Raw genomic sequence first — 230686 nt, 5'->3', positions numbered from 1 at the left:
CCGTTCCGCCCGTGCATCCCCGTGAACAACGGGTTGGCCGCGGCGGTGCCGGTCTCCAGGGCGGCGGCCTCCTCGGACCGGCCCTCCGCCCGCAGGGCGCGGACGACGTCGTGGACCACGGCCGCCTCGTTCCACGCGTAGTCCCCCGACCGGTAGACCGAGAGGGCGGCGTCGAAGTCGGCGTGCGCCTCCGCCGGGCGGCTGAGGTCGCGGTGGGCGACCCCGCGCAGATGACGGGCCATGGCGTTGGCGTAGGCGTCACCGGCCCGCTCGGTCACTTCGACGGCATGGGTGAGCGGCCCGAGGGCCTCCGCGGGCCGGCCCGCCTTCAGGTGCAGCCAGCCGACGTCCCGCTGGGTGTGGGCGACCCACATCTCATCGCCGAGCTGCCGGAAGATCTCGATCGCCGACCCGGCCGTCTCGCGGGCCGCCTCCAGGCCGCCCATACCGGCCAGGACGCGGATCCTGGCGTTCATGACCCGCCCCACCCAGTGCCGTTCGCCCATCGGCCCGAAGATCTCCTCCGCCCGCCGGTAGCAGTCGAGCGCTTCGTCACGGCGGCCGAGGAGACGGTAGATCTTGCCGAGGGCGTAGAGGGAGGCGCCCTCCCATCTGCGGTCGTTCAGTACGCGGAAGTCGTGGACCGCCTCCTCCAGCAGGGGCGCCGCCTCCACCGGCCGGCGCAGGTAACCGAGGGTCTCCGCGAGGGTCCGCCGCAGCCGCGCGCACGCCCGGAGGTCACCGGTCTGCTCGGCCAGCCGCAGCGCCTCCCGCTGACTCCGCTCCGCGAGTTCCGGCTTGCCCCGCCACCTTTGGAACTCACCGAGCTTTTCGAGGGAGTTCAGGACGTGCCAGGAGTCACCGGCCGTCCGCAACCCGTCCACCGCCCCGGTCATGTGCCGCAGGGCGTCCCGGAAGTCGCGCTTGGCCGCGTGTGCGGCGGCGACGATCATCTCGTCCCTGGCCCGGTCCACGGCGTCCGGCCTCTCTTCTGTCTCCGTGTCGTCGGACACCAGCAGCGACAGTGCCGTGTCCGGCGCACCCTCGGCCAGCGCCATCGTCGCGCGGGCCCGCCGCAGACTGCGTCGCACCCGCGGCCGGGCCCCGGACGGCGCGCCGAACAGCCAGTCCGCGGCGCCGGACGGCAGGGTGATGTCGTTGAGGAAGTACGACAGCGCCTCGCCGATCTCGGCCGCTTCCGTGCCCATGCCGAGGCTCCGGCCCCGGCCGATGGCCCACTCCAGCCGCTTCTGCTCGCCCGAGACCCATGCGGCGGCCGACGACCGGTCCAGGCCGGCGACCCGCTCCGTGGACACCTCCGCCGCGAGCTCCGGAGCGCGCGACGCGGCGAGGTGGACGACGGCGTCCCGGAGCGCCCGTACCAGTCGGGCCTCCAATTGCCGCCGGTCGTCCGGCGGCAGCCGGTCGTACTGCTCGGCCGCGTAGACCCGGATCAGGTCGTGGACGCGGTAGCCGCGGTCCGCCTCCCCACCGCCGTCGGCCTCCATCAGACTGACCTCGACCAGCTCGTCACAGGCCTCGACGGCTGTTCTCCGGGACTCCAGGACGGACGCGAAGTGCCAGTCGGTGAGCCGTCCCGCCGGTAACGAGGCGATCAGATCGAAGGCCGCCCGCGTGGGCTCCGTCAGCTCCCGGTGGCTGAAACCCAGACAGGCATCCAGGCTGCTGTCGGAACGGGAGAGCTCCCGCAGGCGCTCCCGCTCGTCCTCGAGGCGGGCCCGCATCTGGGCCAGACTCAGGTCCGGCCGGTTCCTGAGCTTCGAGCCGACGATGTGCAGGGCCAGAGGGAGCCTGCCGCAGAACCGCGTGATCCTGAGGGCGGTGGCGAGATCGGCGGCGATGCGCTCCTCGCCGGCCCAGTGCGCGAGGACACTCAGCGCGTCGTCCTCGTTCGGCAGGGACACGTGCACGGGAGGACGGGCCACGTCCCCGACGGACAGCGCCCTGCGGCTCGTGATCAGCACCGCGCACCCCGCCCCCACCGGCAGCAGGGGGCGCACCTGTTCGGCGCTGTGCGCGTTGTCGAGGACCATCAGCAGTCGCAGGTCGTTGGTCAGCGTCCGCAGGCGCGCGGCCCGGTCCGCGACGCGGGCGGGGATGTCCGCACGTGCGACACCGAGCCTCAGCAGAAGCTCCTCCAGAGCGTCCGCACTCGTCATGGGCTCGTCGCCGTCACCCCGCAGCGCGAGGTGCAGCTGGCCGTCGGGGTAGTCGTCCTTCACCCGGTGCGCCGCGTTGAGGGCGAGCGTCGTCTTCCCCGTGCCGGGCGCCCCATGCACGGCTACGATCTTCGACTGGCTGTGCGAGAGGCCGACGGACAGGGTTCCGCCCGTCGGCGCCGGGACGTCCCGGAGCGTGGCGAGTAAGCCGTCGAGCAGCGTCCGGCGACCCACCCAGGGGGCGGTGGACGGCAGTTCGTGCCGTACCACACCGCGTGCGGCCGGCTGCGCGACCGCCGTGCCTGGCTGGGCGCGCGCCGAGTGGTACCAGGCGAGGCCACCGATCAACACCGCCGTCCCGCCCCCCACGGCGACGGCTGTCGACCCGTCGAAGAGGTCGAAGATGATGTCACCGGTCGCGCTCAGCGCGGCCACGGTGCCGCAGAGGGCGCCCGTGGCCCAGTACGACGAGCGACGTGAACTTAACCGATCCGCCATGGAGTTCCCCCGAGAAGCCGGCGTGGCGCCAGCCGATGATGCCACGACCACGGGCCCGTGCGCAGCGGTGCCTGACGTCGGGTCATGGTCAGGCCCGTCGGCGGGACCAGGAGGACACGGAGCGAGGCCGCGCGCCGGGCACACTCCGGTAACAGGAGCGCCGGCGTCTGCGCGCACTGCGATTCTGGAGTTCGGCGGCGACGCGGAACGACGGGCCGAACGGACCGGCCGCCGCTGCCGGAAGGGCCGAACGGCCGTCGAGCCCGGCGGCGGATGAGTTGCACCCTCCGGCTCGCCGTGCCCTGCGGCGTGGTGGCCCGGGCCGGATCGCCGGACTCGGCCACCACGCCAGTGATCGTCAGGAACGCGGCTCGTCGGTCGCGGCGGACTCCTTGCCCGGTTCGGCGGGCTGGCCGGTGAACACCGTCAGGTGCCAGGCGCCCTTCTCCCGTGTGACGGTGAAGGTGTCACGCAGGGACTCGCCCGCCCTGTCCTCGGCGAGGAGGCGGGCCGAGCCGACGTCCGGGCCCATGTCGTGCTGGATCCGCACATCCTTGATCTTCCAACCGCGTCCGCCCCGGTCGGCGAGGATCCGCTCGGCCTCCTGCCGGGACCATTCCTGGTCCTCGACACCCCCGACCGAGATCAACTCGGTGGCGCTGCGGGAGTTGAGGGCCCGCACATAGGCCTCGACGGCTTCACGGGCACCGTCGGAAGACTCGGAGGCCGAGGACGAGGGTGCCGAGACCGAGGGCGGGGCTTCATCGTCCTGGGACGAGCAGCCGGATGCGACGACCAGCGCTGCCGCCACGGCCAAGAGGCGTCGACGTTGCACAGCACACTCCTGTTTCTGTGAGGGGACGAAGGCCTGTCAGGTGCGGTGTGCGTACCACCAGGCGCGCGGGTAGTCGGGCCTTACTGGACGCGTTGCCGCATCCTTCCGGCTGACCGACACACCGCACGGTGGCTCCCTCGCGACGACTGGATGCGAAACACACTGCAACGCCTGACAGGGCGTTCGAGCCGGGTGTTCTCCGAGGAGAACGACGTGGTCCCGGTGCGCCGGCCTCATCTGGAGCCGTCAGGCAGACGCAGCGCCTCCCTGATCTCTCCGTCGAGCAACGAAGGGCTCGTCTCAAGTATCAACTTGATACTGTCATCGACTTGCTGAGGTGTGAGCGTCCCCAGCACTCTCAAATCCAAAGAGCCATTCTCATCCTCCATCTGAGCATTGCGCAGAACTCTCATCTGCTCTTCGCTGAGCAATCTGGAGATCAGAGCCGCAGTGAAAAGTTGTTGCGCTTCTGCACTGCTCATGCTGGCTCGGTACTTCTCGAGAGCGGCGATCACTTCTTGCGAGGTTTCTGCGGGCGTTGATTCGATCAAGGCGGCCGACTCGTCCTGAGCGGCCTGAACGGCAGCCTTGCCGGTTCGCATGAATCTTTTCCGTGTCGATTTCATGAACGGAAGCGCCTGATCGCTCCACCACCTCTTGAGGTGTGGCGCAACCTTCTCCGCGGCCTTGATGATCTCGTGCAGGGCTACCAGGGCGTTGAGCACATCTTCAACTTCCACACGCTCCTTCGGCTGGGGTTCTGGTCTGTCCCCGCCGACGTGGATGAAGATCGGCGGAGGTTCCGTTGATGAATCCGCCTCGTTCTCGTCCTTCAAAAAAATTTCGGCGTGGCCCAGCTTCTTGGTTTGAGGGTCGCGTGTGAGTCCACGGCGAGCGCCGGCGGTATTTCTCGACTGTGAGAGATCGGCTCCTTTCGGGACTCTGATGACAGCTTCATATTCGTCGTATTCGCTGCTAGTCATGTGCCACCTTCACCCTACGTACAGGTACGAAAGATGCGAGATCGAACGGATTCGGCCTTCTGGCTAACCCGAGCTGTTCACCCGCTGCCGACGCGCGCAGGTGCCTCGACGTCGTCTCAACCAGGACGGACGCGTCCGCGCGGAAGTCAGTTCTGCAGGTGCGCCGGGACGATCTCCCGGACCAGTCGCCACATTCCGCTCGACGGATTCCGCTTGTGTTCCTCACCCGGCTTCGCCAGCACTCGCGCCCGTTCCACGGCCTGCGGCCACGCCTCGCGGTAGAGGCCGAAGGTAAATCTGTTCGCAGCCTTGCTGTAACCGCTGTGGTGGGGTAGGAGATGCCGCTCAGCCTGGCGGAAGCCGTCGACCGGGGCGCGGTGGTCGCGGAAGTGGAGCAACAGCCACAGCTCGAAGCACGGGTTCGACAGGGCGATGTCGATGCGCTCGTCGCGGGCGAGCCGTAGCGCCTCGTCCAGGTGCGCGAAATTGTCCACGTCGAGAACACACCACGTGCGTTCGTAATGATCGCGGGCCCGTGTGCGCTCACCGGCCGCGTGCCGGACTACGGACACCGGGTCCTGCGGACAGACCTTGACCTGCACATCGACGGCGCGGTTGTCCACCACTCTCAGCAGGCCTTTGATGTACGTCGGTTCGGTGCTTCTCGCTCCGCACACCACCAGGATCGTCGGTAATGCGTCCCTGTACGCCGGCCTGCGGCGCAGCGTGGACTCACGCCGTGGATTCCTCCGGCCGTCCTGCTTCGGATCCCTCGCCATCCGTCTCCCCCCGCCTAGCGATCGCCAGAGTGAACGTATCGTCGACCATGGGTACCGCGCCGTAACTGCCGTTGAGGTAGCGCCGCTCCCGGTTCTCGTCCTGGCGCGGCCGGAAGTCGGACAGCGGATACAGCGAGCTCTCCCCGAACTCGTTTTTCGCCACGAACCAAATCTGGTCCCGCTTCAGGATGTCCTTGCCGGCCCTGCGGCCCAGCAGGCTCACATCATGGCTGGTGAACAGCAACTGGGCGCCGTGAGGATTGCGTTCCGGGTCCTGGAAGAGGCCGACGAGAAAGGCGCTGAGCCGCGGGTGGAGACTGCTGCCCAACTCGTCCACGACCAGAGTGCCCCCGCGGCGAGTCATCCCCTCCAGCGTGAACGCGTACTCCACCAGCGCCTGCGTACCGGCGGATTCCGCGTTCAGCGGCACATCGAACGGGCCATTCCTGCCGGTGTGCCTTAGAAGCAGTTCGTGGCGCGTCCGTCGGTACGTCCGCGGCATGTCGAAGAGCGCTTCCGTCTCGGCACCCCGGGATGCGGATCGCGGGGAGTACAGCTCCTCCTCGACCGTCTCCACGCGAAAGTCCTCGATGCCGAGGTCCGCGACGCGCAGCAGGTCGCGCAGATGGGTCGGCTCTCCACGTTGGTCCAGCCGGCGTGCGAGATTCCTGAGCATCAACGCGCGGTTCATCGGGCCGTTCGTCAGAGGGCCGCCGAACACCAGGTCGCTCCGGAACCACCGGTACACCGGGATGACCATGTCCGTGGCCGTCTTCGACCGGGCAGCCATGGACAGGAACAGCGCGTTGGGAGCCGTCACGTCGGCGACCGTGTGCAGTTCCTTGGGACGGTCCTGCGAACTGCCGACCCGGAAGTCGTCCCCGTTCCTCTCGAACACCACCCGCTTGCGCCCCTCCGGGTAGGCGTACAGCCATTCGCCGACGACATGGTCGTCGTCCACCTCGAAGCCGTAGACGTACCTGACTCCGCGCACGAGGAGGTCGGCGACGTACCAGGAGGAGTCCGATTCCCGAACGTCGGAGAGGAAGGGCTGCCTGCTCACGCCCTCGCCGTCCTCCGCCAGGAGATGTGACCGGGTCACCATCTCCGCCATGTAACGCAGGGCGTCGACGACGTTGGACTTGCCGGCCGCGTTTGAGCCGAAGACCCCCGCGACCGGTACTGCCTCCCACGCGGTGCCCGGCGGTCGGTCCCCTTCGTACACCGGTTGAAGCTGCCACTCCAGCTCGTCGCGAATCGAGCGGTGGTTGGCCACCCTGAAGTTCAAGAGCATGAGTACCCCCCTCGCAGGCTAGCTTCACCCGGTTTCGTGCAAGTGAATCGCCGGTAGGACGGAGTGGCAAGCAGAATGGGGAAGTCAGGTGCCAGATCGAGCCTTACGGGTGTACGCCGGTGCCGTCAGGGCTCTACGGCCGCGGACCGGAGGTCCTTGAGGAACAGCCCGTTCAGCACCTCCCACTCCGTCGCCCGGTCCACCACCTCCACCGTCCGGCCGTCCAGAGTGGGCGTGGCGCGCGGGTCCTCCGTCGGCAGCAGCAGCCACAGGCCGTGCGGGGTGTCCGCAGGGCGGCGGGCCGCCTGCTGGAGGCCGGCCAGTAGCTCACGGCCGCCGGCGTCCCAGTAGCGGGCGATCAGACCGGCCTCGTGCAGCAGGACCACCGAGCGCGGGCCCGCCCCCTCCACGACGTCCACGACCCGCTGCCGTACCCGCTCCGCCGCGAGCCGCGTGTACGAGGCGAGCGCCGCACCCAGCGTGCCCGTCGCCGTGAATTTCGCGTCCGCCTTCAGCAGCGCCTGCCAGCGCACCGACTGCTCCTCGGCCAGCTCCCGCAGCGCGTCCGGGAACACCGCGCTCAGCGAAACCGTCGCCGTGTCGTACCGGGCGGCCAGCGCGTCGGCGACACCCGGCAGATCCGGACCCTTGAGGGTGAGCGCGAGGAAGCCGCCGAGGCGACGGGACTCCGTCAGCCGCGCGGACAGCACCTCACGTGGGTCACGGCCCTCGGCGATCCGGCCCTGGGCCGCCGCGTACAGGGAGCTGGTGCTGGTCAGTACCGAGGACGACAGGGCCAGCCAACTGCTGCGGCCTTCCTCGGCCTTCGGGAAGAAGCGCCGTCGCTCGGTGTCCCAGTCCAGCGGAAAACCCGCCTCGGCCAGCGCCTCGGACAGCTCGACGTACGTCGTCTCGTCCAGCACGGCCAGCCCGGGGAACCGCGCCCGCACCCGGGACAGCAGGTCCTCGAGCGGTATGCCGCTCTCCGGCCGGACCCCCGCCGCGGCCTGTGAGATGCGCAGAGCGCGGGAGAGCCCCAGATCCAGCGTCGCGGGCTGCGGTCTGCCAGTCGGCAATGCGCAGCACCGGTTCGCTGCCGTCCTCCCGGGCCGACACGTAGACGGAACGGGCGGCGAGCGCCCGGTGGTACAGGGAGCGGTGGTGTGCGTAGCGGACCGCCTCGGCGAGCTGGCGCACCAGGTCGAGCCGCACCGCAGGGGTGAGCCGGCCGCCGTACGCGTCAAGGTAGGCGTCAAGCCGCAGGTCGGACTCGCGGTGCCGGAAGAGGATCGCGGGACCGCCCTGGTGCTCGCGGATCTGTGCCGCCTGCACGATGCCGCGGTGATTGATTCCCTGGAGCACCTGGTACTCGCGGCGGGCCGCACAGTCCACCTTCGCCCGCTGCTCCGCGGAGGCGGCTTGCCCGGCCAGGTATATGCGGACCCGACCGCTCTCCTGCACCAGCCCGTCCTCCCGCACCGCCAGCCGGTCCTCCCAGCCGGGGCCGGCGTCCAGCGCGCGCGGCTGGAGCTTCCAGTCGTCGCCGAACCGCAGGTGGGCGGTGGAGTGACTGATGCCGATCCGCTGCATCAGCTGTTCGATGCAGATCCTAGTCGCACGCCAGGACACCGACGCCTGCGTCAGAGGCGATCCCCCGCCGAGCTCACAGCTCCGGCGCCTCCAGCACCCCCAGCTGCCCCAGCAACCCCAGCCGGTCGTACTCCCACCACCCCTCCGCGATCTTCCCGGCAGGGCTGAAGCGGAGGACTGTCATTCCGGTCATCGTGGCCCGCTGGCCCGTGGCCGGGACGCCGAGGAAGTCGCCTTTGTGGATGCCCTCCCAGCTCCAGCGGGTGCACACCCGGTCGCCCTGCGCCACGCGGTCCTCCACGCGGAACCTGAAGTCGAAACCGGCGCGCCACGTGTCCAGCTCGCGGGTCAGCGCCTTCAGGCCGACGACGTCCTCCTCGTTCTTCGGGTCGTGGTCGTGGTAGTCCTCCTCGACCAGGCCCTCCAGCGGGGACAGGTCGTAGGAGGCGGTCACGACCTCGAAGAAGCGGCGGGCCGTGTCCGCGTTCAGCCGCGCGTCGCGCACCACGTCCAGGTCGGTGAAGGTCGGCGTCCCCTCGCACAGGGCGCTCATCTCCCGGAAGATCCGGTCGGTCTCCGGCAGCTTCGAGTTCCGCATCGCCTCCTCGTACGAGGGGAACTCCACGATCTCCACCAGGTGCGACGTGTCGCCGCGGTCCCTGCCGACCACGGCGTGCGTCGCCGTCCGCCTCCCCCTGGTCTGCTCCACCCACTGGTCCATGAGCCGGTCCAGTTCCTCGAACCGGGTGGTCCTGCAGTCGATGAGCTGTACGAAGGTCATCACGTCACCTCCGGCACCTGGCCAGGGCTGGCTGGTCGTGTCACGCCCCATTGTCCTCCGGGGCGCGGCCCGCGTCCCGGCGTGTCAGCGGGGCCCGTACTTGCGGCCGGTCCTGGAGGAGATGCCGCCCAGCAGGTTCCGCGGGACCAGCTTCGACGCGCCCATCAGCACCTTGTACCGCGGGTCCGGGACGGACAGCGACTTGCCCCGGGCCAGGTCCGCCAGAGCCGTCGCAGCGACCTTGTCCGCGTCCAGCCACATCCACCGCGGGATGTTGTCCGTGCCCATGCCGGCCCGCTCGTGGAACTCGGTGCGCACGAAGCCGGGGCACAGCGCCATCAGCCGTACGCCGTGACCGGCCAGGTCCTGCGCCGCGCCCTGCGTGAACTGCACGACCCACGCCTTCGACGCCCCGTACGTCCCGCGCGGCACGAACGCCGCGGTCGAGGCGACGTTCACGACTCCGCCGCGTCCGCGCTCCCGCATCGCCTCCACGGCCGCCGACGTCAGCCGCAGCACGGCCTCGCAGTGGACCTTGAGCATCGTCAGCTCGTCGGACATGGGGACCTCGAGGTAGCGGCCCTTGTGCCCGAACCCGGCATTGTTGATCAGCAGGTCGACCGGGTTGCGGCGGTCGGCGAGCCGGCGCTCCACCGCCTCGATGCCCTTGTCCTCGGACAGGTCGGCGGTCAGCACCTCCGCCTCGATGCCGTGGCGGTCGTGCAGCTCGGTCGCCTGTTCCCGCAGCCGGGCGGTGTCCCGGGCCACGAGCACCAGGTCGTGGCCGTCGGCCGCCAGCCGCCGCGCGAACGCGGCACCGATCCCCGCCGTCGATCCCGTAATCAGAGCCGTTGTCATGGCGCAAGAGTAGTGACACGGAGCGGAGCCGTCCGCTCTGCGGTCCGGGCCGCCACCGGTCCTCCAGGACACACGCCGACGTACGGTCAGACCTCCACGCCCGCGCCCGACTTCTCCACATGCTCCCGCGCCTTCCGCAGCGCCTCCGGGTGCAGCGCGTCCCCCGCCGCCAGCAGCCGGGGAAGCAGTTCCCGCTCCGTCGTCACCGCCCGGAACTGGAGGGCCACCGTCACGTCGTGGTCCGGCCGGTGCACGACGCGTACGGCGTCCCCCGCGCGCACCTCGCCCGGCGTGATCACCCGCAGGTACGCCCCCGGCGCCGCCCGCTCCGTGAACCGCCTGACCCAGCCGTCCTCACCCAGATGGCCCTGGAAGGTGCGGCAGGGGATACGCCCGGACGTGACCTCCAGGACCACCTCGGGTCCCACGGCCCAGCGCTCGCCGATCAGCGCGCCGGAGACGTCGACGCCCAGGGTGGTGAGGTTCTCGCCGAACGAACCGGCGGGCAGCGTGCGCCCCAGCACGCGTTCCCACTCGTCGAGGTCCTCGCGGGCCACCGCGTACACCGCCTGGTCGTCCCCGCCGTGGTGCCGCGTCTCGCACACCGCGTCCCCCGCCAGTCCGCTCCCGCCGATGCCCTTCGCGCCGGGCGCCGACACCCGCACCGGCCCCTCCACCGGACGCTTGTCGATACCGGTCAGGCCGTCGCGCTGACTGGTGTAGGGGACGGGCTTGGGGCGGCCCAGGTTCACAGACAGAAGCTTCATGCGGTGCACGGTAAGGCATGTACATCAAAGCGTCGACGTAATAATCCGCGGTTGATCAAAGGCGAGCTTATTCCTGTGCGTATCCTGGCGGGGTGATCGAAGCCCGCCACCTCCGCGTGCTGCGCGCCGTGGCCTCCACCGGTTCCTTCTCCGCCGCCGCCCGCGAACTGGGGTGCACCCAGCCCGCCGTCAGCCAGCAGATGAAGGCCCTGGAGGCGTCCGTCGGCACGCCGCTGCTCATCCGCACCGGCCGCGAGATGCGGCTGACGCAGGCCGGCGAGGCGCTGGTGCGGCACGCGGCGGGCATCCTCGCCGGGCTCACCGCCGCCGAGGAGGAGGTCGCGGCCATCGCGGGCCTGCGCGCGGGACGGGTGCGGCTGGTGTCGTTCCCCAGCGGCAGCTCCACGCTCGTGCCGACCGCCCTCGCCGCCCTGCGCGACGCCCACCCCGGCACCCGCGTCTCCCTGGAGGAGGCCGAGCCGCCCCGCTCCGTGCGGATGCTCCGCGACGGCGACTGCGACGTGGCCCTCGCCTTCCGCTACGAGGGCGCCGCCGACGCGGAGGAGTGGGAGGACCTGGTGGTGCGGCCGCTGCTGTCGGACCGGCTGGTCGGGCTCGTGCCGGAACGACACCGGCTGGCCCGCGCGGGGTCCGTCGCCATCGGTGACCTCGCGCGGGAGCCGTGGATCGCGGGCTGCCCGCGCTGCCGGGGCCAGCTCGTCGAGGTGTGCGAGACGGCGGGTTTCACCCCGCGCATCGACTTCGCGACCGACGACTACCCGGCGGTCGCCGGTCTGGTCGGCGCGGGACTCGGAGTCGCGGTCCTGCCGCAGCTCGCGCTGGAGTCGCTGCGGCCGCGCGGCGTACGCACCGTGGACCTGGTGCCCGCCGTACGGCGGGAGATCGTCGCGCTCACCCTGCCGGACCTCGCCCAGGTCCCCGCGGTCACCGCGACGCTGGAGAAGCTGACGGCGGCCGCCGCCAGGTGAGGTAAGCCGCCTGATCCGTCCCGGCCGCCTGACGGCGCCGAGTGGTCAGCGGGCGGCTGACTGGGCGAGGGCACGCGTGCGTGCCCTGGGGTTCCTTTCCGGAGAAACGTTCCTTCAGGTGTTCGAGGCGGTGGCGTGTCCGCCGGCGCCCGACGCCGACACCAGCCGGTTGCGCGCCCGCCCCATCAGTTCTTCGCGCTCGTCCTCGGTCAGGCCGCCCCACACGCCGTACGGCTCGCGCACCGCCAGCGCGTGCGCGGCGCACTCGGCGCGTACCGGGCACCTCATGCAGACCTCCTTGGCCGAGTTCTCACGTGCGCTGCGGGCGGCGCCCCGTTCACCCTCCGGGTGGAAGAAGAGCGAGCTGTCCACCCCGCGGCAGGCAGCCAGGAGCTGCCAGTCCCACAGGTCCGCGTTCGGTCCGGGAAGGCGGGAGAAATCTGCCATTGCGTGACCCCTTGTAGCCGTTACTGGGCGGATCCGGTGTCCACGACCGTACAACTACGATCAAAGGAGATGAAAATATGACTCATTGCGAATCTAGCTCCGGACACCATCAAAGGGGAAGAAAAGGGGCTGAATGGGGCATGGGTTGTGATGAAAGTTCGGCGGTACGTCGCGCATGTCTCCACCGTGAACGCCTCCTCACGTAGAGTGCCGAAGATGGCAGACGGCCCCGTAACTCTTTCGAGTGACCGTCGTTGAGAGTGCGAGGCGGTTGAAGGAACAAGCGCTCGGGCGGGCGTCCGAGACGGTCGACCGCAAGGTGACGATTTCGTACCAGCCTGGAGGCTCAAGGTGACGCGCATCAGCTGCGGAGGGCGGCCATGACTTCCGTCCTCGTCTGCGACGACTCCCCGCTTGCCCGAGAGGCGCTCCGCCGCGCGGTCGCGACCGTGCCCGGCGTCGAGCGCGTGACGACGGCGGCCAACGGCGAGGAAGTCCTCCGCCGCTGGGGCGCCGACCGCTCGGACCTGATCCTGATGGACGTGCGCATGCCCGGTCTGGGCGGCGTCGAGACAGTACGGCGGCTGCTCTCCGCCGACCCCGGGGCACGCATCATCATGCTCACGGTCGCCGAGGATCTCGACGGCGTCGCCCTCGCGGTGGCCGCCGGCGCCCGCGGCTATCTGCACAAGGACGCCTCCCGCGCGGAGCTGCGCGCCACGGTCACGCAGGCGCTCGCCGACCCGACCTGGCGGCTCGCCCCGCGCCGGCTGCGCTCGGCCGAGATGGGCGCGGCGCCCACGCTCACCGCGCGTGAGATCCAGGTGCTGGAGGGGATGAGCCACGGCCGCTCCAACGCGGAGATCGGCCGCGAGCTGTTCCTCTCCGAGGACACGGTGAAGACCCACGCGCGCCGTCTCTTCAAGAAGCTCGGCGCCTCGGACCGGGCTCACGCGGTGGCGCTCGGGTTCCGGTGGGGCCTGGTGCGGTAGGCCGCCCTGTCCTCAGGACCGGGCCGGCCGGGGCACGGGGCGCCGTAGCGGCGCGGGGTCCGGGTGCGTGCCCGGGCCCGGGTCCGGCACGCGTCGGCCTGACGGGACGCGGTGGTCGGTTCCCTTCAGCGCTGAGGCGTCGGCCGTGCGTATTTTTCGTACGGACATCCGTGTCTCCTTCGGACGGCCGCGGCCCCGGTCCTCGTGACGTTCCGCATGGCCGCACGCCGTGCCGGCGTCGGCGAACCCCGGGCGCGGGCCCCGTACACGCGGGCCCGCCAAGGACTGCCCGCGTGGGCCGGCGCACAGGCGGGACGTGGTGTTCGCCGCCGTCGGGAGGGACCCACTGCTCGTTTCGCGGCGGATGCCGCATCCTTGAGGTGTGGAGTTCCTCGGGGACGAGTCGGTCGAGCGGAAGGGGAGGGCGCAAGGGATGACTTCCGGCGCACCTGCTCATAACGCTTCGGTGCACAACCAAGGACACGGTGCTACGGACCCCGCGTCCGCAGGGCACCATGGACCGATGCGCGACGACGAGGCGGGCACGGCCCAGGGGGCGATCGGTGCGCTCGTCCACCGCGCGGTCGACGGAGACGAGCAGGCCACGCACGATCTGCTCGCCCATGTCCACCCCCTCGCCCTGCGCTACTGCCGCACCCGTCTCTCCCGCCTGCCGGGCGACGCCCGGCACTTCGTCGAGGACCTCGCCCAGGAAGTCTGCGTGGCGGTGCTGCTCGCGCTGCCCCGCTACAAGGACACCGGCCGGCCCTTCGAGGCGTTCATCTTCGCGATCGCCTCCCACAAGGTCGCCGACCTCCAGCGCGCCGCCATGCGGCACCCCGGTTCGACCGCCGTGCCGTCCGACGAGATGCCGGAGCGGCCCGACGACTCGCTCGGCCCGGAGGAGCGCGCCCTGCTCAGCAGCGACGCGGAGTGGGCCAAGAAACTGCTGGCCAGCCTGCCCGAGAACCAGCGCGAGCTGATCCTTCTGCGTATCGCCGTGGGGCTCACCGCCGAGGAGACCGGTCAGATGTTGGGAATGTCACCCGGCGCGGTCCGGGTGGCCCAGCACCGCGCGCTGAGCCGGCTGCGGGCCCTGGCGGAGCAGTAACGCCCGTCCCCGCACCGCCTCTTCGCACGCGCGCGGGCGCATCAGTCACACATGAACGGACGATCAGCCGTTCCCGTACGAACATACGAAGCCGGGGACCGTGCGGAACCGTGGAATGAGACACCCACGCTTCCCGTTAGCATGGACATCCGCACCGATCAAGGCCATTTGGGGAAGGTGTCATGACTGCCAACGTCGACGGAGTGCCCGGAAAATTCGCGACACTCGGGCTGACCTACGACGACGTGCTGCTGCTGCCGGGCCCGTCGGACATGGCACCCGACGAGATCGACACCGCCTCGTACGTCTCCAAGAACGTGCGGGTGAACATCCCGCTGCTGTCCGCCGCCATGGACAAGGTGACCGAGTCCCGCATGGCCATCGCGATGGCCCGCCAGGGCGGCGTCGGCGTGCTGCACCGCAACCTGTCCATCGAGGACCAGGCCAACCAGGTCGACCTGGTGAAGCGGTCCGAGTCGGGCATGGTCACCGACCCCATCACGATCCACCCGGACGCCACGCTCGCCGAGGCCGACGCGCTCTGCGCGAAGTTCCGCATCAGCGGCGTCCCGGTGACCGACGGCAACAAGAAGCTGCTGGGCATCGTCACCAACCGTGACATGGCCTTCGAGACCGACCGCTCCCGTCAGGTGCGCGAGGTCATGACGCCGATGCCGCTGGTGACCGGCAAGGTCGGCATCTCCGGCCCGGACGCCGTGGAGCTGCTGCGCCGTCACAAGATCGAGAAGCTTCCGCTGGTCGACGACGCCGGCGTCCTCAAGGGCCTCATCACGGTCAAGGACTTCGTCAAGGCCGAGAAGTACCCGAACGCCGCCAAGGACGGCGAGGGCCGTCTGCTGGTCGGCGCCGCGGTCGGCGTCGCCGGTGACGCGTTCGAGCGCGCCCAGGCGCTGATCGAGGCGGGCGTCGACTTCATCGTCGTCGACACCGCGCACGGCCACTCCCGGCTGGTCGGCGACATGGTCGCCAAGATCAAGTCGAACTCCTCCGGCGTGGACGTGATCGGCGGCAACATCGCCACCCGTGACGGCGCCAAGGCGCTCGTCGACGCGGGCTGCGACGGCATCAAGGTCGGCGTCGGCCCCGGCTCCATCTGCACCACGCGTGTCGTCGCCGGCGTGGGCGTCCCGCAGGTCACGGCGATCTACGAGGCCGCGCTGGCCGCCAAGGAGGCCGGCGTGCCGGTCATCGGCGACGGCGGTCTGCAGTACTCCGGCGACATCGCCAAGGCGCTCGTCGCGGGCGCCGACACGGTGATGCTCGGCTCGCTGCTCGCGGGCTGCGAGGAGTCGCCGGGCGAGCTGCTGTTCATCAACGGCAAGCAGTTCAAGTCGTACCGCGGCATGGGCTCGCTGGGCGCCATGCAGACCCGCGGCGACCGCAAGTCCTTCTCCAAGGACCGCTATTTCCAGGAGGGCGTCGCCTCCGACGAGCAGCTGGTGCCCGAGGGCATCGAGGGTCAGGTGCCCTACCGCGGCCCGCTGTCGTCCGTCGTCCACCAGCTCGTCGGCGGTCTGCGCCAGTCGATGTTCTACGTCGGCGGCCGCACCGTCCCCGAGCTCCAGGCCAACGGCCGCTTCGTCCGGATCACCTCGGCGGGCCTCAAGGAGAGCCACCCGCACGACATCCAGATGACGGTCGAGGCACCGAACTACAGCCGCCAGTAGCGGCGGGCTTCCCGAGGGCGGCTCCGGACCACCGGGGCCGCCCTCGCTTGGCGTCCGGGGCGGTGGGCGCCGCGGCCGTCGGGGATACTGGAAGGCGCTGCAACGCAACAGGGAAAGGCCACAGACGTGACTGAGATCGAGATCGGGCGCGGCAAGCGCGGCCGCCGGGCGTACGCCTTCGACGACATCGCGGTCGTCCCCAGCCGCCGTACGCGGGACCCGAAGGAGGTCTCGATCGCCTGGCAGATCGACGCCTACCGCTTCGAGCTGCCGTTCCTGGCCGCTCCCATGGACTCGGTCGTCTCCCCGGCCACCGCGATCCGCATCGGCGAGCTCGGCGGCCTCGGCGTGCTGAACCTCGAGGGCCTGTGGACCCGCTACGAGGACCCGCAGCCGCTGCTCGACGAGATCGTGGGCCTGCCCGACGAGGCGGCCACCCGCCGCCTCCAGGAGATCTACGCCGCTCCGATCAAGGAGGAGCTGATCGGGCAGCGCATCAAGGAGGTGCGGGACTCCGGCGTCGTCACCGCCGCCGCGCTCTCCCCGCAGCGCACCGCCCAGTTCTCCAAGGCCGTCGTCGACGCGGGCGTGGACATCTTCGTCATCCGCGGCACCACGGTGTCCGCGGAGCACGTCTCCGGCTCGCACGAGCCGCTGAACCTGAAGCAGTTCATCTACGAGCTGGACGTCCCGGTGATCGTCGGCGGCTGTGCCACCTACACCGCCGCGCTGCACCTGATGCGCACCGGTGCGGCCGGTGTGCTGGTCGGCTTCGGCGGCGGCGCCGCGCACACCACGCGCAACGTGCTGGGCATCCAGGTGCCGATGGCCACTGCGGTCGCCGACGTGGCCGCCGCCCGCCGCGACTACATGGACGAGTCCGGCGGCCGCTACGTGCACGTCATCGCGGACGGCGGCGTCGGCTGGTCCGGCGACTTGCCCAAGGCGATCGCCTGCGGCGCGGACTCCGTGATGATGGGCTCCCCGCTGGCCCGCGCCACCGACGCGCCGGGGCGCGGCCACCACTGGGGCATGGAGGCCGTCAACGAGGAGCTGCCGCGCGGCAAGAAGGTCGACCTCGGCACGGTGGGCACGCTGGAGGAGATCCTCACCGGCCCGTCCCACACCCCCGACGGCTCCATGAACCTCTTCGGCGCCCTCCGACGCGCGATGGCCACCACGGGCTACAGCGAGCTGAAGGAATTCCAGCGGGTCGAGGTGACGGTGGCGGACTCGCAGCACCGCCGGTAGCCGCTGGGCGGGTTTCCGTACTGCACGGAAAGGGGTCGGTCACCTGAACGGGTGACCGGCCCCTTTCGTGTGTCCAACGGCGCGCTTCCAACGGACCTGGTCCGTACCCCGCCCTCGGGCCCGGCCCGATTCCGACGGACCGTCCACCGGGCTACCGGGCGGTGTCGTGCAAGGGGGCGCCCATGGGACGCCACCGCAGGCCCACCCGCTGGGACCGGATCCGTCCGTGGACGGTGAAGTGCCGGAGGAGGTGGATCTTGCGGCTTTTCGGATGGTGAGCGGCCGCCCCCACGAGAACTAGGGGCGGACACCCGTGAATCATCCAGGAGCCTGCCGCAGTAGCCGCTGCGGTGGGCTCCACCTGTGTGCCACCGTACCCGCGACGTCCCGCCCACCAGCAGCCTCCGGGACACGGAAGCCTGTCGCGCGCCCCTTCTCACAACCGGTGCGCCGCCCCCGTAGGTGTCGCGCCGCGGGTGTCCAGGAGGAGCTGGGCCTTCACCGAGAGGCCTTGGAGGTCGTACGTGCGGTGTTGCTGGAGGAGGATCGTGAGGTCGGCGTCGGCGGCGGCCTCGTAGAGGGAGTCGGCGCGGGGGACGGGGCGGTCCAGGACGTTCCAGGACGGGACGTGCGGGTCGTGGTAGCTGACCGAGGCGCCCAGTTCCATCAGGCGGACCGCGATCTCCTGCGCGGGGCTGCCCTGGAGGTCGGCGAGGTCGGCCTTGTAGGTGACCCCGAGGAGCAGCACGCGCGCGCCCCGTGCCGATTTGCCGTGCTCGTTGAGCAGGGCGGCGGCGCGCTGCACGACGTAGCGGGGCATGCGGCCGTTGACCTCCTGGGCCAGTTCCGCCATGCGCAGGGTGCGGCCGGCGTGCGCGGTGAGGTCCTGGGGGACGGTGTGGCCGCCGACGCCGGGTCCGGGGCGGAAGGCGAGGAAGCCGAAGGGCTTGGTCTCGGCGCAGCGCAGCACGTCCCACAGGTCGATGCCCAGGTCGTGGCAGAGGGCGGCCATCTCGTTGACCAGGGCGATGTTGACGTGCCGGAAGTTGGTCTCCAGCAGCTGCACCGTCTCGGCCTCGCGGGGGCCGCGGGCGCGGACCACCTTGTCGGTGATGCGGCCGTAGAAGGCCGCCGCCGACTCGGTGCAGGCGGGGGTGAGGCCGCCGATGACCTTCGGGGTGTTGGCGGGGGTGAAGTCGCGGTTGCCGGGGTCGACGCGGCTGGGGCAGTGGGCGAGGTGGAAGTCGCGGCCCGCGCGCAGACCGGACCCTGACTCCAGCAGCCGCAGCAGGGGGCCCTCCGTGGTGCCGGGCGGCACGGGGGACTCCAGGATCACGGTGGTGTGCGGGCGGAGCTGCGCGGCGAGGGTGCGGGCGGCCGCCTCGACCTGGCCGAGGTCGAGCCCTCCGTCGGCGGCGGGCGCGGTGGGGGCGCAGATCACGGCGGTACGCACCCGGCCCAGCTCGGCCGCGCTGGTGGTGACCCGGAAGCCCTGCGCGAGCATGCGCCGCTGCTCGGCGGGGCTGAGGGAACCGGGCTCGGGGCCGGTCCGGTATCCGACGGTGGGGATGCCGGCGGCGACGGCGGCCTGGGCCAGGGGCAGTCCGAACGGGCCGAGTCCGATGACGGCGAGATCTGCGGGCATGGCGTGGACCGTCCTTCCCAATAGCCGGAGTGCGACAGGTGCGCAAGCGCTGAGGACTGGACAGGCGAGCGCAATGTCAGACTAGGAGTAAATATGACCGATATGTGGGATTGATCCGCTGGTTTTCGGTGAGTCGTCCTGCGGGTCGCCCAGTGGTGTCCGAGGCGCGGTGTCCGGCGGTGTCCGCGGCGGGGTGCCTGGCGGTGTCCGCGGCGGGGTGCCTGGCGGTGTCTGCGGCGCGGTGTCCGGTGCGGGTACGGGCGCGAGGTTGTCCACAGCCTGTGACCCGTGGTTGTCCACAGGCTGAGGCCGCGTGTGGCTGAAGTCGGGCAACCCGGTCAGAATCTGGGCATGAGGGTGGGAGACCGGGCTTCGCCCGACGGGTGTGGCCGATGCGACCGACGAGCGGGAGGCAGCGGTGAGGACAGCGACACTGGGGCCGGCGCGGCGCGCCGAATCACTGGCGTCCATGGCGGAGCGCGAGCTGGACGTGCTGGTGCTGGGCGGCGGAGTGGTCGGCGCGGGCACGGCGCTCGACGCGGTGACACGCGGCCTGTCCACCGGACTGGTCGAGGCGCGTGACTGGGCGTCGGGCACCTCCAGCCGCTCCAGCAAGCTGATCCACGGCGGCCTGCGCTATCTCGAGATGCTGGACTTCGACCTCGTCCGCGAGGCGTTGAAGGAACGAGGGCTGCTCCTGGAGAAGCTCGCCCCGCACCTCGTGCGTCCGGTGCCGTTCCTCTACCCGCTGCAGCACAAGGGCTGGGAGCGGCTCTACGCCGGGACGGGCGTCGCGCTCTACGACGCCATGGCGATGACCCACGGCCACGGACGGGGCCTCCCCGTGCACCGCCACCTGAGCCGCCGTCACGCCCTGCGTGTCGCGCCCTGCTTGAAGAAGGACGCGCTGGTCGGCGCCCTGCAGTACTACGACGCCCAGGTGGACGACGCACGGTTCGTCCTCAACCTCGTGCGCACGGCGGCGGCGTACGGCGCCTTGACGGCCAACGGCACCCGCGTCACCGGCTTCCTGCGCGAGGGCGAGCGGGTCGTCGGCGCCCGCGTGCAGGACGTGGAGGGCGGCGGCGAGTACGAGATCCGCGCCAAGCAGGTGGTCAACGCGACCGGGGTGTGGACCGACGACACCCAGGCGATGGTCGGCGAGCGCGGCCAGATCCACGTGCGGGCCTCCAAGGGCATCCACCTGGTCGTGCCCAAGGACCGCATCCACTCGAGCACCGGGCTGATCCTGCGCACGGAGAGGTCCGTGCTGTTCGTCATCCCCTGGGGCCGGCACTGGATCGTCGGCACCACCGACACGGCATGGGATCTCGACAAGGCGCACCCGGCCGCGTCCAGCGCCGACATCGACTACCTGCTGGAGCACGTGAACTCCGTCCTCGCGGTGCCGCTCACCCGGGACGACGTGGAGGGGGTGTACGCGGGCCTGCGCCCGCTGCTCGCCGGCGAGTCGGACGCCACGAGCAAGCTGTCCCGTGAGCACACGGTCGCCCACCCGGTCCCCGGCCTGGTCGTGGTCGCGGGCGGCAAGTTCACGACGTACCGGGTGATGGCCAAGGACGCCGTGGACGCCGCGGTTCACGGGCTCGACCTGCGCGTGGCGGACTGCGTCACCGAGGAGACTCCCCTGGTGGGCGCCGAGGGCTACCACGCCCTGTGGAACGGCCGGGCCCGCACGGCCGCTCGCACCGGCCTCCACCCGGTCCGGGTGGAGCACCTGCTCCAGCGGTACGGGTCGCTCTCCGAGGAGGTGCTGGACCTCGTCGCCTCCGACCCGTCCCTGGGCGAACCGCTGCGGGCCGCAGACGACTATCTGCGCGCCGAGGTCGTCTACGCCGCCTCGCACGAGGACGCGCGCCACCTGGAGGACGTCCTCACCCGGCGCACCCGCATATCCATCGAGACGTTCGACCGGGGCACGCGCAGCGCCCGCGAGGCCGCCGAGCTGATGGCGCCCGTGCTGGGCTGGGACAGCGACCAGATCGACCGCGAGGTGCAGTACTACGAGAAGCGGGTGGAGGCCGAGCGGGAGTCGCAGCGGCAGCCCGACGACCTGACGGCGGACGCGGCGCGGCTGGGGGCGCCGGACATCGTGCCGTTGTAACCCGCCCGGCGGCCCCCGGCCCGCCCGGTGGCCCCAGCGCGCCCGGTGGCCCCAGCCCGCCTGGCGGGTGCAACTCGGCCATGTGTGCGGCCGGTTCCGGGGTGGAGGCGGGCGGGGTCCGGCGCCCCCGTACTCCCTCCGACCTGGGCGACGGCGCGTCAGGGCCGCCCAATCCTGACCGAATCCGCACGCTTCGGATACCGGCTTTGTCGGGACCCGTCCGGCAGAGTGGAGCAACGCTTCGTCCCCCCGCCTGTCCGCCCGCCGTGTCCGGTGGGCGGACAGGGGCACCCTGGGCGTCGGGCGGTTGCCGGGTGAGGGACAATGAAGGCTCTGTCAGGGCGGGTTGCATGAGGGGACGCATGTCGGAGGCGGAGCGGGCGGGGACATCCCGTCAGGACAAGAGCGCACGTCTCCTCGCCGGGCGGTACCGGCTGGGAGATGTGCTCGGCCGCGGCGGCATGGGGACGGTGTGGCGGGCCGAGGACGAGACCCTCGGCCGTACGGTCGCCGTCAAGGAGCTCCGCTTCCCGGCGAACATCGACGAGGAGGAGAAGCGGCGGCTGATCACCCGGACGCTGCGCGAGGCCAAGGCGATCGCGCGGATCCGCAACACCAGCGCCGTGACCGTGTTCGACGTGGTCCAGGAGGACGACCGTCCCTGGATCGTCATGGAGCTCGTCGAGGGCAAGTCGCTCGCCGAGGTCATCCGGGAGGACGGCCTCCTCGAGCCGCGCCGCGCCGCCGAGGTCGGGCTCGCCGTCCTCGACGTGCTGCGGTCCGCGCACCGCGAGGGCATCCTGCACCGCGACGTCAAGCCGTCCAACGTGCTGATCGCCGACGACGGCCGTGTCGTCCTCACCGACTTCGGCATCGCCCAGGTCGAGGGCGACCCCTCCATCACCTCGACCGGCATGCTCGTCGGCGCCCCCTCGTACATCTCCCCGGAGCGCGCCCGCGGGCACAAGCCCGGTCCCGCCGCCGACCTGTGGTCGCTCGGCGGCCTGCTGTACGCGGCGGTCGAGGGCACCCCGCCGTACGACAAGGGCTCCGCGATCGCGACGCTCACGGCGGTGATGACCGAGCCGCTGGAGGAGCCGAAGAACGCCGGACCCCTGCGGGACGTCATCCACGGCCTGCTCAACAAGGATCCGGCCCAGCGGCTCGACGACCGTGCCGCGCGGGCCATGCTGACCGCCGTTCTCAGCGCGCCCGACACCAAGGCCGCCCACGGACAGCCGGCCGACGCCACCCGCGTCGTGCCGCTGCCCGAGCAGCCCGGCGGCACGCGGGACAGCGGCGCCAAGCGGGGTGAGGAGGCCGCGGAGAAGCTGCGCGGCGCGCTGCGCTCCGTGCGCAAGGCCGCCGTGGCGGCCGGTGCGGCCGGCACCGCCCGCGCCAAGTCGGGCACGTCCGCGTCCGCCTCGGCGACCCGCACCCCGGCCGCAGCGCGGTCCGCGACCACCGCGAGCCCCGCAGCCGGGGCGCCCGCAAGGACGCGTGACGCCAACGCGACCACCGGCGGCCGCAGTTCGGGCTGGCCCGTGATGACCCCGCCGGACCTGCCCGCCCGGCCCGCGCCGCGCGCGTCCATCACCGACGTGGTGCCGCGCCGCACGCTGGTCGTCATCGCGCTGGTCGTGGTGCTCGCCGTGATCGGCGTCGTCCTCGCCCTCACCCTCGGCGGCGACGACGAGGACGGCAAGGGCGCCCAGGGCGCCGGCGGCGGCTCGACCGTGGCGGAGAGCACCCCCAGCGCCGAGACCAGGAAGGACGACGAGGACGGCACCGGCACCGACGGCTCCGCCACCGAGTCCAACGGGACGGACGCGGGCACCGGATCCACCCCCAGCTCCACCGGCGGCACCGCGCCCGGCAGCTCCGCGGACGCCGGCGACGGCGGAGCGGGCAAGGCCCGGGCGGCCACGACGCACCGGGGCCGGCAGGGGTACTCGATCGGCCTGCCCGCCGGCTGGAAGTTCAAGTCGTCGGACGCGGCCGGCGACCGCTTCACCGGACCGAACGGCCAGAAGCTGCTCATCGGCTGGACCACCACGCCCAAGGACGACCCGGTCGCCGACTGGACGAACCAGGAGCGCTCCATGGTGCGTCCCCAGTACAAGCGCATACGGATCGCGGCGGTGGAGTACCGCGGCTGGAAGACGGCCGACTGGGAGTTCACCTACGTCGACGGCGGCGTCACGTACCGCTCGGTGGACCGGGGCACCGTCGTCAACGACGGTCTGGGGTACGGGCTGATGTACACGGCCAAGGCCGACGCGTGGGACGGCGCGCAGCGCAAGAACACGTGGCGGACGCTGACGGAGACGTTCCGCCCGAAGTCCTGATCCGCCCGGCCCGCGGATCGGGACTCCAGATGTGGCATCCCCTCTCTGCGGGTTGCCTCCGGCACGTATCGTGAGTGGTTGCGGACCGTACGGAGCGGGAACGGGCCGTCCGGGGAACGGAACTGACCGACCGTAGTGCCGGGGGAGGCAACGTGGACGACTATGCGGGACGGGTTCTCGCCGACCGCTACCGCCTGCCCCTGCCCCCCTCCGACGAGTACGAGCTGACCGAGAGCCGCGCCTTCGACACCTACAGCGGCCAGGAGGTGCTGGTCCGGCAGGTGCCGCTGCCGGAGGTCGTCGAGGCCGAGGTGCTGGACGCCGAGGGGCTGCCCGAGGGGTTCACCTCCCGGGACGGCGCGCGGCGCGGAAGGGGCGTGCCCGGCGGTGGCCGGGGCGCGGTGCGCCGGCCCGCCGACCCGGTCGTGCGGCGCGCGGTCGAGGCCGCGCAGGCCGCGGCGGCCCTGCCCGACCATCCGCGCCTGGACCAGGTCTTCGACGTGTTCGCGGAGGGCGGTTCGCTGTGGATCGTCAGCGAGTACGTCGCCGCGCGCCCGCTGGCCGCGCTGCTCGCCGAGAAGCCGCTGTCCCCGTACCGGGCCGCCGAGGTCGCCTCCGACGTGCTCACCGCGCTGCGGGTGCTGCACTCCCACGGCTGGGTCCACCGCAACGTCACCGCGCGCACGGTACTGGTCTGCGACGACGGCCGGGTGATGCTCACCGGCCTCGCGGTCGGCGCGGCCGAGGAGGCGCTGTGCGGCTACGACCCGGTGCCGCCCGCCGACGACGACGATGAACCGGAGCCGGGCGCGGCGCTCGAGGCGCTCGGCCCGGGCGCCGGAGTGGGGGGCGGACGCGGACCCGCCTGGCCGCCCGGGTTCACAGCCGACCCCGACCCGGACGCGGCCCGCCGCGCGGCCATCGAGGCCCGCGCCAAACGGCTCCCGGGCGGCGGAGGGACCGGCGGACCCGGCGACCTCTCACCCGTGGTGGCGCCCCGCGCCCTGGACAGCGCGGGCGACGTGAGGGCGGCGCGGGCCGGGGCCATCGCCGCCTACCGTGCCGGCGCCCGGGCCGCCGCCCGCGTCCAGGAGGCCCAGCAGGGCTCCCGCGCGCTGCCCGGCGCGCGGCCCGCCCCCGAGGAGGGCGCCGAGCAGCCGCCGCCGTCGCCCCCGGGGCAGATAGCCGACCCGTACGGGGTGGCCGCCTCCGGCTGGCACGGGGCCACGCCCCGCATCGGCGCCCAGGCGAGCGGCACACCCGAAACGGCCGCCCTCGAATCAGCGGCAACCCCCGCCGGCCGCTGGGACGAGCCCGCCCCGCACGCCCCCGCACGCCGGGGCCCCGCCACCGCGCTGGCCGCCGAGCGCGCCCGGCAGGCGCGGATGGCCGTCGTCGGGCCCGTCACCGAGCGCTGGGCGCCCGAGCAGGCAGGCCCCGTCCACGAGAACTGGCAGCTCGCGCCGCCCATCGGGCCCGTCACCGACCTGTGGGCGCTGGGAGCGCTCCTGTTCCGCGCCGTGCAGGGGCACGCCCCCTACCCGGAGGAGTCGACGGCCGAGCTGGTGCAGATGGTGTGCGCCGAGCCGCCCGCCTTCGCCGAGGAGTGCGGCCCGCTGCGCCCCGTCGTGGAGTCGCTGCTGCGCCAGGACCCCACCGAGCGGCCCGACTTCGAGGAGCTGCGCGGCTGGCTGCGGTCCCTGGTGCGTTCCGCGCCCGAGCCCGAGGCGGGCCTGAACGTCATAGCGGCCCCGCCGGTCGACGCGGGACGTCTGCCGGTCATACGGCGCCGGGGCGAACTCGTGCGCAGGCGCCGGGCCGGACTGCCCGCGCGGCACGGACGGCACAAGAAGGCCGCGCCGCGCGCCGGTTCACCGCGCCGCCTCGGCCGCACCCTGCTTCTGCTGGTGCTGCTCGCCATGGCGGCGGCGATCGCGTACGCGGTGCTGTTCATGCCGAAGGCGGATGAGAAGGCCACCGGGTCGCCCACCGCCGACCGTACGAGCGCCGCCGGAGGAGCCGCGCCGAGCCCTTCGGGGGACGCGCGCCCGGACAGCAACAGCTCCCCGAGCGGCGGCGACGGGCAGCAGAGCACGCCTGAGGAGTCGGCCGGCTCCACGGAGACGCAGACGACCGGTCCCGAGGTCGCCGACGGCTTCACGCTGCGCAAGGACCCCGAGGGCTTCGAGGTCGCCGTCGCCGAGGGCTGGCAGCGCACCGGCAAGAACGGCAGCGGCCAGGTCGTCTACTCCCAGGGCGACTTCGAGCTCATCGTGGTGCCCGGCCGCGACAGCGCCCAGCAGTTCGGCGGCGACCCGATGGCCTACCAGCGGGACGCCGAGCGTGAGCTGCAGCCGTACCGCGACTCCAGCTGGGCCACCTCCACCGGTCTGAAGACCATCGAGGTCGGCGGACGGGTCATGGCCGAGGGCCAGTTCACCTGGACCGGCGACCAGGGCGAGCTGTACGTGCGCAACCTCGCCGCGCTGATCGACGGCCGCTACCACGTGGTGCAGGTGCGCGGCCCGGCCGGCGAACGGGACGAGGTGACACGGCTCTACGAGCAGGCTGCCGCCACGTACCGGCACACCGGCTGACCACCGGCGCGGCCGTGAGGGGAGACGCGACGCGGGGGGCGCGACAAACCATCACAGTGCGGTCTCTCTGGCACCCCCTCGGTTCCCAGGACGGGCCGGGGTACCTACCCTGACCCTGTCAAGACCATTGCGGGGCAACGTGAATCAGATGCAGGGCTCGCTCGTCGCGGGCCGCTACCGGCTCGGTGAATCCATCGGGAGCGGTGGCATGGGCCGGGTGTGGCGCGCGCACGACGAGGTGCTGCACCGTTCCGTCGCCATCAAGGAACTCACCGCCGCGCTCTACGTCTCCGACAGCGAACAGGCCACCCTGCTGGCCCGCACCCGCGCGGAGGCGAGGGCCGCCGCGCGGATCAACCACTCGGCCGTCGTCACCGTGCACGACGTGCTGGAGCACGACGGCCGGCCGTGGATCGTCATGGAGCTGGTCGAGGGACGCTCGCTGGCCGACGCCGTCAAGGAGCAGGAGCGCGTCGAGCCCCGCGAGGCCGCCCGTATCGGCCTGTGGGTGCTGCGCGCCCTGCGCGCCGCGCACGCCGCCGGTGTCCTGCACCGCGACGTCAAGCCCGGCAACGTGCTGCTCGGCCGGGACGGGCGGGTGCTGCTCACCGACTTCGGCATCGCGCAGATAGACGGCGACGCGGCCATCACCCGCACCGGCGAGGTCGTCGGCTCCGTCGACTACCTGGCGCCCGAGCGGGTCCGCGGCCACGACCCCGGCCCCGCGTCCGACCTGTGGGCGCTCGGCGCCACCCTCTACACGGCGGTGGAGGGCATGTCGCCGTTCCGCCGTACCTCTCCGCTCACCACCATGCAGGCCGTCGTCGAGGAGGAGGCCGAGCCGCTCCGGCACGCCGGCCCGCTCGCGCCCGTCATCGGCGCGTTCCTCCGGAAGGATCCGGCCACCCGGCCCGACACCGCGACCGCCGAGCAGATGCTCGCCGAGGCCGCGGAGGGACGCCGGCCCCGCGCGGCGCAGGAGTACGTGCCCACCCAGGCCGTCGGCGCCCACGTCCCGCTGCCCCGCCAGGCAGGACCGCACCCCGGCGCGGGCGCACAGCCGTACCCGACCGGCACGCCGTCCCGCCCGCACAGCGGCTCCACGTCCGTGCAGTACGGGGCGCCGACCGTGCAGCGCCGCAGCTCGCGCCGGCGGACGGTCGCCCTGGTCGTCGCGCTGGCCGCGATCATCGGCGGGGGCACTGCGGTGGTGCTCCAGCAGCAGGACGACCGCGGCGGCGTCACGGCGACACCGACCAGGACCACCGAGCCCACGGGGACGCCCGGCGTGCCGGACGCGGAGGGGACCGACGACGGCGGCCTGCCCGAGGGGTGGGTGCGCCGCAGCGACCCCTTCGGCTTCACCGTCGTACTGCCCGGCGAGGACTGGGAGCGGGTGGTGTTCGACGAGGAGACCCAGCAGGTCGACTACACCCCCGACGACGGCAAGCACTTCCTGCGCATCGCCGCCGACGAAGCCCCGGACTACGACGACCCGTTCGACCACCTCAGCGACCTCGACCAGCAGGTCGGCGGGCGTCTCGTCGACTACGAGCAGATCGAGCTGAGACGCCTGACCTACCGCGACCGCGAGGCCGCGCGCCTGGAGTACAGCTGGACCGCGCTCGCCAAGGACACCGAGTTCCCCGGGCCGTACCGGGCGGTGGACCACATGTATCTCACGCGCGACGGCGTGGAGTACGCCCTCTACATGGCCGGGCCCGCCGAGGACTGGGACACGACCATGCAGCAGTTCGAGACGATCCTCAGAGGCTGGCGCGAGCCCTGACCGCCCCCGGCGTGCGCGGATGTGCGCCCGTTGGCCGAATCGCCGTACCGGAGCGGACACATCCGGTGGGGCATGATGGGCGCATGGTGACCGAGGGGGAGCCGGACAACGGGACCGACGGGGCCAACGCCCGCGTCGTGGCGGGACGTTACCGCCTGGAGGCACTGCTCGGGCGCGGCGGCATGGGCGTGGTGTGGCGGGCCACGGACCAACTGCTCGGCCGGGGCGTCGCGGTGAAGGAACTGCCCTACGACGACACGCTCACCGCCGCCGACGCCCGGCGGCAGCGCGAACGCACCCTGCGCGAGGCACGCGCCCTGGCCCAGCTCAGCCACCCGAACATCATCGTCGTGCACGACGTCGTCGAGGACGACGAACGCCCGTACATCGTCCTGGAGCTGATCGACGGTCCGTCCCTCGCCGACCGGATAGCGTCCGACGGCCCCGTGGACGCGGCGGAGGCCGCGCGGATCGGCGTCGACCTGCTGGGTGCGCTGCGCGCCGCGCACGCGGCCGGGGTGCTGCACCGCGATCTCAAGCCCGCCAACGTGCTGCTGGAGAACGGCACCGACCGGGTGCTGCTCACCGACTTCGGCATCGCGCAGATGCCCGGTTCGACCACGCTCACCGAGAGCGGGTCGTTCGTCGGCTCGCCCGAGTACACCGCGCCCGAGCGGATGTCGGGCGCGCGGACCGGGCCCGAGTCGGACCTGTGGTCGCTGGGCGCGCTGCTGTGCGAGGCGCTCAGCGGCGAGTCGCCGTTCCGCCGCGACTCGCTGAGCGGGATCCTGCACGCGGTGGTGGTCGACGAGATCCGGCCGCCCGCGCAGGCCGCTCCGGTCCTGCCCGTGGTGCGCGGCCTGCTGGAACGCGACCCGGACCGGCGGCTGGACGCCGACCGGGCCGAACGGATGCTGCGCGTCTTCCTCGCGACCGGCCGGACGCCCGAGACGGCCCCGCTCGACCTGCTCCCGGACCGCGAACCGCCGCGCCGCCGCAACCCGGTGTGGCGTGAGGTGCCGGAGACCGCCCCGCAGACCACGCCGGACGGCCGGTCCGTACGGCGACAGCCCACCCGGGGCGCGCTGGTGGCGGCGCTGGTGATCGCCGCGCTGGCCGGGGCGGGAGTGTCGGCGGGGGCGCTGCTGCTCCAGGACCGGGGCGGCGACGGGGGCGGCGGCACACCGAGCACGACGGCGCCCGAGACGCCGGTGACCGGGTCGACGCCCGGGCCGGTGCCGCCCGCGACCACCCCTCGGCGGCCGGCGCCCTCGCCGACGGGGGCCGGCGCCACCTCGCCCTCAGGGACCGATGACCCGACCACGCCCGTGGAAACCGGCAGTTCGGCCTCACCGGAGACCTCCGCCTCCTCCTCGGCCGCATAACCGTATGAAAACCGCATAAGTCCCGGCGTCGGTCACGGGTCTGTGACCGGTGGCCACCCGCTGTGGAACGGCGGCGGCCCGGCACGATATGCATGGACCCATGAGCAGTGACGGGGGAGCCCGCAACGGGGCCGACGAGCCGACCAGTTTTGGTCTGCAACCGCCCAGCCCGAACCCGCCGGCGGCCGTGCCGCACCCCGGCAATCCGTACGCGGCGCCGACCGTCGTGGTGCCGCCGCAGGGGGACGACCCGGCGCATGTGCACGGCCGGGCGCCGCACCCCGCGCCGGACGGCGCACGCGGACGGGACGGCGCACAGGGGAGCGGTTCTCCGCAGGCCGCGCCGACGGGCGGCCCGGCGCAGGCCGCTGCGTCCGCGCCCGACCCCGGAGCGGGACGCGTGATCGCCGGCCGCTACCGGCTGCTCGCCAAGCTCGGCCACGGCGGCATGGGCACCGTGTGGAGGGCCAAGGACGAGACGGTGGACCGCGAGGTCGCCGTCAAGGAGCCCAGGGTCTCCGACCACCTTCCCGAGCGTGAACGGGCCAACGTCTTCGAGCGGATGCGCCGCGAGGCCCGCGCCGCCGCCCGGCTCGACCACCCCGCCGTGGTCAACGTCCACGACGTCGCCGTGGTCGAGGGCAGGCCGTGGATCGTGATGGAGCTGGTCCAGGGCCGTTCGCTCGGCGCGGTGCTCCAGGAGGAGGGCACGCTCTCCGCCCGTGAGGCCGCCCGCGTCGGTCTGGAGGTGCTCGGCGCGCTGGAGGCCGCGCACGCGGCGGGCGTCCTGCACCGGGACGTCAAGCCGGACAACGTGCTGCTGGGCCGTCACGACCGGGTCGTGCTCACCGACTTCGGCATCGCCCAGATCGAGGGCGAGACCAACCTGACCGACACCGGCGGCTTCGTGGGCTCGCCCGAGTACATCGCCCCGGAGCGGGTGCTGGGCCGGCGTCCCGGCCCCGCCTCCGACCTGTGGTCGCTCGGCGTGGTGCTCTACACGGCGACGGAGGGTGTGTCGCCGTTCCGCCGCAGCAACACGCCCGCCACCCTCCAGTCCGTGCTCAACGCCACGCCGGCGCCGCCCGCCTCGGCGCAGGGCCCGCTGGCCGAGATCATCACCGCGCTGCTCCAGAAGGACCCGGCGCGCCGCCCGAACGCCGCCCAGGTCCGTGCCGCCCTGGAGGCCGCCGCGAACCCGCCGGTGCCGCAGCCCACCCAGATGGCCGCGCTGCCCGTGCCGGGGAGCGAGGGCGGTGTCCGCGTCGGCCGCAGGACGCTGCTGGGGCTGGGCGCGGCGGTGGTCGCGGCCGCCGTGGTGGTGGGCCTGGTGATCGCGGACCCGTTCGCGGGGCCGCTGCCCGACGGGTGGAAGACGCACGACCTCGGCGACCGGGTGGGCGTGTCCCTCGCGGTGCCGGAGGGCTTCGTGAAGGACAAGCCGGCCGAGGACTCCGACGGCACCGTCGCCTCCTTCACCGACCCGAGCGGCATGGTGCGGATCGAGACCGACCGCGACCTGAAGGCCGACGACAAGGACGACGAGATCTCGGCGTCCGCGTCCGAGCAGGCGTTCGCCCACTGGAACGAGCTGAAGGACGGCGAGTTCTCCTGGGGGATCGCCGACACCCCGGCGCCGAAGGGGCGGCCGAGGGAGACGACGTACAAGGAGCAGGACGCGGCGACGAACACGATCGTCTTCACGACGACCACCACGCCGCCGCTGGAGCGCGAGGCGCAGGTCCTGTACTACCGGAACAAGGACGGCGACATGTACCGGCTGTGGGTCGTCTACCCCGCGAAGGGCTACTTCGCCGAGGACGGCCGCGAGATCGCACGCACGGTCTTCGACGCCTACGACGTCCACAAGCGCTGACGCCCGCCCGCCCGGTCGCCGGCGCGTGGAACGCCGGTGACCGCAACGCGCTGATCAGCGGCTTCGTTGCCAGCGTTCACTGGCAATGTGTGAGCCCTGGGTGAATCTGTTACCGACGGGTACACAAAGCGTGCGCCCCGGCATACTCTGCGCCTCATGACGGACGCGCAGACCCGGGAAACGACCGGCACCAACCCCTTGGCCCCCGCCCCCCAGGGCGTACGCACCGCCGCCGACGTGGTGACGCCGGAACTGGTCGCCCAGCTCACCAAGGGCGTGGCGGGATCCGGGCGTACCGCCAACCACACGCCGTTCACCGGCGAGAAGCTGGCCGACCTGCCCGAGTCGACGCCCGAGGACGTGGCGAAGGCGTTCGAGGCGGCCCGTGCCGCGCAGGCCGTGTGGGCGCGGGTGCCGGTCCGGGAGCGCGCCGCCGTGCTGCTGCGCTTCCACGACCTGGTGCTCAGCCGCCAGGCCGAGGTGCTGGACCTGGTCCAGCTGGAGACCGGCAAGGCCCGGCTGCACGCCCACGAGGAGGTCCAGGCGGTCGCCGTCGCCGCCCGCCACTACGGCCGCCGCGCCGCCGCCTATCTGCGGCCCAAGCGGCACACGGGCGCCGTGCCCGTACTGACGAAGGTCACCGAACTCCGCCACCCGCGAGGCGTGATCGGCCAGATCGCGCCCTGGAACTACCCGCTCGAACTGTCCGTCGGCGACGCGCTCCCGGCGTTCGTCGCGGGCAACGCGGTCGTGATGAAGCCCGACACGGAGACCTGCCTCACCGCCCTGTGGGCCCGCGACCTGCTGATCGAGGCGGGACTGCCCGCCGACGTCTTCCAGGTCGTCCTCGGCGAGGGCCCGGTCGTCGGCCCGGAGGTCGTCCGGCACGCCGACTACGTCTCCTTCACCGGCTCCACCCGCACCGGCCGCGAGGTCGCCCAGGGCGCCGCCGCCCGCCTGGTCGGCGTCTCCCTCGAACTCGGCGGCAAGAACGCCATGCTCGTGCTGGAGGACGCCGACCTCGACAAGGCCGCCGCCGGCGCCGTCCGCGCCTGCTTCTCCTCCGCCGGCCAGCTCTGCATCTCCATCGAGCGGCTCTTCGTCCACGAGTCGGTCGCCGACGCCTTTCTGGAGCGGTTCGCCGCCCGCACCAAGGCGCTGCGCCTGGGCACCGCCCTCGCCTACGGCGCCGACATGGGCTCCCTGGTGGGGCAGCGCCAGCTGGACGCGGTGACCCGGCACGTCGAGGACGCCGTCGCCAAGGGCGCCAAGGTGGTCGCCGGTGGCACCGCCCGCCCGGACATCGGGCCCTACTTCTACGAGCCGACCATCCTCGACGGCGTCGAGGCCCCGATGAGCGTGTGCACGGAGGAGACCTTCGGCCCGGTCGTCTCCGTATACCGCTTCTCCTCCGAGGACGAGGCGGTCGAGCGCGCCAACGGGACGCCGTACGGGCTCAACTCGTCGGTGTGGACGAGGAACGCCCGCCGCGGCCGGGAGATCGCCGCCCGCCTGCGCACCGGCACGGTCAACGTCAACGAGGGCTACGCGCCCGCGTACGGCAGCGTGCAGTCCCCGATGGGCGGCATGAAGGACTCCGGTCTCGGCCGCCGGCACGGCTCGGAGGGGATCCTCAAGTACACCGAGGCCCAGACCGTCGCCCAGCAGCGGCTGCTGCCGATGGCGCCGTCGCTCGGCATGGACGACGAGAAGTACGCGGCCTTCATGAGCCGCAGCCTGCGCCTGATGAAGGCGTTCCGTTTCCGCTAGTCCCTCCGCTTCCGCCAGGTCCCCCCGCCGGGTCCCCGTTCCGGCGGCCGTGGCAATGAACGAGAGCTTTCGACGAGGAGAGCACGTGTCACAGGAGAACTCCGCCCCCGCCCCGGACGACGACGGCTACGACTACGACGTCCTCGTCGTCGGCTCCGGCTTCGGCGGTTCCGTCTCGGCGCTCCGGCTGACCGAGAAGGGCTACCGCGTCGGCGTGCTGGAAGCCGGCCGCCGCTGGACCCGCGAGTCGCTGCCGAAGAACTCCTGGGACCTGAAGAACTACCTCTGGGCGCCCAAGCTCGGCATGTACGGCATCCAGCGCATCCATCTGCTGGGCAACGTGATGGTGCTGGCCGGCGCGGGCGTCGGCGGCGGCTCGCTGAACTACGCCAACACCCTGTACGTGCCGCCGAAGCCGTTCTTCGAGGACCCCCAGTGGGGGAACATCACCGACTGGCAGGAGGAGCTGGCGCCGTACTACGACCAGGCGCGGCGCATGCTCGGTGTGCGGCTCAACCCGACGATGACCCCCTCGGACGTGCACCTGAAGGCGGCGGCCGAGCGGATGGGCTGCGGCGACACCTTCCACATGGCGCCCGTCGGGGTCTTCTTCGGCGACGGCGAGGACGCCGACGGCAAGGTCAAGGCCACGCCGGGGCAGGAGGTGCCCGACCCGTACTTCGGCGGGGCGGGGCCCTCGCGGCGGGCCTGCTCCGAGTGCGGCGAGTGCATGACGGGCTGCCGGCACGGCGCGAAGAACACCCTCAACGAGAACTACCTGTACCTCGCCGAGAAGGCGGGCGCGGTCGTCCACCCGATGACCACGGCCGTGTCGGTCACGGAGGACGCGCGCGGCGGGTTCGCCGTCGCCACCCTGCCCACGAACGACCGGCGCAAGGGCAAGGGCCGTATGTTCACCGCCCGCCGGGTGGTGCTGGCCGCCGGCACCTACGGCACGCAGACGCTGCTGCACCGGATGCGCGCGGGCGGGCAGCTCCCGCACCTCTCGGACCGGCTGGGCGAGCGGACCCGCACCAACTCCGAGGCCCTGGTGGGCGCGCAGACCGACGACCGGCGCTACCGCAAGGCCACCGGCGAGCCGAAGGCCGACTTCACCCGTGGCGTGGCCATCACGTCCTCCATCCACCCGGACGAGAACACCCACATAGAGCCCGTCCGCTACGGCAAGGGCTCCAACTCGATGGGCTCCCTGTCGATCCTTCAGGTGCCCTACACGTCCCGCGACTCCGGAACCGCCCGGGTGCTGGGCTGGCTCGGCAACGCGGCACGCCACCCCTTGCTGATGCTGCGCTCGCTGTCCAACCGGCGCTGGTCGGAGCGGACCATCATCGGCCTGGTGATGCAGTCGCTGGACAACTCCCTGACGACGTACCTCAAGCCGTCCGGGCCGGGCCGCGGGCTGCTCACCGCGCGCCAGGGGCACGGCGCCCCCAACCCCAAGCAGATCAAGGCGGCGACCGACGGCGCGTCCGCGCTGGCCGAGGAGATCAACGGCTTCCCCGGCTCCAACGTCGGCGAGCTGACGGGCATGCCGCTCACCGCCCACTTCCTCGGCGGCTGCGCGATCGGCGACTCCCCGGAGACCGGTGTGATCGACCCGTACCACCGGCTGTACGGGCACCCCGGCATCACGGTCGTGGACGGCTCGGCGGTCTCCGCGAACCTCGGGGTGAACCCGTCGCTGACCATCACCGCGCAGGCGGAGCGGGCGATGTCGTTCTGGCCCAACAAGGGCGAGGAGGACCCGCGTCCGGCGCAGGGCGAGGAGTACCGGCGGCTGAAGCCGGTGGAGCCGAAGGCCCCGGCCGTCCCGGCGGACGCGTTCGGCGCGCTGAAGCTGCCGTTCCTGGGGATGCCGGCGGTGCCGCCGAAGAAGTAGCGCCCACCCGGCGCACGACTCAGGGGAAAGGACCTGTGCCCCCCTCCGAGCTCAGGTCCTTTCCCCTTGTCACAGGGGCCGCCGCGATCGGGCGGCCGGGGTCACGCCTCCGCGCCGGCCTTGCGGCGACGGACGACGAACAGCGCACCCGCGCCGGCCACGACGGCGACACCGCCGACCAGGCCGATCACCGGCAGGGCGGAGTTCGAGCCGGTCTCTGCGAGGCTGCCGGTGACCTTCACCTCGCTGACCTTGTCGAGCTCCTTGACGCCGCCGGTCTGCGGCTTGGCGTCGTCGGGGTCACCGGCGTCGGAGCCGGCGGCGAGGATGTCGAAGAAGTAGATCCAGCCGTTCGGGTCGTCGGCGATCCAGCAGCCCTCGGTGTCCGAGTACTCGGCGAAGCCGCCGGTGAGGCCGAGCGCGTCCGGCACCTTGCCGCTGACGGACATCCGCAGCTGGTACGAGACGGACTGGCCGGCGCCGAGCGAGAACGCGGCGAACGTGGCGCCCTCGCCCGCGGCGCCCGCGAGCGTGTTCCACTCGCCGGCGCCCTTGTCGTACACCTGGACCGTGATCTGGCCGGAGTAGTCGCGGATGTCCTCCCAGCCGACCGCGGCGACGCCGATCAGCGGCTTGATGTTCTCGATCTCCTCGTCGCCGCGGTTGGAGACGTCGAAGGAGAACGTGGTCCAGCCGCTGCCCGCGACGATCGTCTCGGGCAGGCCCGACAGACCGCTGCGCAGGTCGTCGCTGAGCTCGGCGGTGCTCTCTCCGTCCTCGTCGACGCAGAGCTCCGGGTCCTCCTCGGCCGGGGTGCTCTCGCCGGCGCTCGGCGAGGGGGAGGCGGTCACCGAGGGCGAGGCGGTGGAGGACGGGGAGGACGAGGCGGAGTCGTCGGCGCCGTCCTCGGCGCCGTTCCCCTCCTCGCCGGTGCCGCTCTCGCCGTCGTTCCCGGTCCCGTCGCCGTCCTCGGTCCCGTCACCGTCCTCGGTCCCGTCGCCGTCCTCGGTCCCGTCGGTGTCCTCGGTCCCGTCGGTGTCCTGCCCCGGCTGTCCGTCCTGCGGGCCGGTGCCGGACCCCGTGGACTCCGTCTCGGCGGGGGCGGTCGTCGGGGCGGTCGTGTCCGTCTCCGTCGACTGGGACGCGGAGGCGGCGGACGCGGGGTCGGTCGCGTGAGCGGCCGGGGCCGCGAGGAGGGCGGCCGGGACTATCGCTGCCGTCGCGGCCGCTGTGGCCAGGGCGCGGCGAAGCTTCATGAAGACCTCGGTGAGTCCGGCGTGCCGCATGGTCGCGGCACGAGTCGAAGAGCGCCTCCGTGTGGGGCGCACGGGTCTGATCCCTGTTGTCGGTGAGTTCGATCACCGAGGGCCCCGGATGGTTGTCCCCGAACTCACACAATCTTTACGTGACGTGGATCACGCGTGAATGGGGTGACCGCTGGACTAGGCTCGCCGCCCACCAAGATCACGTAGATCGCGATTCCCCGCCGAGAGAAGGACCGCCGTCCCGTGCCCGAGAAGCCGTCCGAAGAGTCCCGACCGGCGTCCGCCGCCCCGACGGACGACGTGTGGGAGCAGTTCCTGCGGGAGAGCGAGGCCGGCGTCCCCGCCTCCGCGCCCAAGGAGCCCTCCGCCCGGGCCCGGATGGTGACCGAGCGGCTGCGCGCCATGGACGAGGCCCGGGCCGCGGCGGCCGGCCGGAAGGGCCGCCGGTTCGGGAAGCGGAAGCCTGTGGCGCCCGCCCAGCCGGAAGGCTGGCGTACGGGTCCCGCCTGGCAGGAGATGAACGGCCGGGCCTCGCGCCGCCGCACGGTGTGGAGCGTGGCCGGCGTGCTGACCGCCGCCGCCCTGGCCGCCGTCGCCGTCAACCCGTCGGCCGCGCTGTCCTGGCTGCCCGGCGGACTCGGCGGCGGGGAAGGCACGGAGGCGGCCGGCGCGGAGGCGTCGCCGCTCGCGCCCGAGACCGCCCGCCCCACCGGCGCGCCCGGCGAGGCCGAGGGCATCCCCACCCGGGAGCGGCCGTTCGCCGGGTCCCCGGCCGCGCGCTGGGAGGCGGGGGCGGACGCCATCCGGCTGCCCGAGGCCAAGGCGGTGAACGGTGTGCCGGCCGCCCGGGTCGAGGAGGCGCTGCGCGGCGCCAAGGAGTTCCTGGTCGCCGCCAACCTCGACCCGGCCGTGCTGAAGGGCGCCGAGCCGGTGAAGGCGCTGGCACTGGTGGACCCGCTGGAGGCCGGCCACCTCGCGGATCTGCGGTCCGCGCTGCGCAGCCCCACCGAGGACAACGACCCCGTGTCGACGTTCACCCGCTTCGACCCCCGGAAGGTCGACCTGGTGGGCGAGGTGCGGGTGGGCGGCCGGATGACGGTGGCGCCCGACAAGGAGGCCGAGGGGCGGGCCGTGATCACCGCCGACTACACCTTCGTCTACGGGGTGGCCCGGGCCGGCGGCGACGAGACGACCCGGGTGATCGTCCGCCGGGTGCTCCGGGCGGACGCCGCGGACCTCGGCCGCTACCAGGGCACCGAGGGACGCCTGTGGATCCGGGACCACGCGAGTGAGATAGGCAACGACGACTGCCGGTGGGGCGACGGACTGATCAACCCGTCCTTCTTCAGCGAGCTCAGGACCGCGTCCCCGCAGGCCGGCCAGACGCGCGACCCGTACGACCGCAGCACAGAGGTGTCCCGCGACGGCGACCCGGACGAGTGCGGGGTCGTCACCCGGACCTGATCCGCACGACGGAGACACGCGTCGGCCGGCCCCGGGCGTCCCCGGGACCGGCCGATCTCTCGCGTGACCGGGGCGGCTGTCCCCTGCCTCCCGGTCACCGGTACCGGAACGAGGTCCCACGACGCACGGCACGAGCCGTCCGTCTCATCGCTCCGGCGAGCCACGCGTGATGCTGCTCCGGTCCGCCCCTGGCTGACGCGGACACCGGGACCAACGACCGGCCCGGCCCGCCGGTCACGCACCGGACGGGTGAGAGACGATCCGTACGCCCGTGCCGCGGTCCGTACGCCCGTGCCGTGGTCCGTACGCCCGTGCCGTGGTCCGTACGCCCGTGCCGTGGTCCGTACGCCCGTGCCCGGGAGGCGGGCTCAGATCTTGCCCCGGCACAGCTCCAGCAGGGTCATGGCGAGCGCGGTGCCCGGCTTGCCCAGGGCGTTCCTGTACGTGGCGAGGATCTCCATCTCGCGGGAGAGATTCACACGGCGGCCGCCGGAGGCGATCCGTTCCTTCTGGATCACGGCGGACACCGCCATCCGTTCCTGCACCAGACCGATGATCCGGTCGTCCAGCGCGTCGATCCGCTCACGGGCGTCGCTGATCAGCTCGGCGGCCTCGGGGGTGCGGGCGCCGGTCTTCTCGGTGGGCTCGGTGGTGGCGGCGGTCATGTCGGGGCTCCTCGGTGGACGGGGCCCCGGAGCGACACGGTCCGGTGAAACGCCAGGCGCCCCGGACCTGTCGGCCCGGGGCGCCTGGGAAGTCGCTTGTCAGTTGCTCAAGCAGCACGACCATGGCAGCCGGCGGGCCGGGTGCCATAGGTAAAGAGGAAGGTCGGGTGCGTGAGCATGGGGACATTATGCCCGGTCGGCCCGGTCCGTCCAACGCCCGGCCCGCATGGTGAGACGTGGCAGGGGAGGCCGGCCGTCGGCCGGGCCGGGACGGACCTTCTCGTCGTCTCGGTAGAATCGGGAGGCACAAGACCCCCTCCCCACCGCCGGAAGGCACCTCGTGTCATCAGCGACTCCCGCTGCCAACGCGCCCGACACCGTCCTGGTCGTCGACTTCGGCGCGCAGTACGCCCAGCTCATCGCCCGTCGCGTCCGCGAGGCGCGGGTCTACAGCGAGATCGTGCCGAGCACCATGCCGGTCGCGGACATCCTCGCCAAGAACCCCGCGGCGATCATCCTCTCCGGCGGCCCCTCGTCCGTGTACGAGGAGGGCGCCCCCCGCCTCGACCGCGAGCTCTTCGAGGCCGGCGTCCCCGTCTTCGGCATGTGCTACGGCTTCCAGCTCATGGCGCAGACCCTGGGCGGCCAGGTGGACAACACCGGCGCCCGTGAGTACGGCCGCACCGACCTGCACGTCGCCAAGAACTCCTCCACCCTCTTCGAGGGCACCCCCGAGGAGCAGGCGGTCTGGATGTCGCACGGCGACGCCTGCTCCGCCGCCCCCGAGGGCTTCACCGTCACCGCGTCCACCGACGTCGTGCCGGTCGCCGCCTTCGAGAACGACGAGAAGAAGCTCTACGGCGTCCAGTACCACCCCGAGGTGATGCACTCCACGCACGGGCAGCAGGTGCTGGAGCACTTCCTGTACCGCGGCGCGGGCCTCAAGCCGAACTGGACCACCGGCAACGTCATCGACGAGCAGGTGGCCGCCATCCGCGAGATGGTCGGCGACAGGCGCGCCATCTGCGGCCTGTCCGGCGGTGTCGACTCCGCCGTGGCCGCCGCCCTCGTCCAGAAGGCCATCGGCTCGCAGCTGACCTGCGTCTACGTCGACCACGGCCTGATGCGCAAGGGCGAGACCGAGCAGGTCGAGAAGGACTTCGTCGCCGCGACCGGCGTCCAGCTCAAGGTCGTCGACGCCGAGGAGCGCTTCCTCAAGGCGCTGGCCGGGGTCTCCGACCCCGAGCAGAAGCGCAAGATCATCGGCCGTGAGTTCATCCGGGTCTTCGAGCAGGCCCAGGCCGAGATCATCGCCGACGAGGGCCCCGCGGTGGAGTTCCTGGTGCAGGGCACCCTCTACCCGGACGTCGTCGAGTCCGGCGGCGGCACCGGCACCGCCAACATCAAGTCCCACCACAACGTGGGCGGCCTCCCCGAGGACCTCGAGTTCAAGCTCATCGAGCCGCTGCGCAAGCTGTTCAAGGACGAGGTCCGGATGGTCGGCCAGGAGCTCGGCCTGCCCGAGGAGATCGTCCACCGGCAGCCCTTCCCCGGCCCCGGCCTGGGCATCCGCATCGTTGGCGAGGTCACCAAGGAGCGGCTCGACCTGCTCCGCGAGGCCGACGCGATCGCCCGCGAGGAGCTGACCGCGGCCGGCCTCGACCGCGACATCTGGCAGTGCCCCGTGGTGCTGCTCGCCGACGTCCGCTCGGTCGGCGTCCAGGGCGACGGCCGCACCTACGGTCATCCGATCGTGCTGCGCCCGGTGTCCTCCGAGGACGCCATGACCGCCGACTGGTCACGGCTGCCGTACGACGTCCTCGCGAAGATCTCCACGCGGATCACCAACGAGGTCCGGGACGTCAACCGGGTCGTGCTGGACGTCACGTCCAAGCCGCCGGGCACCATCGAGTGGGAGTAGTCCTCCCCGAGGTCTGAGGTCATGTCCGCTGGAGCGTGCGCACCGGCGCTCCGGGCTTCCAGACCTGCACGACGAGATACTTCTCGTCCTCCACGGAGGTCCGCACGACCTCCGTGACCTCGGTGCGGAAGAGGTGGAACGGCTGAGGCGGTTCCACCTCTTCGGCGTACCGGGCCCGGGTCTCCGTGTCGTCCTCCGGCACCTCGACCGCCCGCCCGGCGATCCGTACGTCGCCGCCGCCCATGGTGGTGCCCTCGCCCGGGTTGGCCTGGAGCGAGAAGCGGGGGTCGCGGCGCAGGTCCAGCGCCTTCATCGACCCGGGCATCATCCCGAACCACAGCTCGCCGTTCAGGAAGCGCACCTCCAGGCCCGAGGTGCGCGGCGAACCGTCCTTGCGGAGGGTCGCCAGGACGTGGTGCGTGTAGGCGGCGAAGCGCTCCTCGACCGTCCGCGCCAGGCCGGGTTCGGCCGCGGCGAATTCACCCCAGGCGACGCCGGCGTCCTTCCGGCCGTCCGTGTCCGTGGTCGTGTCCGTGTTCATGTTCGTGCCCGTGCGCGTGCTCATGAAGCGAGTGTGACCCCGAAACCCGACACCCTCTGTCGGGTATCCGGGTGGTCCGCCGGGTATCCGGCGGATGTCCGGTGTTACGGAACAGAGCTGTCGTACGGCGCGCCCCACGGGTAACTTCCGCCCCGTACGCGAACCCCCCGCGGGAGGACTCATGCACGGGCCCACTCCGCCCCTGCCGGTGCCCACCGACAAACTGCAGTTCGCCATGCCGCCCAGGCACGAGTCCCTCGAGGACGAGCGCAGGCACCGCAAGGAGCGGCTGGCGGGCGCGCTGCGGCTGTTCGGCCGGCTCGGCTACGAGGACGGCGTCTCCGGGCACATCACCGCACGCGACCCCGAGTTCAGCGAGTGCTTCTGGGTCAACCCGTTCGGCATACCGTTCCGGCACGTCACGGTGAGCGACCTGGTGCTCGCCAACCGGGACGGCCAGGTCGTCGAGGGCGGACACCACGTCAACCAGGCCGCCTTCGCCGTCCACGCCCAGGTGCACGCGGCCCGGCCCGACGTCGTCGCCGTCGCCCACTGCCACTCCGTGCACGGCCGCGCCCTCGCCGCCCTCGGCGAGCTGCTCGACCCGATCACCCAGGAGAGCTGCGCCTTCTACGAGGACCACGCCCTCTACGACGCCTACACCTCCGTCACCGTCGACCCCGAGGAGGGCCGCCGCGTCGCCGCCGCCCTCGGCACCCGCAAGGCGCTGGTGCTGCGCAACCACGGGCTGCTGACCGTGGGCGACTCGGTGGACGCGGCGGCCTGGTGGTTCATGACCATGGAACGCTCCTGCCAGGTGCAGCTCACCGCGCGGGCGGCCGGCCGTCCCGTGCTGATCGAGCACCGCCAGGCGGTGGCCACGAGGGAGCAGCTGGGCGGGGACCTGGTGGCGTGGATCAACTACCAGCCGATGTGGCGGGAGATCACGCGGAGCGAGCCGGATCTGCTGGACTGAGCGCGCGTCGTTCCTGCTGGTGGCAGCGCGCGTCAACCTGACGCCTCGAGGTTCACCCGCGGCAACCGGGCCCGGCGGACGGGACGGGCGTGGTGTAGGGCACAATTCGCTCTCGATGCGGGGGAGTTGTCCGGTGGCCGCCGACGGCGGTCGTGGTGTGTCGAGATGTGTCGGGTAGTGCGGGAAGGCGGCTTCGGGCGTGGCGGTGCAGGAGGCGAGACAGGGCGGAGCGGACCCGGCTGCCCACGAGGGCGGCTGCACCTGCGGGGACTGTCCGCACGGGGCGCGTGAGGGGCACAGGCGCGCGGTCGCCGCGTTCCTGGTGAAGCGGGACGAGTACGCCACCGGCCAGGGTCTCCCGGCCGCCGTGGCCCACTCCGCCTCCGCCTCCCGGCAATGGGTGTCCGAGGAACTCGCCCAGGCCGCCGAGGCGGTGGCCGAACGCGGCCGGGCCGAGGGCGCCGCCTGGCTGTCCCGCCTGTGGCGGCGGACGGCGGCCGTCGTCTGGGCCGGGGTCCTCGCGCTGCTGCTGGTGCAGGCGCTCACCGCGATCGGCACGGGCTGGACCTCCGCGCGCACCGCCGGGCTGCTGGCCGCCGTGCTGGTGGCGGGGGCGCTCACCGCGGCGTCCTGGTTCCACCGGGCGCGCGGCGGCGCGCTCGCCCCGGTCATCGGCGAGGACAACCGGCTCTCCACGTCCCGCGCGGTGGCCGGCTCCTGGGTGCTGCTCGTCGCGTTCGCCGTGCTCGTGCTGGTGGGGCGGCTCGCGGCCGCCTCCGACCACCGGGAGCGGGACGCGCTGATCGACGGCCTGGAACTCGCCCGCGGCGCCGGTGTGGTGACCGTGCTCGCCGTGGTCTGCGGGATCGCCGTGCTGGTGCGCCGGGTGGTGGGGCTGCGGGTGCAGGGGCAGCGGCTGCAGAAGGTGCGCGCCCACCGGCCCAGGGCGGCCGACCTGCTCACCGACGACTCCGGACGCGGCAGCTTCGCCGACATCCAGTACGTCGTCATCAACGCCGTCGCCCTCGCCTTCGCCGCCGTACGCCTGGCCCGCCGCCCCGACCAGCTGCCCGACCTGCCCTGGGGTCTCGCCGTGGTGGTGCTGGTGTCGGCGGGCACCTATCTCGCGGGCAAGTACGCCGAGGGCGGCCGTCCGGTGATCCTGTCCGTGGTGCGGGCCCGGGAGGCCGGCGACCTGGACGCTCCCATCCGCACCGGCGACGACATCGAGATCCGCGGCACCGGTTTCGTCCCGGCCGGGGCGCAGGGCGCGGACCGGCTGGCGCGCATGGTGGTGCGGGTCGGCCCGGTGAACGTCCACGTGCCGCTGGTGCCCGTGGTGGGCGGCTTCGACAACCCGGCCGACGACCTGCTGACCGTGCCGGTCCCCGCGGACGTGGAGCCCGGCCGGGTCGACGTGCAGGTGGTCACCGCGGCCGGCGTGGAGACCAACCGGTACACCATCGACGTCACGGAGTGACCTCAGGAGCGGACGTCCTGGCGGGTCGCTGTCGCTTCCCTGAGAAAACGCTGTCGACCGGGTGCATCCGGCGCCGATTGCCGTACGTTCGGTCTGTCCAGGTGGGCCCGGAGTCGAGAGGCAGCGGCGACATGACGCACGGCATGCGCGCAGACAGTTACACCCCACGTCCCGACGGCGACGGCGGGCTGCGGGACAGGGCCGCCCGCTTCGCCCTGCTGCCGCTGCGGATCTTCCTCGGCGTCACCTTCATCTACGCGGGCCTGGACAAGCTCACCGACAGCGCCTTCCTCAAGGACTCCGGGGCTGGGTCGATCGGCGACATGATGCGCGCCGTCCGCGACTCCTCCGCCATCCCCGCGCTGGTCGACATGGCGCTGGAGAGCCCCGTCGGCTTCGGCTACGCCATCGCCTTCGGCGAGCTGGCCGTCGGCATCGGCACCCTGCTCGGGCTGCTCACCCGGATCGCCGCCCTCGGCGGGGCGCTGATCTCGCTCAGCCTGTGGCTGACCGTCAGCTGGGCCGCCGAGCCGTACTACTACGGCAACGATCTGCCGTACCTCATGGCCTGGACCCCGCTGATCCTGGCCGGGGCGCCGCTGCTGTCGGTGGACGCCGCTCTCCGCGCACGGCGCCGACGCGGGACGTTCTAGGACCTGTCGTCCGGCGGGGCCTGGCCTCCCGGCGTCCGCGCGTGGCCGGCCGCGTCCGCCCCCTCCGGGGCCGGACGGCCGAGGCGGCGGCGCACCTGGCCGGTCACCACGCCCACCGCGCCGGCCAGGCACAGGCCGCCCACGACGAGCGGGATCACCACGAACCACGGCGTCTCCCAGGCCCCTCCCGCGTCCCCGCCGTAGATCACCGCGGCCGCGACGAGGGCGGTGCCGGCGACCAGCCGGCCGGGCTGGAACTCATGACGCAGCACGGCTCACCTCCGCCTGGCCCGCGCCGACCCTGAGGTCGAGCCGCAGCGTGCCCGCCTTCCCCGCTCCGGCGGGCGGACGCAGGGTCATCTCCTCGTACTTGCCCGGCGCCACGTCCACGTCCTTCCGTCCGTCGCCCGGCACCTGGATGTCACCGAGCCCCACCTCGACACGCAGCCGCACGGTCACGTCCCGGGGGACGATCACATGGATGCGGCCCAGTCCCACCTCGACCTCGGTGGAGACCGTGTCGCCCGCCGGCACCCGGACCGCCGACAGGTCCAGCCCGCCCTCGCCGGCGCCCAGGTCGTACACCGGGCGTATCTGCGCGACGGAGGCGGGCCGCCAGTCCGTGCGGGTCCAGTCCGTGCCGATGTCGTGGGGCACGGCGGCCGACCCGGCGAGCAGGCCCGCCGTGAGGATCGCGAGGACGATCGACCCGGCTCCCGTGCGGCCCAGGAAGGCGCTGACCGCGATCCCCAGGCCGATGACGCCGAGGGCGCACGCCAGACCCGTCTGCAGGCTGGTGCCCAGCGCCTGTGTCTCCCACGTGAGACCCGTGCCCAGCCCGGCCGCGAGCAGCGCGAACAGGACGACCCAGCCGCCGATCGCGCGCGGTCCTCTCGGCCTGGGCGGGCGCGCCCGCGGCGGACGCCACACGTCCTTCGCGCCGCCGCCGCTGCCGGAGCGGACGCCGACGCCGACCGCGGTGGCGATGTCCAGGTCCCGCGAGTCCTCGGGGCCCCACAGATAGCCCGTGCCCCCGACGTACGTGCCGTCCTTGACGATGGGCTCGCGCCACCACGACGGGTACGCGGCCGGGACCGGCGGTGCCTGCGGCTCCGGCGGGGCGTCGGCGGCGGCCTGCGCGGCGATCGGGTCCGGGCTCGGCGTGCCGCGCCGCCGCGACCAGTAGGCGGCGCCCGCGAGCAGCAGGGACAGTATGACGGCGAAGCTCAGCACCCCGTCGTTGCTCAGCATCGACAGGAAGACGCCGCAGCCGACCAGCGCGAACAGCACCGCCGCCAGCGTGTGGCCGTCGACCCGGCCGGTGAGCAGCCGGCGGACCTGGTTCTCGTCCTCGTCGTCGTACGGGACGAACAGCCAGGCGAAGCCGTAGAAGATGAGGCCGAGGCCGCCGGTCGCGGACAGCACGGCGAGCGTGATCCGGAAGATCACGGGGTCCATGTCGTACTGCCGGCCGAGACCGGCGCAGACCCCGCCGAACATCTGGTGCCGCCGGTCGCGCCGGAAGGGCCGGCCGGGGTCGACGGCCCCCGCCGGTGCGCCGGCCGTCCCCTCCTTCCCCGCGCCCGCACGGGAGGGGCCCGGGGCGGGCGCGCCCGACTCGGGCCCGGGACGCGGTCCCGGACCCGACGCGGCGTGCTGGTGATCCGTCATGGGTCCATGGTGACGGGCGAGCCGCGCCGACGGCAGTCGGGACGACCCTGGCCGGACCCTGATATCCGCCCCTGATCCCGATGTCAGGGGGCCGACCCCGAGATCCGGATCAGGGGAGTCTCCGGGGCCGACCCTGATGCCCCCGGACTGCTCGGCGTGTGACCATCGTTGGCATGTCGGAAGCCGCAGCAGCGCCCCTCGCCGAGCCGCGGCCGCCGCGCAAGCTCTACCGCAGCAGTGACGGACGCTGGCTCGGGGGAGTGGCGCGGGGGCTCGCCGGACACCTCGGTCTGCCCGTGATCTGGGTGCGCCTCGCGTTCGTCGCCCTGTTCATGGCCGACGGTCTCGGGGCCCTGCTGTACGCCGCGTTCTGGTTCTTCGTGCCGCTCGGTGTGGGCGGCGTCGACGCGCAGAAGCCGCCCTCGCCGGTCACCACCGAGACCACCCCGGACGGCCGCCGCAGACTCGTCACGCGGAAACCGGACAAGGGACAGATCGTCGCCCTGCTCCTCATGGTCGTGGTGGCCATGATCTTCGTGGGCAGCGTGGACCTCACCAACGGCGCCCGGGCCTACCTGTGGCCGACCGTCCTGGTCGGCGCGGGCGTGGCCCTGGTGTGGCGGCAGGCGGACAACGCCCGCCGGGCCCGCTGGATGGAGGTCGGCCGCCGCAGGCGGACGGTCACACTGCTGCGGGCCGTGGCGGGTGTGCTGCTGGTGACGGCGGGCGCCTCCGGCATCTTCGTCCTGCGCGGCTCCGGCAGCCACCTCGGCGCGGTGCTGCAGGCCGCCCTCGCGGTCCTCGTCGGCATCACCCTGCTCGCGGGCCCGTACCTCGTTCGTATGACGCAGGACCTCTCCGAGGAGCGCCTGATGCGCATCCGCGCCCAGGAGCGCGCCGAGGTCGCCGCCCACGTCCACGACTCCGTGCTGCACACCCTCACCCTGATCCAGCGCAACGCGGACAACCCCGGTGAGGTGCGCCGCCTGGCCCGGGCCCAGGAGCGCGACCTGCGCGCCTGGCTCTACAAGCCGGAGGGCAACGGCAAGGACGAGGACGAGGAGCCCACCACCCTCGCCGAGGCGGTCAAACGCAACGCCGCCGAGGTCGAGGACAAGCACGGCGTCCCCCTGGAGGTCGTCGTCGTGGGCGACTGCCCCCTGGACGAGAGGATCGGCGCACAGATGCAGGCCGCGAGGGAAGCGATGGTCAACGCCGCCAAGTACGGTGGCGAAGGAGGCGCGGTCCAAGTCTACGCGGAGGTCGAGGGCAGGACGGTGTTCGTGTCCGTCCGGGACCGCGGTCCCGGGTTCGACCTCGACTCGATACCCGCCGACCGCATGGGCGTCAGAGAATCGATCATCGGCCGTATGGAACGCAACGGCGGCACGGCGCGGCTGCGCGCGGTGCCGGACGGGGGAACCGAGGTCGAGCTGGAAATGGAGAGGGCGGAGAAGACGTCATGAGCGAGCCGACCGAGGCGAACGCAGCGGCGGAAGCGGCACCCGCGGACGGGACCGCGCAGCCGGCCGGCGGCGCCGGGCGGCGCCATGTGCGCGTGGTCCTCGTCGACGACCACCGCATGTTCCGTACGGGGGTCCAGGCGGAGATCGGGCAGACCGAGCAGACCGGTGTCGAGGTGGTCGGCGAGGCCGCCGACGTGGACCAGGCGGTCACGGTCATCACCGCGACCCGGCCCGAGGTGGTGCTGCTCGACGTGCACCTTCCCGGGGGCGGCGGCATCGAAGTGCTGCGGCGCTGCACGTCGTTGATGGGGGACCCGGAGCGGCCGGTGCGTTTCCTCGCGCTGTCCGTGTCGGACGCGGCGGAGGACGTCATCGGCGTCATCCGGGCCGGCGCGCGCGGCTACGTCACCAAGACGATCACGGGAGCCGACCTGGTCGACTCGATCTTCCGGGTGCAGGAGAACGACGCGGTGTTCTCACCGCGGCTGGCCGGGTTCGTGCTCGACGCCTTCGCGTCGACGGACGCCCCGCCGGTGGACGAGGACCTCGACCGTCTCACCCAGCGCGAGCGGGAGGTGCTGCGGCTGATCGCCCGCGGATACGCGTACAAGGAGATCGCGAAGCAGTTGTTCATCTCGGTGAAGACGGTGGAGTCGCACGTCTCCGCGGTGCTGCGCAAGCTGCAGCTGTCCAACCGGCACGAGCTGACCCGCTGGGCGACGGCCCGCCGCCTCGTCTGAGCAGCGCGGCCGAGCCCGGTCACACCACGCGTGTCGCCCCCGCGAACGGCATCTGGTCGACGGGGGCCACGCGGACCGGGGCCGAGGGGTTCGGGGCGTGGATCATCTGCCCGTTGCCGATGTAGAGGCCGACGTGGCTGATGCCGGAGTAGAAGAACACCAGGTCGCCCGGGAGGAGTTCGGACCGGGAGACGCGCCGGCCCGCGTCGATCTGCGCGTACGTCGTGCGCGGCAGGGAGACGCCGGCGGAGCGGTACGCGGCCAGCACGAGCCCCGAGCAGTCGAAGGCGTCCGGGCCGGTCGCGCCCCACACATACGGGCTGCCGAGCTTCTGGTGGGCATAGGCGACGGCCTGCGCGGCGCGCGCGTTCGGCGCCTGCGTCGGGGCGGCGTCCCGGGCCGTGCCGCCGGCCGAGCGGGTGGCGCGGTCGGAGCCGCCGGTGATCCGGGCGCGCTCCTCGGGCGACATCCGGGACAGCGCCTCGCGGGCGGCGGACAGCTTCTCGGCGATCGTCCGTTTGTGGCGGCCGAGTTCGGCCCGGCGGGCGGTGAGCGTCTTCACCTCGACGCGGGCCGCGCCGCGCAGCTTCTCGATCTCGCGGAGCTGGGCGCGCACCCGGCCCAGTTCGGCGTGGTGGCGGCTGCCCGCGCGCTCGGCGAGGGCCGCACCGTCGAGGTAGGCGTCGGGGTCGTCGGACAGCATCAGCCGCAGGGCGGGGTCGAGGCCGCCGGCACGGTACTGGGCCGCCGCGACCGTCCCCAGGGTTTCCCGGGCCTTGTTGAGCCGCGACTGGGCGCGGGCCGTCTCGTCCTGGAGGTCGCGCAGCCGCTGCCGCGCCGTGTCGGCCTTCTCCTTGGCGCCGTTGTACTTCTCGGTGGCGACCTCGGCCTCGCGGTACAGGCGGTCCACGTCGGCGCCGGAGGGTGTCGGCCGCGGTGCCGCGTGTCCCGCTCCGTCGAAGCCGGCCGCGGTGGCCGCTCCGGCGAGGACGACGGTGGCGGCCGCGCGGGCCGTGGTGCCGCCCACCGGGCGCTGCCGTGTCCTGCGGTGCGCTGCCACCCTCGGTGCCGTCCTTCCCGCTGACGCCCGCCGGCGCCGGAAGTCCCTCCGGTGGTCCGGCGGCGGGGTGACAGGGGAGCCGTCCGCCGCCGGACCCTTTCTTCGGCGGTGGTGTCCGGCCGCCGCTCCTGGCCCGAGCGGCGATGCAGAGCCGGTCACCTGGGGCAGGACGCTAGGCCCGGCCGCGCGGCGCGGGATGCGGGTTGTGCGGAAGTGTTGCCCATGGACCGCCGGGTGACCGTAAGTGACCGTCGAATCGTGTACGGCGCTTCGTTCTCACTCAGGGTGATGACCGATGTGGTGAAGGCGGGAAGGGCGAGGGCGGCGGAATGCTATGGGACGCCCCTGGCTAGGCTCCGGCCTCATGGACGTACTCATCCACCTCTTCGTCGGCCTGCACATCATCGGCATCGCGTCGCTGCTCGGCGGCTTCCTCACCCAGATGAAGGCGATGGGCGCGGGCACCGCCCGCTTCGTCCCCGCGATGCTGCACGGCGCGCTGACGATGCTGGTCACCGGCGTGATCCTGGTGGGCCTCAACCAGGCCCAGGACTACTCCGTGGACAACATCAAGATCGGCGTGAAGCTGGCGCTGCTGATCGTGATCCTCGGCCTGGTCTATGTGAAGCGGGACGAGGAGAAGGTGGACAAGGGCGTCTTCGGCCTGGTCGGCCTGCTGACCGTGGCGAACATCTTCATCGCGGTCCTCTGGACCTGAGCCGCGTCCCCGGAACGCCGGGGCCCGCCCTCGACACGGAACCGCCGACCGAGCCTCTCCGGCCCGGTCGGCGGTTTTCGTATGTGCGCCCTCTGCGTCCTCTGCGTCCTGTGCGCCCGTGCCGTCAGGCCGGCCGGACGATGCTGTGGATCGCGGAGTCGCCGTCGTAGAAGATCGACTCCTCGCGGACGTACGTGCCCGGCTTCGGGGCGTGGATCATCATGCCGTTGCCGATGTAGAGACCCACGTGGGTGACGTCGTCGTAGAAGAAGACCAGGTCACCGGGCTGCGCCTGGGACACCGGGACGGTGGTGCCGGCGTTCACCTGGTCGTAGGTGGTGCGCGGGAGGGAGACGCCGGCGGCCTTCCAGGCGGCCTGGGTCAGCCCCGAGCAGTCGTAGGAGCCGGGACCGGTCGCGCCCCAGACGTACGGCTTGCCGATCTGCGCGCGGGCGAAGGCGAGGGCCTTCTCGGCCTTGGTGCCGTACGACGAGTCGGCGGGCGGGGTCTCGGTCGAGCCGGACCCGGATCCGGACCCGGTGCCCTCCGAGGTGCCGCCGCCCTGCTGCGCGGCCTCCTCGCGGGCCTGCTCCTGCTCCGCCTGCTGCCGGGCCAGCTCCGCGGCCTTGCGGGCGGCCGCCTCCTGCTTGCGCTTCTCGATCGCGGCGAGCCGCGCCTTCTCCTCGGCGGTCAGCTTCGACAGCAGTTCGCGCGCGTCGGCGAGCTTCTTCTGGACGGTGGCCTTCGCCGTTTTCAGGTCGCCCTGCGTCTCGGTGAGCGTTTGGAGGCTCTCGGTGGCCTCCTGCCGCTTCTTCATCGTCTCGGTCTGCTGGGTGACGTAGTCGTCGACCGCCGCCTTCTGGCGGCCGGTCATCCGGTCCAGCACCTGACGCTGGTCGAAGATGTCCTGCGGGGTCTCCGCGAGCAGGAACGTCGCGGTGTCGGGCATGCCCGCGCCGGTGCGGTACTGGGCAGCCGCGTAGGAGCCCAGCTCGGCGCGCGCCTCGTTCAGCTTCTGCGTGCGCTGCGCCACGTCGTCGAGGAGGGTGTCGACGCGCTTGCGCTGCTTGGTGGTCTTCTCCTTGGCCGCGTTGTACTTCTCGGTCGCCGACTCGGCCTGCCGGTAGAGGTCGCCGACCTTCTTCTCCACCTCCTCCAGGCTCGGCCGGTCCTCGCCGGGAGAGGCGTTGGCCGTCTGGGAGAGCAGGGCCACAGAGGTGAGCGCGGCCGTGGCGAGGGCCGGGGTGCGTATGCCTGCCACGCGCGTGCCGGGGGTGCGCGACTTGCGGTGCGACGCCAAGGGAGGCGACTCCTTCCGGTGCTCCGCCTACCGGGTTAGCTGTCGGGTTCGGGCGGGTGGAAGGGTTGCCCTACGGCCTCTCCGAAGAGTGGGCCGATTCACCCCAAGTCTCGGTGGGTCCCCGGCTCCGGCTGCCCTGGCGGACAGTGACGGACTCGGCGGGGGCCGCGCGGCCCGGCGAGGTTCGCCGGCGGGGGACGAGCGGCCCGGACGGCACGGTAGCCAACTGGTGTGGTCCTTGTGAAGGTTGATGGGTGATATGCCCGATACATTTTCGTGACCTTCTTGGGGATGTCACGCACGGTGAGGCGCTGACCGTGGAGGGTGCCCGCCGGGGCGCCCCCGCGAGGGGCCGGGGGATGTTCCCGGGGCGGGCCCGGGTTGTCGGTGGAGCGCCCTAGACTCGGAGAGCGATGAGCAGCCTCTTTGACGACAGCTTCCTGGCGGACCTCCAGGCCCAGCGCGGCCCGGCGGACGAGCCCCCGCCGCCGCCCGAGGACGAGCACGCCCCGGAGCCCCTGCCGGACGACCTGTTCGGCGGGAAGTTCGACGTGCCCCCGGAGCGGGACTCCTACTACCGGGACGGCGCCCCGCGGCCGGTGATCGACTCCGCCGCGCTGCTCGAGGGGCTGAACGACAACCAGCGCGCCGCGGTCGTGCACTCCGGCTCCCCGCTGCTCATCGTCGCCGGTGCCGGGTCCGGCAAGACCCGTGTGCTCACCCACCGCATCGCCTACCTGCTCGCCGAGCGGGACGTCCACCCGGGCCAGATCCTCGCGATCACCTTCACCAACAAGGCCGCGGGCGAGATGAAGGAGCGCGTCGAGCAGCTCGTCGGGCCCCGGGCGAACGCGATGTGGGTCATGACGTTCCACAGCGCGTGCGTGCGCATCCTGCGCCGCGAGTCCAAGAGGCTCGGCTTCACGTCGTCCTTCTCGATCTACGACGCCGCCGACTCCAAGCGTCTGATGGCCCTGGTCTGCCGCGACCTGGACCTCGACCCCAAGCGCTTCCCGCCGAAGTCCTTCAGCGCGAAGATCAGCAACCTGAAGAACGAGCTGATCGACGAGGAGGACTTCGCCGCGCAGGCCACGGACGGGTTCGAGAAGACCCTCGCCCAGGCCTACGCGCTCTACCAGTCGCGCCTGCGCGAGGCGAACGCGCTGGACTTCGACGACCTGATCATGACGACGGTCAACCTGCTCCGTGCCTTCCCGGACGTCGCCGAGCACTACCGCCGCCGCTTCCGGCACGTCCTGGTCGACGAGTACCAGGACACCAACCACGCCCAGTACGCCCTGGTGCGCGAGCTGGTCGGGGGCGCCTCCGAGCACCCCGTCGACGTGCCGCCGGAGGCCGAGGTGCCGCCCGCCGAGCTGTGCGTGGTGGGCGACGCCGACCAGTCCATCTACGCCTTCCGCGGCGCGACCATCCGCAACATCCTCCAGTTCGAGGAGGACTACCCGGACGCGACGACGATCCTGCTCGAGCAGAACTACCGCTCCACGCAGACGATCCTCTCCGCCGCCAACGCCGTCATCGAGCGCAACGAGTCCCGCCGCCCGAAGAACCTGTGGACCAACGCCGGCACCGGCGCGCTCATCACCGGCTACGTCGCCGACACGGAGCACGACGAGGCGCAGTTCGTCGCCGACGAGATAGACCGCCTCACGGACGCGGGCGAGGCCAAGGCCGGCGACGTCGCCGTCTTCTACCGGACCAACGCGCAGTCCCGTGTGTTCGAGGAGATCTTCATCCGCGTCGGCCTGCCCTACAAGGTCGTCGGCGGCGTGCGCTTCTACGAGCGCAAGGAGGTCCGGGACGTCCTGGCCTACCTGCGGGTGCTGGCCAACCCCGAGGACTCGGTGCCGCTGCGCCGCATCCTCAACGTCCCCAAGCGCGGCATCGGCGACCGCGCCGAGGCCATGATCGACGCGCTCGCCCAGCGGGAGAAGATCAGCTTCCCGCAGGCGCTGCGCCGCGTCGACGAGGCGTACGGCATGGCCGCCCGGTCGGCGAATGCGGTCAAGCGGTTCAACACGCTGATGGAGGACCTCCGGACGGTCGTCGAGTCGGGTGCCGGACCGGCGACGGTGCTGGAGGCCATCCTCGAACGCACCGGCTACCTCGCCGAGTTGCAGGCCTCCACCGACCCGCAGGACGAGACCCGCATCGAGAACCTCCAGGAACTCGCGGCCGTCGCCCTGGAGTTCGAGCAGGAGCGCGGCGAGGGCGAGACCGGCACGCTGGCCGACTTCCTCGAGCAGGTCGCCCTGGTCGCCGACTCCGACCAGATCCCCGACGAGGAGGACGGCGACGGCGTCATCACGCTGATGACGCTGCACACCGCCAAGGGCCTGGAGTTCCCGGTCGTCTTCCTCACCGGCATGGAGGACGGCGTCTTCCCGCACATGCGCGCCCTCGGCCAGACCAAAGAACTGGAGGAGGAGCGCCGCCTGGCCTACGTCGGCATCACGCGTGCCCGGGAGCGGCTCTACCTCACCCGGTCGGTGATGCGCAGCGCCTGGGGCCAGCCGTCGTACAACCCGCCGTCGCGGTTCCTGGAGGAGATCCCGGCCACGCACCTGGAGTGGAAGCGGACCGGCGCGAGCGGTCCCGTGGCCTCCGGCGCGGTGTCCGGGGTGGCGGCGTCGCTGTCGTCGTCCCGCTCCCGCTCGTCCGCGTCGGGCGCGTCCGGCTTCGCGACGCGGCGCACCTCGGAGAAGCCCGTGGTGTCGCTGGCGGTCGGGGACCGGGTCACGCACGACCAGTTCGGCCTGGGCACGGTCGTCGCGGTGAAGGGCACGGGGGCGAACGCGGAGGCGACGATCGACTTCGGCGACGAGAAGCCCAAGCGGCTGCTGCTGCGGTACGCGCCGGTGGAGAAGCTCTAGCGGTCCGCGGACCGAGCGGCCCGTCGTGGGGCCGGGGTTCGCCCCGGTGCCGCGACGGGCACCGGATCAGGGTCGGCCTACGTGGGTTCGTTTACGTGGGTTCCAGGCCGTGGCTGCGGAACCAGGCCAGCGGGTCGATCGCCGAGCCGCCGCCGGGGCGGACCTCGAAGTGCAGGTGCGGGCCGGTCGAGTTGCCGGAGTTCCCGGAGAACGCGATCTGGTCGCCGGCCTTGACGGTCGCGCCGGAGGGCACCTGGTAGCTGGAGAGGTGGCAGTACCAGGTCTCCGTGCCGTCCATCGCGGTCACGATCAGCATGTTGCCGTAGGCGGAGTTGTACTGCGTGCGCACCGTGCCGTCGGTCGCCGCCAGCACGGGCGTGCCGTACGAGACGGGGAAGTCGATGCCGGTGTGGAGGGACATCCAGTTGATGCCGGACTGGCCGTAGTAGGCGCTGAGTCCGTGCTGCGCCACCGGGAGCGCGAACTTCGGGCGGAGCCGCTCCTTGCGGGCCGCCTCCTCGGCCGCCCGCCTGCGCTCCAGCTCCTGCTGGGCCTTGAGGTCGATGCGGCCCTGGGCGCGGCTGGCCCGGTCGGCGAAGTCGTCGGCGCCGGCGGCGAGGCTCTCGAGCTGGGTGTCCAGCTTGACGTTGGCGACGGAGGGCTGGACGGGCTGGGCATCCGCGGCGGTCGTCCGCGCGTCCTGGCCGCCTTCTTCGGACAGATCGCCGACCGAGGCGGCCGCGATGCCGGCGACACCCATCACGCAGGCCGAGGGCACGGCCACGGTCAGCAGCGCGGAGCGCTTGGGCGGGGTGCGGCGGCGGGAGCGGGACCCGGAACGGGAGGCGGCGCGCGGTGCGGGGGTGACCTCTTCCTGCTCGTCGAGGAGGGAGACGGCGGGCAGTTCGCCGGTGTCGGCCGGTTCACCGGCCCCGGGTTCGTCCGGACCGGGCTCCCCGCGGTAGGCGTCCTCCGCGTAGGGCTGGTCGGGCGCGTCCTGCTCGTAGGACTCCTGGGAGAAGCTCTCCTGGGTGAAGTCCTCCTGCGCCGCGACGTTCTCGTGCCCCGCGAAGTTCTCCTGGTTCCCGAAGTTCTCCTGCTCGTACGGCTCGCCGCCGTACTGCGCGTCCGGTGCGGGTGTCTCGCCGCCGTCGGTGTTCCACTGGGTGGCGTCGTAGACGCCGCTGTCGAAGGTCTGCGTGCCCCAGTCCCACTGCTGGGTCGGGTCCGCGGGCTGCTCGGCCGGGAGCCACGCGTTCGCGTCCCACTGGCCGGTCTCGGTGGACCCGCCCTGCTGGGGGATCACCGCCATCGGCTGCTCGCCGGTGGTCCAGGCGGTCGTGTCATGACCGCCGGTCTCGTACACGGCCTGCTGGAAGGCGTAGGCGTCGTAGTGCCCGGTGTCCTGCGCGCCGGCCGTCCACTGGCCGGTGGTCCAGGCGGCCTGCGCGGGGTCCTCGCCCGGCATGCTCCCGAAGAGGGGGTCGGCGGCGAAGGTGCCGGCGGCGTGCTCGCCGGTGCCGTAGTAGGTGGCGTCGTAGCCGCCGTAGGAGGTGACGTCCCCGTACGGGACCTCCTGGCTGCCGTACGACGCGTAGGGCGCCGAGGCGGCATCGGAGGCCGGAGCCGGGGTCATGGTCCCCGACGGGTGACGGTCGTTCACCAACTTCTCTTTCGCCTCGACAACAGGGGCTGCCAGAGCAGTGCGGCGACTGTACCCGGCGGTATGCGGGCGCGACAATCTTCCGCAGGTTTCGCGGCCGCAGGAAACGGGCATTCGGTCGGGTTTTGGCGGTCGGCGGGCGCGGTCTTGGCTCTTTGTTCGACGAGTGTTCGAGATTGTGAGGCGCGGGCGTCGGCAAGTCGGCCGTCCCTGACCGATGTTGTTCGCTTGTGGACGCGAAAGATCGCTCGGTCCGGGGTGAGGGGTGCGGGCGTGTCGTGAGCCCCCGTGTCTCAGGCGACCGTGAGGCCGTTCGCCCGTCCGCCGGACGGTTCACCCGGATGCGCCGTGTCCAGCGCCTCCCGGATGCCCGTCGCCACCGCCGGGTGCACCGGCAGCGCCAGGTGCCCCACACCGCTCACCCGCACGTTGACCGCCTTGAGGTCCGGGTGCTCGATGCACGCGTTCTCCAGCGGATCCATGATGTGGTCGAGGTCGCTCCAGAACGCCACGAAGTGCGTACGGCACCCGGGCGCGGGCCGCGCCAGCTCCTCCAGCACCGGGGACCCCGGACGCATCTGCCGCACGATCGGATGGGCGTTGGCCAACGGCGCCACCCGCGTGCCGGAGTGCGGGGTGCCCAGCGTGACCAGCGTCCGCACCCTGCGGTCACCGCCCAGCCGCTGCACGTAGTACCGCGCGATCAGCCCGCCGAGGCTGTGCCCCACCACGTCCACCTGCTCGCTCCCCGTGCGCTCGCAGACCTGCTCGACATGGCGTCCGAGCAGCTCGGCCGCCGTGCGGATGTCGCACGTCAGCGGGGAGTAGTTGAGCGACTCGATCTGCTGCCGGCCGTGCTGGGCCAGGCTGCGGCGCAGCAGGACGAAGACCGAGCGGTTGTCGATGAAGCCGTGCAGCAGCACGACCGGGGGCTTGGCCTCCGTCGGCAGCTGCGCCGTCCCCTCCGGGGCGGTCAGCGCGGAACGGTCGGGGCCGCGCCGCTCCTGGATGATTCCGGCGGGATAGAGGAGGACATGGCCCGCCAGGATCGCCAGCTCCAGGGCGGTCGCCTTCAGCAGGCTCACGGAGAGATCCGCCAGCCGGGCCGGCAGAAGGCGCCGGCAGAGGGGCAGGAACGGAAGAGCTGCCTGGGTGACCTTCATGGCCGACCTCCTGTCGGCACGCGAGGGGACAGCCTCGTCCCCCGTGTGCCCTCGTGGAATGGCGCTCCGAGTGCGGTCGACGGTGCGCGCCGGTGAAGCGCGGACGGTGCGCGGTGGTGGGTCGACCTCGAGGCGCATCCCTTATGCGCATGTTCCCACTGTTGTCCGTGTGTCGCATGAGCACTCGGCTGCGGGGCCGGGCCCGGGAACGCTGCGCGACGGACGTGTCCCACCGTGTGATTTCCCCCTCCCTGTGCACCGTGAAACTGCCGGTTGCGGGATGCTGGAGATAACGTTCGTTCACTTCTGCGGCCGGTTCGGGCCGGGGAATCCGTGCGATGTGTGCGGTACTGGTCGATACGGATGGATGTAGTCGCTTCATGGAGGCAGTGATGGGTGTGGCAGCCGGTCCGATCCGCGTGGTGGTGGCCAAGCCGGGGCTCGACGGCCACGATCGCGGGGCCAAGGTCATCGCGCGGGCCCTGCGCGACGCCGGTATGGAGGTGATCTACACCGGGCTCCACCAGACCCCCGAGCAGATCGTCGACACCGCGATCCAGGAGGACGCCGACGCGATCGGCCTGTCCATCCTCTCGGGCGCGCACAACACGCTGTTCGCGAAGGTCATCGACCTGCTGAAGGAGCGGGACGCGGAGGACATCCTCGTCTTCGGCGGCGGCATCATCCCCGAGGCGGACATCCCCCCGCTGAAGGAGAAGGGCGTCGCGGAGATCTTCACGCCGGGTGCGACCACGGCGTCCATCGTGGACTGGGTACGGGCGAACGTGCGGCAGCCTGCGGGGGCGTAGGAGCAGGCGCGGGGGCGCTGCGGTGGGCGTTCCCGCCGGGCAGTCCCAGGCGGGCGCGATGAGGGCGTGCGGTGCCGGTGCGGCGAAGGCCGCGGGGCCTGGTGCTTGCGGTGTCCGCCGGGCGGGAGCCGTTGGCGCCGGGGTGACGACGGGCGGCGGGATGCCGGTCTCCGGGCGTCGGCGCCGAGGACGTCCACCGTCGGCGTATGGGCCGTCGCCCCGTCCGGGTCGGGCGGTGAGCCGGGAGGTGACCGGACCGGTCAGGGAGCCGGCTCCTCCGGAGCCAGTTCCGCCAGCATCGCGCCGCGCAGCCGCAATGTGGTCACCAGGCGCTGGAACGCCTCCGACCAGTAGCTCGCGGCGCCGGGGGCCGCGTCCTCCGGCTCGTCCGGTATCGCCAGCAGCGCGTCCAGACGGCTCGCCTCGGACGGGTCGAGGCAGCGCTCGGCCAGGCCCATGACTCCGCTGAAACTCCATGGATAACTCCCTGCGTCCCGCGCGATGTTGAGCGCGTCGACCACGGCCCGCCCGAGCGGCGGGGCCCAGGGCACCGCACACACCCCGAGCAGTTGGAACGCCTCGGACAGGCCGTGCGTCTCGATGAACCCGGCCACCCACGCCGCCCGTTCACCGGCGTCCAGGGTGGCCAGCAGCCGGGCGCGCTCGGCCAGGGACACCGCCCCCGGGCCGCCCGCCTCCGGCGCGGACGGCTCCCCGAGCAGCGCCCGCGACCATGCCGCGTCCCGCTGCCGCACCGCCGCCCGGCACCAGGCCGCGTGCAGTTCGCCCTGCCAGCCGTCGGCGACCGGCAGCGCCACGATCTCCTCGGGCGTACGCCCGCCGAGCCGCCCCGGCCAGGTCCCAAGGGGCGCCGCCTCCACCAACTGGCCGAGCCACCACGACCGTTCCCCGCGACCGGCCGGCGCCGTGGCCGCCACACCGTCCCGCTCCATCGCCGCGTCGCACTCGTGCGGCGCCTCCACGACGATCGTCGGCACGTCCCGCGTACGGTCCACCGCCACGCACGCGGCGGCCCGCACCGCCATCCGCCCGGCCAGCGCCGACGCGGGCAGCGCCGACAGCAACTCGGCGGCCGTCGCCCGGACGTTGCGGCTGCGGTCGGCCAGCGCCCGCTCCAGGAAGGGCTCGTCGTCCGGGCCCAGTCCGGCGCGCAGGGAGTCCAGGAACATCAGCCGGTCCTCGGCCCGCTCCGTCGCCCACGTCTCCTCCAGCAGGGCGCGCGCGGCGGCCGCGTCACGGGAGCGCAGGACGGTGAGCAGCGTGACCCGCTCGGCGAAGAGACCCTCCTGCCAGAGCCGCCGTATGCCCAGCGGGTCGCGGAGGTCGGGCGCCGAGGGGCCGCCGCCGGGGGCCGCGCGCAGGGCGAACCGCCAGTCCGGGTTGAGCCTCGCCAGCCACAGCGCGCGCGGGCCCGCGAACCGCAGCGCCGCCGGACGCAGGTCGGTACGGCCCCGCGCGGCGTCGAGCAGGGCGGGGAGTGCTTGCGGGGGCGCCGCGTAGCCACGGGCGTTCGCCGCCTGGAGCCACTGCGGGAGCAGTTCCATCAGGTCCGGCGCCGCGCCCCGGCGGCCGCCGCCGGACGCGCCGGGACGGTCGGCGAGCAGCACCGCGAGCCGTCGTGCGGCGGCGGGTGGGAGTGAAGGGCGCGGGTCCTCGGGGGCCGGTCGCAGCCGCTCGGCCGGCCGCGCGGGGCGGAGCCCGGCCCGTCGCCGTACGGTCACCGCGGCGGCCGCGTCGAGCAGGTCCGACGGCGCCTTTGCTCCGGGCGCCGTGCCCGGCGGGGTGCGCCGGTCGGTGCCCAGCAGAGCCGTGGTCACCAGATCCTCCCAGTGGTCCGGGAGGGACGCGGCCACGGTGGCGGTCGTCCTGCTCATGAGCTTCCTTTCCGACGGGGGTCCCGGTGCGGTCGAAGACTCACGCGCACCGAGTGTCCAGTGATGTCCGAAAGATGCATGGGGGTGGCGGGGCCGGAGAGGGCTGAGGGGGAAAAGTGGCTGGTCAGCACAGGGGCACCGCCTCTCCCGGACCCGGCGGCCAGGCCGCCAGAGGAGTGAACCCCCGGGGTCCGCACTCGCCGAAGACCCGGACCGGGGCGCCTCCGGACAGGGCGGCCAGCCGCCACAGCCCCGGGCGGGACCGCGCCGCAGCGGTGACCGGCAGGGCGTGGTCCTCGTCGGCGTCGGCCAGCTGCCAGCCGTCACCGTCCGGGACCGGCATGACCCGGTCCAGCGTCACCGGGACCGACTCCCGCCACGGGTCGTCGCGCAGCGCGGCGCCGTAGCGGGCGAGCGCCCCGGACGTCGTCGTGCCCGGCGGGCGCACCGCCGTCGGCGCGGGCGCCCCGAACCGCTCGGCCAGCGCCATCCGAGGCTGCCCGGCCCCGGGGTAAGGGGTCAGCTCCGCGTCGACGGCCAGCCCGACCGGGAGCGTCAGGTCGGGGGCGCGGCCGGCCGCCCCGTAGGAGAGGAGCAGCGCGGTACGGCCGGACGCCCTGCCGTGCAGCCAAGTACGACGAGTGGTCAGGCGGCTGTCGGAGATGTCGTACCGGGCGAGGACGAGCCAGTCGTCGCGGATCGCGGGTCCGTCCGGCGACGCGGTGAGCCCGACCCGTGAGCGGACGGTCGCGGCGAGCGGCTCGGGCAGCCGGTCGCGCCGCAGCCAGGCCTGCGCCAGGAGATGGAGCAGGGCGCACTCCTCCAGCAGACGCACGGGGGCGTCGGCCCCGGCGCTCGCGAGCGATCCCAACTCCCGGACCTTGTTGGCCAGTCCCGGGGCCTGAGCGTCGACCATGCGGGCGGCGGTCTCCTCCCAGAGGGAGGCACCGGCCTGCTCGGCGGAGATCAGCCCGCCACGCAGGAGGTCGGCCAGGCGCTGCTCCAGCTCGGTCGCCCCTGCCGTGATCCGCTCGGCGCGGCGCCGGGCCCGCCGTAGGGCGGCGGGGGACACGGGCGGTGCGGGGGTGGGAGCTTCACCCCCAGCCGTGTCGGACACGGGCTCGCGCAGCTCGTCGGACGTGGCGTCAAGTGCCCGCTCCGGCACCTGGGTCGCGGTCCTGCATCCCCCCTGATCAGTCATGTCCTCGACGGTAGGTCCCGGCACTGACAGTCGGCGTCGCGAGGGCATGTGTGCAGGTCGGGGGCGATTGTCAGTGGGGTGGTGCACGGTGGGTGACAGATCCGAACCGGCCGAGCTGGAGGGGGGACCCAGCCATGTCTGTGTCCGCAGAACCGACGTCCGTCGACCCGCGGCGGAACGGCAACGGGCCCGCGGACACCCTGCGTCCGCACGCCGAGCACGCCTTCGCGGACGAACTGGCCGCGCTGGCGACCCAGGACGACCGCCCGCGCCCGGCCCGCTGGCGTCTGTCGCCATGGGCCGTCGCCACCTACCTGCTCGGCGGGACGCTGCCGGACGGCACGGTCATCACCCCCAAGTACGTAGGCCCGCGCCGGGTCGTGGAGGTCGCGGTGACCACCCTCGCCACCGACCGCGCCCTCCTGCTGCTCGGCGTGCCCGGCACCGCCAAGACCTGGGTCTCCGAGCATCTCGCCGCCGCCGTCAGCGGGGACTCGACGCTGCTCGTGCAGGGCACGGCCGGCACCCCGGAGGAGGCCATCCGCTACGGCTGGAACTACGCCCGGCTGCTCGCCCACGGCCCCAGCCGTGACGCCCTCGTCCCCAGTCCCGTGATGCGGGCGATGGCGGAGGGCAGGACGGCCCGCGTCGAGGAGCTGACCCGGATCCCGGCCGACGTCCAGGACTCCCTGATCACGATCCTGTCCGAGAAGACCCTGCCGATACCGGAGCTCGGGCAGGAGGTGCAGGCCGTCCGCGGCTTCAATCTGATCGCCACGGCCAACGACCGGGACCGCGGCGTCAACGAGCTGTCCAGCGCCCTGCGCCGCCGGTTCAACACGGTGGTGCTGCCGCTGCCGGAGACACCGGAGGCGGAGGTCGACATCGTCACGCGGCGTGTGGAGCAGATCGGGCGGTCGCTGGACCTGCCGGCGGTGCCGGACGGCGTCGACGAGATCCGCCGGGTCGTCACCGTCTTCCGCGAGCTGCGCGACGGCGTGACCGCCGACGGCCGGACCAGGCTGAAGTCGCCCAGCGGCACGCTGTCGACGGCCGAGGCGATCTCCGTCGTCACGGGCGGGCTGGCCCTCGCCGCCCACTTCGGCGACGGCGTGCTGCGGGCCGGCGACGTCGCCGCGGGCGTGCTCGGGGCGGTCGTCCGCGACCCGGCGGCGGACCGGGTCGTCTGGCAGGAGTACCTGGAGACCGTCGTCCGGGAGCGCGACGGCTGGTCGGACTTCTACCGGGCCTGCCGCGAGGCCGGCGTATGAACGGAGTCCAGGCACAGGGTGCCGGGGAGCCGCTGCTGCTCGGTGTGCGGCACCACGGGCCGGGGTCGGCGCGGGCCGTGCGGGCCGCGCTGGAGGCATCCCGGCCAGGCGTCGTGCTCATCGAGGGCCCGCCCGAGGCCGACCCGTTGATCCCGCTGGCCGCGGCGGAGGACATGCGCCCGCCGGTCGCCCTGCTCGCCCATGCCGTGGACGAGCCCGGCCGGTCGGCGTTCTGGCCGCTCGCCGCGTTCTCCCCGGAGTGGGTCGCGCTCCGCTGGGCGCTGGAGCACGGGGTGCCCGCCCGTTTCATCGACCTGCCGGCCACCCACACGCTCGCCTGGGAGCGGGACGAGGAGGACGAGGAGAAGCCAGGGGAGGACGCCCCGGACGAGGACGTGCGGATCGATCCGCTGGGGGTGCTCGCCGACACCGCCGGGTACGACGACGCCGAGCGCTGGTGGGAGGACGTCGTCGAACACCGGGGCGCGGGAAAGGGGGACGCGCTCGCGCCGTTCACGGCCCTGGAGGAGGCCATGACGGCGCTGCGGGAGACGTACGGCAGCGGCGGGCACGGGCGGGACCGGATCCGTGAGGCCCATATGCGGCTGCGGATACGGGACGCGCGGCGGGAGTTCGGCGGCGGCGTCGCCGTGGTCTGCGGGGCGTGGCACGTGCCGGCGCTGCGGCGGCGTACGGGAGTGACGGCCGACCGGGCGCTGCTCAAGGGGCTGCCGAGGGTGAAGACGGATGTGACGTGGGTGCCGTGGACGCACCGCAGGCTGTCCCGGGCCGGCGGGTACGGCGCGGGCATCGCCTCGCCCGGGTGGTACGCGCATCTGTTCGCCGCCCCGGACCGGCCGGTCGAGCGGTGGCTGACCAAGGTGGCGGGACTGCTCCGGGCCGAGGACCAGCCTGTGTCGCCCGGGCACGTCATCGAGGCGGTGCGGCTCGCGGAAACCCTCGCCGCGCTGCGGGGCAGGCCGTTGCCCGGCCTGGGCGAGGCCACCGATGCCGTGCGGGCGGTGATGTGCGAGGGCTCCGACGTGCCGCTGGCGCTGGTGCGCGACCGGCTGGTCGTCGGTGACGTGCTGGGGGAGGTGCCGGACACGGTGCCCGCGGTGCCCTTGCAGCGGGACCTGGAGCGGACCCAGCGCCGGCTGCGGCTCGGACCCGAGGCGGACGAGCGGGAACTGGACCTCGACCTGCGCGAGGAGACCGGCGCGGAGCGCAGCCGGCTGCTGCACCGGCTGCGGCTGCTCGGCATCGATTGGGGACGCCCGGCCGCCCCGCGCTCCGGCACCGGCACCTTCCGGGAGACCTGGCGGCTGCGCTGGGAGCCCGAACTGGCCGTGCGCACCGCCGAGGCGGGGGTGTGGGGGACGACCGTGCCGGCCGCCGCGACCGCCAAGGCGGAGGCGGACGCGGTCGCCGCGCGCGGCCTCGCCGACGTCACCGCTCTCGCGGAGCACTGCCTGCTGGCCGCCCTGCCCGACGCCCTGCCGGTGGTGATGCGCGTCCTCGCCGACCGTGCCGCCCTCGACACCGACGTCGCCCACCTCGCGCAGGCGCTGCCCGCCCTGGTCCGCTCGCTACGCTACGGCGACGTCCGCGGCACCGGCACGGCCGCCCTCGCCGAGGTCGCCGCGGGCCTCGCCGAGCGGGTCTTCGTCGGACTGCCCCCGGCCTGCGCAGGGCTGGACGCCGACGCGGCCGAGGAGATGCGGGGCCATGTCGACGCGGTGCACGGCGCGCTGGGCCTGCTGGGCGACGTTCCCGCGGCGCGCGACGGGAGACTGCGTGCCCGCTGGCGGGCCGTGCTGCGGACGCTGTCCGCACGGGGCACCGTACCGGGGGTGTTGCGCGGGCGGGCCGTGCGGCTGCTGCTCGACGAGGGCGAGCTGGCGCAGGACGAGGCAGCGCGGCTCATGGGGCTCGTGCTGTCGCCCGGCACGCCCCCGGCGGACGCGGCCGCGTGGATCGAGGGGTTCGTCGGAGGCTCCGGCGGCGGGCTGCTGCTGGTCCACGACGAGCGGCTGTTCGGCCTGGTCGACCGGTGGCTGACGGCGGTCCCGGCGGAGGCGTTCACCGACGTGCTGCCGCTGCTGCGGAGGACGTTCTCGGCGTACGAGCCCGGGGTGCGGCGCACGCTCGGCGAACTGGTCCGCCGGGGGCCGGGACGGCACGACCGCACGGACACCGTCGCGGCCGGGGCGCCCGGCTTCGGGCCGGGCGTGGACGAGTCGCGGGCGGACGCCGTCCTGCCGGTGCTGCGGCTGCTGCTGGGGCCGGACGGCGACGAGGAGACGCACGGGGAGCGAATGGAGGTGCGGCGATGACGGACGACGCGGCGGGGGAGCGGCTGCGCCGGTGGCGGCTCGTGCTCGGCGGCGACACGGCCGACGGCACCGGACACGCGCTGTCCGGACAGGACGCGGCGCTCGACGACGCCCTCACCGCCCTCTACGGCAAGGACGACACCCCCACGACGGGGCGTGAACGGGCGGGCGGACTCGGGGCGTCGGCGCCGTCGGTGGCGCGCTGGCTCGGCGACATCCGCACGTACTTCCCCACCTCCGTCGTCCAGGTCATGCAGCGCGACGCCATCGACCGGCTCGGCCTCGGCACGCTGCTGCTGGAGCCGGAGATGCTGGAGGCGGTCGAGGCGGACGTGCACCTCGTCGGCACGCTGCTCTCCCTCACCAAGGCGATGCCCGAGACGACGAGGGAGACGGCACGCCAGGTCGTCCGCAAGGTCGTCGAGGACCTGGAACGGCGGCTCGCCACCCGCACCCGGGCCACCCTCACCGGCGCCCTCGACCGCAGCGCCCGCGTCCGCCGGCCCCGCCACCACGACATCGACTGGAACCGCACCGTCGCCGCCAACCTCCGGCACTACCTGCCCGAGCACGGCACGGTCGTGCCCGAGCGGCTCGTCGGCCACGGACGCGCCTCGCGGTCGGTGAAGAAAGAGGTCGTGCTCTGCGTGGACCAGTCCGGGTCGATGGCGTCGTCGGTCGTGTACGCCTCGGTGTTCGGGGCGGTCCTCGCGTCCATGCGGGCGGTCGCCACCCGGCTCGTCGTCTTCGACACGGAGGTCGTCGACCTGACCGAGCGTCTGGACGACCCGGTCGACGTCCTCTTCGCCACCCGGCTCGGCGGCGGCACGGACATCAACCGGGCCCTCGCGTACTGCCAGTCGCGCATCACCCGGCCCGCCGACACGGTCGTCGTGCTGATCAGCGACCTCTACGAAGGAGGGATACGCGACGAGATGCTCAAGCGGGTGGCGGCGATCAAGGCGTCCGGCGCGCAGTTCGTGTCGCTGCTCGCCCTCTCCGACGAGGGCGCGCCCGCGTACGACAGGGAGCACGCGGCGGCCCTCGCGGCGCTGGGCGCGCCGGCGTTCGCCTGCACGCCCGACCTGTTCCCGGAGGTGATGGCGGCGGCGATCGAGAAACGGCCGCTGCCGGCACCCGACGCGGGGACCGCCGGACCGGACTCCCCGCGCTGAAAACGGACATGAGTGCGCATCGGTGACACGGGGGTTGCGGAACTGAGGGCATCGCGTGCAAGGATCGGGGGCGTTCGATCGAGGACCCGTGAAGGTGTCCGGTGGTCCCCGCAGTCCTGAGAGGGAACGCCCTGTCGACCTGGTCAGCAACAGCCGTGCCCGAGGCCGCCGCGCGCGTGGTGCGCGCCGCGGCCCGCAGGCGTGCGGCTCGGCTGGCGCTGGTGGCGGGGGCGGTGTTCGCCCTGGGAGTGCTGTTCGGGGAACAGGCCGAGGCCGCGGACGGCCGGCCGTCCCCCGTTGAAGAGGTGGTGCGGGTCGACGCCGGGGGCGTCGGGTCCGTGCTGGACGGCCTCACGGCGGCGGGTGACGCGCCTGCGGTCCGGAAGCCGGCCGGTGGTGCGGGGCGCCTGGCGGATGACCGAGGTCCACGATCGGCCGCGCGGCCCGCGGCTGAGACGCGGTCCGGTCGGCAGGCCGTGGCCCGGTCGGGCACACCTTCCCTGGCCACGCCGGGCGGCCAGGTCGCGCCACCCCGGGCCGAGTCCGGTGCGCGGTCGGGGAAGCGGCCGGGCTCGCTGTCCCTCGGCGAAGTGGTGCGCGGCGCGGACGAGCGTGTGGTGCGACCTGTCGTCGAGCGGGTCGTGCAACCTGTGGTGGAGCACCCGGCCCCCGTGGAGACGCCTCTCGAGCGCGTCGTCCGGCCCGTCGGACAGGTGGTCCGTGGCGTGACCCGGGAACTGGGCGCCGTGACCTCCGCCCTGCCCGCCGTACCGCTCCCCGTGCCGGAGCAGCCCGCCGTGGTGCCGCCTCCGGTGTTGCCGGGGCTTCCCACCCTGCCGGCGACCCTCCCCGGGCTCGTGGAACCCCCCGCACAGCTCCTCCCCGCTCCCGTCGCCCCCGCCGGTCAGGCGCCCACGCCCCCGTCGGCCACGGCGGACACCCCCGCCGTACCCGTACCGGCTGCCCACGGCCCCCGGCCCTCCGCGGCCACCCCCGCGACCGCCTCCCAAGCGACCCCCACCACCCCCCGGCCCGCTCATCAGGCGACCCCCGCCCCGCCCCAGGCGCCCCCCGCCCCCGCCCCCACCGGCGACGGAAGGAGCGACGGCCCCCTGGGCAGCCGGACTGCCGCCGATCAGGGCGCCGCCCGGCACGCCGACGCCGGCGCCGTGCCCGCCGCCCACCGGCCCGTGCCCCGGCTCGTGCCGGGTGCCGCCGCGCCCGCGGAGACGCCCCGCACGCGCGAGCACAGCCGGGACGTGCACGTCCCGCCCGCCTAGGCCGTACGGCGAGCCCTCCCGCGCAGGCGCGCGCAGCCGTCCGTACGGACAGAATCCCCGTCCCGGCCCGAACCCGCCGTGGACCGGCCGTCCCGGCGTTCGCCGTTGCGCACCCGCCTGTCACCCGTTACTGACTCACGGGTAACAAAGGACTCCGCGGGGCATCAGGACCCGGACTGCCGAAAGCCGTCGGTTCGTCCGGCCGCGACCTCGCGGAGGGGAGGCCGGCCCTCATTGGGGAATGGGGGCGGGCCGCCCCGCAATCCCGGACCACGGGCGTCACGGCCCCGTCCGGGTTGTTCGGCAGGGCCTCACCGGGCCAACCCCAGCCCGGTGAGGCCCCTCACGCGCGGCACGCGGTGCCGGAGAAGCCGACATCATGTGACAGGTATCACCGCTCACGTGTGACTCGCGATTTAGAGGCTCCCCCCAAGCGGCGATAACCTGCGAGACGGACATGCCGCGCGCTCGGACACCGTGTGCGCCTCCCTTGTGACAGAGCGGACGTCACGTTGCCCTTCGCGGCACGCCCACGCATCCAACGAACCGCGAGATCACTGATAGGGACGGAAGCGCGTGGACCTGTTCGAGTACCAGGCGAGGGACCTCTTCGCCAAGCACGATGTACCGGTGCTGGCCGGTGAAGTCATCGACACGCCTGAGGCGGCCCGCGCAGCCACTGAGCGTCTCGGTGGCAAGTCCGTCGTCAAGGCCCAGGTGAAGGTCGGCGGCCGCGGCAAGGCCGGCGGCGTGAAGCTCGCCGCCACCCCCGACGAGGCCGTCGCCCGCGCGACGGACATCCTCGGCATGGACATCAAGGGCCACACGGTCCACAAGGTGATGATCGCCGAGACGGCCCCGGAGATCCTGGAGGAGTACTACGTCTCCTTCCTCCTCGACCGTGCCAACCGCACCTTCCTCTCCATCGCGTCCGTCGAGGGCGGCATGGAGATCGAGGAGGTGGCGGCCACCCGTCCGGAGGCCGTCGCCAAGATCGCGATCGACGCCATCGACGGCGTGGACGAGGCCAAGGCCCGCGAGATCGTCGAGGCCGCCAAGTTCCCGGCCGAGGTCGCGGACAAGGTCGCCAACGTCCTGATCAAGCTGTGGGACACCTTCATCAAGTCGGACGCCCTCCTCGTCGAGGTCAACCCGCTGGCGAAGGTCGCCTCCGGCGAGGTCATCGCCCTGGACGGCAAGGTGTCGCTCGACGACAACGCCGAGTTCCGTCACCCCGAGTACGAGGAGCTCCAGGACAAGGCCGCGGCGAACCCGCTCGAGGCCGCCGCCAAGGAGAAGAACCTCAACTACGTCAAGCTCGACGGCGAGGTCGGCATCATCGGCAACGGCGCGGGTCTCGTCATGAGCACCCTGGACGTGGTCGCGTACGCCGGTGAGAAGCACGGCAACGTCAAGCCGGCGAACTTCCTGGACATCGGCGGTGGCGCCTCCGCCCAGGTCATGGCCAACGGTCTCGAGATCATCCTCGGCGACCCGGACGTCAAGTCCGTCTTCGTCAACGTCTTCGGCGGCATCACCGCCTGCGACGAGGTCGCCAACGGCATCGTCCAGGCCCTGAAGCTGCTGGAGGACCGCGGCGAGAAGGTCGAGAAGCCGCTCGTCGTGCGCCTCGACGGCAACAACGCCGAGCTCGGCCGGCAGATCCTCACCGACGCCGACCACCCGCTGGTGCAGCGCGTCGACACCATGGACGGCGCGGCCGACAAGGCCGCCGAGCTGGCCCACGCCGCCAAGTAAGCACTCAGGACGAGGACACAACACACCATGGCTATCTGGCTCAACAAGGACAGCAAGGTCATCGTCCAGGGCATGACCGGCGCCACGGGCATGAAGCACACCAAGCTCATGCTCGGTGACGGCACCAACGTCGTGGGCGGCGTCAACCCGCGCAAGGCGGGTCAGACCGTGGACTTCGACGGCACCGAGGTACCCGTCTTCGGCAGCGTCAAGGAGGCCGTCGAGAAGACCGGCGCCAACGTCTCCGTCATCTTCGTGCCGGAGAAGTTCACCAAGGACGCGGTCGTCGAGGCCATCGACGCCGAGATCCCGCTGGCCGTCGTGATCACCGAGGGCATCGCCGTGCACGACACGGCCGCGTTCTGGGCGTACGCCGGCAAGAAGGGCAACAAGACCCGGATCATCGGCCCGAACTGCCCCGGCATCATCACCCCGGGCGGCTCGAACGTCGGCATCATCCCCGGCGACATCACCAAGCCGGGCCGCATCGGCCTGGTCTCGAAGTCCGGCACGCTGACGTACCAGATGATGTACGAGCTGCGTGACATCGGCTTCTCGACCGCCGTCGGCATCGGTGGCGACCCGATCATCGGCACCACGCACATCGACGCGCTCGCCGCGTTCGAGGCCGACCCCGACACCGACCTCATCGTGATGATCGGTGAGATCGGCGGCGACGCCGAGGAGCGGGCCGCGGCCTTCATCAAGGAGAACGTGACCAAGCCGGTCGTCGGCTACGTCGCGGGCTTCACCGCGCCGGAGGGCAAGACCATGGGTCACGCCGGCGCCATCGTCTCCGGTTCCTCCGGCACCGCGCAGGCGAAGAAGGAGGCCCTCGAGGCCGCCGGCGTCAAGGTCGGCAAGACGCCGACCGAGACCGCCAAGCTGGCGCGCGCGATCCTCGCCGGCTGAACCGCCGGCGCGACAGCGCATCGTACGGGTGGGCCCGTTCCCCTGGTGGGGGACGGGCCCACCCGTCGTTTGCCGTACGTACGTGGCGGTGGCTCAGCGGGCCTGGGGAGTGAGGCGTTCCGGGCCGTCGAGCAGGGCCTTGCGCAGCTGGTCGCGCAGCTCCCGCTGCTCGTCCGAGAGCGGGCCCGGCGCCACCCGCGGCGGCACGCCCCGCACCGTCTCGCCCGGCGGCACGGGCGGCTCGTAGTGCGTGGGCGCCGTGTGCAGGGTCATCGCCGTGCTGCCGATGAGGACGACGGTCACGGCCGCCGCCGTCCGCGTCCACAGGCGCGCCCGGCGCTCGCTGCCGACGCGTACGGCCGCCGGCTCCGCCGCCCGTGTCCGCCCGGTGGACGCCAGTTCCGCGAGCCGGTCGTGCAGCTCACCTGGATCGGCCAGTTCCGGCATCCGCTCCGCGAGGACCTCCCTCGCGTACATCAGCCGCCCGGCCGCGGCCCGCGTGCTGGCCTCCGTCTCCGCCGCCGTGTCGGGCAGGTCCAGGCCGACGCCGTCGTACAGGACGAGCGTGCGGCGGTACGGCGGCGGGAGGCTCAGCAGGGCGTCCAGCAGGGCGCGGTCGGCCTCGTCGGGCGGTGGGGGCTCGGGGTGACGGTAGCGGCGGCGGAAGCGGTGCCAGGGGGAGAGGGCCCAGTTGTGCGAGGCAGCCCGCACCCACCCGGCCGGGTCCGGATCGCGTGCCACCTCCGGCCAGTGGTCCCACGCCCGCTGGAAGGCCCTCTCCACGGACTCGTGCGCGAGGTCGCGGCGCCCGGTGAGGAGGTACGCCTGCCGGACGAGGGCGGGGGCGCAGTACGCGTACAGCGCGTCGAAGGCCTGGGCGGGCGTCAGATACGGTCCCGCGTCCCGGCCGACGGGAACGGACCCTGATGCGCGCTCCCGCCCGGACGGGCGCAGATGCCGAGCCCAGGAGGGGCGCGGGCGCTCACGCCGCCGAGGCACGGGTTGCTGCTCCGAGGCGGCGCTGCTCCCCGGGTCCTCTTCTGACGGCGTGTCCGCCCCCGTCGGGGTCAGATCGAACTCCGTGGGGTCCGAGGCCGTCTCTTGGAACGTCACCCCCTCTGCGCCCTCCGGTGTCTGACGGGCGGTGTCCTCCGCCCACGTGGACAGAAGTTCGGCGTACGCGACCCTGTTGCGCCCCCGAGGTGTGCTGCGGCCCGACTCCCAGGCGCGCACCGTGTCGGGGCGTACCCCGAGCCGCTCCGCGAGCTGAGCGCGTGTCAGTGCGTGGGCCTCCCGCAGGCGTCGGCGTTCGTTCGGCGGGGGCAGCGGAGGGGCAGGGCTCCGCGTCACTGGGCGTCCCTCAGTACAGAAAAGTACATAAACGTATATTGAGCGACACAGCCGAGCTTCGCCCGTTACGCCCGTGAAGCGCGTGTCGTTGGGAGCATGGCGGGCGTGATCCAGACGACCGTACGCCGATCGATGCCGGCCTCCCTTCTCATCCGCGTGCGTCACCGTTCGCCCGGGCTGGCCTCCGGCCTTGCCGGGGGCGCCCTCGCGGCCGGGCTGGGCCTGGCGGCGTTCACCGTGCTCGTGATGCTGCTGTGGGTCAGTTCGCCCTACCCGGACAGCGGACCCGGTGGCGCCCTGCATGTCGCGGCGGCCCTGTGGCTGCTCGCGCACGGCGCCGAACTGGTCCGTGTCGACACCCTCTCCGGCGTCCCCGCCCCGATGGGCGTGCCCCCGCTGCTGCTCGCCGTGGTGCCGGTGTGGCTGCTGCACCGGGCGGCGCGGGACACTGCCGAGGGAGGCGTCCGCGACAACGCCCCGCTGGTGCCGGGCCGTATCGCCTGGGCGGGCGTCGTCCTCGGCTACCTCGCCGTCGCCGCGCCCGCCGCCCTCTACGCGGCCGGCGGCGCCCTGCGGCCCTCGTGGACGTCGACGCTGGTGGGCGTGCCGCTGGTCGCGGTGGTGGCCGCCGGGACGGGGGTGTGGACCGCGTACGGGCGTCCCAGCGGGCCGCTGGAGCAGGTGCTGGGCGCGGTGCTGCCCCGGGGCGTACGGCACCTGGTGCTGGGCCCGGACGGCCGTCCCGGTGTCGCGGCGCGCGCGGCGGCGGCCGGAGCGACGGTGCTGGTGGCGGGCGGTGCGGTGCTGCTGACGGTGTCGCTGGGATGGCACCTCGGCGAGACACGGGGGGCGTTCGGACGGCTGACCGAGGGATGGTCGGGGTGGCTGGCGGTGCTGCTGCTCTGCGTCACGCTGCTGCCGAACGCGGCGGTGTGGGCGGCGGCGTACGCCCTCGGCCCCGGTTTCCTGCTCGGCGCCGGTGTCGTGGTGACGCCGCTGGGTGCGCGGGCCGCGCCGCTGCTGCCGCCGTTCCCGCTGCTGGCGGCGGTACCGGACCCGGGCGCGGGCACCGCCCTGCACGGGGCGGTGGCGGCGCTGCCGCTGACGGCGGGGGTCGTGGTGGGGTGGTTCGTCGGGCGGGGGTCCGTGACGGGCGGGGGGCGCCACGGCATCTGGACGACCGGGCGGACCGCCGGCGCGGCGGCGTTCGCGGCGGGGCTGTGCGGGGTGCTGCTGGCGGTGCTCGCCGGTCTTGCGGGCGGCCCGCTGGGCACGGCCGCACTGGCCCGCTTCGGCCCGGTGTGGTGGCAGGTGGGCCTGGCAACGGCGGCCTGGCTCGGCCTCACGGCCACGATGACAGCCCTGACGGTACGGGCATGGCGCCTCCGGCGGTCGTACGGCCGGGGCGTACGCGAGCGCCGTGCCGCCCGCGCGGCCGCACCGAGGCGCCGCCCGCCCCTGCGCACACGGCTGCCGCGAGCCACCTGGCTCAAGCGGAAGCCGAAGCGAAGCACCCCGGCCCCCGCCGCGGACGAGGAGCCCTATCTGCTCCTCGACGCCGACGAGGACGACCTCGGTGTCGCCCCAGCCCCCCTGGGCCTCCCTCCGCGCCCGGACCCCCCGGGCGACCTCCCGGCCCCCGAGAGCACCGAACCCCGCCCACCCGCCTGAGCGGGCGAACGAGGTTCGGCGGAAACCCGAAGAGCGAGGTCGCCCGGACCCCCCGGGCGACCTCCCAGCCCCCGAGAGCACCGAACCCCGCCCACCCGCCTGAGCGGGCGAACGGGGTTCGGCGGAAACCCGAAGAGCGAGGGTCCGACGGACGCCCCCCTCAGCCTTCCTCGTCCAGCAGTCCCCGCAGCTGCTCCGGCAGATGGTCCCCGCAGGACTGCCGCGCCTGCTGCGTAAGTGCGTCGCTCGTGCACTCGTAGTAGTCGCTGTAGACCAGGCGGGCGCCGAAGACGCCGGCGACCAGGAGCAGGGCCAGGCCCGCCGTGACCAGGCCGCTCACCGCCGCCGTGGTCTGCGGGCGGCCCTTCTGCTCGGACGCGGGGACGTCCGGGTCCTGCCCGCGCGGCTTGGCGCGCAGGGCGCTGATGCCCCAGTACAGCGCGAGCGCGCCCAGGAGCAGCGCCAGGTAGGGCCAGTTGAAGAGGGCGAAGAAGAAGGCCCACATGCCGCCCAGCAGGGCGTACCGCGCGCGACGCTGGGCCGGGTCCGTGGGGTCCCAGCGCATGCCCGGCCCCTGCGGGCCGCCGCCCTGGCCCTCGGGGCCGCGCGGGCGCTCGCCGAAGCCGCCGGGGGAGCGGCCGGGCTGCCGGTCGCTCCAGTTGCGGCCCCACGGGGAGCGGCCGCCGCCCTGGCCCTCGCCGCCCGAGGGGTGGCGGGGCTGCCAGGGGCGGTCGGGCGTGCCCTCCGGCGGGGGCGCGAACGGGTTGTCGTCCTGGCCGTCGCGGCGGTCGTCGCCGCCCTCGCCGCCCTCACCGCGGGAGGAGTCGGGGGGTGAGGAGCGGCGCTCCCGCAGCAGCACGGCGCCACGCTCCCCTCCCTGGGCCGACTGCTGGGGGAACGTGAGGAGTCGCAGGCTGCGGTCCGGCATCAAGTGAGCGTCTTCCCCTTTGTGAAGCACGGCGTGGGTGCGGTGTGACCGCCTCGCACGACGTATCGACTACGAGTGAGCGGTGAGCTGGTGCGTTCCCGTCAGCTCCGCGCGGCCCGGGTCCGTCGCCCTGTGAACGAACGGTGCGCGGTCGGCGTTCCCGTGCGCCCCGGTGTCCAGGACCTGCGTACCCCGGCCGGCTCCTGTCAGACGCTACCTTCCGGCCACGCCCCCGTCCCGTGGGGGCCCGTCCGGAGTGCCGGTATCGTTGCTGCCGGTCGGCCGCTTCGTAGGCTTCCCCGTATCAGGGGGCGCGAAGCATTCGTAGGAATGTACAAAGCGCTGTGCCGCCGGCCGTGCAGACGCTCCCCGAGAAAGGGCCCCACCGTGGCCGCCAAGCCCGTGGCCGAGCGCGCCAGGCGTCGTCTCGTCGTGCTGGTCTCCGGATCCGGCACCAATCTGCAGGCGCTCCTCGACGAGATCGCCGCCGTCGGACCCGACGCCTACGGGGCCGAGGTCGTCGCCGTCGGCGCGGACCGCGAGGGCATCGAGGGCCTGGCCCGGGCCGAGCGCGCCGGGCTGCCGGCCTTCGTGTGCAAGGTCAAGGACCATCCGACCCGCGAGGAGTGGGACGCGGCGCTCGCCGAGGCCGTCGCCGCGTACGAGCCCGATCTCGTGGTGTCCGCCGGGTTCATGAAGATCGTGGGGAAGGAGTTCCTCGCGCGCTTCGGCGGGCGGTTCGTGAACACCCACCCCGCCCTGCTGCCCAGTTTCCCGGGAGCCCACGGCGTGCGGGACGCGCTCGCGTACGGCGCCAAGGTCACCGGCTGCACCGTCCACTTCGTCGACGACGGCGTCGACACCGGTCCGATCATCGCGCAGGGCGTGGTGGAGGTCCGGGACGAGGACGACGAGAGCGCTCTGCACGAGCGCATCAAGGAAGTCGAGCGAAAGCTGCTCGTCGAGGTCGTGGGGCGCCTCGCCCGCAACGGCTATCGCATCGAGGGACGAAAGGTAGTTATCCAGTGACCGCCGAGAGCAACAAGCGGGCCATCCGACGGGCGCTCGTCAGCGTCTACGACAAGACCGGCCTCGAGGATCTCGCGCGCGGCCTGCACGAGGCCGGGGTGGAGCTGGTCTCCACCGGGTCCACCGCCGCGAAGATCGCCGCCGCGGGCGTCCCCGTGACCAAGGTCGAGGAGCTGACCGGCTTCCCCGAGTGCCTGGACGGCCGCGTCAAGACGCTGCACCCCAAGGTGCACGCCGGCATCCTCGCCGACCTGCGTCTCGCCGACCACGAGCAGCAGCTCAAGGACCTCGGCGTGGAGCCGTTCGACCTGGTCGTCGTGAACCTCTACCCGTTCCGCGAGACCGTCGCCTCCGGCGCCACACCCGACGAGTGCGTGGAGCAGATCGACATCGGCGGCCCCTCGATGGTCCGCGCCGCCGCCAAGAACCACCCGTCGGTCGCCGTCGTCACCAGCCCCGCCCGCTACGGCGACGTCCTCGCCGCGGTCCAGGGCGGCGGCTTCGACCTCGCCACCCGCAAGCGGCTCGCCGCGGAGGCCTTCCAGCACACGGCCGCGTACGACGTGGCCGTGGCGAGCTGGTTCGCGTCCGAGTACGCGCCCGTCGACGACTCCCGATTCCCCGACTTCCTCGGCGCCACCTGGGAGCGCAAGAACACCCTCCGCTACGGCGAGAACCCGCACCAGCCGGCCGCGCTGTACGTCTCCGGCACCGGCGGTCTCGCCGAGGCCGAGCAGCTGCACGGCAAGGAGATGTCGTACAACAACTACACGGACACGGACGCCGCGCTCCGTGCCGCGTACGACCACGACGCCCCGGCCGTCGCGATCATCAAGCACGCCAACCCGTGCGGCATCGCGACCGGCGCGGACGTCGCCGAGGCGCACCGCAAGGCGCACGCCTGCGACCCGCTGTCCGCGTTCGGCGGCGTGATCGCCGTCAACCGCCCGGTGTCCAAGGAGATGGCCGAGCAGGTCGCGGAGATCTTCACCGAGGTCATCGTCGCCCCGGACTACGAGGACGGCGCGCTCGAGGCGCTCACCAAGAAGAAGAACATCCGCGTGCTGCGCGCCCCGCAGGCGCCGTCCGCCCCGGTCGAGGTCAAGCCGATCGACGGCGGCGCGCTGCTCCAGGTCACCGACCGCCTCCAGGCCGAGGGCGACGACCCGTCCACCTGGACGCTGGCCACCGGCGAGGCCCTGTCCGAGGCCGAGCTGGCCGACCTGGCCTTCGCCTGGAGGGCCTGCCGCGCGGTGAAGTCCAACGCGATCCTGCTCGCCAAGGACGGCGCCTCGGTCGGCGTCGGCATGGGCCAGGTCAACCGCGTCGACTCCGCGAAGCTGGCGGTCGAGCGGGCCGGCGCCGAGCGTGCCCGCGGCTCCTTCGCCGCCTCCGACGCGTTCTTCCCCTTCCCCGACGGCCTGGAGATCCTCACCGAGGCCGGTGTGAAGGCGGTCGTCCAGCCGGGCGGCTCGGTCCGCGACGAGCAGGTCGTGGAGGCCGCGAAGAAGGCGGGCGTGACGATGTACTTCACGGGGACGCGGCACTTCTTCCACTGATCCCCCGGCCGGCCGAACGGCGGTGGCCCCGGTCCTTCCCGGACCGGGGCCACCGCCGTCCCGCGTGCCCGCGTCAGCAGGGGCGCAGGGACCAGATCGGGTCCCAGGTGGCCGTGCCGGACTCGTAGGCCGTGGACGTCCAGCGGACGCTGCCGTCCTTGTTGTAGAAGCGGGCGACGGTGCCCGGGGTCTGGTTGTTGGTGAAGGGGCCGTCGCCGGTCCAGTTGCTCAGCTCCCACGTCTGGCACTTGTAGAAGTCGAACTTGGTGCCGTTGACGATCATGCACAGGTGGCCGTAACCGCAGGACAGGGCCTTGGTGTTCGCCTTGCCCTTCGGGGCCTCGGTGACGGTCAGGCCGTCGTAGCGGACCGCGTCGGCGGTCACCCGCACGGGCTTGGCGTCGCCGCCCAGCACCCGCTCGGCCGTCTGCTGCAGCGAGGTGACCCGGGTGCCGTCCGGGTCCGGGGCGGCGGTGGCCGCGACCGAGCTGCCGGCGACGAGGGCCGTGGCCGCGACGAGCAGCGCGGCGGATTTGAAGGTGTTCACTGTTTCCCCCAGGAACGTACCGGTCGGTGCACCGCGGAGGCGGCGCGTTCACACCGTGCCGGGGGAGCGGGCCGTCCGGTACCTCGCACCTGTGAGGGTCACCTCCGGCCGGGCGGGGTGTACTCCTTCAGGTAATGGGCGACACGGTCGGCGTACGGGCGGTACTCGGCGGGGACGCCCCTCGCCTGGTTCACCCTGCGCCACGACGTGCGGTAGGCGGTGGCGATCAGCACCCGCCGGTCCTCCCGCAGCGCGTCGTCGAGGCGGGGCGCGATCCAGCACAGGTAGCGGCCCATCGCGGGCACCGACTCGGCGGGCGGGAAGGGCGGTTCGGGCACGGTCTCGCCCGGTGTGCCGTCCTCGTTCATCCACCAGCGCAGCACCTTCGGCGTCCAGCGCGCGATGCCGTACTCGTCCTTGGCCGGGTCGGACAGGTCGGGGTCGAAGTCGTTCTCCACCTTCAGCATGGCCGCGATCAGCGGCGCGCTGACGTCCTCGCTGCGGCAGTCGCGCGCGGTCTCCACGATCAGCAGCCGGTACGCGGCCGGCACGCCCCGGCCGGTGCGCAGCACGTCGGCGCCGTACGTCGCGGAGGCGTCGGTGCTCGCGCCCGGCTCCCCGTCGGACAGGGCCCACCGGTCGACGCCGTACCCGAGGACGGCCACCGCGGCGGTCGCCAGGGCCGCCGAGACGGCGACCGCCCGCCGGGAGCGGCGCCGCGCGGGCAGCAGCCGGGGCAGCCGGAACGGGCGTCCCGCGCCGGCCGCGTCCCGCACCCGCCGCAGCAGCTCCTCCACGCCGATCCGCTCCGCGTGCGTACGGGACAGACAGGCGCGGACGATCTCCCGCCAGGCGTCCGGGAGTTCGGGGGAGAGCCGCAGCTCGTCGGTGCCGGAGGCGTAGGCGGCGGCGGCCGTGCGGCGGGCCGCCGGGGTGGCGCCGGGCAGCGGGAACACCCCGGTGAGCACGAGATGGGCGAGCACGCCGAACGCCCACACGTCGGCCGACCCGCGGATCTGCCGGCCCCGCTCGCCGATCTCCGACCACAGCAGCTCGGGCGGGGTGTAGTCGGGCGTGGAGAACGCGGACGTGTAGGCGTGCGTGCCCTCCAGCTCGGCGGCCATGTTGAAATCGGCGAGGCGGACCGAACCGTCCGTCATCAGCAGCACGTTGGCCGGTTTCAGATCGCCGTGCACCCAGCCCGCCCGGTGCAGCTGCGCAAGCCCCTCGCAGATCTGGGCCAGCAGGCCGGGACCCGCGCCGGGCCGGGGCGAGGCGTCCAGCAGCGCGGCCAGCGAGCCCTCCGCCTTCTCCAGCACCAGCACGGTGGCGCCGTCCAGCTCCGGATGGCCGGGGTCGTCGACGGTCAGCGTCTCGAACATCCGGACGAGGTGCGGCTGCTTCAGCCGGCGCAGCACGTCCACCTCCCGCTCGGCCAGCTCGCGCAGGTGGTGCAGCTGGCGCGGGGTGCGGGTGCCGGTGGGCAGGAACTTCAGCGCGACGTCCCGCGGCCCGTCCCCGCCGCCCCCGGTACGGCGGCCGGCGTACACGCTGCCGAACGCGCCCGTCGCGATCGGCTCGCGCACCTCCCACGCGCCCACCCGGTACCCCTTCGGCACCGGCACGGCGTACGTCTCCGTCACCGGACCCCCTGGCGGAGCGGGGCCGCCAGGACCGTCAGGTCGTCCTCGCGGACCAGGTCGAAACGGAGCGCCAGGGAGACCAGCGACTCCTTCTTGCCGTTCAGCCGCGGACCCGGCTCCGCGGTGTCGGGGCCGGGCTTGAGGCGCAGCTTCACCGCCAGGTAGTCGATGTTCCACTGCACCGCCGTGCGGGACGCGGCCGGCCACAGCGGGCGCAGGCGCTCCACCACCTGCTCCACCGTGGGCAGCGGCGCGTGCGGCGCCCCCCGCAGCCGCGGCTCGCACAGCGCGGCCAGCACGGCGAAGTACCGCTTGGAGCGGTCCAGGGAGAAGGCGGGCGCGGTGGCGGTCCCGTCGTCGCAGGCCTCGAAGCGGACGTGCTCGTGGCAGGGCGCCCACACCTCCAGCGGCAGCAGGTCGCCGCAGGCCGGCAGCACGATCCGGGAGAACTCGAACGGTACCGGCGCGTCCAGCCGGCCCGGCCCGACCTTGATGTGCTCGCCCGCGCCCTCCGGGTTCTCCACGACGTACGTCTGCTCCCGGCTGAGGTTGCTCAGCAGCCAGAAGGCGCCCTGCGCGGTGATCTCGCCCGCTCTGCGGGACACCCCTTCATGCGCGATGCGCAGGCCGTCGCCCTGCGGGGAGCGGCCGAAGGAGAGGCGCTCGCCGGGCGCCAGACGGAGCCGGTCACGGCGTCCCGGGTCCTCCGGCACGGTCGCCGGAGGTACGACGATGAGGCTGTACACGATGCATCCCCCCATGCCTGACAGCTACTCGGCCAGGGTAGGGGGCCGCCCCGCCGCCGGACCTCCCCCGATCGGGTGCGGCGGGGGTGCGGGGCGGGATTGGCGTGAAAGGCGCGGTCCGCCCCGGGACGCGCCAAGGCCGCGTCCCCCGTACGGGGCGGACACGGCCTTGAGGTGGAACGTCGGACGGCTCCCCGGTGGTCAGTACCTCGGGCGCCGGAACCACTCGGCGCTCGCGCGCTTCGCGCAGAACACGATCACCAGGATCGACACGACCCAGAGGACCAGGCCCAGCAGGTAGATGGCCAGCGCGAAGAGGCCGCTGACTATCGCGAAGGAGGCGTACACGATCGAGCAGACGCGGACCGAGGGGCCGCCCTTGGCGTACTGCAGCAGGAGGACCAGGCCGAGGATGGCGAAGACGGCGGCCAGACCGGCGAAGAAGACGATGACACCCTTGCCCAGGTCGGCGTACCGCTCGACCTCGGCGTCGCCCGTGATGCCGGCCTCGCGCATCGACTCGTCCCACTTCGCCAGCGCCACGCCGTACACGGCCGCGATGATCACGTGTGCGAGCGCGATCACTCCGACCAGGATCTGCGCGGCGCGCGTGATGCCGGGCATCTGGGCCGGGACGTGACCGCCGCCGTAGGGCTGGCCCACCGGGGGCGCCGACGGGTAGCCGTAACCGGGCTGCGCGGGCTGGCCGGGCTGCTGGGGGTAGCCGTAGCCGGGGCCGGCCGGGGGCTGCTGGGGCGGCTGCCCGTAGGGGTTGTTCGGGTCGCCGAAACTCATGGCGGTTCTTCCTCCGTTGCGCTTCTGGTGCGGGGACGACGCGAGGCACGGCGCGGAGGAAGTACTACAGATGCGGTCCGTCCCCCCGGTTCTGCCCGCGGCACTGTGCGTTCATCGTTCTTGACCGTTCCTTTCCTTGTCCAGCGGTACGACATATGTGTTGTGCAAGTGCAACATCGCGATCTTGCTCGTATTGCACCCGATGGTGATCGAATGCCCTGCTACGGCGCCGTGCCCGCCCGGAATGCGGGCTGATTGGAACAGGGGGCCCGTCATCCGCGAGGATGGGGTCATGACCGCCCAGATTCTCGATGGCAAGGCCACCGCAGCCGAGATCAAGTCCGATCTGACCGCCCGCGTGGCGGCGCTGAAGGAGAAGGGCGTCACGCCCGGCCTCGGCACGATCCTCGTGGGGGACGACCCCGGCAGCCAGAAGTACGTCGCCGGCAAGCATCGCGACTGCGCCCAGGTGGGCATCGCCTCCATCCAGCGCGAACTGCCCGCCACCGCCACGCAGGAGGAGATCGAGGCGGTCGTCCGCGAGCTGAACGAGGACCCGGCCTGCACCGGCTACATCGTCCAGCTGCCGCTCCCCAAGGGCATCGACGAGAACCGCATCCTCGAGCTGATGGACCCGGAGAAGGACGCCGACGGCCTCCACCCGATGAACCTCGGCCGTCTCGTCCTCAACGAGCCCGCCCCGCTGCCCTGCACCCCGAACGGCATCATCACCCTGCTGCGCCGCCACGGCGTGGAGATCAAGGGCGCCGAGGTCGTGGTCGTCGGGCGCGGCGTCACCATCGGCCGTCCGATGCCGCTGCTGCTGACCCGGCGCAGCGAGAACGCCACCGTGACCCAGTGCCACACCGGCACCCGTGACCTGTCCTCCCACCTGAAGCGCGCGGACATCATCATCGCCGCGGCCGGCAGCGCCCACCTGATCCGCCCCGAGGACGTCAAGCCGGGCGCGGCCGTCCTGGACGTCGGCGTCTCCCGCAGCGCCGAGGGCAAGATCGTCGGCGACGTCCACCCGGGCGTGGCCGAGGTGGCCGGCTGGGTCGCGCCCAACCCCGGCGGCGTCGGCCCGATGACCCGGGCGCAGCTGCTCGTCAACGTGGTCGAGGCGGCGGAGCGCAGTGTCGGCTGAGCGGAAGGCACCGGACGCTCCCGAGGCCCCCGCGGCGGCGGAGGAGTCCCCCGAGGACGTCACCGTGCGCGACGCGGTCAGCGCGCCCGACGCCGAGGGCGCCCCGCGCCGCGCCACCCGTAGGTTCCCGCTGTTCACCCGGGACACCGCGCGCCCCGAGGGCGGCGGCCGCGCGGCCCCCGGCGACGCCCCCGCGCCCGCCCGGCAGTGGCCGATCCTGGCCGTGCTGCTCACCGTGGGCCTGGGGCTGCTGCTGACCGCGCTGGACGTGTTCCGGGTCGGGCTGCTGATCACCGGCGCCGCGCTGCTGGCCGGGGCGGTCCTGCGCTGGGTGGTGCCGGACGTCGGCATGCTCGCCGTGCGCTCCCGCTTCACCGACATCGTCACCTACGGCGGCCTGGGCCTGGTGATCGTGCTGCTGGCGCTGATGATGCAGCCGGACCCGCTGCTGCGGTTCCCGTGGCTGCAGGACATGCTGCACTTCACCGTCGACGGCTGAGCCGCCCGTACGGCGGTGGCTGAGCCGCCCGTAAGGCGGTGACGGCGGCCCGTCCACACCCCCGTGAGAGGACGGGCCGCCGCCGCGCACCACGTTGCTGCACGGCGGACGGTCCGATCAACGGCGGTCCGGCCGCTGTGGCACGGAAGTGACCGTTCCGGTACGCGCCCCGGAATCCCCGTACGCCCTTGCGATGACTCCGGGGCCTGTTCGCGACACGGGTGTCCGCGCAGGGAGGATGTGGCCGCGGACGCCTCCGCGAGGGGCGTCGGGGTGGTAGGACAGGAAGACGGTGGGACGGTCATATCGGTCCGGTGCGTCCGGTGTTCAGGTTCCGGGGTTCCGTTCGGCCGGGGGGCCGACCGGTGGGACACTGGAGCGCAAGCGACTGGGCGTGCAACGCCGCACGCGCCCTGTTGCTCCCGTGCGCCCCCACCCCGGGAACTGAGACCCGTCCCGGCGGCATCCCTGTGGGTAGCCAGACGGGACGTGGCAAGGGGCACCATGCGCGAGGGAAACACCAGCACGAACCGGGGGACAGAGGGGGAGAGCAATGCCTCGTTGGAAGGCCTTGCCGGATGAACTCGATCCGCAGATCAGGGAGTTCACCAGTCAGCTCAGGCGGCTGGTGGACCGCAGCGGTCTGAGCGTCGCGTCGGTCGCCGACCGCACGGGTTACAGCAAGACGTCCTGGGAGCGCTATCTGAACGGCCGGCTCCTCGCGCCCAAGGGCGCGATCGTGGCGCTGGCGGAGGTCACCGGGACCAACCCGGTGCACCTGACCACCATGTGGGAGCTCGCCGAGCGCGCGTGGAGCCGCTCGGAGATGCGGCACGACATGACCATGGAGGCGATCCGGATCTCGCAGGCGCGCGCCGCGCTGAGCGAGCTGGCCGGGCCGCCGTCGGGCGGCGGACGCTCCAGCGGAGGCGGCGCCCGTACGGGGGTCGCCGGGCCTGCCGGGGTGTCGCCGAGCGTGCCGCCCCAGCCGACCGCCACCGACGTGCGTGACGCGTCGGGCAGCGGCAACTCCTGGGGGGTCGTGAACCCGGAGGCGGGTTACCCGGGGGCGTACGGTCCCGGGGCGCCCGCGGCCGGGGGGTACGGCCCGCCGCCCGCGGAGCCGTCGGGTCGGGGCGGCGGTTCGGGCCGCCCTGCGGGCAGGCGGCGCACGGCGACGTTCCTCGTCGGGGCGCTCGGCGCGCTCGTCGTGGTCGCCGCCGGGCTGTACGTCACCCAGACCCAGGGCGACAAGAAGGAGGCCACGCCCTCCCCGTCGCCCACCGTCACCAAGGAGGCGCCGCTGCCTCCCGGCGTGAAGTGCAGCGGGAAGAGCTGCGCGGGCAAGGACGCCGAGGTCATGGGGTGCAGCGGCGACCTGGTCACCACGGCCGGCACCGCGGTCGTCGGCGCCACCACCGTCGAGGTCCGCTACAGCGAGGTCTGCGCGGCGGCGTGGGGACGCATCACCCAGGCCACGCAAGGGGACACGGTCGAGATCACCTCGGGCACGTCCCAGCAGACCGACTCCGTCGACGCCCCGGGTGACACGGTCGCCTACACGATGATGGTCCCGGTCACCTCGGCGACGGAGGCGAAGGCTTGCGCGGTGCTGGCGGCGACGGGGGAGAAGGGCTGCACGGACTGACGGTCCCTCCGCCCTGACGGCAGGGGCGGCCGAGCCCCGGGGCCGCCGCAGCCCTCTCGCCCGGCCACAACGGCGTTCGTCAGCCCGGCCGTCCGGTTGCCCGGCGCCCGGTCGCCCGGTAGTCGGGTCGGCGGGACTTGGCGCAGGGGCCGGTTTCCGGGGCGCCGGGGCCGGCGGGGCTTTCCGGCCGGCGTAGCCGGTTCCCTCGTTCGCGTAGGCCGTACGGGGCATGACATGTGAGGGAACCGTGGGGACGTGAATGCGGACGTCAGGGGCGGGCACGCGAGAAGTACCCCCATGGGATACCGGCATGTTCGGTCCCGACGGCGGCCGCCCCGCCCCTACCTCTCCCGGACGGAGCGGCCGCCCTTTTCCCTCACCTCTCCGCCAGCCCGGCCGGCTGCTTCTCACCTCTCCGCGCGTCCGGCCGGGTTCCCCTCACTTCTGCGCCAGCCCGGTCGGCTGCTCCCCGCCACTCTGCCGAGCCCGGCCAGGTGCTCCTCACCTCTCCGTCAGCCCGGCCGGGTTCCCCTCACTTCTGCGCCAGCCCGGTCGGCTGCTCCCCGCCACTCTGCCGAGCCCGGCCAAGTGCTCCGCACCTCTTCCGGCGCCCGGCCGGGATTTCCGCACCTCTCCGCCGAGCCCGGCCGGGCTTCTCACCTCCGCCGCCCGGCCGGGCGTGTGCGACGTGCGCGTGGCCGGGCCGTCACTCTGTGGGGCGGGCCACAGGGAGCCCGGCCGTGCGGGGCGGTGGATGCGCGATAGCCTGACCGCTGGATCTCTCTTGACGCCAAGAGATCGATCATTCGAATCGGTGATCGATCATCGTGGCGGGCACCGGTCACGAGCCGGAGCGGGGATCACGCACCAGGGGGCAGGGACCGCCCCACCGCCAGCTGTCATACGGAGAACGCCATGACCCGCACTCCCGTGAACGTCACCGTCACCGGCGCGGCCGGCCAGATCGGTTACGCCCTGCTCTTCCGCATCGCCTCCGGCCAGCTGCTCGGCGCGGACGTGCCGGTCAAGCTGCGCCTGCTGGAGATCACCCCGGCGCTCAAGGCCGCCGAGGGCACCGCCATGGAGCTGGACGACTGCGCGTTCCCGCTGCTGCAGGGCATCGAGATCACGGACGACCCGAACGTGGCCTTCGACGGCGCCAACGTCGCCCTCCTCGTCGGCGCCCGCCCCCGCACCAAGGGCATGGAGCGCGGTGACCTCCTCGAGGCCAACGGCGGCATCTTCAAGCCGCAGGGCCAGGCCATCAACGCCCACGCCGCGGACGACATCCGCGTCCTGGTCGTCGGCAACCCGGCCAACACCAACGCCCTGATCGCCCAGGCCGCCGCCCCGGACGTCCCGGCCGAGCGCTTCACCGCCATGACCCGCCTGGACCACAACCGTGCGCTGACCCAGCTCGCGAAGAAGACGGGCTCGACGGTCTCCGACATCAAGCGCCTGACCATCTGGGGCAACCACTCCGCCACCCAGTACCCGGACATCTTCCACGCCACGATCGCCGGCAAGAACGCCGCCGAGGTCGTCAACGACGAGAAGTGGCTGGCCGAGGAGTTCATCCCGACCGTAGCCAAGCGCGGCGCCGCCATCATCGAGGCCCGCGGCGCCTCGTCGGCCGCCTCCGCCGCCAACGCCGCCATCGACCACGTCTACTCCTGGGTCAACGGCACCCCGGAGGGCGACTGGGTCTCCATGGGCATCCCGTCCGACGGCTCCTACGGCGTCCCCGAGGGCCTCATCTCCTCCTTCCCGGTCACCGTGAAGGACGGCAAGTACGAGATCGTCCAGGGCCTGGAGATCAACGAGTTCTCCCGCACCCGCATCGACGCCTCCGTCAAGGAGCTCGAGGAGGAGCGCGAGGCGGTCCGCTCCCTCGGCCTCATCTGAGCCCGGCCCCCACGGCCTTCGCGGGGCCCCGTACCGGTTCGTCCGGTGCGGGGCCCCGCTCGCGTCGTCGCCCCATCGGTCCCTGTGGTCAATCCGGTTCGCACCTGACCGCCGTTGCTCTATTCTGATGCCCCGTCACTCCACGTGGTCGTGACGTCGATTCGCGTATCGGGGGATCCGCGTGAGCACTGCCTTCGTGCCCCAGCAGCAGCCGCAGCACCCGGACGGGACGCCGGACGGCCCGCCGCCCGTGCCCCCGTACGCCAGCGAGGCGTCCCGGCTGCTGTGCGCGGGGACCTACCTGGACCCCGGCTACCGCGACCGGGTCATCGAGGAGCTCTACCTCCACGAACAGCGCGTCGTCGCGCCCTCCCTCGGCTTCGACGCCGCCCGCGTCCTCGCCCACGCGCTGCGCGCCCGGCGCCTGGAGATGCTGTGGGCGGCCGCCGTCGTAGGACTGTGGATCGTCGGCGCCCTGATCAGCGGCAACCTGCTCCTCTACTTCGTCTGGCCCAGCCTGATGCTCGCCGCCGCGCCCCTGTTGCGCGGCCGTGACGCCCGGCCGCCGTGGTACCGCTCGCTCGTCGCGTTCGTCGCCCGCTGGGGCGGCCGCGTGGTGACCGTGTTCGCGTTCGTCACCCTGTTCTCCGTGGCGCTGGGCGAGGGCGGTGGCGAGCCCTCGTACTCCTCCTCCTCGTCGTCGTACGGGTACTCCGGCGACGAGGACGTGCTGGGGGCGCTCACCAGAGGGTTCTCCGGGGACGCCAAGCCCTGGCAGGGGTGGTTCGGGATCGGCGTGCTCGTGGTCATCGGCCTGTGCGTCGCGGGGCGCCGTACGCAGTTCGCGCGGGTGCTCGCCGCCGAGCTGTCCCCTGCCCGGTTCCCGGACGCGGCCGGCGACCCCGCCGAGCGGCACGAGGGGACCCGCTTCCGGCGGCTGTCCCAGCGGATCCGGCTGGAGCAGCACACCCCGCTCGTCATGTACCACGAGGCCCGTCCGTTCTGCGGGGCCGGCACCGCGTACGACACCTGGGTGCTCGCCGTGGAACTGCGGCCCGACGAGGACGCCGACCAGCAGCCGCTCAGCAACCGCGCCATCCTCGACCGGGTCCGCCCCCTCATCGAACAGCTGCGGCTGCCCGCCGAGCACGCCGGCCCCGGCGTACGGGACCGGCTGCGGCGGCTGGAGATCGACGAGTGCGTGTTCCTGCCCGTCGAGGGGCTGCTGCGCCGCGACCAGGCGCCGTACGGGCCCGCCGACTTCGAGCGGCACCGGACGCGGGCCGTCGAGGAGGGCGGCGAGAAGCGGAGGCACTTCCTGCGCGTCCGGGTCGCCGGCTGGGAGGAGGAGCTGGTCGTCACCGTCTTCGTCCGCGTCCACACCCAGGGCCGGATGCTGATGCTGGAGATCGCGCCGCACGTGCTGCTGCCGGTCCGCGCGGACTTCAAGGACGCCGACCGCACGGCGCACCAGTTCCTGCACGACCTGACGGGCCGCATCGCCGGCTCCGCCGTCCTGGTGCCCCGCTCCGCCGGCGACTCGCTCATCACCCTCGGCCGGGGCGCGGCCTACCTGTGGCGGCTGCTCACCGGCGGCCACGCGCACGCGCTGCCCGACGGGCCCGCGCTGTCCGTGCGGGAGCTGGCCGCGGCGCCCGCCGGGTCCACGTTCCAGGACATGGACGTCGCCCGGTACCTGCGCAGCGTGCAGGACCGCATCAGCCGCGGGGTGCGGCTGGCGCTGGGCGAAGCGGGCTACGAGACCGGTGAGTTCGTGCAGAAGATCGTCAACATCAGCAGCGGCGCCGTGCACATCGGGCGCGCCGACAACTCGTCCTTCGCCTTCGGTGACCACGCGCGCGCCGAGACCACGACCGGCGGCCCCGGGCTGCGGAAGGGATCCGACTGACATGGCATCCGACGAACCGAACGTGAGCATCGGCCGTGCCGACAACTCCTCCTTCGCGTTCGGCGCCCACGCCCGCGCGGAGACGCACAACACGGCGGCTCCGGCGCGCGACGAAACCGCCGAGCAGCTGCTGGCCGCCGTTCAGGAACTGCGCGCGGACCTCGCACGGCTGCGGGAGAACGAGCAGGTCGCGCGGCTGGACTCCACGCTGGCCGACACCGAGGAGGAGATCACGCGTACCGGGACGGCCGGTGAGGGGCGGATACAGCGGCTGCGGGAGGCGCTGACCGATGCGCAGAGCATTCTGACGCTGTTCTCGTCGGCGGGGGCCGTCGCCGGGCTGCTGGGGATGTGAGGCGCCGTGACCGGGGGAGAGCGGTACTGGAACGAGGACGCGCAGCGGTGGGAGGGCGGCGTCGGCGGCGGTACCCCCTCGGTGACTCCGCCGCCTCCTCCGCCGTCCTTCCAGCCGGCCGTGCCGGCGGGTGCTCCGGGCGGGGTGACCGACCCCGATGCCCCGCGGGGTGAGGGGTGGTCCGTTCCGGAGCCGCCGAGGCCGGGTGAGCCGGGGGAGTTCAGCGCCGGGCGGCGGCGGGTGGTGTGGGGTGTGCTGGGCGGGGCCGCGGTCGTGGGGGTCGCGGTGGCGCTGGTGCTGAGTCTGGTCGTGGGGGACGACCGTGCGGGCGGTGCGGCGGACGATCGCGCGGGGGGTACGAGTACGAGCGCCCCGCAGGAGTCGCCGTCGCCCACGCCGGTGGAGGAGTCGGAGGCGGTGCCCACGGAGTCCTCCGGGTCGCCCTCTGCCGACCCGTCGGCGCTGCCCGAGGGGTTCGAACTGCATCACGACGCGGAGGGGTTCACCATCGCGCGGCCCACGGGGTGGGAGCGGGAGACGGTGCCTTCGCAGCACGGGTTCGACGTGGTGAACTACCGGAGTCCGGACGGGTTCCGGCGGCTTCAGGTGTACGAGGTCGCGGAGTCCTCGCCGGAGGAGTCCTTCGAATTGTACCTGTCGGACGAGACGCCCAAGCCGGACGGGTTTCAGCGGGTCGAACTGGTGAGGCTGGACGCGGGGGCCGAGGGGTTGCGCCTGGAATACCTCGCCGATTCGCTGCGGGGCGAGCCGGAGGTCGGCAGCTGGCACGTCCAGGACGTCCGCTTCCGGTCGCCGGAGGACGGGAAGGTGTACGCGGTGGCCGCGTACGGGGCGCCTACGGATGGGGTGGACCCGGAGTTGGAGCTGGCGCTCCTGGCGTCGGAGTACTTCTGTCCTCCGTCGGCGACGTGCGGCTGACCTGACGTCCCGTCGGTTGCGGCGGGCCGGGGGTGTCGGCGCGACTCGGCGCCAACGAGGCGCCGCCGCGCCCACCCGTGCCGCCCTGAGGGTACGTCCCAGGCCCATAAGGCACTGGGGGAGGCACGACTGCCCGTAGTCGTGGAGGCGCCCCGAAGGGGCGCGGGGAACTGCGAGGCCAGCCATGGACTGGCCGCACCCGGCGTTGAAGGGTTGCCGCTGCCGACCCGTGCGGCGGCGTGCCGACGGCGGAGGCGTCCTTGAGAGGCGCGGGGAACTGCGCGACCAGCCATGGACGCCCCGCACCCGGCGTCGAGAGGCTCCGCAGGCCCCTGCGTGACGAAGCGCACTCCGTGCAGAGATTCCGCATGACTTCCGCCCGGCAGGGCAGGCGCACCCGGTCTCGGGGGTAGCAGGCATGTGACCCACGGGCGCGGAGAAGAACGGAAGGCAGTAACCGATCATGGCGGACAGCACAGTTTTGCGGGCGCGCGACACCATTTACGCGGGAGGCGAGTGGCGGGCCGCCGTCTCCGGGGCCACCCGGGAGATCCTCGACCCGGCGGACGCCCGGCCGTTCGCCCTGGTCGCGGAGGGCGACGAGAAGGACACCGACCTCGCGGTGGCGGCGGCGCGCCAGGCCTTCGACGAGGGGCCCTGGCCGCACACCCCCGTCGCCGAGCGGGCCGCGCTGCTGCGCCGCGTCGCCGACCTCCTGGTCCGGGACCGCGAGGAACTGGGCCTCCTGGAGGCCAGGGACGCCGGCAAGACCGTCGAGGAGGGCCGCGTCGACATCGACTGCGTGGCCGACGCCTTCCGTTACTTCGCCGACCTGGTCGCCGCCGAGGCGCCCGGCCGGGTCGTGGACGCGGGCTCGCCCGACGTCCACAGCGTCGTCGTGCACGAGCCGGTCGGCGTCTGCGCCCTGATCACCCCCTGGAACTACCCCCTGCTGCAGGCAAGTTGGAAGATCGCCCCCGCGCTCGCCGCGGGCAACACCTTCGTGGTCAAGCCCAGCGAGATCACCCCGCTGACCACCGTCGCCCTGATCGGCCTCCTCACCGAGGCGGGACTGCCCGCCGGCGTCGCCAACATCGTCACCGGCCCCGGTCGCACCGTCGGCGCGCGGATGGCCGAGCACCCCGACGTCGACCTGGTCTCCTTCACCGGCGGGCTGGTCAGCGGCACCAAGGTCGCCCAGGCCGCCGCGCCGACCGTGAAGAAGGTCGCCCTCGAACTCGGCGGCAAGAACCCCAACGTGGTCTTCGCCGACGCCTGCGCCACCGAGGAGGGCTTCGACACCGCCGTCGACCAGGCCCTCAACGCGGCCTTCATCCACAGCGGCCAGGTCTGCTCCGCCGGCGCGCGCCTCATCGTCGAGGAGTCCGTACGGGACCGCTTCGTCGCCGAACTCGCCCGCCGCGCCGAGAAGATCCGGCTCGGCCGGGGCACCGAGGACGGCGTGGAGTGCGGCCCGCTCGTCTCCGCGCAGCAGCGCGAGAAGGTCGAGGCGTTCGTCGAGTCCGCGCTCAAGGAGGGCGCGGTGCTGAGGTGCGGCGGCAAGCGGCCGGAGCCGGCTCCCGAGCGCCCCGCGTCCGGCTACTTCTACGAGCCGACCGTCCTCGACCGCTGCCACCGCGAGATGCGCGTCGTACGCGAGGAGGTCTTCGGACCGGTCCTCACCGTCGAGACGTTCCGCACCGAGGACGAGGCCGTCGCCCTCGCCAACGACACCGAGTACGGCCTGGCCGGCGGCGTGTGGACGTCCGACCCGGGCCGCGCCCGCCGCGTGGCCGGACGGCTCCGCCACGGCACCGTGTGGATCAACGACTTCCACCCCTACCTCCCGCAGGCCGAGTGGGGCGGCTTCGGCAAGAGCGGGACGGGGCGCGAGCTGGGCCCGGCCGGACTCGCGGAGTACCGGGAGACCAAGCACGTGTATCAGAACCTGGCGCCGGCGCCGGTTCGGTGGTTCCGCGGCTGACAGCTTGCACCGCCGGTGTCGTGCACGCCGTGGGGCGTGGGCGGCGCCGGCGTGGCTGGTCGCGCAGTTTCCCGCGCCCCTTCGGGGCGCTTCAGCCATTGGAGTATCTCCATGACCCAGGACACACCTGTCTACGACTACGTCGTCATAGGCGGCGGGACCGCAGGTTCCGTCATCGCCTCCCGACTCACCGAGAACCCCGACGTCACCGTCGCCGTCATCGAGGGCGGTCCCAGCGACGTCGGACGGGACGACGTGCTGACGCTGCGCCGCTGGATGGGCCTGCTCGGCGGTGAGCTCGACTACGACTACCCCACCACCGAGCAGCCACGCGGCAACTCGCACATCCGGCACAGCCGCGCCCGCGTCCTCGGCGGCTGTTCCTCGCACAACACGCTCATCGCGTTCAAGCCGCTGCCGTCCGACTGGGACGAGTGGGAGCAGGCGGGAGCCAAGGGCTGGGGCGCCGTGCAGATGGAGGCGTACTACGCCCGGCTGAAGAACAACATCGTCCCGGTCGACGAGAAGGACCGGAACGCCATCGCCCGCGACTTCGTCGACGCCGCCCGGAACGCGCTCGAGGTGCCCCGCGTCGAGGGCTTCAACAAGAAGCCGTTCAACGACGGCGTCGGCTTCTTCGACCTGGCGTACCACCCGGAGAACAACAAGCGGTCGTCCGCGTCCGTGGCGTATCTGCACCCGGTGATGGACGAGCGGTCCAACCTGACGCTGTGGCTGGAGACCTGGGCGTACAAGCTGGAGCTGAACGGCACCCGCGCCGAGGGCGTCCATGTGCGGACCAAGGACGGCGAGGAGGTGCTGATCCGCGCCCGCAACGAGGTGGTGCTGTGCGCCGGGGCCGTCGACTCGCCGCGGCTGCTGCTGCACTCCGGCATCGGGCCGCGTGAGGACCTGGAGGCGCTCGGCATCCCCGTGGTCCACCATCTGCCGGGCGTCGGCGAGAACCTGCTCGACCACCCCGAGTCGGTGATCGTGTGGGAGACGAACGGGCCCATCCCGGAGAACTCGGCGATGGACTCCGACGCCGGTCTGTTCGTGCGCCGCGACCCCGAACACGCGGGCCCCGACCTGATGTTCCACTTCTACCAGATCCCGTTCACGGACAATCCGGAGCGACTGGGCTACCAGCGGCCGGAGTTCGGGGTCTCCATGACGCCGAACATCCCCAAGCCGAAGAGCCGCGGCCGGCTGTACCTGACCAGCGCCGACCCCGAGGTCAAGCCGGCGCTGGACTTCCGGTACTTCACCGACGAGGACGACTACGACGGCCGCACCCTCGTCGACGGCATCCGCATCGCCCGCGAGATCGCCAGGACCGAGCCGCTCGCGCACTGGCTCAAGCGGGAGGTGGCGCCCGGTCCGCACGTCACCGGTGACGAGGAGCTGAGCGAGTACGCCCGTAAGGTCGCGCACACCGTCTACCACCCGGCCGGCACCTGCAAGATGGGCGCCGCCGACGACGAGACCGCGGTCGTCGACCCCGAGCTGCGCATCCGGGGGCTGCAGGGCATCCGTATCGCCGACGCCTCCGTGTTCCCGACCATGACCGCCGTGAACCCGATGATCGGCGTGCTGATGGTCGGCGAGCGTGCCGTCGATCTGCTCGGCGGTGATGCCCGATGAGCGCGGCGACCGCGGCCGTTCCCGCCGCCGAATCCGCCCCCGCGTCCGATGCGGGGGCCCCGCCCGTCTTCTCCGTCGAGGGACTGTGGAAGGTCTTCGGGCCCCGCGCCGACAGGGTGCCCGCCGACCCCGGGCTCGCCTCCCTCGACGCGGCCGAGCTGCGCGCGCGGACCGGCTGCACGGCCGCCGTGCGGGACGTCTCCTTCGACGTCCGCAAGGGCGAGGTCTTCGTCGTCATGGGCCTGTCCGGCTCAGGCAAGTCCACGCTGGTGCGCTGTCTGACCCGGCTGATCGAGCCGACCGCGGGCCGGATCGGCATCGACGGCGAGGACGTCCGCGCGATGGACCGGACGCGGCTGCGGGAACTGCGGCGCCATCGCGCCGCCATGGTCTTCCAGCACTTCGGCCTGCTGCCGCACCGCACCGTCCTCGACAACGTCGCCTACGGCCTGGAGATCCAGGGCATGGGCCGCGCCGCGCGACGCGAGAAGGCCGCCGAGGTCGTCGCGAAGGTGGGCCTCGCCGGCATGGAGCAGCGGCGGCCGGCTCAGCTCTCCGGTGGTCAGCGGCAGCGGGTCGGGCTGGCCCGCGCGCTCGCCGTCGACCCCGAAGTGCTGCTGTTCGACGAGCCGTTCAGCGCGCTCGACCCGCTGATCCGGCGGGACATGCAGGACGAGGTGGTGCGACTGCACCGTGAGGAGGGCCGCACGATGGTCTTCATCACGCACGACCTCCAGGAGGCGCTGAAGCTGGGTGACCGCATCGCGCTGATGCGCGACGGCCGCGTGGTGCAGTTGGGCACGCCCGAGGAGATCGTGGGCGCGCCGGCCGACGACTACGTGCGGGCGTTCGTCCAGGACGTGCCGCGTGAACAGGTCCTGACCGTCCGCACGGCCATGCGTCCCGCCTCGCCGGCGGAGCAGTCGGCCACGGGCCCGGTGGTCGCCCCCGGCACGACGGTATCGGAGGCCATAGAAACGGTCGCCACGGCCGGCGCGCCTGTCCGCGTCGTGGACGCGGGCGCGTGCGTGGGCGTGGTGGACGCGGAGTCCCTCCTCAACGTGGTGGCAGGCCACCCGGCCCCTGCGACACCCGGCGCGGCCGCGGACACGCGTGCGGACACACCCGCCGCTGCGGACCCCGTCGCCGCCTCGCCGGTGGCGGACGCCCCCGCCGAGGCCGCGGACCGCACCGCCGCCGACCCGGACACGGACCGTCCGGCCGACGGGGCGACGGGAAGCCCGGCCGCCTCCGGAGACGGCGCGACCGCCTCCGCTGCCTCGGGCGCTTCAGCGGCAGCCCCTGGCGCCTCGTCGCCGGAGGCGGACGGCCGCGCCGCCGGAGGGACCGGTCGGCCGGCCGCTCCCGGCACGGACGCTGCCGCCGGTGGCGCGACCGTGTCCGCCGCCCCGGACGGTTCGGCCGCGGACTCCGGCGCCTCCTCGCCGAAGGCGGACGCCCCCGCCGACGCGGCGACCGGCCGGCCGGCCGGTCCCGGCGCAGGCGCGGACACTCCCGCCGACGCCGCGACCGCCTCCACCACCCCGGACGCTCCGGCCGTCGCCGGAGGCGAGAAGGCATCCGCCGGCCGAGGCGCGGCCCCGTCCGCCTCCGCTGTCGGCGAGGCACCCGCCCCCGCCGACGGTGCGACCACCTCCGCCACATCGGGCAGTTCAGCCGTCGCCGGAGGCGAGAAGGCATCCGCCGGCCGAGGCGCGGCCCCGTCCGCCTCCGCTGTCGGCGAGGCACCCGCCCCCGCCGCCGACAAGGCCCCGGCCCCCGCCGCCGGTGCCGGTGAGGAGTCCGTCTGATGGCGGCTCTCACCGCTGCCGTGGGTGACACCCCGGCGCCCGGCGTGTTCCGGAAGCCCGCCGTGCGGAAGCTCGGCGTGTTGCTGCTGATCGCCGCCGTTCTCGTGCCGTTGGCGGCAGGGCGGTGGGGGAGCGGGGCGTGGCCCGGGGCGTTGACCGTCGATCTGTCCGGGCCGCTCGGGACCGCCAGTGACTGGATCGTCGACAACCGCGACTCCCACCCCCTGTTCCTCCACTTCCTCGGCCACGTCAGCAACGTCGTCGTCATCGCCGTACGCGCCGTCTATCTCGCCCTCCTCGCCGTCGGCTGGGCGGGAGTGACGGCCGTGGCCGCGCTGACCGCCTGGCGGGTCGCGGGGATCCGGCTCGCGTTCGGGACCGCCGCCGCGTTCCTCGCCTGCGGGCTGCTGGGCATGTGGGTGCCCACCATGCAGACGCTCGCGCTCATGGTGGTCGCGGTCGCCGCGTCCGTCGTGGTCGGCGCGCTGCTCGGGCTCGCGGCCGGGCTGTCCGACCGTATGCACCGGGCCCTGCGCCCGGTCCTCGACACCATGCAGGTCCTGCCCGCCTTCGCCTACCTCCTGCCGGTCGTGCTGGTCTTCGGCATCGGCGTCCCCGCGGCCGTGCTCGCCACCGTCGTCTACGCCGCCCCGCCGATGGCCCGGCTCACCGCGCTGGGGCTGCGCGGCGCGGACAAGGAGGTGCTGGAGGCCGTCGAGTCGCTCGGGACGACCGCGCGCCAGCGCCTGCTGACCGCCCGTATCCCGCTGGCCCGTAAGGAACTCCTGCTCGGCCTCAACCAGACGATCATGATGGCCCTCTCCATGGCCGTCATCGCGTCCGTGATCGGAGCGGGCGGCCTCGGCGACCGCGTCTACCAGGCGCTCGCCTCGGTCGACGTGGGCGCCGCGCTCGCCGCGGGCATCCCGATCGTGCTGCTGGCGGTCGTCCTCGACCGGGTGACCGGCGCGGCCGGCGCCCGCCTCGGCGACGCGCCCGCCCCGCACGCCCGCCTGCTCGGCGTGTGCGCCCTGGCCGCCGCGGTCGTCGTCGCGGCCGCCGGACGGTTCGCGGGCCGGCTGGAGTGGCCGGAGAGCTGGGTCGTCGGCATCGCGGAGCCCGTCAACCGGGCCGTCGACTGGATGACCGCGCACCTGTACTCGGGCGTGCCCGTGGTCGGCGGCACCGCCGACTGGGCGGGCCGTTTCACCACCTGGGTGCTCGACCCGCTCCGCGACGGACTCCAGTGGCTGCCCTGGTGGAGCGTGCTGCTGATCGTCGCCGCGCTGGCGTGGCTGATCGGCACCTGGCGCACCGCGCTCACCGCCGTGCTAGCGATGGCCGCCATCGGGGTGCTCGGCGTGTGGGGGCCGTCGCTGGACACTCTGTCGCAGGTCCTCGCCGCCGTCGCCGTGACCCTCGTCATCGGCTTCGCCCTGGGCATCGCCGCCGCGCGCAGCGACCGCGTGGAGCGGATGCTGCGCCCGGTCCTGGACGTGTTCCAGACGATGCCGCAGTTCGTGTACCTGATCCCGGTGGTCGCCCTGTTCGGCGTGGGCCGCGCCCCCGCGGTCGCCGCCGCGGTCGTCTACGCGCTGCCCGCCGTCGTCCGCATCACCGCGCAGGGCCTGCGCCAGGTCGACCCGGCCGCCCTGGAGTCGGCGCGCTCGCTCGGCGCGACCGGCGCCCAGCAGCTGCGGCAGGTGCAGCTCCCGCTGGCCCGCCCGGCGCTGCTGCTCGCCGTCAACCAGGGCGTCGTCCTGGTCCTGGCCGTGGTCATCATCGGCGGCCTGGTCGGCGGCGGCGCCCTCGGCTACGACGTCGTCTTCGGTCTCGCGCAGGGCGACCTGGCGACCGGTCTGGTGGCCGGCGCCGCGATCGTCTGCCTGGGCCTGATGCTCGACCGGGTCACCCAGCCCACCGGACGCCGTACGACGAAGGGAGCGTGACATGCGGATCCGTACGACGCCCGCCGTGGCGGCGGGCTGCGCGCTCCTGCTGCTGACCGGCTGCGGGGCCGCCGACATGACCAAGCAGTCCTCGCCGTTCGCCAACGCGCGCGGGGCGAGGACGGTCACCCTGTCGGTGCAGTCCTGGGTCGGCGCCCAGGCCAACGTGGCCGTCGCCCAGTACCTGCTGGAACACGAGCTGGGCTACCGCGTCGACACCGTGCAGGTCGACGAGGTGCCCGCCTGGGACGCCCTCAGCCAGGGCCGTGTGGACGCGATCCTGGAGGACTGGGGCCACCCCGAGCAGGAACAGCGGTACGTCGAGGACAAGAAGACCATCGTGGGCGGCGGCGACCTGGGCGTCACCGGGCACATCGGCTGGTTCGTGCCGACGTACTTCGCGAAGCAGCACCCGGACGTCACCGACTGGAAGAACCTCGACAAGTACGCGGATCAGTTCCGCACCGCGGAGAGCGGCGGCAAGGGCCAGCTCCTCGACGGCTCCCCCTCCTACGTCACCAACGACAAGGCGCTGGTGAAGAACCTGAAGCTGGACTACTCGGTGGTGTTCGCCGGCTCCGAGGCCGCGCAGATCACCCAGATCCAGCAGTTCGCCAAGGAGAAGAAGCCGTTCCTCACCTACTGGTACACGCCCCAGTGGCTGTCCGAGCAGGTGCCGATGACGGAGGTGAAGCTGCCCCCGTACAAGGAGGGCTGTGACGCGGACCCGGAGAAGGTCGCCTGCGCCTACCCGCACACCCCGCTGCAGAAGTACCTCAACGCGGACTTCGCGCGCGACGGCGGCAAGGCGGCGGAGCTGCTGCGGAACTTCCGGTGGACGACCGAGGACCAGAACGAGGTCTCCCTGCTGATCGCCGAGGAGAAGCTGTCGCCGCGCGAGGCGGCCGAGAAATGGGTGGACAGCCACCGTTCCGTCTGGGAGAAGTGGCTGCCCTGAGACGCGGCTGGGGCCCGTCCGGCGGATCAAGTCGGGGGAAAGGCGCGGCGCCTTGCAACCCCGCGTCCCCGGCGAGATCCGCCGGACAGGCTAGTGGTGCTGTCCCGGCTGGTAGTGGCCGGGCGTCATCCGGCAGGTCACGCCGAACCGGTTCCAGGCGTTGATCACCGCGATGGCGGCGATCAGCTGGGACAGCTCCGCCTCGTCGAAGTGGTTCGCGGCCCGCTCGTACACCTCGTCCGGCACGAAGCCGTCCGTGAGCACGGTGACCGCGTCGGTCAGCTCGATCGCGGCGATCTCCTTCTCCGTGTAGAAGTGCCGGGACTCCTGCCACGCGGAGAGCTGGATGATCCGCTCGACGCTCTCGCCCGCCGCGAGGGCGTCCTTGGAGTGCATGTCCAGGCAGAACGCGCAGTGGTTGAGCTGCGAGGCGCGGATCTTGACCAGCTCGGCCAGCTTCGGGTCAAGACCCTTCCGGGCCGCGACGTCCAGCCGGACCATCGCCTTGTAGACCTCGGGGGCGTGCTTCGCCCACTCCATGCGGGCGGGCTCCTCCGCCGCGTAGGGGACCGTCCCGGCCGTGTCGGTGTTCGTCATGCCGTCGACCCTAGGAGCCGGGCAGCCCAGGAGTATGGTCCAGTTCCATGGCGGAACGCTGGGCCACTTTCGGCATCGACCTCCATCTGGACCCGAGCGGGCCCGGGCTGCGGCGGGGACTCACCGACGCCCTGCGCGAGGCCGTCCGCGGCGGCCGGCTCACCCCCGGCACCCGGCTGCCCTCGTCCCGCGCCCTCGCCGCCGACCTGGGCATCGCCCGCAACACCGTCGCCGACGCCTACGCCGACCTGATCGCCGAGGGCTGGCTCACCGCCCGCCAGGGCTCCGGCACCCGCGTCGCCCCGCGCGCCGTCCCCGAACGCCCGGCCGCCCCCGCCCCGCCCCGCACCCCCGGCAGGCTCGCGTACAGCCTGATGCCCGGCACCCCCGACCTCGCCTCCTTCCCCCGCGCCGCATGGCTCAAGGCGACCCGCCGCGCCCTCGCCGCCGCACCCCACGACGCCTTCGGCTACGGCGACCCGCGCGGACGCCCGGAACTCCGCGACGCCCTCGCCGGCTACCTCTCCCGGGTGCGGGGGGTACGCGCCGACCCCGGGCACGTCGTCGTCTGCTCCGGCTTCGCCCACGGCCTCCAGTTGCTGTCCCGGGTGCTGCGCGCCCGCGGCGCCCGCACCCTCGCCGTCGAGCCGTACGGCCTCGACGCCCACTGGGACCTCGTCCACCGCGCCGGCCTGGAGACCGCGCCGCTCGGCCGGGACGCCCTCGGCACCCGCGCCCAGGACCCCGGCGACGCCGACGCGGTGCTGCTCAACCCGGCCCACCAGTTCCCGCTCGGCGGGGCGCTCCTCCCGGAGCGCCGGGCCGCCGTGGTCGAGTGGGCGCGCCGCACCGGCGGCCTGATCCTGGAGGACGACTACGACGGTGAGTTCCGCTACGACCGCCAGCCCGTCGGCGCCCTCCAGGACCTCGATCCCGGCCGGGTCGTCCACCTCGGCACCGTCAGCAAGTCCCTCGCCCCCGGACTGCGGCTGGGCTGGATGGTGGTGCCGCCCTGGCTGCTGCCGGACGTCGTCGACCACGGCGGCGGCATGACGGTGAGCGTGGTGGAACAGCTCGCCCTCGCCGAGTTCCTCACCTCCGGCGCCTACGACCGCCAGGTCCGCGCAGCCCGCCTGCGCTACCGGCGCCGCCGCGACGCCCTCGTGAAGGCCCTCGCCGCCGGGGCGCCCCACGTCCGCGTCACCGGCATCGCGGCCGGACTGCACGCCGTGCTCGAACTGCCGCCCGGGACCGAGGAGTCGGTCCGGCGGTCGGCCACCTGGCAGGGCCTCGCCGTGAAGGGCCTGGCCTCCTTCCGCCACCCCGACGTCACCGACCCCGCCGGCGACGCCCTCGTCGTCGGCTACGCCACCCCACCGGACCACGCCTGGACCGGCACGTTGGACGCGCTGCTGCGCTCCCTGCCGTGAGGGCGGCCCCGCGGCCTCTCGCGACCGGGGCCCGCGGCCTCTCGCGACCAGGGCCCGCGCCCTCTCGCGAACGGGTCCCGCGCCCTCTCGCGAACGGGTCCCGCGCCCTCTCGCGAACGGGTCCCGCGGCCTCCCGCGACCCGTACCTGTGGATCTTCCGTGAGCACCGACCGGGCATACCACACCGCACGGTGACAAACCGTCAGCGGGACAGCGGGCCGGGCCGGGGGCTCCCGTGCGGCCCGGGTGAACGGTCTCTAGGCTGTCCGCCGCGAGCCGGGCGGCACGGGAACGGTCCGGCGCGACACGAGGGGGAGCGAAAGGCATGGCGCAGACACGGCGACGGCTGCGGTCCAGCACGGTGGTGCTGGGCGGCATGGGTGTGCTCGCGGCGGCACTGTCGGCCTGCGGGTCCGATCCGGACCGGCGGTGCGTGGACCGCGACAGCTACACCATCGACGACGGGTACAAGGTCGTCTCCGACAAGCACTGCTCCGGCGGCTCCTCCGGCTCCCTCGGCAAGAGCAGGTCCCGCACCGCCGACGCCGACTGGTACTACGACGCCGACGTCAGCAACGGCTACGCCGACTACGGCACCTTCAGCCGCAGCGAGGCCGTCGACCGGGGCGGCTTCGGCTGCTCCGGCAGCGGCGGGGGCTGAGCCGCCGTGGAGCGGCGCACCATCGAGCCCCGCCCCGGCTGGCAGCAGACCGTCGAGGAGCAGGGGCTCATCTACCCGCTGACCCGCTACCCCGACGACACCCTGCGCCCCTACTGGGACGAGAGCGCCTACTACGTCTTCGAACTGGACGAGGTCGAGGCGCTCGAGGAGACCGTCGAGGAACTGCACGCGATGAGCCTGGCCGCGGCCGAGTTCATCGTCGCCGAGGACCGCTTCGCCGACCTCGGCATCACCGACCCGCGGGTCGTCGACGCCGTCACCGAGTCCTGGCGCCGCAGGGACGAACTGCCGTCCCTGTACGGCCGCTTCGACCTCCGCTACGACGGCACCGGCCCGGCGAAGCTCCTCGAGTACAACGCGGACACCCCCACCTCCCTGGTGGAGGCGGCCTCCCCGCAGTGGTTCTGGATGGAGGAGCGCTTCCCCGGCGCCGACCAGTGGAACTCCCTGCACGAACGGCTCGTCGACGCCTGGAAGAAGCAGTCCGCGCTGCTCCCGCCCGGCAGCCCGCTGTACTTCGCCCACACCGCGGGCGACGAGTGCGGCGAGGACCTGATGACCGTCGCCTACCTCAAGGAGACCGCCGAACAGGCGGGCCTGGAGACCGACTGGCTGTCCATGGAGGAGATCGGCTGGGACCGCCTCTCCGGCCGCTTCGTCGACAACCGCCTGCGGTTCATCCGCAGCATCTTCAAGCTGTACCCGTGGGAGTGGCTCACCACCGACCGCTTCGCCGACCACGTGCTCGACACCCTGGACCACGGCGGCGGCACCGGCTCCACCCTGTGGATCGAACCCGCCTGGAAGATGCTCCTCAGCAACAAGGCCCTGCTGGCGATCCTCTGGGAACTCCACCCCGGCCACCCCAACCTCCTCCCCGCCTACGTCGACGGCCCCCGCGAGCTCGCCGGCACCACCGGCTGGGTCGCCAAGCCGCTGCTGGGCCGCGAGGGCGCCGGCGTCACCGTGCACGAGCCCGGTGCCGCGCCGGAACTCCGCGACGAACCCTGCTGCTACCAGCAGCTCGCCCCGCTGCCCGACTTCGACGGCAACCGCGTCGTCCTCGGCACCTGGGTGGTGGAGGGCGAGGCCGCGGGACTCGGCATCCGCGAGTCGTCCGGCCTGGTCACCGACGGGTACGCCCGCTTCCTGCCGCACGTCATCCTCTGACCGGCGGCCCCCCGGCCGGCAGGGCGCCGGCCGGGGCGCCGGTCACTCCCGCATCGCGGACACCCGCCGCGCCGCTCCGGCCCACCCGGTAATCTGGCCCGCGGGCCGTGACTGGCGCGCTGGGATGGGACCAACCATCGGGGAGCGGCCCGCGAGAAACGTGCCGTGCGCCTGGGCCATCCGTACCGTGAACGCTGAACGCTACGTCCGGAGGTCCCCATGTCTGCCGAGCATTCGCTCACCCCCGAGTCCACCGCCTTCCGCTCCGCCCTCGACGTGATCCGCGCCGTCGAGCCGCGCGTCGCCGACGCGATCGGGCAGGAGGTCGCCGACCAGCGCGAGATGCTCAAGCTGATCGCCTCCGAGAACTACGCCTCCCCGGCCACCCTGCTGGCGATGGGCAACTGGTTCAGCGACAAGTACGCCGAGGGCACCGTCGGCCGCCGCTTCTACGCCGGCTGCCGCAACGTGGACACCGTCGAGTCGCTCGCCGCCGAGCACGCCAAGGAGCTCTTCGGCGCCCGTCACGCCTACGTCCAGCCGCACTCCGGCATCGACGCCAACCTGGTCGCCTTCTGGGCCGTCCTGGCCGACCGCGTCGAGGCGCCCTTCCTGGAGAAGACCGGCGTCCGCCAGATCAACGACCTCTCCGACGCCGACTGGGCCGAGCTGCGCCAGGCCTTCGGCAACCAGCGCATGCTCGGCATGTCCCTGGACGCCGGCGGTCACCTCACCCACGGCTTCCGGCCCAACATCTCCGGCAAGATGTTCGACCAGCGCTCCTACGGCACCGACCCGGCCACGGGCCTGATCGACTACGAGGCCCTGCGCGCCACCGCCCGCGAGTTCAAGCCGCTGATCATCGTCGCCGGCTACTCCGCCTACCCCCGTCTCGTGAACTTCCGGATCATGCGCGAGATCGCCGACGAGGTCGGCGCCACGCTCATGGTCGACATGGCGCACTTCGCTGGTCTCGTCGCCGGCAAGGTCCTCACCGGCGACTTCGACCCCGTGCCGTACGCCCAGATCGTCACCACGACCACCCACAAGTCGCTGCGCGGCCCGCGCGGCGGCATGGTGCTGTGCGACGACTCCCTCAAGGACCAGGTCGACCGAGGCTGCCCGATGGTCCTCGGCGGGCCGCTGCCGCACGTCATGGCCGCGAAGGCCGTCGCCCTCGCCGAGGCGCGCCGGCCGTCCTTCCAGGACTACGCCCGGCGGATCGTGGACAACTCCCGCGCTCTCGCCGAGGGCCTGATGCGCCGCGGCGCCACCCTGGTCACCGGCGGCACCGACAACCACCTCAACCTGATCGACGTCGCCACCTCCTACGGCCTCACCGGCCGGCAGGCCGAGGCGGCGCTGCTCGACTCCGGCATCGTCACCAACCGCAACGCCATCCCGGCCGACCCCAACGGCGCCTGGTACACCTCCGGCATCCGCATCGGCACCCCGGCGCTGACCACGCGCGGGCTCGGCACGGCGGAGATGGACGAGGTCGCCGGTCTCATCGACCGCGTCCTCACCACCGCCGAGCCCGGCACCACCAAGTCCGGTGCGCCGTCGAAGGCGTCCCACGTGCTCGACGAGAAGGTCGCCGACGAGATCGCGCGCCGGGCGACCGATCTGGTCGCGGGCTTCCCGCTGTACCCGGAGGTCGACCTCGGCTGAGGTCGCCTGCCGGCTCCGTCACACGTCCAGGAGTTCCTGGCGGGGGCCGTCGCTCCCTCGGTTCCCGCGGTCGCGTACGGCGGCCGCGCCCCGGAGCGCGTACGGGCGCAGTACCAGGGCCAGGACGGCTCCCGTCGCCAGGCCCGGTACCGCCCACCACCAGAGCGCTCCGCCGGTGTCGTCGTCCGTGGCGGAGGCCGCCGCCGGCGTGGGGGCTGTGTGCAGGTCCTCACGCGGGGTCGGCTGCGCCGCGGGCGCGGAGGCGCCGGTGGCCGTCACGCCCAACTGGGCGAGCAGGGCGCGGAGCTTCGCCGGCTGCTTGGCGCGGTGCCAGGCGCCGTCGTTGCCGTCCGTGATGCGGGTGGACGTGTGTATCCAGGCGTCCTGACTGCCGTCGGGGAGGGCGATCTGGTCCACCCGCCACGGGGTCACGTCGTGGACCATCCACGTCACGTTGATGTGCTGGCCGGAGGCCGTGGCGAGGTGGGGCGGCCTGGTGCGGGTGCCCTGGTGCAGGGGGCCGAGCAGGCGCTCGAGTTCTGTGTAGCGCTTGTCGGCGTAGTACAGGCTGGCGGTTTTGCCGGTGGTCGCCGAGACGATGAGGACGCTGGTGGGGCCTCCGGCGGTGGCGGGTGGGGTGGTCCAGGTGAGCAGGGCGAGGGTGGCGATCAGGATCGCCGTCAGGTGCCGTCTGGTGCCGTCCTTCCAGGTGTGCATGGCGGTCCCCCCATAGGGATGTCGAACCTCGTGCGGCTCTTTCCGTGAGCCGCCTGTCACTTTTGATACACCGGTCGGTCCGTCGGGGTTCCCATGGGGTTTCCCGCCCCCGCCGCCCCTTCCCTTCCCGTCCCTGGGGCTGCGCCCCAGGCCCCCTCATCGGCCCTGGCCGGCCTCGTCCTCAAACGCCGGACGGGCTGGAATCGCCGGTCCGGGACGGACCCCCGGGGCGTGGGGGAAGAGGGCGGTCACCTGCCGGACTCGGGGGTGATGGACGTCGCTATCTCTCGCGCCCGCACGCGGGACTCCACCCCCTCCAGGCGGAGGGTGACCCGGCCCGCCGGGCTCCACAGCAACGTCGGCCCCGCCGTCCGTTCCTCCCGCGTGAACCTGCGCCCCGCCCCGTCCACCATCCAGAACGTCAGCACATGCGCCCGTGGGAACCACAACCCCTGGCCCCCCACGTCCAGCCACTCCGGCTGCTCCCGGACCGTCTTCGTGAACGTGAAGTCCAGTCGGCCCGGGAACTGGTCCAGGCGGATCGTCCGGCCGGTGGTGTCCCTCCAGCACAGGCTGATCAAGGTCCGCCCGTGCGGCAGCGCGGCCACCGAGACCGTGTCCGGCGGGCCCAGCGCCTCCGGGACCACGGGCGAGAAGCCCGCCCGCCGGGCCGCCTCCTCCAGCCGTACCGGAGCGGTGCAGTCCGGCACCCGGGCGTCCGGGGACGGGACCGCCGACGGGTCGTGCCGTACCTGGACGCCGTGGAAGCCGAACCAGTCGCTCACCGTCGCCCGCACCGGGGGCGTCAGCACCAGCACCGTCAGCAGACCGCACAGGGCGGCCAGCAGGGAGCGCCAGCGGGTGCGCGACCAGTGGCGGACCGCACGCACGCGGGACCGGGAGGGCGGCTCCGGGACGGGGAGCTGCTCCGCGAGTATCCGGGCGACCACCCGCTCGGCCATCGTCTCCCCGCCGGCCGTCCCGTCCAGCGAGCGGCCGTAGGCCCGCAGCTCCTCGCGCAGGCGCCGCAGCTCCTCCTCCTGCCGTCCGCTCACGCCGGCGCACCCCCTTCCGGGAGCAGCCGCTGGAGCCTGCGCAGGGCGCGGTTCAGCCGGGACTTCACCGTGCCGCGGGGCCAGCCCAGGGCCTCGGCGGTCTCCCGCTCGTCCATCTCCAGCAGATAGCGGTAGGTGACGACCAGCCGGTGCTCCTCGCTCAGCTTCTCCAGGGCGGCCAGCAGGGCCGCGCGGCGCTCGGTCTCCAGCGTGGCGACGGCGGGGTCGGCCGACTCCGGTATCACCGGCTCCGCCCCGACGAGGGCCGCCTCCCGGCCGGCCAGGGTCGTCCTGCGTGCCGCCGCGCGCACTGTGTTCCTCGTCTCATTGGCCACGATGGACAGCAGCCACGGCCGGAAGGCCGCGCCGTCCCGGAACCGCCCCAGCGCGCAGTACGCCTTGACGAAGGCCTGCTGCACCACGTCCTCCGCGTCCGGCCCCGCCCCGAGCGCGGCGGCCGCCCTGAGCGCGATGCCCGTATGGGCGCGCACCAGCTCCGCGTACGCCTCCGGCTGCCCGGCGCGTACGCGTGCGATCACCGCGGCCTCATCGACGATGCGGCCCCCCTCCCGCGTCCTCACTCTCTTGTTACACCGCGCGGAACGGATCGGTTCCCGCCTGTTCCGGACTCGTTCCGGACCGCCCCGCGGAACCTGAGAGAATGGGCAGCATGGCGACTGACCGACCCCGCGTGCTCTCCGGAATTCAGCCCACAGCAGGCTCCTTCCACCTCGGCAACTACCTCGGTGCCGTCCGCCAGTGGGTGGCGCTCCAGGAGACCCACGACGCCTTCTACATGGTCGTCGACCTGCACGCGATCACGGTCCCGCAGGACCCCGAGGAGCTGCGGGCCAACACCCGGCTCGCCACGGCCCAGCTGCTGGCCGCCGGGCTCGACCCGGACCGCTGCACGCTCTTCGTGCAGAGCCATGTGCCGGAGCACGCCCAGCTCGCGTGGGTGATGAACTGCCTCACCGGCTTCGGCGAGGCCTCCCGCATGACCCAGTTCAAGGACAAGTCCGCCAAGCAGGGAGCCGACCGCGCCTCCGTCGGCCTGTTCACGTACCCGATCCTCCAGGTCGCGGACATCCTGCTCTACCAGGCGAACGAGGTGCCGGTGGGCGAGGACCAGCGCCAGCACATCGAGCTGACCCGCGACCTCGCCACGCGCTTCAACGGCCGGTTCGGCGACACGTTCACGCTTCCGAAGCCGTACATCCTCAAGGAGACGGCGAAGATCTACGACCTCCAGGACCCGGCGGTCAAGATGAGCAAGTCGGCGTCGACGCCCAAGGGCCTGATCAACCTGCTCGACGAGCCGAAGACCACCGCCAAGAAGGTCAAGAGCGCCGTCACCGACACCGACACGGTGATCCGCTACGACGTGGCGGAGAAGCCGGGTGTCAGCAACCTGCTCACGATCTACTCGACCCTCACCGGCACCGGCATCCCGGAGCTGGAGGCGAAGTACGAGGGCAAGGGCTACGGCGCGCTCAAGACGGACCTGGCCGAGGTCATGGTCGAGTTCGTGACCCCGTTCCGGGAGCGCACGCAGCAGTACCTGGACGACCCGGAGACGCTCGACTCGATCCTCGCCAAGGGGGCCGAGAAGGCGCGCGCCGTCGCCGCCGAGACCCTCGCGCAGGCGTACGAGCGGGTCGGCTTCCTGCCCGCCAAGCACTGACAGCACCGCGCCGGGCACGGCACCGGCGCGCTGAACGGGCCCACGGGCCCCGTCCGTACCACCGCACAGCGCTGTACATCACTCCGTCTGCGCCTGCCCGCATCCGGGTCGTGGTCGTACAGTCGAGGACGGGTGACCGCTCCGGCGGTCACCCGGACGCGCACCCGCTCCACCACCGCGCTTCACCACCACAACGACAGGAGACGACGTGGGGACCGTAACGATCGGCGTGTCGATCGCGGTCCCGGAGCCTCACGGCAGCCGGCTTCAGCAGCTGCGCGCGGGCTTCGGCGACGCCGCCGCCTACGGCATCCCCACGCACGTCACCCTGCTGCCGCCGACAGAGGTGGCCGACACGGCCGTCCCGGCCGTCGAGGCGCACCTCGCGGAGGTCGCCGCGGCGGGCAGGCCGTTCCCGATGAGACTGTCGGGCACGGGCACCTTCCGGCCGCTGTCGCCGGTGGTGTACGTCCGGGTCGTCGAGGGCGCCGAGGCCTGCACGCGGCTGCAGCAGCAGGTCCGCGACCCCGCCGGACCGGTCGCCCGCGAGCTGCAGTTCCCGTACCACCCGCACGTCACCGTGGCGCACGGCATCGACGAGGCCGCCATGGACCGCGCCTACGAGGACCTCGCCGGGTACGAGGCCGAGTGGCCCTGCACCGGGTTCGCGCTCTACGAGCAGGGCGCCGACGCGGTGTGGCGCAAGCTGCGCGACTTCCCCTTCGGGACCGTCGTGGTGCCCCCGCAGGCCGGACACGTCGACCGGGGCTCGGTCTCCGCGCGTTGACCCGGGCTGCCGGGTCTCACACCGGCAGCCGGCGGAACACGCCGCGCGGCAGATGCCGCAGCGCCGACATCACCACGCGCAGCGCGCCCGGCACCCACACCGTCTCCGAGCGGCGCCGCAGCCCCAGCTCCACGGCCGTCGCCACCGCCTCCGGGGTGGTCGCCAGGGGCGCCTCGGGCAGCCCCGCCGTCATCCGCGTGCGCACGAACCCGGGGCGCACCACCATCACATGCACGCCCGTGCCGTACAGGGCGTCGCCGAGGCCCTGCGCGAACGCGTCCAGGCCGGCCTTGCTGGAGCCGTAGATGAAGTTGGCGCGGCGGGCCCGCTCGCCCGCGACGGACGACAGCACCACCAGCGAGCCGTGCCCCTGCGCCTGGAGCGCGCCCGCGCAGACCAGGCCCGCGGAGACCGCGCCGGTGTAGTTGGTCTGCGCGACCCGCACCGCGGCCTGAGGGTCCCGCTCGTCGCGGGCCTGGTCGCCGAGCGTGCCGAAGGCGAGCAGCACCATGTCGACGTCGCCCTCGGCGAAAACCTTGCCCAGCGCGTCCTCGTGCCCGGCCGGGTCGAGCGCGTCGAAGTCCACGGTGTGCACCTCGGCGCCGAGCGCGCGCAGCTGTCCGGCCGCCTCGTCGAGGCCGGGGGAGGGGCGGCCGGCCAGCCACACCGTGCGGGTGCGGCGGGCGATCAGCCGCCGCGTGACCGCCAGCGCGATCTCGGACGTACCGCCGAGCACGAGCAGGGACTGGGGGAGGCCGAAGGCGTCCTTCACGACAGCTCCTCAGGGGGCCGGGAGAGGGGAGGGGGTCACAGACACAGGCGGCGGGACAGGTCCGAGGTGAACACCCCGCGCGGGTCCAGCTCGGCGCGCAGGGCGCGGAAGTCGTCCAGCCGGGGGTACATGGCCGCGAGCAGGTCGGGGCGCAGCCGGGAGTCCTTGGCGAGGTAGACGCGACCGCCCGCCGCGGCGACCTCCTCGTCGAGCTCGTCGAGGAAGGCGCCGAGGCCGGGCAGCGACGCGGGGATGTCCAGCGCCAGGGTCCAGCCCGGCACCGGGAACGACAGCCAGCCCGGGTCGGCGTCCCCGAACCGCTTGAGGACGGCGAGGAACGACGGGCAGCGGCGCTGCGAGATCCGGCGCACGATCCGGCGCAGGGTGTCCTCCCGGCCGTGCCCGACGACGAACTGGTACTGCACGAACCCGCCCCGCCCGTAGATCCGGTTCCAGTGCGGCACCCCGTCCAGGGGGTGGAAGAACGCGGGGATGCGCTGAAGCTCCCCGGTCCGGGCGCGGGGCGCCTTGCGGAACCACAGCTCGTTGAACAGCCCCACGGTCGTCCGGCTCAGCAGCCCCTCCGGCACGAAGGAGGGCGCCGCGGGCAGGCGCGAGGTGCGGAACGACAGCGGCTCACGGCGGGCGGCGCGCGGCAGGGCCTCCAGCGGGGCGTGGTCGCCGCGGGTGAGGACCGCGCGGCCGGTGGCCCTGCCGCGCGCCAGCAGGTCGATCCAGGCGACCGAGTAGCGGTAGCGGTGGTCGGTGTCGGCGAGACGGGCCATCAGGTCGTCGAGGTCGGAGGCGCGTTCGGTGTCGACGGACATCCAGGTGGTGCGCACGGGCTGGAGGCGGACCGTCGCGGTGAGGATCACCCCGGTCAGGCCCATGCCGCCCGCGGTCGCCTCGAACAGCGGCGTGCCCGGCACCACCGTGCGCACCTGCCCGTCGGCGGTGAGCAGTTCGAACGACAGCACATGGCGCGAGAAGGACCCGCTGACGTGGTGGTTCTTGCCGTGGATGTCGGCGCCGATCGCCCCGCCGACCGTCACGTACCGGGTGCCGGGCGTCACCGGCACGAACCAGCCGAGCGGCAGCAGCACCTCCATCAGCCGGTGCAGGGACACGCCCGCGTCGCACAGCACGGTGCCGCCGTCGGCGTCGATCGCGTGGATCCGGTCCAGGCCGGTCATGTCGAAGACCTCGCCGCCCGCGTTCTGCGCGGCGTCCCCGTACGCCCGGCCGAGGCCGCGCGCGATGCCGCCGCGCGCCCCGCACCCCCGGACGGCGAGGGCGGCCTCCTCGAACGTCCGCGGACGGACCAGCCGGGCGGAGGACGGAGCGGTGCGGCCCCACCCCGTGACGGAAACGGTGTCGGCAGGCATGACGGCGACCGTATCGCCCCTCTGTGAGCTGTTGGTTTTGAAACGTCAATCCCGTCCCCGAAACGGGTGATTAATGGGATGTCGTCCCGAAGCGATGGAATTCCGGTGCGCCGGGGGTGAACAGTGAGCCACATGGACGACCAGCACGACCTCTTCCGGCCCCGCGGTCTCCACGGGGTGGACCACCGGATCGTCTCCGCGCTCAGGGCGTGCGGCTCCGACCCGCGCGTCGCCGGCGCCGCGCGCGCCCTGTCCTGGGCGGGGGAGCACGGCGCCGTGTGGGTCGCGGCGGGCCTCGCGGGCGCCGTCGTGGACCGTCCCCGGCGCGGCGCCTGGCTGCGCGCCACCGCGCTCACCGCGGCCGCGCACGCGACGAGTTCGGTGGTGAAGCGGGTCGTGCGCCGCCCCCGCCCGGCGCACGTCGAACCGCTCGTCGGCACCGTCGGACGCCACTCCTTCCCCAGCTCCCACGCCACCTCCGCCGCGGCCGCCGCCGTCGCCTTCGGCGCGCTCGGCTCCCGCGCGGTGCCGCCGCTGGCCGCCGCCGTGTGCGTGTCCCGGCTGGTGGCCGGCGTCCACTACCCGTCGGACGTCGCCGCCGGCGCCGCCCTCGGCGCGCTCACCGCCCGGCTCGGCGCCCGCTGGATGACGGGAGGCACGGCGTGACGCTGCTGCGCGAGCGCTCCGACCGCGGACAGGCCGCGCCGTCCTCCCGGGGCGGGCTCCTCATCGGTCTGCTGCGCACCGCGCGCCCCAAGCAGTGGGTCAAGAACGTCCTCGTGGCCGCCGCCCCGGCCGCCGCGGGCGTCCTCTTCACCGCGCACGCCCTGACCCGGCTCGCCCTGGTGTTCGTGCTGTTCACCGCCTGCGCCGCCGCCGTCTACCTGGTCAACGACGCGCGCGACGCCGAGGCCGACCGCGCCCACCCCGTCAAGTGCCGCCGCCCCGTCGCCGCCGGACAGGTCCCGGTGCCCGTCGCCTACGCCGCCGGGATCACCCTCGGCGTGCTCGCCCCGGCCGCCGCCGCGCTGCTGTGCCCGCCCGAGCTGGCCGCGCTGCTCGCCGGCTACCTCGTGATGCAACTCGCCTACTGCGTCAGCCTCAAGCACGTCCTGGTCGTCGACCTCGCCGTCGTCACCGCCGGGTTCGTGATGCGCGCGACGGCAGGCGGGCTCGCCCTCGGCATCCCGCTGTCCCGCTGGTTCCTCATCACCACCGGCTTCGGCGCGCTGTTCATGGTCGCCGCCAAGCGCTACTCCGAGGCCGTGCAGCTCGCCGGGAACGGGGGCGCGACGCGCGCGCTGCTCACCGAGTACACCACCGGCTACCTGCGGTTCGTGTGGCAGCTCGCGGCCGGGGTCGCCGTCCTCGGCTACTGCCTGTGGGCCCTGGAGGAGGGCGGCGTGCCGCACACCAGCGTGCTGCCCTGGCGCCAGCTGTCCGTCGTCGCCTTCGTCCTCGCCGTGCTGCGCTACGCCGTCTTCGCCGACCGGGGCACCGCGGGCGAACCGGAGGACGTGGTGCTCGGCGACCGCGCCCTCGCCCTCATCGGCCTGGTGTGGGCGGCGATGTACGCCGCGGCGGTGGCCGACTGGTGAGGGACCGCCTGCGCAGGCACCGGCGGGAGCTCCTCGGCTTCGCGACCGCGGGACTCCTCGCCTACGCCGTCGACCTCGCCCTCTTCACGTATCTGCGCGGCCCCGGCGGACTCGGGCCGCTCACAGCGAAGGCGCTGTCCTTCGTCGCCGGCTGCACCGTCGCCTACACGGCCAACGCCCACGGCACCTACCGCGACCGGCGCGTGCGCGGCGCCCGCCCCTACGCCCTGTTCTTCGCCGTCAACCTCGCAGGCGCCGCCGTACAGCTCCTCTGCCTCGCCGTCAGCCACTACGGGCTCGGCTACACCTCGCAGCGCGCGGACACCGTGTCCGGGGCGGTCGTGGGCATGGCGCTCGCCACAGTCGTCCGTTTCTGGGGAACCAGGACATTGGTCTTCCGTGACGCGGGCAGAGTCGGTTCGTGGACTGGCTGAAAAAGCTCCCGGTGGTGGGGCCGTGGGTGACCCGGCTGTCGCTCACGCACGCGTGGCGGTCGTTCGAGCGGCTGGACCGGGTGCACTGGACGCGGCTCGCCGCGGCGATGACGTTCCGCAGCTTCGTCGCGCTGTTCCCGCTGCTGACCGTGGCCGCCGCGATCGGCGCGGCGACCCTCGGCAAGGAGCGCCAGGACGCCCTTCAGAACACCATCACCGACCAGGTGCCCGGCATCTCCGACCAGCTCGACGTCGGGGAGCTGGCGGACAACGCGGGCACCGTCGGCCTGATCGCCGGCGCCGCCCTGGTGTTCACCGGGATCAGCTGGGCCGGCCTCATGCGGGAGTGCCTGCGCGTGGTGTGGGAACTGCCCGACGACGACGAGAACCCCCTGCTGCGCAAGGGCAAGGACGCGGGCATCCTCGTCGGTCTCGGCGGGGCGGTCCTCGTCACACTGGCCGCGTCCGCCGTCGCCACCGCCCTGGTCGGCCGGATCAGCGACGCCGCCGGGCTCGAGAAGGGAGGCTGGGGCGGAGTGGTGCTGCAGACCGCCGCGTTCGCCGTCGCCGCCGGCACCGACTTCCTGCTCCTGCTCTACGTCCTCACCCTGCTGCCCGGAGTCCAGCCGTCCCGGCGCCGGGTGACCGTGGCCGCGCTCACCGGCGCCGTCGGCTTCGAACTGCTGAAGCTGCTGCTCAGCGGCTACATCCAGGGCGTCGCCGCGAAGAGCATGTACGGCGCGTTCGGCGTCCCCGTGGCGCTGCTGCTGTGGATCAACCTCACCACGAAACTCGTCCTGTTCTGCGCGGCCTGGACGGCCACGCCGGGCAAGGAGGACGAGGCCGACGAGATCACGGACGAGGACGGCGGCGCACCAGGTCCGGCAGCGGCCAGCGCCGGTTGACCAGGAACGCGCCGCCCGCGAGCAGCACCACCACACCGCCCGCGATGCCGAGTGCCACACCCATGCCGTCGGCGCCGCCGCCCGTGTCCGCGCTCGCCACCGGCTTCGACCCGGCGCCCGTGCCGCCGCCCGCCTGGCCGGGCGACGCGGACGGACCGGCCGCGGCGTTCGCCTCCTCGACGCTCTTCGGCGGCACCAGCTCGCCCACCGGCTCGACCTTGCCGGCCGCGGCGAAGCCCCAGTCGAAGAGGCGCGCGGTCTCCTTGTAGACCCCGTTCGACCCCTTCTTCTGCGGGTTCATCACGGTGACCAGCAGCACCTTGCCGTCGCGTTCGGCGACGCCGGTGAAGGTGGCGCCGGCGTTGGTGGTGTTGCCGTTCTTCACCCCGGCTATGCCCTGGTAGACGGGCACGTCGTAGTCGCCGCTGAGCAGCCGGTTGGTGTTCTGGATCTCGAAGGAGCCGCGGACCCGCTTGCCCTTCTTGTTCTTCTTCGTCTCCCCGGGGAACTGCGCCCGCACGGTCGAGCAGTACTCCCGGAAGTCCTTCTTCTGCAGCCCGGAGCGGGCGATCAGGGTCAGGTCGTACGCGGAGGACACCTGGCCCGGGGCGTCGTAGCCGTCGGGGCTGACGGCGTGCGTGTCGAGTGCCTGCAGCTCCTTGGCGTGCTCGTTCATCTCCTGGACGGTCTTGTCCACGCCGCCGTTCATCGCGGACAGCACGTGCACGGCGTCATTGCCGGAGCGCAGGAACACGCCCAGCCACAGGTCGTGGACGGAGTACGTCTCGTCCTCCTTGACGCCCACCATGCTGGACCCGGCGCCGACACCCGCCAGGTCCGACGGCTCCACCCGATGCGTGGTGGTCCGCGGCCACTTCGGCAGCAGCGTGTCGGCGAACAGCATCTTCAGGGTGCTCGCCGGGGCCAGCCGCCAGTGCGCGTTGTGCGCGGCGAGCACCTCACCGCTCTCGGCGTCCGCGACGATCCACGACCGCGCGGACAGCTCCTTGGGCAGCACCGGCACCCCGGCGGCCAGGTTCACCTGGGTCCCGGGCTTCGCCAGCCGCTCGCCGCCCACGATCGACGTGTGCGCCGGGGGAGTGGCGGACGGCTTCGGGCCGGGCGCCGCGAGGGCGGCGGGCGCTGTCAGCGCGGTGGACAGCAGGACGGCGGAGGCGACCAGCGCGGAGCGCCGGACGGTCTTCTCGGTAGCGGGCACGGTCCGCAAGGTACATGCCATCTTCACGGACGTCCCGGCCCGGTCCCCACCCCGCGAAGGGAACCGGACACCGCGCGGCGATACTGGACGTATGAAGCTCAGCCGCCCCGTCTCCTGGTTCCTGCTCGCCTTCGGGGTGTGGAGCTGGGTCATCTGGATCACTTTCGTCAAGAACCTGGTCAAGGACAGCAGTGGGCTCGCCTTCGACGACGGGCACCCCACGGCGTACTTCTTCGTTCACCTGACGCTCGCCGTCGTCTCCTTCGTACTGGGGACGGTCGTCGGGGGCATCGGGTTGCGCGGCCTGCGCGCATTGAGCCGGACGTCACGGACCTCGTGACGCCGTAACGGGAAACAGGGGAAGTCCGCCTCGTGGCCATCGTCTTCGTACTTGTCGCACTGCTGGTCCTCGCCGTCCTGGTGACGGGCAACTGGTACGTGTGGCGCCGGCTGTTCCGGGACACCACGGCGGGGCCCGGCCACGTGCGCCGTATCGGCGCGGCGGTGATCGTCGGAGGGTGGCTGCTGTTCATCGGCGCGATGGTCACCTCCCGCACGGAGGCGCCGTTCGCCCTCACGCGCGTGCTGGCCTGGCCGGGCTACCTGTGGCTGGCCCTCACCCTGTACCTGCTGCTGGCCCTGCTGGTCGGTGAGTTGGTCCGTCCCGTGCTGCGGAGGGTGCTGGAGCGGCGGGCCCGGGCGTCCGTGTCGGCCCCGGCGCCGGCCCGCGAGCCGATACCGGCGGGCCGGGCGGAGAGCGAAGCCGCGGAGCCGGCGGAGGAACCGGCGACCACGGACATCACCTCCGCCGGTGCCGGTGACGGTCCCTCGCGCCGGCTGTTCGTCTCCCGGGTCGTCGGCGGAGCCGCCGCCGCGGCCGCCGTCGGGACCGTCGGGTACGGGACGTACGGCGTCCTGCGCGGGCCGAAGGTCAAGCGGGTCACCGTGCCGCTGGCCAAGCTGCCGCGCGCCGCGCACGGTTACCGGATCGCCGTGGTCAGCGACATCCACCTGGGCCCGGTGCTGGGTCGCGGCTTCGCGCAGAAGGTCGTCGACACGATCAACTCGACGCAGCCCGACCTGATCGCGGTCGTCGGCGACCTGGTGGACGGCAGCGTGAAGGACCTCGGCCCGGCGGCCGCCCCGCTGGCCCAGCTGAGGGCGCGTGACGGGTCGTTCTTCGTCACCGGCAACCACGAGTACTTCTCCGGCGCCGGGCAGTGGGTCGAGGAGGTCCGCCGGCTCGGCCTGAACCCGCTGGAGAACGCCCGCACGGAGCTGCCCCACTTCGACCTCGCGGGCGTGAACGACGTCGCCGGCGAGGACGAGGGCCAGGGCCCCGACTTCGCCCGCGCCCTCGGCGACCGGGACCGCGCGAGGGCCTGCGTGCTGCTCGCGCACCAGCCGGTGCAGATCCACGACGCCGTGGACCACGGCGTGGACCTCCAGCTCTCCGGCCACACCCACGGCGGCCAGCTCTGGCCGGGCAACCTGATCGCCCGCAGCGCCAACCCGACCGTGGCGGGCCTCGACCGCTACGGCGACACCCAGCTCTACGTCAGCCGAGGCGCCGGCGCCTGGGGCCCGCCCACCCGGGTGGGCGCCCCCTCGGACATCACGGTGATCGAACTGGCCTCCCGCCAGGCGTAGAAGCGGGCCGGAGGCGGGTCACCCCACGTCGGTCGCCGCCTCCCCGCACGCCGGCAGCGTCACCGTGACCGTCAGCCCCTCACCGGGTGCCGTGTCCACGGTGACCTCGCCGCCGTGCGCCCGCACCACACCCTGCACGATCGCCATGCCGAGCCCGCTGCCCGCGCCGCCGCCCGCGCGGAAGAAGCGGTCGAAGACGCGGGACGCGTCCTCCGGGGTGAGGCCCGGGCCCTCGTCCGTGACCCACAGCCGCACCTCGCCCTCCGTGCGGGACACGCCGAGCCGTACCGGCACGTCCGCCGGGGTGTGGGTGCGGACGTTGCCGACGAGGTTGCCCAGGACCTGGCGCAGGCCCGCCTCGTCGGCGTGGACCAGGACCGTGCCGTCCGCGTCCACGCGTACCGGGCGGTCCGGCTGCTGCACCCGCAGGTCCTGGGCCGCGTCCCGGGCCAGCCGGCACACGTCGATGTTCCGCTTCCGTAGTTCCGGGCGCTGGTCGAGGCGGGCCAGCACCAGGAGTTCGTCGACCAGGCGTCCCATCCGGTCGGACTCGGCCGTCATCCGGTCCCAGGCCCGCTCGCGTTCCGTGGGGTCGCGCAGCATGCCCCGTTCGTAGAGCTGGAGGTAGCCGCGGATCGCGGCGAGCGGGGTGCGCAGCTCGTGGGAGGCGTCGGCGACGAACCGCCGCAGCTGTGCCGCGCTGCGCTCCCGGGTGCGGTACGCCGACTCCACCTGCTGGAGCATCGAGTTGAGCGCCAGCCGCAGCTGCTCCACCTCCAGGGACGTGTCGCAGCTGGAGGGCACCCGCCGGGTCAGGTCGCCCTCGGCGATCGCCGACGACGTCTCCACCATGTCCTCCAGCGGCCGCATCCGCCGCCGTACCGCCATCATGGTGAGGCAGGCCAGCACGAGCAGCAGCAGTGTGCCGATGGCCAGGTCGAACCTGACCGCCTTGGCGACGCCCGCGTGCAGCGGCTCGGTGGAGCCGGCGATGAGGACGCCGGTGCCGTCGGCGAGGCGGGTGCCGGTGACCCGGTACTCGTGGCCCCGCACGGTGAGGTCCCGCGGCTCGGGGTCCCGGATCAGCGCGTCCGGGTCGTCCACGGCGTCCGCCAGGTCGCGCTGGGCGCGGGACGGGGAGAAGCCGAACACGGGAACCGGCTCGCCCTGACGGTCGACGGCGGCGAAGACGGAGTCCGGGGCGTCGTCGTCCTGGTTCCACTCCGGGTCCACCCGGTCGCGGAGGAAACGCAGCGCGCTCAGCGAGTCGATCTGCCGCAGCGTCAGCTCCGAGCCGCCGATGGAGTCACGGGTGCGGACCAGCTCCGTGTCGATCTGGTCGAGCAGGTAGTACCGCATCCCGAACACGCTCACCGCGGTCGCGGCGACGATGCCCAGCGCCAGCAGCGCCACGTTCGCCAGCGTGAGCTGCGCCCGCAGCGACCGCACCCGGGGGCGGCCGGGGCGCGGCGGGCGTATGCGGGGTGTCACGTCAGCCCGTACCCGACGCCGCGCCGGGTGGTGATGACCGGCGGGCCGAGGGTGTCCAGCTTGCGCCGCAGATAGCTGATGTAGGTCTCCACGACGGTCGACTCCTGCGGGACGTGCTCGTACTGCCAGACGTGCCGCAGCAGTTGCTCCTTGGGCACGATCCGGCCGGCGTTGCGCACGAGGAAGCGCAGCAGCGCGTACTCGGTCGGGGTGAGCTCGACGCTGCGGCCCGCGCGGCGCACCGAGTACGTCGTCTCGTCGAGCTCCAGGTCGCCGTGGCGCAGCGGCGCCCGCTGCGGGAGGACGTCGGCGGGGCGGGTGCGGCGCAGCACGGCCGTGATGCGGGCGACGACCTCGTCGATGTGGAACGGCTTGGTGATGTAGTCGTCGCCGAACCCGAGCGCCCCGACGATCTCCGCGGGGGCGTCCCGCGCGGTGAGGAACACGAGCGCCGTCTCGGGCCTGCGCTCGCGCAGTTCGCGGCCGAGGGCGCGGCCGTCGCCGTCCGGCAGCATCACGTCGAGGAGGGCGCAGTCGGGCCGGGTGTGCTCGGTGAGGGCGAGCGCCTCGCGGACCGTGCCCGCGGTCATGACCTCGAAGCGGTGGTAGCGCAGCGCGATCGCGAGGACGTCCGCGATGCTCTCCTCGTCCTCCACGACCAGCACGGTGCCGGGAGCTGTCGTCATGTCCCCAGTATCGGCGTGACCGTCCGCCGAAGTACGGGTTGTCGCTTTGGAGTTCCTTGAGAGTCCCGGGCGAGCCGTGTCCCCGGGCGGGTGGCGCCGCCGATTCTGTCGCCAGGACCCGGGGGACCGACCGAGCGACAAGGAGCGGACACGTGGCGGTATTGGCACGCTGGTGCTATCGGCATCGGCTGGTGGTCCTGGTGCTGTGGGCGGGGGCGCTGTTCGGACTGGGCGTGACGGCGAGCAGCGCGGGCACGAACTACGCGGAGGTCTTCTCCCTCCCGGACACGGACTCCAAGCGCGCCCACGACCTGATGCGCCAGGCGTTCCCGGAGCGCGCCGGGGACACGGACACCGTGGTGTGGAAGACCGACGAGGGCACCGTGCGCGACGCGGCGGTGCGCTCCCGGATGGAGGAGGCGCTCGCGGAGATCGGGCGCATGGCGGGCGTCGGCGCGGTCGCCGGGCCCTACGACGGGCGGGGCGCGGCGCAGATCAGCGAGGACGGGCGGATCGCCTACGCACAGGTGACGTTCGCCGAGCAGGCGGACGCGGTGCCGAAGGAACTGGTGCGGGACGTCGTCGACACGGCTCAGGCGGCGGCCGGCGACGGGCTCCAGGTGGAGCTGGGCGGCCAGGCCGTCACCCGCGTCCAGGAGCCGCCGACGGGCACGGCCGAACTGGTCGGCATCCTCGCGGCGGCCGTGGTGCTGTTCGTCGCGTTCGGCTCGCTGTTCGCGATGCTGCTGCCGATCGTGGTCGCCGTGTTCGGCGTCGCGGGCGGCATGTTCGGCACGCAGCTGATCAGCCATGTCACCGACGTCCCCGAACTGGCGTCACTGCTGGCCACGTTGATCGGCCTGGGCGTCGGCATCGACTACGCCCTGTTCATCGTCACCCGGCACCGCAAGGGCGTCCTGAACGGCAAGGACCCGGAGGAGGCCGCGGTCTCCGCGCTCAACACCTCCGGCCGGGCGGTGCTGTTCGCGGGCGGCACGGTGTGCATCGCGCTCGCCGGGATGCTGGTGACGAACCTGCGGTTCCTGGACGGCGTGGTCATCGGCACGTCCCTGACGGTGGTGCTCAGCGTGCTCGCCGCGATCACCCTGCTGCCGGCGCTGCTCGGTGTGCTCGGGCACCGGGTGCTCAGCCGCCGTCAGCGCCGCAAGCTCGCGGCTTCAGAGACGAAGGGCGAGCAGGTGAGCGGTCTCGCCGCGCGCTGGTCGGCGACCGTGCAGCGCAGGCCGCGCGCGGTGGCCGCCGTCGCGGTGGTGCTGATGGCCGCGCTCGCGGTGCCGCTGCTGTCGCTGCGCCTGGGCACCGTGGACCAGGGCAACGACGACGCCTCGACCACCACCCGTAAGGCGTACGACCTGCTCGCCGAAGGCTTCGGACCCGGCTTCAACGGGCCGCTCCAGGTGGTCGTGGACGGCGAGGCGCCCACCGTGCTGATCCGGGCGGTGGAGGACACCGAGGGCGTCGCCCAGGTGGCGGCGGCCCCGCCCGCGAACGGCGTCAGCGTCATCCAGGTGGTGCCGACCACCTCCCCGCAGGACGTGGAGACGGACCGGCTGATCGACACCCTGCGGGAGGACGTCATCCCGGCCGCGGGCGTCGACGCCCATGTCGGCGGCGTGACCGCGGTGTCCAAGGACTTCGCCTCGGTGACCGGCGACCGGCTCCCGCTGTTCGTCGGCACGATCATCGGCCTCGGCTTCCTGCTCCTGCTCCTCGCGTTCCGCTCCCTGGTGGTGCCGCTGACGGCCGCCGTGATGAACCTGCTCGCGGCGGCGGCCTCGTTCGGCGTGCTGGTGACGGTGTGCCAGTGGGGTGTCGGCCTGGACGTGCTGGGCCTCGGCAAGGAGGGCCCGATCGCGTCGTTCCTGCCGATCATCATGCTGTCGCTGCTGTTCGGGCTCTCCATGGACTACCAGGTGTTCCTGGTGAGCCGGATGCACGAGGAGTGGGTGCACACCCGGGACAACGCCCGCGCCGTGCGGGTCGGCCTCGCGGAGACCAGCCGGGTCATCAACTCCGCCGCGCTCATCATGGTCTGCGTCTTCCTCGCCTTCGTGCTCAGCGGCGACTACGGCGCCGCCATGGCCGGGGTGGGACTGGCCGCAGCGGTCGCGCTGGACGCGTTCGTGCTGCGCACCGCGCTGGTCCCGGCGGTGATGCATCTGCTGGGGCGGTCCAACTGGTGGCTCCCGGCCGGGCTGGAGAAGCGGCTGCCGCACCTCGCGGTCGAGCCGAAGGAGGAGGGCGATGCGGCGCCTGTGCCCGCGCCGGAGGAGAAGGCGGTGGACGGAGCCGCCTCGGTGGTGCACGGCTTCGTCCGCACCCCGGAGGGCGAGCCGGTGCGGGGCGCGTCCGTCACGCTGCTCACCCCCGGCGGACGGCAGCTGGACCGGGTGGCGTCCCTCGCCGACGGGGCGTACGTCGTGGCGGTCCCGTCGCCCGGCACCTATCTGCTGGCGGTGTCGGCCTCCCCGTACGGAGCGCGGGCGGCGCATGTGACCGTGGGGGACGGGCCGCACGTCCACGACGTGGAGCTGACCCCCGACGGGGTCGACGTCGTCAACTGACGGAGACGACCGACGGCGACGGCCGACGGAGACCGCCGACGGTGACGGCCGACGGAGACCGCCGACGGTGACGGCCGACGGAGACCGCCGACGGTGACGGCCGACGGCGACGTCAGTCTTCGTCGCCTGGGCGCTCCTCCCCGTCGTCCCCCGGGCCCTTGCCCCGCCGGCCGGAGTTCTTCCGGCCGGCGGGGTCGGGCAGCGCCCGGGTCATCCCGGGCAGGAACTCCGTGAACAGCTCGTGCACGTCCCGCACCAGTGGCCGCAGCACCCGGAACCGGGCCAGGGCGACACCGCGCGCGGTGAGCCGGGCGCCCCGCTCGGCCAGCCGGTAGCTGCGCTCCCGGCCCTCCGTGCGGTCAAAGATCCAGTACAGGCACAGCCCCATCTGGGACAGCCACATCAACTCGGGCAGGACGTCCCGCAGTTCCTCGGGAACCTTGGTCTTCGTCCCGGCCAGCACGGCCCGGTGCACGCTGATCGCCTCCTCGCGCGCGTGCTCCGACTCGGGCGAGAACGGGCTGAGCGGGCTGTCCGGGTCGGCGGCGTTCTTGAAGAACTGCACCGCGAACTCGTGGTACGGCGTGGCGATGTCCAGCCAGGCCTTCAGCACGCCGGCGAGGCGGGCCTCCAGGTCGGTCTCCCGGGCCAGGATCTCCCGGACCGCCGCCTGGTGCTCGGCGGCGATCCGGTCGTAGAACCCCTGGATCAGGTGTTCCTTGCCCTCGAAGTAGTAGTACGCGTTGCCGACGGAGACCCCGGCCTCCTTGGCGATCGCCCGCATGGTGGTCCGGTCGTAGCCGCGCTCCTGGAACAGCCGCATGGCCGTCTCCAGGATCAGGGCGCGGGTCTGCTCGGACTTGCTGAGGTGGGCGCCGGGGTCGGGGCGGTCGTTCTTCTCGGGCACGGGAACAGAGCCTAACGTCCGCCGCGCGCGGGCTACGGGGCGGCGCAGGCGTCGGAGCCGCAGCCCGGCGGGGTGTAGTGCCAGCCGTCGCGCGGGTCGTACGTCCAGCCCTCGCCGGACCGGTGGACGCGGCCGCCCCTCGCGGTCGCCGCCCCGCGCCACTTGGCGGCGGCCAGCACCGCGCCCTTGGCGAACCGCATCCCGGACGGGGTGCTCAGCCGGTGCGCGACCCGGCGGTGGTCGCGCAGCGCCCACAGGGTGACGATCCAGGCGGCGGCGCCCCGGTACACCTGGCCGCCGCCCCCGACCACGGTGATCTCGTCGAGGGTGGTTCGGTGGTCGAGGCCGGGGAAGCGGGCCTGGGCGGCGGGCGACCCCGCCGGGACGAACTCCAGGGGGACGAGCTGGGGCCGCCGCGCGAGCCAGTCGCGGACGTGGGTGCAGAGTGGGCAGCCCGCGTCGTACAGCACGGTCAGACGGCGGACCGGGACGCGGCCGGCGTCGTACCCGCGGCCGAGAGGGTGCCTCGCAGTGTCGTACGCCGGGTGCGGGCCGCCGGGGGCTTGTCGCGCAGTCCCCCGCGCCCCTGGGGGTGTCGGCCCGTCGGCGACCGCGTTCATGCCTGGGCCGCCGGGGTGGTCCAGGCCTGCGGGGGGACCGGCGGGTTCTGCTCCCGTTCCATCACCCCGCGCCGCCGGATCTTGTTCAGCACGTACACGTTGGCCAGGTGCATCACGCCCAGGACCAGCAGCACCACGCCCAGCTTGGCCGAGAGCGCCTCGAAGACGCCACGGGTGTCGGTGACGGTGTCGTCGTCGCTCAGGTAGAGGGCGACGAAGCCGAGGTTCACCAGGTAGAAGCCGACCACCAGGAGGTGGTTGACGGCGTCCGCGAGCTTCTCGTTGCCGTGCAGCACGTCGGCGAGGAAGACCCGCCCGTTGCGGCTGAGCGTGCGGGCCACCCAGACGGTCAGTCCGATGCTGACGACCAGGTAGATGACGTAGGCGATGACGGTGCGGTCCATGCCCCACCCCTTCTTGAACGCGTTCAAAACGCTGACGGGGGTGACTGTAGCGCCTTCTTTTGAACATGTTCAACTCGCTTGGCGATGACGGCTCCTGTCGTGTCCCGGCACCAGGGCCGCGCCTCAACTGGTGCGTACGCACCAGGCGAAGACGGTGACGGGCGACGATGCCCGCGAGGGGTGCCGGGCGGAACCGTGGGACGTGCTCACCGACCCCTACGAGAAAGCGGGACGTCCATGTCCGACACCCTCCTTCCGCCGCCGCGGCTGCGGCGGCCCGCGATCGCCGCCCTCGGGGTGCTGGCGCTCGCCCTGGGCGCGCTCCAGTCCGTGGTGGAGCCCGCCCTCCCGCTGCTCCAGCGCGAACTGGGGCTCGGCCCCTCCGAGGGCGCGCTGGTCGCCAACACCCTGCTCGTCACCGGCGCGGTCCTCACCCCCGTCGCCGGGAAGCTCGGCGACCGCTACGGCGGCAAACGCGTCCTGCTGCGGCTGATGGCCGTGGTCGCCGCCGGCGGACTGCTGGCCGGGCTGGCCCCCGGACTGCCGCTGCTGCTGCTCGGCCAGGTCCTCCAGGGGGCCATGGTCGGCGTGCTGCCGCTGTCCTTCATCCTGGTCCGCGCCCATCTCCCGGCCGGGCGCACCCAGGCGGCGATCGGCGTGGTGGTCGCCCTCTTCACCGGCGGTGGCATGGTCGGCATGCTCGGCGCGGGACTGATCGCCGAGCATCTGTCCTGGCACTGGATGTTCGTGCTGCCCACCCTCGTCGTCGTCGCGGCGACCCTGTTCGTGGCGCGGCTGATGCCGTCCGACGCACCGGTCCGGCGGGGTGAGCGGATCGACTGGCCCGGCGTGGTCCTGCTGAGCGCCACTCTGCTCGCCTTCATGCTCGGCCTGGTCCTGCTGACCGGGGGCGGTCTTCCGCCGCTCGCCGCGGGAGCGCTGCTGGTGCTCGTGGCCGTGCTCGCCACCGTCTGGGTGCGCGTCGAGCGCCGGGCCGTCTCCCCGATGGTCGACCTGCGGATGCTCGCCCGGCCCGCGATGTGGCAGGCATGCCTGCTCACCCTGCTCGTCACCGTCACCCTCGGCATGGTCACCCTGCTGCTGCCGCAGCTCCTCGCCGTCTCGGGCGACGGCTACGGTTTCGACGCCGACACCTCGGAGATCGGGCTGTACCTGTTGCCCGGCGCGGTCGTCGGGGCCATGAGCGACGCGGTCGGCGGGGTCGCCTCCCGGCGGTTCGGCGCCCGTGTCGTGGTCGCCGCGGCCGCCCTCGCCACCGCCGCCACCATGTTCGCGCTGGCCGCCCAGCACGACTCCGCCTGGCAACTCGTCCTCGCCAAGACGCTCACCGCGTTCGCCGCGGGCCTCGCCACCACCGCCCTGCTGGCCGGCACCGCCACCGCCGTCGACCCCGGGGACACCGGCATCGCCACCAGCCTGCTCGTGGTCACCCGGGTGATCGGCGTGGTCGTGGGCGCCCAGATCGCGGGCGCGCTGCTCGCCGCGGGCACCGACGCCCGTACGGACGTGCCCGCCGAGGCGGCCTTCACCACCGGGTTCGCCGTCACCGGCGTCACCGCCGCGCTCGGCCTGCTCCTCGTCCGCGCCACACGCGCCTCCCGTTCCCCGCAGCCCGCAGAGCCCGCCCCCGCCCCCGTGAAGGAAGGGACCCGTCCATGACCACCCCGCGCACCGTCCTGATCTCCGGAGCCGGCGTCTCCGGACCCGCCCTCGCGTACTGGCTCCACCGGGCCGGGTTCGCGGTCACCGTCGTGGAGAAGGCCGGCGCCCCGCGCGGCGGCGGCTACCCCGTCGACATCCGCGGCACCGCGGCCGAGGTGGTCCGCCGGATGGGCCTGTGGCCGCGGCTGCGCCAGGCGCACGTCGCTCCCCGGCGCGCCACCTTCCTGGACGCCGCCGGCCGCACCGTCGCCTCCCTCCGAGCCTCCGCTTACGAGGGCGAGCCCCGCGACCTGGAGATCCGGCGCGGTGACCTCGCCGACGCCCTGTACGGGCTGGTCCGCGACGACGTGGAGTTCCTCTTCGGCGACTCCGTCACCCGCTTCGACCCGGCCGCGCACGGCATCGACGTCACCTTCCGCAGCGGGCGGCAGAGCACGTACGACCTGGTGATCGGCGCCGACGGCATGCACTCGGCCACCCGGGCCGCCCTCTTCGGCCCCGAGGACCGCTACCACCGGTACCTCGCCCACTGCTTCGCCCTCTTCACCCTGCCGAACCCCGCGCGCCTCGCCCGCGAACTGGTCCTCTGGAACACCCCGGGCAAGGCCGCCGCCCTCTACGCCACCGGCGACGGACCCGAGGTGCACGGTTTCCTCACCTTCCACCGCCCCGAACCCCCGCGCGACGCCCTCCGCGACCCGGACGCCCGACGCGCGCTCGTGGCCGAGGTGTTCGCGGGCGAGGGCTGGGAGATTCCGCGCATGGTGGCGGCCGTGCGCGACACCGACGACCTGTTCTTCGACACGGCCGGGCAGATCCGCATGCCCCGCTGGACGCGGGGGCGCGCCGCCCTCGTCGGCGACGCCGCGTACGCCCCGTCCTTCCTCACCGGGCAGGGCACCAGCCTCGCGCTGTCCGGCGCCTACGTCCTCGCCCACGCCCTGGCCGCCCACCGGGACCACACGGCGGCCTTCGCCGCGTACGAGGACCGGATGCGCCCGTACGTGACGGCCAACCAGGCGCTCGTCGACGAGGGCGGCGCCACGCTCTTCCCCGTCACGGCCGCGGCCCTGGAGCAGCGCGACGCCCGGCTGCGGACGTTGCACGCGCTGCCCTCCTCCCGGCCCCGCCCGGCCCACACCGCCCTGACCCTGCCGGACTACGAGGAGCGTCCGGCCCCGTCCTCCGGGGTGACCCGCGCCAGGCCGGTCCGGTAGGCGATGACGACGAGCTGCGCGCGGTCGCGGGCCTCCAGCTTCGTCATCGCGCGCTGCACATGGGCGCGGACGGTGAACGGGCTGAGGACCATCCGCTCGGCGATCTCCTGGTTGGACAGGCCGGTCGCCACCAGCGCCACCATCTCGCGCTCGCGCGGGGTGAGGACGTCCAGCCGGCCGGCGTCCCACGGAGGGGCGCCGGCCGGCGCGGCGAGGAACCGGGCGACCAGGGAGCGGGTCGCGGCCGGCGACAGCAGCGTCTCGCCCTCCGCGACCGTCCGCACGGCGTCCGCCAGGTCCTCGGCGCCGATGCCCTTCCCGACGAACCCGGCGGCCCCCGCGCGCAGCGCCTGGGCCACGTTCTCGTCGGTCTCGTACGTGGTGAGGATCAGCACGCGGGTGTCCCGCAGGTCCGGGTCCGCGCAGATCTCGGTGGTGGCGGCGAGACCGTCCACCTCCGGCATCCGGATGTCCATCACCACGACATCCGGCCGCAGTTCGCGTGCCAGCCGCACGGCCTCCCGCCCGTCCCCGGCCTCACCGACGACGCCGATGCCGTCGGCGCTCTCCAGCAACAGCCGGAAGGCGCCACGCAGAAGCGCCTGGTCGTCGGCGAGCAGCACGTTCAGCGTCATGGGGTCCGTCCTCCGTCCGTGACCGTCTCCTCGGCGTCAGTGTTCCGCACGGGCAGGAGGCGTCCGTGCGGGCGCAGTTCACGGGTCAGCCGCGCAGCCGCCCGGTGGTCCGGGAGCAGCACCGTCAGCGTCATTCCGTCCGCCCCTCGTCCGTCGGCTCCGGACATTCGCCCCGCCTCCTCAGCGTCCGCCGCGTCCCACGGTGCGGCAGGAGGCGTCCGTCCGGCCGCAGGTCGCGGGGGAGACGCGCCGCCTCATGGTTATCGGCAAGCAGCATCCGCAGTGTCATGCCGGCCGCCCCTCGTCCGTCGCTTCCGGCATGTCCCCGTCCCGTACGGGCGGCAATGGCAGCCGCGCCGTCACCAGGAAGCCCCCCTCCGGGCGCGGGCCCGCCGTGAGCTCCCCGCCCACCGCCGCGGCGCGCTCCCGCATGCCGATCAGCCCGTACCCGGGCGGCCGGTCCGACAGGGCCGGCGGGCCTGCCGGGGCGCCCCCGTCGTCGGACACGGTGACGGTCAGCCGCCCGCCGCCCCAGTCGAGCCCCACCCGGGCGCCACGGCCCGCCGCGTGCTTGGTCACGTTGGTCAGCGCCTCCTGCACGATCCGGTACGCCGTGAGATCCGCGCCCGGCGGCAGCGCCCGCGCCCGGCCCTCCTCCCGCACGGCCACCTCCAGTCCCGCCCGCCGGAACGACTCCAGGAGGTCCGGCAGCCGCGCAAGACCGGGCGCCGGGTCCTCGGGGGCCATCGCGTCCCCGGCATCCCCGGTCTGCCGCAACAGCCCTACCGTGGCCCGCAGTTCGTCCAGGGCGTGCCCGGTGGTCTCGACGAGTTCGCGGAGGCTGACGCGGGTCTGCTCGGGGCGGCTGTCGAAGAAGTGGGCGGCGACCGTGGCCTGGGCGTTGGCCAGGGTGATCTGATGCGCCACCAGATCGTGCAGCTCCCGGGCGATCCGCACCCGCTCCTCCGCGACCCGCCGCCGCGCCTCCAGCTCCCTGCTCTCCTCGGCCCGTCGCGCCCGCTCCTCCACGGCCGCGAGATACGCCCGCCGGGTCCGTACCGCGTGCCCGATCAGCCCCGCCACCAGCGGCGCCGCCACCACCGTCCCCATCCGGCTCGCGTCCCGCCAGGAGTGGTCCCCGGACAGCGGCTCGGACCCGGCGAGCAAGGCCACGGCGGCCAGCGCGACCGCGCCCGCCGCACGCCGTTCTCCGGGGACGTGCAGCGTGCAGGCATAGGCGGCGACCAGGGCGGGTGCGGCCACGAGCGGACTCAGCACCAGGCCGAGGGGCTGGGCCACGACACCGGCCGCCGTGGTGACGGCCAGCACGGCCAGGGGACGCCGGTGCCGCGCGGGCAGTACGGCGCAGGACACCAGGGCGAGCAGCCAGGCGGCGAGGGGCGGCGCGGTGAGGGTGTCCTCGACCCGCACGGTCCCGCCGAGCAGACAGACCACGAACGCGGCCGCCGCGACCGCGCCTTCCCGGCGCCGCCCGGGACGCGGCACCCCCGTGTCCGCGGTGTCCGGTGTCGGCAGCACGCGGCCCAGCCTAGGGGCCCTGTTCACGGAAGTGCGCATACTCCCACCCTCCGGGCCCGCCACCGGCCGGGCATCGTCCTCGGGGATGGCTGCCTCTGGTGCGTACGCAGCACAGGAGCGCGCCGCCTGGTGCGTACGCACCACCCGCCCGCACCGGGGAACGCCCGAGGGCCCGTCTCCGGATCGGAGACGGGCCCTCGGGGATGTACGGCGCGGTGCCTCAGTAGCGGCGCGTGATGAGCGCGCGCTTCACCTCGGCGATCGCCTTCGTGACCTCGATACCGCGCGGGCAGGCGTCCGTGCAGTTGAACGTGGTGCGGCAACGCCACACGCCGTCCTTGTCGTTGAGGATCTCCAGGCGCTGCTCGCCGGCCTCGTCACGCGAGTCGAAGATGAAGCGGTGCGCGTTGACGATCGCGGCCGGGCCGAAGTACTGGCCGTCGTTCCAGAACACCGGGCACGACGTGGTGCACGCGGCGCACAGGATGCACTTGGTCGTGTCGTCGAACCGCTCGCGGTCCTCGGCGGACTGCAGACGCTCGCGCGTCGGCTCGTTGGTGTCCTTCGTGATGAGGAAGGGCATCACGTCCCGGTACGCCTGGAAGAACGGCTCCATGTCCACGACCAGGTCCTTGAGGACCGTCAGGCCCTTGATGGCCTCGACCGTGATCGGCTTCTCGGGGTTGATGTCCTTGATCAGCGTCTTGCACGCCAGACGGTTCTTGCCGTTGATCCGCATGGCGTCGGAACCGCAGATGCCGTGCGCGCAGGAGCGGCGGAACGTCAGCGTGCCGTCCAGGTCCCACTTGATCTTGTGCAGCGCGTCGAGGACACGCTCCTTGGGGTCGATCTCCAGCTGGAAGTCTTCCCAGGTCGCCTCCGCGGAGACCTCCGGGTTGAACCGGCGGATCCGCAGGGTGACGGTGATGTAGGGGGAGTCGGCGAAGCCGGGCTCGGGGGAGCCGGCCGCGTCCGCCTTGTCCAGAACAGGGGTAGCCATCAGTACTTACGCTCCATCGGCTGGTAGCGGGTCTGGACGACCGGCTTGTAGTCCAGACGGACGGTCTCGGTGCCGTCGGCGCCGACCTCGCGGTACGCCATCGTGTGGCGCATGAAGTTGACGTCGTCGCGGTTCGGGTAGTCCTCGCGGTAGTGACCGCCGCGGGACTCCTTGCGGGCCAGCGCGGACACGGCCATGACCTCGGCCAGGTCCAGCAGGTTGCCCAGCTCGACGGCCTCCAGCAGGTCGGTGTTGAACCGCTTGCCCTTGTCCTGGATGGCGACGTTCTTGTAGCGCTCGCGCAGCTCGGCGATCTTCTCGACCGCCGTCTTGATGGTCTGCTCGGTGCGGAACACCATGACGTTGGCGTCCATGGTCTCCTGCAGCTCGCGGCGCAGCTCGGCCACCCGCTCGTTGCCGGTGGAGGACCGCAGCCGCTCGATCTGCCCGACCACGAAGGACTCCGGGTCCTCCGGGAGGTCGACGAAGTCCGCGGTCTGGGCGTACTCCGCGGCCGCGATACCGGCCCGCTTGCCGAACACGTTGATGTCCAGCAGCGAGTTGGTGCCCAGACGGTTGGCGCCGTGCACGGAGACGCAGGCGACCTCGCCAGCCGCGTACAGGCCGGGGACGACCGTGGTGTTGTCCGCCAGCACCTCGCCCTGGACGTTGGTCGGGATGCCGCCCATCGCGTAGTGGGCGGTGGGCTGGATCGGGATCGGGTCCGTGTAGGGCTCGATGCCGAGGTAGGTCCGCGCGAACTCCGTGATGTCGGGCAGCTTGGCGTCCAGCTGCTCCGGCGGGAGGTGCGTGAGGTCCAGGTAGACGTGGTCGCCCTCGGGACCGCAGCCGCGGCCCTCGCGGATCTCCGTGTAGATGGAGCGGGAGACGACGTCGCGGGAGGCGAGGTCCTTCATGACGGGCGCGTACTTCTCCATGAAGCGCTCGCCGTCCTTGTTGCGCAGGATGCCGCCCTCACCGCGGGCGCCCTCCGTGAGGAGGATGCCCATGCGCCAGATGCCGGTCGGGTGGAACTGGAAGAACTCCATGTCCTCCAGCGGCAGTCCGCGCCGGTACACGGCGGCCTGGCCGTCACCGGTCAGGGTGTGCGCGTTGGACGTCACCTTGAAGAACTTGCCGGTGCCGCCGGACGCGTAGATCACGGACTTCGCCTGGAAGATGTGGATCTCGCCGGTCGCCAGCTCGTACGCCACGACGCCGGACGACTTCCGTACGCCGTCGACCTCGGTGATCAGCTGGTCCAGGACGTAGAACTCGTTGAAGAACTCCACGCCCTCCTTGACGCAGTTCTGGTACAGCGTCTGGAGGATCATGTGGCCGGTGCGGTCCGCGGCGTAGCAGGACCGGCGGACCGGGGCCTCGCCGTGGTTGCGGGAGTGGCCGCCGAAGCGGCGCTGGTCGATGGTGCCGTTCGGCGTGCGGTTGAACGGCAGGCCCATCTTCTCCAGGTCGAGGACGGAGTCGATGGCCTCCTTCGCCAGGATCTCGGCGGCGTCCTGGTCGACCAGGTAGTCACCGCCCTTGACCGTGTCGAAGGTGTGCCACTCCCAGTTGTCCTCCTCCACGTTGGCGAGCGCGGCGGCCATGCCGCCCTGCGCGGCGCCCGTGTGGGAGCGGGTGGGGTAGAGCTTGGTCAGCACGGCGGTGCGGCTGCGCTTGGTCGCCTCGATGGCGGCCCGCATACCGGCGCCACCGGCGCCGACGATGACGGTGTCGTACTTGTGGATCTTCATGATTCTCGCAGCCCCGTGCCTAGCGGATGTTCGGGTCGAAGGTGAAGATCACCAGCGTGCCCAGCAGGATGGTGAACACCGTGGCCGTGTAGAGCAGGCCCTTGAGCCACAGGCGGGTGTTCGGCCGCTCGGCGTAGTCGTTGATGACCGTGCGCAGGCCGTTGGCGCCGTGCAGCATCGCCAGCCACAGCATCGCCAGGTCCCAGACCTGCCAGAAGGGGCTCGCCCAGCGGCCCGCCACGAAGGCGAAGCCGATCTTGGAGACGCCGCCGTCCAGCACCAGCTGGATCAGCAGGTGGCCGATGACCAGCACGACCAGGACGACACCGGACAGACGCATGAACAGCCACGCGGCCAGCTCGAAGTTGCCGCGGGTGCTCTTCGGGGTCTTCCTGGTCCGCTTGCGCGGCGGTTCGATGACCGGCGCCGGGTTGTCGACGGAGTACAGCGAGGCGCCTTCGACGGGGCCGACGCCCGAGGCGGAGGTTTCAGTCGTGGACATCTGCGTCAGCTCCCGAACAGTTCACGAGCGGCGTGGCCGAGGACGGGGTAGATCGCCCCGAGCATCAGCACGATCCACACGGCGACGACGGTCCAGAGCATCTGCTTCTGGTACCGGGCGCCCTTGATCCAGAAGTCGACGGCGATGACACGCAGGCCGTTGAGCGCGTGGAAGAGGATGGCGGCGACGAGGCCGTACTCCAGCAGCGCGACGATCGGCGTCTTGTACGTGGCCACGACCTCGTCGTAGGCCTCCGGGGACACCCGCACGAGAGCGGTGTCCAGCACGTGAACGAACAGGAAGAAGAAGATGAGGACGCCGGTGACTCGGTGAGCCACCCAGGACCACATTCCTTCCCGGCCGCGGTACAGCGTTCCAGCCGGCACGGAAATTTCCTCCGGGAGCGGGGATTGGGGCCGCGCCGGCTTTCCTTGTCGGTCGGGCCCGGCCGGGTACGGTCCACCGGCCCCCAGCATGGTAGCGACGGTTGCCTGCGGCGCTTACGGGGGGCCTGCCGGTGTGATCAAACTTGCACCCGAAAAGGGGGGCCGGGTTCGGGCGCGGCTACTGGCGCGGGGGGTTTGTGGCCATTTGCCGGGTGCGGCTGGGCGGCTTGCTCGCGCCCACGCGGCGGAGCCGCACCTCGTTACAGTCCCGCGCCCCTGAGGGCGTTGTTCAGACGCTCCCTGGCCAGGAGGCGGAGCTGGTCCCTCGTGACCGTGTGTTCTTCCTCCGGATCGTTCGCCAATCGTGACCGGATGTTCTCCAGGACGCGGTCGAGGATCTCGTCCTCGGGGACGCCGTCGAGGCAGAGGACGAAGACGTGGCCGAACTTGGCCTCGTAGGCCGCGTGCGCGGCGTTCAGGGCGGTGTGGGCGGCCGAGTAGGTGTCCTCGGGGAGCGCGGGGAGGGATTCGCAGGCCAGGGCCTCGGCGATCTCCTCGGGGGAGAGGTCGTACGCCGCCTCGTCCGCGGCCGCGAGCAGGGACGCCGCGTCGGGGTAGGGGCGGTGGCCGGCCAGCAGGCGGGCCCAGCGGGGGCTGTGCAGGCAGGACAGCAGGGCGCGCTCGGCGTCGGGCCCGGGAGCGGTGTTGAACCACTCCAGCGGGGGTGGGGTTCCGGGCGTGCCGCGGGACTGTTCGGGTATGGCGACTCGGCCGGGGAGGTCTGGGAGTCGGTGCGCAGGCAGCGTGGGTCCTCGTGGGCGTCGCGTGAGTGTCGTTGGCAGATGCTGTGAGAGTTGTGACGTCACGTTATCGAGTGAGTCCGAGACGTGTCCGATCGGTACCCTCATTTCACCCGGACGGCAGAGTTTGGGAACGTCTTGTGGACGCCTCTCACCCGAACGGGTCGTACGTTGGCAGGGTGAGTCGGCACAGGCAGCACGGTCAGCGCAGGCGCGGTCCCGGTGCGGAGGCGACGGCGAGGCGGCGGAGGGCCGCCGCCGTCGCCGTGGCCGTGGGGGCGGTGGTGGTGGCGTCCGGGGTGGGCCTCGGCCTGTGGGCCTCGGGGGACGACGGCGGTCCAGCGGCCGCCCCCTCCTCGCCGTCGCCGACGCCGAGCCCCACCCGCAGCTACCCGCTGTCCGAGGCGCCGCGGACCATACCCGCCGTGCGCGAGCACACCGCCGAGCGCGGCCCCGGCTGGCGGGCCGCCTCCGGGCACCGGGTGGTCGTGTCCGACCCCGCGCTCGAGGACGAGGGCAGGCTCACCGCCCAGGAGCTGGGGCTGACGTACGCGGGGGAGAAGGACGACGAGCGGCCCGGCGACGTACGGCTGGAGCTGAACCGGGACGGGGGCGCGAACCCGGAGTCGTACACCCTGACCGTGCGCGGCGGGCGGGTCACCGTCAGCGGGCCGGGGGAGGCGGGCGTCTTCTACGGCACCCGCACGCTCAAGCAGGAGATGTCCGGCGCCGGCGCCGCCCCCGAGGGCGTGGTGCGCGACGAGCCCGCCAAGCCGCGGCGCGGCATGATGCTGGACATCGCGCGCAAGCACTACGACGCCGGCTGGATAGAGGACCGCATACGCGAGCTGGGCGACCTGAAGTACAACGAGCTCGGTCTGCACTTCTCCGACGACCAGGGCTTCCGCATCGAGTCCGACTCGCACCCGGAGATCGTCTCCAAGGACCATCTGACCAAGGCACAGGTCCGCAAGATCGTCGAGCTCGCGGAGAGCCGGCACATCACCGTCGTCCCCGAGATCGACTCGCCCGGACACCTCGGCGCCGTCATCGACGCCCACCCCGACCTCCAGCTGCGGAGGACGAACGGCGAGGCGGTGCGCGGCGCCATCGACATCGCGAACCCGAAGTCCGCCCAGATCGTCGACGACCTGCTCGACGAGTACGCCGGCCTCTTCCCCGGCGACCAGTGGCACCTCGGCGGCGACGAGTACCAGGCGCTCGTCGTGTCCGACCCCGAGGCGACCTTCCCCGGTCTCGCCTCCGCGGCCCGCGACAGGTACGGCTCCGGCGCCACCGTCGAGGACCTTACCACCGGCTGGCTCAACGACCGCGCCGCCACCGTCCGCGCCCACGACCGCGTCCCCCGCGCCTGGAACGACGGCTTCTTCCCCGGCGGGTCCGTCCAGGCCGACGAGGACATCACGGTCGCCTACTGGACCGGCAAGGAGATCGGCGCGCGCGAGCCCGCCGAGTACCTGGCCGAGGGCCGCGACGTCGTCAACTACAACGACGAGTTCCTCTACTACGTCCTCGGCGAGCCGCTGACCTTCGTCTATCCGACCGGCGAGCGCATCTACGAGCAGTGGACGCCGCGGGTGCTGCGCGGCACCACCCCCGTCCCCGCGACGTACGACCGGCAGATCCTCGGCGGGTCCTTCGCCATCTGGGGCGACCTGCCCCGCTCCCAGACGCAGGAGCAGGTCGCGGCGGGCATCCGGATGCCGCTGCGGGCCCTCGCGCAGAAGCTGTGGGACGCGCGCGAACCCGCGCTGTCCTGGGCCGAGTTCCGCACCCTGGCGGGCCGGCTCGGCTGACGGATTGCCGCGAACGCCTGCGAACCCCCGTACGGCTGTGGTGATGTTCTGGGCGAGCCGACGGCTCGGCGCGCCGGGCCGGGAACCGACATGCGGGGGGAACACCGGCACATGGGCTACTGGGGTTATTTCGTCGTGGGCCGCGCCGGGCGGCCGCTGGCCGGACTGGACGCGCTGGCCGGCGCGGGCGGGGAGCCGGCCCTGCGCACCGAGGCCCCGGACGGCTGGCAGGTGTGGGAGCTGCCGGGCCGCGAGGGCGAACTGGGCAGCATGAACGAACTGGCGAAGGAGACGGGCGCGCCCGCGCTGTTCGGCTACGTGATGAACGGCGAATGCGTGGCCGTGGAGGCCGCGTCCCCCGAGAGCGGGGTGTGGACGGCCTGCCTCGGCCGGGACGCGATGGCCGGCTACCTCGACGGGCGCCAGGAAGGGCTCACCGTCGACGACTACTTCCTGGACCCCGCCGACGCCGCCGAGCGGGCCGTCTTCTGGGCCGAGGAGGCCGGGCGCGAGGTCGCCGTCGAGGACGTCCTGAAGGTGCTCACCGCCGACCCCGCACCGATGGCCGAAAACGTTTTCTTCCGGCTGCTCGACGTGTTGCGCGTGGTGCCCGAGTGACACTCCCGGCTTGTCGCACGCAGTAAGGGGAAATGCGGGCTCCGTGAGCGACGAGGCCCGTCACGGCCTCATCAGGGGGCCTGCGGACCCGCGGGAGGGAGGCGTGGATGAGCCTGGAGGAACTGATCGCACAGGCCGACGAGCGCGGACTGGCCGCCAGCGGGGTGGCTTGTTTGGATCGGTGCGTGCCGCTGCTGGGCGGTGACGACGAGGCGCTGCGGCCGCTGTGGGGCACCCTCGCGGAGGGTCCCGACGACGGCGACTGGGGCGAGGTGCTCCGGCAGACCCGCGAGAAGCTGGACGCGGCGGCGGGCGAGGCCGGGGACGGCTGCGCCGGCGAGGCGGCGGAGCTGGCGCGGGGCATGCTCGCCACGGCGCCCCTGGACCGTTCCGGGACGGCGCTGCGGCAGTGGGCCGACGGGTGCTCGGACGGCGCGCTGCGGATCCATCTGCTGCTGGACGGCGCGGGCGACGTGGATCTGGACGCCGCCCGCCGGGAGGGGTGCGCCGACGGGCTGTCGCCGCTGTTCGCCGCGGAACTGCGCCGGCAGACCGCCGTCCTGGAACTCGTCGCCGCGCACGGGGCCGCCGGACTGCGCAGCGCGCTGGAGGTGTCCACGGAGGGGCGCAGGGTGCTGCGCGCGGCGGTCTCGCGCCGCAGCCGCCGCGATGCCTGACACTCCGTCGGAGGCCCGTTTCGAGGACATGTGGCGACGGCCCTGTGAGTGTCCTGGGGCGGTCGTGCACCCGTTGTGGGAAGCCGCCGGATCGGGGTGACGAAACGCTTCGCCGCAGCGCTCTCCAGAGTGTGACGACTGTGACGACACAGCAGGAGACCAGGCCCTCGGCGGCGACGAAGCCGGTCCGCTGGGCGGCGGACGCGGTGGCGGCGATGCGTGAGGGCGCACGGATGCGCCTCGACTACTCGGCGCGCAGTCTGTGGAGCGTCGACCGGATGATCGAGGACATCCGCCGCGAGTCGGCCCCGTACGCAGCCGTGGAGCTGGTGCTGCGCGGCTTCGGGGCCTACGCGGGCGAGGTGATCGTGCGCCAGACGGGCGGCGAGTGGTGGGCCTCCGGCGGCGAACACTGGGTCCGCACCCCCGACGGCCGCCTCTGGGACCCCATGGAGGAGGCCCGCCGCTGCTACACCCACGACGGCTCGCTCCGCCTCATGTGCCGGGACGCGACGGCGGGGGCGCGGCACCCGTGAAGGGCGGACCCGCCGTGTGACGTTTTCGGGTGTGGCCCTGCAGTACAAAGTGAGCTGACCGGTCACCGGCCGTCCGTTCCGCGACGGCGAGGAGGCCGGTCCATGGGGAGCGAGTTCTGGCGGACCATCCGCCTGGCGATCGAGAGGGACACCTGGACGGCACGCCTTGTCGTCCTGTGCCTCGCGGCCGGCGTCTTCTGGGCCTGCGTTCGTGTGACGACGGCCGGTTGGCCGAGTGCGTCGCCGGGCGAGGCCCCCCCACGGGCGGGCCTCGTGGGGGCCCGGGGCGTTCGGTGGGCAGTGGCCGGGGGCGCCTGAGGGCCGTGTGAGGGCTGGGACGTGCGTTGACCTGTGACACTTTGGCCGCCGTGCACGCTGAGGTCGCTGGGGGCGTGACACGGATGGACGTGCACACGTCATGCGAGGCGCATCGCGCTCGGTACGGACGAGGACGGTTCTTGGGCCACGGAGGGGAATCCCGCCGCACGCAGGCGTTCGACGGGGAGCTGGGTGACGCCGTCGCGCGTGCCCAGCAGGGCGACGAGGCCGCGTTCGCCGTGGCGTACCGGCTCGTGCAGCCCGGACTCCTCGCGTACGTCCGCGGACTGGTCGGCGCCGACGCCGAGGACGTGATGTCGGACGCCTGGCTGGAGATCGCCCGCGACCTCGGCCGCTTCAAGGGCGACGGCGCCGGCTTCCGCGGCTGGACGGCCACCATCGCCCGGCACCGCGCCCTGGACCACCTGCGCCGCCAGCGCGTACGCCCCCGCGCATCGGTCCTGGAGCAGGACGTGCTGGAGCTGCCCGCCCCGCACAGCACGCACGACCAGGCGATGGAGGCCATGTCCACCGAGCAGGCCCTCGCCCTCGTGGGCCGGCTGCCGCGGGACCAGGCCGAGGCGGTGCTGCTGCGGGTCGTCGTGGGCCTCGACGGGCCCTCCGCGGCCCGCGTGCTCGGCAAGCGGCCGGGCGCCGTACGGACGGCCGCGCACCGGGGTCTGCGGCGCCTGGCGAAGCAGCTCGCGGCCGACGGTGTGACGGATGAGGCGCCCAGGACGCTGGGTGAGTCGACGTGACCGTGGGCCGGAACGGCGGTCACGCCGGACGGCACGGCCTCCGCGGCCGCCCCGGCGGCTGAACGGGCCGGGCGGAATGAACGTATCCGTTTGTCGGGGCCGGACCGGGGTCCCTCCTGGTGGGAGGGGCCGCGGCGTCACCGGGCCCCGGCTGCGGGGCCGTAGGGCCACGGGCGGAACCGGACAGGCCGGACAGGCCGACACGAGTGCAGGGACGGAATCGGACATGGGTGAACGGCAGAGCGACGGCGGGCGGGCCGGCCGTCGGCGTGTGCACCCACAGCGTTCCGGGCGCCCGGTGGGCGTGACGGCCGGCGCCGGGCGCGCCGCACCCGTCTCCGTCGAGGTGCCGGCCGATGACATGGCCCGGCTGGAGGCGCTGCTCGTCGCCGCCCTGGTGCGTGACGGCGGGGACGCCGGGGCCGAGCAGCGGGCCGTCGCCGCGTTCGTGGCCGCCCGGGAGTCGGGGGCGCATGGCGCGCGCACCCGCCGCCGGGACGACTGGCGCGCCTCTCGACGGCGGTTCGGCGGGCGGTCCCTGCGGGCCACGCTGGGGGCGCTGGCCGCGGGCTGTGCGCTGAGCGGGGTGGCGTGGGCGGGGATCCACGCGGCGGGGGTGCCGGGCGGGGGGCCGTCCGAGGAGCCGCGGCCGACTCGGTCGGCGTCGGCGAGCTCTTCTCCCGCGGTTCCTGTGGTTCCGGAGGCGTCGTCCGGTGCCGCTGGTGTGCCTGAGACTCCGGAGGCTTCGCCGTCGGCGTCCGCCACGGAGGCGGAGGACGATGAGGAGCGTGGCTCGGGGCGGGCGGAGCCGGCGGGGTCCGTCGAGGCGCATTGCCGGGCGTACGAGCGGGTCGCCGGGCGGGGGCGGGCGCTGGAGGCGCCGGTCTGGGAGCGGCTGGTCGCTGCGGCGGGGGGTGCGGAGCGGGTCGAGGCGTACTGCGACGGGCTCGGCGTAGGTGTGAAGCCTTCGGCTTCCGCGCCGACGGCGGTGAGTGTGCCTCCGGCGGTCGGCACCGGTGCTTCTGACGCGGTCAGGGAGGGTGTGGGGGTTGGGCGGAAGCCCTGAGGCGTGACGTGGGTCACCTGAACGGAAGGTGTTCCGCAGCCCGCGCGGGGGGTGCCGCTGCGCCCATCGCCCCAAGCGGCACGACTGCCCGCCGCTACGCGCGCCTCAGGGGCGCGGGAACTGCGCGCTCAGCCACGTGAGACCCGCACCCGGCGTCGGCGGGGTGCCGCAGCGGCGGGTGCTTCAGGGGCGCGGGGAACGGCGCGCTCAGCCCCGGACCGCCCGCACCCGGCGGTGGCGGGTTGCGGCAGCGGGGCCTTTCGGCGGCGGCGGTGGAAGCACCCTCAGGGGCGCGGGGAACGGCGCGCTCAGCCACGTGCGACCCGCACCTGGCGTCGGCGGGGTGCCGCAGCGGCGGGTGCTTCAGGGGCGCGGGGAACGGCGTGCTCAGCCCCGGACTACCCGCCCGGCGCTCGCCGGCTGCCGTCTTCCCGGAGACGGCCGGGGCCGCCACCCCCCACAGGAGAGGCCCCGGCCGTCGCGCGGTACGGGCCGCGCGCGACCCGTATCTTCTACAGCGCCGTGCATGCGTTTTCTGTCACACGCCCCGTGTCACGGGTTAGTTGCGTCTTGTACGGTCATGGACGGGGAACGGTTTCAGGTCGTAACGTGCCTTTCGCGCCAGGCCGCGGGAGACAAACGACCTCAACCTCCGTGTGCGGCCTAGAGTCCGCAACGACCGATTGAGCAATGACGACGGCGAGCAACCCGGTCCGCGAGAGCGGCGCCGGTTCAGGCGCAGAAGGGCGCACGCGTGCTGGGGGACGACGCGGAGCTGACCGCCGCGGTGCGCGCGGCACAGGACGGGGACGAGACCGCGTTCCGGACTGTGTACCGCGCCGTGCACCCGCGGCTGCTCGGGTACGTCCGGACACTGGTCGGCGAGCCCGACGCGGAGGACGTCACGTCCGAGGCCTGGCTCCAGATAGCCCGTGACCTGGAGCGGTTCTCCGGCGACGCGGACCGCTTCCGCGGCTGGGCCGCCCGTATCGCCCGCAACCGCGCCCTCGACCACATCCGCATGCGCGGCCGCCGCCCGGCCATAGGCGGCGACGAGACCGAGCTCACCGGGCGCCCCGCCGAGTCGGACACGGCCGGCGAGGCGATCGAGGCGCTCGCCACCGACGGCGCCTTCAGCCTGATCTCCCGGCTGCCGCAGGACCAGGCCGAGGCCGTCGTCCTGCGCGTGGTCGTCGGCCTCGACGCCAAGACGGCCGCACAGACCCTGGGCAAGCGCCCCGGCGCCGTCCGGACGGCCGCGCACCGCGGCCTGCGCCGCCTCGCCGAACTGCTCGGCGACGATCCGGACGGACATCCGGAATCCGCAGGCGTGCTCGACGCCCTTCCACCCCAAAGAGAACCACGCCGTCGTACGGTGACGTCCGCGAGTGTGACGCAGTTGCGAGCGCGGACGCAGAAGGACTTGTGATGGCCGATGAGCGGTACAGGTGGCTGGACATGGAGGCGGCGGAGCGCCTGCTGAACGGTGAGCCGCCCCAGGCTGCCGGTTCACCCGCCGGTGACCAGGCCGAACAGCTCGCCGGAGTGCTGCGGGCGCTCTCCGCGCCCCCGCCGACGGCCGAGGACGGACTTCCCGGGGAGGCGGCCGCGCTGGCCGCCTTCCGCAAGTCCAGGGACGCATGGGCAGGGCAGGCCGACTCGGCCCCGCACACCGGTCACTCCACCGGCCCCGGGGACGCCGACGTCGGCCTGATCCGTCTCGGCGCCCGGCGCACCGGCCGTACCGGAACGCCCGGCGGAGCGCGCGGGCCGCGTCCCGCCCGGCTGGTGCTGGCGGCCGCGCTGGTCGTGGGCATGGTCGGCGGCACCGCCGTGCTCGCCGGCACCGGGCTGCTGCGCACGCCGTTCGACGACTCCCGCTCGGGTCCGGCGGGCGCCGCCACGGCCACGCACCCCCAGCGCCCGCTGATCTCCCCGCCGGCACAGGGCGCCACCCCGGACGGCCGGAACCACGGCGACTCCGTCGACGGGGGCCGTGACGGCGGCGAGGACCCCGGCCGCACACCCGACTCCTCGGCGTCCGGCGACGGCAGGACCGCCCACGGCCCCCGCTGGAAGCTCGTCGTGTCCGCCTGCCGGTCCTGGCAGCAGGGCCGCCCGGTGAACGGCGAACGCCGCCGCGCCCTGCACGAGGCGGCCGGCGGCGCCTCCCGCGTCGCCGCGTACTGCCGCGGTGTCACCGCCGAGGAAGGCGCCGGCACCAAGGACGGCACGGCCGACAAGAGCGACAAGGGCGACAAGAGCGCCGGCGGTGGCGCGCACGACGCCGAGACCCGTCTCGACAGCGACGAGGGCGAGCAGCAGAACACCCTCCCGGACCAGGGCGCCGGCGGCTCCGACACCGACGACAGCGGTGACGACAAGGGCGACAAGGGCAACAACGGCAAGGGCGACGGAAACGGAAACGGGAGCGGCCGCGGCAACAGCGGCTCCGACGCCGGCGACCGCCCCTCCAAGGGCCAGGGCAACGGCAAGGGCAACGGGAACAGCCAGGGAAACGGCAAGGGCCACGGGAACAGCCAGGGAAACGGCAAGGGCGACGGGAACGGCAAGCAGGACTAGGAGGGCGGCGGGCGGCCCGGGACACCCCGGACGTCCACACCCCTCTGAACTGCGAAAACGCCCCGCGTCCACATGAACGTACCGACCGGTGTGACACTTCCGGCCCTTGCGGCGCAGTACTGAGTGAGCCGACTGGTCATCGGCCGTAGCACTGAGCCGGGGTTCCCCCCGTACCCGCGGCTCGTGCACCTGGCGCGGGCGGGACACGTTCCCCCGGTCCCGCCCGCGCCCCTCTTGCCTCAGGTCTCGCCTGGTCTCACCAGTGCACGACGACCTTGTCGCCGTTCTCCACCTGCTCGTACAGGTGCGCGATCGCGTCCTCGTCGCGGACGTTCACACAGCCGTGCGAGGCGCCCGCGTAGCCCCGGGCGGCGAAGTCGGCCGAGTAGTGCACCGCCTGCCCGCCGCTGAAGAACATGGCGTACGGCATCGGCGAGTCGTACAGGGTGGAGACGTGGTGCCGGGACTTCCAGTAGACGCGGAAGACGCCCTCGCGGGTCGGTGTGTACTCGGAGCCGAAGCGGACCGGCATCGTCGACACCGTCCGGCCGTCGACCATCCAGCGCAGGGTGCGGCTGGACTTGCTGATGCACATCACCCGGCCGGTCATGCAGCGCGGATCGGGCGCGTCGGCCTCCTGGCCGCCCATCAGATACAGGTCCCAGCGGCCCGGCTCCCGCGTCATCGCGAGCAGCCGCTGCCAGGTCACCGTGTCCGTCACGCCCGTCTTCGGCAGACCGCGCTTGCCCTGGAAGCCGCGGACCGCCTCCGCCGTCAGGTCGTCGTAGGTGCCGGTGGGGCCGTGGAAGATCCAGGCGATCTGCCGCAGCCGCGCCTGGAGTTCACGGACGTCCCGGCCTTTGTCGCCCGGCGACCACAGCACACGCGCCGGCGTCGGGCGGCTCGAAGGGGTGACCGACGGCTTCGCGGGCGGCTCCGGCGTCCGGCTCGGCGACGCCGGCTCCCGTGACGCCTCCGGCGTCCCCGACGGCACCTCGATCCGCACCGGCGGCGCGCCCTTCCCGTCCGTCCCGGCCGGCTGCACCGTGCACCCCGCCGCACCCACGGCCATCGCGCCCAGCACCGCCAGGACGCCTATGCCCTTCCTCCCCATGCCTCTCCCGCGCACCGCAGCCCCCCGTCGTCCCGCCGCACCGGACCTGCCCGGCCGTCACCCCAGGTTCTACCCCGGACGTGACCGGAGCGGAACAAGGGGGCATGGTGGGGAGTGACCGGACGGGACGGCCGCCGGGGAAAGGCCTGTGAGCGGGGTCCCACGGAGGCTGTGAGGAAGGTCCCAGCGTGTGCCCCTCCACCGGGCCGCACGCACACCGCTACAGTCCGTCGAAGGGTCGGCCTGTACTGGTGAGTAACTGACGGGTGACCGGCGATCGGATCGAGCAACGCTGCTCAGCGGGAGGCATGCACATCATGGCGCGCGAGTCGGAGTCCGGACTGCCCATCGAACCGGTCTACGGGCCGGAGGCTCTCGAGGGCTGGGACCCGGCCGAGAAGCTGGGTGAGCCCGGTTCGTACCCGTTCACGCGGGGCGTGTACCCGACGATGTACACGGGCCGCCCCTGGACGATGCGCCAGTACGCCGGTTTCGGCACGGCGACGGAGTCCAACGCCCGCTACAAGCAGCTGATCGCCAACGGCACGATGGGTCTGTCGGTCGCGTTCGACCTGCCGACGCAGATGGGCCACGACTCCGACGCGCCGATCGCGCACGGCGAGGTCGGCAAGGTGGGCGTGGCGATCGACTCGGTCGACGACATGCGGGTGCTGTTCGGCGGGATCCCGCTGGACAAGGTGTCGACGTCGATGACGATCAACGCCCCGGCCGCGCTGCTGCTGCTCCTGTACCAACTCGTCGCCGAGGAGCAGGGCGTCAGCGCGGACAAGCTGACGGGCACGATCCAGAACGACGTGCTGAAGGAGTACATCGCCCGCGGCACGTACATCTTCCCGCCGAAGCCGTCGCTGCGGCTGATCGCGGACATCTTCAAGTACTGCAAGGCCGAGATCCCGAAGTGGAACACGATCTCGATCTCCGGCTACCACATGGCCGAGGCGGGCGCCTCGCCCGCGCAGGAGATCGCGTTCACCCTCGCCGACGGCATCGAGTACGTCCGCACGGCGGTCGCGGCCGGGATGGACGTCGACGACTTCGCGCCGCGTCTGTCGTTCTTCTTCGTGGCCCGTACGACGATCCTGGAGGAGGTCGCCAAGTTCCGTGCGGCCCGCAGGATCTGGGCGCGGGTGATGAAGGAGGAGTTCGGCGCGAAGAACCCCAAGTCGCTGATGCTGCGCTTCCACACGCAGACGGCCGGGGTGCAGCTGACGGCCCAGCAGCCCGAGGTGAACCTGGTCCGCGTCGCCGTGCAGGGTCTCGCGGCGGTCCTCGGCGGCACGCAGTCGCTGCACACCAACTCCTTCGACGAGGCGATCGCCCTGCCGACGGACAAGTCCGCCCGGCTCGCCCTCCGTACCCAGCAGGTCCTCGCGTACGAGACCGATGTGACCGCCACGGTCGACCCGTTCGCCGGGTCCTACGTCATCGAGAAGATGACCGACGACGTGGAGGCGGCCGCGCTGGAGCTGATGGAGAAGGTCGAGGACCTCGGCGGCGCGGTCAACGCGATCGAGCGCGGCTTCCAGAAGAACGAGATCGAGCGCTCCGCCTACCGCATCGCGCAGGAGACGGACTCCGGCGAGCGGGTCGTGGTCGGCGTCAACCGCTTCCAGCTCGACGAGGAGGAGCCCTACGAGCCGCTCCGCGTGGACCCGGCCATCGAGGCCCAGCAGGCCGAGCGCCTCGCCAAGCTGCGCGCCGAGCGCGACCAGGAGGCGGTGGACACCGCGCTGGCGGCGCTGAAGAAGGCCGCCGAGGGCGAGGACAACGTCCTCTACCCGATGAAGGACGCCCTCAAGGCCCGCGCCACGGTCGGCGAGGTCTGCAACGCCCTGCGCGAGGTGTGGGGCACGTACGTCCCGAGCGACGCCTTCTAGGACGTCACCGGCGGGCGTTCTCGCAGGTCGAGACGGGGGCGAGGAGTGTCGCGCGGCGTGCGACACTCCTTGCCATGTTCGGTGTCGTCGACCTTCCCACCTATCTTGCGGGCCTGGTGCTGATCATCCTGCTGCCCGGCCCCAACTCGCTGTACGTCCTCTCCGTCGCCGCCCGCCGCGGGGTGCGCTCCGGCTACACCGCCGCCGCCGGCGTGTGGTGCGGGGACGCCGTCCTGATGACGCTGTCGGCGGCCGGGGTCGCCTCCCTGCTCCAGGCGAACGCCGTGCTGTTCGGCATCGTGAAGTACGCCGGCGCCGGCTATCTGGCCTGGCTGGCCGTCGGGATGCTGCGCGCCGCGTGGGGCATGTGGCGCGGACGCGGCGAGGAGAGCGCGGAGGACACCGCCCCGGCCGCCGCGCCGGGTGAGCGTCCGTTCCGCCGGGCGCTGGTCGTCAGCCTGCTGAACCCGAAGGCGATCCTGTTCTTCATCGCCTTCTTCGTGCAGTTCGTCGACCCCGCCTACGCCTATCCGGCGCTGTCCTTCGTGGTGCTGGGCGCGCTGGCCCAGATCGCCAGCGTGCTCTACCTCAGCGCGCTGATCTTCGGCGGCACCCGGCTCGCCGCCGCGTTCCGCCGTCGCCGCCGGCTGTCGGCGGGCGCCACCTCGGCGGCGGGCGCCCTGTTCCTGGGCTTCGCGGCGAAGCTGTCGACGGCGAGCGCGTAGGGCCTGTCCGGCGGTTCATTCCGGGGGCGCGCCCTCCCCACGCCAGTCCTCCCGGCGGCGTGCGAGCCGATTCCCGAGGGTGTCGGCTCGCTCCTCCGCCCCTCGGCCGGAGACTCCGGACCCGGTGCACCCGGACGCGCCGTCAGCGCGTCCCGAAGCGGGCCAGGTAGGCGCCGAGCCCGTCCGGGGTGTCGCCGGTCCAGCCCAGGTAGCCGTCCGGGCGGACCAGGAACAGGCCCGTGCCGTACGTCCGGTGGGACGAGCCGCGCAGCAGCCGCACGCCCGTGGGCGGTTCGGGGGCGTCCGTGCCCAGTGCCAGCAGGGTCCAGTGCGGGCCGCGACAGGCGTCGAAGAGGCGCGTGCCGTCCACCCGGCCGTCCGGGGCGCGATCGCCCGCGCGCACCGGTCCCGGTTCGGCGCGCGTCTCCGCGCTGAGCGTGGAGTCCCGGTAGCCGAGGTCCAGTTGCAGGGTGGCCCCGCCGCGCTTGGCCTCGCCGCGGTGGATGCGGGTGGACAGGCCGAGCATGTCCGCGGCGACCGCCCTCCGCTCCTCCTCGTAGCTGTCGAGGAGGGACGGGTCCGCGCCGTCGGTCAGCACCGCGCCCAGCTTCCAGCCGAGGTTGTAGGCGTCCTGCACGGAGGTGTTGAGGCCCTGGCCGCCGGCCGGGGAGTGCACGTGCGCCGCGTCGCCCGCGAGGAACACCCGGCCCACCCGGAAGCGGTCGGCGAGCGCGGCGCGCGGCCGGAAGTCGGAGGCCCACAGGACCTCGGTGACGTCCTCGGCGGCAAGGTGCGTACGGGCGGCCACGACCTGCCGTACGGCGTCGGGGGAGAGGTCCACGCGGGTGTCCTCGGTGAACCGGGCGACCAGCTGGAAGTCGTCCGTGCCGGCGAGCGGGCAGAGGGTGAGGAACTCGTCCCGGCCCTCGCCCGGCGGGAACATGTGCCACCAGTCCCGGTCGAGGCCGCTCACCCGCACGTCCGCCACCAGCATCGGCAGCGGGTCGACCGCCTCGCCGGTCATGCCGGTGCCGACCGCCCGGCGCACGGCCGACCGTCCGCCGTCCGCGGCGACGAGGTACCGGGCGCGCAGCGGCGGCCCGGCGGCGAAGTGGGCGGTCACGCCGTCCTCGTCCTGCGTGACGTCCGTGAGCTCACGGCCGTGGGCGATCTTGCCGCCCAGCTCCTCCAGGCGGTCCCGCAGGATCCGCTGGGTACGCCACTGCGGGATCATCAGCCCCTCGTACGGCGCCTCCTCGGTGGGCTCCACGGGGGGCGCCAGGTGGTGCTCGCCCAGCCGCTTGCCGTCACGCCAGAGCATGCCGACCGGGTAGCGGCCGCCGCCCGCGCGGACGGCGTCCAGCACGCCGAGGTCGTCGAAGACCTCCATGGTGCGCGGCTGAAGGCCCTTGCCGCGCGATCCGGGGAACAGTCCCTCCTCCCGCTCCACCACCAGCGCCGGGACCCCGCGCCGGGCGAGGTCGATGCCGAGGGTGAGGCCGGTCGGCCCCGCGCCCACGATCAGGACATGGGTGTCGCTCATGATTCCGTCTCCTTAACAGCGTTAAGTGACCCGTGGCCCGAGCGTCTCCCTAACGGTGTTAAGTTGTCAAGCGTGAGCACGGAACGACGCGCGCCGCTGGACCGCCGACGGGTCGCCGGCACGGCGCTGAAGCTGCTGAACGAGGTCGGCCTCGACAGGCTGACCCTGCGCGCCATCGCCAAGGAGCTCGACGTCAAGGCGCCCGCCCTGTACTGGCACTTCAAGGACAAGCAGGCGCTGCTGGACGAGATGGCGACGGAGATCTTCCGCCGGATGACCGACGGGGTCGAACCCGGCCCCGACGACACCTGGCAGGAGCGGCTGCTCAGGAGCAACCGGGTGCTGCGGCGGACGCTGCTCGCCTACCGCGACGGCGCGAAGGTGTTCAGCGGCACGCGGTTCACCGGCCTGGAGCACGCGGAGCAGCAGGAGGACAATCTGCGGCTGCTCACGTCGGCCGGCCTCACCCTCGTCCAGGCGGCCCGGGCGCTCCAGACGACGTTCCTCTACACGCTCGGCTTCGTCGCCGAGGAGCAGGGCGTGGAGCCGGTGCCGGGCGAACGCAGGGAGGGCTTCGACGTGGAGGCGCGCGCCCGCCTGATGGCCGGCCATCCGCTGGCCGCGGAGGCGGGACGCGCCTTCTTCGGCGACTACGACGCCCACTTCGAGGAGGGCCTCGCCCTGATCATCACGGGGATCGAGACGCGGTACGGGGTGAGGTGAGCGGGGGTGAGCGGGCTCGGGCCGGCTGAGAGGGTCACGCGTCCGAGGCCGCCGTTCGCGCAGTTCCCCGCGCCCCTGGGTGGGCTGCCGGCCGACCCCTTGAAGGGGCGCGGGGAACTGCGCGACAAGCCCCCACCGGCCCGCAGCCGACGTCGTGCCTACCGCCCCCCGCCCCGCCGCACCACCCTCCCGACCTTCCGCTTCGCCCGCGCCGCCCGCACCCGCGCCCGGGTCGCCGGGCTGCTGCCCGGCAACCCCAACTCGGCCAGGCGCAAGGCCGGAAAGTACCCCGCTGGGCTACTCGCGACACACCCCCGCAGCCACTCCTCCGCCTCCCCCCGCAGCCCCGGGTACGTCCGCGGCTGCATACAGAACCCCATCGCCCGCACCAGCGCCCCCAGCGACGCCGGCGCAGCCCCCACCACCGCCGGCGTCTCGTCCCGCTCCAGATCCGGCACCAGACGGTCGACCAGCGCCAGCGGGATGCGGTTGCTGTTCTGGTAGGGCCGCAGCCGGTCCAGGACCATTTCCGTCCCCACCCGCGCCACCGGCACGCCGTAGTACGCGGACGCGGTCACCATCGCCGTGGAGAAGCAGCCCACGACCAGCTCGGGCCGGACGTGTTCGTACAGCGTCTCCGCGAGCAGCGGAGCGTCCAGCACCGTGAGCCGTACGCCCTCGTCGGCCGCCGCCTTGTGCAGGGCCGCCGAATAGCCCGCGGGGGCGGTGGGATGGGGCTTGAAGACGAGCGAGCGGTGCCCGGCGCGCACCGCCCCGGCGAGCATGCGGACGTGCAGGTCCTCCTCCTCGTCCGCGCTCAGGATGTTGATCGCCGCCAGGTACTGCCCGAGCAGCACGGCCGTCGGCGCCTCCTCCCGCACCGGCGCCAGGAGCGGATCGTCCGCCGCCTCCCGGGCGACCTCGTCCAGCACCGCGCGGAACGCCCCGTCCGGCACCACCACCGGCTCCACGCCGTACTCGGACAGCAGCAAGGGGCGTAGACCAGGGAGGAGATCAAGGTGCAGCAGCCGCCGGACGCGCCGGCCGAGCGTCAGGGGCAGCTTCTCCCGGGTCGGGCCGTAGCTCATCAGCCCGTCCGCGTACACGTCGACGGACGCCTCGGAGAAGATCGCGACCAGCGCGCGGGCCGGGTTCGCCTGGACGGACTCGACCGCCAGGTCGACCCGTTCGTCCTCGCCGATGTCCCACAGCAGCCGCAGCGCCCGCTGCCACAGCACCGTGTCGGAGCCGCGCGGCCCCCAGGCGCTCGGGTGGTACGGGCTGATCGCCTCGTTCCAGCTCACCACCTCGTCGAAGCGCGCGGCGAGCGGCCCCCAGCCGTGCATCTCGTCCAGCCGCAGCGCGGTCTCCGGCACGGAGGCGTTGTGCGAGACCAGCAGGATGCGGCGGGCCGCCCCGCCCGGTCCGAACAGGCCCGCGTCCAGCGCCGCGGCCAGGGTCGCGGCGCCGTAGAGGGTCGAGACCTGGAAGATCTGGGTCGTGCGGTGCATGGGTCAGGCAGCCTTCCGCCCGTCGCGCAGGCGGCCGAGCAGCCTGCTCCGGGTGCTGTCGAGGGTGGCCAGGGTCTCCTCCAGCGCGTCCTGCGGCATCCGCAGCAGCGCCGCGCGCGCCTCCTGCCGCAGCCGCCGCGCCGCCGACGGCTCGTACGCGTCGGCCTTGCCGAGATGGAAGGCGATCATGGCGCAGTACGTGCGGACGGCCTTCAGGAGGAAGCGGTCGCACTCCGGGTCGTCCTGGACGTCCCGCAGCAGCAGGTCGTACGCGGGGATGAAGTCGAGCTGGCGGGAGTCCTTGATCTGGGTGAGGGAGGTCGCGACGCCCCGCCGGTAGAACACGCCGTGCAGCCCGAGGGAGGCGTAGCTGCGCGCCGTGAGGTGCAGCCGCCAGATCCACAACCGGTCCTCGGCGGTGCGCAGTTCCGTGACGAAGCGCATCCCGCCGTCGTCGAAGAGGTGCCGGCGGTAGACGCCCGCCCAGACGAACGGGTAGTCGACCATGGTCTCCGTGTCGACGGGCGTGATCCCCTCACGCGGGTCCATCACCGCGTTCCGCACCGCCGCCGGAGGCCGTTTGATCACCCTCTCCGTCCCGGTGACCTGGACGTGGTCGGTGCGGGCGAAGTCGCAGCCCAGCTCGTCCATCGCCCGCACCAGCGCGGCGAGATGGCCGGGCCCGTACCAGTCGTCGCCGTCGAGGAACGCCACGTACTCACCGTCCGCCGCGTCGATGCCTGAGTTCCGCGCCTGCGCGATCCCCTGGTTGGTGTCGTGCCGGATCACCCGCGCGCCCGGCAGCTTCTCCGCCCACCGGTCGATGATCCAGGGCGTGGCGTCCGTGGAGCAGTCGTCGACGATCAGGAACTCGACGTCCGGGTGCGCGTTGGCGGCGAGACCGCGCAGGGTGCTCTCCGCGAACGCCTCCACGTTGTGCATCGGGACGACGACGGACAGCTTGGGCACCTGGACCTCTTTCTCGGGCGACGGGTGAAGACGACGGGGGACGGGGGGGCAAGGGGCGGGGCGCGGCGGCCGGGGCGCGCCGGAGGGACACGCGGCCCCGGACGGCGAATGTGCCCCGGCGGGGCGGTTCGCCGATGGCGCCCGGGTGGACACGGGGTGAACAGTCCTCGGCCAACGGCCAACGGCCGACCGCCAACGGCCTACGGCCGACCCGCGGCCGGGGCATCGGTCGCACACAGCGCCCCGCCGGGTGTCCTCACCCCTTCATGGCCCGCGCTCTTCGCACCACCCGCCGGGCCACCCGGCTCCGCGGCAGGAACGCCAGCTGACGCGGCACACCCCCGGGCAGCCCCAGCGCGGTGAGCCGTCTGCGCGGGAACCACCGTCGGTCCCACGCCCCCGCCGCGAGATACCGCTCGGCGTCGGTCCGCAGCGCGGGGTGCACCTGGGGCCGCACGGTGAACGCGAGGGTGCTCAGCAGACCGGGCAGATCCACGGCCCCGTCCCGCACCGCCTCCGCCAGCACCAGGGCGACCCGCTGCGGATGGTGATACGGCGTCAGCCGGTCCAGCAGGCCCTCCGTGCCGACCCGGGCGACCGGGAGGCCGTACAGGGCGGACGCCGTGAACAGGGCCGCCGACGCGCGGCCGACGACCAGCGCCGGGCGGGACGCCTCGTACAGCGCCTCCACCGGGACGGGCGTGTCCGGGACCGTGAGGTCCACCCCCAGGCGTTCCGCCTCCGTCCGCGGATCGGCCGTGTGGCGGGACGGGCAGGCGGGGTGGGGTGCGAACACCACGTGGCTGTGACCGCGTCCGGCCGCCGTCCGCACCATCTCCGCGTGCGGCGCATCCGTCGAGGAGCGCTCCCCGACCACCAGCGCCGCCCCCTCCGGCACCCCCGTCACGGCCGAGGCGACCTCACCCGCCACCGCACGGTAGGCGTCCGTCGGGATCACCCGCGCCGGCACCCCGAACTCGGCCAGGAGCAACGGCGTCAGACCCGGTATCAGGTCCAGGTGCAGCACCTGCCGCACCCGCGTGCCGACGAGCGGGTCCAGCTTCCCGCGCGTGGGCCCGTAGCCCGCCGGTCCGCCCGCGCACACATGCAGGGGCGCGCCGGTGAACACGCGGGCCAGCGCCTGCGCGGGCGGGGTGTCCGGGGCGCCGAGGATCAGCTCCACCCGGTCGTCGCCGAGCCGCCACAGCCGCCGGAGGTGCCGTTCGAGGAGCGGCACGTCCTCCGTGCGGGGTGTCCAGGCCGCCGGGTGGAAGGGCCGTATCGCCTCGTTCCAGGACAGCACCGCGTCGAAGCGGGCCCGCAGCCGTAGGAATCCCGGCACCTCGTCCCACGGCGGGGCCGCCTCCGGGACCGGCGCGTCGTCGCACACCAGCAGCACCCGCCGCCCCGCATCGGGCAGCAGCCCCGCCTCGATCGCGGCGGCCATCAGCACCACCGCCGAGGGACTCGTCGCGCAGAAGATCTGCGTGCGCGCCGCCTTCACGCGACCCCCCTCCCCGCACGCAGCGGCGCCCTCCGCAGCCGTCGCAGCCGCGCCGCCCGCCCCGCGTCCATCGAGTCCAGCGCCTCGTCCAGCACGGCGCTCGGCAGCCGCCGCAGCGCGTCCCCGCACACCGCCCTCAACCGCGCGGCCACCGCCGGCTCGAACTTGTCCCGTTCGGCCAGATGACGGTCGATCACCGCGCAGTACGTCCGCACCGCCTTCGGCAGCAGCCGGTGCGCGTCCCGGTCCGCCGCCGTCTCCGCCACCACCCGGTCGAAGGCCGGCACGAAGTCCAACTGCCGTTCGTCCCCGACGCGGGTGAGGGAGGAGGCGACGCCCTTCCGGTAGAACACGCCCAGCAGGCCCACCACGGCGAACGACTCCGCCCCCCGGTGCAGCCGCCAGATCCACGGCCGGTCCTCCGCCGTGCGCAGCCCGTCCGGGAAGTGCAGCAACCCCCGCTCCAGCAACCGCCGGTGGTAGACACCGGCCCACGCCTGCGGGTAGTCCACGGCGGTCGCCCGGTCGGCGGGCAGGATCACCTCGCGCGGGTCCAGCACCTCGTCCCGGAGGCCCACCGGCACCCGGCGCACGGTCCGGGCGCGCCCGGTGACCCGGACGTGGTCCGTGCGCAGGAAGTCGCAGCCCAGCCCCTCCGCCGCCGCGACCAGCCGGGGCAGGTACCCGGGCGCGTACCAGTCGTCGCCGTCCAGGAAGGTCAGGTACTCGCCCTCCGCCGCGTCCAGCCCGGCGTTGCGCGCGGCGGCGATCCCGCCGGGGCGCTCCCGGCGGAGGAACCGCACCCGCGCGACGCCGGACAGTTCCTCGGCGGCCCGCTCCACGACATCCGGGGTGTCGTCCACCGAACCGTCGTCGACCAGAACGAACTCGAAATCCGGGCGGGCATTCGCGCGCAGACTTCTGAGCGCGTCCGGGGCATATTGCCGGACGTCGCGGAAGGGCACGATCACGGAAAGCTTGGGCACCCGGAAAACATTAGAGAAGCGCCCGGCGCGCATTCTTTCCGTCGGCCGTACGGACGGTGAACTCGATGTGTCGGTCCGGTGGACCGCTTCTACCTCGGGTGTTTTCCCAGGCCGGTTCGGTTCTCGGTGGGATGTTGTTAACTTTTCGTTGAGACGCGGTTGGGCCGTTCGCGGAATTCGGTTCCTAGCGTCCAAGGCGTGCCAGCAAGTGCAACGAAGCCCCTCAGGGTGGCGGTCCTCGCGGATTCCGACACCCGCTGGAAATGGGGCACGCTCACCGCGAAACGCATCGCGCCGCGCGACATCCGCCTGGACGGATTTCTGCTGCGGGGCCGCGCCACGCCCACCGCCCGCCAGCTCGGCGAGGTCGGGGTCCGCGCGGACTCCCTGCGGGAGGTCACCGCGGCCGAGTTCCTGCGCGCCATGGACGAGGAGGCCTGCGACGTCCTCGTGCTCGCGCTGGTCGGCGGCGGGGTGCAGGCGATGCTCCACGGGCTGCGGCGCGTCTGGGAGGACCGGCCCCGCCGGCCCGTCGTCGTCACCGGTTACGTCGGCGTCGTCTACGAGAAGCTCACCGACGGCCTGCTGCTGCGCCACGGCGCCGACCTGGTGCTGGCCAACTCCCGCCAGGACGCCGAGCGTTTCCGCGCCGTGTACGAGGGCGTCGGCGCCGGTGCGGACGCGGTCACCGAGGTCGCGCTGCCGTTCCTCGGGGGAGCGCCCCACACCGGCGTCCACGAGCCGTACACGGTGGTGTTCGCCGCCCAGCCGTCCGTGCCGGACACCCGCGCGGACCGCGCGTACCTGCTGAACCGGCTGGTGGAGCACGCCCGCCGCCACCCGGACCGCGAGGTGCTGCTGAAGCTGCGCTCCCGGCCCGGTGAACACACCACGCACATCGAGGAGTTGCCCTACCAGAAGCTGGCGCGCGGCCTCGACCTGCCCGCCAACCTGCGCCTGGTCTACGGGCACATGGGCGAGGTCCTGGACCGCACCGACCTGCTCGTCACCGTCAGCTCGACGGCCGCCCTGGAGGCCCTGCACCGGGGCGTCCCCACCGCGGTCCTCACCGACCTCGGCATCCGCGAGGCGCTCGGCAACCACCACTTCGTCGGCTCCGGCTGCCTCGCCTCCTGGGACCAGCTCGACGCCGGACGCCGCCCGGAGCCCGACGAGCAGTGGCTGGCCCGGCAGGGCGTCGCCGCGGACGGCACGTACGCGACGGCCTTCGACACGGCCCGCGCCCGTATCGCCGAACTGCTCGACGCACCCGGCGGACTCCCGCCGCTCACCCCGTACTACACGCCCGTCACCGCGCCCGGCTATCTGCCCGGCGTCCTCGCCCGCCACCACCTCGGCCCCGACGGGACGCCGCTGCCCGGCGCGCCCGCCGCGGACCGGGAGCCCGGCCCCGTCCGGCGGATCGTGCGCCGCACCGCACGCGGCGCCTACCGCCACGGCGTGCAGCGCGTGGCGCCCGTGATCCGCCGCATGGGCGAGCTGTGACCACCCCCACCCCCTTCTGAGGAGCTGACTCCATGTCCCACTCTCCGGCCGTGCGCCGGGTGCTCGCCGTGATCCCCGCGCGCGGCGGCTCCAAGGGCGTCCCCGCGAAGAACCTCGCCCCCGTCGGCGGCGTGCCCCTGGTGACCCGCGCCGTCCGGGAGTGCCGCGCCGCCCGGCACGTCACCCACGTGGTCGTCTCCACCGACGACGCGGCCATCGCCGAGACCGCGCGGCAGGCGGGCGCCGAGGTCGTGCTGCGGCCCGTGGACCTCGCCGGGGACACCGCGACCTCCGAGGCGGCCGTGCTGCACGCCCTGGACGCCCACGAGGAGCTGCACGGCGCACGCGTGGACGTCGTCCTGCTCGTGCAGTGCACCAGCCCCTTCCTCACCCGCGAGGACGTCGACGGGGTGGCCGCCGCGGTCGCCCACGGCGCCGCCGACACGGCGGTGACGGTCGCCCCGTTCCACGGCTTCGTCTGGCGCGAGACGGCCGCCGGAGCGGCCGATTCGGCCGCCGGGCTGGTCGGGACCGGCACCGGGGCCGCCGAGGTCGCCGCAGGCACGGCCGAGATCGCCGCCGCGACAGCCGGGCGAGAAGCCCCGGCCGCCGGGCAAGCGGCCCGGACGGCCCGCGGAGCGCACGGCGTCAACCACGACAAGGCCGTCCGCCCCCGCCGCCAGGACCGCCCCCAGGACTTCCTGGAGACCGGCGCCGCCTACGCCATGGACGCCGCGGGCCTGCGCGAGCACCGCCACCGCTTCTTCGGCCGCACCGAGCTCGTGCGCACCGACCCCGCGCGCGTCCTGGAGGTCGACGACCCGCACGACCTCGCCCGGGCCCGCGCCCTCGCGCCGCTCCTCGACGCCGGCCGCACCGGCCTGCCCACCGCCGACGACATCGACGCGGTGGTCCTCGACTTCGACGGCACCCAGACCGACGACCGGGTGCTGATCGACGCGGACGGACGGGAGTTCGTCTCCGTGCACCGCGGCGACGGCCTCGGCGTCGCCGCCCTGCGCCGCGGCGGCCTGAAGCTGCTGATCCTGTCCACCGAACAGAACCCGGTCGTCGCCGCCCGCGCGCGCAAGCTCCGGATCCCCGTGCTGCACGGCGTCGACCGCAAGGACCTCGCCCTCAAGCAGTGGTGCGAGGAGCAGGGCATCGCGCCCGAACGCGTGCTCTACGTCGGCAACGACGTCAACGACCTCCCGTGCTTCGCCCTCGTCGGCTGGCCCGTGGCGGTCGCGAGCGCCCACGACGCCGTACGCGGCGCCGCCCGCGCGGTCACCACCCTCCGCGGCGGTGACGGCGCGATCCGAGAGATCGCCGGCTGGATCCTCGGTCCCTCTCTCGATTCCCTCCCCCGGTAAGACCCCCAGTAAGGAAACCCTGGTCATGAGCGACTCCCGCATCCGCACCCTCGGCACCCGCGAGGCCGGCCCCGGCCGCCCCGTCTACGTCACCGGCGAGATCGGCATCAACCACAACGGCGACCTCGACAACGCCTTCCGGCTGATCGACGCGGCCGCCGACGCCGGCTGCGACGCCGTCAAGTTCCAGAAGCGCACCCCCGAGATCTGCACCCCCCGCGACCAGTGGGACATCGAACGCGACACCCCCTGGGGCCGGATGACGTACATCGACTACCGGCACCGCGTGGAGTTCGGCGAGGACGAGTACCGGCAGATCGACGCGTACTGCAAGGAGAAGGGCATCGCCTGGTTCGCCTCCCCGTGGGACACCGAGGCCGTCGCCTTCCTGGAGAAGTTCGACGTGCCCGCCCACAAGGTGGCCTCCGCCTCCCTCACCGACGACGAGCTGCTGCGCGAACTGCGCGCCACCGGCCGCACGGTCATCCTGTCCACCGGCATGTCCACCCCGAAGCAGATCCGCCACGCGGTCGAGGTGCTCGGCAGCGACAACATCCTGCTCTGCCACGCCACCTCCACCTACCCGGCGAAGGCGGAGGAGCTGAACCTGCGGGTCATCAACACCCTCCGGGCCGAGTACCCGAACGTCCCGATCGGCTACTCCGGCCACGAGACCGGCCTGCAGACCACCCTCGCCGCCGTCGCCCTCGGCGCCTGCTTCGTCGAGCGGCACATCACCCTCGACCGCGCCATGTGGGGCTCCGACCAGGCCGCCTCCGTCGAGCCGCAGGGCCTGGCCCGCCTGGTCCGCGACATCCGCACCATCGAGGCCTCCCTCGGCGACGGCGTGAAGAAGGTCTACGAGTCCGAGCTCGGCCCGATGAAGAAGCTGCGCCGGGTGGCCGGCGCCGTCGCCGAGGCGGAGATCGCCACGGCCGCCGGCGAGCCCGTGTCGGTCTGACCCGCCCCCGCCCACCCCTACGACGGGAACGGTCGTACGTCGATGAGCCCCCGCGCCGGCCGCACCGGCCCCCGCACGCTCGCCTTCGTGGAGAGTCCGGTCCAGCTGCTCAACGTGCTGGAGTGGGCGCACACCCACGCGCCCGGCGCGGGACTCGCCCTCGTGGTGCTGTCCCCGGTCGACCCGATGACCCGCGGCCAGCTCCGCCGCATGGCCGAACTGGCCCGCGAGGAGGGGCACGACGTCCGCTGGGAGGAGGCGCGCGGGGGAGCGTCCGCCCCGCTGCGCACCATAGGCGGCCTCGCCGTGCCGCTGCGCCGGGCCCGCAGGGTCGTCCTCGGCGACCCGTTCTCCCGGTACGTGCAGCTGCTGCTGACGATCACCCGGGCGCCCGAGGTGGTGGTCGTCGACGACGGCACGGCGACCATGGAGTTCGCCGGTCAGCTCGCCCGCGGCGAACGCCTGGTGCGCTGGCACCGCAAGGGCGGCCGCCCGGGCCCCCGCGACCTGGCCCTCGCCCCGGTCTCCGCCGCCGCCCGCCGCCGGCTCACCCCCGGCGACGGCCGCGGCGTGGAGGTGTTCACCTCCATGCCGATGGCGGACGTCCCGCCCGGCGTCACCGTCCGCGCCCACACCTTCGCCTGGACCCGCGACCGCTTCGGACCCCCGCGCGTCACCCGGGGCGCCGACCTGGTGGGCACCTCCCTGGTCGAGACGGGCGTGGTGGACGCCGACGCCTACGTGGCGGCGGTCGGCGCGCTCGCCCGGACCCACGGCGCCCGGCGCTACTTCGCGCACCGCCGCGAGACCACCGAGAAGCTGCACCGGCTGGCCGTGGAGACCGGCCTGGAGATCGTCCGCCCCGAACTCCCCCTCGAACTCGTCGCCCGCCGCGGCCCCGTGGGCCGTACGGTCGTCAGCTTCCCGTCCACCGTCGTCCACACGCTGCCGCTCGCACTCGCTGGAACTGATGTGCGCATCTCGGTGTGCGACATCGACCCGGCGTGGCTCACCGCCCACGCCTCCCCGCGCGCCCGCGGCTTCCTCGCCGACGTCGTCGGAACCGCGCGCGGCGCCCACCCCCTGCGCCCCGCCACGCCCCCGGACACCGGCCCGCTGTCCGCCAGATGAACCGGTCAGTGTGGGTTGGGCCGGACGTGGTAACCGTGAAGGTACGGAAGGCGCCGACGCCCGCGCGGGGGCTGTGACCGACCTCATGGCCGGGCAGGCCGAGCGCCCCTACCCTCCCGAAAGGGCGGTGAGTGTACCCATCTCGCTGAACGGCTATGCGTAGGGCAGCCGGATTTTCTCCCTCCAACGGGCTGATTTTTCTTGATCAGGGGTCGGTGGAGCGCTTCGGAGCCCTACTCTTCAAAGGGTGAAGCCACTGATGTCACTGGAGTCCGAGATCGATCTCCCCGGGGGAGCGGTGCTCCCCGGCGCGCTGCCCGAGGCACTGCGCGCGGAACTCGTGGCGTTCCGGCGAGACCTCCACATGCACCCGGAGCTGGGCAACCAGGAGTTCCGCACGACCGCCGCGATCAAGGAGCGCCTGCAGCGCGTGGGCCTGCGCCCCCGCGTACTCTCCAGCGGGACCGGGGTGATCTGTGACATCGGGACGGACGAGGAGGCCGGCACCGACGCCGCCATGCTCGCCCTGCGCGCCGACATCGACGCGCTGCCCATCCCCGACATGAAGGCCGGCTGCGCCTACCGGTCCACCGTGCCCGACCGCGCCCACGCCTGCGGTCACGACGTCCACACCACCGTGGTGCTCGGCGCCGGCCTGGTCCTGGCCGAGCTGCACCGCCAGGGCCTGCTGCCCCGCCCGGTCCGGCTGATCTTCCAGCCCGCCGAGGAGGTGCTGCCCGGCGGCGCCGCCGACGTCATCGCCGACGGCGCGCTCGAGGGCGTCGGCCGGATCCTCGCCGTGCACTGCGACCCGCGCGTCGACGCCGGCAGGATCGGTCTGCGCCAGGGCGCCATCACCTCCGCCTGCGACCGGCTGGAGATCGCCCTGGAGGGCCCCGGCGGCCACACCGCCCGCCCGCATCTGACCACCGACCTGGTCACCGCCGCCGCCCGCGTCGTCACCGACGTGCCCGCGCTGGTCGGCCGCCGGGTGGACACCCGCAGCGGCCTCGCCGTCACCTGGGGCCGGGTCGAGTCCGGCCACGCGCCCAACGTCATCCCGCAGCACGCCGAACTGTCCGGCACGGTCCGCTGCCTGGACCTGGAGACCTGGCGGCAGGCCCCGGACATCGTGGTCGCGGCCATCGACGAGGTGGCCAATCTGCACCGCGCCAAGTCGGCGATCAACTACGTCCGGGGCGTCCCGCCGGTCGTGAACGAGGCCGGGGCCACCGAGCTGCTGCGCGACGCGATGATCGCCCGCCGCGGCACGGAGGCCGTCGAGGGCACCGAACAGAGCCTGGGCGGCGAGGACTTCTCCTGGTACCTGGAGCGCGTCCCCGGCGCCATGGCCCGCCTCGGCGTCCGCACCCCCGGCGAGCGCATCGTGCGCGACCTGCACCAGGGCGACTTCGACGTGGACGAGCACGCCATCACCGTCGGCGTGGAGCTGTTCACCGCGGCGGCCCTGCTGGACGCGCTGCGGTAGACGGCGTACGGGCGAGGCCGGCCGTGTCCGACGGGGACGCGGCCGGCCGTCCGTGGCGGAGCGCGCGGTTCCCCGCGCCCCTGAGGGGTGTGCACCCGACGGCGCCTGGAGGCGCGCTTTCGTGTCGCACCCCCCCGGGGCCCCTCCGCCCGGCCCTTTCCGCTTGCGGCCCGCTCCCCGGGGGTGCAGCGTGGGGGCCGTGCAGACGCGTATGCCCGTTTCGCTCCCCTGCGACCCCCTGGTTCACAAGGGCGTAACCGGCCATCGGCACGAATGGATAACGGCCCCGCTCGACCCCGTTCCCAGGAGTGTCTACGCGCGTTAATGTGCGCCGAACCGAGCACCCGCTGCGGGGCTTTGGAGAATGGGGAACTTCAGATGCGTCGGATATCCAAACTGACCCGCGTAGCGGTGGGGGTCGCTTCGCTCGCGCTCGCCGCCACCGCCTGCGGCGGAACCAGCAGTGACAACGGTGACAGCGGCGGTTCCAAGGACGACCTCGGCGTCGCCATCGCCTACGACATCGGCGGCAAGGGCGACCAGTCCTTCAACGACGCCGCATTCGCCGGCCTCACCAAGGCCAAGGAGGAATTCGGCTTCAAGACCGCCGACGTCGAGCCCACCGAGGGCGAGACCGACGCGGACAAGGAGCAGCGCCTGGCCTCGCTGGCCCGCCAGGGCTACAACCCGGTCATCGGCGTGGGCTTCGCCTACGGCCCCGCGATGGAGGCCGTCGCCGCCAAGTACCCCGACACCACCTTCGGCATCGTCGACTCCGTCGTCGAGGGCGAGAACGTCGCCTCCCTGGTCTTCGCCGAGGAGCAGGCCTCCTACCTGGCCGGCGTCGCCGCCGCCAAGGCCACCAAGAGCAACACCGTCGGCTTCGTCGGCGGCGTGGACATCCCGCTCATCCACAAGTTCCAGGCCGGTTACGAGCAGGGCGTCAAGGACACCAACGCCAAGGTCAAGGTCGTCTCGCAGTACCTGACGCAGACCGCGGAGGAGGGCGGCTTCTCCAGCCCCGACAAGGGCAAGGCCGCCGCCGAGGGCCAGATCGAGAAGGGCGCGGACGTCATCTACCAGGCGGCCGGCCTCTCCGGCCAGGGCGTCATCGAGGCCGCGGCCAAGGCCAAGGTGTGGGCGATCGGCGTCGACTCCGACCAGTACAACCAGGAAGCCCTCGCCGGCTACAAGGACTACATCCTCACCTCCGCCCTGAAGGACGTCGGCGGCGCGGTCTACACGCTGACCAAGTCGGTCGAGGACGGCAAGCCGCTCACCGGCACGCAGGTCTTCGACCTCAAGGTCAACGGCGTCGGCCTGTCCGACAGCAACCCCAAGATGGCCGAGATCCCGGGCCTGAAGGAAGCCGTGGACGCGGCCAAGAAGGGCATCACCGACGGCACCATCAAGGTCAACACGGAGTGATCCGGGTGCCGGACGCGGTCCGGCACCGACCTCCCGTACGAAGCGGGCGGGCGCGCACCTGGCGCCCGCCCGCTTCGTCGTACGCCCGGGAAAACGGCACCCGGAACGGGCTTCACGCTCACCCACCGCCACCCTGCGTTCGCGAACAGCGACACCCCGTCCCGGCAGGCGGAACCGACTTGAACACGGGCGCATAACAAGGTGGACAGAAGGGGTTTTCAGGCAGGTCTACGCGCGTTAATCTGCGGCGAAGCCAGCGCCGTACCCCGTACCGTTCCCGGCGCTTGTACGACTAGGAGCACCACACATGCGCCGGATTTCCCGGATCACGGTCGCAGGCGCAGCGACCGCCTCCCTGGCCCTCGCCCTCTCCGCCTGCGGCGGCACCTCGACCTCCTCGGGCTCCTCGGAGTCGAAGGAGGGCAAGGGCCTCGCCATCGCGTACGACGTCGGCGGCAAGGGCGACCAGTCCTTCAACGACGCCGCGTACGCGGGCCTGGAGAAGGCGAAGAAGGAGTTCGGCTACGAGACGGCCGACGTCGAGCCCACCGACGGTGAGACCGACGCCGACAAGGAACAGCGCCTCGTCTCGCTGGCGAAGCAGGGCTACAACCCGATCGTCGGCGTCGGCTATGCCTACGCGTCCGCCGTGAAGGCCGCCGCGGAGAAGTTCCCCGACACCACCTTCGGCATCGTCGACGACGCCACCGTCGAGGCGGACAACGTCGCCGACCTGGTGTTCTCCGAGGAGCAGGCCTCCTACCTGGCCGGTGTCGCCGCCGCCAAGAGCACCAAGACCGACGTCGTCGGCTTCGTGGGCGGTGTGGACATCCCGCTGATCCACAAGTTCCGCGCCGGCTTCGAGCAGGGCGTCAAGGACACCGACCCCAAGGTCAAGGTCATCTCCCAGTTCCTCACGCAGACCGCGGAGGAGGGCGGCTTCTCCAGCCCCGACAAGGGCAAGAGCGCCGCCGAGGGCCAGATCGAGAAGAAGGCCGACGTCGTGTACGCGGCCGCCGGTCTGTCCGGTCAGGGTGTCATCGAGGCCGCCGCCGCCAACAAGGTGTGGGCGATCGGTGTCGACTCCGACCAGTACAAGCAGGAAGCCCTCGTCAAGTTCAAGGACTCGATCCTGACCTCGGCGATGAAGGACGTCGCCAAGGCGGTCTACAACCTGGCGAAGTCGGTCGAGGACGGTAAGCCCGCGACCGGTATCGTCAAGGGCGATCTCAAGACGGGTGAGGTGAGCCTGTCGAACTCCAACCCGAAGTTCGCGGACGACGCCGAGCTCCAGGAAGCCATCGAGACGGCCAAGGAGAAGATCATCAGCGGCGAGATCAAGGTCAAGTCGAGCTGAGTCACACCCTGAACCACCGCGGGGTCGCGACCGCTCGACGGGGTGCGAGGAGCCTGGCTCCTCGCACCCCGTCGGTCAGGTGTGCCACCCCTTTGTATGCCGAAGGGGCGCTACGCGCGTAGACGGCCCCCGTCCCCAGGAGAGTGCGTCATCAACGCGTCCAGCAGCCCTCCGGCCGGAGCGGCGGTCCACAAGACGGTGACCGCCGTGGAGCTCGCCGGGATCACCAAGCGCTTCCCCGGTGTCGTCGCCAACCACGACATCCACCTGACCGTCCGCAAGGGCACCGTCCACGCCCTCGTCGGCGAGAACGGCGCCGGCAAGTCGACCCTGATGAAGATCCTCTACGGCATGCAGAAGCCGGACGAGGGCACCATCACGGTCGACGGAGAACAGGTGAACTTCTCCTCGCCCGCCGACGCCATCGCGCGCGGCATCGGCATGGTGCACCAGCACTTCATGCTGGCCGACAACCTCACCGTCCTCGAGAACGTCGTCCTCGGCAGCGAGAAGCTTCACGGCATCGGCGGCAAGGCCCGCCGCCGCATCAAGGAGCTGTCCGAGCGCTACGGCCTGGAGGTGCGCCCCGACGTCCTGGTCGAGGAGCTGGGCGTCGCCGCCCGCCAGCGCGTGGAGATCCTCAAGGTCCTCTACCGCGGCGCCACCACCCTGATCCTCGACGAGCCGACCGCCGTGCTGGTCCCGCAGGAGGTCGACGCGCTCTTCGACAACCTGCGCGAGCTGAAGGCCGAGGGCCTGTCCGTCATCTTCATCTCGCACAAGCTGGGCGAGGTGCTGTCCGTCGCCGACGACATCACCGTCATCCGCCGCGGCACCACGGTCGGCACCGCCGTGCCCTCCGAGACCACCCCGCGCCAGCTGGCCGAGCTGATGGTCGGCAGCGAGCTGCCCACCCCGGAGACGGCCGAGTCCACGGTCACCGACCGGCCCGTCATCACCGTCGACAAGCTGCGCCTGGCCGCCCCCGGCGGCAAGGCCCTCCTGGACGACATCTCCTTCACCATCCACGAGGGCGAGGTCCTGGGCATCGCCGGCGTCGAGGGCAACGGCCAGACCGAACTGGTCGACGCCCTCATCGGTCTGCGCCACGCCGACTCCGGCGTCATCCGGCTGGCCGACGAGGAGATCACCGCCTGGCCCACCCGAAAGCGCCGCGTGGAGGGCATCGGCTACATCCCCGAGGACCGCCACCGCCACGGCCTGCTGCTCGAGGCGCCCCTCTGGGAGAACCGCATCCTCGGCCACGTCACCGAGAGGCCCAACGCCAAGGGTGTCTGGCTGGACCCGAAGGCCGCCCAGGAGGACACCCGCCGGATCGTCGAGCAGTACGACGTCCGCACCCCCGGCATCGACGTCACCGCGGCCTCCCTGTCCGGCGGCAACCAGCAGAAGCTGATCGTCGGCCGCGAGATGAGCCACAAGCCGCGCTTCCTGATCGCCGCCCACCCCACCCGCGGTGTGGACGTCGGCGCGCAGGCCGCGATCTGGGACCACATCCGCGAGGCCCGCCGCGAGGGCCTGGCCGTGCTGCTGATCTCCGCCGACCTGGACGAGCTGATCGGCCTGTCCGACACCCTCCGCGTGATCTACGACGGCAAGCTGGTCGCCGACGCCGACCCGGCCACCATCACCCCGGAGGAACTCGGCACCGCCATGACCGGCGCCGCCGAGGGCCACCTCGAACACGAAGAGACCCCTGCCGAGACCCAGGCCGACGTGTCCAAGTCGCCCGAGTCTCCGGAAGACGAGGCCCGCTGATGAAGAAGTTCGACAAGGAGCGCGTGCTCCTCGCCGTGGCCGGCCCGGTCATCGCGCTCGCCGTGGCCTTCGTGCTGAGCGCGATCGTGCTGGTCGCCTCCGGCAAGAACCCCGTCGAGCCGTTCGCCCTCATGTTCGAGCAGGCCGGGTACTCGGACGTCCAGGTGCTGATCCTCAACCAGGCCTCGATGTACTACATCGCGGCCCTGGCGGTGGCCATCGGCTTCCGGATGAACCTGTTCAACATCGGCGTCGACGGCCAGTACCAGCTCGGCGCGATGATGGCCGCCATCGTCGGCGCGCACGCCGACCTGCCGGCGTTCCTCCAGGTGCCGCTGCTGCTGCTGACCGCCGTGTGCACCGGCGCCTTCTGGGCCGGCATCGCCGGCGTCCTCAAGGTCACCCGCGGCGTCAGCGAGGTCGTCGCGACGATCATGCTGAACGCGATCGCCACCTCGCTGATCGTGTACATGTGGAAGCCGGACGTCTTCGGCGTCAAGATCGGCAACAACAGCACCACCGGCGAGATGTACGAGTCCGGCTGGATCCCCGGCATCGACCTCGGCGAGTCCGGTGAGATCTACGGCCTGGTGATCCTCGCCGTCCTGCTCGGCATCGGCTACTGGGTCGTCCTCAACCGCACCCGCTTCGGCTTCGACCTGCGCGCCTCCGGCGCGTCCCAGTCGGCCGCGGCCGCCAGCGGCGTCGACCCCAAGCGCATGGTCCTCACCGCCATGCTGCTCTCCGGCGCCATCGCCGGCCTCGCGGGCCTGCCGATCCTGCTCGGTGACTCCCACACGTACAACCTGAACTTCCCCACCGGCATCGGCTTCCTCGGCATCGGCATCGCCCTGCTCGGCCGCAACAGCCCGGTCGGGATCGTCTTCGCCGCCCTGCTGTGGGCCTGGCTCGACAAGGCGTCGCCCGAGCTGGACTTCCACGGCTACGACAAGGAGATCGCGGTCATCATGCAGGGCCTGATCGTCCTCTCGGTGGTCGTCTCCTACGAGGCCGTCCGCGAGTGGGGCCTGCGCCGTCAGCAGCGCCGGGTCGGCGCCGAACTCGCCGCGGGACACGTCCTGGGCGCCGACAACAACACCACGAAGGAGGTGGCCGGCCGATGACCGCTCCGACCACGGCGACCGACGTCAACCAGCCGTCGCTGGAGCACGCCCCGCCGACCGGCCGCCGCATGTCCTGGCCCGTCCTGCTGCTGGTCATCGCCGGAGCCCTGGCGCTGACCTCGATCGTGCGCCTGATCACCGGCGCCGACGGCATCACCAACGTCAGCCAGATGTCCACCGCCCTCCAGCTCGCCGTGCCGATCGGCCTCGCCGGTCTCGGCGGTCTGTGGGCCGAGCGCGCGGGCGTGGTGAACATCGGCCTCGAGGGCATGATGATCCTCGGCACCTGGTTCGGCGCCTGGGCCGGATTCCAGTGGGGTCCGTGGACCGGCGTGCTCGTCGGCCTGATCGGCGGCTGCCTCGGCGGCCTGCTGCACGCCATCGTGACCGTCACCTTCAACGTCAACCACATCGTCTCCGGTGTGGCGATCAACATCCTCGCCCTCGGCGCCACCCGCTACCTGGCCCCCCTCGCCTTCGAGGGCCACCAGGGCGGGTCCGCCAAGCAGTCCCCGGCGGTCGAGTCCCTCGGCCACTTCACCGTGCCCGGGCTGTCCGACTGGCTGAGCGACCTCAACGCCAAGGGCTGGTTCTTCATCTCGGACATCGCGGGCCTGCTCGGCGGCCTGGTCACCAACGTCTCCTGGCTGACCCTGATCGCCGTCGCGCTCGTCCCCGGTACCTGGTGGATCCTCTGGCGCACCCCGTTCGGGCTGCGGCTGCGGTCCTGCGGCGAGAACCCGGTGGCCGCCGAGTCCCTCGGCGTCAACGTCTACAAGTACAAGTACCTCGCCGTGATCATCTCCGGCGGGCTGGCCGGCCTCGGCGGCGTCTTCCTGTCCATCGTGGCCAACCCGTTCTACCTGGAGGGCCAGACCAGCGGCCGCGGCTACATCGGCCTCGCAGCGATGATCTTCGGCAACTGGATGCCGGGCGGCCTCGCCATCGGCGCCGGCCTCTTCGGCTACACCGACAGCCTCAACCTGCGCGGCGGCTCCACCAACGTGCACGCCCTGCTGCTGCTCGGCGCGCTGCTGCTGGTCATCGGCGCGATCTGGCTGGCGATCCGCAAGAAGTACGTCCAGGCGGCCGTCACCTTCGTGGTCGGCGCCCTCGTGTTCGCCTGGTACGCCGGCACCAACGAGGTCCCGAGCCAGGTCGTCGCCGCCACCCCGTACGTCGTCACCCTGGTCGTCCTCGCCCTCTCCGCCCAGCGGCTGCGCATGCCCAAGGCGGACGGCATGCCGTACCGGAAGGGGCAGGGCAAGTGACCGCGGCCGTCGACGTCGACTGGGACGCCCTGCGCGCGGCGGCGCGGGACGCGATGTCCTGCGCCTACGCCCCCTACTCGGGGTACCCGGTCGGCGTCGCGGCCCGGGTCGACGACGGACGCACGGTCACCGGCTGCAACGTCGAGAACGCCTCGTACGGACTGGGCCTGTGCGCCGAGTGCGGACTGGTCTCGGAGCTGCAGCGCACCGGGGGCGGCCGGCTCACGCACTTCACGTGCGTGGACGGCGGCGGCGAGATCCTCGTCCCGTGCGGCCGCTGCCGTCAGCTGCTGTACGAGTTCGGCGGACCCGGACTGCTGCTGGAGACGCCCGAGGGCATCCTGACCCTGTCCGAGATGCTGCCCCAGGCCTTCGGCCCCCAGCACCTCACCAAGTAACTCCCGTGCGGCCCCTCCCGACGGCGCCCGGCATCCCGGGCGGCGTCGAACGGAGGGGCCGTGCTCTTCGCACCCCGGAAGGAACGCCAGCCATGGCCATGGACGTCATCTCCGTCATCCGCACCAAGCGGGACCGCGGCGAACTCACCGACGAGCAGATCGACTGGGTCATCGACGCGTACACCCGCGGGGAGGTGGCCGACGAGCAGATGTCGGCCCTCGCCATGGCGATCCTGCTCAACGGCATGAACCGCCGGGAGATCGCCCGCTGGACCGCCGCGATGATCGCCTCCGGCGAGCGCATGGACTTCTCCTCGCTCTCCCGCCCGACCGCCGACAAGCACTCCACCGGCGGCGTCGGCGACAAGATCACCCTGCCGCTCGCGCCGCTGGTCGCCGCCTGCGGCGCGGCCGTCCCGCAGCTCTCCGGCCGCGGCCTCGGCCACACCGGCGGCACCCTCGACAAGCTGGAGTCCGTTCCCGGCTGGCGCGCCCTGCTCTCCAACGAGGAGATGCTGCACGTCCTCGACACCACCGGCGCGGTGATCTGCGCGGCGGGCGACGGACTCGCCCCCGCGGACAAGAAGCTCTACGCCCTGCGCGACGTCACCGGCACGGTCGAGGCGATCCCGCTGATCGCGTCCTCGATCATGTCGAAGAAGATCGCGGAGGGCACCGGCTCGCTCGTCCTGGACGTGAAGGTAGGCTCCGGCGCCTTCATGAAGACGATCGAGGACGCCCGCGAGCTGGCCTCCACCATGGTGGGCCTCGGCACCGACCACGGCGTGAAGACGGTCGCCCTGCTCACCGACATGTCCACCCCCCTCGGCCTCACCGCGGGCAACGCCCTGGAGGTCCGCGAGTCCGTCGAGGTCCTCGCGGGCGGCGGCCCGGCGGATGTCGTCGAGCTGACGATCGCGCTGGCCCGGGAGATGCTCGACGCGGCCGGCCTGAAGGACGCCGACCCGGCGAAGGCCCTCGCCGACGGCTCCGCGATGGACGTCTGGCGCCGCATGATCGCCGCGCAGGGCGGCGACCCGGATGCCGAGCTCCCGGTCGCCCGCGAGCAGCACGTCGTGAAGGCCCCGTCGTCGGGCGTCCTCACCCGCCTGGACGCCTACGACATCGGCGTCGCCGCCTGGCGCCTCGGCGCGGGCCGCGCCCGCAAGGAGGACCCGGTGCAGGCGGGCGCGGGCGTCGAGATGCACGCCAAGCCCGGCGACCAGGTCACCGAGGGCCAGCCCCTCCTCACCCTCCACACGGACACCCCGGACCGCTTCGAGTACGCGCTGCAGTCCCTGGAGGGCTCCTTCGACATCGGTACCGGTGCGGACTTCACCGCCACGCCGGTGGTCCTGGAGCGCATCGCCTGACCAGGGCTTTCCCCTTTCGGGTGAACGGGACCGGTGGACCCCCGCCGGTCCCGTTCGTCATGCTGTACTCGGCGACGTACCGAAGGAGACCGCCATGAGCGCACTCACCGTGAGCCAGGACCCCGAGCAGAGCTGGGACGACCTCGTCCGGTTCTGGGAGGAGATGGAATGGCCCGAGGGCAGCAAGGTGGAGATCATCGAGGGGATCGTCACCGTGTCACCCGCTCCCGCGTATCGCCACAACGTGATCGCGGCCCGTATTCAGCGCCGCCTCTACTCCGCGATCCCCGAGGACTGGGAGATCTTCCAGACCCTTGCCATCGCTGTGCCGTCGCGCCTGGGCATGCTCATTCCGGATCTCATGGTCGCGCCCGTGCACGACCACACCGAGTCCGAGACCCACATCCCGGCCGGTCTGGCCGAACTGGTCGTCGAGGTCACCTCGAAGTCCAACGCCCGCCACGACCGCGTCAGCAAGCCCGCCGCCTACGCGGCCGCCGGCATCCCCCTGTACCTGTTGGTCGACGCCTGGGCCACCGACGGCCCGACCGTGACGCTCTACGGTGAGCCGAAGGACGACGTCTACCGGCCGTTGAAGAGCGTGAAGTTCGGCGAGCCGATCGAGCTCCCCCCGCCCTTCGACCTGGTCATCGACACGGCCGAGTTCCCCGAGGCCTGATCACCCCAGCACCGCCGCCACTGCCACCAGGACGGGGACCGAGAGCGCCGTCGAGATCAGGATGGACTCGCGGGCCAGGCGTTCGCCGACGCCGTAACTGCTCGCGTAGGTGAAGAGGTTCTGGGCGGCCGGCAGGGCCGAGGTGACCACCACGTCCAGGAGGTGGGCGCCGTGGAGGCCGAAGACGCCGGCCGCCAGCGCCCAGGCGACCAGGGGCATGCCCACCGCCTTCAGGCCCACCGCCAGCAGCACCGCGCCCCGGTCGCCGTTCCGCAGCGGCAGGGTGCTGCCCCGCAGGGAGATGCCGAAGGCGAGCAGCACCGCCGGGACCGCCATGTTGCCGATGAGCTGTACCGGGTCCCACACCGGGCCGGGGATCTCCACGCCCGCCGCCGACACCGCGACCCCCGCGAGCGACCCCAGCGCGACCGGGTTGCGCAAGGGGGTGAGCAGCCGCCGCCACAGCGGCTGTTTCCCGCCCGCCGTCGACAGGTCGAGGATCGTCAGCGCGACCGGCGTGACCCCGACCAGCTGGAACAGCAGCACCGGCGCCACCAGCGAGGCGTCGCCGAGGACGTACACGGCGATCGGGATGCCCAGGTTGCCGGAGTTGACGTAGCTGGAGCACAGGGCGCCGATGGTGGTGCGGCCGACGCCCCAGCCGCGCGCCGCGCCCACCGCGACGAAGACGCCCGCCATCGCCGCCGTGCTCAGCGCGGTGACCAGCAGACGCGCGGAGAAGACCACCGACAGGTCCGCGCGGGCCAGCGTGGTGAACAGCAGCGCCGGGGACGCCACATGGAACGCCAGCTTGGTCAGCACCTCGCTGCCCTGCGCGCCGAGATTCCCCCGCCGTCCGATGACGTAGCCGACGCCGATGACGACGGCGATCACCAGGAACCCGCTCAGCACCCCCTGCACGGCGGCTCCCCGTGACGGAGGACGGCACCGGGCCTCGGGGAGGGCGATGATCTATGGCGCATACAGGTAACCCTCCGGGGAGGGCCGCCGCGGGTCAATGTGATCCTCGGCGCGCGCGACGGACCGCCGCGCGATGAGTTACAGGTCTCCGGCCGGTCTACCGGTCGTGGATGCCACGACACCGCCCGTACTCGTGCTCAGCGGCCCCCTCACCCCCGGCGAGGTGAGCGGGCCGTGCGAGGCGTTGCGCGCCCTGCTGGACGGCGGGGGGCACGGCCGTGTCGTGGTGTGCGACGTGGCAGGGCTGGGACCGCCGGGCCTGGCCGCCGTGAACCTGCTGGCCCGGCTGCAGCTCACCGCCCGCCGGGCCGGCGGGCGGATACGGCTGCGCGACCCCTCAGCCGCGCTCTGTGCCCTGCTCGATCTCGTCGGTCTCCGCTTCGAGACGGAGGGGCAGCCCGAACAGCGGGAACCACCGCTGCGTGTCCAGGAAGCAGTGGAACCCGGTGATCCGGCCGTCTGAGATCTCCAGCGCCTGGATCGCCCACGGCGTGTACCCGCCGTTCTCCGGGTCGGGCTTGTAGTGCGCGAAGCCGGGCAGCCCGTTGACCTCGACGGGCACCAGCTTCGAGTTCGCGCAGGAGGCGCCCATCGTCGTCATGAAGCCCGTGATGTCGTCGGCGCCGGTCAGCCACAGGTCGAACGGCGGCATCGTCATGATGGCGTCCTCGTGCAGCAGCGCGGTCAGCGCCGACATGTCGTAGCCCTCGAAGGCCGCCATGTACCGGTCGAGGAGCTTCTTCTGGTCCTCGTCCAGCGGGTCGGCGACCGCCGCGTCGGCGCCCGGCTCCTGCCGCTCGGCGAGCGTCGCCCGGGCCCGCTGCAGCGCGCTGTTGACCGACGCGACCGACGTGCCCAGCAGCTCCGCGACCTCGCTCGCCTTCCACGCCAGCACCTCGCGCAGGATCAGCACCGCCCGCTGCTTGGCGGGCAGCCGCTGCAGCGCCGCCATGAACGCCAGCCGCACGGACTCCTTGGCGACCGCGGCCTCCGCCGGGTCGGCGGGGGTGGGCAGCACCCGGTCGTCGGGCATCGGCTCCAGCCAGGTGTGGTCCGGGCGGGGGGACAGGGCGGCCTGCGCCAGCGGCGTGGACTCCGTGAGATCCATCGGGCGGGCGCGCTTGTTGCCCGCGGACAGCATGTCCAGGCAGACGTTCGTCGCGATGCGGTAGAGCCAGGAGCGGAGGCTGGAGCGTCCCTCGAACTTGTCGAGGCTGCGCCAGGCACGGATCATCGTGTCCTGCACCGCGTCCTCGGCCTCGAAGGACGAACCGAGCATCCGGTAGCAGTACCCGGTGAGCTCCACCCGGTACTGCTCCAGCGTGGCGTCCAGGTCCGTCGTCGCCGTGCCGTTCGTCATCGTCCACCCACCCCAAGCGGCCTCGTGGCGGCGCCTCTTCGCGCCCACCACCTCGGAAGCTACCGCAGCCCACTGACAACGGCCCCCGGAGTGGACGAATCCGCAGGTAAAGGACGGTGTGGACGCGCCGTGCGGGCCCGTGCGTCCCCGCGGCCGTCAGCCGGTGCGGGCGGCCTCCCCGGCGCGGACCGCCGCCCGCGTCCCGGCCAGGGTGATCGCCGCGACGCCCGCCACGGCCACCAGACCGACCGCCACCGTCCCGGACCAGCCGCCCGCGTGGAACGCCAGCGCGCCCACCGCGCTGCCCGCGCTCGACCCGATGTAGTACGCGGACTGGTACAGCGCCGCCGCCTGAGCCCGGCCCTCCGTCGCGGTCCTGCCCACCGCCGACGAGGCCACCGCGTGCCCCGCGAAGAACCCGCCCGTGATCAGCACCAGACCCAGCAGCACCAGCGGCAGCGTGTCCGCCAGCGACAGCAGCAGCCCGGCCGCGGTGGTCGCGCCGCCCGCGTACAGGGCGCCCCGGCGGCCCAGCCGGCCCACGAGCCGTCCGGCGGCGGACGCCGACACCGTGCCCACCAGGTACACCAGGAACACCGACCCGACGACGCCCTGCGGCAGCGAGAACGGCGCCTCGGTCAGCCGGTACCCGATGACCGTGTACACGCCCCCGAACACCGTCATGAACAGCGCGCCGATCGCGAACAGCCGCCGCAGCAGCGGGTTCCCGAGGTGGCGGCGGACCGTGCCGGCCAGCACGCGCGGCCTGAGCGAACCCGCCCTGAAGTGCCTCGGCGCCGGCAGCAGCAGCCGGAACGCCACCGCGCACGCCACCGCCACCAGCCCGATCACGCCGACGGCGGCCCGCCAGCCCCACTCCTGCGCCACCCAGCCGGTGATCACCCGGCCGCTCATCCCGCCGACGCTGTTGCCGGCCACGAACAGCCCGATCGCCGTCACCAGCGCCTTCGGCGTGACCTCCTCCGCGAGGTACGCCGTCGCCGAGGCGGGCAGCCCGGCCAGCGCTGCGCCCTGCAGCGCCCGCAGCGCGACCAGCGCCCCGAGCGACGGGGCGAACGGCACCAGCAGTCCGAGGGTCACCGCGACGGCCAGCGAGGCCGTCATGACCGTACGCCGCCCGAACCGCTCGGACAGGGCGCTCATCGGCAGCACGAACAGCGCCAGACCGCCGGTCGCCGCAGACACGGTCCAGCTCGCGTCGCTCGCGCTCACCGCGAACTCGCCGGACACCAGCGGCAGAAGGGCCTGCGTGGAGTAGAGGAGCGCGAAGGTCGCGACGCCCGCGAGGAACAGGGCGAGACTCATCCGGCGGTAACCGGGACCACCCGGGGACATCCGGGTCTCGTGGGCGGGCGGCGGGGAGGAGGGGGCGGATGCGACGGCGTCCACGCGGGTGGACGCCCCGGTACTGGCGGGAGTCATGCCTCGAACGTACGGAGCTTTCCGCTGATCCGTCCAATGCATGGAATCGTCATAATCGTTCCCATGGAGCATCAGCAGAGGTCAGACCGTCGGCTGTCACGAACCGGTGACACACGAGACAGAGAAGAGATGGCGCGGCTGCTCGCGCCGCGCCTCGCCCACTTCGCCGGGGTGGCCCGCACCGAGCACGTCACACGGGCCGCGCAGGAGATGCAGGTGCCGCAGTCCACCCTCTCCCGCGCCCTGGTCCGCCTCGAGGAGGACCTCGGCGTCGAGCTGTTCGCCCGGCACGGCCGCACCGTCTCCCTCACCCCGGCGGGCCGCGCCTTCTACGCCTCCGTCGACCGAGCCCTGGACGAGATCGGCCGCGCCGCCGAGGGGGTCCGCGCCGACGCCGACCCCGCCACCGGCAAGGTCGCCTTCGGCTTCCTGCACACCATGGGCGCCGAGACCGTGCCCGGCCTGCTGCACACCTTCCGCGCCGACCACCCCGGCATCCGCTTCAGCCTCGTCCAGAACTACGGCGAGGCCATGCTGGAGGGGCTGCGCGGCGGCGAGCTGGACCTGTGCCTGACCTCGCCGGTGCCGTCCGCCCCCGACCTGGTGGCCCGCCGCCTCGACGAGCAGAAGCTGCGCCTCGTCGTCCCCCTGGACCACCGCCTCGCGGGGCGCCGCCGGGTCCGCCTGGCCGAGGCCGCCGACGAGACCTTCGTGACCCTGGAACCCGGCTACGGGCTGCGCCGTATCACCGACGACCTGTGCGCCCAGGCCGGCTTCGCACCGCGCATCGCCTTCGAGGGCGAGGAGGCCGAGACCCTGCGCGGCCTGGTCGCGGCGGGCCTGGGCGTCGCCCTGCTGCCCCCGCCGCCGTTCCCGCGCCCCGGCGTGGTCGAACTGACGGTGACGGCCCCCAGGGCGGCCCGCGAGATCGGCGTGGCCTGGCTCGCGGGCCGCCCGGACACCCCGCCGGTGGCGGCGTTCAAGAAGTTCCTGCTGTCGAAGCGGGGGAACCTGCTGCCGGGGTAGCTCCACCCGGCTCAGCGCCGTAACGACCTGCCGAACCCCGCCGCCAGCGGCATCCGCAGCCCCAGCGGCGGGGGAGCGGCCAGCGCGTCCTGCACCGGGCGGGAGAAACCCCGCCCGAACAGCACACCCATCACGAAGTCCTCGGCCAGCGCCAGCACTTCGTCCCGGTACTGGTTCAGCCCGTGCCCGTCCGCGTGGACTTCGAAGCGGCACACCTCGCGGTTCGCCTTCTTCGCCCGGGCCGCCAGGCGGAACGACAGTTCGGGGTCGGTGCGCGCGTCGTTCGTGCCGTGCACGATCAGCACATGGCGGCCGGCGAGCTGCTTCACCGGCTCGGCCGGTGCCGTCCCGTCCTCCTCCGGCAGCCAGGGGGCCAGCGCGACCACGGAGGTGACCGCCGCGTGACCCGCCGCGCACAGCGCCGCCCTGCCGCCCATGCCGAGGCCCACCAGACAGACGGGCACGTCCCCGTAGCGCCGTACGGCCTCGTCGGCGGCCCAGGCCGCGTCGTGCGCGAGGTGCGCCTCGTCGCCGTTCCAGCCGCGGTAGCGGTAGTGGACGACATGCGTGGCCAGCTGCTGGTCGCGTCCCGCGCGGGCCAGCCGGCGCCCCAGGCCGCGTACGGAGACCGCCGACAGCGGCGACGGTCTGCGGGCGGAGGACTCCTCGCCGTTCGGGAGCAGCAGCGCCACCCCGTTCACCGTGGCCGGCTCCGAGCCGAGCACCCTCCCCAGCCGGGCCGTACGTTCCGGCGTCGCTTGCTGTGCCATGGCAGAACATTCTCAGAAGACGCGGTGGACGCGACCCGTCCGTGCGGTCACCTTTCCGTATCGGCGTTTCCGCTTACCGGGTGATCTACGCGCGTAGGAGTTATGGTGCGGAAATGACGAGCCAGACCATCGCGAACGCCCCCACCTCGGACCAGATCCGCCGGGCGCCCAAGGTTCTGCTGCACGACCACCTCGACGGCGGGCTGCGCCCCGGCACCGTCGTCGACCTGGCCCGCGAGACGGGCTACACCGACCTGCCCCACACCGACCCCGACAAGCTCGCCCTCTGGTTCCACCAGGCCGCCGACTCCGGCTCCCTGGAGCGCTACCTGGAGACCTTCACGCACACCGTCGGCGTGATGCAGACCCGGGACGCGCTGGTCCGGGTCGCCGCCGAGTGCGCCGAGGACCTCGCCGAGGACGGCGTCGTCTACGCCGAGGTGCGCTACGCGCCCGAGCAGCACCTCGAAGGCGGGCTGACGCTGGAGGAGGTCGTCGAGGCCGTCAACGAAGGGTTCCGCCAGGGCGAGCGGCGGGCCAGGGAGAACGGCCACCGCATCCGCGTCGGCGCCCTGCTCACGGCGATGCGGCACGCCGCCCGCGCCCTGGAGATCGCCGAACTCGCCAACGCCTACCGGGATTTGGGCGTCGTCGGCTTCGACATCGCGGGCGCCGAGGCCGGCCACCCGCCCACCCGCCACCTCGACGCCTTCGAGTACCTGAAGCGGGAGAACAACCACTTCACCATCCACGCCGGCGAGGCGTTCGGACTGCCGTCTATCTGGCAGGCGCTCCAGTGGTGCGGCGCCGACCGGCTCGGGCACGGGGTGCGGATCATCGACGACATCCAGGTCCACGACGACGGCACGGTCGAACTCGGCCGCCTCGCCGCCTACGTCCGCGACAAGCGCGTCCCGCTGGAGCTGTGCCCCAGCTCCAACCTCCAGACCGGCGCCGCCTCCTCGTACGCCGAGCACCCGATCGGGCTGCTGCGGCGGCTGCACTTCCGGGCCACGGTGAACACGGACAACCGGCTGATGTCCCACACCAGTATGAGCCGTGAATTCGAGCATCTGGTCGAGGCTTTCGGATACACGCTCGACGACATGCAGTGGTTCACCGTCAATGCGATGAAGTCCGCATTCATTCCTTTCGATGAACGGCTGGCCATGATCAATGACGTGATCAAGCCCGGATATGCAGAACTGAAATCCGAATGGCTGTTCCGTCAAACCGCCTCCACCAGCGCTTCTTCCCTCACGGAAGGCTGACAGGGGCGTCACCGGTAAAGGTGAACACGCAATGCCTTCACCGTCCGTCCGCATTTCGATGTTTGCGGGGGGCGGGGACGCGTGATTACGGTCGCAGCACCGCTCACATCCCCGTATCCCATTTCGAGGACGCCTTTCATGAAGCAGTCTGCTGTCAAGACCCTCGGTGTCGCCGCTCTCGGTGCCGCCTTCGCCGCCGCCGGTGCGGGCGCCGCCCAGGCGGCTCCGTCCCTGCCGGACGCCCCGGGGCTGGACACCGTCACCCAGGCCGTGCCGGCGGACCAGGTGACCGGCGCGGTGCCGGCCACGGCCGAGGTGCTGTCCACGGGCCAGGACGTGGCCGGCAAGGGCCTCGGCACCGCCGCGCCCGTCGCCGGCCAGGCCGCCCCGCTGCCGGCCGCCGGTCTGCTCGGAGGCCTGCCGGTGAACCAGCTGCCGACCCAGGGCGTCAACCTCAACGGCCTCCCGCTGGGCGGCGGCCGCTGACCCTCCGGGCCGGAGACAGACCGATGGGGTGCACCCGGAAACGGGTCGCGCCCCATCGGCGTGCTCGGAGGCACACGGCCCCGCGCGAGGCCTCAGGGAGATGATGCCGCGCAGGGACCGGGAGGCCGGCGTCGCACGGCGCCTCGGGGGTGAGGGCGCCACGTGGGCCGCCCTACCAGGCCGTGCGGGCCTTGTCCTCCGAGGGCATCAGGGCCCACAGCGCCAGGTACAGCAGGAACTGCGGACCCGGGAGCAGGCACGAGACCAGGAACACGACGCGCATCGTCTTCGCGGAGGTGCCGAACCGCCGGGCCAGCCCGGCGCAGACACCGCCGATCATGCGGTCGTCGGTGGGGCGGACGAGGCTGCTCATCGCGACTCCTTCGTGAACGGTGCGAGGCATCCTGTCCGGCTGCCTCCGTACCTACCACGTTACGGAGACGAAGGGGGCAAAGCGTCGCTCCACGGGGCGATCCCGACCCTGGGAATCGTCGGGGTCCGCCCCTGAGGGACGTCGTCCCCGCGGACAACGCCGTCCGTCTCGTGGAGGAGCGTCCGCCGGCGCAGCCAGGCGCGCCCGGCGGGCACCACGGCGGCGTGCGCGAGCGCGGCGCCCGCCGTGTTCAGCAGCAGCGAGTCGACGTCCACCACCTGGCCCGGCACCGCGGTCTGCAGCAGCTCCACCGCCAGCGACACCAGCGCGGTCGCGGTCATGGTGCGGATCAGCGAGCCCAGCCGGGACACCGCCAGCCGGCCCCCGGCCATCGGCAGCAGCACGCCCAGCGGCGCGAGCAGCGCCATCGACTCCCCGGTCCGGCGCAGCCCCGTCGCCCAGCCCAGTGCGAAGTCGGCGCGGATCCCGTCCAGCGGGCGCAGATTGGCGGGCATCACCCACGGGACGTCCAGGGGGCGCAGCGTGTACCAGGCGACGAACGCCAGATGCGCGGCCAGGAGGATGCCTCCGGCCGCACGGACACGGGCTGCGGCGGTGCCGCCGATGAAGCCTTGACGCTGCACGATCCCCAAGACGCGGCGTGCGCCTCGGCCGGTTCCGGGATGTCACCCGTTCAACCGCTGAGGCGTGCACCACACTGCGGCGGGGCTCCTCCGGACGCCCGCCGGTTCAGCTTCCGGTGGCCTCGGTGGACGGCGGCTTCCCGGCCGCCGGACGGGCCCGTACGTCGTCGGTGCAGCGGTAGCGGCGGGGCGTCGCGTCGTCGGGGCCGCCCAGGATCACCGAGCCGTCGCCCTCGGCGGCCGCCGAGTCGGAGAAGGTGCACACGATCTGCGCGAGCGCCGTCGCCGACAGCTCCGCGGGCGGGACGGACAGCCGCAGCGTGTCCTCCGGGTCGCCCGCCCGCGGCCCGGTCACGGTCGTCCCGGGCCGCACCCGCGTGGTGTAGCCGGCCTCCCGCTCGGGCGTCGTCGGCTCCCGCGTCAGCTCGTCCATCAGGCCCTGGGCGACCAGCACACGGCGCGCGTCCGTGGCCCCGTCGGCCACCCGCACCGCCCGGTCCACGGCCACCAGCGACGGCCCGCACACCAGGAACACCTGCACCGGCAGCCCGCGCTCCCCCTGCCCGGCCCCCTCCGGCTCGCCCAGCGAGCAGCGCACCCGCGAGGGCGCGGGACCGAAGTCGGTCGGCACCTCGGTCGCCCGGATCCCGCACCCGGACAGCAGCGCGCCCAGCGTCACGAGTCCCGCGAGGGCCGGCAGGGCGGCCCGGTGTCGTCCGTGTCGTCCGTTCATCAGGCGTCTCCCTCGGCGCCCTCGTCCCCGGCGTCGCCGGCCTTCTCCCCGTCCTCCGCGGCGGACACGTCCCGCGGCAGCCGCAGTGTGAACACGGCGCCGCCCTCGGGCGAGTTGGCCGCGGTGATCTCGCCGCCGTGGATGTGCGCGTTCTCCAGCGCGATCGACAGGCCCAGGCCGCTGCCCTCGGAGCGCGGACGGGAGGCGCTGGCCTTGTAGAAGCGGTCGAAGACGTGCGGCAGGACCTCCTCCGGGATGCCCGGACCGTGGTCCCGCACCTGGATGACGACCGAACCGCCCGGCATGCCCGAGTCCTCCGCGGGCTCCTCCCGCACCGAGACCCGCACCGGCGAGCCGCCGTGCTTGAGGGCGTTGCCGATGAGGTTCGCGAGGATGACGTCCAGACGGCGCGGGTCGATCCGGGCGTGGATGCCGCGTGCGGCGTCCAGCTCCACCGCGTCCAGCCAGGCGCGCGCGTCGATGCAGGCGGTGATCTGATCGGCCACGTCGACGTCGTCGAGGACGAGACGGGCGGTGCCCGCGTCGAAACGGGTGACCTCCATCAGGTTCTCCACGAGGTCGTTCAGCCGCCGGGTCTCGCTCACCACCAGCCGCACCGCGGGCTGGATCATCGGGTCGATGCCGCCGCCCTCGAACTCCAGCTCCTCCTCGAGGACCTCGGTCACGGCGGTGATGGCGGTCAGCGGGGTGCGCAGCTCGTGGCTCATGTCGGCGACGAACCGGCGGGACGCCTCGTCCCGCGCCGCCATGTCCGCGACCCGTTTCTCCAGCGCCTCGGCGGCCTTGTTGAACGTCCGTGACAGATCGGCCAGTTCATCGGTGCCCGACACCCTCAGCCGGGTGTCCAGCTTCCCCTCCCCGAGCCGCCGCGCCGCGGTCCCCAGCCGCTGCACCGGCTTCAGCACGGTCGTCGCGGCGGCGTGCGCGAGAAGGGCGGAACCTATCAGCGCCAGACCGGTGGCGATCCCCAGCGACCAGGCCAGCGAGCCCAGGTCCTTCGCCTCCGGCCCCAGCGACTTCAGCATGTAGCCGGTGGTGCCCCCGCCGATCAGCTTGGTGCCCGCCACCAGGTACGGGGTGTCGTCCTCGACGATCCGCTGCCAGTACAGATGATGCGGGTACTTGTTGTTCGACGTGACCTTCTGCCGCTCGGTCACCGCCTCGCGCAGCGACTCCGGCACGTCCCCCAGCGAGAAGCCGTTCAGACCGCCCGAACTGCCGTACACCGTCTGGCCCTCGGGGTTCTCGGCGACGAGCAGCACGGTGAAGCGCTGGCTGCTGTTGGCCATCTGCCCGGCCGTCCGCTGCAGTTCGTCCTGCGTGGGGTGCTCGGGCAGCGCGCCCGCGCGGTTCTGCATCTCCTGCTCGAAGGCGCGCAGCACCGCGTCCTGCGTACGCGTGAGCACCGACTCGCGGTTCAGCCAGTACGCGATCCCGGACGCGGACACCGCGGCCGTCAGCGCGACCAGGCCGAACACGACGACCAGCCGCAGACGCAGGCTGGTGAAGCGCAGCCGGGACCAGACCCCCTTGCGCGCCGCGGACCAGCCGCGGCCTCCCCCTTGGTGCTCCTGTGTCACTGAGGCGGATCCAGCCGGTAGCCGACACCGCGGACGGTACGGATCAGCGTCGGGGACGACGGCACGTCCTCGACCTTGGCGCGCAGCCGCTGGACGCACGCGTCCACCAGGCGTGAGTCGCCCAGGTAGTCGTGCTCCCACACGAGGCGCAGCAACTGCTGGCGGGACAGGGCCTGTCCGGGCCGCCGGCTCAGCTCCAGCAGCAGCCGCAGCTCCGTCGGCGTGAGCTGGAGGTCCTCGCCGTTCTTCGTCACCGTCATCGCCGAGCGGTCGATGACCAGGCTGCCGAAGGTCGCCGAGTCGCTGGACTCGCGTTCCCCGCGCCGCAGCACCGCGCGGATCCGGGCGTCCAGCACCCGGCCCTGCACGGGCTTGACCACGTAGTCGTCGGCGCCGGACTCCAGGCCGACCACGACGTCGATGTCGTCGCTGCGCGCGGTGAGCAGGATGATCGGCAGCTGGTCGGTGCGCCGGATACGACGGCACACCTCGAAGCCGTCGATGCCGGGCAGCATCACGTCCAGCACGATCAAGTCCGGCCGCTGCTCGCGCAGCAGCTTCAGACCGTCCTCACCACTGGCAGCGGTCGCCACGCGGTGACCCTGGCGCGTCAGTGAGAGCTCCAGGGCCGTGCGGATGGCGTCGTCGTCCTCGATCAGCAACAGGGAAGGCACGCGCTCATTCTGGCCCATGGAGGGCTTCCTGTTCGACCCGTGCGCGGCGGGTGCCCCTTGGGCCCGGATACGTGCCGCTTCGCGCCCCCCGAAACCGTGAAGGAAATGTGCGGTCACGGTGGCCGACCCCTGTGACACGTCTGTGACAGTCGGCGGACACGGCCATGAAAGTGGCGCGGCAAGCTTTTCGGCACAGCACAACCGCAGGCGAGAACACCGGAAGTCCACGACGGGGGGCGCGAGATGAACACGCTGCACGGCACCAGCACCAGCGCAGTTGTCACGCGTCTGCACGACGTGCACCGGGGTTCCGAGAAGTCCGGCGCCGCGGGCATGCGGGGGTGCGCTCGCGGCGCCGGGCGTCAGCACACCGCGATCATGACGGTGGTTGACGCGTCCACGGGGGACACCGACGGGGGAAGCGCGTACAGGGAGGAACCGGGGGAGCGCCGCTCGGTGAGCGAGGCGGAGTTCACCGCCTACGTCCAGGAGCGCCGCGCCTCCCTGTACGCCACCGCCTACCACCTGACCGGCGACCGCTTCGAGGCCGAGGACCTGCTGCAGAGCGCGCTGTTCTCGACCTACCGGGCGTGGGACCGGATCAGCGACAAGGCGGCGGTCGGCGGCTACCTGCGCCGCACCATGACCAACCTGCACATCAGCGCATGGCGCCGCCGCAAGCTGAACGAGTACCCGACCGAGGAACTGCCGGAGACGGCCGGCGACACGGACGCGATGCGCGGCACCGAGCTGCGCGCGGTCCTGTGGCAGGCACTGGCCCGGCTGCCCGAACTCCAGCGCACCATGCTGGTCCTGCGCTACTACGAGGGCCGCACGGACCCGGAGATCGCGGACATCCTCAACATCAGTGTCGGCACGGTGAAGTCCAGCATCTGGCGGTCGCTCCGCCGGCTGCGCGAGGACGAGGTCCTCAGCTTCGGCCGTGACGAGGAGAACGCCTTCGGGGAGCTCGTCGCCTGAGGGTGGGGGAACGGGGGAGCCGCAAGGACGTCGGGGGCGTCCGCGCGGTGACACGAGGATCGGGGGATCCGGGGGAGCAAGGGGGAAACACAGGGGGATCACGGGGGAACAAGGGGGAGAACAAGGAGGGGGAGCACCACGGGGGGGGTGCGGAAACAGCGGGACTGCGCGGGGCCGGGGGGCCCGTCACGCGGTCCCGCTTTTTCGTTCACCGACTCGCGCGCGCCGGGGTGCGCCGGTGGTGGCTGTGCGCCGTGCTCGCGCCCCTGTTCGCCGGCGTTTTCCACCTGGCCGAGTTCTTCGTCCTGGACCGGCTGATCGGCCCGTTCTGACGGACCCTGCGGCAGCCGGGCCGTCAGGGCGTCGTCGTCGGCGCGGGGCGTCCGGCGACCGCCGCCGAGGCCAGGCGGCGCAGCGCCTCGTCGCGGTCGCAGGCGTACGCGCCCAGCGCCGTCTGACGGGCGATGATCGACCGCTCCAGACGCATCAGCCGCCAGCCGCGCCGCAGCAGGAACGGCACCGACTTACGGCCCTCCTTGAGATCCCGCAGGAACCGGCGCCGGAACGTCCGCACCGGACCCCGGCTCAGGCACAGCGCGTCGGCCAGCAGCCCCAGTTCGCGGCAGCGGCCCACGAGCTCCGCGGCGAAGACTCCCTCGGCGATGAACAGCGGCGTCCCGCCGATGTCCACGGTCGTCTCACCGGTACGGGCGCTCAGCGAGATGTCGTACACCGGGACCGGCGCCGTGCGCGTCCTGCACAGCCGCTCGATCGCGGCGGCCGCGGCGTCCGCGTCCCACGAGGCGGGGTCGTCCCAGTCGATGTCGGAGGTGCCCGCCACCAGCGGCAGCGTCGGGTCGTCGCCCTCCTTGTAGAAGTCGTCGAGGCGCAGCACCGGAAGGCCGGAGCGGGCCGAGACGAGGGACTTGCCGGAGCCGGAGGGGCCGCAGAGCAGCACGACTCGCGCGGATATGGGCGACTGGGAACTCACAGGACACCAGTGTGAGGCATCGCGCGGGTGGTGTACGACCCGGCGGACCGACTTTGAAGCGCGCGTCACACATCCACTACGCTGCGCGTCCGACCGTTGACCCTGCGAAGCCAAGAGGTGGCACAGCGATGGCCCGACACAAGGCACCCAGGACGCCCGTCGTCCGGCGCTCCATGGCCGTACTCGCGACGGCGGGAGCGGCGCTCGGCGTGATGGCGGCAGCGTCCGCCGCGGAGGCGCAGGTGCTGCCCGACGACCCGGGACAGGTCGTCGGAACGGTCGCGGATCTCAAGCCCAACCCGCTCGCCGGCACGGGCGTGGACCCGCTCGACAACGGCCTCGGCACCCAGGTCGCCGACTTCCGCGGGGTGGACTCGCGCGAGGCGACCGGGCCGGTGGCCCAGGCGGACTCGGTCGGCTCCATCCCCGGGGTCGGCATGGTGACCGACGCCTTGAGGCGCTGACGGGCGCACGACACGGCGGAGCGCCGTGCCCCTCCCGGACGGAGGAGGGGCACGACGCTCCCGCTGTGAGGCCCCGCGTGCGGCTCAGTAGGAGGAGCCGGAGGCGCCCAGCGAGCCCGTGGGGTGCCAGACCGTCTTGGTCTCCAGGAAGGCCGTCATACGGTCCGTGCCGGGCGCGGCCGCCCAGTCGTCCACAGGCTGTGGACGAAGAACGCGCTTCAGGTTGTCCGCGGCCGCGATCTCCAGCTCCTTCGCCAGCACCTCGTCGGCGCCCGCCAGGTCGATCGCGTTGACGTCCTGGTGCGCGGCGAGCGGCGCGGCGATCTCCGCCGTACGGCCGGAGAGGATGTTGACCACTCCGCCGGGCAGGTCGGACGTGGCCAGCACCTCGCCAAGGGACAGCGCGGGCAGCGGGGCCTTCTCGGACGCGATGACGACCGCCGTGTTGCCCGTGGCGATGACCGGGGCGACCACCGAGACCAGGCCCAGGAACGACGACTCCTGCGGGGCCAGCACGGCGACCACGCCGGTCGGCTCCGGGGAGGACAGGTTGAAGAACGGGCCCGCGACCGGGTTGCCGCCGCCCACCACCTGGGCGATCTTGTCGGTCCACCCGGCGTACCAGACCCAGCGGTCGATCGCCGCGTCCACCTGCGCCGCCGCCTTCGACCGCGACAGGCCCTCGGCCTCGCCGACCTCCCGCACGTACTGGTCCCGGCGGCCCTCCAGCATCTCCGCGATCCGGTACAGGATCTGGCCGCGGTTGTACGCCGTCGCGCCGGACCAGCCGCCGAACGCCTTGCGGGCCGCGACCACCGCGTCACGGGCGTCCTTGCGGGACGACCGCGGTGCGTTGGCCAGCCACTTGCCCTTGGCGTCAGTCACCTCGTACACCCGGCCGCTCTCGGAACGCGGGAACTTCCCGCCGACGTACAGCTTGTAGGTCTTGAAGACGGAGAGGCGCTCGTTCTTCTCGGTCTTCTCGTTCTTCTCAGACATCGAGGTACGCCTCCAGGCCGTGGCGGCCGCCCTCGCGGCCGAAGCCCGACTCCTTGTAACCGCCGAACGGCGAGGTCGGGTCGAACTTGTTGAACGTGTTGGACCAGATCACGCCCGCGCGCAGCTTGCCGGCGACGGCCAGGATGCGCGAGCCCTTCTCGGTCCAGATGCCCGCCGACAGGCCGTACGGCGTGTTGTTGGCCTTGGCGACCGCCTCGTCCGGCGTGCGGAACGTGAGGACGGACAGGACCGGGCCGAAGATCTCGTCGCGGGCGATCGTGTGCGCCTGGGTGACGTTCGTGAATAGCGTCGGGGCGAACCAGTAGCCGTTCTCCGGGAGTTCGCAGGCCGGGGACCAGCGCTCGGCGCCCTCCGCCTCGCCCTGCTCGGCCAGCGCGGTGATCCGCGCCAGCTGCTCCGCGGAGTTGATCGCGCCGATGTCGGTGTTCTTGTCCAGCGGGTCGCCGAGGCGCAGCGTGGACAGCCGGCGCTTCAGGGAGTCCAGCAGCTCGTCGTGGATCGACTCCTGCACCAGCAGACGCGAGCCCGCGCAGCAGACCTGGCCCTGGTTGAAGAAGATGCCGTTGACGATGCCCTCGACGGCCTGGTCGATCGGCGCGTCGTCGAAGACGATGTTGGCGCCCTTGCCGCCCAGCTCCAGCGTGAGCTTCTTGCGGGTGCCGGCGACCGTGCGCGCGATCTCCTTGCCGACGGCGGTCGAGCCGGTGAAGGCGACCTTGTTCACGTCGGGGTGGGCGACCAGCGCGGCTCCGGCGCGGCCGTCACCGGTGACGATGTTGACGACGCCCTTCGGCAGACCCGCCTGACGGCAGATGTCCGCGAAGAACAGCGCGGAGAGCGGGGTCGTCTCGGCGGGCTTCAGCACCACCGTGTTGCCCGTCGCGAGCGCCGGGGCGATCTTCCACGCCAGCATCAGCAGCGGGAAGTTCCAGGGGATGACCTGGCCCGCGACGCCCAGCGGCTTCGGGGTCGCGCCGTAGCCGGCGTGCTCCAGCTTGTCGGCCCAGCCCGCGTAGTAGAAGAAGTGCGCGGCGACCAGCGGGAGGTCCGCGTCGCGGGTCTCCCTGATCGGCTTGCCGTTGTCCAGCGTCTCCAGGACGGCCAGCTCACGGCTGCGCTCCTGGATGATGCGGGCGATACGGAAGAGGTACTTCGCGCGCTCCGAGCCGGGCAGCGCGGACCACTTCTCGAAGGCCTTGCGGGCCGCCCGCACGGCGCGGTCCACGTCCTCCTCGGACGCCTCGGCGACCTCGGCGAGCACCTCCTCGGACGAGGGGGAGACGGTCTTGAAGACCTTGCCGCCGGCCGCTTCGGTGAACTCGCCGTCGATGAAGAGGCCGTAGGACGGGGCGATGTCGACGACCGAGCGGGACTCGGGCGCCGGAGCGTAGTCGAAAACAGGAGCCATGGTGATCAGTCCACCGTCACGTAGTCGGGGCCGGAGTAGCGGCCGGTGGCCAGCTTCTGACGCTGCAGCAGCAGGTCGTTCAGCAGCGAGGAGGCGCCGAAGCGGAACCAGTGGTTGTCCAGCCAGTCCTCGCCCGCGGTCTCGTTGACCAGGACCAGGAACTTGATCGCGTCCTTGCTGGTGCGGATGCCGCCGGCCGGCTTCACGCCGACCTGGATCCCGGTCTGCGCACGGAAGTCGCGGACCGCCTCCAGCATGAGGAGGGTGTTCGCGGGGGTCGCGTTCACCGCGACCTTGCCGGTCGAGGTCTTGATGAAGTCCGCGCCGGCCAGCATGCCGAGCCAGCTCGCCCGGCGGATGTTGTCGTACGTCGACAGCTCGCCCGTCTCGAAGATGACCTTCAGGCGGGCGTCCGTCCCGCAGGCCTCCTTCACGGCGGTGATCTCGTCGTACACCTTCATGTAGTTCCCCGCGAGGAACGCGCCGCGGTCGATGACCATGTCGATCTCGTCCGCGCCGGCGGCGACGGCCTCACGGACGTCCGCCAGCTTCACGGAGATCGGGGCGCGGCCCGCCGGGAAGGCGGTGGCGACGGAGGCGACCTTGACGGTCGAACCGGCGACGGCCTCCTTCGCCGTGGCCACCATGTCGGGGTAGACGCAGACCGCGGCCGTGGGGGGCGCCGAGCGGTCGGTCGGGTCGGGACGGACCGCCTTCGCGCCGAGCGCCCGGACCTTGCCCGGGGTGTCCGCGCCTTCCAGCGTCGTCAGGTCGACCATCGAGATGGCGAGGTCGATGGCGAACGCCTTCGCGGTCGTCTTGATCGAGCGGGTGCCGAGGGAGGCGGCACGAGCCTCCAGGCCGACCGCGTCGACGCCGGGCAGCCCGTGGAGAAAACGGCGCAGCGTGCTGTCGGACGCGGTGACGTCGCTCAGAGCGTGGGGTGCAGTGGTGGGCATGGTCACCAGACGAGCATATCTACGCGCGTAGCGGCTGTACAGCCCCGGATCGGATCCGGGGCTGGGGGTTTGCAGGGGGAGGGGGTGCGAGGCGGGGCTGGGTGAGCGGCCTTCGGGCCAGGGACGGGGGTCGTGCAGAATCGGGGGCATGACGACCCCCGACCCGTCGCGCGAGCCGGAGCCCACGAAGCCCGCCGGGACCGCGACGACCCCGTACAAGGACCGCGTCTACCGCTCGCCCGCAGGCGTCGTCGGTGGCGTGCTGGTGCTCGCCATCATCGCCTGGCTCGGCATCGACGCGGTCGTCGTGGGCGAGGGCCGCGCGCCGTGGCTCGCGCTCGCCACCATGCTCCTCCTCGTGCCGCTGGTGTTCGCCTACACCCTGCGGCCCGCCGTCTTCGTCAACGACGACCGGCTGCGCATCCGCAACCCGCTGCGGACGATCGTGCTGCCGTGGGGGCGGGTCGCCTCGCTGCGGTCCGGGTTCTCCAACGAGGTCGTCGAGGAATCCGGCACGAAGTATCAGCTCTGGGCGCTGCCCGTCTCCGTGCGGGCGCGCAGCAAGGCGGCTCGGCAGGAGGCGCGGGCGGCCCGCGCGGCGGCCCGTGCGGGGCAGAGCGAGGCGGGGCGCGGTCGTGGAGGCGCCGGGGTGTCCGGGGGCGCGGTCGGCGCCGCCGACCTGGGGGCGGGCGCCGCCGCCGCTGCGGGCGGGCCGCGCCGGGCCGAGACGGACCAGGCCATGGACGAGATGCGTGAGCTGCACGAACGGCGGCAGGAGGAGGCCGGGGCGCAGGGGGAGGTCACTGTGAAGTGGGCCTACGAGATCATCGCGCCCGCGGTGGCGGGGGCTGTGCTGCTGGGTGTGCTGTGGGGGCTGGGCTGAGGGTCCGGCCGTGAGAGCGGTGGGAGCGGTGGGGGCGGCCCGGTTTCGGGCCGCCCCCGTTCTTTTTTCGACGCCTTTAGATGCCCGCGGCTTCGGAGAGGTCCTGCTTGATGGTGGTGAGGAGGGTCGTCGCCTTGGTGCGGGCCTCGGGGAGGTCGGTCTTGGTGGCTACGGGGACAACCACCTCGAGGTAGCACTTCAGCTTCGGTTCCGTGCCGCTGGGGCGGACCACCACGCGGGCGCCGTCCAGCGTGTAGCGCAGGCCGTCCGTGGGCGGGAGCTTGTCCGTGCCCTCGGTGAGGTCCTCGGCCTTCGTGATGCGCAGGCCCGCCAGCTCGGTCGGGGGCTGCTCGCGCAGCCGGCGCATCGCGGCGGCGATCAGGCCGAGGTCCTTCACGCGGACGCTGAGCTGGTCCGTCGCGTGCAGGCCGTGCTCCACGGCGAGGTCGTCGAGGAGGTCGAGGAGCGTGCGGTTCTCGGACTTGAGCTCGGACGCCAGCTCCGTGAGGAGGAGGGCGGCCGTGATGCCGTCCTTGTCGCGTACGCCGTCCGGGTCCACGCAGTAGCCGAGGGCCTCCTCGTAGCCGTAGCGCAGGCCGTCGACGCGGGCGATCCACTTGAAGCCGGTCAGGGTCTCCTCGTACGGGAGACCCGCCTTCTCGGCGATACGGCCGAGGAGGGAGGACGAGACGATCGACTCCGCGAACGTGCCGGTCGCGCCGCGGCGGACCAGGTGGGCGGCGAGGAGCGCGCCGACCTCGTCGCCGCGGAGCATGCGCCAGTCGCCGCCGTCCTTCACGGCGGCGGCGCAGCGGTCGGCGTCCGGGTCGTTGGCGATGACCAGGTCCGGGTTCGTCTCGCGGGCCTTCGCGAAGGCGAGGTCCATCGCGCCGGGCTCCTCCGGGTTGGGGAACGCGACGGTCGGGAAGTCGGGGTCGGGCTCTGCCTGCTCGGTGACGAGGTCGGGGGCGGGGAAGCCCGCGCGGGCGAAGGCGGCGAGGAGGACGTCCTTGCCGACGCCGTGCATGGCCGTGTAGACGGTGCGGGCGGTGCGGGAGGAGTCCTTGGAGAGGACGGCGTCCGTGCGGGTGAGGTAGGCGTCGAGGACGGTGTCGTCGAGGGTTTCCCAGCCGGTGGTGGGGCGGGGGACGGCCTCCAACGACGCCACGGCGTCGATCTCCGCGGCGATCTCCGCGTCCGCCGGGGGGACGATCTGGGAGCCGTCGCCCAGGTACACCTTGTAGCCGTTGTCGCGGGGCGGGTTGTGGCTGGCGGTGACCTCCACGCCGGCGACCGCGCCGAGGTGCCGTACGGCGAAGGCGAGGACGGGGGTGGGGAGGGGGCGGGGGAGGACGGCGGCGCGGAGGCCGGCACCGGTCATGACGGCGGCGGTGTCCTCGGCGAAGGTCTGTGACTTGTGGCGGGCGTCGTAGCCGATGACGACGAGGCCGTCGTGGTGGTTGTGCTTCTTGAGGTACGCGGCGAGGCCGGCGGCGGCGCGGATGACCACGGAGCGGTTCATGCGGAGGGGGCCGGCGCCGAGTTCGCCGCGGAGGCCGGCGGTGCCGAACTGGAGGGTGCCGGCGAAGCGGGCGGCGAGTTCGGCGTGGTCGCCGGAGTCGATGAGGCGGGCGAGTTCGTCGCGGGTGTCCGGGTCGGGGTCCTCGGCGAGCCATGCCTGGGCCTGTGCGATGAGCGCGTCGTTCTCCACGGTCGGTCGGCCTCTCTGGGTGGTCGTGTTGTCAGGTTCGCATGGGGGCGGGGCTGGGGTCGGCTTCGTGCCCTGCCCGGTGGGGTTGGGGTCGGGTGCATGCGACGCCCGGTGGGGCTGGGGCGGGTGCTGCGGCGCGGGTTCCGCCCGGTGGGGCTGGGGTGCGCGCTGTGCGTCCCGTCCGGTGGGGTTGCGGTCTGATGCCTGCGGCGCAGTCACCTGTCCGGTGGGGGCGGGTGTAGCGCCTGCGGGCGGTGGGTGGTGCGGGGCCGCGGTGGGGGCGGTCGTCCTCGGTCTGGCGCGAGAGTGCGTGTTTGTACGTGAACGGCGCGGACGCGCCAGCCGCTGCGGGCGCCCACCCCCACCCCGTCCCCTCCCCGCCGCGAGCGGCTACACCGACACCGGTGGCGGGGCCCCCGCCAACTGCGGGCATTCGTGCCGCTGGGGCGGCACGGGTGGGCGCGGCGGCACCTCGTTGGCGCCGAGGTGCGCCGACTCCCCCCGGCCCGCACCCACGCCGGTGCCTGTTGCGCCCCCTGAAGGCAACTCCCGTAGGGGCCGGAGCGTGCGAACACCCCGGTGCCGCAGGCGTACCGGGAGCAAGCAACCCACCCGCGCCGAAGGCGTCCAGGGACGTGCAGCCCCGCTGCAAAGAGGGGTTACAGGCGGCCCAACACCTGCGTGAGCAGCGCGCCCATGCGCGTCGCGCTGTCCCGCCCCGCCTGGAGCACCTCCTCGTGGTTCAACGGCTCGCCCGTCATACCGGCGGCGAGGTTGGTCACCAGGGAGATGCCAAGAACCTCCGCCCCCGCCTCCCGCGCGGCGATCGCCTCCAGGACCGTGGACATGCCCACGAGGTCCGCCCCGATCACACGGGCCATACGGATCTCCGCAGGCGTCTCGTAGTGCGGGCCGGGGAACTGCGCGTAGACGCCCTCCTCGAGGGACGGGTCGATCTCCTTGCACAGCGCGCGCAGGCGCGGGGAGTAGAGGTCCGTCAGGTCGACGAAGTTCGCGCCCACGATGGGCGACGTCGCCGTCAGGTTGATGTGGTCGCTGATCAGGACGGGCTGCCCGGGGCGCATGCCCTCGCGAAGGCCGCCGCAGCCGTTGGTGAGGACGATCGTCTTCGCGCCCGCCGCGACCGCGGTGCGGACCCCGTGCGCGACGGCGGCCACGCCACGGCCCTCGTAGTAGTGGGTGCGGCCCAGGAAGACCAGCGCCCGCTTCGCCCCGATGCGGTAGGACCGGATCTTGCCTCCGTGGCCCTCGACCGCCGGCGGCGGAAAGCCGGGCAGCTCGGTGACCGGGTGCTCGGCCTCGGGGGTGCCGAGCGCGTCCGCGGCCGGGGCCCACCCGGAGCCCATCACGAGGGCGACGTCGTGGGTCTCGGCGCCTGTGAGTTCGCGCAGGCGGGCTGCGGCGGCGTCGGCTGCGGCGTACGGGTCGCCCTGGATGTCGTCCGGAAGAAGAGAAGCGTTCACGTCGACGAGGGTAGCCGCATTTCGCCTACGCGCGTAGATGTGGGAGGTGACGGGATGGCGATCGTTGTCGTGTCGTTTCCGTCAGCAGGGGCGCTTACGGAGCTCCATCACATAGTCGTGGGGCGCCCCGGCGGACTCCGCCGCGTCGGCGATCTCGCCCAGGTAGCGGGCCGAGGGCAGGCCGCCCTCGTAGGAGTTCAGGACGTACGTCCAGGCGTGTTCCTCGCCGTCCAGGGTGTGGACGCGGATGCGGGTGCGCCGGTAGATGTCCAGGCCCGTGCCCTCCCAGCGGTCCAGGGACTCCTCGTCCATGGGCGCGATGTCGTAGAGGGAGACGAAGACCTGGGAGAGCGGGTCCTCGACGAGGGTGGCGAGTGCGCCTTCCCAGCCCATGTGCTCGCCCCCGAACGTCAGCCGCCAGCCGTTGAGCCAGCCGGTGGCCCGCAGCGGGGAGTGCGGGGCGCGGCGGGACATCAGCCGGGCGTCGAGGTTGCCGGCATAAGCGGCGTAGAGCGACATGGGGGAAGGGTACGGCAGGGGGTGCCGGGACTGTCGTGGCTCCGGGGACGCACCCCCGGGCGGTCGCACGGTGAAGTGTGCGGGACAATGGAGTACGTGACTCGGATCGTGATCATCGGTGGCGGACCCGGCGGATACGAAGCGGCGCTGGTCGCCGCGCAGCTCGGCGCGGAGGTGACCGTCGTCGACTGCGACGGCCTGGGCGGTGCGTCGGTGCTGACCGACTGCGTGCCGTCCAAGACCCTGATCGCCACGGCCGAGGTGATGACCACCTTCGACTCCTCCTACGAGGAGCTGGGGATCATCGTCGCCGACGACACCCCGCCCCTGGAGCAGGCCGCCCGGGTGGTCGGCGTCGACCTGGGCAAGGTCAACCGGCGTGTGAAGCGGCTCGCTCTGGCGCAGTCGCATGACATCACCGCGTCCGTGACGCGCGCCGGCGCGCGTGTCATGCGCGGGCGTGGGCGGCTCGAGGGAATGCAGGCGCTCGACGGGTCGCGCAAGGTCGTCGTCACCGCTGCCGACGGGTCCGAGGAGACGCTTACCGCCGATGCCGTTCTGATCGCCACCGGTGGGCATCCTCGTGAGCTGCCCGACGCCCGGCCCGACGGCGAGCGCATTCTCAACTGGACCCAGGTGTACGACCTGGACGAGCTTCCCGAGGAGCTCATCGTCGTCGGTTCCGGTGTCACCGGTGCGGAGTTCGCCGGCGCCTACCAGGCGCTCGGGTCGCGGGTCACGCTGGTGTCCTCCCGTGACCGGGTGCTTCCGGGTGAGGACCCGGACGCCGCCGCCGTGCTGGAGGACGTCTTCCGGCGGCGCGGCATGAACGTCATGGCGCGGTCGCGCGCCCAGTCCGCCAAGCGGGTCGGGGACCGCGTCGAGGTCACGCTGGCCGACGGGCGGGTCATCACCGGGTCGCACTGTCTGATGGCCGTCGGCGCCATCCCGAACTCCGAGGGCATGGGCCTGGAGGAGGCCGGCGTGCGGCTGCGCGACTCCGGGCACATCTGGACCGACAAGGTGTCGCGCACCACCGCTCCGGGCGTCTACGCCGCCGGTGACGTCACGGGTGTGTTCGCGCTGGCTTCCGTGGCCGCCATGCAGGGGCGGATCGCCATGTACCACTTCCTCGGCGACGCGGTCGCGCCGCTGAATCTGAAGACCGTCTCGTCGAACGTCTTCACCGACCCTGAGATCGCGACCGTCGGGTACTCCCAGGCCGACGTGGACAGCGGGAAGATCGACGCCCGTGTCGTGAAACTGCCGCTGCTGCGCAACCCGCGCGCCAAGATGCAGGGCATCCGCGACGGCTTCGTCAAGATCTTCTGCCGCCCCGGCACCGGCATCGTCGTCGGCGGTGTCGTCGTCGCGCCGCGCGCCTCGGAACTCATCCACCCCATCTCGATCGCGGTCGACAACAACCTGACCGTCGAACAGATCGCGAACGCCTTCACCGTGTATCCGTCGCTGTCGGGCTCGATCGCCGAGGTGGCGCGGCAGTTGCACACGCGGAAGGCGGGCGGCGAGGCCTGACCCGGCCCTATACCACTTGCCGTGGGGCCGTGCGAACAACTTCTGCTATTCAGCGCAAACTGCTGAAACCAGACGGTCGTCGGCGTTACTGTCAGTTTCGTGTTCGCTGCAGAACGTCGCCAATTGATCCTCGAAATGGTGCGAGCGAACGGGGCCGTGTCGCTCCGTGAGCTCGCCCGCGTCGTCCAGACCTCCGAAGTGACCGTACGGCGGGACGTGCGCGCGCTGGAGGCAGAAGGACTCCTCGACCGCCGGCACGGCGGTGCGGTACTGCCGGGCGGTTTCACACGCGAGTCCGGCTTCCCGCAGAAGTCGCATCTCGCCACCGCCGAGAAGACCGCCATCGCCGACCTCGCCGCGAACTTCGTGGAGGAGGGCGAGGCCATCGTGGTCGGCGCGGGCACCACCACGCAGGAGCTGGCCCGCCGGCTGGCCCGGGTGCCCGGGCTGACGGTCGTCACCAACTCCCTGCTGGTCGCCCAGGCGCTCGCCCACGCCAACCGGGTCGAGGTCGTGATGACCGGCGGCACGCTGCGCGGCTCCAACTACGCCCTCGTCGGCAGCGGCGCCGAGCAGTCCCTGCAGGGGCTGCGGGTGTCCCGGGCGTTCCTCTCGGGCAGCGGTCTGACCGCCGAGCGCGGGCTGTCCACGTCCAACATGCTGTCGGCGTCCGTCGACCGGGCGCTGGTGCAGGCCGCCGCCGAGGTGGTGGTCCTCGCCGACCACACCAAGCTCGGCACGGACACCATGTTCCAGACGGTGCCCACCGACCTCATCACCCGGCTGGTCACCGACGAGCCGCCCGCCCACGACGACCGCGCGGCCACCGAGCTCCAGGCCCTCGCCGACCAGGGCGTGCAGATCGCCGTCGCGGGGACGCCGGGGGGAAACGGAAACGCCGCGGGTGACGGCCCGCCGTCGGCGCGCCAGCGCCGTGACGTCCCGCTGCCCGGCCCGAGGCGGCAGGGCCCCGGACTGCGTACGGCCGTGGCGCTGGGCGCCGCGTCCGACCAGGGGCAGGGCGCCGAGCGGGCCGCCCGGGTGGCGGACATGCGGCGGCGCTGACGGCGTACACGAAAGCGCCCGGCGCCCCCCGCGTGGGAGGGCGCCGGGCGCTGTGACGTGAGCGTCAGTCCTTGATCTCGCAGATCGCGGCGCCGGACGTGACCGAGGCGCCGACCTCCGCGTTCAGGCCCTTGACGGTGCCTGAGCGGTGGGCGTTGATGGGCTGCTCCATCTTCATCGCCTCCAGGACGACGACCAGGTCGCCTTCCTGGACCTCCTGGCCCTCCTCGACCGCGACCTTCACGATCGTGCCCTGCATCGGGGAGGCGAGGGTGTCGCCCGAGGCGGCCGGGCCCGACTTGCGGGCGGCGCGGCGCTTCGGCTTGGCGCCGGCGGCCAGGCCCGTGCGGGCCAGGCTCATGCCGAGGGAGGCCGGGAGCGAGACCTCCAGGCGCTTGCCGCCGACCTCGACGACGACCGTCTCACGGCCCGCCTCCTCCTCCGCGTCCGCGTCCACGGGCGAGGCGAAGGGCTTGATGTCGTTGACGAACCCGGTCTCGATCCAGCGGGTGTGGACCGTGAACGGCTCGGAGGAGCCGGTCAGCTCGGGGGCGAACGCCGGGTCCTTGACCACCGCGCGGTGGAACGGGATGGCGGTGGCCATGCCCTCCACCTTGAACTCCTCCAGGGCGCGCGAGGCGCGCTGCAGGGCCTGCTCGCGGGTGGCGCCGGTGACGATCAGCTTGGCCAGCAGGGAGTCCCAGGCGGGGCCGATGACGCTGCCGGACTCGACGCCCGCGTCCAGGCGCACGCCCGGGCCGGACGGCGGGGCGAACGTGGTGACGGTGCCGGGAGCGGGCAGGAAGTTGCGGCCCGGGTCCTCGCCGTTGATGCGGAACTCGAAGGAGTGACCGCGCAGCGGCGGGTCGTCGTAGCCGAGCTCCTCGCCGTCGGCGATGCGGAACATCTCGCGCACCAGGTCGATGCCGGAGACCTCCTCGGTCACCGGGTGCTCCACCTGGAGGCGGGTGTTGACCTCGAGGAAGGAGATCGTGCCGTCCGCGCCGACGAGGAACTCCACGGTGCCGGCGCCGACGTAGCCGGCCTCCTTCAGGATGGCCTTGGAGGCGCGGTACAGCTCGGCGTTCTGCTCCTTCGACAGGAACGGCGCCGGGGCCTCCTCGACCAGCTTCTGGTGGCGGCGCTGCAGCGAGCAGTCACGGGTGGAGACGACGACCACGTTGCCGTGGCTGTCGGCCAGGCACTGGGTCTCCACGTGACGCGGCTTGTCCAGGTACCGCTCGACGAAGCACTCGCCGCGGCCGAACGCGGCGACCGCCTCACGCACGGCCGAGTCGTACAGCTCGGGGACCTCTTCGAGGGTGCGGGCGACCTTCAGGCCGCGCCCGCCACCGCCGAAGGCGGCCTTGATGGCGATCGGCAGGCCGTGCTCCTCGGCGAACGCGACGACCTCCTCCGCGCCGGACACCGGGTCGGGCGTGCCCGCCACCAGCGGGGCGCCGGCGCGCTGGGCGATGTGCCGGGCGGCGACCTTGTCACCGAGGTCGCGGATGGCCTGCGGCGGCGGGCCGATCCAGATCAGGCCCGCGTCCAGCACGGCCTGGGCGAAGTCGGCGTTCTCCGAGAGGAAGCCGTAGCCGGGGTGGATCGCGTCCGCCCCCGACTCCCGCGCGGCCTTCAGCACCTTGTCCATGTCGAGGTAACTGGTGGCCGGAGTGTCACCGCCCAGGGCGAACGCCTCATCCGCGGCGCGGACATGCAGAGCGTCCCGGTCCGGGTCGGCGTAGACGGCAACGCTCGCGATTCCGGCATCCCGGCAGGCCCGGGCAACGCGGACAGCGATTTCGCCACGGTTGGCGATGAGCACCTTGCGCACGATTGAGGCTCCCTCCTTGAAACAAGCCGAGTTTAGGGACTGCCGACACGGCACTTCGACCCGTCCCCGGTGGTGAGCTTGCCCACACGGAGCGTGATGCGAGGCTCGCTCGACCCGCGAAATCCCTTGTCGCACCTCGGTACGCAGGACTCCTCCCGAGAACCCTAGCCCCGTCATGTGGCCAAGGTCTCTGTGAGAGCGTGCTGCGGCCCACTTCGTTTCTTTGTGGAGTCCCTACGAATGGCCCAATGATTCTTTGCCCGTCGCACGCCCCTTGTACCGAGGTTTACCTCTCAGTAGCCTTCGCCTCGTCCCGAACGTACTCGGGGTAACCACAATCGTGCTCGAAAGTGGGTGGGGGCCGGTGGTCCGCAGACCGGTGGCGTGGATCGTCGCGCTCGTGCTGTTCGCCGAGGCGCTGGGCGTACTGGCGGTGAACTGGTTCCTGGGGGTCGTCGTCGACCGGCAGGACATGTCGCTGGCCGGTCTCGACCCGGACATGATGTCGGTGTCGTCGAAGGCCGGCGGAGTCGTCTTCGGGCTCTACTTCGCCGCGTGCGGCCTGGTGGCCCTGCTGGTCGCCCTGCGCGACCGCGCCCCGGCCGGGCTCGGCAAGGTGCTGCTGATCAGCGCCGCCGTCGTGCACGCGCTGCTGGGCGCGTTCGCGTGGGGGCTGATCGGCTGGACGGCGTTCCTCTTCATGGTCGTCGTCCTCGCGCTGATCGTGTTGCTCCTGATGACGTACGACGGGCGGCCGGAGAAGCCCGGTGAGCCCGGTGACCCCGGTGAGTCCGACGGGCCCGTCGACGCCGGGACGCCGCCGTTCAGTCCTCCTGCGGCGCCCTCGGCTCCGTGACGGCCGTCAGGCCTCCCGCGGCGCCCACAGCTCCGTGACGGCCGTCAGGCCTCCTGAGGCGCCCACAGGTCCGTGATGCCCACGCCAAGCTCGGCCAGCAGGCGTCGTACGAGCGGCAGGCTGATGCCGATCACGTTGCCGTGGTCGCCGTCGATGCCGTCGATGAACGGCGCCGAGCGGCCGTCCAGGGTGAACGCCCCCGCCACGTGCAGCGGTTCGCCGGAGGCCACGTAGGCCGCGATCTCCTCGTCGGAGGGTTCACCGAAACGGACCACCGTGGACGCGGTGGCGGAGGCGTAGCGGCGGCTGAGGGTGTCGTAGACGCAGTGGCCCGTCTGCAGCGTGCCCGCGCGGCCCCGCATCGCCTTCCAGCGCGCGGTGGCCTCCTCGGCGTTCTCCGGCTTGCCCAGGGCCTGGCCGTCCAGATCCAGCACCGAGTCGCAGCCGATCACCAGCGCGCCCTTCACCTCGGGCTTCGCGGCCACCACGGACGCCTTCGCCTCGGCCAGGGCCAGCGCCAGCTCGGCGGGGGTGGGGGCGGAGACGGCGTCCTCGTCGACCCCGCTGACGATCACCTCGGGGGTCAGTCCGGCCTGGCGGAGCAGTCCGAGCCGGGCGGGGGACTGGGAGGCGAGGACGAGGCGGCGGCGCGGGTGATCTGTCATGCGGTCAGCGTATCGGCGTCGCCCGTCCGGCTCATCTCACGCCGATCACCAGCATCGCGACCACCATGGCCAGCGCCATGAGAACGCCCAGCCGCCGCAGCATCTCCTGCGTGTCACGCAGTTCCTTCGGCGGCTTGTTCTCGGGGTCGGACCACAGCATTCCTCCAGCGTGCGGCGGAGGCGGCGGGGGCGCCTGAGTACGCGTACTCAACTTGGCGGCGGACGCCCGTACGCGTGCGAACGGGCCGTACGCGGTGCGTACGGCCCGTTCAGGAAGCGGTGGGGCTTCAGCCGCCCGGCCAGTACGTCCGCGACCACGACGCCGGGCCCGGAGCGGGCACGCGGCGCGCCGCGATGCGGGACGGGTCGGACCAGGCGTCGGGGATCGCGGGCGCGCCGGACGGCTGGGCGGCCGCCGCCGCGGCGCGCGCCCTGACCACCGCCAGTGCGGCGGCCAGCTCCTCCGGGGTCGGGTTGCCCCGTACGACCTTGATCGTCACAGCGGCTCCTTACAGGGGGATGTTGCCGTGCTTCTTCGGGGGCAGGCTCTCGCGCTTGGTCCGCAGCTGGCGCAGACCGCGCACGATGTGGCGGCGGGTGTCCGACGGCATGATCACCGCGTCGACGTAACCCCGCTCGGCGGCGACGTAGGGGTTGAGGAGCGCGTCCTCGTACTCCTGCATCAGCCGCGCGCGGGTCGCCTCCGGATCGTCCGACTCGGCGATGGTACGGCGGTGCAGGATGTTGACGGCGCCCTGCGCGCCCATCACCGCGATCTGGGCCGTCGGCCAGGCCAGGTTGAGGTCGGCGCCCAGGTGCTTGGAGCCCATGACGTCGTACGCGCCGCCGAACGCCTTGCGGGTGATCACCGTGATCAGCGGGACGGTGGCCTCCGCGTACGCGTAGATCAGCTTCGCGCCGCGGCGGATGATGCCGTCGTGCTCCTGGTCCACGCCGGGCAGGAAGCCGGGGACGTCGACGAAGGTCAGCACCGGGATGTTGAAGGCGTCGCAGGTCCGCACGAAGCGGGCCGCCTTCTCCGACGCGGTGATGTCCAGGCAGCCGGCGAACTGCATCGGCTGGTTCGCCACGATGCCGACGGGACGGCCCTCGACCCGGCCGTACCCCGTGAGGATGTTCGGCGCGAACAGGGGCTGCGTCTCGAAGAACTCCGCGTCGTCGAGGACGTGCTCGATGACCGTGTGCATGTCGTACGGCTGGTTCGCCGAGTCCGGCACGATCGTGTCGAGTTCGCGGTCCTCGTCGGTGATGTCGAGGTCGGCCTCCTCGGGGAAGGCCGGGGGCTCCGAGAGGTTGTTGGACGGCAGGTACGAGAGCAGCTGCTTGACGTACTCGATCGCGTCCTTCTCGTCGCCGGCCATGTGGTGCGCGACGCCGGAGGTCGAGTTGTGGGTGCGGGCGCCGCCCAGCTCCTCGAAGCCGACGTCCTCGCCGGTGACCGTCTTGATGACGTCAGGGCCGGTGATGAACATGTGGCTGGTCTGGTCGACCATGATCGTGAAGTCGGTGATCGCGGGCGAGTAGACCGCGCCGCCCGCGCAGGGGCCGACCACCAGGCTGATCTGCGGGATCACGCCGGAGGCGTGGGTGTTGCGGCGGAAGATCTCCCCGTACGCGCCGAGGGAGGCCACGCCCTCCTGGATACGGGCGCCGCCGGAGTCGTTGATGCCGATGACCGGGCAGCCGGTCTTCAGCGCGAAGTCCATGACCTTCACGATCTTCTGGCCGTAGACCTCGCCGAGGGCGCCGCCGAAGACGGTGAAATCCTGCGAGAAGACGGCGACGGGGCGGCCGTCGACCGTGCCGTAGCCGGTCACGACGCCGTCGCCGTACGGACGGTTGGCGTCGAGGCCGAAGTTGGTGGAGCGGTGCCGGGCGAACTCGTCCAGTTCGACGAAGCTTCCCTCGTCGAGCAGGAGGTCGATCCGCTCACGGGCCGTCAGCTTGCCTTTGGCGTGCTGCTTTTCGACGGCGCGTGCTGAGCCGGCGTGCGTCGCCTCTTCGATTCGACGCTGGAGATCCGCGAGCTTGCCCGCGGTGGTGTGGATGTCAGGCTGCTGCTCTTCCGGCTCGGACATCGGGATGCGGCTCCCTGCCTGCTCAAAAGGGGGGACGGTTACTCATCCGTACCCTAGTGGGGGCCTGTGTGTTCGGCAGTGCGGTGTTTCCCACACCTAGTGTGGGTTGCATGACACCCCGAGATGACTCCGAATCCTCCGGGCCCCGGCGTAGTCGGTGGTCCGACCTCGAACGGCCTCCGCTGAACGCGGCCGCGTTGCGGCGGGCGCTGGTGCGGGAGGGGGGTTTGTGGCGGGAGCTGGATGTGGTGCAGCGGACCGGGTCCACGAACTCCGATCTCGTCGCGCGGGCGGTGGGGAGCGCCGGCGCCGGCGGGCTCGAAGAGGGCGTTGTGCTCGTCGCCGAGGAGCAGAGTGCCGCGCGGGGGCGGCTGGACCGGAAGTGGGTGGCTCCGGCTCGGTCCGGGTTGTTCTTCTCCGTGCTGCTGAGGCCCGGGGATGCGGTGCCCATGGAGCGGTGGGGATGGTTGCCGTTGCTGACGGGGGTCGCGGTGGCTACGGGGCTGGCGCGGGCCGGGGGCGTGGATACGGCGTTGAAGTGGCCCAACGATGTGCTGGTGACGGTGGGGGGAGAGGAGCGGAAGGCCGGGGGGATTCTGGCGGAGGCCTCGGGGGACGGGGGTGTGGTGGTGGGGGTTGGCGTGAACGTCAGCCTGCGGGCTGACGAGCTGCCTGTGCCTACGGCGGGGTCGCTGGCGTTGGCGGGGGCCGTGAGCACGGACCGGGACCCGCTGCTGCGGGCTGTGCTGCGGGGGCTGGAGGACTGGTACGGGCGCTGGCGGGCGGCGGAGGGGGACGCGGGGGCGTGCGGTCTCCAGGAGGCGTACGCGGCGGGCTGCGCGACGCTGGGGCGGCGGGTGCGGGCGGAGCTGCCGGGGGATCGGGCGCTGGTGGGGGAGGCGGTCGCGGTGGACGGGGACGGGCGGCTGGTGCTGGCGACGGAGGCGGGGGTGCAGGAGCCGGTGGGGGCGGGGGACATCGTGCACTTGCGGGCGGGGTGAGGCGGGGGTCGCCTGTGGTGCGTCGTTCGGTCCGGTGGAGGGGGTGAGGTCTGGTGTCTGTGGTGCGTCGTTCGGTCTGGTGGGGGGGTGAGGTCTGGTGTCTGCGGTGCGTCGTTCGGTCTGGTGGGGGGGGGTGAGGTCTGGTGTCTGTGGTGCGTCGTCCGGCCTGGTGGCGGGCTGAGGTCTGACGCCTGCGGCGCAGGGTTGCGCTCCGGTGGGGGTGGGCGTAGCGCCCAGGGCCGGTGGGTGGGACGGGGCCGCGGTGGGGGCGGTCGTCCTCGGTCTGGCGCGAGAGTGCGAGCTGGAAAAGTGCGGGGCGCGGACGCGCCAGCCGCTGCGGGCGCCCACCCCCACCCCGTCCCCTCCCCGCCGCGGGCGACTACACCGCCACCAGGGCATGCGCCGCCTCCGCTACATGCGGGCGCAGGCCCGGCCGGCGGCCGCAACCTTCGCCAACCGCGGGCATTCGTGCCGCTGGGGCGATGGGGGAGGGTGGGCGCGGCGGCACCCTGCGGGCGCCAGGTGCGCCGGCACCCCCCGGCCCACACCCACGCCGGGTGCTAGGAAGCCCCAGGGGGTGCAACGCCCCACCCGCGCCCGCTCCGGCTACGGACGAAGCCCGGGGTGTGCGACACCCCATCCCCCACCCGCGCCGTGCGCCCAGACACGCACCGGGTGTGCGACAACCACCCCCGCCCGCACAACCGTGGCCGAAAACGCACCCCCGGACCGCGCCCCCCGCCCGTAAGTAACTGCACGCGCCTCCCACCTCCCCACGGCCCAACCTGACGGAGTGAGCTACCGCACACCTGCCGTAGAGTTGAGCCCGGTCGAGACATGGCCGTGACAGATCGGAAGGGCAGCAACGCGTGAGCGTCGACGACTCGGGTTCCGGTGCGGACGCGCAGGGCGACGGCGAGGATCCGCTTGCTCTGCGCCTCGAGCAGCTCATCCTGGGCGCCGAGCGCCGTTACACGCCGTTCCAGGCGGCCCGCAGCGCAGGCGTCACGATGGAGCTCGCCACCCGCTTCTGGCGTGCCATGGGCTTCGCCGACGTGGGTCAGGCGAAGGCCCTCACGGAGGCCGACGTCCTCGCCCTGCGCCGCCTCGCGGGTCTGGTGGAGGCCGGCCTGCTGAGCGAGGCCATGGCCGTCCAGGTCGCCCGGTCCACCGGCCAGACCACCGCACGTTTGGCCGAATGGCAGATCGACTCCTTCCTGGAGGGGCTGACGGAGCCGCCCGAACCCGGCATGACCCGTACCGAGGTCACGTATCCGATCGTCGAGCTGCTCCTCCCCGAGCTGGAGGAGTTCCTCGTCTATGTGTGGCGGCGCCAGCTCGCCGCCTCGGCCGGGCGTGTGGTGCAGGAGGCCGACGACGAGGAGATGGTGGACCGGCGGCTCGCCGTCGCCTTCGCCGACCTCGTGGGCTTCACCCGTCTTACCCGGCGGATGGAGGAGGAAGAGCTCGGAGAGCTCGTCGAGGCCTTCGAGACGACCGCCGCCGACCTGGTCGCGGCGCGTGGCGGGCGGCTCATCAAGACCCTCGGCGACGAGGTCCTGTACGCCGCCGACGACGCCGGCACAGCTGCTGAGATCGCCCTGCGGTTGATAGAGACCATGGCGAACGACGAGACCATGCCGGAACTGCGCGTCGGCATGGCCTTCGGCACCGTCACCACCCGGATGGGCGATGTCTTCGGCACCACTGTCAATCTCGCCTCCCGGCTGACCTCCATAGCCCCCCGCGACGCGGTCCTCGTCGATGCCGACTTCGCCCAGGAGCTCATCCGCACGGGTGATGCGCCGGCCAGTGAGGCCGCCGCCGCCGAAGCGGCCGCCGCGGCGGAGAAGGAGGGCGAGGAGCCGCCCCGGTACCGCTTCGCGCTCCAGCCGATGTGGCAGCGGCCCGTCCGTGGTCTCGGCGTCGTCGAGCCCTGGCTACTGACGCGCAGGACCCCCTCGGAAGCCTCCGACTGATCGTCTGCCCGGCCCCTCAGCCGCCCAGGCAGATGTTCAGGAGGGGGAGGCAGAGGCCTCGGTCCTCGTTCTCGTCCGCCTCGTCGTTCTCGTCCTCGGGTGGCGGGGGTGGGGGCGTCGTCGCCTGCGGTGGCGGTGTCGGGTGCTGTTCCCGTGGGGGTTCGGGTGGCTCGGACGTCTGGGGTGCGGGCGGGGTCGTTTCCGAGCGCGTGCTCGGTGGTGTTCGGGGTGGTGTCGTCGGCTGCTGGGTGAGCGGCTCCTGCGCCTTTCCGCCTTGTGCCTTCGGTGACGTCGGACTCGGGTGCGGGGCCGGTGGGGGTGTCGTGGCCCCGGAGGGGTCCGCCGGCTTCCCGCTCGGTGGCGTGGAGGCGCCGCTCTCCTCCGGGGACGGGAGCGGGGCCGCCTGTGCGTCCCTCGGTGGGGCGTCCGGCATTGAGAGGTGGATCAGGGTCGCCGCGCCCACCGTCAGGGTCAGGGCGCCCGCTGCCAGGAGCGCGCGGCGGTGGCGGGGCTTTCTGTGGCGTCCCCGGGAGACGGTGCGCGTCTCGTCCTGTGTCATGGTCTGTCTCCCCCCTGCGGCGCGCCGCGGTGTGCGCACGGTACGCGCCGGGGGCTACACGGCTCAGGCGAGTCGGTCGTATGTCACTCGAACGGGTGGACCCTTTTCCTCAGTGGCTCCCGGCTGCCATGATCGGGGCGAGCCAAGTTAACCCGCGTTAACCGGAGGGTGTCATGAGTGAGGAACGGTTCGGGGAGTTCGTGCTGGTGCGGCGGCACGAGCGGGGGCATGTCGCGGAGCTCGTCCTCGACCGGCCGAAGGCCATGAACGCGGTGTCGACCGAGATGGCCCGTTCCGTCGCCGGCGCCTGTGCGGCGCTGGGCGAGGACCGTGACGTACGCGCGGTGGTGCTGACCTCGTCGCACGAGCGGGCGTTCTGCGTGGGGGCCGACCTGAAGGAGCGGAACTCGTTCACGGACGCTGACCTCGTGCGGCAGCGGCCTGTGGCGCGGGCGGCCTACACCGGGGTGCTGCAGCTGCCTGTGCCTGCCATTGCCGCCGTGCACGGTTTCGCTCTGGGCGGCGGGTGCGAGCTTGCTCTGTCGTGCGACGTGATCGTCGCCGACCGCACGGCCGTCATGGGGCTGCCCGAGGTGTCCGTCGGCGTCATTCCGGGCGGGGGCGGTACGCAGTTGCTGCCCCGGCGGGTCGGGTCGGCTCGGGCGGCCGAGCTGATTTTCACCGCGCGGCGCGTCGAGGCCGAGGAGGCTCGGCAGATCGGGCTCGTGGACGAGCTGGTCGAGGAGGGGCGGGACCGGGAGGCGGCGCTCGCCATGGCCGCGCGGATCGCCGCGAACTCCCCTGTGGGACTGCGCGCCGCCAAGCGGGCGCTGCGGCTCGGCCACGGGCTCGATCTGCCGGCCGGGCTCGAGGTCGAGGACGCGGCCTGGCGGTCCGTGGCGTTCTCCGGGGACCGGGCCGAGGGTGTCGCCGCCTTCAACGAGAAGCGGCGGCCGGAATGGCCGGGTGAGTGACCTCGATGTCTCGATAAGCGGAAAATCTCCCTAATCTGGGGGAATGGGTGAGGAAAGCCGGCTGGCGGCCGTGGTGGCGCTGGCTCAGGGCATGGCCGCCGCGCACAGTTCGCGGGAGGCGTGGCGGGCCGCCGCCGGCGGGGCCCGCCGGGCCCTGGGCGGGAGTTTCGCCGCGCTGTCGGTGTGGGAGCGGGAGCTCGGACGGCTGCGGGTGCTGGTGAACGTCGGGGAGCTCGCCGAGGGGGAGGAGGAGTTCCCCGAGGACGAGTCGTACCCGGTGTACCAGTTCGCCGAGATCACCGAGTTCCTGCACGAGCAGTGGGCCGGCGGGGGCGAGCCCGACGCCTGGGTGGAGACCGCGGAGGGCCCCGAGGAGGGGCGTGCCGGCTACTGCCACCAGCGGGTCGCGGCGCTGCGGCGGCGCGGGCGCGGCTGCTGCGTCGTCGCGCCGATCGTGCTGCACGGGCGGGCCTGGGGCGAGCTGTACGTGGCCCGGCCGGTCGGCGAGCCCGTGTTCGGGCGGGCGGACGCCGACTTCGCGACCGTGCTGGCCGCCGTGGTGGCCGCGGGGATCGCGCAGACCGAGCGGCTGGAGGAGGCACGGCGGCTGGCCTTCACGGACTCGCTGACGGGGCTCGCCAACCGGCGGGCCGTGGACGCCCGGCTGGACGAGGCGGTCGAGCTGCACCGGCGCGAGGGGGCCGTCGTCAGCCTGGTGGTGTGCGACGTCAACGGGCTGAAGCGGGTCAACGACACCCTCGGGCACTCCGTGGGCGACCGGCTGCTGGAGCGGTTCGGGACCGTGCTGTCGCTGTGCGGGGCCATGCTGCCGGGCGCCCTGGCGGCGCGGCTCGGAGGTGACGAGTTCTGTCTGCTGGCGGTGGGGCCGTCCGCCGACGAGGTGGTGAAGGCGGCCGACGAGGTGTGCCGCCGGGCCGTGGAGCTGGGCATCGGGGACGGTGTCGCGTGCGGGGTGGCGTCCACGGAGGACCCGATCGGGCCGGTGCGCTCGGCGCGGCGGCTGTTCCGGCTGGCCGACGCGGCGCAGTACCGGGCCAAGGCCGAGCGGGCCGCGCACCCCGTGGTGGCCGGGCGGCAGGGTCCTGACGACCCCGTGGTGCGGCTCGCCGACGAACCCTCGCGGGAGGCCGACGGGGAGCGGCGCCGGTTCCGCGGGCGGCACGCGCCCGGGTAAGGGGCGCGGCCCGGGTCCGGTGGTGACAGTGGGGCATTCACTGCGTAGGCTCCTGAATATGGATATGCACACAGTGGTGGTGGGGACGTCGGGCGTGACCGCGTCCGACGTGCTGGCCGTGGTACGCGGCGGCGCCCGCGTCGAACTGTCCGAGGAGGCGGTCGCCGCCCTCGCCGCGTCCCGCGAGATCGTGGACGCCCTGGCCGCCAAGCCGGACCCGGTCTACGGGGTGAGCACCGGCTTCGGCGCCCTGGCGACCCGGCACATCAGCCCCGACCTGCGCGCCCAGCTCCAGCGCAACATCGTCCGCTCGCACGCCGCCGGCATGGGGCCGCGGGTGGAGCGTGAGGTCGTCCGGGCGCTGATGTTCCTGCGGCTCAAGACCCTCTGCTCCGGGCACACCGGCGTCCGGCCCGAGGTCGCGCAGACCATGGCCGACGTGCTGAACGCCGGGATCACCCCGATCGTGCACGAGTACGGCTCCCTGGGCTGCTCCGGCGACCTCGCCCCGCTGTCGCACTGCGCCCTCGCGCTGATGGGCGAGGGGGAGGCGGAGGGTCCCGACGGCAGCGTGCGGCCCGCCGGCGAGCTGCTCGCCGCGCACGGCATCCGGCCCGTCGAACTGCGCGAGAAGGAAGGGCTCGCCCTTCTCAACGGCACCGACGGCATGCTCGGCATGCTGGTCATGGCCCTCGCCGACCTGGACCTCCTCTACCGGTCCGCCGACGTCACCGCCGCGCTGAGCCTGGAGGCGCTGCTCGGCACCGACAAGGTGCTCGCGCCCGAGCTGCACGCCATCCGCCCGCACCCCGGTCAGGCCGCCAGCGCCGCCAACATGCTGGCCGTGCTGGAGGGTTCGGGCCTGACGGGGCATCACCAGGACGACGCGCCCCGGGTCCAGGACGCCTACTCGGTGCGCTGCGCCCCGCAGGTCGCCGGCGCCGGACGCGACACCCTCGCGCACGCCCGGCTGGTCGCCGAGCGTGAGCTCGCCGCCGCCGTCGACAACCCGGTGGTGCTGCCCGACGGCCGCGTGGAGTCGAACGGCAACTTCCACGGGGCGCCGGTCGCCTACGTGCTGGACTTCCTCGCCATCGCCGTCGCCGACCTCGCCTCCATCACGGAGCGCCGTACCGACCGGCTGCTGGACAAGAACCGCAGCCACGGGCTGCCGCCGTTCCTCGCCGACGACGCGGGCGTCGACTCCGGGCTGATGATCGCCCAGTACACGCAGGCCGCCCTGATCAGCGAGCTGAAGCGGCTCGCCGTACCGGCGTCGGCGGACTCCATCCCGTCGTCCGCGATGCAGGAGGACCACGTCTCCATGGGCTGGTCGGCCGCGCGCAAGCTGCGTACCGCCGTCGACGGGCTGACCAGGGTCGTCGCCGTGGAGCTGTACGCCGCCGCACGGGCCGTGGAGCTGCGTGAGGGCCTCACCCCCGCGCCGGCGACCCGCGCGGTCCTGAAGGCGCTGCGGGAGGCCGGTGTGCCCGGTCCCGGACCCGACCGGTACCTGGCGCCCGATCTGGCCGCCGCGGAGACCTTCGTACGGAACGGGCGGCTGGTCGAGGCCGTGGAACGGGTCACAGGTCCGCTGAGGTGACAAGGCCGGGGCCCCGCGGACGACTCCGCGGGGCCCCGGCATGCCGTGGGAGGGGCGCTCAGAACTCCAGGCGCTCCCTGCGCACCGAATACACGACGAAACCGGCGCCGAGGGCCAGACAGGCCGTGCCGCCGACGATGTACGGGGTGCTGTCGAAGCTGCCGGTGTCCGCGAGGCGGACGCCCTGGGCGGTGCTCTCCAGCTGGGCCGAGGTCGCGCTCGACACGCCTCTCGCCTGCTCGGTGACCTGCGGGGACGGGCTCGCGGAGGGCGCGGTCCGGTCCGGGGCGTCCGAGGTCGCGTTCGCGGACGGGACGAACCACAGGGCGCACAGCAGGGTGCCCGCGGCGGTGGCGGTCAGCAACGGACGGAGCGCGGATGACACGGAATATCGATCCCCTTGTGGCGCTGGCGAATTGGCCGTGTGGGCTGATGGTAGTGAACCGCCCGGGTCACAGGAAAGTCACGGGAGCACCTCCCCTGCGCTCCGGGTGCGACTCCTTGAGATATATGGGGGTTTGTCCCTTTCGACCCCGAGGAGATGGGTGTCTGGATGCTGAACGGGCTTGTGTGCAAAGCTTTGTGACCGAGGACACAGTAAGAATCGCCCATCTCTCTTACGTACCCGTTCGTACTGGTCGGCGGGGGTGGCGAGGGGACGGCCGGGGTGAATCGCGCGCGCCGACGGGCGGTTGGATCACGACCCGTACTCGCGTGAAAGGGGAGGCGGCGACGAGGATGGCGGGCGGTTCGACGAGGACTGCGAAGACGAGTCCGACGACGAAGAGTCCCCCGCACGACGAGGCGTCCTCCGACGGCGGTTCCCGCGGCGGCTGAGACGACTTGAGGAAATGTTGGCCCCGGGAGGCAACCGACGCCCCGGGCCGGCACGTCTCAATCGGCGCGCTGACCGGCGTTCCCGAGGTCCGCAACGGCGGACGTGGTGAGTCCCACACGAGTGGGACTCGGGAACCGGATCACCCGGTCGTAGCGTTGAAGCTTGTGGACGAGGCGCCTCGGCTCCCGCCAGGGGCCTCGTGGGGTTGGGATTCTGGCAACGATGGAGAAGCGTGTGATGACGGACGGTAAGCGGCGGCGCAGGGGTCTGGCGGCCGCGTCCGCTCTGCTCGGCGGAGTGCTGGTGCTCTCGGCGTGTTCCGGCGGGGACGACGACGCCGCGGGGTCCGACGGCAAGGACACCTCGCAGGCGCAGGTCGACGAGGCGGCGGCCAAGAAGTCCTCCGAGGCGCAGATCAAGATCACGCCGAAGGACGGCTCGACGAACGCCTCCATCAACAACTCGGCCACGGTGACCGTCGAGAAGGGCGAGCTCACCGAGGTCACGATGACCACCGCCGACGGCACCGCCGTCGAGGGCCAGATATCGGCCGACAAGAAGAGCTGGAAGCCCAGCGGCCAGCTCGAGCGCGCCACCACCTACAAGCTGTCGGCCTCCGCGAAGGACTCCGAGGGCCTCGTCGCCCACGAGAACGCCTCCTTCACCACGGTCTCCCCGTCCAACAGCTTCATCGGCAACTTCACCCCGGACGACGGCACCACGGTCGGCGTCGGCATGCCCGTGTCGATCAATTTCGACAAGGCCATCACCAACAAGGCCGCCGTGCAGAAGGGCATCGAGGTGTCCTCCAGCAGCGGCCAGGAGGTGGCCTGCCACTGGTTCAACGCCAACCGCATGGACTGCCGCCCCGAGCAGTACTGGCAGGAGGGCTCCACCGTCACCCTGAAGCTGGCGCTCGACGGGGTCGAGGGCGCCGAGGGCGTCTACGGCGTCCAGCAGAAGACGGTCACCTTCAAGATCGGGCGCAACCAGGTCTCCTACGTCGACGCCAAGACCAAGCAGATGAAGGTCACGCAGAACGGCAAGACGATCAAGACCATCCCGATCTCCGCCGGAGCGCCCGAGAACAAGACCTACGAGGGCCAGATGGTGATCTCTGAGAAGTTCAAGGAGACCCGGATGAACGGCGCCACGGTCGGCTTCACCGACGACGACGGCAAGGGCGAGTACGACATCAAGGACGTGCCCCACGCCATGCGTCTGAGCACCTCCGGCACCTTCATCCACGGCAACTACTGGGGCGCGAAGTCCATCTTCGGCAGCGTCAACACCAGCCACGGCTGCGTGGGCCTCGCCGACGCCAAGGGCGCCAACGACCCGAGCACGCCGGGCGCCTGGTTCTACAACAACTCGATCGTCGGTGACGTGGTCGTCGTGCAGAACACGGGCGACAAGACCATCGCCCCCGACAACGGCCTCAACGGCTGGAACATGAGCTGGGAGCAGTGGAAGGCCGGTTCCGCGGTCTGACGCCCCCTCCGTCACGACGGAAACCCCACCACACGGCCGATGCCCTCGTCCCCTCCCTCAGGAGCGGTGACGGGGGCATCGGCCGTTCGTCGTCCCTCCCGCCCCAACCGCGCGATTCTGTAACGGAGTTCCTGCGGGCACATCACAGTCACCCGGCGACTTCCCGACCACTTCCGAATCCCCTTGAGCCGCTTGATCACGTGTCGGCATACTCCGAGCACCGGGGGGTGCGCGCAGGCGTACGAGACCACCCCCGGCCGGGTGATGCTTTCGCCGCCCGGCGACTTCGCTAGGGGGAACCTTGCGCAGACAAGTCACAAGAGCATGCGCGGCCACGATCGCGACGGCGACCGCCGTGGCGCTCGCGGCGGGCATGGCCGGCCCCGCGTCGGCCGACGGGGGGAACAGCACGGCCGCCGGCTCTTCCGCGAGCGCGGCGGCGCTGAAGGGGAAGCACCGGGTCACCCTCATCACCGGTGACCGGGTCGCCCTGGACGCCAGGGGCCGCGTCGTGGGCGTGGAAGCGGCCAAGGGCCGGGAGCACATACCCGTCCAGATCCGCCGCGCCGACGGTCACACGCTGGTCGTCCCGGCCGACGCCGCCCGCCTGGTCGCGACCGGCAAGCTGGATCAACGCCTGTTCGACGTCACCGAGTTGAACAAGACGGCGACCCGCACCGCGCACCGCGGCGGTCTGAAGGTCATCGTCGGCTACCGGGGCGCCGCCAAGACCGCCAAGGCCGACGTCCGCGACGCGGGCACCGTCCGCCGGGCGCTGACGTCCCTCAACGCGGACGCGGTGCAGACGCCGCACGAGGCCACCGCCGAGCTGTGGGACGCCGTCACCGACGGCGACCGCACCGCCTCCGGAGTCGCCCGGGTCTGGCTGGACGGCGTCCGCAAGGCGTCCCTGGACACCTCCGTCGGGCAGATCGGCACCCCGAAGGCGTGGGAGGCCGGCTACGACGGCAAGGGCGTCAAGATCGCCGTCCTGGACACCGGCGTGGACGCCACCCACCCGGACCTCAAGGGCCAGGTGGCCGCGGCGAAGAACTTCACCTCCGCGCCCGGCACCAACGACGTCGTCGGCCACGGCACCCACGTCGCGTCCATCGCGGCCGGCACGGGCGCCCAGTCGAAGGGAAAGTACAAGGGCGTCGCGCCCGGCGCGAAGATCCTCAACGGCAAGGTCCTCGACGACTACGGCTTCGGCGACGACTCCGGCATCCTCGCCGGCATGGAGTGGGCGGCCGCGCAGGGCGCCGACATCGTCAACATGAGCCTCGGCGGCATGGACACCCCGGAGACCGACCCGCTGGAGGCGGCGGTCGACAAGCTGTCCGCCGAGAAGGGCATCCTGTTCGCCATCGCGGCGGGCAACGAGGGCCCCCAGTCGATCGGTTCGCCCGGCAGCGCGGACTCCGCGCTCACCGTCGGCGCCGTCGACGACAAGGACAAGCTCGCCGACTTCTCCTCCACCGGCCCGCGCCTCGGCGACGGCGCCGTCAAGCCGGACCTCACCGCCCCCGGCGTGGACATCACGGCCGCCTCGGCGAAGGGCAACGAGATCGCCAAGGAGGTCGGCGAGAAGCCGGCCGGCTACATGACCATCTCCGGCACCTCCATGGCCACCCCGCACGTCGCGGGCGCCGCGGCGCTGCTCAAGCAGCAGCACCCGGAGTGGAAGTACGCGGAGCTGAAGGGCGCGCTGACCGCCTCCACCAAGGACGGCAGGTACAACCCGTTCGAGCAGGGCTCGGGCCGCGTCCAGGTGGACAAGGCGATCGCGCAGACCGTGATCGCGGAGCCGGTGTCGCTGAGCTTCGGCGTCCAGCAGTGGCCGCACGCCGACGACAAGCCGGTCACCAAGAAGCTCACCTACCGCAACCTCGGCGCCGAGGACGTCACGCTGAAGCTGACGTCGACGGCGACCGACCCGAAGGGCAAGGCCGCCCCGGCCGGCTTCTTCACCCTCGGCGCCTCCACCCTGACCGTCCCCGCCAACGGCACGGCCTCCGTGGACGTCACCGCCGACACCCGCCTCGGCGGCACGCTCGACGGCACGTACTCGGCGTACGTGGTCGCCACCGGCGCCGGACAGAGCGTGCGCACCGCGGCCGCGGTGGAGCGTGAGGTCGAGTCGTACACCGTCACGCTGAAGGTCCTCGACCGCTCCGGCAAGGCCACCGCCAACTACATGGCGGGCCTGACCGGCCTCTCCGGCCTGGGCAAGAACCGGTCGTACTCGCCGTACGACGCCGACGGCACCGTCAGCGTGCGTCTGCCCAAGGGCGGTTACGTCCTGGACGCCAGCGTGCTCGCGGGCGCCGACCCGGAGACGTGGCAGGGCGCCGACTGGCTCGCCCAGCCCAAGCTGGACGTCACCAGGAACACCACGGTGACGCTGGACGCCCGCAAGGCCAAGCCCGTCAAGGTCACCGTGCCGGGCAAGGGCGCCAAGCCGCAGTTCGCCTCGACCGACTACACCGTCGAGACGAACGACAGCGCGGTCTCCTACGGCTGGTGGCTGGACAGCTTCGACGGATTCCGCACCGCGCACCTCGGCCCGCAGATCACCAACGGCACGCTGAGCCAGCAGTGGGACGCCCACTTCAGCAACGGCGCCAAGGCGCAGTACAGCGCCGTCAGCGGCGGCAAGGTGAAGAAGCTCGCCACCGGCTACACCCGCGCCTTCAAGGCCAAGGAGTTCGCCACCGTCCAGGTCGGCATGGGCGCCTCGGCCAGCGGCAAGAAGGGCGCTGTCACCGCGTACGGCTGGCTGCCCGGCGGCTCGGGCGCGTCCGGCTTCTCGCAGGAGCAGAAGCTGCCCAGCACCCGCACGCTGTACCTGTCCACGAGCTACGGCGTGACGTGGGACCTCGACTTCGAGCAGCTCGGCGGGGTCGACGAGGAGGGCTGGCCCGTCTACGACGCCGGCTACTCCATCGGCGTCGGCAAGGCCTACAAGGGCGGCAAGACCTACAAGGAGACCGTGAACACGGCCGTCTTCGGCCCGCGTCTCACCTCGTACTACGGCGTCTTCCGCGACGGCAACAGCATCTACGGCCTGATCCCGCTGTTCGCCGACGGCAAGGGCCACGCGGGCTCCTCGGTCTACTCCTCGGCCGTGACGACCCTCTACCGCAACGGCAAGAAGGCCGGCTCCAACAAGGACCCGCTGTTCGGCGAGGAGAGCTTCACCGTCCCGTCCGGTGACGCCGCGTACCGTCTGACCACCACCGTCCGGCGCAGCGCCAAGGTCGCCGCCGCGTCCACCCGCACCGACGGCAGCTGGACCTTCCGGTCCAAGAAGACGTCGGGCGAGAAGCAGCTGCCCGTCTCCTCGGCCCGGTTCGCCGCGGTCACGGGTCTCGACAGCAAGGTCGCGGCCGGCAAGAAGGCCGCCTTCCCGGTCGTCGTGGAGGGCGCCGCCAAGGGCAAGAACCTCAAGTCCCTCGCGGTGTACGTCTCCTACAACGGCGGCAAGACCTGGAAGAAGACCACGGTCACCAAGGGCAAGATCACCGTCAAGAACCCCGCCAAGGGGAAGGCGATCTCCCTGCGCGCCAAGATCACCGACAAGAAGGGCAACGCGTCCCTGATCACGGTCTACAACGCCTACTACGGCAAGTAGTCCGGACGTCGGAGAAACCGGCGACGGCCCGCCGGAGGCACCTGCCTCCGGCGGGCCGTTCCCGTCTCCGTCCCGCCGCTCAGGCGGCCGGCGCGCGCGGCCCGTCCGCCGGGGCGTCCGCGTTCCAGCTGCCCAGCAGGCGCAGCGCCTCGGCCGACGGCGATCCGGCCTCCGCGAAGTACGTCACCAGCGACTGCTCGTCCTCCCCGGCCGGGCGGAACGACTCCCACAGCAGCGTCAGCTCACCGACCAGCGGATGCCGCAGCCGCTTCACGCCGTGGCTCTTCTCCTTGACGTCGTGCCGCGCCCACAGCGTGCGGAACTCCTCGCTCTTCACGGACAGTTCGCCCACCAGCGCGGACAGGGCGGGGTCGTCCGGGTGCCGGCCCGCGTCCATGCGCAGATAGGCGACCATGTCGCAGGCCTTCTGCTCCCACTCCACGAACAGCTCACGCTGGGCGGGATCGAGGAACACCATCCGCGCCCAGTTCCGCTCCTGAGCCGGCAGCGCGCCCCAGTCGCCGAAGACAGCCGTCGCCATCCGGTTCCACGCGAGGATCTCCGACCGCCGGCCCACCACGTACGCCGGGACCGTCTCCATCGCGTCCAGCAGCTGCCGCAGCGCCGGACGGGCCTGGCGGGTGCGGGGCTCCGGCCGCTTGCGGCGCCGGCCCGGCCGGGCGAGATGCGTCAGATGCGCGTGCTCGGCGTCGCTCAGCCGCAGCGCGCGGGCGATCGCGTCGAGGACCTCCGCCGACACGTTGCGTCCGTTGCCCTGCTCCAGGCGTGTGTAGTACGCCACGGACACCCCGGCGAGCTGCGCCAGCTCCTCCCGGCGCAGACCGGGCACCCTGCGGTGCCGTCCGAGGTCCGGCAGTCCCACGTCCTGCGGCTTCAGTCGGGCCCGCCGCGTGCGCAGGAACTCGCTCAGCTCGGCACGCGGGTCCAGGCCGCCGCCCGGGGGGCCGGCCGGGTCGTCCCTGTGCTCGTCCATATGTCCATGGTGCCCGTTCGTACGCACCTCGTGCCTGTCCCCGCCAGTGGTAGGCACAGCGTGCGTACGCAACCAGGAAGTCTGGGTACGCGCCGCCCGTTGTCGCAGGCTGGACAGCGTGCGCGTCCGGACGGGAGAAGTCCGGGCGCACGATCCCCCTCAGGAGGAGAAACTTCGTATGACCACTGTCGCCGCGTACGCCGCGCCCGCCGCCAAGGCACCGTTGGAGCGCACCACCGTCGAGCGGCGCGCCGTCCGCGAGCACGACGTGCTGATCGACATCAAGTTCGCCGGGATCTGCCACTCGGACATCCACCAGGTCCGTGAGGGCTGGGGCGAGGCGATCTTCCCGATGGTCCCCGGCCACGAGATAGCGGGCGTCGTGTCCGAGGTCGGCCCCGGCGTGACCCGGTTCAAGGTCGGCGACCGAGTGGGCGTCGGCTGCATGGTCGACTCCTGCCGCGAGTGCGAGATGTGCCGCGCGGGCAAGGAGCAGTACTGCCTCAACGGCCAGACCCCGACCTACAACGGCGTCGGCCGGGACGGCGAGCCCACCTACGGCGGCTACTCCGAGAAGGTCGTCGTCGACGAGAACTTCGTCGTGCGCATCCCCGACGGGCTCGCCCTCGACGTCGCCGCGCCGCTGCTGTGCGCGGGCATCACCCTGTACTCCCCGCTGAAGCGCTTCGGCGCGGGCCCCGGCCGCAAGGTCGCGATCGTCGGCATGGGCGGCCTCGGCCACATGGGCGTGAAGATCGCCCATGCGATGGGCGCCGAGGTGACGGTGCTGTCGCAGTCCCTGCGCAAGAAGGACGACGGTCTGCGGCTCGGCGCCGACCACTACTACGCCACCAGCGACCCGAAGACCTTCCAGGAGCTGCGGGGCGCCTTCGACCTGATCGTGTCGACCGTGTCGGCGCCGCTGGACTTCGGCGCGTACCTGTCGCTGCTCAAGCCCGAGGGCACGCTGGCGAACGTGGGCGCCCCCGAGGAGCCGGTGTCGCTGAATCTGTTCTCGCTGATCGGCGGCGGCCGGTCACTCGCCGGCTCGATGATCGGCGGCATCCCGGAGACCCAGGAGACGCTGGACTTCTGCGCCGAGCACGGCATCGGCGCGGAGATCGAGCTGATCGCCGCCTCCGAGATCAACGAGGCCTACGAGCGCGTCGAGAACAGCGACGTCCGCTACCGCTTCGTGATCGACACGGCGACGATCTGAGCCTCCGGCCCGGACCGTCGCGGCTGTGCGGCCGCGACGGTCCTGTGCCGGACGGACTACGACGCCGTCGTCCGGGAAGGAGTCACCGGTGACGACCAGCCCGCGGACCGGCTCCGCCCCGATGGAGGAAGAGCACCCCGCGCCCAACCCTCCCGGCGCGGAGGACCTGGAGGAGGAGGGGCTGTCCCTGGACGCCCTGCCGTCCGCCTGGACCGCCTGAGCCCTCTCATGGACCGCCTGAGCCTTCGCACGGGCGGTCCGAGCCTTTTCATGGACCGCCTGAGCCTTGCACAAGCGGTCCTAGCCTTTTCACGCGTCCGTGTACTCCACGTACAACGGGCTCGCGACCAGCAGCCCCGGCAGCTTCGCGGCGGCGGGGAAGCCCGTGGTGACGCGGGCGTAGCCGCGCATCGTCGCCGCCGTCTCCGGGTGGGTCTGGGCGTCGACGCGGGCCATCAGGGCGTGCAGGGCGCCGACCAGGGAGGGGCGGCGGCCGTCCGGTCCGGCGTCGAGGTCGTCGGAGAGGGCGGCGAGCAGGGCGCCGGGCGCGCTGGCGTCGGAGCCGAGGAGATTCCGCACGAGCGTGCCGGACTGGCGGGTCTCGTCGGTGACGCGCGCCGGGGGAGCCGCGATCAGATGGTCGACGGAGCCGTGCAGCAGCAGCCGGACCGGGTGGTCCGGCTCCGGGGTGTCCGGGGTGTCCGCGAAGAACACCATCGTCGGGTCGGCGCCGTCCAGCACGAAGTAGTTGAGCGGCGCCTCGAAGGCGATCCACTGCCCCGGCCGCACGCCCGCCTCCGTGTACCAGCGCGCCGACTCCTCGACCCTGCGCACCACCCGCAGCAGATGCCTGCCCCACAGGTCGGACGCGGGGCCGGGCGACGGGTCCACCTCCACCCCGCCGAAGGGCGTGGAGACGCTGACCCGCTGCCGGGGCCACGCGGACCGCAGTCCGGGCAGAAACCGCGAGAGTTTCCGGTCGGACAGGTAGATGACTTCCCGCACTCCTGCTCCGTTCTTCACACGTCCCCGTTCCTCACGCGACGCCGTTCTGCACGCGTCGCCGCTCGTCGTACGCCGCCGCTCGTCATACGTCCTGGAGACCGAGGAACTCGAAGGCCGCCGGCGGCAGCAGCTCCGAGGGCCGGTACAGCCCGTCCGGGCCCGGCTCCATGTCCCGCACGATGCGCTCCAGCAGCTCGTCGAGGCCGGGACGCCCGTCCGGGTCCGGCCGCAGACAGGGCGCGGCCACGTCCACGAACTCCTCCGGCACCCCGCTCAGGTCGGGCCCCTCGGTCTGCATGCGGAGCATGGTGCGCACGGGGTCGCTGCCCGGATACGGGCTGTGCCCGGTCGCGGCGAACACCAGCACCGCGCCCAGCGCGTACACGTCGCTCGCGGACGTCACCTTCCGCGCGTCCAGCGCCTGCTCGGGCGACATGTAGGCGGGCGTGCCCAGCGTGGTGTGCGCGACGGTCAGCTTGCTGGCCGCGGCGGCCGCCGCCAGGGCGAGCCCGAAGTCGATCACGCGCAGACCGTCCACGCCGACCAGCACGTTGGACGGCTTGAGGTCGCGGTGGACGATGTCCGCCGCGTGCACCGAGCGCAGCGCCTCCACCAGCTGCGCGGCCACCCAGCGCAGCGCCCTGAGCGGCAGCGGCCCGCACGCGTCGACCAGGTCCTTCAGGGACGGCGCCGAGACGTACGCGGTGGCCAGCCAGGGGATGTCCCCGGTGGTGTCCGCGTCCACGACGGGTGGTGCGTAGAAGCCGTTCACGCCCCGCGCGGCGGCCACCTCACGCTGGAAGCGCCTGCGGAACTCCAGGTCGTCGGCCAGTTCCTCCTTGACGACCTTGACGGCGAGCAGCCGCCCGGCCGGGGTCCGCCCGAGGAACACCCGGCCCATCGACCCGCTGCCGATCCTCCGCAGCACCGTGTACGGCCCGACCCGGCGCGGGTCGAAGGGCTGCAGCGGCTTCCAGCGGGACGTGGGGTCCCACTCGTGGTGCGTCGGCCGCAGCACCGAACCGGCGGGCGGCGCCGCGGGCGACGGCACCCGGGGCAGGGACACGGCCGTCTCCTGCACGACACCCAGGGCGTCGATCAGCTCCCGGACCACCGGCGCCTCGATCGTGGCCGACGCCGACCGTACGAAGTGGCCCAGCTCGGTCATCTTGTCCAGGACGACCCTGCTGTCGACCCCGACCCTCTTGGCCAGCTCGTAGACCCGTACGTTCGCCACACCCGACTCCTCCGACGGAGGCCCGTCCTGGCCTCGCAGGGGTCAAGAATATGGGTGCGGACGGGTCAAAATACGGACAAACACCGGGGCGTCGCGCGGGTGTTGACGTCAGTGCGGCAGCGTGGCCGGGCTGCCGCCGTTCGCCTCGTAGCCGGCGACCGCCAGGGCGCGGTACACCGCGAACTCGGCGGCCGGGTCCGGGGAGAGCGTCCACGGCAGGGCGCCGACGTGCCCGTCGACGTGTATGAGCTGGTTCATGGCCTCCGCCCAGCGTTCGGAACGCACCAGGAAGAAGATCAGCATGTGCCGCACGTGCGCCAGCATCGGGTCGTCCGGACGGGCCGCGTGCACCGCGTGCAGCGCGCCGTGGATCGCCTTGGAGACGACCTCGCTCTGGTAGAACCCGCTGACCAGGTTCACCTCCGGGAGGTGCTCGAACACCGCGAACAGCGGCATCGCGGCCAACAGCGACCCCTGGGGCGCCCGAGCCGCCGCGGCCTCCGCGAAGTCGTACGCCTGCTGCCGCGAGCCGTGCCACTTCTCGCACCAGTAGTGCAGCGCGGCCAGGTGCGCGCCCATGTGCGCCGGGGCGCGGTCCAGGATCTTCAGCCAGACCTGCTCGAACTCCTGCTGGGAGTAACCGAGTCCGCGCGCCACGGACAGCTCCACGATGTACGGCACCGGGTCGCCGGGGGCCAGCAGCGCGGCCTCGCCGCACGCCGCCTTGGCCTCCTCCATGATGATCCGGAACTCGTCCGAGCCGGGCGCGGCCGTGCGCCACGCCTGCTGCACCAGGAACTCCGCGTGCACGGCGGCGCCGCCCGCGTCCTTGGGCGCCTCGGTGCGCCACACCCGCAGCCACTGGCCGCCCGGCGCCTCGGAGACCCCGCCGGGCCGCTGCGCCAGCTCCAGGGACGCGGCGCCCGCGAAGGCCTGCACCCGCTGCCAGCGCTGCTCGCCGTCCGCGGGTGTGCCCGCCAGCAGTTGCTGCGCCGCGCGGTAGTCCTGGGTCCGCTGCACCACGTCGAGGACGTCCAGCAGGTCCTGGTCGGGGCCGGGCAGGCGGATGTCCAGCTCCTCCTGGCGCGCGAAGCCGTAGTTCGCCGGGTCCGCCGCGTCCGGGTGGCCGGGCGGGACCAGGCCCACGGCACTGCGCCGGCGCCGCAGGAACGGCAGCACCACGGCGGTGAGCATGACGAGGGCGATCAGGACCCACAGAATCTCCATGTCACAAGCGAACCAGACCGCGCGCCCGAATGGCCAACCCGGTGCCCGTCCCTGTGGAAAACTCCCGCCGACCACCCGCTGGGAGGCCCCGCACGGGCCCCGCCGCCCCGTCCGGACCGGCCGCGGCCGTCATCACACCCTTCCGCGCACTACCCTCGGGCGCATGAGCGACAGGCACATCAGTCAGCACTTCGAGACGCTCGCGATCCACGCGGGCAACACCGCCGACCCGTTGACGGGCGCGGTCGTCCCGCCGATCTACCAGGTGTCCACCTACAAGCAGGACGGCGTCGGCGGCCTGCGCGGCGGTTACGAGTACAGCCGCAGCGCCAACCCGACCAGGACCGCCCTGGAGGAGAACCTGGCCGCCCTCGAGGGCGGCCGCCGCGGGCTCGCGTTCGCGTCCGGACTGGCGGCCGAGGACTGCCTGTTGCGCACGCTGCTCGCGCCCGGCGACCACGTGGTCATCCCGAACGACGCGTACGGCGGCACGTTCCGCCTGTTCGCGAAGGTCGTGGCGCGCTGGGGCGTGGAGTGGTCGGTGGCCGACACCTCCGACCCCGCGGCGGTGCGGGCCGCGATCATCCCGAAGACCAAGGTCATCTGGGTGGAGACCCCCTCCAACCCGCTCCTCGGCATCACCGACATCGCAGCCGTCGCCCAGGTGGCGCGGGACGCCGGCGCCCGGCTCGTCGTCGACAACACCTTCGCCACGCCGTACCTCCAGCAGCCGCTGGCGCTCGGCGCGGACGTCGTCGTGCACTCCCTGACCAAGTACATGGGCGGCCACTCGGACGTCGTCGGCGGCGCCCTGGTCACGGCCGACGCGGAGCTGGGCGAGGAGCTGGCGTTCCACCAGAACGCGATGGGCGCGGTCGCCGGGCCGTTCGACTCGTGGCTGGTGCTGCGCGGCACCAAGACCCTGTCGGTGCGCATGGACCGCCACAGCGAGAACGCGGCCCGCGTCGCCGACATGCTCACCCGCCACAAGCGCGTGACGAGCGTGCTGTACCCGGGCCTGCCCGACCACCCCGGTCACGAGGTCGCCGCCAAGCAGATGCGCTCCTTCGGCGGGATGATCTCCTTCCGCGTCGAGGGCGGCGAGGAGGCGGCGGTCGAGGTCTGCAACCGCGCGAAGGTGTTCACCCTGGGCGAGTCCCTGGGCGGCGTCGAGTCGCTCATCGAGCACCCGGGCCGTATGACGCACGCGTCGGTGGCCGGCTCGCAGCTGGAGGTCCCGGCCGACCTGGTGCGTCTGTCCGTCGGCATCGAGAACGTCGACGACCTGCTCGAGGACCTGCAGCAGGCGCTGGGCCGCTAGAGCACGAGCAAAGGCCCGTTCACCAGCCGGTGAGGGGTGGGGTCGTCTCCGACGGCGGCTCCACCCAGGGCCGGGCGGTCAGCGCCCACACCGTGAACGCCACGGTGGCCGCGCACAGCAGCAGCCACATCACGCGCCGGGCGTAGCTGCGGCGCCGCAGCATGCGGGCGCCGCGCCGCACCGCCTCCGCGGCGAGGTCGGGCGGCAGCACCGGCGGGCGTGCCACCATCAGCCGCCGCACCCGCTCCTCACGGTTCGAGCGGTTCACCGGACCGACCCCCGTCTCCCCGGTCATGACGGCACCGTGCCGGCGCGGTCCGTCAACGGCGCCGGTTCCGGCGCGGGACGCAGCACGACGGACATCGCACGGTTCTGCACCGCCCGCACCCGCTCCGCCGGCAGGCCCAGCAGGGCCGCCGTCCGTTCCTCGCCGATGCCCTCGTGCAGCCGCATCACCAGGACCAGCCGCTCCTGCGGGCTCAGCCCGGCCAGCGGACCGGCCGGCCGGAGGCGGAAGGGCAGGCGCCCGCTGTAGCGGTGGGCGTTGACCGCGAACCTGGCCATCAGACAGCGCCGGGTGTGGTCGTACGGATCCTCGCCGTGCAGCCGGTCCCAGCAGGCGTACGTACGGGCCAGGGCGAGGGTGAGCAGACGCCGGGCGCGCGGGTTGGCGTCCCGGGGCTCCGCGGTCAGCAGGGTCGCGGTGTGCAGCAGCCGTCCGCCCGCGCCCGCCACGTACGCCCGGAACTCCTGGGCGCGGCGGACGTCGTCGTACGCATGCCGTGGTCGCACCCGCACCTCCCGAAGCCCCCGCGAAGGGCCGCCCGTGCCGCGCGGCGGACGGGGACTCCCTCACATATCAGGGCAGGGCGCGCCCCCGGGTCAAGAGGCGCGCACGGTGCGGGGGCGCGGCCGGGTCAGGAGTCGCCGCGGTCGTGTCCGGCCATCCGGGCGGACAGCGCGCCGTTGAACCGGGTGAGCAGCTCGCAGAACGCCTCGCGCTCCTCCGGTGACCAGTCGTGGGTCAGCTCGGCCATCAGCTGCCGCCGGGAGGCGCGTACCTCCTCCAGGCGGGCCTGGCCGCGCGGGGAGAGCTGGAGCACGACCGCGCGGCCGTCCTCCGGGTGGGAGGTCCGCTTCACCAGGCCGGTGTCCACGAGCGGTGCCACCTGGCGGGTGACGGTGGAGGAGTCGATCCCCATGGACGCGGCCAGGGCCTTGACGCCCATCGGGCCTTCCTTGTCGAGCCGGTTGAGCAGCAGGTAGGCGGCGCGGTCCATGGAGTTCCGCACCTGGCCGACCCCGCCGAGCCGGGTCTGTTCGGCACGGCGGGCGAAGAGCGCCACCTCGTGCTGCAGAGTGTCGAGAAGACCGGTGTCGCCGACCGCGGTCAGATCGGTCGTCATGTCCATCGACATTTCAGGTGTAGTGGGCATGGCGGGGGGCTCACTTCGTGATGGGCTGCTGATGGGACGACAGGGTACGCGGCCGGGGCGCGGACCGTACCGGGGCTGTGCAAAGCGGTCGTCCGCGGGTTGGTCACACCGGGGTGGTCCCCGGGGAAACTGCGATGCTGGAGACATGAGCTACCGCACGGCCGACCGGCTGCGCACCGTCACCCTCGACGACGTGCGCGGCTCCCACAAGATGCTCTCCGGCGTGGCCCGCACGACCGCCATGGAAGGCAGCCGGCACCTGTCCTCGCAGGTGGGGGCGCCGGTGCTGCTCAAGTGCGAGAACCTCCAGCGGACCGGCTCCTTCAAACTGCGCGGCGCGTACGTGCGGATCGCCGGCCTGCTCCCCGAGGAGCGGGCCGCGGGAGTCGTCGCGGCGAGCGCGGGCAACCACGCGCAGGGCGTGGCGCTGGCGTCGTCGCTGCTCGGTGTGCGCTCGACGGTGTTCATGCCGAAGGGCGCCCCGCTGCCGAAGATCAGCGCGACCCGGGAGTACGGGGCCGAGGTGCGGCTGCACGGCCAGGTGGTGGACGAGTCGCTGGCCGCGGCGCAGGAGTACGCGCGCGAGACGGGAGCGGTGTTCATCCACCCCTTCGACCACCCGGACATCATCGCCGGGCAGGGCACGGTGGGCCTGGAGATCCTGGAGCAGTGCCCCGAGGTGCGGACGATCGTCGTCGGGATCGGCGGGGGCGGGCTCGCGGCCGGGATCGCGGTGGCGGTGAAGGCGCTCCGTCCCGACGTGCGGATCGTCGGCGTGCAGGCGGAGGGCGCGGCGGCCTACCCGCCGTCGCTGGCCGCCGGGCGCCCGCTGTCGCTGAGCCACCCGGCGACGATGGCCGACGGGATCAAGGTGGGGCGGCCGGGCGACGTGCCGTTCGCGCTGGTCGGCGAGCTGGTGGACGAGGTGTGCACGGTCACCGAGGACGAGCTGTCGGCCGCGCTGCTGCTGTGCCTGGAGCGGGCCAAGCTGGTCGTCGAACCGGCCGGGGCGAGCCCGGTCGCGGCGCTGCTGAGCCGCCCGGAGGCCTTCGAGGGCCCGGTGGTGGCGGTGCTGTCCGGCGGGAACGTGGACCCGGTGCTGATGGAGCGGGTGCTGCGGCACGGCATGGCGGCACAGGGCCGCTACCTGGCCGTACGGCTGCGGCTGACCGATCGTCCGGGCGCCCTCGCCTCGCTCCTCGGGGCGTTGTCAGTGGTCGACGCTAACGTCCTCGACGTGAGCCACGTGCGGACGGACCCGCGGCTGGGACTCACGGAGGCGGAGGTCGAGCTGCATCTGGAGACCAAGGGGCCGGCGCACTGCGCCGAGGTCCAGCAGGCCCTGCGCGACGCGGGTTACACGGTCATGGGCTGACGGCCGGACGCGGCCTCACCCCTCCGGGTCATTCCATTGAGAGACGCGATACATCGCGTTATGGTGTGTGCTCTGTCACGGCGTGGCCGCCGGCGACCCCCGGGGCCTTCCCGGGGCGGCGCCCGGCGCATGCCGGCACACGAACCTAGGCTTTTCCGAAGAATCACGATGACGTGGAGATTCATATGCCAGGTGCCATCCAAGCCGAAGGTCTGGTGAAGACCTTCGGAGACGTCAAGGCACTGGACGGCGTCGACCTCGAGGTCCCGGAGGGGACCGTCCTGGGGCTGCTCGGGCCGAACGGCGCGGGCAAGACCACCACCGTCCGCTGCCTCACCACGCTTCTGCGTCCCGACAGCGGCCGGGCCGTCGTCGCCGGGATCGACGTGCTGAAGCACCCCGACGCCGTGCGCCGCTCGATCGGCCTGTCCGGCCAGTTCGCCGCCGTCGACGAGTACCTCACCGGCCGGGAGAACCTCCAGATGGTCGGCCAGCTCTACCAGATGAGGGCCAAGGCCGCCCGGGCCCGCGCGGACGAACTGCTGGAGCAGTTCCACCTCGCGGACGCCGCCGACCGCACGGCCAAGACCTACTCCGGCGGCATGCGCCGCCGCCTCGACCTGGCCGCCGCCCTGGTCGTCTCCCCGCCCGTGATGTTCATGGACGAGCCGACGACCGGACTCGACCCGCGCAACCGCCAGCAGCTCTGGGACGTGATCAAGGACCTCGTCTCCGGCGGCACCACACTGCTGCTCACCACGCAGTACCTGGAGGAGGCCGACCACCTGGCGCACGACATCGCGGTCGTCGACCAGGGCAAGGTCATCGCCCAGGGCACCTCCGACCAGCTCAAGGCCCGCACCGGCGGCGAGCGCGTCGAGGTCGTGGTGCACGAGCGCGAGCACATCCGCACCGCGGCCGCCCTCCTCGACAAGTACAGCCTGCGCGGCCTCGGCCAGGGCGACACCACGGTCGAGGAGCACATGCGCAAGATCACCACGCCGGTCTCCGGCGGGGCCAAGCTGCTCGCCGAGATCATCCGCGAGCTCGACGCCGAGGGCATCGAGATCGACGACATCGGCCTGCGCCGCCCCACCCTCGACGACGTGTTCCTGTCCCTCACCGGCCATGTCGCCGAGTCCGCGCAGTCCGACGACGAGGAGGCCGCGAAGTGAGTGCCGTCACCGAATCCGTGCGGGTCGCGTCCCACGGGAACGCGTTCACCCGCTCCGTCCGCGACTCGCTGGTCGTCGCCAAGCGCAACCTGATCCGCATGGTCCGCATCCCCGAGGTGGTCATCTTCGGGCTGATCCAGCCGATCATGTTCGTGGTGCTGTTCTCGTACGTGTTCGGCGGCTCGCTGGACATCGGCGGCTCCACCAGCCCGCAGGTCTACCGCGAGTTCCTGATGGCCGGCATCTTCGCCCAGACCGTCACGTTCGCCACGGCGGGCGCCGGAGCGGGCATCGCCGAGGACATGCACAAGGGGCTCATCGACCGCTTCCGCTCCCTGCCGATGGCGCGCGGCGCGGTGCTCACCGGCCGCACCCTCGCCGACATGGTGCAGACGGCGCTCACCCTGCTCGTGCTCGCGATCGTCGCCCTGCTGGTCGGCTGGCGCACCCACACCAGCATCGGCGAGGTGCTCGGCGCGTTCGGCCTGCTGCTGCTCACCGGGTACGCGTTCACCTGGATCGGCGCGGTCATCGGCCTGTCGGTGCGCACCCCCGAGGCGGCGACCTCCGGCGGCCTGGTCTGGCTGTTCCCGGTCACGTTCGTGTCGAACGCGTTCGTGGACTCCAGCAACATGACGCCCTGGCTGCGGCACATCGCGGACTGGAACCCGTTCAGCGCCACCGTGCAGGCGTGCCGCGAGCTGTTCGGCAACCCGGGCGTCTCCACGTCCGACGCCTGGCCGATGCAGCACCCGGTGTGGGCGTCGGTGATCTACTCCGTGCTGATCATCGCGGTCTTCCGCACCCTGGCCGTGCGCAAGTACCGCTCGGCCGCGGCATGACGAAGCCCCCGGCGCTCAGGGCGCCGGGGGCCCGTGGGGACTGCTCGAGACCGTGGGTCAGCCGTTGTACGGCTCGGCCTTGAGGATCGTCACCGAGGCCTTCTTGCCGTTCGGCAGCTCGTACTCCGCGTCCTCGCCGACCTTGTGGCCCATCACGCCGGACCCCAGCGGGGACTGCGGCGAGTAGGTCTCGATGTCGGAGCTCGCGTACTCGCGGGAGGCGAGCAGGAAGGTCAGCGTGTCGTCCTCGTCGCCGTCGAAGGCGATGGTCACGACCATGCCGGGCGCCACGGCTCCGTCGGACGCCGGGGGAGTGCCCACCTTGGCGTTCTCGAGGAGCTGGGTCAGCTGGCGCACACGGAGCTCCTGCTTGCCCTGCTCCTCCTTGGCCGCGTGGTACCCGCCGTTCTCACGCAGGTCGCCCTCCTCACGCGCGGCGGCGATCTTGGCGGCGATCTCCGTGCGCGCGGGACCAGTAAGGTACTCAAGCTCGTCCTTGAGCTTGTTGTACGCCTCCTGGGTCAGCCAGGTGACGTTCTCGCTGGTCTGGGTCACAGGTGCTCCTCGTAGGTACTGGGAATACAAAGCATCGCCCTACCCAGAAGGATGGTCCCCCAGGGACGGGCGAAACCACGAGCCTAACAATTCAGTGCCCGTGGGGGGAGGACATAAGCCACTGTTCTCACACCGACGCAGGTCAGTGGCAGGGTATTCCCCGCCCGGTCATTCGGCGTGACAGCCGATGAGCTCCGCGCTGGTGCCGGGGGAGGTGGTGCGCAGCGTGACGACCTGGTCGATGCGGGTGGCGTCGCCGTCGAAGCGGAAGTCGGCCCGGCCGACCTCGGCGCCGTCCGCGGCCTGGGAGCGCACGGTGCAGTAGCCCACGACCCCGGCGTCCTTGTGCACCTCCAGGTGCACCTTCACCGCGTCCTCGCCGGTCTCGAAGCGGATCAGCTCGGCGCTGATCTCGTTCTGCGCGACGTAGTGGTGGCCGAACCAGCCGATCAGGGCGGCGAACAGGACGGCGAGCACACCGCCGACGACCTTGAGGGTGCGGTCGGCACGCTGGTCCGAGGAGCGGCCGTAGCGGCCCTCGGGCAGCCGCGTGCTCGACGTACTCATGATCGTCTCCTCGGAAGGAAGGGACCGGCGTCCCCGGTCCGTCCCCGGGAGCGGCGCTCCGGAATTTTTCGCCCCCCGGTTCCGTCACTATAGAAGCCTGCGACTGCGCCGCCGCACACAGGGCGCCCAACGACTTGAGGATTGAGTCTTGACCGACAAGCTGCGACTGATGGCCGTGCACGCCCACCCCGACGACGAGTCGAGCAAGGGCGCGGCCACCATGGCGAAGTACGTGTCCGAGGGGGTGGACGTGCTGGTGGTGACCTGCACGGGCGGGGAGCGCGGCTCCATCCTCAACCCCAAGCTCCAGGGGGACCCGTACATCGAGGAGCACATCCACGAGGTGCGCAAGAAGGAGATGGACGAGGCCCGCGAGATCCTCGGCGTGAAGCAGGAGTGGCTGGGCTTCGTCGACTCGGGCCTGCCCGAGGGCGACCCGCTGCCGCCGCTGCCGGAGGGCTGCTTCGCCCTGCAGGACGTCGACAAGGCGGCGGGCGAACTGGTGCGCAAGATCCGCTCCTTCCGGCCGCAGGTGATCACGACCTACGACGAGAACGGCGGCTACCCGCACCCCGACCACATCATGACCCACAAGATCACGATGGTGGCGTTCGAGGGCGCGGCGGACACCGAGAAGTACCCGGAGGACGAGTTCGGCCCGGCGTACCAGCCGCTGAAGGTGTACTACAACCAGGGCTTCAACCGTCCCCGCACCGAGGCGCTGCACAACGCGATGCTGGAGCGGGGGCTCGAGTCGCCGTACGGGGACTGGCTGAAGCGGTGGGACGAGTTCGAGCGCAAGGAGCGCACGCTCACCACGCACGTGCCGTGCGCCGACTTCTTCGAGATCCGCGACAAGGCGCTGATCGCGCACCGCACGCAGATCGACCCCGACGGGGGCTGGTTCCGGGTGCCGCTGGACCTCCAGAAGGAGGTCTGGCCGACGGAGGAGTACGAGCTCGCGAAGTCGCTCGTGGACACCTCCCTCCCCGAGGACGACCTCTTCGCGGGCATCCGGGACAATGGCTGACATGAGCGCAAGCGCAAGCCTGGCAATGACCCACCTGGTCCCCCTCGCCAAGGAGTTCGACGAGGACAAGGTCACCCCCGGTGTCCTCGGCTTCATCGTCTTCGCGGTGATGGCCCTGGCGGTCTGGGGCCTGATGAAGTCGATGAACCGGCACATGGGCCGCGTGAACTTCGCGGAGCCGGAGGATGCCGCCCCCAAGGGCGCCGCCTCCGACACCGGCAACTCCACGGCCTGACCCAGGCACACAGACGCACGGCACCCGGCGACTGCGCCGGGTGCCGATTTCCCGTGTGCCCGGCGGCCCCGATCGCCGTGCACCACCCTGGGGGAGTGATCACGACGAACGGCAGCGGGCGCACCACGGCCATCAGTCTGCCGGCGTCCTGCCGTGACGCCTCCGGCGCGCCTCACGCGTCCAGTGGCACCGGCACCCCCATCACCTCCCGGGCGTGGCGGGTGGGGACCAGGCCGAGGTTCCAGGCCTGCCAGCCCGTGTCGAGGCTGACGCCCCGCTCCAGGAGGAGCTGGTAGGAGTCGACGCAGTCGGTGAGCTTGGGGTCGCGGGCCGGGTGGGGGGCCGCGGCCAGCTCCGTGAGCTCCTGCTGGGCCACCGCCGTGCCGACCTCCGTGCCGCCCGGCGCCGCGTACGGCAGGAGCGTGCAGCGCAGGAAGCGCGCCCAGTCCTCGCCGCGCCGGTCGCCGTACGAGGCGAATAGCGTGACCGCCTCGTCGCACAGCGCCAGCGCCTGCTGCGTGCGCGCGTTGCCCGCGTCGACGACCGCCAGCTCCAGGCACGTCCACGCCTCGCCGTGCGCCACCCCGATCCGCTGGAAGTCGGCGCGCGCGTCCACCAGCAGCTGCCGGGCGAACCCGGAGTTGCGCAGCGAGCCCGTCTGGGCCGCCCGCTGGTCGCGGGTGACCCGCGCCGAATGGTGCCGGGCGCAGGCCAGGCCGTACACGTCCCGCATACGGGAGAACATCGTGCGGGCGCGTTCCAGCTCGCGCACCGCGCGGTCCCGGTCGCCGCTCTCCTCCAGTGCCTGCCCCAGGTAGTACAGCGTCCACGCCTCGCCGCGCGCGTCCTCGTTGTCCCGGTGCCGGGCGGCGGCCCGGCGCAGCTCCTCCACCGCGGGAGAAGCGTCCCCGTCGACCAGCCGGGCCCGCGCCAGCTCGGTCAGCGCCCAGGCCTCGCCGCGCGCGTCCCGGGTGGCGCCGTACAGGTCGAGCGCGGTGCGCAGCTCGCCCTCCGCGCGCTCCACGTCCCCGCGCCGCAGGTGCAGCTGCCCGAGCTGGAAGTGCGCCCACGCCTGCCCGTGCAGGGACTCGCCGGCGCGGTGCAGCACCAGGGACTCGGTGAGCAGGTCCAGCGCCTCCGCCAGCCGGGCCCGGTCCCGCTCCACCGCGGCCAGCGCGTGCATCGTCCAGGCCCGGTCCGCGGCCAGCGCGTCCGACGCCTGGAGGCCCAGCGCCTCCCGCAGCCGCTCCGACGCCTCCGTCAGGTTGCCCTGGTGGTGCAGCGTGATGCCGAGCGAGGTCAGCGCCCGCGCCTGGCCCGCCTCGTGCTGCGCCTCCCGGTACAGGTCCACCACCGACGTCAGCGTGGTCCGCGCCGTGTCCAGCTCGCCGAGCTGCCGCGCCGCGATGCCCGTGCGCCACTGCACGGAGCGGACCAGCAGCCCCTCGTCGACGGCCTGCGCCAGCTCGTTGATCTCGCCCAGCCGGTAGAGGTCGCCGCGCAGCAGGCAGTAGTCGCACAGCGCGCCCAGCAGGTTCAGCACCGCGCCCTGGTCGACGCCCTCGGCGTGCCGCAGCGCGGCGGTGATGAAGCTCGACTCGTCGTCCAGCCAGCGCAGCGCCTCGTCCAGCGAGGTGAAGCCGTACGGGCTGAAGCGGTCGGAGCGGGTGGACATGTTGCCGTCGACCAGCCGCAGCACCGAGTCGGCGAGCTCGGCGTAGTTGACGATCAGCCGCTCCTGCGCGGCGGCGCGCTCGTCGGGGTCCTCCTCGTCGAGGAGGCGGGCGTGCGCGAACGCCCGTACCAGGGCGTGCAGCCGGTACCGGCTGTGCCGGACCTTGTCGATCAGTCCGGCCCGGTGCAGCGCCTCCAGATGCCGGGTGGCCTCCGCCTCGTCGGTGGAGAGCAGAGCCGCCGCCGCTGCCGCGCCGAGCGAGGCCCGGCCGGCCAGCGCGAGCCGCCGCAGCAGCCGCCGTACGGTGTCGGGCTGGTCGGTGTAGCGCAGCCACAGGGCCCGCTCGACCGGCTCGACGGGCCCGTAGGCGCCCAGGTCGGTCGCGAGGGCGAGCGTGGAGCGAGGGCCGAGGGCGGCGCCGGCCAGCCGCAGCGCCAGCGGCAGCCCCCCGCACAGCTCCCGCACCCGCTCTGCGGACTCGGCGTCGTACGGCCCGGAGTCGTCCTGCGCGGCGGCCGTCAGCAGCTCCTCCGCGCCGGCCGCGTCCAGCGGCTCCACCGGCAGCCGGTGCACCCGCGCGGGCAGGTCCTCGGGCAGCCCCAGCGGGGAGCGCGAGGTGACGAGCACCAGGCTGTCGGAGCGCTCGGGCAGCAGCGTGCGCACCTGCTGCGGGTCGGACGCGTCGTCGAGGACGATCGTGACGGGTGTACCGGTCAGATGCTGGTGGTACAGCTCGCTCAGCCGCTTGACCTGCTGGTCCGGGGAGGTCCGCTCCCGGAACAGCAACTGCTCGCGGGGCGCGCCGAGCCGGTTCAGCAGGTGCAGCAGCGCGTCCCGCGTGGACAGCGGGGGCTCGCCGGAGGCGTCGCCGCGCAGGTCGACCACGCAGGCACCGCGGAAGTAGTCCCTCAGCTCGTGCGCGGCCCGCACCGCCAGCGCCGTACGGCCGCTGCCGGGCTCCCCGTGCAGCACCACCACCGTGGGCAGGGTCTCCGTGGCCGCGCGGGCCGACTGCACCCACTGCCGGATCCGCGCCGTCTCCTGCCGCCGCCCCGCGAACGGGCCGTGCGGCTCGGGGAGCTGCCCGAACGACTGCTCCAGGACGCTTCTCCCGCGGGCCGCCGCGCTCTTGTCGGTGCCGCGCAGCCGCGGCCCGGTCCGCTTGGGCGCCGTGGAGGCGGCGAGGACGCGCTGCTGGTCGAGGAACGGCCGGATGCCCCGCACCTCCAGCGCGGTCAGCCACTGCAGCCGCAGCTGCTCGACCCCGCCCGGCTGGCCCGTAGCGCCGGCGTGGTGGTGGACGGCGGGGAGGTGCGACCCGGCGACCTTCACCACGGTCGCCGCCGCCCCGACCACGCCGACGGCCACGCCCGCGCCCAGCGCGGTCCCGGTGTCCGTGCCGAACGCCAGGTCGGCGACCACCGCCGCCACACCCGCGACCCCGGCCACCAGCAACGGCGTCCCGCCGCCCTCCCGCGCGTACCGCTGCCGGAACGACAGCCGGCCGGCCTCCGCCTCGTCCAGGGCGCGGGTGTACGCCTCGTACTCCTCGGCCGCCGTGCGCGCCATCGCGTCCAGCGCCCCCCGCGCCCGGGACAGCAGCACCTTCCCGTCGGTGCGCCCGCCCGACCGGCGCGCCTCCTCCTCCACGGCCCGCGCCAACAGCCGTTCGGCGTCGGCCCGATGACCGTCCCTCATGTCCGTCCCCCTCCGGCGGCGATCGTGTCGCTACGAGTGTCCTGCGGGAGGGGCCCGGGCGCGAGGGTGCGACGATCAACGGCCGCCCCGTCACCATCCCTTCACACGGCGGGAGCGTACGACGGGCCGCGCGCCCGCCCGTCCCGCGCCGGGCGGGGGGAGTGCGCGAGGATGGACGTATGGCGAACCGACTTGCGCAGGCCACGTCCCCTTATCTCCTGCAGCACGCGGACAACCCGGTCGAGTGGTGGCCGTGGAGTCCCGAGGCGTTCGAGGAGGCCCGGCGGCGCGATGTGCCGGTCCTCCTCAGCGTCGGATACAGCGCCTGCCACTGGTGTCACGTCATGGCCCACGAGTCCTTCGAGGACCGGGCCACGGCGGACGAGATGAACGCGCACTTCGTCAACATCAAGGTCGACCGCGAGGAGCGGCCGGACGTCGACGCCGTGTACATGGAGGCCGTGCAGGCGGCGACCGGGCAGGGCGGGTGGCCGATGACGGTGTTCCTCACGCCGGACGCCGAGCCGTTCTACTTCGGCACCTACTTCCCGCCCGCCCCTCGGCACGGCATGCCGTCGTTCCGGCAGGTGCTGGAAGGCGTCCGGCAGGCCTGGGAGGAGCGGCGGGACGAGGTCGGCGAGGTCGCAGGGAAGATCACGCGGGACCTGGCGGGCCGCGAGCTGTCCGTGGGCGGCGACGAGGTGCCGGGCGAGCAGGAGCTGGCGCAGGCGCTGCTCGGGCTGACCCGGGAGTACGACCCGCAGCGCGGCGGGTTCGGCGGGGCGCCGAAGTTCCCGCCGTCCATGGTGATCGAGTTCCTGCTGCGCCACCACGCCCGCACCGGCGCGGAGGGTGCCTTGCAGATGGCGGCGGACACCTGCGAGCGGATGGCACGCGGCGGCATCTACGACCAGCTCGGAGGCGGCTTCGCCCGCTACTCCGTGGACCGCGACTGGGTGGTCCCGCACTTCGAGAAGATGCTCTACGACAACGCCCTGCTGTGCCGTGTCTACGCCCACCTGTGGCGGACCACCGGCTCGGAGCTGGCGCGCCGGGTGGCGCTGGAGACGGCCGACTTCATGGTCCGCGAACTGCGCACGCCTGAGGGCGGGTTCGCGTCCGCGCTGGACGCCGACAGCGACGACGGCACGGGCCGCCACGTCGAGGGCGCCTACTACGTCTGGACGCCCGAGCAGCTGCGTGAGGTGCTCGGCGACGAGGACGCCGAGCTGGCCGCGCGCTACTTCGAGGTGACCGAGGAGGGCACCTTCGAGGAGGGCGCGTCGGTGCTGCAGCTGCCGCAGCGCGAGGAGGTGTTCGACGCGGCCCGCGTCGACCGTATCCGGGAGCGGCTTCTCGCGGCGCGCGACCGGCGGCCCGCGCCCGGCCGGGACGACAAGGTGGTCGCCGCCTGGAACGGCCTGGCGATCGCCGCGCTCGCCGAGACCGGCGCGTACTTCGACCGGCCGGACCTGGTGGAGGCCGCCGTGTGCGCCGGTGACCTGCTGGTCCGGGTGCACCTGGACGAACACGCGCGTATCGCCCGGACCAGCAAGGACGGGCAGGTCGGCGCCAACGCGGGCGTGCTGGAGGACTACGCCGACGTCGCCGAGGGCTTCCTGGCGCTGGCGTCGGTGACCGGCGAGGGCGTGTGGCTGGACTTCGCGGGCCTGCTCGTCGACCACGTCCTCGCCCGCTTCCGGGACACGGAGACGGGCGCGCTGTACGACACCGCGTCGGACGCGGAACGCCTGATCCGGCGCCCGCAGGACCCCACCGACAACGCCACCCCGTCCGGCTGGACCGCCGCCGCGGGCGCGCTGCTGGGCTACGCGGCGCACACCGGCTCCGAGCCGCACCGTACGGCCGCCGAGCGGGCCCTCGGCGTGGTGAAGACGCTCGGCCCGCGGGTGCCGCGGTTCATCGGCTGGGGCCTGGCGGTCGCGGAGGCCGTGCTGGACGGGCCGCGCGAGGTCGCGGTGGTCGGACGGGGGACGGACGACCCGGCGACCGCCGAACTCCACCGCACGGCCCTGCTGGGCACGGCGCCCGGCGCGGTGGTCGCCGTGGGCACGGAGGGCACCGACGAGTTCCCCCTCCTCGTGGACCGCCCCCTGGTCGACGGCGCCCCGGCGGCCTACGTCTGCCGCAACTTCACGTGCGACACCCCGACGACGGACCCGGCGCGGCTGCGGGCGGCACTGGGGGGACGGGGGTAGGCGGAGGGCGGACCTGTCCGCGGATCACGCTGTGGACGCGGTGTCCGGCGCGGGGACCTTCAGCGGTGTTGTAGCCGGTCGCCGGGTGCTGTCCGGGTTGCGTCCGCGTGGGGGTCCTCGGGTGTCGGGGGGACAGGCCGGTCCGGTGGGTCACTCGGGGGATGCGGTGTCCGGTGCGGGGGACCTTCAGCGGTGTTGTAGCCGGTCGCCGGGTGCTGTCCGGGTTGCGTCCGCGTGGGGGTCCTCGGGTGTCGGGGGGACAGGCCGGTCCGGCGTCACGCCGTGGACGCGGTGTCCGGCGCGGGGCGCCCCCAGCGGTGTTGTAGCCGGTCGCCGTCCGCCCACCCCGTCTGCGTCCGCGCGTCCGCCCACCCCGTCTGCGTCCGCGCGGGGGCCTGCGGGCGCGGGGCGGACGGGCCCGTCCGGTGGACCACGCCGTGGTGCGAGGGCAGGCGCGCTCGTGTCGGGCGCGGGAACAGCTGCCCGCTTGAGGCAGCGGGCGGGCCACGCCCCCAGGGGCGCGGGGAACTGCGCGAACGGGGGTCCGGGGGCGGAGCCCCCGCATACGGGAGGGCAGGACGCCGAGGGTGCTGCCTACGGCACGATCCGCCGGAAAGGCGCCTGCGGGCGCGAGCCTCAGACCCCCCGGTCCGCCCGCGACGCCACCGCCCGCTCCACGATCGCCTCCAGCTGCTCATGATGCGCGCCCTTCCAGTACGCGCGCCCGCAGTCCGCGCACTGGGCGAACACGTCGTACGTACGGTGGGTCCCTTCCTTGAGCTGGTCGGCGACGTCATCCTTCCCCGCTGCGCGCAGCAGCCCGTTGCAGGCGGTGCAGCGGGTCCACGGCCGCAGCTCGGGGTCGAAGCGGTCCAGGACGTACGCCAGTTGCTCCTCGGGGCGGGTGCTGTACACGAACGCGCCCGCCCACAGCTCGCGGCGGCGCAGCAGCCCCCGGTCGCGGCTCAGCATGACCCGCTTCTCGGCGGCAGACCGCGCGGCCAGCGCCGGGTCGCCGATGTCGGTCGACTCGTACGCCGTGTCCACGCCCAGCAGCCGCAGCCGGCGGGCGAGGGTGCCGAGGTGGACGTCGAGCAGGAACCGCAGGGGAGCGCCGGGCACCCGCTGCGGACGCGTGTGGGGGCGGACGGTCACCGACTCGCCGGCGGCGGGGACGTGCCCGGTGGGCACCTCGCGGCCGTTCACCAGCAGGGTGCCGACCTCGGTCAGCGGGACGCCGAGCGACTCGACGACGTGCCCGAGGCCGGCGAAGCCGTCGGTGGCCGTCCTGACGCTGCCCGTGGCGCGCGCCTGGGGGACGAAGACGAGCAGCTCGGGGGCGAACTCGACGTGGATCTCGGGACCGTTCACCCGGTCAGGATGGCACGACGGGCGTGTGCCGCCTCAGCTTTTTCCGGTGGGCAGGCCGTGCTCGATCACGTCGATCGCCCGGTCGGCGAGGTCGGCGTAGTCCTCGCGGTGGCCGTGCTCGGCCCAGTACATGGTGGCCTCCAGCAGGCCGCCGATCAGGGCCATCGTGTGCACCCGCACCTCCAGTCCCTCCGGGGCGAGCCCGGTGCGGCGGGCGACGGCCTCGGCGAGCGTCCGACCGATACCCGTGACGGTCTCCCGCACCCGCGCGCGGACCGCGGGGACCTCCAGCATCAGCCGGGCGCGCAGCTCGGTGATCTCCGGCTGCTCGGTCATGGCGAGGCGGACGGCCTTGCGGATCACGTAGCGGACGGAGTCGGTCCAGGGCTCGTCGGCGGGGCGTGCGGCGAGTTCGGCGAGCAGCGGCTCGTCGTACTCGTCGGTGACGACGATGTCCTCCTTGGTGGGGAAGTAGCGGAAGACGGTCGACGGGGACACCTCGGCGCGCCCGGCGATCTGCTCGATCGTCGTGGAGTCGTACCCCTGCTCCTCGACCAGCGCGTAGGCGGCGCCGCGGATGGCCTCGCGCGTCTTGATCTTCTTGCGTTCGCGCAGTCCGGGGCGCGGCGGGGCGTCGGGGGCGAGGGGGGATCGTGCGGCCGTCATGACGTTCATTGTCAGGGACGGGCCGACGGGTGAGGGCACGGAAAAGGCCGCGGCGTCGACGCCGCGGCCTGTATTGGGTGGGCCCCCGGGGGGCCTCCTAGGCGTGCTGGTAGGCCACCAGCGAGATCCCCACGTAGTGGGCGATGAAGGCGGCCAGCGTGAAGGAGTGGAACACCTCGTGGAAGCCGAACCAGCGGGGCGAGGGGTTGGGCTTCTTGATGCCGTAGACGATGCCGCCGGCGCTGTAGAGCAGACCGCCGGCCACGACCAGGACGAGGACGGCGATGCCGCCGTTGCGCATGAAGTCCGGCAGGTAGAACACCGCGGCCCAGCCCATGGCGATGTAGCACGGCGTGTAGAGCCAGCGCGGGGCGCCGACCCAGAACACGCGGAAGATGATCCCGGCGGCAGCGGCGGCCCAGATGCCCCACAGCAGCCACCGGCCCTTGGAGTCGGGCAGCAGCAGGATCGTCAGCGGGGTGTAGGTGCCCGCGATGATCAGGAAGATGTTGGCGTGGTCGAGGCGGCGCAGCACCCCGTCCATGCGGGGGCTCCAGTTGCCCCGGTGGTACAGCGCGCTCACGCCGAACAGCAGGCAGGCGGTGAGGGCGTAGACACCGCAGGCGAGACGGCCCCGGGGGGAGTCGGCGAACGCGGTGAGGGCGAGTCCGGCGACCAGCGCGGCCGGGAACATGCCGAGGTGGAGCCAGCCGCGGAGCTTCGGCTTCACCGGGTGGGGCAGAGAGGTCGCCACCGGGCCCCGGCCTTGGGCCT

The 230686-nt window shown here is 72.8% G+C and carries 196 protein-coding genes, 4 pseudogenes and 2 riboswitches (2 of these 202 only partly in view); of the genes and pseudogenes, 109 read left to right on the top strand and 91 right to left on the bottom strand.

Annotated elements, in window-relative coordinates; all coding sequences use genetic code 11:
* From ACQY0Z_RS03350 to ACQY0Z_RS03305, 10 genes and pseudogenes are all read right to left on the bottom strand, one after another.
* A protein-coding gene (locus tag ACQY0Z_RS03350; protein ID WP_439811814.1) for an NB-ARC domain-containing protein crosses the window boundary here: on the bottom strand, positions 1–2678 show its 5' portion. 28 nt of this gene lie to the left of the window's left edge; the window shows 2678 of its 2706 coding nt (coding positions 1–2678); the start codon lies at positions 2676–2678; its stop codon lies off the left edge, out of view.
* A 358-nt stretch (positions 2679–3036) separates the two neighbouring features.
* Entirely contained in the window at positions 3037–3513 is a 477-nt protein-coding gene (locus ACQY0Z_RS03345) for a hypothetical protein (RefSeq protein ID WP_137210853.1), read from the bottom strand.
* 233 nt (positions 3514–3746) lie between these two features.
* Positions 3747–4496: a hypothetical protein gene (locus tag ACQY0Z_RS03340; protein WP_439811813.1), complete on the bottom strand. Its 750-nt coding sequence runs from the start codon at positions 4494–4496 to the stop codon at positions 3747–3749.
* Positions 4497–4642: 146 nt separating this feature from the next.
* Positions 4643–5275 (bottom strand): RloB family protein, encoded by a 633-nt coding sequence (locus ACQY0Z_RS03335; RefSeq protein WP_137210851.1) that lies wholly within the window; start codon positions 5273–5275, stop codon positions 4643–4645.
* Positions 5229–6569 carry an AAA family ATPase gene (locus ACQY0Z_RS03330; protein ID WP_137210850.1) on the bottom strand — a complete coding sequence of 447 codons (1341 nt, stop codon included), beginning with the start codon at positions 6567–6569 and terminating at the stop codon, positions 5229–5231. The genes ACQY0Z_RS03335 and ACQY0Z_RS03330 overlap by 47 nt, the downstream gene beginning before the upstream one ends.
* Before the next feature lie 125 nt (positions 6570–6694).
* Positions 6695–7645 carry a hypothetical protein gene (locus ACQY0Z_RS03325; RefSeq protein WP_439813402.1) on the bottom strand — a complete coding sequence of 317 codons (951 nt, stop codon included), beginning with the start codon at positions 7643–7645 and terminating at the stop codon, positions 6695–6697.
* A 49-nt stretch (positions 7646–7694) separates the two neighbouring features.
* Positions 7695–8159: pseudogene (locus ACQY0Z_RS03320) on the bottom strand (protein kinase); the annotation flags it as partial.
* 73 nt (positions 8160–8232) lie between these two features.
* Positions 8233–8940, bottom strand: coding sequence for an ester cyclase (locus ACQY0Z_RS03315; protein ID WP_189898808.1), 708 nt, complete (start codon positions 8938–8940; stop codon positions 8233–8235).
* 84 nt (positions 8941–9024) lie between these two features.
* Positions 9025–9798, bottom strand: a complete 774-nt coding sequence (locus tag ACQY0Z_RS03310; protein ID WP_189898806.1) for an SDR family NAD(P)-dependent oxidoreductase — start codon at positions 9796–9798, stop codon at positions 9025–9027.
* A gap of 86 nt (positions 9799–9884) precedes the next feature.
* Positions 9885–10565: an MOSC domain-containing protein gene (locus ACQY0Z_RS03305; RefSeq protein ID WP_381731000.1), complete on the bottom strand. Its 681-nt coding sequence runs from the start codon at positions 10563–10565 to the stop codon at positions 9885–9887.
* Positions 10566–10657: 92 nt separating this feature from the next.
* Here ACQY0Z_RS03305 and ACQY0Z_RS03300 point away from each other — a divergent pair, with 92 nt between their 5' ends.
* Positions 10658–11554 (top strand): LysR family transcriptional regulator, encoded by an 897-nt coding sequence (locus ACQY0Z_RS03300; protein WP_439811812.1) that lies wholly within the window; start codon positions 10658–10660, stop codon positions 11552–11554.
* Positions 11555–11668: 114 nt separating this feature from the next.
* Here ACQY0Z_RS03300 and ACQY0Z_RS03295 read toward each other — a convergent pair whose 3' ends face one another.
* Positions 11669–12001, bottom strand: a complete 333-nt coding sequence (locus ACQY0Z_RS03295; protein WP_006130727.1) for a WhiB family transcriptional regulator — start codon at positions 11999–12001, stop codon at positions 11669–11671.
* Between the two features lie 380 nt (positions 12002–12381).
* On the opposite strand from ACQY0Z_RS03295, the gene ACQY0Z_RS03290 reads away from it, so the two are divergent.
* The 4 genes from ACQY0Z_RS03290 to ACQY0Z_RS03275 all read left to right on the top strand — a co-directional run bounded on the left by ACQY0Z_RS03290 (position 12382) and on the right by ACQY0Z_RS03275 (position 17043).
* A complete protein-coding gene (locus ACQY0Z_RS03290; RefSeq protein WP_003948568.1) occupies positions 12382–12993 on the top strand; it encodes a response regulator transcription factor in 612 nt (203 codons plus the stop codon).
* 523 nt (positions 12994–13516) lie between these two features.
* Positions 13517–14104 (top strand): sigma-70 family RNA polymerase sigma factor, encoded by a 588-nt coding sequence (locus tag ACQY0Z_RS03285; RefSeq protein WP_006130726.1) that lies wholly within the window; start codon positions 13517–13519, stop codon positions 14102–14104.
* Between the two features lie 182 nt (positions 14105–14286).
* Positions 14287–15792 (top strand): IMP dehydrogenase, encoded by a 1506-nt coding sequence (gene guaB, locus ACQY0Z_RS03280; protein ID WP_189898802.1) that lies wholly within the window; start codon positions 14287–14289, stop codon positions 15790–15792.
* Positions 15793–15918: 126 nt separating this feature from the next.
* A complete protein-coding gene (locus ACQY0Z_RS03275) occupies positions 15919–17043 on the top strand; it encodes a GuaB3 family IMP dehydrogenase-related protein (RefSeq protein ID WP_019527920.1) in 1125 nt (374 codons plus the stop codon).
* A gap of 436 nt (positions 17044–17479) precedes the next feature.
* Here the strand turns inward: ACQY0Z_RS03275 and ACQY0Z_RS03270 are convergent, their stop codons facing one another.
* Entirely contained in the window at positions 17480–18688 is a 1209-nt protein-coding gene (locus ACQY0Z_RS03270) for a nucleotide sugar dehydrogenase (RefSeq protein WP_019527919.1), read from the bottom strand.
* Between the two features lie 418 nt (positions 18689–19106).
* Between ACQY0Z_RS03270 and ACQY0Z_RS03265 the strand changes: the two genes are divergently transcribed.
* From ACQY0Z_RS03265 to ACQY0Z_RS03230, 8 genes are all read left to right on the top strand, one after another.
* Positions 19107–20813, top strand: coding sequence for a glycerol-3-phosphate dehydrogenase/oxidase (locus ACQY0Z_RS03265; RefSeq protein WP_189898801.1), 1707 nt, complete (start codon positions 19107–19109; stop codon positions 20811–20813).
* Positions 20814–21175: 362 nt separating this feature from the next.
* A complete protein-coding gene (locus ACQY0Z_RS03260) occupies positions 21176–23161 on the top strand; it encodes a serine/threonine-protein kinase (protein ID WP_439813344.1) in 1986 nt (661 codons plus the stop codon).
* Between the two features lie 152 nt (positions 23162–23313).
* A complete protein-coding gene (locus ACQY0Z_RS03255) occupies positions 23314–25758 on the top strand; it encodes a protein kinase domain-containing protein (RefSeq protein ID WP_347224787.1) in 2445 nt (814 codons plus the stop codon).
* A gap of 148 nt (positions 25759–25906) precedes the next feature.
* Entirely contained in the window at positions 25907–27547 is a 1641-nt protein-coding gene (locus tag ACQY0Z_RS03250) for a serine/threonine-protein kinase (RefSeq protein WP_254585328.1), read from the top strand.
* An 83-nt stretch (positions 27548–27630) separates the two neighbouring features.
* Positions 27631–28932, top strand: coding sequence for a serine/threonine-protein kinase (locus ACQY0Z_RS03245; protein ID WP_347224785.1), 1302 nt, complete (start codon positions 27631–27633; stop codon positions 28930–28932).
* Positions 28933–29032: 100 nt separating this feature from the next.
* A complete protein-coding gene (locus tag ACQY0Z_RS03240; RefSeq protein WP_254585326.1) occupies positions 29033–30808 on the top strand; it encodes a serine/threonine-protein kinase in 1776 nt (591 codons plus the stop codon).
* Positions 30809–30964: 156 nt separating this feature from the next.
* Entirely contained in the window at positions 30965–32578 is a 1614-nt protein-coding gene (locus ACQY0Z_RS03235) for a succinic semialdehyde dehydrogenase (protein WP_254585325.1), read from the top strand.
* Between the two features lie 55 nt (positions 32579–32633).
* Entirely contained in the window at positions 32634–34478 is a 1845-nt protein-coding gene (locus ACQY0Z_RS03230) for a GMC oxidoreductase (RefSeq protein WP_439811811.1), read from the top strand.
* 101 nt (positions 34479–34579) lie between these two features.
* Here ACQY0Z_RS03230 and ACQY0Z_RS03225 read toward each other — a convergent pair whose 3' ends face one another.
* Positions 34580–35734 carry an LAETG motif-containing sortase-dependent surface protein gene (locus ACQY0Z_RS03225; protein ID WP_439811810.1) on the bottom strand — a complete coding sequence of 385 codons (1155 nt, stop codon included), beginning with the start codon at positions 35732–35734 and terminating at the stop codon, positions 34580–34582.
* A 252-nt stretch (positions 35735–35986) separates the two neighbouring features.
* Here ACQY0Z_RS03225 and ACQY0Z_RS03220 point away from each other — a divergent pair, with 252 nt between their 5' ends.
* Positions 35987–37207: a hypothetical protein gene (locus ACQY0Z_RS03220; protein WP_439811809.1), complete on the top strand. Its 1221-nt coding sequence runs from the start codon at positions 35987–35989 to the stop codon at positions 37205–37207.
* Positions 37208–37575: 368 nt separating this feature from the next.
* On the opposite strand, the gene ACQY0Z_RS03215 is transcribed toward ACQY0Z_RS03220, so the two are convergent.
* Positions 37576–37872 (bottom strand): chorismate mutase, encoded by a 297-nt coding sequence (locus tag ACQY0Z_RS03215; protein WP_019527909.1) that lies wholly within the window; start codon positions 37870–37872, stop codon positions 37576–37578.
* 340 nt (positions 37873–38212) lie between these two features.
* On the opposite strand from ACQY0Z_RS03215, the gene guaA reads away from it, so the two are divergent.
* On the top strand, positions 38213–39793 hold the full coding sequence (gene guaA, locus ACQY0Z_RS03210) for a glutamine-hydrolyzing GMP synthase (protein WP_189898791.1): 1581 nt from the start codon (positions 38213–38215) through the stop codon (positions 39791–39793).
* A 19-nt stretch (positions 39794–39812) separates the two neighbouring features.
* Here guaA and ACQY0Z_RS03205 read toward each other — a convergent pair whose 3' ends face one another.
* On the bottom strand, positions 39813–40334 hold the full coding sequence (locus ACQY0Z_RS03205) for a pyridoxamine 5'-phosphate oxidase family protein (protein ID WP_189898971.1): 522 nt from the start codon (positions 40332–40334) through the stop codon (positions 39813–39815).
* 181 nt (positions 40335–40515) lie between these two features.
* Between ACQY0Z_RS03205 and ACQY0Z_RS03200 the strand changes: the two genes are divergently transcribed.
* The 3 genes from ACQY0Z_RS03200 (at position 40516) to ACQY0Z_RS03190 (ending at position 43443) form a co-directional block, all read left to right on the top strand.
* The gene (locus ACQY0Z_RS03200) at positions 40516–41310 is read left to right on the top strand and encodes a class II aldolase/adducin family protein (RefSeq protein WP_189898789.1); all 795 of its coding nucleotides are present in this window, start codon (positions 40516–40518) and stop codon (positions 41308–41310) included.
* Between the two features lie 199 nt (positions 41311–41509).
* On the top strand, positions 41510–42790 hold the full coding sequence (locus tag ACQY0Z_RS03195; protein ID WP_189898787.1) for a hypothetical protein: 1281 nt from the start codon (positions 41510–41512) through the stop codon (positions 42788–42790).
* A gap of 131 nt (positions 42791–42921) precedes the next feature.
* A complete protein-coding gene (locus ACQY0Z_RS03190; protein WP_189898785.1) occupies positions 42922–43443 on the top strand; it encodes a DoxX family protein in 522 nt (173 codons plus the stop codon).
* On the opposite strand, the gene ACQY0Z_RS03185 is transcribed toward ACQY0Z_RS03190, so the two are convergent.
* Both ACQY0Z_RS03185 and ACQY0Z_RS03180 read right to left on the bottom strand, forming a co-directional pair.
* Positions 43440–43715 carry a hypothetical protein gene (locus tag ACQY0Z_RS03185; protein ID WP_189898783.1) on the bottom strand — a complete coding sequence of 92 codons (276 nt, stop codon included), beginning with the start codon at positions 43713–43715 and terminating at the stop codon, positions 43440–43442. The genes ACQY0Z_RS03190 and ACQY0Z_RS03185 overlap by 4 nt on opposite strands.
* The gene (locus tag ACQY0Z_RS03180; protein ID WP_439811808.1) at positions 43702–45114 is read right to left on the bottom strand and encodes a PspC domain-containing protein; all 1413 of its coding nucleotides are present in this window, start codon (positions 45112–45114) and stop codon (positions 43702–43704) included. The genes ACQY0Z_RS03185 and ACQY0Z_RS03180 overlap by 14 nt, the downstream gene beginning before the upstream one ends.
* Positions 45115–45287: 173 nt before the next feature.
* Between ACQY0Z_RS03180 and ACQY0Z_RS03175 the strand changes: the two genes are divergently transcribed.
* Together ACQY0Z_RS03175 and ACQY0Z_RS03170 are read left to right on the top strand one after the other, a co-directional pair.
* Positions 45288–46580: an ATP-binding protein gene (locus tag ACQY0Z_RS03175; protein ID WP_189898779.1), complete on the top strand. Its 1293-nt coding sequence runs from the start codon at positions 45288–45290 to the stop codon at positions 46578–46580.
* The gene (locus tag ACQY0Z_RS03170) at positions 46577–47320 is read left to right on the top strand and encodes a LuxR C-terminal-related transcriptional regulator (protein WP_189898777.1); all 744 of its coding nucleotides are present in this window, start codon (positions 46577–46579) and stop codon (positions 47318–47320) included. Before ACQY0Z_RS03175 ends, ACQY0Z_RS03170 begins: the two co-directional genes overlap by 4 nt.
* Before the next feature lie 19 nt (positions 47321–47339).
* Here ACQY0Z_RS03170 and ACQY0Z_RS03165 read toward each other — a convergent pair whose 3' ends face one another.
* Complete coding sequence (locus tag ACQY0Z_RS03165) at positions 47340–48380, bottom strand: C40 family peptidase (RefSeq protein ID WP_381725783.1); 1041 nt, start codon at positions 48378–48380, stop codon at positions 47340–47342.
* 364 nt (positions 48381–48744) lie between these two features.
* Here ACQY0Z_RS03165 and ACQY0Z_RS03160 point away from each other — a divergent pair, with 364 nt between their 5' ends.
* Entirely contained in the window at positions 48745–49098 is a 354-nt protein-coding gene (locus ACQY0Z_RS03160; protein WP_254585320.1) for a hypothetical protein, read from the top strand.
* Positions 49099–49222: 124 nt separating this feature from the next.
* Here ACQY0Z_RS03160 and ACQY0Z_RS03155 read toward each other — a convergent pair whose 3' ends face one another.
* Complete coding sequence (locus ACQY0Z_RS03155; protein WP_254585319.1) at positions 49223–50398, bottom strand: C40 family peptidase; 1176 nt, start codon at positions 50396–50398, stop codon at positions 49223–49225.
* 24 nt (positions 50399–50422) lie between these two features.
* Positions 50423–50559, bottom strand: a riboswitch (cyclic di-AMP (ydaO/yuaA leader).
* A gap of 252 nt (positions 50560–50811) precedes the next feature.
* On the opposite strand from ACQY0Z_RS03155, the gene pcrA reads away from it, so the two are divergent.
* Positions 50812–53292 carry a DNA helicase PcrA gene (gene pcrA, locus ACQY0Z_RS03150; RefSeq protein WP_254585318.1) on the top strand — a complete coding sequence of 827 codons (2481 nt, stop codon included), beginning with the start codon at positions 50812–50814 and terminating at the stop codon, positions 53290–53292.
* 91 nt (positions 53293–53383) lie between these two features.
* Here the strand turns inward: pcrA and ACQY0Z_RS03145 are convergent, their stop codons facing one another.
* Both ACQY0Z_RS03145 and ACQY0Z_RS03140 read right to left on the bottom strand, forming a co-directional pair.
* Positions 53384–54928 carry a M23 family metallopeptidase gene (locus ACQY0Z_RS03145; protein ID WP_439813343.1) on the bottom strand — a complete coding sequence of 515 codons (1545 nt, stop codon included), beginning with the start codon at positions 54926–54928 and terminating at the stop codon, positions 53384–53386.
* Between the two features lie 320 nt (positions 54929–55248).
* Positions 55249–56118, bottom strand: a complete 870-nt coding sequence (locus ACQY0Z_RS03140; RefSeq protein WP_189898768.1) for an esterase/lipase family protein — start codon at positions 56116–56118, stop codon at positions 55249–55251.
* A 392-nt stretch (positions 56119–56510) separates the two neighbouring features.
* Here ACQY0Z_RS03140 and ACQY0Z_RS03135 point away from each other — a divergent pair, with 392 nt between their 5' ends.
* Entirely contained in the window at positions 56511–56927 is a 417-nt protein-coding gene (locus ACQY0Z_RS03135) for a cobalamin B12-binding domain-containing protein (protein ID WP_189898766.1), read from the top strand.
* A 260-nt stretch (positions 56928–57187) separates the two neighbouring features.
* Here ACQY0Z_RS03135 and ACQY0Z_RS03130 read toward each other — a convergent pair whose 3' ends face one another.
* Positions 57188–58822 (bottom strand): DUF5691 domain-containing protein, encoded by a 1635-nt coding sequence (locus tag ACQY0Z_RS03130; RefSeq protein WP_381731007.1) that lies wholly within the window; start codon positions 58820–58822, stop codon positions 57188–57190.
* A gap of 124 nt (positions 58823–58946) precedes the next feature.
* Entirely contained in the window at positions 58947–60023 is a 1077-nt protein-coding gene (locus ACQY0Z_RS03125) for a hypothetical protein (protein WP_439811807.1), read from the bottom strand.
* A gap of 134 nt (positions 60024–60157) precedes the next feature.
* On the opposite strand from ACQY0Z_RS03125, the gene ACQY0Z_RS03120 reads away from it, so the two are divergent.
* The 6 genes from ACQY0Z_RS03120 to sucD all read left to right on the top strand — a co-directional run bounded on the left by ACQY0Z_RS03120 (position 60158) and on the right by sucD (position 68755).
* On the top strand, positions 60158–61294 hold the full coding sequence (locus tag ACQY0Z_RS03120; protein ID WP_254585315.1) for an ATP-binding protein: 1137 nt from the start codon (positions 60158–60160) through the stop codon (positions 61292–61294).
* Entirely contained in the window at positions 61291–63630 is a 2340-nt protein-coding gene (locus ACQY0Z_RS03115) for a DUF5682 family protein (RefSeq protein ID WP_254585314.1), read from the top strand. The genes ACQY0Z_RS03120 and ACQY0Z_RS03115 overlap by 4 nt, the downstream gene beginning before the upstream one ends.
* On the top strand, positions 63627–64805 hold the full coding sequence (locus ACQY0Z_RS03110; protein ID WP_439811806.1) for a VWA domain-containing protein: 1179 nt from the start codon (positions 63627–63629) through the stop codon (positions 64803–64805). The genes ACQY0Z_RS03115 and ACQY0Z_RS03110 overlap by 4 nt, the downstream gene beginning before the upstream one ends.
* 101 nt (positions 64806–64906) lie before the next feature.
* Positions 64907–66085, top strand: coding sequence for a hypothetical protein (locus ACQY0Z_RS03105; RefSeq protein WP_439811805.1), 1179 nt, complete (start codon positions 64907–64909; stop codon positions 66083–66085).
* Positions 66086–66661: 576 nt separating this feature from the next.
* Positions 66662–67843, top strand: a complete 1182-nt coding sequence (gene sucC, locus ACQY0Z_RS03100) for an ADP-forming succinate--CoA ligase subunit beta (RefSeq protein ID WP_189898756.1) — start codon at positions 66662–66664, stop codon at positions 67841–67843.
* A 27-nt stretch (positions 67844–67870) separates the two neighbouring features.
* Entirely contained in the window at positions 67871–68755 is an 885-nt protein-coding gene (gene sucD, locus ACQY0Z_RS03095; protein ID WP_189898755.1) for a succinate--CoA ligase subunit alpha, read from the top strand.
* 93 nt (positions 68756–68848) lie between these two features.
* Here the strand turns inward: sucD and ACQY0Z_RS03090 are convergent, their stop codons facing one another.
* Positions 68849–70105 (bottom strand): helix-turn-helix domain-containing protein, encoded by a 1257-nt coding sequence (locus ACQY0Z_RS03090; protein WP_439811804.1) that lies wholly within the window; start codon positions 70103–70105, stop codon positions 68849–68851.
* Positions 70106–70201: 96 nt separating this feature from the next.
* Here ACQY0Z_RS03090 and ACQY0Z_RS03085 point away from each other — a divergent pair, with 96 nt between their 5' ends.
* Positions 70202–71776: a cell division protein PerM gene (locus ACQY0Z_RS03085; RefSeq protein WP_439811803.1), complete on the top strand. Its 1575-nt coding sequence runs from the start codon at positions 70202–70204 to the stop codon at positions 71774–71776.
* 160 nt (positions 71777–71936) lie between these two features.
* On the opposite strand, the gene ACQY0Z_RS03080 is transcribed toward ACQY0Z_RS03085, so the two are convergent.
* Entirely contained in the window at positions 71937–72704 is a 768-nt protein-coding gene (locus tag ACQY0Z_RS03080) for a hypothetical protein (RefSeq protein WP_254588043.1), read from the bottom strand.
* Between the two features lie 387 nt (positions 72705–73091).
* Between ACQY0Z_RS03080 and purN the strand changes: the two genes are divergently transcribed.
* Both purN and purH read left to right on the top strand, forming a co-directional pair.
* Positions 73092–73733, top strand: coding sequence for a phosphoribosylglycinamide formyltransferase (gene purN, locus ACQY0Z_RS03075; RefSeq protein WP_189898751.1), 642 nt, complete (start codon positions 73092–73094; stop codon positions 73731–73733).
* Positions 73730–75292, top strand: a complete 1563-nt coding sequence (purH, locus tag ACQY0Z_RS03070) for a bifunctional phosphoribosylaminoimidazolecarboxamide formyltransferase/IMP cyclohydrolase (protein WP_189898750.1) — start codon at positions 73730–73732, stop codon at positions 75290–75292. Before purN ends, purH begins: the two co-directional genes overlap by 4 nt.
* A gap of 73 nt (positions 75293–75365) precedes the next feature.
* On the opposite strand, the gene ACQY0Z_RS03065 is transcribed toward purH, so the two are convergent.
* From ACQY0Z_RS03065 to ACQY0Z_RS03050, 4 genes are all read right to left on the bottom strand, one after another.
* Positions 75366–75839 (bottom strand): hypothetical protein, encoded by a 474-nt coding sequence (locus ACQY0Z_RS03065; protein ID WP_189898748.1) that lies wholly within the window; start codon positions 75837–75839, stop codon positions 75366–75368.
* Positions 75840–75937: 98 nt separating this feature from the next.
* Positions 75938–77482, bottom strand: coding sequence for a protein kinase domain-containing protein (locus ACQY0Z_RS03060; protein WP_439811802.1), 1545 nt, complete (start codon positions 77480–77482; stop codon positions 75938–75940).
* Positions 77479–78228: an FHA domain-containing protein gene (locus ACQY0Z_RS03055; protein ID WP_254588041.1), complete on the bottom strand. Its 750-nt coding sequence runs from the start codon at positions 78226–78228 to the stop codon at positions 77479–77481. The genes ACQY0Z_RS03060 and ACQY0Z_RS03055 overlap by 4 nt, the downstream gene beginning before the upstream one ends.
* Before the next feature lie 201 nt (positions 78229–78429).
* Positions 78430–79023, bottom strand: coding sequence for a hypothetical protein (locus ACQY0Z_RS03050; RefSeq protein WP_189898742.1), 594 nt, complete (start codon positions 79021–79023; stop codon positions 78430–78432).
* Between the two features lie 292 nt (positions 79024–79315).
* Between ACQY0Z_RS03050 and ACQY0Z_RS03045 the strand changes: the two genes are divergently transcribed.
* From ACQY0Z_RS03045 to ACQY0Z_RS02990, 12 genes and pseudogenes are all read left to right on the top strand, one after another.
* Positions 79316–80170, top strand: a complete 855-nt coding sequence (locus ACQY0Z_RS03045; protein WP_254588039.1) for a bifunctional methylenetetrahydrofolate dehydrogenase/methenyltetrahydrofolate cyclohydrolase — start codon at positions 79316–79318, stop codon at positions 80168–80170.
* Entirely contained in the window at positions 80160–80669 is a 510-nt protein-coding gene (locus tag ACQY0Z_RS03040; RefSeq protein WP_439811801.1) for a DUF3017 domain-containing protein, read from the top strand. The genes ACQY0Z_RS03045 and ACQY0Z_RS03040 overlap by 11 nt, the downstream gene beginning before the upstream one ends.
* Before the next feature lie 553 nt (positions 80670–81222).
* Positions 81223–82317, top strand: coding sequence for a helix-turn-helix domain-containing protein (locus ACQY0Z_RS03035; RefSeq protein WP_381726286.1), 1095 nt, complete (start codon positions 81223–81225; stop codon positions 82315–82317).
* A gap of 915 nt (positions 82318–83232) precedes the next feature.
* Positions 83233–84222: a malate dehydrogenase gene (locus ACQY0Z_RS03030; protein ID WP_189898737.1), complete on the top strand. Its 990-nt coding sequence runs from the start codon at positions 83233–83235 to the stop codon at positions 84220–84222.
* A gap of 181 nt (positions 84223–84403) precedes the next feature.
* Positions 84404–86131: a hypothetical protein gene (locus tag ACQY0Z_RS03025; RefSeq protein ID WP_439811800.1), complete on the top strand. Its 1728-nt coding sequence runs from the start codon at positions 84404–84406 to the stop codon at positions 86129–86131.
* Between the two features lies 1 nt (position 86132).
* On the top strand, positions 86133–86486 hold the full coding sequence (locus ACQY0Z_RS03020) for a hypothetical protein (protein WP_189898733.1): 354 nt from the start codon (positions 86133–86135) through the stop codon (positions 86484–86486).
* A gap of 6 nt (positions 86487–86492) precedes the next feature.
* Positions 86493–87425, top strand: a complete 933-nt coding sequence (locus ACQY0Z_RS03015) for a hypothetical protein (protein WP_439811799.1) — start codon at positions 86493–86495, stop codon at positions 87423–87425.
* Between the two features lie 463 nt (positions 87426–87888).
* On the top strand, positions 87889–89409 hold the full coding sequence (locus ACQY0Z_RS03010) for an aldehyde dehydrogenase family protein (RefSeq protein ID WP_347224772.1): 1521 nt from the start codon (positions 87889–87891) through the stop codon (positions 89407–89409).
* 111 nt (positions 89410–89520) lie between these two features.
* Positions 89521–91053: a GMC family oxidoreductase gene (locus ACQY0Z_RS03005; protein WP_439813342.1), complete on the top strand. Its 1533-nt coding sequence runs from the start codon at positions 89521–89523 to the stop codon at positions 91051–91053.
* Positions 91050–92151, top strand: a pseudogene (locus ACQY0Z_RS03000) (quaternary amine ABC transporter ATP-binding protein); the annotation flags it as partial. The gene ACQY0Z_RS03005 and the pseudogene ACQY0Z_RS03000, both read left to right, overlap by 4 nt.
* A 712-nt stretch (positions 92152–92863) precedes the next feature.
* Positions 92864–94813, top strand: coding sequence for an ABC transporter permease (locus tag ACQY0Z_RS02995; protein WP_189898728.1), 1950 nt, complete (start codon positions 92864–92866; stop codon positions 94811–94813).
* Position 94814: 1 nt separating this feature from the next.
* Positions 94815–95771, top strand: a complete 957-nt coding sequence (locus tag ACQY0Z_RS02990) for an ABC transporter substrate-binding protein (RefSeq protein WP_189898726.1) — start codon at positions 94815–94817, stop codon at positions 95769–95771.
* Between the two features lie 90 nt (positions 95772–95861).
* Here ACQY0Z_RS02990 and ACQY0Z_RS02985 read toward each other — a convergent pair whose 3' ends face one another.
* Positions 95862–96368 carry a carboxymuconolactone decarboxylase family protein gene (locus ACQY0Z_RS02985; protein WP_347224771.1) on the bottom strand — a complete coding sequence of 169 codons (507 nt, stop codon included), beginning with the start codon at positions 96366–96368 and terminating at the stop codon, positions 95862–95864.
* A 47-nt stretch (positions 96369–96415) separates the two neighbouring features.
* Here ACQY0Z_RS02985 and ACQY0Z_RS02980 point away from each other — a divergent pair, with 47 nt between their 5' ends.
* From ACQY0Z_RS02980 to ACQY0Z_RS02965, 4 genes are all read left to right on the top strand, one after another.
* Positions 96416–97798 carry a PLP-dependent aminotransferase family protein gene (locus ACQY0Z_RS02980; RefSeq protein ID WP_381730338.1) on the top strand — a complete coding sequence of 461 codons (1383 nt, stop codon included), beginning with the start codon at positions 96416–96418 and terminating at the stop codon, positions 97796–97798.
* Between the two features lie 325 nt (positions 97799–98123).
* Entirely contained in the window at positions 98124–98459 is a 336-nt protein-coding gene (locus ACQY0Z_RS02975) for a hypothetical protein (RefSeq protein ID WP_189898720.1), read from the top strand.
* 6 nt (positions 98460–98465) lie between these two features.
* The gene (locus tag ACQY0Z_RS02970) at positions 98466–99650 is read left to right on the top strand and encodes a glutathionylspermidine synthase family protein (RefSeq protein ID WP_347224769.1); all 1185 of its coding nucleotides are present in this window, start codon (positions 98466–98468) and stop codon (positions 99648–99650) included.
* Between the two features lie 97 nt (positions 99651–99747).
* Positions 99748–99834, top strand: a riboswitch (ZMP/ZTP riboswitch).
* Between the two features lie 35 nt (positions 99835–99869).
* On the top strand, positions 99870–101321 hold the full coding sequence (locus ACQY0Z_RS02965; protein WP_439811798.1) for a glycine hydroxymethyltransferase: 1452 nt from the start codon (positions 99870–99872) through the stop codon (positions 101319–101321).
* A gap of 18 nt (positions 101322–101339) precedes the next feature.
* On the opposite strand, the gene ACQY0Z_RS02960 is transcribed toward ACQY0Z_RS02965, so the two are convergent.
* From ACQY0Z_RS02960 to ACQY0Z_RS02950, 3 genes are all read right to left on the bottom strand, one after another.
* Positions 101340–102038 (bottom strand): hypothetical protein, encoded by a 699-nt coding sequence (locus tag ACQY0Z_RS02960; protein WP_189898715.1) that lies wholly within the window; start codon positions 102036–102038, stop codon positions 101340–101342.
* 248 nt (positions 102039–102286) lie between these two features.
* Positions 102287–103093, bottom strand: coding sequence for a hypothetical protein (locus tag ACQY0Z_RS02955; protein WP_189898713.1), 807 nt, complete (start codon positions 103091–103093; stop codon positions 102287–102289).
* The gene (locus ACQY0Z_RS02950) at positions 103090–103632 is read right to left on the bottom strand and encodes an RNA polymerase sigma factor (protein WP_254587011.1); all 543 of its coding nucleotides are present in this window, start codon (positions 103630–103632) and stop codon (positions 103090–103092) included. The genes ACQY0Z_RS02955 and ACQY0Z_RS02950 overlap by 4 nt, the downstream gene beginning before the upstream one ends.
* 131 nt (positions 103633–103763) lie before the next feature.
* Here ACQY0Z_RS02950 and trpS point away from each other — a divergent pair, with 131 nt between their 5' ends.
* Together trpS and ACQY0Z_RS02940 are read left to right on the top strand one after the other, a co-directional pair.
* Complete coding sequence (gene trpS / locus ACQY0Z_RS02945; protein ID WP_037779619.1) at positions 103764–104777, top strand: tryptophan--tRNA ligase; 1014 nt, start codon at positions 103764–103766, stop codon at positions 104775–104777.
* A 208-nt stretch (positions 104778–104985) separates the two neighbouring features.
* Entirely contained in the window at positions 104986–105564 is a 579-nt protein-coding gene (locus tag ACQY0Z_RS02940; RefSeq protein ID WP_033272355.1) for a 2'-5' RNA ligase family protein, read from the top strand.
* 16 nt (positions 105565–105580) lie between these two features.
* Here ACQY0Z_RS02940 and ACQY0Z_RS02935 read toward each other — a convergent pair whose 3' ends face one another.
* A complete protein-coding gene (locus ACQY0Z_RS02935; RefSeq protein ID WP_189898709.1) occupies positions 105581–106336 on the bottom strand; it encodes a decaprenylphospho-beta-D-erythro-pentofuranosid-2-ulose 2-reductase in 756 nt (251 codons plus the stop codon).
* A 35-nt stretch (positions 106337–106371) separates the two neighbouring features.
* Positions 106372–107721 carry an FAD-binding oxidoreductase gene (locus ACQY0Z_RS02930; protein WP_347224768.1) on the bottom strand — a complete coding sequence of 450 codons (1350 nt, stop codon included), beginning with the start codon at positions 107719–107721 and terminating at the stop codon, positions 106372–106374.
* A gap of 132 nt (positions 107722–107853) precedes the next feature.
* Between ACQY0Z_RS02930 and ACQY0Z_RS02925 the strand changes: the two genes are divergently transcribed.
* From ACQY0Z_RS02925 to ACQY0Z_RS02910, 4 genes are read left to right on the top strand one after another with little or no spacing between them, the layout of a single operon-like run.
* On the top strand, positions 107854–108387 hold the full coding sequence (locus ACQY0Z_RS02925; RefSeq protein WP_189898706.1) for a phosphatase PAP2 family protein: 534 nt from the start codon (positions 107854–107856) through the stop codon (positions 108385–108387).
* On the top strand, positions 108384–109319 hold the full coding sequence (locus ACQY0Z_RS02920; protein WP_189898704.1) for a decaprenyl-phosphate phosphoribosyltransferase: 936 nt from the start codon (positions 108384–108386) through the stop codon (positions 109317–109319). Before ACQY0Z_RS02925 ends, ACQY0Z_RS02920 begins: the two co-directional genes overlap by 4 nt.
* Positions 109316–109753 (top strand): GtrA family protein, encoded by a 438-nt coding sequence (locus ACQY0Z_RS02915; protein ID WP_189898703.1) that lies wholly within the window; start codon positions 109316–109318, stop codon positions 109751–109753. Before ACQY0Z_RS02920 ends, ACQY0Z_RS02915 begins: the two co-directional genes overlap by 4 nt.
* Entirely contained in the window at positions 109741–110658 is a 918-nt protein-coding gene (locus tag ACQY0Z_RS02910) for a YihY/virulence factor BrkB family protein (RefSeq protein ID WP_439811797.1), read from the top strand. Before ACQY0Z_RS02915 ends, ACQY0Z_RS02910 begins: the two co-directional genes overlap by 13 nt.
* Here the strand turns inward: ACQY0Z_RS02910 and ACQY0Z_RS02905 are convergent.
* Positions 110606–111877, bottom strand: a complete 1272-nt coding sequence (locus ACQY0Z_RS02905; protein ID WP_439811796.1) for a D-alanyl-D-alanine carboxypeptidase family protein — start codon at positions 111875–111877, stop codon at positions 110606–110608. The genes ACQY0Z_RS02910 and ACQY0Z_RS02905 overlap by 53 nt on opposite strands.
* 91 nt (positions 111878–111968) lie before the next feature.
* On the opposite strand from ACQY0Z_RS02905, the gene ACQY0Z_RS02900 reads away from it, so the two are divergent.
* Together ACQY0Z_RS02900 and ACQY0Z_RS02895 are read left to right on the top strand one after the other, a co-directional pair.
* Positions 111969–112217, top strand: coding sequence for an SCO4848 family membrane protein (locus tag ACQY0Z_RS02900; protein WP_048457923.1), 249 nt, complete (start codon positions 111969–111971; stop codon positions 112215–112217).
* A 32-nt stretch (positions 112218–112249) separates the two neighbouring features.
* Positions 112250–113527, top strand: a complete 1278-nt coding sequence (locus tag ACQY0Z_RS02895; protein WP_439811795.1) for a metallophosphoesterase — start codon at positions 112250–112252, stop codon at positions 113525–113527.
* Between the two features lie 18 nt (positions 113528–113545).
* Here ACQY0Z_RS02895 and ACQY0Z_RS02890 read toward each other — a convergent pair whose 3' ends face one another.
* Both ACQY0Z_RS02890 and ACQY0Z_RS02885 read right to left on the bottom strand, forming a co-directional pair.
* Positions 113546–115018: a HAMP domain-containing sensor histidine kinase gene (locus ACQY0Z_RS02890; RefSeq protein WP_347224765.1), complete on the bottom strand. Its 1473-nt coding sequence runs from the start codon at positions 115016–115018 to the stop codon at positions 113546–113548.
* Positions 115015–115704 (bottom strand): response regulator transcription factor, encoded by a 690-nt coding sequence (locus ACQY0Z_RS02885; RefSeq protein ID WP_254587005.1) that lies wholly within the window; start codon positions 115702–115704, stop codon positions 115015–115017. The genes ACQY0Z_RS02890 and ACQY0Z_RS02885 overlap by 4 nt, the downstream gene beginning before the upstream one ends.
* Before the next feature lie 161 nt (positions 115705–115865).
* Here ACQY0Z_RS02885 and ACQY0Z_RS02880 point away from each other — a divergent pair, with 161 nt between their 5' ends.
* Positions 115866–118289, top strand: a complete 2424-nt coding sequence (locus tag ACQY0Z_RS02880; protein ID WP_439813341.1) for an MMPL family transporter — start codon at positions 115866–115868, stop codon at positions 118287–118289.
* Between the two features lie 112 nt (positions 118290–118401).
* Here ACQY0Z_RS02880 and ACQY0Z_RS02875 read toward each other — a convergent pair whose 3' ends face one another.
* The 3 genes from ACQY0Z_RS02875 to ACQY0Z_RS02865 form a co-directional block, all read right to left on the bottom strand.
* Positions 118402–119196 carry a TetR family transcriptional regulator gene (locus tag ACQY0Z_RS02875; RefSeq protein WP_254587004.1) on the bottom strand — a complete coding sequence of 265 codons (795 nt, stop codon included), beginning with the start codon at positions 119194–119196 and terminating at the stop codon, positions 118402–118404.
* A 32-nt stretch (positions 119197–119228) separates the two neighbouring features.
* Positions 119229–119666 (bottom strand): thiol-disulfide oxidoreductase DCC family protein, encoded by a 438-nt coding sequence (locus tag ACQY0Z_RS02870; protein WP_439811794.1) that lies wholly within the window; start codon positions 119664–119666, stop codon positions 119229–119231.
* 146 nt (positions 119667–119812) lie between these two features.
* A complete protein-coding gene (locus ACQY0Z_RS02865) occupies positions 119813–120220 on the bottom strand; it encodes a hypothetical protein (protein WP_347224764.1) in 408 nt (135 codons plus the stop codon).
* A gap of 237 nt (positions 120221–120457) precedes the next feature.
* On the opposite strand from ACQY0Z_RS02865, the gene ACQY0Z_RS02860 reads away from it, so the two are divergent.
* A complete protein-coding gene (locus ACQY0Z_RS02860; RefSeq protein WP_439811793.1) occupies positions 120458–121900 on the top strand; it encodes an MFS transporter in 1443 nt (480 codons plus the stop codon).
* Positions 121897–123120, top strand: a complete 1224-nt coding sequence (locus ACQY0Z_RS02855; RefSeq protein WP_381726299.1) for an FAD-dependent monooxygenase — start codon at positions 121897–121899, stop codon at positions 123118–123120. The genes ACQY0Z_RS02860 and ACQY0Z_RS02855 overlap by 4 nt, the downstream gene beginning before the upstream one ends.
* On the opposite strand, the gene ACQY0Z_RS02850 is transcribed toward ACQY0Z_RS02855, so the two are convergent.
* The 8 genes from ACQY0Z_RS02850 to ACQY0Z_RS02815 all read right to left on the bottom strand — a co-directional run bounded on the left by ACQY0Z_RS02850 (position 123063) and on the right by ACQY0Z_RS02815 (position 129802).
* Positions 123063–123755, bottom strand: a complete 693-nt coding sequence (locus ACQY0Z_RS02850) for a response regulator transcription factor (RefSeq protein WP_189898686.1) — start codon at positions 123753–123755, stop codon at positions 123063–123065. The two genes, ACQY0Z_RS02855 and ACQY0Z_RS02850, sit on opposite strands and share 58 nt — an antisense overlap.
* Positions 123752–123922: a hypothetical protein gene (locus ACQY0Z_RS02845; protein WP_189898685.1), complete on the bottom strand. Its 171-nt coding sequence runs from the start codon at positions 123920–123922 to the stop codon at positions 123752–123754. The genes ACQY0Z_RS02850 and ACQY0Z_RS02845 overlap by 4 nt, the downstream gene beginning before the upstream one ends.
* Positions 123923–124040: 118 nt before the next feature.
* Positions 124041–125321 carry a sensor histidine kinase gene (locus tag ACQY0Z_RS02840; protein WP_439811792.1) on the bottom strand — a complete coding sequence of 427 codons (1281 nt, stop codon included), beginning with the start codon at positions 125319–125321 and terminating at the stop codon, positions 124041–124043.
* Between the two features lie 193 nt (positions 125322–125514).
* A complete protein-coding gene (locus tag ACQY0Z_RS02835; RefSeq protein ID WP_189898683.1) occupies positions 125515–126294 on the bottom strand; it encodes a succinate dehydrogenase iron-sulfur subunit in 780 nt (259 codons plus the stop codon).
* A complete protein-coding gene (gene sdhA / locus ACQY0Z_RS02830; protein WP_189898682.1) occupies positions 126294–128048 on the bottom strand; it encodes a succinate dehydrogenase flavoprotein subunit in 1755 nt (584 codons plus the stop codon). The genes ACQY0Z_RS02835 and sdhA overlap by 1 nt, the downstream gene beginning before the upstream one ends.
* 19 nt (positions 128049–128067) lie before the next feature.
* Complete coding sequence (locus ACQY0Z_RS02825; protein WP_093769370.1) at positions 128068–128550, bottom strand: succinate dehydrogenase hydrophobic membrane anchor subunit; 483 nt, start codon at positions 128548–128550, stop codon at positions 128068–128070.
* Positions 128551–128555: 5 nt separating this feature from the next.
* Entirely contained in the window at positions 128556–128936 is a 381-nt protein-coding gene (gene sdhC, locus ACQY0Z_RS02820; protein WP_093769371.1) for a succinate dehydrogenase, cytochrome b556 subunit, read from the bottom strand.
* A 260-nt stretch (positions 128937–129196) separates the two neighbouring features.
* The gene (locus ACQY0Z_RS02815) at positions 129197–129802 is read right to left on the bottom strand and encodes a 2-oxo-4-hydroxy-4-carboxy-5-ureidoimidazoline decarboxylase (protein WP_254586997.1); all 606 of its coding nucleotides are present in this window, start codon (positions 129800–129802) and stop codon (positions 129197–129199) included.
* Between the two features lie 200 nt (positions 129803–130002).
* On the opposite strand from ACQY0Z_RS02815, the gene ACQY0Z_RS02810 reads away from it, so the two are divergent.
* From ACQY0Z_RS02810 to ACQY0Z_RS02775, 8 genes are all read left to right on the top strand, one after another.
* The gene (locus ACQY0Z_RS02810; protein WP_189898959.1) at positions 130003–131553 is read left to right on the top strand and encodes a family 20 glycosylhydrolase; all 1551 of its coding nucleotides are present in this window, start codon (positions 130003–130005) and stop codon (positions 131551–131553) included.
* A gap of 111 nt (positions 131554–131664) precedes the next feature.
* Positions 131665–132171 (top strand): hypothetical protein, encoded by a 507-nt coding sequence (locus ACQY0Z_RS02805; RefSeq protein WP_439813340.1) that lies wholly within the window; start codon positions 131665–131667, stop codon positions 132169–132171.
* A gap of 107 nt (positions 132172–132278) precedes the next feature.
* Positions 132279–132848: a hypothetical protein gene (locus ACQY0Z_RS02800; RefSeq protein ID WP_439811791.1), complete on the top strand. Its 570-nt coding sequence runs from the start codon at positions 132279–132281 to the stop codon at positions 132846–132848.
* A gap of 140 nt (positions 132849–132988) precedes the next feature.
* On the top strand, positions 132989–133384 hold the full coding sequence (locus tag ACQY0Z_RS02795) for a hypothetical protein (RefSeq protein ID WP_189898679.1): 396 nt from the start codon (positions 132989–132991) through the stop codon (positions 133382–133384).
* Between the two features lie 458 nt (positions 133385–133842).
* The gene (locus ACQY0Z_RS02790; protein ID WP_189898678.1) at positions 133843–134460 is read left to right on the top strand and encodes an RNA polymerase sigma factor; all 618 of its coding nucleotides are present in this window, start codon (positions 133843–133845) and stop codon (positions 134458–134460) included.
* Positions 134461–134686: 226 nt separating this feature from the next.
* A complete protein-coding gene (locus ACQY0Z_RS02785; protein WP_439811790.1) occupies positions 134687–135526 on the top strand; it encodes a hypothetical protein in 840 nt (279 codons plus the stop codon).
* A gap of 754 nt (positions 135527–136280) precedes the next feature.
* Positions 136281–136955 (top strand): RNA polymerase sigma factor, encoded by a 675-nt coding sequence (locus ACQY0Z_RS02780; RefSeq protein WP_019527827.1) that lies wholly within the window; start codon positions 136281–136283, stop codon positions 136953–136955.
* The gene (locus ACQY0Z_RS02775) at positions 136955–138109 is read left to right on the top strand and encodes a hypothetical protein (RefSeq protein ID WP_439811789.1); all 1155 of its coding nucleotides are present in this window, start codon (positions 136955–136957) and stop codon (positions 138107–138109) included. Before ACQY0Z_RS02780 ends, ACQY0Z_RS02775 begins: the two co-directional genes overlap by 1 nt.
* A gap of 256 nt (positions 138110–138365) precedes the next feature.
* Here ACQY0Z_RS02775 and ACQY0Z_RS02770 read toward each other — a convergent pair whose 3' ends face one another.
* On the bottom strand, positions 138366–139223 hold the full coding sequence (locus ACQY0Z_RS02770) for a L,D-transpeptidase family protein (RefSeq protein WP_254588411.1): 858 nt from the start codon (positions 139221–139223) through the stop codon (positions 138366–138368).
* A gap of 317 nt (positions 139224–139540) precedes the next feature.
* Here ACQY0Z_RS02770 and ACQY0Z_RS02765 point away from each other — a divergent pair, with 317 nt between their 5' ends.
* Together ACQY0Z_RS02765 and leuE are read left to right on the top strand one after the other, a co-directional pair.
* Positions 139541–141121 carry a methylmalonyl-CoA mutase family protein gene (locus tag ACQY0Z_RS02765; protein ID WP_189898676.1) on the top strand — a complete coding sequence of 527 codons (1581 nt, stop codon included), beginning with the start codon at positions 139541–139543 and terminating at the stop codon, positions 141119–141121.
* Positions 141122–141195: 74 nt separating this feature from the next.
* Complete coding sequence (gene leuE, locus ACQY0Z_RS02760) at positions 141196–141846, top strand: leucine efflux protein LeuE (RefSeq protein ID WP_189898675.1); 651 nt, start codon at positions 141196–141198, stop codon at positions 141844–141846.
* A gap of 142 nt (positions 141847–141988) precedes the next feature.
* Here leuE and ACQY0Z_RS02755 read toward each other — a convergent pair whose 3' ends face one another.
* Complete coding sequence (locus tag ACQY0Z_RS02755) at positions 141989–143389, bottom strand: FAD-dependent oxidoreductase (RefSeq protein WP_381730328.1); 1401 nt, start codon at positions 143387–143389, stop codon at positions 141989–141991.
* 72 nt (positions 143390–143461) lie between these two features.
* On the opposite strand from ACQY0Z_RS02755, the gene ACQY0Z_RS02750 reads away from it, so the two are divergent.
* On the top strand, positions 143462–144112 hold the full coding sequence (locus tag ACQY0Z_RS02750; RefSeq protein WP_189898673.1) for a TetR/AcrR family transcriptional regulator C-terminal domain-containing protein: 651 nt from the start codon (positions 143462–143464) through the stop codon (positions 144110–144112).
* A gap of 158 nt (positions 144113–144270) precedes the next feature.
* Here ACQY0Z_RS02750 and ACQY0Z_RS02745 read toward each other — a convergent pair whose 3' ends face one another.
* From ACQY0Z_RS02745 to ACQY0Z_RS02730, 4 genes are all read right to left on the bottom strand, one after another.
* Positions 144271–145623, bottom strand: coding sequence for a polysialyltransferase family glycosyltransferase (locus ACQY0Z_RS02745; protein WP_439811788.1), 1353 nt, complete (start codon positions 145621–145623; stop codon positions 144271–144273).
* 3 nt (positions 145624–145626) lie between these two features.
* Positions 145627–146592 carry a glycosyltransferase family 2 protein gene (locus tag ACQY0Z_RS02740; protein WP_189898671.1) on the bottom strand — a complete coding sequence of 322 codons (966 nt, stop codon included), beginning with the start codon at positions 146590–146592 and terminating at the stop codon, positions 145627–145629.
* Positions 146593–146848: 256 nt separating this feature from the next.
* On the bottom strand, positions 146849–148096 hold the full coding sequence (locus ACQY0Z_RS02735) for a polysialyltransferase family glycosyltransferase (protein ID WP_381726308.1): 1248 nt from the start codon (positions 148094–148096) through the stop codon (positions 146849–146851).
* A complete protein-coding gene (locus ACQY0Z_RS02730; RefSeq protein ID WP_439811787.1) occupies positions 148093–149082 on the bottom strand; it encodes a glycosyltransferase family 2 protein in 990 nt (329 codons plus the stop codon). Before ACQY0Z_RS02730 ends, ACQY0Z_RS02735 begins: the two co-directional genes overlap by 4 nt.
* 198 nt (positions 149083–149280) lie before the next feature.
* Here ACQY0Z_RS02730 and ACQY0Z_RS02725 point away from each other — a divergent pair, with 198 nt between their 5' ends.
* The 13 genes from ACQY0Z_RS02725 (at position 149281) to ACQY0Z_RS02665 (ending at position 164951) form a co-directional block, all read left to right on the top strand.
* Positions 149281–150588 carry a DUF6716 putative glycosyltransferase gene (locus tag ACQY0Z_RS02725; protein ID WP_347224753.1) on the top strand — a complete coding sequence of 436 codons (1308 nt, stop codon included), beginning with the start codon at positions 149281–149283 and terminating at the stop codon, positions 150586–150588.
* 32 nt (positions 150589–150620) lie between these two features.
* The gene (locus ACQY0Z_RS02720; RefSeq protein WP_439811786.1) at positions 150621–151961 is read left to right on the top strand and encodes a cytidylyltransferase domain-containing protein; all 1341 of its coding nucleotides are present in this window, start codon (positions 150621–150623) and stop codon (positions 151959–151961) included.
* Between the two features lie 25 nt (positions 151962–151986).
* The gene (locus ACQY0Z_RS02715; protein WP_189898663.1) at positions 151987–152922 is read left to right on the top strand and encodes an N-acetylneuraminate synthase family protein; all 936 of its coding nucleotides are present in this window, start codon (positions 151987–151989) and stop codon (positions 152920–152922) included.
* Positions 152923–152964: 42 nt separating this feature from the next.
* Complete coding sequence (locus tag ACQY0Z_RS02710) at positions 152965–154053, top strand: hypothetical protein (protein ID WP_189898661.1); 1089 nt, start codon at positions 152965–152967, stop codon at positions 154051–154053.
* 259 nt (positions 154054–154312) lie between these two features.
* Positions 154313–155542 carry a M20 family metallopeptidase gene (locus ACQY0Z_RS02705; protein WP_439811785.1) on the top strand — a complete coding sequence of 410 codons (1230 nt, stop codon included), beginning with the start codon at positions 154313–154315 and terminating at the stop codon, positions 155540–155542.
* Positions 155543–155920: 378 nt separating this feature from the next.
* Positions 155921–156970: a BMP family ABC transporter substrate-binding protein gene (locus tag ACQY0Z_RS02700; protein ID WP_189898657.1), complete on the top strand. Its 1050-nt coding sequence runs from the start codon at positions 155921–155923 to the stop codon at positions 156968–156970.
* A gap of 307 nt (positions 156971–157277) precedes the next feature.
* On the top strand, positions 157278–158327 hold the full coding sequence (locus ACQY0Z_RS02695) for a BMP family lipoprotein (RefSeq protein ID WP_189898655.1): 1050 nt from the start codon (positions 157278–157280) through the stop codon (positions 158325–158327).
* Between the two features lie 198 nt (positions 158328–158525).
* Positions 158526–160106, top strand: coding sequence for an ABC transporter ATP-binding protein (locus ACQY0Z_RS02690; protein WP_189898653.1), 1581 nt, complete (start codon positions 158526–158528; stop codon positions 160104–160106).
* On the top strand, positions 160106–161230 hold the full coding sequence (locus tag ACQY0Z_RS02685; protein ID WP_189898651.1) for an ABC transporter permease: 1125 nt from the start codon (positions 160106–160108) through the stop codon (positions 161228–161230). Before ACQY0Z_RS02690 ends, ACQY0Z_RS02685 begins: the two co-directional genes overlap by 1 nt.
* Positions 161227–162501 (top strand): ABC transporter permease, encoded by a 1275-nt coding sequence (locus ACQY0Z_RS02680; RefSeq protein ID WP_189898649.1) that lies wholly within the window; start codon positions 161227–161229, stop codon positions 162499–162501. The genes ACQY0Z_RS02685 and ACQY0Z_RS02680 overlap by 4 nt, the downstream gene beginning before the upstream one ends.
* A complete protein-coding gene (locus ACQY0Z_RS02675; RefSeq protein WP_189898647.1) occupies positions 162498–162899 on the top strand; it encodes a cytidine deaminase in 402 nt (133 codons plus the stop codon). Before ACQY0Z_RS02680 ends, ACQY0Z_RS02675 begins: the two co-directional genes overlap by 4 nt.
* 92 nt (positions 162900–162991) lie before the next feature.
* Positions 162992–164272, top strand: coding sequence for a thymidine phosphorylase (locus ACQY0Z_RS02670; protein WP_381730325.1), 1281 nt, complete (start codon positions 162992–162994; stop codon positions 164270–164272).
* A 94-nt stretch (positions 164273–164366) separates the two neighbouring features.
* Positions 164367–164951, top strand: a complete 585-nt coding sequence (locus ACQY0Z_RS02665; protein ID WP_137210020.1) for a Uma2 family endonuclease — start codon at positions 164367–164369, stop codon at positions 164949–164951.
* Here the strand turns inward: ACQY0Z_RS02665 and ACQY0Z_RS02660 are convergent, their stop codons facing one another.
* Entirely contained in the window at positions 164952–165872 is a 921-nt protein-coding gene (locus ACQY0Z_RS02660) for an AEC family transporter (protein ID WP_439811784.1), read from the bottom strand.
* Positions 165873–166005: 133 nt separating this feature from the next.
* Between ACQY0Z_RS02660 and ACQY0Z_RS02655 the strand changes: the two are divergent.
* Positions 166006–166248, top strand: a pseudogene (locus ACQY0Z_RS02655) (STAS domain-containing protein); the annotation flags it as partial.
* A gap of 21 nt (positions 166249–166269) precedes the next feature.
* On the opposite strand, the gene ACQY0Z_RS02650 reads toward ACQY0Z_RS02655, so the two are convergent.
* Positions 166270–167292 carry a sigma-70 family RNA polymerase sigma factor gene (locus ACQY0Z_RS02650; RefSeq protein WP_189898640.1) on the bottom strand — a complete coding sequence of 341 codons (1023 nt, stop codon included), beginning with the start codon at positions 167290–167292 and terminating at the stop codon, positions 166270–166272.
* 156 nt (positions 167293–167448) lie between these two features.
* A complete protein-coding gene (locus ACQY0Z_RS02645; protein ID WP_347224749.1) occupies positions 167449–168735 on the bottom strand; it encodes an MFS transporter in 1287 nt (428 codons plus the stop codon).
* A 63-nt stretch (positions 168736–168798) separates the two neighbouring features.
* Between ACQY0Z_RS02645 and ACQY0Z_RS02640 the strand changes: the two genes are divergently transcribed.
* A complete protein-coding gene (locus tag ACQY0Z_RS02640) occupies positions 168799–169761 on the top strand; it encodes a LysR substrate-binding domain-containing protein (RefSeq protein WP_189898636.1) in 963 nt (320 codons plus the stop codon).
* Positions 169762–169772: 11 nt separating this feature from the next.
* Here the strand turns inward: ACQY0Z_RS02640 and ACQY0Z_RS02635 are convergent, their stop codons facing one another.
* Positions 169773–170531 (bottom strand): alpha/beta hydrolase, encoded by a 759-nt coding sequence (locus tag ACQY0Z_RS02635; protein WP_439811783.1) that lies wholly within the window; start codon positions 170529–170531, stop codon positions 169773–169775.
* A 113-nt stretch (positions 170532–170644) separates the two neighbouring features.
* Here ACQY0Z_RS02635 and ACQY0Z_RS02630 point away from each other — a divergent pair, with 113 nt between their 5' ends.
* Entirely contained in the window at positions 170645–171802 is a 1158-nt protein-coding gene (locus tag ACQY0Z_RS02630; protein ID WP_189898632.1) for an adenosine deaminase, read from the top strand.
* 138 nt (positions 171803–171940) lie between these two features.
* Positions 171941–172288 carry a hypothetical protein gene (locus ACQY0Z_RS02625; protein ID WP_019527797.1) on the top strand — a complete coding sequence of 116 codons (348 nt, stop codon included), beginning with the start codon at positions 171941–171943 and terminating at the stop codon, positions 172286–172288.
* A gap of 172 nt (positions 172289–172460) precedes the next feature.
* On the opposite strand, the gene ACQY0Z_RS02620 is transcribed toward ACQY0Z_RS02625, so the two are convergent.
* The 5 genes from ACQY0Z_RS02620 to afsQ1 form a co-directional block, all read right to left on the bottom strand.
* Positions 172461–172661 carry a PspC domain-containing protein gene (locus ACQY0Z_RS02620; RefSeq protein WP_189898630.1) on the bottom strand — a complete coding sequence of 67 codons (201 nt, stop codon included), beginning with the start codon at positions 172659–172661 and terminating at the stop codon, positions 172461–172463.
* A gap of 59 nt (positions 172662–172720) precedes the next feature.
* Complete coding sequence (locus tag ACQY0Z_RS02615; RefSeq protein ID WP_254587396.1) at positions 172721–173305, bottom strand: VanZ family protein; 585 nt, start codon at positions 173303–173305, stop codon at positions 172721–172723.
* A gap of 106 nt (positions 173306–173411) precedes the next feature.
* Positions 173412–174038, bottom strand: a complete 627-nt coding sequence (locus ACQY0Z_RS02610) for a hypothetical protein (protein ID WP_189898628.1) — start codon at positions 174036–174038, stop codon at positions 173412–173414.
* The gene (locus ACQY0Z_RS02605; RefSeq protein WP_189898626.1) at positions 174038–175639 is read right to left on the bottom strand and encodes a sensor histidine kinase; all 1602 of its coding nucleotides are present in this window, start codon (positions 175637–175639) and stop codon (positions 174038–174040) included. Before ACQY0Z_RS02605 ends, ACQY0Z_RS02610 begins: the two co-directional genes overlap by 1 nt.
* On the bottom strand, positions 175636–176313 hold the full coding sequence (gene afsQ1, locus ACQY0Z_RS02600) for a two-component system response regulator AfsQ1 (RefSeq protein WP_033272295.1): 678 nt from the start codon (positions 176311–176313) through the stop codon (positions 175636–175638). The genes ACQY0Z_RS02605 and afsQ1 overlap by 4 nt, the downstream gene beginning before the upstream one ends.
* Before the next feature lie 243 nt (positions 176314–176556).
* Here afsQ1 and ACQY0Z_RS02595 point away from each other — a divergent pair, with 243 nt between their 5' ends.
* Positions 176557–177294, top strand: coding sequence for a SigE family RNA polymerase sigma factor (locus ACQY0Z_RS02595; RefSeq protein ID WP_128127398.1), 738 nt, complete (start codon positions 176557–176559; stop codon positions 177292–177294).
* A 355-nt stretch (positions 177295–177649) separates the two neighbouring features.
* Here the strand turns inward: ACQY0Z_RS02595 and ACQY0Z_RS02590 are convergent, their stop codons facing one another.
* On the bottom strand, positions 177650–178354 hold the full coding sequence (locus tag ACQY0Z_RS02590) for a uridine kinase (RefSeq protein WP_189898624.1): 705 nt from the start codon (positions 178352–178354) through the stop codon (positions 177650–177652).
* Positions 178355–178413: 59 nt separating this feature from the next.
* Here ACQY0Z_RS02590 and ACQY0Z_RS02585 point away from each other — a divergent pair, with 59 nt between their 5' ends.
* Positions 178414–178749: a hypothetical protein gene (locus ACQY0Z_RS02585; protein WP_189898622.1), complete on the top strand. Its 336-nt coding sequence runs from the start codon at positions 178414–178416 to the stop codon at positions 178747–178749.
* An 84-nt stretch (positions 178750–178833) separates the two neighbouring features.
* On the opposite strand, the gene ACQY0Z_RS02580 is transcribed toward ACQY0Z_RS02585, so the two are convergent.
* The 3 genes from ACQY0Z_RS02580 to deoC are packed head-to-tail and all read right to left on the bottom strand — an operon-like array spanning position 178834 to position 182136.
* Positions 178834–179748 (bottom strand): aldehyde dehydrogenase family protein, encoded by a 915-nt coding sequence (locus tag ACQY0Z_RS02580; RefSeq protein WP_254588510.1) that lies wholly within the window; start codon positions 179746–179748, stop codon positions 178834–178836.
* Entirely contained in the window at positions 179741–181177 is a 1437-nt protein-coding gene (locus ACQY0Z_RS02575; protein ID WP_189907038.1) for an aldehyde dehydrogenase family protein, read from the bottom strand. The genes ACQY0Z_RS02580 and ACQY0Z_RS02575 overlap by 8 nt, the downstream gene beginning before the upstream one ends.
* A 5-nt stretch (positions 181178–181182) precedes the next feature.
* Entirely contained in the window at positions 181183–182136 is a 954-nt protein-coding gene (gene deoC / locus ACQY0Z_RS02570; protein WP_019527785.1) for a deoxyribose-phosphate aldolase, read from the bottom strand.
* 148 nt (positions 182137–182284) lie between these two features.
* Here deoC and ACQY0Z_RS02565 point away from each other — a divergent pair, with 148 nt between their 5' ends.
* Positions 182285–183019 carry a PH domain-containing protein gene (locus ACQY0Z_RS02565; protein ID WP_189907036.1) on the top strand — a complete coding sequence of 245 codons (735 nt, stop codon included), beginning with the start codon at positions 182285–182287 and terminating at the stop codon, positions 183017–183019.
* A gap of 76 nt (positions 183020–183095) precedes the next feature.
* Here the strand turns inward: ACQY0Z_RS02565 and ACQY0Z_RS02560 are convergent, their stop codons facing one another.
* From ACQY0Z_RS02560 to ACQY0Z_RS02550, 3 genes are all read right to left on the bottom strand, one after another.
* On the bottom strand, positions 183096–184730 hold the full coding sequence (locus ACQY0Z_RS02560) for a phospho-sugar mutase (protein WP_189907034.1): 1635 nt from the start codon (positions 184728–184730) through the stop codon (positions 183096–183098).
* A 659-nt stretch (positions 184731–185389) separates the two neighbouring features.
* The gene (locus ACQY0Z_RS02555; RefSeq protein WP_019527744.1) at positions 185390–186214 is read right to left on the bottom strand and encodes a purine-nucleoside phosphorylase; all 825 of its coding nucleotides are present in this window, start codon (positions 186212–186214) and stop codon (positions 185390–185392) included.
* 81 nt (positions 186215–186295) lie between these two features.
* Complete coding sequence (locus ACQY0Z_RS02550; protein ID WP_189907031.1) at positions 186296–186733, bottom strand: gamma-glutamylcyclotransferase; 438 nt, start codon at positions 186731–186733, stop codon at positions 186296–186298.
* 87 nt (positions 186734–186820) lie between these two features.
* On the opposite strand from ACQY0Z_RS02550, the gene ACQY0Z_RS02545 reads away from it, so the two are divergent.
* Both ACQY0Z_RS02545 and ACQY0Z_RS02540 read left to right on the top strand, forming a co-directional pair.
* Positions 186821–188269 (top strand): NAD(P)H-quinone dehydrogenase, encoded by a 1449-nt coding sequence (locus tag ACQY0Z_RS02545; RefSeq protein ID WP_028959688.1) that lies wholly within the window; start codon positions 186821–186823, stop codon positions 188267–188269.
* Positions 188270–188368: 99 nt separating this feature from the next.
* Positions 188369–189334, top strand: a complete 966-nt coding sequence (locus tag ACQY0Z_RS02540; protein ID WP_189907029.1) for a DeoR family transcriptional regulator — start codon at positions 188369–188371, stop codon at positions 189332–189334.
* 64 nt (positions 189335–189398) lie between these two features.
* Here the strand turns inward: ACQY0Z_RS02540 and ACQY0Z_RS02535 are convergent, their stop codons facing one another.
* The gene (locus ACQY0Z_RS02535) at positions 189399–191171 is read right to left on the bottom strand and encodes an acetyl/propionyl/methylcrotonyl-CoA carboxylase subunit alpha (protein ID WP_189907027.1); all 1773 of its coding nucleotides are present in this window, start codon (positions 191169–191171) and stop codon (positions 189399–189401) included.
* 364 nt (positions 191172–191535) lie between these two features.
* On the opposite strand from ACQY0Z_RS02535, the gene ACQY0Z_RS02530 reads away from it, so the two are divergent.
* On the top strand, positions 191536–192027 hold the full coding sequence (locus ACQY0Z_RS02530) for a hypothetical protein (protein ID WP_439811782.1): 492 nt from the start codon (positions 191536–191538) through the stop codon (positions 192025–192027).
* Between the two features lie 44 nt (positions 192028–192071).
* Here ACQY0Z_RS02530 and ACQY0Z_RS02525 read toward each other — a convergent pair whose 3' ends face one another.
* From ACQY0Z_RS02525 to ACQY0Z_RS02510, 4 genes are all read right to left on the bottom strand, one after another.
* Positions 192072–192692, bottom strand: coding sequence for a Maf family protein (locus ACQY0Z_RS02525; RefSeq protein WP_254588313.1), 621 nt, complete (start codon positions 192690–192692; stop codon positions 192072–192074).
* 31 nt (positions 192693–192723) lie between these two features.
* A complete protein-coding gene (mmpB, locus tag ACQY0Z_RS02520; RefSeq protein WP_267461839.1) occupies positions 192724–192852 on the bottom strand; it encodes a morphogenic membrane protein MmpB in 129 nt (42 codons plus the stop codon).
* A 127-nt stretch (positions 192853–192979) separates the two neighbouring features.
* The gene (locus ACQY0Z_RS02515; protein WP_189907022.1) at positions 192980–193192 is read right to left on the bottom strand and encodes an acyl-CoA carboxylase epsilon subunit; all 213 of its coding nucleotides are present in this window, start codon (positions 193190–193192) and stop codon (positions 192980–192982) included.
* Between the two features lie 9 nt (positions 193193–193201).
* Positions 193202–194791 (bottom strand): acyl-CoA carboxylase subunit beta, encoded by a 1590-nt coding sequence (locus ACQY0Z_RS02510; RefSeq protein WP_189907020.1) that lies wholly within the window; start codon positions 194789–194791, stop codon positions 193202–193204.
* Between the two features lie 110 nt (positions 194792–194901).
* On the opposite strand from ACQY0Z_RS02510, the gene ACQY0Z_RS02505 reads away from it, so the two are divergent.
* The 5 genes from ACQY0Z_RS02505 to hutH all read left to right on the top strand — a co-directional run bounded on the left by ACQY0Z_RS02505 (position 194902) and on the right by hutH (position 202102).
* Positions 194902–195792, top strand: a complete 891-nt coding sequence (locus ACQY0Z_RS02505) for a biotin--[acetyl-CoA-carboxylase] ligase (protein ID WP_439811781.1) — start codon at positions 194902–194904, stop codon at positions 195790–195792.
* 869 nt (positions 195793–196661) lie between these two features.
* Complete coding sequence (locus tag ACQY0Z_RS02500; protein ID WP_189906169.1) at positions 196662–197771, top strand: adenylate/guanylate cyclase domain-containing protein; 1110 nt, start codon at positions 196662–196664, stop codon at positions 197769–197771.
* Between the two features lie 732 nt (positions 197772–198503).
* Entirely contained in the window at positions 198504–199304 is an 801-nt protein-coding gene (locus ACQY0Z_RS02495) for an enoyl-CoA hydratase/isomerase family protein (protein WP_189906170.1), read from the top strand.
* Between the two features lie 43 nt (positions 199305–199347).
* Positions 199348–200499 (top strand): GGDEF domain-containing protein, encoded by a 1152-nt coding sequence (locus ACQY0Z_RS02490; protein ID WP_189906172.1) that lies wholly within the window; start codon positions 199348–199350, stop codon positions 200497–200499.
* Between the two features lie 64 nt (positions 200500–200563).
* Positions 200564–202102: a histidine ammonia-lyase gene (gene hutH, locus ACQY0Z_RS02485; RefSeq protein WP_439813339.1), complete on the top strand. Its 1539-nt coding sequence runs from the start codon at positions 200564–200566 to the stop codon at positions 202100–202102.
* A gap of 58 nt (positions 202103–202160) precedes the next feature.
* On the opposite strand, the gene ACQY0Z_RS02480 is transcribed toward hutH, so the two are convergent.
* The gene (locus ACQY0Z_RS02480) at positions 202161–202487 is read right to left on the bottom strand and encodes an LAETG motif-containing sortase-dependent surface protein (protein ID WP_189906174.1); all 327 of its coding nucleotides are present in this window, start codon (positions 202485–202487) and stop codon (positions 202161–202163) included.
* A gap of 690 nt (positions 202488–203177) precedes the next feature.
* On the opposite strand from ACQY0Z_RS02480, the gene ACQY0Z_RS02475 reads away from it, so the two are divergent.
* Positions 203178–204431, top strand: a complete 1254-nt coding sequence (locus tag ACQY0Z_RS02475) for a L,D-transpeptidase (RefSeq protein ID WP_189906243.1) — start codon at positions 203178–203180, stop codon at positions 204429–204431.
* Positions 204432–204732: 301 nt separating this feature from the next.
* A complete protein-coding gene (locus ACQY0Z_RS02470; RefSeq protein ID WP_439811780.1) occupies positions 204733–208065 on the top strand; it encodes a S8 family peptidase in 3333 nt (1110 codons plus the stop codon).
* 79 nt (positions 208066–208144) lie between these two features.
* Here ACQY0Z_RS02470 and ACQY0Z_RS02465 read toward each other — a convergent pair whose 3' ends face one another.
* Positions 208145–209059: a helix-turn-helix domain-containing protein gene (locus ACQY0Z_RS02465; RefSeq protein ID WP_439811779.1), complete on the bottom strand. Its 915-nt coding sequence runs from the start codon at positions 209057–209059 to the stop codon at positions 208145–208147.
* Between the two features lie 178 nt (positions 209060–209237).
* Here ACQY0Z_RS02465 and ACQY0Z_RS02460 point away from each other — a divergent pair, with 178 nt between their 5' ends.
* Positions 209238–210278, top strand: coding sequence for an NAD(P)-dependent alcohol dehydrogenase (locus tag ACQY0Z_RS02460; protein WP_381730545.1), 1041 nt, complete (start codon positions 209238–209240; stop codon positions 210276–210278).
* 88 nt (positions 210279–210366) lie between these two features.
* Complete coding sequence (locus ACQY0Z_RS02455; protein WP_347225778.1) at positions 210367–210498, top strand: hypothetical protein; 132 nt, start codon at positions 210367–210369, stop codon at positions 210496–210498.
* Positions 210499–210587: 89 nt separating this feature from the next.
* Here the strand turns inward: ACQY0Z_RS02455 and ACQY0Z_RS02450 are convergent, their stop codons facing one another.
* The 4 genes and pseudogenes from ACQY0Z_RS02450 to ACQY0Z_RS02435 all read right to left on the bottom strand — a co-directional run bounded on the left by ACQY0Z_RS02450 (position 210588) and on the right by ACQY0Z_RS02435 (position 213747).
* Positions 210588–211301, bottom strand: a complete 714-nt coding sequence (locus tag ACQY0Z_RS02450) for an SAVMC3_10250 family protein (RefSeq protein ID WP_439811778.1) — start codon at positions 211299–211301, stop codon at positions 210588–210590.
* Between the two features lie 64 nt (positions 211302–211365).
* Entirely contained in the window at positions 211366–212211 is an 846-nt protein-coding gene (locus ACQY0Z_RS02445) for a serine/threonine-protein kinase (protein WP_337662776.1), read from the bottom strand.
* Between the two features lie 161 nt (positions 212212–212372).
* A pseudogene (locus ACQY0Z_RS02440) lies at positions 212373–212520 on the bottom strand (translation initiation factor IF-2 N-terminal domain-containing protein); the annotation flags it as partial.
* Between the two features lie 108 nt (positions 212521–212628).
* On the bottom strand, positions 212629–213747 hold the full coding sequence (locus ACQY0Z_RS02435) for a hypothetical protein (protein WP_189906185.1): 1119 nt from the start codon (positions 213745–213747) through the stop codon (positions 212629–212631).
* 163 nt (positions 213748–213910) lie between these two features.
* Between ACQY0Z_RS02435 and ACQY0Z_RS02430 the strand changes: the two genes are divergently transcribed.
* A complete protein-coding gene (locus ACQY0Z_RS02430; protein WP_439811777.1) occupies positions 213911–215068 on the top strand; it encodes a cystathionine gamma-synthase in 1158 nt (385 codons plus the stop codon).
* Between the two features lie 19 nt (positions 215069–215087).
* Here ACQY0Z_RS02430 and ACQY0Z_RS02425 read toward each other — a convergent pair whose 3' ends face one another.
* The 3 genes from ACQY0Z_RS02425 to ACQY0Z_RS02415 all read right to left on the bottom strand — a co-directional run bounded on the left by ACQY0Z_RS02425 (position 215088) and on the right by ACQY0Z_RS02415 (position 216474).
* Positions 215088–215336, bottom strand: a complete 249-nt coding sequence (locus tag ACQY0Z_RS02425) for a hypothetical protein (RefSeq protein WP_189906247.1) — start codon at positions 215334–215336, stop codon at positions 215088–215090.
* 23 nt (positions 215337–215359) lie between these two features.
* Complete coding sequence (locus tag ACQY0Z_RS02420; protein WP_254586425.1) at positions 215360–215860, bottom strand: sigma factor-like helix-turn-helix DNA-binding protein; 501 nt, start codon at positions 215858–215860, stop codon at positions 215360–215362.
* Positions 215861–215985: 125 nt separating this feature from the next.
* Complete coding sequence (locus ACQY0Z_RS02415; RefSeq protein ID WP_381725044.1) at positions 215986–216474, bottom strand: MarR family winged helix-turn-helix transcriptional regulator; 489 nt, start codon at positions 216472–216474, stop codon at positions 215986–215988.
* Positions 216475–216649: 175 nt separating this feature from the next.
* Here ACQY0Z_RS02415 and ilvA point away from each other — a divergent pair, with 175 nt between their 5' ends.
* The 3 genes from ilvA to ACQY0Z_RS02400 all read left to right on the top strand — a co-directional run bounded on the left by ilvA (position 216650) and on the right by ACQY0Z_RS02400 (position 219896).
* Entirely contained in the window at positions 216650–217879 is a 1230-nt protein-coding gene (ilvA, locus tag ACQY0Z_RS02410; protein ID WP_189906191.1) for a threonine ammonia-lyase, read from the top strand.
* A gap of 185 nt (positions 217880–218064) precedes the next feature.
* On the top strand, positions 218065–219054 hold the full coding sequence (locus tag ACQY0Z_RS02405; RefSeq protein WP_189906193.1) for an ATP-binding cassette domain-containing protein: 990 nt from the start codon (positions 218065–218067) through the stop codon (positions 219052–219054).
* Positions 219051–219896, top strand: coding sequence for an ABC transporter permease (locus ACQY0Z_RS02400; protein ID WP_189906195.1), 846 nt, complete (start codon positions 219051–219053; stop codon positions 219894–219896). The genes ACQY0Z_RS02405 and ACQY0Z_RS02400 overlap by 4 nt, the downstream gene beginning before the upstream one ends.
* A 57-nt stretch (positions 219897–219953) precedes the next feature.
* On the opposite strand, the gene greA is transcribed toward ACQY0Z_RS02400, so the two are convergent.
* Positions 219954–220451 carry a transcription elongation factor GreA gene (greA, locus tag ACQY0Z_RS02395; RefSeq protein ID WP_019526004.1) on the bottom strand — a complete coding sequence of 166 codons (498 nt, stop codon included), beginning with the start codon at positions 220449–220451 and terminating at the stop codon, positions 219954–219956.
* A gap of 168 nt (positions 220452–220619) precedes the next feature.
* Positions 220620–221018, bottom strand: a complete 399-nt coding sequence (locus tag ACQY0Z_RS02390; protein ID WP_439811776.1) for a DUF4307 domain-containing protein — start codon at positions 221016–221018, stop codon at positions 220620–220622.
* Positions 221019–221166: 148 nt separating this feature from the next.
* Here ACQY0Z_RS02390 and mca point away from each other — a divergent pair, with 148 nt between their 5' ends.
* Positions 221167–222048 carry a mycothiol conjugate amidase Mca gene (gene mca, locus ACQY0Z_RS02385; protein ID WP_254586423.1) on the top strand — a complete coding sequence of 294 codons (882 nt, stop codon included), beginning with the start codon at positions 221167–221169 and terminating at the stop codon, positions 222046–222048.
* Entirely contained in the window at positions 222041–222283 is a 243-nt protein-coding gene (locus ACQY0Z_RS02380; protein WP_254586422.1) for a hypothetical protein, read from the top strand. The genes mca and ACQY0Z_RS02380 overlap by 8 nt, the downstream gene beginning before the upstream one ends.
* 172 nt (positions 222284–222455) lie before the next feature.
* Here the strand turns inward: ACQY0Z_RS02380 and ACQY0Z_RS02375 are convergent, their stop codons facing one another.
* Positions 222456–225656: a tetratricopeptide repeat protein gene (locus tag ACQY0Z_RS02375; RefSeq protein WP_439811775.1), complete on the bottom strand. Its 3201-nt coding sequence runs from the start codon at positions 225654–225656 to the stop codon at positions 222456–222458.
* A 179-nt stretch (positions 225657–225835) separates the two neighbouring features.
* Between ACQY0Z_RS02375 and ACQY0Z_RS02370 the strand changes: the two genes are divergently transcribed.
* Complete coding sequence (locus ACQY0Z_RS02370) at positions 225836–227875, top strand: thioredoxin domain-containing protein (protein ID WP_439811774.1); 2040 nt, start codon at positions 225836–225838, stop codon at positions 227873–227875.
* A 636-nt stretch (positions 227876–228511) separates the two neighbouring features.
* Here ACQY0Z_RS02370 and ACQY0Z_RS02365 read toward each other — a convergent pair.
* The 3 genes from ACQY0Z_RS02365 to trhA form a co-directional block, all read right to left on the bottom strand.
* Entirely contained in the window at positions 228512–229246 is a 735-nt protein-coding gene (locus ACQY0Z_RS02365; protein ID WP_254586420.1) for a Mut7-C ubiquitin/RNAse domain-containing protein, read from the bottom strand.
* A 33-nt stretch (positions 229247–229279) separates the two neighbouring features.
* Complete coding sequence (locus ACQY0Z_RS02360) at positions 229280–229912, bottom strand: TetR/AcrR family transcriptional regulator (protein ID WP_381725034.1); 633 nt, start codon at positions 229910–229912, stop codon at positions 229280–229282.
* A gap of 97 nt (positions 229913–230009) precedes the next feature.
* Positions 230010–230686, bottom strand: the 3' portion of a protein-coding gene (trhA, locus tag ACQY0Z_RS02355; protein WP_189906211.1) for a PAQR family membrane homeostasis protein TrhA. Its footprint extends 37 nt past the window's final position; the window shows 677 of its 714 coding nt (coding positions 38–714); its start codon lies off the right edge, out of view; its stop codon occupies positions 230010–230012.

This window comes from Streptomyces sp. P9-2 (assembly GCF_051903975.1).
Lineage (GTDB): Bacteria > Actinomycetota > Actinomycetes > Streptomycetales > Streptomycetaceae > Streptomyces > Streptomyces cellulosae.
The sequence above is the reverse complement of the archived record's forward strand: the minus strand, read 5'-3'. Positions and strand labels throughout refer to the sequence as shown.

Bases quoted from the DNA above. Each gene is read 5' to 3' on its own strand.
- ACQY0Z_RS03340 (WP_439811813.1), bottom strand. From the start codon at position 4,496: ATGACTAGCAGCGAATACGACGAATATGAAGCTGTCATCAGAGTCCCG.
- ACQY0Z_RS03335 (WP_137210851.1), bottom strand. From the start codon at position 5,275: ATGGCGAGGGATCCGAAGCAGGACGGCCGGAGGAATCCACGGCGTGAG.
- ACQY0Z_RS03330 (WP_137210850.1), bottom strand. From the start codon at position 6,569: ATGCTCTTGAACTTCAGGGTGGCCAACCACCGCTCGATTCGCGACGAG.
- ACQY0Z_RS03315 (WP_189898808.1), bottom strand. From the start codon at position 8,940: ATGACCTTCGTACAGCTCATCGACTGCAGGACCACCCGGTTCGAGGAA.
- ACQY0Z_RS03310 (WP_189898806.1), bottom strand. From the start codon at position 9,798: ATGACAACGGCTCTGATTACGGGATCGACGGCGGGGATCGGTGCCGCG.
- ACQY0Z_RS03305 (WP_381731000.1), bottom strand. From the start codon at position 10,565: ATGAAGCTTCTGTCTGTGAACCTGGGCCGCCCCAAGCCCGTCCCCTAC.
- ACQY0Z_RS03295 (WP_006130727.1), bottom strand. From the start codon at position 12,001: ATGGCAGATTTCTCCCGCCTTCCCGGACCGAACGCGGACCTGTGGGAC.
- ACQY0Z_RS03290 (WP_003948568.1), top strand. From the start codon at position 12,382: ATGACTTCCGTCCTCGTCTGCGACGACTCCCCGCTTGCCCGAGAGGCG.
- ACQY0Z_RS03285 (WP_006130726.1), top strand. From the start codon at position 13,517: ATGCGCGACGACGAGGCGGGCACGGCCCAGGGGGCGATCGGTGCGCTC.
- guaB (WP_189898802.1), top strand. From the start codon at position 14,287: ATGACTGCCAACGTCGACGGAGTGCCCGGAAAATTCGCGACACTCGGG.
- ACQY0Z_RS03270 (WP_019527919.1), bottom strand. From the start codon at position 18,688: ATGCCCGCAGATCTCGCCGTCATCGGACTCGGCCCGTTCGGACTGCCC.
- ACQY0Z_RS03260 (WP_439813344.1), top strand. From the start codon at position 21,176: ATGTCGGAGGCGGAGCGGGCGGGGACATCCCGTCAGGACAAGAGCGCA.
- ACQY0Z_RS03250 (WP_254585328.1), top strand. From the start codon at position 25,907: ATGCAGGGCTCGCTCGTCGCGGGCCGCTACCGGCTCGGTGAATCCATC.
- ACQY0Z_RS03245 (WP_347224785.1), top strand. From the start codon at position 27,631: ATGGTGACCGAGGGGGAGCCGGACAACGGGACCGACGGGGCCAACGCC.
- ACQY0Z_RS03240 (WP_254585326.1), top strand. From the start codon at position 29,033: ATGAGCAGTGACGGGGGAGCCCGCAACGGGGCCGACGAGCCGACCAGT.
- ACQY0Z_RS03235 (WP_254585325.1), top strand. From the start codon at position 30,965: ATGACGGACGCGCAGACCCGGGAAACGACCGGCACCAACCCCTTGGCC.
- ACQY0Z_RS03230 (WP_439811811.1), top strand. From the start codon at position 32,634: ATGAACGAGAGCTTTCGACGAGGAGAGCACGTGTCACAGGAGAACTCC.
- ACQY0Z_RS03225 (WP_439811810.1), bottom strand. From the start codon at position 35,734: ATGAAGCTTCGCCGCGCCCTGGCCACAGCGGCCGCGACGGCAGCGATA.
- ACQY0Z_RS03215 (WP_019527909.1), bottom strand. From the start codon at position 37,872: ATGACCGCCGCCACCACCGAGCCCACCGAGAAGACCGGCGCCCGCACC.
- ACQY0Z_RS03205 (WP_189898971.1), bottom strand. From the start codon at position 40,334: ATGAACACGGACACGACCACGGACACGGACGGCCGGAAGGACGCCGGC.
- ACQY0Z_RS03200 (WP_189898789.1), top strand. From the start codon at position 40,516: ATGCACGGGCCCACTCCGCCCCTGCCGGTGCCCACCGACAAACTGCAG.
- ACQY0Z_RS03190 (WP_189898785.1), top strand. From the start codon at position 42,922: ATGACGCACGGCATGCGCGCAGACAGTTACACCCCACGTCCCGACGGC.
- ACQY0Z_RS03180 (WP_439811808.1), bottom strand. From the start codon at position 45,114: ATGACGGATCACCAGCACGCCGCGTCGGGTCCGGGACCGCGTCCCGGG.
- ACQY0Z_RS03175 (WP_189898779.1), top strand. From the start codon at position 45,288: ATGTCGGAAGCCGCAGCAGCGCCCCTCGCCGAGCCGCGGCCGCCGCGC.
- ACQY0Z_RS03170 (WP_189898777.1), top strand. From the start codon at position 46,577: ATGAGCGAGCCGACCGAGGCGAACGCAGCGGCGGAAGCGGCACCCGCG.
- ACQY0Z_RS03160 (WP_254585320.1), top strand. From the start codon at position 48,745: ATGGACGTACTCATCCACCTCTTCGTCGGCCTGCACATCATCGGCATC.
- pcrA (WP_254585318.1), top strand. From the start codon at position 50,812: ATGAGCAGCCTCTTTGACGACAGCTTCCTGGCGGACCTCCAGGCCCAG.
- ACQY0Z_RS03145 (WP_439813343.1), bottom strand. From the start codon at position 54,928: ATGACCCCGGCTCCGGCCTCCGATGCCGCCTCGGCGCCCTACGCGTCG.
- ACQY0Z_RS03140 (WP_189898768.1), bottom strand. From the start codon at position 56,118: ATGAAGGTCACCCAGGCAGCTCTTCCGTTCCTGCCCCTCTGCCGGCGC.
- ACQY0Z_RS03135 (WP_189898766.1), top strand. From the start codon at position 56,511: ATGGGTGTGGCAGCCGGTCCGATCCGCGTGGTGGTGGCCAAGCCGGGG.
- ACQY0Z_RS03130 (WP_381731007.1), bottom strand. From the start codon at position 58,822: ATGAGCAGGACGACCGCCACCGTGGCCGCGTCCCTCCCGGACCACTGG.
- ACQY0Z_RS03125 (WP_439811807.1), bottom strand. From the start codon at position 60,023: ATGACTGATCAGGGGGGATGCAGGACCGCGACCCAGGTGCCGGAGCGG.
- ACQY0Z_RS03120 (WP_254585315.1), top strand. From the start codon at position 60,158: ATGTCTGTGTCCGCAGAACCGACGTCCGTCGACCCGCGGCGGAACGGC.
- ACQY0Z_RS03115 (WP_254585314.1), top strand. From the start codon at position 61,291: ATGAACGGAGTCCAGGCACAGGGTGCCGGGGAGCCGCTGCTGCTCGGT.
- ACQY0Z_RS03110 (WP_439811806.1), top strand. From the start codon at position 63,627: ATGACGGACGACGCGGCGGGGGAGCGGCTGCGCCGGTGGCGGCTCGTG.
- sucD (WP_189898755.1), top strand. From the start codon at position 67,871: ATGGCTATCTGGCTCAACAAGGACAGCAAGGTCATCGTCCAGGGCATG.
- ACQY0Z_RS03085 (WP_439811803.1), top strand. From the start codon at position 70,202: ATGGCGGGCGTGATCCAGACGACCGTACGCCGATCGATGCCGGCCTCC.
- ACQY0Z_RS03080 (WP_254588043.1), bottom strand. From the start codon at position 72,704: ATGCCGGACCGCAGCCTGCGACTCCTCACGTTCCCCCAGCAGTCGGCC.
- ACQY0Z_RS03050 (WP_189898742.1), bottom strand. From the start codon at position 79,023: ATGAGTTTCGGCGACCCGAACAACCCCTACGGGCAGCCGCCCCAGCAG.
- ACQY0Z_RS03045 (WP_254588039.1), top strand. From the start codon at position 79,316: ATGACCGCCCAGATTCTCGATGGCAAGGCCACCGCAGCCGAGATCAAG.
- ACQY0Z_RS03035 (WP_381726286.1), top strand. From the start codon at position 81,223: ATGCCTCGTTGGAAGGCCTTGCCGGATGAACTCGATCCGCAGATCAGG.
- ACQY0Z_RS03030 (WP_189898737.1), top strand. From the start codon at position 83,233: ATGACCCGCACTCCCGTGAACGTCACCGTCACCGGCGCGGCCGGCCAG.
- ACQY0Z_RS03020 (WP_189898733.1), top strand. From the start codon at position 86,133: ATGGCATCCGACGAACCGAACGTGAGCATCGGCCGTGCCGACAACTCC.
- ACQY0Z_RS03010 (WP_347224772.1), top strand. From the start codon at position 87,889: ATGGCGGACAGCACAGTTTTGCGGGCGCGCGACACCATTTACGCGGGA.
- ACQY0Z_RS03005 (WP_439813342.1), top strand. From the start codon at position 89,521: ATGACCCAGGACACACCTGTCTACGACTACGTCGTCATAGGCGGCGGG.
- ACQY0Z_RS02995 (WP_189898728.1), top strand. From the start codon at position 92,864: ATGGCGGCTCTCACCGCTGCCGTGGGTGACACCCCGGCGCCCGGCGTG.
- ACQY0Z_RS02990 (WP_189898726.1), top strand. From the start codon at position 94,815: ATGCGGATCCGTACGACGCCCGCCGTGGCGGCGGGCTGCGCGCTCCTG.
- ACQY0Z_RS02985 (WP_347224771.1), bottom strand. From the start codon at position 96,368: ATGACGAACACCGACACGGCCGGGACGGTCCCCTACGCGGCGGAGGAG.
- ACQY0Z_RS02980 (WP_381730338.1), top strand. From the start codon at position 96,416: ATGGCGGAACGCTGGGCCACTTTCGGCATCGACCTCCATCTGGACCCG.
- ACQY0Z_RS02975 (WP_189898720.1), top strand. From the start codon at position 98,124: ATGGCGCAGACACGGCGACGGCTGCGGTCCAGCACGGTGGTGCTGGGC.
- ACQY0Z_RS02965 (WP_439811798.1), top strand. From the start codon at position 99,870: ATGTCTGCCGAGCATTCGCTCACCCCCGAGTCCACCGCCTTCCGCTCC.
- ACQY0Z_RS02960 (WP_189898715.1), bottom strand. From the start codon at position 102,038: ATGCACACCTGGAAGGACGGCACCAGACGGCACCTGACGGCGATCCTG.
- trpS (WP_037779619.1), top strand. From the start codon at position 103,764: ATGGCGACTGACCGACCCCGCGTGCTCTCCGGAATTCAGCCCACAGCA.
- ACQY0Z_RS02930 (WP_347224768.1), bottom strand. From the start codon at position 107,721: ATGCCTGCCGACACCGTTTCCGTCACGGGGTGGGGCCGCACCGCTCCG.
- ACQY0Z_RS02925 (WP_189898706.1), top strand. From the start codon at position 107,854: ATGGACGACCAGCACGACCTCTTCCGGCCCCGCGGTCTCCACGGGGTG.
- ACQY0Z_RS02900 (WP_048457923.1), top strand. From the start codon at position 111,969: ATGAAGCTCAGCCGCCCCGTCTCCTGGTTCCTGCTCGCCTTCGGGGTG.
- ACQY0Z_RS02885 (WP_254587005.1), bottom strand. From the start codon at position 115,704: ATGACGACAGCTCCCGGCACCGTGCTGGTCGTGGAGGACGAGGAGAGC.
- ACQY0Z_RS02865 (WP_347224764.1), bottom strand. From the start codon at position 120,220: ATGGACCGCACCGTCATCGCCTACGTCATCTACCTGGTCGTCAGCATC.
- ACQY0Z_RS02860 (WP_439811793.1), top strand. From the start codon at position 120,458: ATGTCCGACACCCTCCTTCCGCCGCCGCGGCTGCGGCGGCCCGCGATC.
- ACQY0Z_RS02855 (WP_381726299.1), top strand. From the start codon at position 121,897: ATGACCACCCCGCGCACCGTCCTGATCTCCGGAGCCGGCGTCTCCGGA.
- ACQY0Z_RS02850 (WP_189898686.1), bottom strand. From the start codon at position 123,755: ATGACGCTGAACGTGCTGCTCGCCGACGACCAGGCGCTTCTGCGTGGC.
- ACQY0Z_RS02845 (WP_189898685.1), bottom strand. From the start codon at position 123,922: ATGTCCGGAGCCGACGGACGAGGGGCGGACGGAATGACGCTGACGGTG.
- ACQY0Z_RS02835 (WP_189898683.1), bottom strand. From the start codon at position 126,294: ATGGCTACCCCTGTTCTGGACAAGGCGGACGCGGCCGGCTCCCCCGAG.
- sdhA (WP_189898682.1), bottom strand. From the start codon at position 128,048: ATGAAGATCCACAAGTACGACACCGTCATCGTCGGCGCCGGTGGCGCC.
- ACQY0Z_RS02825 (WP_093769370.1), bottom strand. From the start codon at position 128,550: ATGTCCACGACTGAAACCTCCGCCTCGGGCGTCGGCCCCGTCGAAGGC.
- ACQY0Z_RS02805 (WP_439813340.1), top strand. From the start codon at position 131,665: ATGGGCTACTGGGGTTATTTCGTCGTGGGCCGCGCCGGGCGGCCGCTG.
- ACQY0Z_RS02800 (WP_439811791.1), top strand. From the start codon at position 132,279: ATGAGCCTGGAGGAACTGATCGCACAGGCCGACGAGCGCGGACTGGCC.
- ACQY0Z_RS02785 (WP_439811790.1), top strand. From the start codon at position 134,687: ATGGGTGAACGGCAGAGCGACGGCGGGCGGGCCGGCCGTCGGCGTGTG.
- ACQY0Z_RS02775 (WP_439811789.1), top strand. From the start codon at position 136,955: ATGGCCGATGAGCGGTACAGGTGGCTGGACATGGAGGCGGCGGAGCGC.
- ACQY0Z_RS02770 (WP_254588411.1), bottom strand. From the start codon at position 139,223: ATGGGGAGGAAGGGCATAGGCGTCCTGGCGGTGCTGGGCGCGATGGCC.
- ACQY0Z_RS02765 (WP_189898676.1), top strand. From the start codon at position 139,541: ATGGCGCGCGAGTCGGAGTCCGGACTGCCCATCGAACCGGTCTACGGG.
- leuE (WP_189898675.1), top strand. From the start codon at position 141,196: ATGTTCGGTGTCGTCGACCTTCCCACCTATCTTGCGGGCCTGGTGCTG.
- ACQY0Z_RS02755 (WP_381730328.1), bottom strand. From the start codon at position 143,389: ATGAGCGACACCCATGTCCTGATCGTGGGCGCGGGGCCGACCGGCCTC.
- ACQY0Z_RS02745 (WP_439811788.1), bottom strand. From the start codon at position 145,623: ATGCACCGCACGACCCAGATCTTCCAGGTCTCGACCCTCTACGGCGCC.
- ACQY0Z_RS02720 (WP_439811786.1), top strand. From the start codon at position 150,621: ATGTCCCACTCTCCGGCCGTGCGCCGGGTGCTCGCCGTGATCCCCGCG.
- ACQY0Z_RS02715 (WP_189898663.1), top strand. From the start codon at position 151,987: ATGAGCGACTCCCGCATCCGCACCCTCGGCACCCGCGAGGCCGGCCCC.
- ACQY0Z_RS02710 (WP_189898661.1), top strand. From the start codon at position 152,965: ATGAGCCCCCGCGCCGGCCGCACCGGCCCCCGCACGCTCGCCTTCGTG.
- ACQY0Z_RS02705 (WP_439811785.1), top strand. From the start codon at position 154,313: ATGTCACTGGAGTCCGAGATCGATCTCCCCGGGGGAGCGGTGCTCCCC.
- ACQY0Z_RS02700 (WP_189898657.1), top strand. From the start codon at position 155,921: ATGCGTCGGATATCCAAACTGACCCGCGTAGCGGTGGGGGTCGCTTCG.
- ACQY0Z_RS02695 (WP_189898655.1), top strand. From the start codon at position 157,278: ATGCGCCGGATTTCCCGGATCACGGTCGCAGGCGCAGCGACCGCCTCC.
- ACQY0Z_RS02685 (WP_189898651.1), top strand. From the start codon at position 160,106: ATGAAGAAGTTCGACAAGGAGCGCGTGCTCCTCGCCGTGGCCGGCCCG.
- ACQY0Z_RS02680 (WP_189898649.1), top strand. From the start codon at position 161,227: ATGACCGCTCCGACCACGGCGACCGACGTCAACCAGCCGTCGCTGGAG.
- ACQY0Z_RS02670 (WP_381730325.1), top strand. From the start codon at position 162,992: ATGGCCATGGACGTCATCTCCGTCATCCGCACCAAGCGGGACCGCGGC.
- ACQY0Z_RS02665 (WP_137210020.1), top strand. From the start codon at position 164,367: ATGAGCGCACTCACCGTGAGCCAGGACCCCGAGCAGAGCTGGGACGAC.
- ACQY0Z_RS02650 (WP_189898640.1), bottom strand. From the start codon at position 167,292: ATGACGAACGGCACGGCGACGACGGACCTGGACGCCACGCTGGAGCAG.
- ACQY0Z_RS02645 (WP_347224749.1), bottom strand. From the start codon at position 168,735: ATGACTCCCGCCAGTACCGGGGCGTCCACCCGCGTGGACGCCGTCGCA.
- ACQY0Z_RS02640 (WP_189898636.1), top strand. From the start codon at position 168,799: ATGGAGCATCAGCAGAGGTCAGACCGTCGGCTGTCACGAACCGGTGAC.
- ACQY0Z_RS02635 (WP_439811783.1), bottom strand. From the start codon at position 170,531: ATGGCACAGCAAGCGACGCCGGAACGTACGGCCCGGCTGGGGAGGGTG.
- ACQY0Z_RS02630 (WP_189898632.1), top strand. From the start codon at position 170,645: ATGACGAGCCAGACCATCGCGAACGCCCCCACCTCGGACCAGATCCGC.
- ACQY0Z_RS02625 (WP_019527797.1), top strand. From the start codon at position 171,941: ATGAAGCAGTCTGCTGTCAAGACCCTCGGTGTCGCCGCTCTCGGTGCC.
- ACQY0Z_RS02620 (WP_189898630.1), bottom strand. From the start codon at position 172,661: ATGAGCAGCCTCGTCCGCCCCACCGACGACCGCATGATCGGCGGTGTC.
- ACQY0Z_RS02610 (WP_189898628.1), bottom strand. From the start codon at position 174,038: ATGAACGGACGACACGGACGACACCGGGCCGCCCTGCCGGCCCTCGCG.
- ACQY0Z_RS02595 (WP_128127398.1), top strand. From the start codon at position 176,557: ATGAACACGCTGCACGGCACCAGCACCAGCGCAGTTGTCACGCGTCTG.
- ACQY0Z_RS02585 (WP_189898622.1), top strand. From the start codon at position 178,414: ATGGCCCGACACAAGGCACCCAGGACGCCCGTCGTCCGGCGCTCCATG.
- ACQY0Z_RS02580 (WP_254588510.1), bottom strand. From the start codon at position 179,748: ATGTCTGAGAAGAACGAGAAGACCGAGAAGAACGAGCGCCTCTCCGTC.
- ACQY0Z_RS02575 (WP_189907038.1), bottom strand. From the start codon at position 181,177: ATGGCTCCTGTTTTCGACTACGCTCCGGCGCCCGAGTCCCGCTCGGTC.
- deoC (WP_019527785.1), bottom strand. From the start codon at position 182,136: ATGCCCACCACTGCACCCCACGCTCTGAGCGACGTCACCGCGTCCGAC.
- ACQY0Z_RS02565 (WP_189907036.1), top strand. From the start codon at position 182,285: ATGACGACCCCCGACCCGTCGCGCGAGCCGGAGCCCACGAAGCCCGCC.
- ACQY0Z_RS02550 (WP_189907031.1), bottom strand. From the start codon at position 186,733: ATGTCGCTCTACGCCGCTTATGCCGGCAACCTCGACGCCCGGCTGATG.
- ACQY0Z_RS02545 (WP_028959688.1), top strand. From the start codon at position 186,821: ATGGAGTACGTGACTCGGATCGTGATCATCGGTGGCGGACCCGGCGGA.
- ACQY0Z_RS02525 (WP_254588313.1), bottom strand. From the start codon at position 192,692: ATGACAGATCACCCGCGCCGCCGCCTCGTCCTCGCCTCCCAGTCCCCC.
- mmpB (WP_267461839.1), bottom strand. From the start codon at position 192,852: ATGCTGTGGTCCGACCCCGAGAACAAGCCGCCGAAGGAACTGCGTGAC.
- ACQY0Z_RS02510 (WP_189907020.1), bottom strand. From the start codon at position 194,791: ATGTCCGAGCCGGAAGAGCAGCAGCCTGACATCCACACCACCGCGGGC.
- ACQY0Z_RS02505 (WP_439811781.1), top strand. From the start codon at position 194,902: ATGACACCCCGAGATGACTCCGAATCCTCCGGGCCCCGGCGTAGTCGG.
- ACQY0Z_RS02495 (WP_189906170.1), top strand. From the start codon at position 198,504: ATGAGTGAGGAACGGTTCGGGGAGTTCGTGCTGGTGCGGCGGCACGAG.
- ACQY0Z_RS02490 (WP_189906172.1), top strand. From the start codon at position 199,348: ATGGGTGAGGAAAGCCGGCTGGCGGCCGTGGTGGCGCTGGCTCAGGGC.
- hutH (WP_439813339.1), top strand. From the start codon at position 200,564: ATGCACACAGTGGTGGTGGGGACGTCGGGCGTGACCGCGTCCGACGTG.
- ACQY0Z_RS02475 (WP_189906243.1), top strand. From the start codon at position 203,178: ATGACGGACGGTAAGCGGCGGCGCAGGGGTCTGGCGGCCGCGTCCGCT.
- ACQY0Z_RS02465 (WP_439811779.1), bottom strand. From the start codon at position 209,059: ATGGACGAGCACAGGGACGACCCGGCCGGCCCCCCGGGCGGCGGCCTG.
- ACQY0Z_RS02460 (WP_381730545.1), top strand. From the start codon at position 209,238: ATGACCACTGTCGCCGCGTACGCCGCGCCCGCCGCCAAGGCACCGTTG.
- ACQY0Z_RS02435 (WP_189906185.1), bottom strand. From the start codon at position 213,747: ATGGAGATTCTGTGGGTCCTGATCGCCCTCGTCATGCTCACCGCCGTG.
- ACQY0Z_RS02430 (WP_439811777.1), top strand. From the start codon at position 213,911: ATGAGCGACAGGCACATCAGTCAGCACTTCGAGACGCTCGCGATCCAC.
- ACQY0Z_RS02415 (WP_381725044.1), bottom strand. From the start codon at position 216,474: ATGACGACCGATCTGACCGCGGTCGGCGACACCGGTCTTCTCGACACT.
- ilvA (WP_189906191.1), top strand. From the start codon at position 216,650: ATGAGCTACCGCACGGCCGACCGGCTGCGCACCGTCACCCTCGACGAC.
- ACQY0Z_RS02405 (WP_189906193.1), top strand. From the start codon at position 218,065: ATGCCAGGTGCCATCCAAGCCGAAGGTCTGGTGAAGACCTTCGGAGAC.
- ACQY0Z_RS02390 (WP_439811776.1), bottom strand. From the start codon at position 221,018: ATGAGTACGTCGAGCACGCGGCTGCCCGAGGGCCGCTACGGCCGCTCC.
- ACQY0Z_RS02380 (WP_254586422.1), top strand. From the start codon at position 222,041: ATGGCTGACATGAGCGCAAGCGCAAGCCTGGCAATGACCCACCTGGTC.
- ACQY0Z_RS02375 (WP_439811775.1), bottom strand. From the start codon at position 225,656: ATGAGGGACGGTCATCGGGCCGACGCCGAACGGCTGTTGGCGCGGGCC.
- ACQY0Z_RS02370 (WP_439811774.1), top strand. From the start codon at position 225,836: ATGGCGAACCGACTTGCGCAGGCCACGTCCCCTTATCTCCTGCAGCAC.
- ACQY0Z_RS02360 (WP_381725034.1), bottom strand. From the start codon at position 229,912: ATGACGGCCGCACGATCCCCCCTCGCCCCCGACGCCCCGCCGCGCCCC.